212 protein-coding genes, 4 pseudogenes and 1 riboswitch (1 of these 217 cut by a window edge) are annotated in these 227743 nt (G+C 63.5%); of the genes and pseudogenes, 137 read left to right on the top strand and 79 right to left on the bottom strand.

What is annotated here, in order from left to right; all coding sequences use genetic code 11:
- The 7 genes from ATJ78_RS03135 to ATJ78_RS03165 all read left to right on the top strand — a co-directional run.
- Window positions 1–16, top strand: partial view of a CoA-acylating methylmalonate-semialdehyde dehydrogenase gene (locus ATJ78_RS03135; protein ID WP_098406267.1) — the 3' end only. 1496 nt of this gene lie to the left of the window's left edge; 16 of the gene's 1512 nt are visible here — the last part of the coding sequence; the start codon falls outside the window, past its left edge; the stop codon is at window positions 14–16.
- 42 nt (window positions 17–58) lie between these two features.
- A complete protein-coding gene (gene iolB, locus ATJ78_RS03140; protein ID WP_098406268.1) occupies window positions 59–988 on the top strand; it encodes a 5-deoxy-glucuronate isomerase in 930 nt (309 codons plus the stop codon).
- A gap of 2 nt (window positions 989–990) precedes the next feature.
- Window positions 991–2886, top strand: coding sequence for a 3D-(3,5/4)-trihydroxycyclohexane-1,2-dione acylhydrolase (decyclizing) (gene iolD / locus ATJ78_RS03145; protein WP_245836183.1), 1896 nt, complete (start codon window positions 991–993; stop codon window positions 2884–2886).
- A gap of 49 nt (window positions 2887–2935) precedes the next feature.
- On the top strand, window positions 2936–3844 hold the full coding sequence (locus tag ATJ78_RS03150; protein WP_098406270.1) for a sugar phosphate isomerase/epimerase family protein: 909 nt from the start codon (window positions 2936–2938) through the stop codon (window positions 3842–3844).
- Between the two features lie 35 nt (window positions 3845–3879).
- Window positions 3880–4899, top strand: a complete 1020-nt coding sequence (locus ATJ78_RS03155) for a Gfo/Idh/MocA family protein (RefSeq protein WP_098406271.1) — start codon at window positions 3880–3882, stop codon at window positions 4897–4899.
- A gap of 70 nt (window positions 4900–4969) precedes the next feature.
- Window positions 4970–5848 carry a sugar phosphate isomerase/epimerase family protein gene (locus ATJ78_RS03160; protein ID WP_098406272.1) on the top strand — a complete coding sequence of 293 codons (879 nt, stop codon included), beginning with the start codon at window positions 4970–4972 and terminating at the stop codon, window positions 5846–5848.
- Window positions 5845–7005: a Gfo/Idh/MocA family protein gene (locus ATJ78_RS03165; protein ID WP_098406273.1), complete on the top strand. Its 1161-nt coding sequence runs from the start codon at window positions 5845–5847 to the stop codon at window positions 7003–7005. Before ATJ78_RS03160 ends, ATJ78_RS03165 begins: the two co-directional genes overlap by 4 nt.
- An 86-nt stretch (window positions 7006–7091) precedes the next feature.
- Here the strand turns inward: ATJ78_RS03165 and ATJ78_RS03170 are convergent, their stop codons facing one another.
- Window positions 7092–8678: an arylsulfatase gene (locus ATJ78_RS03170; RefSeq protein ID WP_245836184.1), complete on the bottom strand. Its 1587-nt coding sequence runs from the start codon at window positions 8676–8678 to the stop codon at window positions 7092–7094.
- A gap of 125 nt (window positions 8679–8803) precedes the next feature.
- On the opposite strand from ATJ78_RS03170, the gene ATJ78_RS03175 reads away from it, so the two are divergent.
- The 5 genes from ATJ78_RS03175 (at window position 8804) to ATJ78_RS03195 (ending at window position 14034) form a co-directional block, all read left to right on the top strand.
- On the top strand, window positions 8804–10162 hold the full coding sequence (locus ATJ78_RS03175) for an extracellular solute-binding protein (RefSeq protein WP_098406275.1): 1359 nt from the start codon (window positions 8804–8806) through the stop codon (window positions 10160–10162).
- A 176-nt stretch (window positions 10163–10338) separates the two neighbouring features.
- A complete protein-coding gene (locus ATJ78_RS03180) occupies window positions 10339–11097 on the top strand; it encodes a carbohydrate ABC transporter permease (protein WP_169923373.1) in 759 nt (252 codons plus the stop codon).
- A 205-nt stretch (window positions 11098–11302) separates the two neighbouring features.
- Window positions 11303–12013, top strand: a complete 711-nt coding sequence (locus ATJ78_RS03185) for a carbohydrate ABC transporter permease (RefSeq protein ID WP_245836185.1) — start codon at window positions 11303–11305, stop codon at window positions 12011–12013.
- 588 nt (window positions 12014–12601) lie between these two features.
- Window positions 12602–13009 carry a tautomerase family protein gene (locus ATJ78_RS03190; RefSeq protein WP_098406278.1) on the top strand — a complete coding sequence of 136 codons (408 nt, stop codon included), beginning with the start codon at window positions 12602–12604 and terminating at the stop codon, window positions 13007–13009.
- Window positions 13006–14034, top strand: coding sequence for a Gfo/Idh/MocA family protein (locus tag ATJ78_RS03195; RefSeq protein WP_098406279.1), 1029 nt, complete (start codon window positions 13006–13008; stop codon window positions 14032–14034). The genes ATJ78_RS03190 and ATJ78_RS03195 overlap by 4 nt, the downstream gene beginning before the upstream one ends.
- On the opposite strand, the gene ATJ78_RS03200 is transcribed toward ATJ78_RS03195, so the two are convergent.
- The 4 genes from ATJ78_RS03200 to ATJ78_RS03215 are packed head-to-tail and all read right to left on the bottom strand — an operon-like array spanning window position 14024 to window position 18228.
- On the bottom strand, window positions 14024–14839 hold the full coding sequence (locus ATJ78_RS03200) for a carbohydrate ABC transporter permease (protein WP_098406280.1): 816 nt from the start codon (window positions 14837–14839) through the stop codon (window positions 14024–14026). The genes ATJ78_RS03195 and ATJ78_RS03200 overlap by 11 nt on opposite strands.
- Window positions 14836–15765: a carbohydrate ABC transporter permease gene (locus tag ATJ78_RS03205; RefSeq protein ID WP_098406281.1), complete on the bottom strand. Its 930-nt coding sequence runs from the start codon at window positions 15763–15765 to the stop codon at window positions 14836–14838. The genes ATJ78_RS03200 and ATJ78_RS03205 overlap by 4 nt, the downstream gene beginning before the upstream one ends.
- Window positions 15740–17098 carry an ABC transporter substrate-binding protein gene (locus tag ATJ78_RS03210; protein ID WP_098406282.1) on the bottom strand — a complete coding sequence of 453 codons (1359 nt, stop codon included), beginning with the start codon at window positions 17096–17098 and terminating at the stop codon, window positions 15740–15742. The genes ATJ78_RS03205 and ATJ78_RS03210 overlap by 26 nt, the downstream gene beginning before the upstream one ends.
- A complete protein-coding gene (locus tag ATJ78_RS03215; RefSeq protein ID WP_098409176.1) occupies window positions 17095–18228 on the bottom strand; it encodes a PfkB family carbohydrate kinase in 1134 nt (377 codons plus the stop codon). The genes ATJ78_RS03210 and ATJ78_RS03215 overlap by 4 nt, the downstream gene beginning before the upstream one ends.
- 115 nt (window positions 18229–18343) lie before the next feature.
- On the opposite strand from ATJ78_RS03215, the gene ATJ78_RS03220 reads away from it, so the two are divergent.
- From ATJ78_RS03220 to ATJ78_RS03230, 3 genes are read left to right on the top strand one after another with little or no spacing between them, the layout of a single operon-like run.
- Entirely contained in the window at window positions 18344–19093 is a 750-nt protein-coding gene (locus tag ATJ78_RS03220; RefSeq protein ID WP_098406283.1) for a DeoR/GlpR family DNA-binding transcription regulator, read from the top strand.
- Window positions 19090–20430 carry a family 4 glycosyl hydrolase gene (locus ATJ78_RS03225; protein ID WP_098406284.1) on the top strand — a complete coding sequence of 447 codons (1341 nt, stop codon included), beginning with the start codon at window positions 19090–19092 and terminating at the stop codon, window positions 20428–20430. Before ATJ78_RS03220 ends, ATJ78_RS03225 begins: the two co-directional genes overlap by 4 nt.
- A gap of 52 nt (window positions 20431–20482) precedes the next feature.
- A complete protein-coding gene (locus ATJ78_RS03230; protein WP_098406285.1) occupies window positions 20483–20914 on the top strand; it encodes an Lrp/AsnC family transcriptional regulator in 432 nt (143 codons plus the stop codon).
- A 2-nt stretch (window positions 20915–20916) separates the two neighbouring features.
- Here the strand turns inward: ATJ78_RS03230 and ctlX are convergent, their stop codons facing one another.
- The 7 genes from ctlX to ATJ78_RS03265 form a co-directional block, all read right to left on the bottom strand.
- A complete protein-coding gene (gene ctlX, locus ATJ78_RS03235; RefSeq protein WP_098406286.1) occupies window positions 20917–21834 on the bottom strand; it encodes a citrulline utilization hydrolase CtlX in 918 nt (305 codons plus the stop codon).
- A gap of 10 nt (window positions 21835–21844) precedes the next feature.
- Window positions 21845–22882, bottom strand: a complete 1038-nt coding sequence (ocd, locus tag ATJ78_RS03240) for an ornithine cyclodeaminase (RefSeq protein WP_098406287.1) — start codon at window positions 22880–22882, stop codon at window positions 21845–21847.
- Between the two features lie 176 nt (window positions 22883–23058).
- Entirely contained in the window at window positions 23059–23706 is a 648-nt protein-coding gene (locus tag ATJ78_RS03245; protein WP_098406288.1) for a Fic/DOC family protein, read from the bottom strand.
- The gene (locus ATJ78_RS03250) at window positions 23706–23903 is read right to left on the bottom strand and encodes a hypothetical protein (RefSeq protein ID WP_098406289.1); all 198 of its coding nucleotides are present in this window, start codon (window positions 23901–23903) and stop codon (window positions 23706–23708) included. The genes ATJ78_RS03245 and ATJ78_RS03250 overlap by 1 nt, the downstream gene beginning before the upstream one ends.
- Window positions 23904–23985: 82 nt before the next feature.
- On the bottom strand, window positions 23986–24750 hold the full coding sequence (locus tag ATJ78_RS03255) for a GntR family transcriptional regulator (RefSeq protein ID WP_098406290.1): 765 nt from the start codon (window positions 24748–24750) through the stop codon (window positions 23986–23988).
- An 84-nt stretch (window positions 24751–24834) separates the two neighbouring features.
- Entirely contained in the window at window positions 24835–25107 is a 273-nt protein-coding gene (locus tag ATJ78_RS03260; protein ID WP_098406291.1) for an acylphosphatase, read from the bottom strand.
- Between the two features lie 57 nt (window positions 25108–25164).
- Entirely contained in the window at window positions 25165–25659 is a 495-nt protein-coding gene (locus ATJ78_RS03265; protein WP_098406292.1) for a YbjQ family protein, read from the bottom strand.
- A 25-nt stretch (window positions 25660–25684) separates the two neighbouring features.
- Here ATJ78_RS03265 and ATJ78_RS03270 point away from each other — a divergent pair, with 25 nt between their 5' ends.
- On the top strand, window positions 25685–26629 hold the full coding sequence (locus ATJ78_RS03270; protein WP_434061482.1) for a 3-methyladenine DNA glycosylase: 945 nt from the start codon (window positions 25685–25687) through the stop codon (window positions 26627–26629).
- Between the two features lie 35 nt (window positions 26630–26664).
- On the opposite strand, the gene ATJ78_RS03275 is transcribed toward ATJ78_RS03270, so the two are convergent.
- Window positions 26665–27633 (bottom strand): epimerase, encoded by a 969-nt coding sequence (locus ATJ78_RS03275; protein WP_245836187.1) that lies wholly within the window; start codon window positions 27631–27633, stop codon window positions 26665–26667.
- A gap of 105 nt (window positions 27634–27738) precedes the next feature.
- Between ATJ78_RS03275 and ATJ78_RS03280 the strand changes: the two genes are divergently transcribed.
- Both ATJ78_RS03280 and ATJ78_RS03285 read left to right on the top strand, forming a co-directional pair.
- The gene (locus ATJ78_RS03280) at window positions 27739–28947 is read left to right on the top strand and encodes an acetyl-CoA C-acetyltransferase (protein WP_098406293.1); all 1209 of its coding nucleotides are present in this window, start codon (window positions 27739–27741) and stop codon (window positions 28945–28947) included.
- Between the two features lie 24 nt (window positions 28948–28971).
- Entirely contained in the window at window positions 28972–30339 is a 1368-nt protein-coding gene (locus ATJ78_RS03285) for an enoyl-CoA hydratase/isomerase family protein (RefSeq protein ID WP_098406294.1), read from the top strand.
- A 145-nt stretch (window positions 30340–30484) separates the two neighbouring features.
- Here ATJ78_RS03285 and ATJ78_RS03290 read toward each other — a convergent pair whose 3' ends face one another.
- The 4 genes from ATJ78_RS03290 to ATJ78_RS03305 all read right to left on the bottom strand — a co-directional run bounded on the left by ATJ78_RS03290 (window position 30485) and on the right by ATJ78_RS03305 (window position 33641).
- Window positions 30485–31198 (bottom strand): phosphotransferase family protein, encoded by a 714-nt coding sequence (locus tag ATJ78_RS03290; RefSeq protein ID WP_098406295.1) that lies wholly within the window; start codon window positions 31196–31198, stop codon window positions 30485–30487.
- 53 nt (window positions 31199–31251) lie between these two features.
- Complete coding sequence (locus ATJ78_RS03295) at window positions 31252–32370, bottom strand: AI-2E family transporter (RefSeq protein ID WP_098406296.1); 1119 nt, start codon at window positions 32368–32370, stop codon at window positions 31252–31254.
- Between the two features lie 5 nt (window positions 32371–32375).
- A complete protein-coding gene (locus tag ATJ78_RS03300) occupies window positions 32376–32564 on the bottom strand; it encodes a hypothetical protein (protein WP_143741365.1) in 189 nt (62 codons plus the stop codon).
- A 141-nt stretch (window positions 32565–32705) separates the two neighbouring features.
- Window positions 32706–33641 carry an NAD-dependent epimerase/dehydratase family protein gene (locus ATJ78_RS03305; RefSeq protein ID WP_098406298.1) on the bottom strand — a complete coding sequence of 312 codons (936 nt, stop codon included), beginning with the start codon at window positions 33639–33641 and terminating at the stop codon, window positions 32706–32708.
- A gap of 123 nt (window positions 33642–33764) precedes the next feature.
- On the opposite strand from ATJ78_RS03305, the gene ATJ78_RS03310 reads away from it, so the two are divergent.
- The 3 genes from ATJ78_RS03310 (at window position 33765) to ATJ78_RS03320 (ending at window position 36056) form a co-directional block, all read left to right on the top strand.
- Complete coding sequence (locus tag ATJ78_RS03310) at window positions 33765–34526, top strand: TetR/AcrR family transcriptional regulator (RefSeq protein ID WP_245836188.1); 762 nt, start codon at window positions 33765–33767, stop codon at window positions 34524–34526.
- 89 nt (window positions 34527–34615) lie between these two features.
- Entirely contained in the window at window positions 34616–35143 is a 528-nt protein-coding gene (locus tag ATJ78_RS03315) for a GNAT family N-acetyltransferase (RefSeq protein ID WP_245836189.1), read from the top strand.
- Window positions 35144–35234: 91 nt separating this feature from the next.
- Window positions 35235–36056 carry an SDR family NAD(P)-dependent oxidoreductase gene (locus ATJ78_RS03320; protein WP_098406299.1) on the top strand — a complete coding sequence of 274 codons (822 nt, stop codon included), beginning with the start codon at window positions 35235–35237 and terminating at the stop codon, window positions 36054–36056.
- Between the two features lie 105 nt (window positions 36057–36161).
- On the opposite strand, the gene ATJ78_RS03325 is transcribed toward ATJ78_RS03320, so the two are convergent.
- Window positions 36162–37070: a cation diffusion facilitator family transporter gene (locus ATJ78_RS03325; protein ID WP_098406300.1), complete on the bottom strand. Its 909-nt coding sequence runs from the start codon at window positions 37068–37070 to the stop codon at window positions 36162–36164.
- 134 nt (window positions 37071–37204) lie between these two features.
- Complete coding sequence (locus ATJ78_RS03330; RefSeq protein WP_098406301.1) at window positions 37205–37891, bottom strand: NUDIX hydrolase; 687 nt, start codon at window positions 37889–37891, stop codon at window positions 37205–37207.
- A 128-nt stretch (window positions 37892–38019) separates the two neighbouring features.
- On the opposite strand from ATJ78_RS03330, the gene ATJ78_RS03335 reads away from it, so the two are divergent.
- Window positions 38020–39285: an Nramp family divalent metal transporter gene (locus ATJ78_RS03335; protein ID WP_098406302.1), complete on the top strand. Its 1266-nt coding sequence runs from the start codon at window positions 38020–38022 to the stop codon at window positions 39283–39285.
- Window positions 39286–39313: 28 nt separating this feature from the next.
- On the opposite strand, the gene ATJ78_RS03340 is transcribed toward ATJ78_RS03335, so the two are convergent.
- Window positions 39314–39898 (bottom strand): helix-turn-helix domain-containing protein, encoded by a 585-nt coding sequence (locus tag ATJ78_RS03340; protein ID WP_098406303.1) that lies wholly within the window; start codon window positions 39896–39898, stop codon window positions 39314–39316.
- Between the two features lie 47 nt (window positions 39899–39945).
- On the opposite strand from ATJ78_RS03340, the gene ATJ78_RS03345 reads away from it, so the two are divergent.
- Together ATJ78_RS03345 and ATJ78_RS03350 are read left to right on the top strand one after the other, a co-directional pair.
- Window positions 39946–40845 (top strand): class I SAM-dependent methyltransferase, encoded by a 900-nt coding sequence (locus ATJ78_RS03345; protein ID WP_098406304.1) that lies wholly within the window; start codon window positions 39946–39948, stop codon window positions 40843–40845.
- Window positions 40838–41815, top strand: coding sequence for an NAD(P)/FAD-dependent oxidoreductase (locus ATJ78_RS03350; RefSeq protein ID WP_098406305.1), 978 nt, complete (start codon window positions 40838–40840; stop codon window positions 41813–41815). Before ATJ78_RS03345 ends, ATJ78_RS03350 begins: the two co-directional genes overlap by 8 nt.
- Window positions 41816–41905: 90 nt before the next feature.
- On the opposite strand, the gene ATJ78_RS03355 is transcribed toward ATJ78_RS03350, so the two are convergent.
- The 4 genes from ATJ78_RS03355 to ATJ78_RS03370 all read right to left on the bottom strand — a co-directional run bounded on the left by ATJ78_RS03355 (window position 41906) and on the right by ATJ78_RS03370 (window position 45832).
- On the bottom strand, window positions 41906–42322 hold the full coding sequence (locus tag ATJ78_RS03355) for a pilus assembly protein CpaE (RefSeq protein ID WP_098406306.1): 417 nt from the start codon (window positions 42320–42322) through the stop codon (window positions 41906–41908).
- Between the two features lie 37 nt (window positions 42323–42359).
- Entirely contained in the window at window positions 42360–43544 is a 1185-nt protein-coding gene (locus ATJ78_RS03360; protein WP_098406307.1) for a glycine C-acetyltransferase, read from the bottom strand.
- Window positions 43544–44587 (bottom strand): L-threonine 3-dehydrogenase, encoded by a 1044-nt coding sequence (gene tdh, locus ATJ78_RS03365; RefSeq protein ID WP_098406308.1) that lies wholly within the window; start codon window positions 44585–44587, stop codon window positions 43544–43546. The genes ATJ78_RS03360 and tdh overlap by 1 nt, the downstream gene beginning before the upstream one ends.
- 63 nt (window positions 44588–44650) lie before the next feature.
- Entirely contained in the window at window positions 44651–45832 is a 1182-nt protein-coding gene (locus ATJ78_RS03370; protein ID WP_098406309.1) for a Gfo/Idh/MocA family protein, read from the bottom strand.
- 242 nt (window positions 45833–46074) lie between these two features.
- Here ATJ78_RS03370 and ATJ78_RS03375 point away from each other — a divergent pair, with 242 nt between their 5' ends.
- The gene (locus tag ATJ78_RS03375; RefSeq protein ID WP_098406310.1) at window positions 46075–46344 is read left to right on the top strand and encodes a hypothetical protein; all 270 of its coding nucleotides are present in this window, start codon (window positions 46075–46077) and stop codon (window positions 46342–46344) included.
- Window positions 46345–46401: 57 nt separating this feature from the next.
- On the opposite strand, the gene ATJ78_RS15855 is transcribed toward ATJ78_RS03375, so the two are convergent.
- The 5 genes from ATJ78_RS15855 to ATJ78_RS03400 form a co-directional block, all read right to left on the bottom strand.
- On the bottom strand, window positions 46402–46569 hold the full coding sequence (locus tag ATJ78_RS15855; protein ID WP_156088585.1) for a hypothetical protein: 168 nt from the start codon (window positions 46567–46569) through the stop codon (window positions 46402–46404).
- A gap of 116 nt (window positions 46570–46685) precedes the next feature.
- Window positions 46686–47522 carry an SDR family oxidoreductase gene (locus tag ATJ78_RS03385; RefSeq protein ID WP_098406312.1) on the bottom strand — a complete coding sequence of 279 codons (837 nt, stop codon included), beginning with the start codon at window positions 47520–47522 and terminating at the stop codon, window positions 46686–46688.
- Window positions 47523–47631: 109 nt separating this feature from the next.
- Window positions 47632–48768: an N-methyl-L-tryptophan oxidase gene (gene solA / locus ATJ78_RS03390; protein ID WP_098406313.1), complete on the bottom strand. Its 1137-nt coding sequence runs from the start codon at window positions 48766–48768 to the stop codon at window positions 47632–47634.
- 97 nt (window positions 48769–48865) lie between these two features.
- Complete coding sequence (locus ATJ78_RS03395) at window positions 48866–49753, bottom strand: DUF817 domain-containing protein (protein ID WP_098409181.1); 888 nt, start codon at window positions 49751–49753, stop codon at window positions 48866–48868.
- A 174-nt stretch (window positions 49754–49927) separates the two neighbouring features.
- Window positions 49928–50455 (bottom strand): hypothetical protein, encoded by a 528-nt coding sequence (locus ATJ78_RS03400; RefSeq protein ID WP_098406314.1) that lies wholly within the window; start codon window positions 50453–50455, stop codon window positions 49928–49930.
- A gap of 28 nt (window positions 50456–50483) precedes the next feature.
- Window positions 50484–50598: riboswitch (SAM riboswitch) on the bottom strand.
- 104 nt (window positions 50599–50702) lie between these two features.
- On the opposite strand from ATJ78_RS03400, the gene ATJ78_RS03405 reads away from it, so the two are divergent.
- The 3 genes from ATJ78_RS03405 (at window position 50703) to ATJ78_RS03415 (ending at window position 52847) form a co-directional block, all read left to right on the top strand.
- The gene (locus ATJ78_RS03405) at window positions 50703–51158 is read left to right on the top strand and encodes a hypothetical protein (protein WP_098406315.1); all 456 of its coding nucleotides are present in this window, start codon (window positions 50703–50705) and stop codon (window positions 51156–51158) included.
- Window positions 51159–51309: 151 nt separating this feature from the next.
- Window positions 51310–51492, top strand: coding sequence for a PspC domain-containing protein (locus ATJ78_RS03410; RefSeq protein WP_098406316.1), 183 nt, complete (start codon window positions 51310–51312; stop codon window positions 51490–51492).
- A gap of 143 nt (window positions 51493–51635) precedes the next feature.
- The gene (locus tag ATJ78_RS03415) at window positions 51636–52847 is read left to right on the top strand and encodes a trans-sulfuration enzyme family protein (protein WP_098406317.1); all 1212 of its coding nucleotides are present in this window, start codon (window positions 51636–51638) and stop codon (window positions 52845–52847) included.
- 68 nt (window positions 52848–52915) lie between these two features.
- Here the strand turns inward: ATJ78_RS03415 and ATJ78_RS03420 are convergent, their stop codons facing one another.
- Entirely contained in the window at window positions 52916–53239 is a 324-nt protein-coding gene (locus ATJ78_RS03420; RefSeq protein WP_098406318.1) for a TfoX/Sxy family protein, read from the bottom strand.
- Between the two features lie 108 nt (window positions 53240–53347).
- On the opposite strand from ATJ78_RS03420, the gene ATJ78_RS03425 reads away from it, so the two are divergent.
- The 4 genes from ATJ78_RS03425 (at window position 53348) to ATJ78_RS03440 (ending at window position 57025) form a co-directional block, all read left to right on the top strand.
- Window positions 53348–54535: a glycosyltransferase gene (locus tag ATJ78_RS03425; RefSeq protein ID WP_098406319.1), complete on the top strand. Its 1188-nt coding sequence runs from the start codon at window positions 53348–53350 to the stop codon at window positions 54533–54535.
- On the top strand, window positions 54535–55455 hold the full coding sequence (locus ATJ78_RS03430; RefSeq protein WP_098406320.1) for a PIG-L family deacetylase: 921 nt from the start codon (window positions 54535–54537) through the stop codon (window positions 55453–55455). Before ATJ78_RS03425 ends, ATJ78_RS03430 begins: the two co-directional genes overlap by 1 nt.
- A gap of 54 nt (window positions 55456–55509) precedes the next feature.
- On the top strand, window positions 55510–55908 hold the full coding sequence (locus tag ATJ78_RS03435; RefSeq protein ID WP_098406321.1) for a RidA family protein: 399 nt from the start codon (window positions 55510–55512) through the stop codon (window positions 55906–55908).
- 118 nt (window positions 55909–56026) lie between these two features.
- Window positions 56027–57025 (top strand): type II CAAX endopeptidase family protein, encoded by a 999-nt coding sequence (locus ATJ78_RS03440; RefSeq protein ID WP_245836190.1) that lies wholly within the window; start codon window positions 56027–56029, stop codon window positions 57023–57025.
- Between the two features lie 104 nt (window positions 57026–57129).
- Here ATJ78_RS03440 and ATJ78_RS03445 read toward each other — a convergent pair whose 3' ends face one another.
- The 3 genes from ATJ78_RS03445 to ATJ78_RS03455 form a co-directional block, all read right to left on the bottom strand.
- A complete protein-coding gene (locus ATJ78_RS03445) occupies window positions 57130–59073 on the bottom strand; it encodes an aconitate hydratase (RefSeq protein ID WP_098406322.1) in 1944 nt (647 codons plus the stop codon).
- A 130-nt stretch (window positions 59074–59203) separates the two neighbouring features.
- The gene (locus ATJ78_RS03450; protein ID WP_098406323.1) at window positions 59204–61027 is read right to left on the bottom strand and encodes a thiamine pyrophosphate-requiring protein; all 1824 of its coding nucleotides are present in this window, start codon (window positions 61025–61027) and stop codon (window positions 59204–59206) included.
- Window positions 61024–61500 (bottom strand): hypothetical protein, encoded by a 477-nt coding sequence (locus tag ATJ78_RS03455; RefSeq protein WP_098406324.1) that lies wholly within the window; start codon window positions 61498–61500, stop codon window positions 61024–61026. The genes ATJ78_RS03450 and ATJ78_RS03455 overlap by 4 nt, the downstream gene beginning before the upstream one ends.
- A gap of 164 nt (window positions 61501–61664) precedes the next feature.
- Here ATJ78_RS03455 and ATJ78_RS03460 point away from each other — a divergent pair, with 164 nt between their 5' ends.
- Window positions 61665–61955, top strand: coding sequence for a hypothetical protein (locus ATJ78_RS03460; protein WP_098406325.1), 291 nt, complete (start codon window positions 61665–61667; stop codon window positions 61953–61955).
- Window positions 61956–61975: 20 nt separating this feature from the next.
- Here the strand turns inward: ATJ78_RS03460 and ATJ78_RS03465 are convergent, their stop codons facing one another.
- Window positions 61976–62845 carry a hypothetical protein gene (locus tag ATJ78_RS03465; RefSeq protein WP_098406326.1) on the bottom strand — a complete coding sequence of 290 codons (870 nt, stop codon included), beginning with the start codon at window positions 62843–62845 and terminating at the stop codon, window positions 61976–61978.
- A 134-nt stretch (window positions 62846–62979) separates the two neighbouring features.
- Between ATJ78_RS03465 and ATJ78_RS03470 the strand changes: the two genes are divergently transcribed.
- From ATJ78_RS03470 to ATJ78_RS03485, 4 genes are all read left to right on the top strand, one after another.
- A complete protein-coding gene (locus ATJ78_RS03470) occupies window positions 62980–63330 on the top strand; it encodes an ArsR/SmtB family transcription factor (RefSeq protein ID WP_098406327.1) in 351 nt (116 codons plus the stop codon).
- Complete coding sequence (locus ATJ78_RS03475; RefSeq protein ID WP_098406328.1) at window positions 63327–63803, top strand: SRPBCC family protein; 477 nt, start codon at window positions 63327–63329, stop codon at window positions 63801–63803. The genes ATJ78_RS03470 and ATJ78_RS03475 overlap by 4 nt, the downstream gene beginning before the upstream one ends.
- 14 nt (window positions 63804–63817) lie before the next feature.
- The gene (locus ATJ78_RS03480; RefSeq protein WP_098406329.1) at window positions 63818–64213 is read left to right on the top strand and encodes a VOC family protein; all 396 of its coding nucleotides are present in this window, start codon (window positions 63818–63820) and stop codon (window positions 64211–64213) included.
- Between the two features lie 77 nt (window positions 64214–64290).
- On the top strand, window positions 64291–65118 hold the full coding sequence (locus ATJ78_RS03485) for a nuclease-related domain-containing protein (protein WP_098406330.1): 828 nt from the start codon (window positions 64291–64293) through the stop codon (window positions 65116–65118).
- 99 nt (window positions 65119–65217) lie between these two features.
- Here ATJ78_RS03485 and ATJ78_RS03490 read toward each other — a convergent pair whose 3' ends face one another.
- Window positions 65218–65565 carry a VOC family protein gene (locus tag ATJ78_RS03490; RefSeq protein WP_098406331.1) on the bottom strand — a complete coding sequence of 116 codons (348 nt, stop codon included), beginning with the start codon at window positions 65563–65565 and terminating at the stop codon, window positions 65218–65220.
- Window positions 65566–65578: 13 nt separating this feature from the next.
- Window positions 65579–66160, bottom strand: a complete 582-nt coding sequence (locus tag ATJ78_RS03495) for a TetR/AcrR family transcriptional regulator (RefSeq protein ID WP_098406332.1) — start codon at window positions 66158–66160, stop codon at window positions 65579–65581.
- Between the two features lie 156 nt (window positions 66161–66316).
- Here ATJ78_RS03495 and ATJ78_RS03500 point away from each other — a divergent pair.
- Window positions 66317–67807: pseudogene (locus tag ATJ78_RS03500) on the top strand (MDR family MFS transporter); the annotation flags it as partial.
- Between the two features lie 62 nt (window positions 67808–67869).
- Here ATJ78_RS03500 and ATJ78_RS03505 read toward each other — a convergent pair.
- Window positions 67870–69876 (bottom strand): primary-amine oxidase, encoded by a 2007-nt coding sequence (locus ATJ78_RS03505; protein ID WP_098406334.1) that lies wholly within the window; start codon window positions 69874–69876, stop codon window positions 67870–67872.
- A 199-nt stretch (window positions 69877–70075) separates the two neighbouring features.
- Here ATJ78_RS03505 and ATJ78_RS03510 point away from each other — a divergent pair, with 199 nt between their 5' ends.
- A complete protein-coding gene (locus ATJ78_RS03510; RefSeq protein WP_245836191.1) occupies window positions 70076–71578 on the top strand; it encodes an APC family permease in 1503 nt (500 codons plus the stop codon).
- Window positions 71579–71586: 8 nt separating this feature from the next.
- Here ATJ78_RS03510 and ATJ78_RS03515 read toward each other — a convergent pair whose 3' ends face one another.
- Window positions 71587–73224: a RecQ family ATP-dependent DNA helicase gene (locus ATJ78_RS03515; protein ID WP_098406335.1), complete on the bottom strand. Its 1638-nt coding sequence runs from the start codon at window positions 73222–73224 to the stop codon at window positions 71587–71589.
- Window positions 73225–73415: 191 nt separating this feature from the next.
- On the opposite strand from ATJ78_RS03515, the gene ATJ78_RS03520 reads away from it, so the two are divergent.
- Window positions 73416–73817, top strand: a complete 402-nt coding sequence (locus tag ATJ78_RS03520) for a ChaB family protein (RefSeq protein ID WP_098409184.1) — start codon at window positions 73416–73418, stop codon at window positions 73815–73817.
- Here the strand turns inward: ATJ78_RS03520 and ATJ78_RS03525 are convergent.
- The gene (locus ATJ78_RS03525; RefSeq protein WP_143741366.1) at window positions 73814–74611 is read right to left on the bottom strand and encodes a class II glutamine amidotransferase; all 798 of its coding nucleotides are present in this window, start codon (window positions 74609–74611) and stop codon (window positions 73814–73816) included. The two genes, ATJ78_RS03520 and ATJ78_RS03525, sit on opposite strands and share 4 nt — an antisense overlap.
- 83 nt (window positions 74612–74694) lie before the next feature.
- Between ATJ78_RS03525 and ATJ78_RS03530 the strand changes: the two genes are divergently transcribed.
- The 6 genes from ATJ78_RS03530 to ATJ78_RS03555 all read left to right on the top strand — a co-directional run bounded on the left by ATJ78_RS03530 (window position 74695) and on the right by ATJ78_RS03555 (window position 80966).
- Window positions 74695–75795, top strand: coding sequence for a glutamate--cysteine ligase (locus tag ATJ78_RS03530; RefSeq protein ID WP_098406337.1), 1101 nt, complete (start codon window positions 74695–74697; stop codon window positions 75793–75795).
- 213 nt (window positions 75796–76008) lie between these two features.
- The gene (locus ATJ78_RS03535) at window positions 76009–76788 is read left to right on the top strand and encodes an L-ribulose-5-phosphate 4-epimerase (protein WP_098406338.1); all 780 of its coding nucleotides are present in this window, start codon (window positions 76009–76011) and stop codon (window positions 76786–76788) included.
- 3 nt (window positions 76789–76791) lie between these two features.
- Window positions 76792–78300: an L-arabinose isomerase gene (araA, locus tag ATJ78_RS03540; protein WP_098406339.1), complete on the top strand. Its 1509-nt coding sequence runs from the start codon at window positions 76792–76794 to the stop codon at window positions 78298–78300.
- Window positions 78301–78326: 26 nt separating this feature from the next.
- Window positions 78327–79952 carry a xylulokinase gene (locus ATJ78_RS03545; RefSeq protein WP_098406340.1) on the top strand — a complete coding sequence of 542 codons (1626 nt, stop codon included), beginning with the start codon at window positions 78327–78329 and terminating at the stop codon, window positions 79950–79952.
- Window positions 79953–80182: 230 nt separating this feature from the next.
- Window positions 80183–80458 carry a type II toxin-antitoxin system TacA family antitoxin gene (locus tag ATJ78_RS03550; protein ID WP_098406341.1) on the top strand — a complete coding sequence of 92 codons (276 nt, stop codon included), beginning with the start codon at window positions 80183–80185 and terminating at the stop codon, window positions 80456–80458.
- A gap of 55 nt (window positions 80459–80513) precedes the next feature.
- Complete coding sequence (locus ATJ78_RS03555; protein WP_098409185.1) at window positions 80514–80966, top strand: GNAT family N-acetyltransferase; 453 nt, start codon at window positions 80514–80516, stop codon at window positions 80964–80966.
- Window positions 80967–80979: 13 nt separating this feature from the next.
- Here ATJ78_RS03555 and ATJ78_RS03560 read toward each other — a convergent pair whose 3' ends face one another.
- The 5 genes from ATJ78_RS03560 to ATJ78_RS03580 form a co-directional block, all read right to left on the bottom strand.
- Window positions 80980–81555 carry an NAD(P)H-dependent oxidoreductase gene (locus ATJ78_RS03560; protein WP_098406342.1) on the bottom strand — a complete coding sequence of 192 codons (576 nt, stop codon included), beginning with the start codon at window positions 81553–81555 and terminating at the stop codon, window positions 80980–80982.
- A complete protein-coding gene (locus ATJ78_RS03565) occupies window positions 81552–82613 on the bottom strand; it encodes an LLM class flavin-dependent oxidoreductase (RefSeq protein ID WP_098406343.1) in 1062 nt (353 codons plus the stop codon). Before ATJ78_RS03565 ends, ATJ78_RS03560 begins: the two co-directional genes overlap by 4 nt.
- A 1-nt stretch (window position 82614) precedes the next feature.
- A complete protein-coding gene (locus ATJ78_RS03570; RefSeq protein WP_098406344.1) occupies window positions 82615–83031 on the bottom strand; it encodes a winged helix-turn-helix transcriptional regulator in 417 nt (138 codons plus the stop codon).
- A 76-nt stretch (window positions 83032–83107) separates the two neighbouring features.
- Window positions 83108–84088, bottom strand: a complete 981-nt coding sequence (locus tag ATJ78_RS03575; RefSeq protein ID WP_098406345.1) for an AraC-like ligand-binding domain-containing protein — start codon at window positions 84086–84088, stop codon at window positions 83108–83110.
- Between the two features lie 171 nt (window positions 84089–84259).
- Window positions 84260–85669 carry an aldehyde dehydrogenase family protein gene (locus tag ATJ78_RS03580; RefSeq protein WP_098406346.1) on the bottom strand — a complete coding sequence of 470 codons (1410 nt, stop codon included), beginning with the start codon at window positions 85667–85669 and terminating at the stop codon, window positions 84260–84262.
- A gap of 158 nt (window positions 85670–85827) precedes the next feature.
- On the opposite strand from ATJ78_RS03580, the gene ATJ78_RS03585 reads away from it, so the two are divergent.
- Window positions 85828–86112, top strand: coding sequence for an SHOCT domain-containing protein (locus ATJ78_RS03585; protein WP_098406347.1), 285 nt, complete (start codon window positions 85828–85830; stop codon window positions 86110–86112).
- 103 nt (window positions 86113–86215) lie between these two features.
- Here ATJ78_RS03585 and ATJ78_RS03590 read toward each other — a convergent pair whose 3' ends face one another.
- A complete protein-coding gene (locus ATJ78_RS03590) occupies window positions 86216–87523 on the bottom strand; it encodes a GNAT family N-acetyltransferase (protein ID WP_169923374.1) in 1308 nt (435 codons plus the stop codon).
- Window positions 87524–87697: 174 nt separating this feature from the next.
- Between ATJ78_RS03590 and ATJ78_RS03595 the strand changes: the two genes are divergently transcribed.
- Together ATJ78_RS03595 and ATJ78_RS03600 are read left to right on the top strand one after the other, a co-directional pair.
- Entirely contained in the window at window positions 87698–90814 is a 3117-nt protein-coding gene (locus ATJ78_RS03595; RefSeq protein WP_098406349.1) for an FAD-binding and (Fe-S)-binding domain-containing protein, read from the top strand.
- Window positions 90815–90953: 139 nt separating this feature from the next.
- Complete coding sequence (locus tag ATJ78_RS03600; RefSeq protein WP_211288417.1) at window positions 90954–91886, top strand: LysR family transcriptional regulator; 933 nt, start codon at window positions 90954–90956, stop codon at window positions 91884–91886.
- Here ATJ78_RS03600 and ATJ78_RS03605 read toward each other — a convergent pair.
- The gene (locus tag ATJ78_RS03605; RefSeq protein ID WP_098406350.1) at window positions 91871–93073 is read right to left on the bottom strand and encodes an MFS transporter; all 1203 of its coding nucleotides are present in this window, start codon (window positions 93071–93073) and stop codon (window positions 91871–91873) included. The two genes, ATJ78_RS03600 and ATJ78_RS03605, sit on opposite strands and share 16 nt — an antisense overlap.
- Window positions 93074–93119: 46 nt before the next feature.
- Window positions 93120–94184 carry an Ldh family oxidoreductase gene (locus ATJ78_RS03610; RefSeq protein WP_098406351.1) on the bottom strand — a complete coding sequence of 355 codons (1065 nt, stop codon included), beginning with the start codon at window positions 94182–94184 and terminating at the stop codon, window positions 93120–93122.
- Between the two features lie 200 nt (window positions 94185–94384).
- On the opposite strand from ATJ78_RS03610, the gene ATJ78_RS03615 reads away from it, so the two are divergent.
- From ATJ78_RS03615 to ATJ78_RS03635, 5 genes are all read left to right on the top strand, one after another.
- Window positions 94385–95539 (top strand): 2-methylaconitate cis-trans isomerase PrpF family protein, encoded by a 1155-nt coding sequence (locus tag ATJ78_RS03615; RefSeq protein ID WP_098406352.1) that lies wholly within the window; start codon window positions 94385–94387, stop codon window positions 95537–95539.
- A 50-nt stretch (window positions 95540–95589) separates the two neighbouring features.
- The gene (locus ATJ78_RS03620) at window positions 95590–96702 is read left to right on the top strand and encodes a type 2 periplasmic-binding domain-containing protein (RefSeq protein ID WP_098406353.1); all 1113 of its coding nucleotides are present in this window, start codon (window positions 95590–95592) and stop codon (window positions 96700–96702) included.
- A gap of 72 nt (window positions 96703–96774) precedes the next feature.
- Window positions 96775–98751, top strand: a complete 1977-nt coding sequence (locus tag ATJ78_RS03625; RefSeq protein ID WP_098406354.1) for a tripartite tricarboxylate transporter permease — start codon at window positions 96775–96777, stop codon at window positions 98749–98751.
- Between the two features lie 22 nt (window positions 98752–98773).
- Window positions 98774–100288, top strand: a complete 1515-nt coding sequence (tcuA, locus tag ATJ78_RS03630) for an FAD-dependent tricarballylate dehydrogenase TcuA (RefSeq protein ID WP_098406355.1) — start codon at window positions 98774–98776, stop codon at window positions 100286–100288.
- Complete coding sequence (locus ATJ78_RS03635) at window positions 100285–101256, top strand: NAD(P)-dependent oxidoreductase (RefSeq protein WP_098406356.1); 972 nt, start codon at window positions 100285–100287, stop codon at window positions 101254–101256. Before tcuA (ATJ78_RS03630) ends, ATJ78_RS03635 begins: the two co-directional genes overlap by 4 nt.
- On the opposite strand, the gene ATJ78_RS03640 is transcribed toward ATJ78_RS03635, so the two are convergent.
- Window positions 101253–102371 (bottom strand): isocitrate/isopropylmalate dehydrogenase family protein, encoded by a 1119-nt coding sequence (locus ATJ78_RS03640; protein ID WP_098406357.1) that lies wholly within the window; start codon window positions 102369–102371, stop codon window positions 101253–101255. The genes ATJ78_RS03635 and ATJ78_RS03640 overlap by 4 nt on opposite strands.
- 218 nt (window positions 102372–102589) lie before the next feature.
- Here ATJ78_RS03640 and tcuA (ATJ78_RS03645) point away from each other — a divergent pair, with 218 nt between their 5' ends.
- Both tcuA (ATJ78_RS03645) and ATJ78_RS03650 read left to right on the top strand, forming a co-directional pair.
- A complete protein-coding gene (gene tcuA, locus ATJ78_RS03645; RefSeq protein ID WP_098406358.1) occupies window positions 102590–104056 on the top strand; it encodes an FAD-dependent tricarballylate dehydrogenase TcuA in 1467 nt (488 codons plus the stop codon).
- A gap of 62 nt (window positions 104057–104118) precedes the next feature.
- Window positions 104119–104739, top strand: coding sequence for a GntR family transcriptional regulator (locus ATJ78_RS03650; RefSeq protein ID WP_098406359.1), 621 nt, complete (start codon window positions 104119–104121; stop codon window positions 104737–104739).
- A gap of 156 nt (window positions 104740–104895) precedes the next feature.
- Here ATJ78_RS03650 and ATJ78_RS03655 read toward each other — a convergent pair whose 3' ends face one another.
- The 5 genes from ATJ78_RS03655 to melA all read right to left on the bottom strand — a co-directional run bounded on the left by ATJ78_RS03655 (window position 104896) and on the right by melA (window position 109773).
- A complete protein-coding gene (locus tag ATJ78_RS03655) occupies window positions 104896–105156 on the bottom strand; it encodes a Txe/YoeB family addiction module toxin (RefSeq protein ID WP_098406360.1) in 261 nt (86 codons plus the stop codon).
- A complete protein-coding gene (locus ATJ78_RS03660) occupies window positions 105153–105404 on the bottom strand; it encodes a type II toxin-antitoxin system Phd/YefM family antitoxin (protein ID WP_098406361.1) in 252 nt (83 codons plus the stop codon). Before ATJ78_RS03660 ends, ATJ78_RS03655 begins: the two co-directional genes overlap by 4 nt.
- 92 nt (window positions 105405–105496) lie before the next feature.
- Window positions 105497–106870: an MFS transporter gene (locus ATJ78_RS03665; protein ID WP_098406362.1), complete on the bottom strand. Its 1374-nt coding sequence runs from the start codon at window positions 106868–106870 to the stop codon at window positions 105497–105499.
- 293 nt (window positions 106871–107163) lie between these two features.
- Window positions 107164–108357 carry an MFS transporter gene (locus ATJ78_RS03670; protein WP_245836192.1) on the bottom strand — a complete coding sequence of 398 codons (1194 nt, stop codon included), beginning with the start codon at window positions 108355–108357 and terminating at the stop codon, window positions 107164–107166.
- Window positions 108358–108468: 111 nt separating this feature from the next.
- Window positions 108469–109773 (bottom strand): alpha-galactosidase, encoded by a 1305-nt coding sequence (melA, locus tag ATJ78_RS03675; RefSeq protein ID WP_098406363.1) that lies wholly within the window; start codon window positions 109771–109773, stop codon window positions 108469–108471.
- A 180-nt stretch (window positions 109774–109953) separates the two neighbouring features.
- Here melA and ATJ78_RS03680 point away from each other — a divergent pair, with 180 nt between their 5' ends.
- Entirely contained in the window at window positions 109954–110766 is an 813-nt protein-coding gene (locus ATJ78_RS03680) for a DeoR/GlpR family DNA-binding transcription regulator (RefSeq protein WP_245836193.1), read from the top strand.
- A gap of 19 nt (window positions 110767–110785) precedes the next feature.
- Here the strand turns inward: ATJ78_RS03680 and ATJ78_RS03685 are convergent, their stop codons facing one another.
- Window positions 110786–111343 (bottom strand): TetR/AcrR family transcriptional regulator, encoded by a 558-nt coding sequence (locus tag ATJ78_RS03685; RefSeq protein WP_098406365.1) that lies wholly within the window; start codon window positions 111341–111343, stop codon window positions 110786–110788.
- 53 nt (window positions 111344–111396) lie between these two features.
- On the opposite strand from ATJ78_RS03685, the gene ATJ78_RS03690 reads away from it, so the two are divergent.
- From ATJ78_RS03690 to ATJ78_RS03715, 6 genes are all read left to right on the top strand, one after another.
- A complete protein-coding gene (locus ATJ78_RS03690) occupies window positions 111397–112125 on the top strand; it encodes an MBL fold metallo-hydrolase (protein WP_098406366.1) in 729 nt (242 codons plus the stop codon).
- A 203-nt stretch (window positions 112126–112328) separates the two neighbouring features.
- Window positions 112329–113666, top strand: a complete 1338-nt coding sequence (locus ATJ78_RS03695) for an ABC transporter substrate-binding protein (protein ID WP_098406367.1) — start codon at window positions 112329–112331, stop codon at window positions 113664–113666.
- Window positions 113667–113668: 2 nt separating this feature from the next.
- The gene (locus ATJ78_RS03700) at window positions 113669–114607 is read left to right on the top strand and encodes a carbohydrate ABC transporter permease (RefSeq protein WP_098406368.1); all 939 of its coding nucleotides are present in this window, start codon (window positions 113669–113671) and stop codon (window positions 114605–114607) included.
- A gap of 2 nt (window positions 114608–114609) precedes the next feature.
- Window positions 114610–115485, top strand: coding sequence for a carbohydrate ABC transporter permease (locus ATJ78_RS03705; protein ID WP_245836194.1), 876 nt, complete (start codon window positions 114610–114612; stop codon window positions 115483–115485).
- 5 nt (window positions 115486–115490) lie between these two features.
- Window positions 115491–116447: a carbohydrate kinase family protein gene (locus ATJ78_RS03710; RefSeq protein WP_245836195.1), complete on the top strand. Its 957-nt coding sequence runs from the start codon at window positions 115491–115493 to the stop codon at window positions 116445–116447.
- 110 nt (window positions 116448–116557) lie between these two features.
- On the top strand, window positions 116558–117976 hold the full coding sequence (locus tag ATJ78_RS03715) for an MFS transporter (protein ID WP_434061483.1): 1419 nt from the start codon (window positions 116558–116560) through the stop codon (window positions 117974–117976).
- A 6-nt stretch (window positions 117977–117982) separates the two neighbouring features.
- Here ATJ78_RS03715 and ATJ78_RS03720 read toward each other — a convergent pair whose 3' ends face one another.
- Window positions 117983–118558: a TetR/AcrR family transcriptional regulator gene (locus ATJ78_RS03720; protein WP_098406370.1), complete on the bottom strand. Its 576-nt coding sequence runs from the start codon at window positions 118556–118558 to the stop codon at window positions 117983–117985.
- A gap of 73 nt (window positions 118559–118631) precedes the next feature.
- On the opposite strand from ATJ78_RS03720, the gene ATJ78_RS03725 reads away from it, so the two are divergent.
- Entirely contained in the window at window positions 118632–119048 is a 417-nt protein-coding gene (locus ATJ78_RS03725) for a VOC family protein (RefSeq protein WP_098406371.1), read from the top strand.
- A 64-nt stretch (window positions 119049–119112) separates the two neighbouring features.
- Here the strand turns inward: ATJ78_RS03725 and ATJ78_RS03730 are convergent, their stop codons facing one another.
- On the bottom strand, window positions 119113–119598 hold the full coding sequence (locus ATJ78_RS03730) for a hypothetical protein (protein WP_098406372.1): 486 nt from the start codon (window positions 119596–119598) through the stop codon (window positions 119113–119115).
- A gap of 77 nt (window positions 119599–119675) precedes the next feature.
- Here ATJ78_RS03730 and ATJ78_RS03735 point away from each other — a divergent pair, with 77 nt between their 5' ends.
- Window positions 119676–120305, top strand: a complete 630-nt coding sequence (locus ATJ78_RS03735) for a TetR family transcriptional regulator (protein WP_098406373.1) — start codon at window positions 119676–119678, stop codon at window positions 120303–120305.
- A 12-nt stretch (window positions 120306–120317) separates the two neighbouring features.
- Here the strand turns inward: ATJ78_RS03735 and mgtE are convergent, their stop codons facing one another.
- The gene (mgtE, locus tag ATJ78_RS03740) at window positions 120318–121676 is read right to left on the bottom strand and encodes a magnesium transporter (RefSeq protein WP_098406374.1); all 1359 of its coding nucleotides are present in this window, start codon (window positions 121674–121676) and stop codon (window positions 120318–120320) included.
- Between the two features lie 392 nt (window positions 121677–122068).
- Here mgtE and ATJ78_RS03745 point away from each other — a divergent pair, with 392 nt between their 5' ends.
- The 4 genes from ATJ78_RS03745 to ATJ78_RS03760 all read left to right on the top strand — a co-directional run bounded on the left by ATJ78_RS03745 (window position 122069) and on the right by ATJ78_RS03760 (window position 125286).
- Entirely contained in the window at window positions 122069–122635 is a 567-nt protein-coding gene (locus tag ATJ78_RS03745) for a PadR family transcriptional regulator (protein WP_098406375.1), read from the top strand.
- 29 nt (window positions 122636–122664) lie between these two features.
- Window positions 122665–124338 (top strand): ABC1 kinase family protein, encoded by a 1674-nt coding sequence (locus tag ATJ78_RS03750; RefSeq protein ID WP_098409190.1) that lies wholly within the window; start codon window positions 122665–122667, stop codon window positions 124336–124338.
- A 115-nt stretch (window positions 124339–124453) separates the two neighbouring features.
- Window positions 124454–124801 carry an ArsR/SmtB family transcription factor gene (locus ATJ78_RS03755; RefSeq protein ID WP_098406376.1) on the top strand — a complete coding sequence of 116 codons (348 nt, stop codon included), beginning with the start codon at window positions 124454–124456 and terminating at the stop codon, window positions 124799–124801.
- Window positions 124798–125286: an SRPBCC family protein gene (locus ATJ78_RS03760; protein WP_098406377.1), complete on the top strand. Its 489-nt coding sequence runs from the start codon at window positions 124798–124800 to the stop codon at window positions 125284–125286. The genes ATJ78_RS03755 and ATJ78_RS03760 overlap by 4 nt, the downstream gene beginning before the upstream one ends.
- A gap of 25 nt (window positions 125287–125311) precedes the next feature.
- Here ATJ78_RS03760 and ATJ78_RS03765 read toward each other — a convergent pair whose 3' ends face one another.
- The gene (locus tag ATJ78_RS03765) at window positions 125312–126067 is read right to left on the bottom strand and encodes an EI24 domain-containing protein (RefSeq protein ID WP_098406378.1); all 756 of its coding nucleotides are present in this window, start codon (window positions 126065–126067) and stop codon (window positions 125312–125314) included.
- Between the two features lie 45 nt (window positions 126068–126112).
- On the opposite strand from ATJ78_RS03765, the gene ATJ78_RS03770 reads away from it, so the two are divergent.
- From ATJ78_RS03770 to ATJ78_RS03785, 4 genes are all read left to right on the top strand, one after another.
- Complete coding sequence (locus ATJ78_RS03770) at window positions 126113–126517, top strand: (deoxy)nucleoside triphosphate pyrophosphohydrolase (RefSeq protein ID WP_098406379.1); 405 nt, start codon at window positions 126113–126115, stop codon at window positions 126515–126517.
- 163 nt (window positions 126518–126680) lie between these two features.
- On the top strand, window positions 126681–127460 hold the full coding sequence (locus ATJ78_RS03775) for a head GIN domain-containing protein (protein WP_098406380.1): 780 nt from the start codon (window positions 126681–126683) through the stop codon (window positions 127458–127460).
- Window positions 127461–127535: 75 nt separating this feature from the next.
- A complete protein-coding gene (locus ATJ78_RS03780) occupies window positions 127536–127886 on the top strand; it encodes a hypothetical protein (RefSeq protein WP_098406381.1) in 351 nt (116 codons plus the stop codon).
- A gap of 27 nt (window positions 127887–127913) precedes the next feature.
- On the top strand, window positions 127914–129035 hold the full coding sequence (locus ATJ78_RS03785) for a baeRF2 domain-containing protein (protein WP_098406382.1): 1122 nt from the start codon (window positions 127914–127916) through the stop codon (window positions 129033–129035).
- Between the two features lie 97 nt (window positions 129036–129132).
- Here ATJ78_RS03785 and ATJ78_RS03790 read toward each other — a convergent pair whose 3' ends face one another.
- Window positions 129133–129870, bottom strand: a complete 738-nt coding sequence (locus ATJ78_RS03790; protein WP_098406383.1) for a helix-turn-helix transcriptional regulator — start codon at window positions 129868–129870, stop codon at window positions 129133–129135.
- 189 nt (window positions 129871–130059) lie between these two features.
- Between ATJ78_RS03790 and ATJ78_RS03795 the strand changes: the two genes are divergently transcribed.
- The 3 genes and pseudogenes from ATJ78_RS03795 to ATJ78_RS03805 all read left to right on the top strand — a co-directional run.
- Window positions 130060–131400: an MFS transporter gene (locus ATJ78_RS03795; RefSeq protein ID WP_245836196.1), complete on the top strand. Its 1341-nt coding sequence runs from the start codon at window positions 130060–130062 to the stop codon at window positions 131398–131400.
- Window positions 131401–131466: 66 nt separating this feature from the next.
- Entirely contained in the window at window positions 131467–131853 is a 387-nt protein-coding gene (locus ATJ78_RS03800; RefSeq protein ID WP_098409192.1) for a RidA family protein, read from the top strand.
- A 125-nt stretch (window positions 131854–131978) separates the two neighbouring features.
- Window positions 131979–132479, top strand: a pseudogene (locus ATJ78_RS03805) (MFS transporter); the annotation flags it as partial.
- Window positions 132480–132616: 137 nt separating this feature from the next.
- Here the strand turns inward: ATJ78_RS03805 and ATJ78_RS03810 are convergent.
- On the bottom strand, window positions 132617–133471 hold the full coding sequence (locus ATJ78_RS03810) for an NmrA/HSCARG family protein (protein ID WP_098406384.1): 855 nt from the start codon (window positions 133469–133471) through the stop codon (window positions 132617–132619).
- Between the two features lie 80 nt (window positions 133472–133551).
- Between ATJ78_RS03810 and ATJ78_RS03815 the strand changes: the two genes are divergently transcribed.
- On the top strand, window positions 133552–134007 hold the full coding sequence (locus tag ATJ78_RS03815) for a MarR family winged helix-turn-helix transcriptional regulator (RefSeq protein ID WP_098406385.1): 456 nt from the start codon (window positions 133552–133554) through the stop codon (window positions 134005–134007).
- Between the two features lie 15 nt (window positions 134008–134022).
- Here the strand turns inward: ATJ78_RS03815 and ATJ78_RS03820 are convergent, their stop codons facing one another.
- Window positions 134023–134772, bottom strand: coding sequence for a class I SAM-dependent methyltransferase (locus tag ATJ78_RS03820; protein ID WP_098406386.1), 750 nt, complete (start codon window positions 134770–134772; stop codon window positions 134023–134025).
- 403 nt (window positions 134773–135175) lie between these two features.
- On the bottom strand, window positions 135176–136117 hold the full coding sequence (locus ATJ78_RS03830) for a GlxA family transcriptional regulator (protein ID WP_039994216.1): 942 nt from the start codon (window positions 136115–136117) through the stop codon (window positions 135176–135178).
- Window positions 136118–136224: 107 nt separating this feature from the next.
- Here ATJ78_RS03830 and ATJ78_RS03835 point away from each other — a divergent pair, with 107 nt between their 5' ends.
- Window positions 136225–136536 carry a putative quinol monooxygenase gene (locus ATJ78_RS03835; RefSeq protein ID WP_098406387.1) on the top strand — a complete coding sequence of 104 codons (312 nt, stop codon included), beginning with the start codon at window positions 136225–136227 and terminating at the stop codon, window positions 136534–136536.
- Window positions 136537–136984: 448 nt separating this feature from the next.
- Here ATJ78_RS03835 and ATJ78_RS03840 read toward each other — a convergent pair whose 3' ends face one another.
- Window positions 136985–137293 (bottom strand): hypothetical protein, encoded by a 309-nt coding sequence (locus tag ATJ78_RS03840; protein ID WP_211288418.1) that lies wholly within the window; start codon window positions 137291–137293, stop codon window positions 136985–136987.
- A 114-nt stretch (window positions 137294–137407) separates the two neighbouring features.
- Between ATJ78_RS03840 and ATJ78_RS03845 the strand changes: the two genes are divergently transcribed.
- Together ATJ78_RS03845 and ATJ78_RS16270 are read left to right on the top strand one after the other, a co-directional pair.
- Complete coding sequence (locus ATJ78_RS03845; protein WP_169923375.1) at window positions 137408–137632, top strand: helix-turn-helix domain-containing protein; 225 nt, start codon at window positions 137408–137410, stop codon at window positions 137630–137632.
- Window positions 137626–137952 (top strand): HipA N-terminal domain-containing protein, encoded by a 327-nt coding sequence (locus ATJ78_RS16270; RefSeq protein WP_098406389.1) that lies wholly within the window; start codon window positions 137626–137628, stop codon window positions 137950–137952. Before ATJ78_RS03845 ends, ATJ78_RS16270 begins: the two co-directional genes overlap by 7 nt.
- A gap of 26 nt (window positions 137953–137978) precedes the next feature.
- Here ATJ78_RS16270 and ATJ78_RS03855 read toward each other — a convergent pair whose 3' ends face one another.
- Window positions 137979–138821: a PfkB family carbohydrate kinase gene (locus ATJ78_RS03855; protein WP_169923376.1), complete on the bottom strand. Its 843-nt coding sequence runs from the start codon at window positions 138819–138821 to the stop codon at window positions 137979–137981.
- Between the two features lie 26 nt (window positions 138822–138847).
- A complete protein-coding gene (locus ATJ78_RS03860) occupies window positions 138848–139633 on the bottom strand; it encodes a GntR family transcriptional regulator (RefSeq protein WP_098406390.1) in 786 nt (261 codons plus the stop codon).
- 155 nt (window positions 139634–139788) lie between these two features.
- Between ATJ78_RS03860 and ATJ78_RS03865 the strand changes: the two genes are divergently transcribed.
- Window positions 139789–141216, top strand: a complete 1428-nt coding sequence (locus ATJ78_RS03865) for an MFS transporter (RefSeq protein WP_098406391.1) — start codon at window positions 139789–139791, stop codon at window positions 141214–141216.
- Between the two features lie 45 nt (window positions 141217–141261).
- On the top strand, window positions 141262–142242 hold the full coding sequence (locus ATJ78_RS03870) for a nucleoside hydrolase (protein WP_098406392.1): 981 nt from the start codon (window positions 141262–141264) through the stop codon (window positions 142240–142242).
- 45 nt (window positions 142243–142287) lie between these two features.
- Here the strand turns inward: ATJ78_RS03870 and ATJ78_RS03875 are convergent, their stop codons facing one another.
- The gene (locus tag ATJ78_RS03875; RefSeq protein ID WP_098406393.1) at window positions 142288–143247 is read right to left on the bottom strand and encodes a helix-turn-helix transcriptional regulator; all 960 of its coding nucleotides are present in this window, start codon (window positions 143245–143247) and stop codon (window positions 142288–142290) included.
- Window positions 143248–143356: 109 nt separating this feature from the next.
- On the opposite strand from ATJ78_RS03875, the gene ATJ78_RS03880 reads away from it, so the two are divergent.
- Entirely contained in the window at window positions 143357–143782 is a 426-nt protein-coding gene (locus ATJ78_RS03880) for a VOC family protein (protein ID WP_098406394.1), read from the top strand.
- A gap of 186 nt (window positions 143783–143968) precedes the next feature.
- On the opposite strand, the gene ATJ78_RS03885 is transcribed toward ATJ78_RS03880, so the two are convergent.
- Both ATJ78_RS03885 and ATJ78_RS03890 read right to left on the bottom strand, forming a co-directional pair.
- Window positions 143969–144991 carry a class I mannose-6-phosphate isomerase gene (locus ATJ78_RS03885; protein ID WP_098406395.1) on the bottom strand — a complete coding sequence of 341 codons (1023 nt, stop codon included), beginning with the start codon at window positions 144989–144991 and terminating at the stop codon, window positions 143969–143971.
- Complete coding sequence (locus ATJ78_RS03890; RefSeq protein ID WP_098406396.1) at window positions 144988–145995, bottom strand: LacI family DNA-binding transcriptional regulator; 1008 nt, start codon at window positions 145993–145995, stop codon at window positions 144988–144990. Before ATJ78_RS03890 ends, ATJ78_RS03885 begins: the two co-directional genes overlap by 4 nt.
- Window positions 145996–146120: 125 nt before the next feature.
- Between ATJ78_RS03890 and ATJ78_RS03895 the strand changes: the two genes are divergently transcribed.
- From ATJ78_RS03895 to ATJ78_RS03910, 4 genes are all read left to right on the top strand, one after another.
- Entirely contained in the window at window positions 146121–147080 is a 960-nt protein-coding gene (locus ATJ78_RS03895) for an ABC transporter substrate-binding protein (protein WP_098406397.1), read from the top strand.
- Between the two features lie 66 nt (window positions 147081–147146).
- Window positions 147147–148685, top strand: coding sequence for a sugar ABC transporter ATP-binding protein (locus ATJ78_RS03900; protein ID WP_098409193.1), 1539 nt, complete (start codon window positions 147147–147149; stop codon window positions 148683–148685).
- Window positions 148685–149668, top strand: coding sequence for an ABC transporter permease (locus ATJ78_RS03905; RefSeq protein WP_098406398.1), 984 nt, complete (start codon window positions 148685–148687; stop codon window positions 149666–149668). The genes ATJ78_RS03900 and ATJ78_RS03905 overlap by 1 nt, the downstream gene beginning before the upstream one ends.
- Before the next feature lie 129 nt (window positions 149669–149797).
- Window positions 149798–150487, top strand: a complete 690-nt coding sequence (locus tag ATJ78_RS03910) for an MmpS family transport accessory protein (protein WP_098406399.1) — start codon at window positions 149798–149800, stop codon at window positions 150485–150487.
- Between the two features lie 157 nt (window positions 150488–150644).
- Here ATJ78_RS03910 and ATJ78_RS03915 read toward each other — a convergent pair whose 3' ends face one another.
- Complete coding sequence (locus ATJ78_RS03915; protein WP_098406400.1) at window positions 150645–151400, bottom strand: GntR family transcriptional regulator; 756 nt, start codon at window positions 151398–151400, stop codon at window positions 150645–150647.
- Window positions 151401–151664: 264 nt separating this feature from the next.
- On the opposite strand from ATJ78_RS03915, the gene ATJ78_RS03920 reads away from it, so the two are divergent.
- The 8 genes from ATJ78_RS03920 to ATJ78_RS03955 all read left to right on the top strand — a co-directional run bounded on the left by ATJ78_RS03920 (window position 151665) and on the right by ATJ78_RS03955 (window position 162317).
- Window positions 151665–152741, top strand: a complete 1077-nt coding sequence (locus ATJ78_RS03920; protein ID WP_169923377.1) for an ABC transporter substrate-binding protein — start codon at window positions 151665–151667, stop codon at window positions 152739–152741.
- Window positions 152742–152753: 12 nt separating this feature from the next.
- Window positions 152754–154313: a sugar ABC transporter ATP-binding protein gene (locus tag ATJ78_RS03925; protein ID WP_143741367.1), complete on the top strand. Its 1560-nt coding sequence runs from the start codon at window positions 152754–152756 to the stop codon at window positions 154311–154313.
- A gap of 74 nt (window positions 154314–154387) precedes the next feature.
- On the top strand, window positions 154388–155287 hold the full coding sequence (locus tag ATJ78_RS03930; protein WP_211288420.1) for an ABC transporter permease: 900 nt from the start codon (window positions 154388–154390) through the stop codon (window positions 155285–155287).
- The gene (locus tag ATJ78_RS03935) at window positions 155284–156309 is read left to right on the top strand and encodes an ABC transporter permease (protein WP_098406404.1); all 1026 of its coding nucleotides are present in this window, start codon (window positions 155284–155286) and stop codon (window positions 156307–156309) included. The genes ATJ78_RS03930 and ATJ78_RS03935 overlap by 4 nt, the downstream gene beginning before the upstream one ends.
- Before the next feature lie 9 nt (window positions 156310–156318).
- On the top strand, window positions 156319–157191 hold the full coding sequence (gene lsrF / locus ATJ78_RS03940; RefSeq protein WP_098406405.1) for a 3-hydroxy-5-phosphonooxypentane-2,4-dione thiolase: 873 nt from the start codon (window positions 156319–156321) through the stop codon (window positions 157189–157191).
- Between the two features lie 51 nt (window positions 157192–157242).
- On the top strand, window positions 157243–158883 hold the full coding sequence (gene glpD, locus ATJ78_RS03945; RefSeq protein ID WP_098406406.1) for a glycerol-3-phosphate dehydrogenase: 1641 nt from the start codon (window positions 157243–157245) through the stop codon (window positions 158881–158883).
- A gap of 9 nt (window positions 158884–158892) precedes the next feature.
- Window positions 158893–160383, top strand: a complete 1491-nt coding sequence (locus tag ATJ78_RS03950; RefSeq protein WP_098406407.1) for an FGGY-family carbohydrate kinase — start codon at window positions 158893–158895, stop codon at window positions 160381–160383.
- Window positions 160380–162317, top strand: a complete 1938-nt coding sequence (locus ATJ78_RS03955) for an SDR family oxidoreductase (RefSeq protein WP_098406408.1) — start codon at window positions 160380–160382, stop codon at window positions 162315–162317. Before ATJ78_RS03950 ends, ATJ78_RS03955 begins: the two co-directional genes overlap by 4 nt.
- A 56-nt stretch (window positions 162318–162373) precedes the next feature.
- On the opposite strand, the pseudogene ATJ78_RS03960 reads toward ATJ78_RS03955, so the two are convergent.
- Window positions 162374–162796: pseudogene (locus ATJ78_RS03960) on the bottom strand (ROK family protein); the annotation flags it as partial.
- A 23-nt stretch (window positions 162797–162819) separates the two neighbouring features.
- Here ATJ78_RS03960 and ATJ78_RS03965 point away from each other — a divergent pair.
- Window positions 162820–163266 carry an SDR family oxidoreductase gene (locus ATJ78_RS03965; RefSeq protein WP_098406410.1) on the top strand — a complete coding sequence of 149 codons (447 nt, stop codon included), beginning with the start codon at window positions 162820–162822 and terminating at the stop codon, window positions 163264–163266.
- A 151-nt stretch (window positions 163267–163417) separates the two neighbouring features.
- Here ATJ78_RS03965 and ATJ78_RS03970 read toward each other — a convergent pair whose 3' ends face one another.
- Window positions 163418–163897, bottom strand: coding sequence for an Lrp/AsnC family transcriptional regulator (locus tag ATJ78_RS03970; RefSeq protein ID WP_098406411.1), 480 nt, complete (start codon window positions 163895–163897; stop codon window positions 163418–163420).
- 136 nt (window positions 163898–164033) lie between these two features.
- Between ATJ78_RS03970 and ald the strand changes: the two genes are divergently transcribed.
- The 7 genes from ald to ATJ78_RS04005 all read left to right on the top strand — a co-directional run bounded on the left by ald (window position 164034) and on the right by ATJ78_RS04005 (window position 171083).
- Window positions 164034–165140 (top strand): alanine dehydrogenase, encoded by a 1107-nt coding sequence (gene ald, locus ATJ78_RS03975; protein ID WP_098409194.1) that lies wholly within the window; start codon window positions 164034–164036, stop codon window positions 165138–165140.
- Window positions 165141–165235: 95 nt separating this feature from the next.
- Window positions 165236–165946 (top strand): GntR family transcriptional regulator, encoded by a 711-nt coding sequence (locus ATJ78_RS03980; RefSeq protein ID WP_098406412.1) that lies wholly within the window; start codon window positions 165236–165238, stop codon window positions 165944–165946.
- A gap of 169 nt (window positions 165947–166115) precedes the next feature.
- On the top strand, window positions 166116–167027 hold the full coding sequence (locus tag ATJ78_RS03985; RefSeq protein ID WP_169923379.1) for an ABC transporter substrate-binding protein: 912 nt from the start codon (window positions 166116–166118) through the stop codon (window positions 167025–167027).
- A gap of 47 nt (window positions 167028–167074) precedes the next feature.
- On the top strand, window positions 167075–167986 hold the full coding sequence (locus ATJ78_RS03990; RefSeq protein WP_211288421.1) for an amino acid ABC transporter permease: 912 nt from the start codon (window positions 167075–167077) through the stop codon (window positions 167984–167986).
- A complete protein-coding gene (locus ATJ78_RS03995) occupies window positions 167983–168765 on the top strand; it encodes an amino acid ABC transporter ATP-binding protein (protein WP_281253362.1) in 783 nt (260 codons plus the stop codon). Before ATJ78_RS03990 ends, ATJ78_RS03995 begins: the two co-directional genes overlap by 4 nt.
- Window positions 168766–168786: 21 nt before the next feature.
- Window positions 168787–169929, top strand: coding sequence for an NAD(P)/FAD-dependent oxidoreductase (locus ATJ78_RS04000; RefSeq protein ID WP_169923380.1), 1143 nt, complete (start codon window positions 168787–168789; stop codon window positions 169927–169929).
- 62 nt (window positions 169930–169991) lie between these two features.
- Complete coding sequence (locus tag ATJ78_RS04005) at window positions 169992–171083, top strand: NAD/NADP octopine/nopaline dehydrogenase family protein (RefSeq protein WP_098406416.1); 1092 nt, start codon at window positions 169992–169994, stop codon at window positions 171081–171083.
- On the opposite strand, the gene ATJ78_RS04010 is transcribed toward ATJ78_RS04005, so the two are convergent.
- Window positions 171080–171802, bottom strand: a complete 723-nt coding sequence (locus ATJ78_RS04010) for a sulfite exporter TauE/SafE family protein (protein ID WP_098406417.1) — start codon at window positions 171800–171802, stop codon at window positions 171080–171082. The genes ATJ78_RS04005 and ATJ78_RS04010 overlap by 4 nt on opposite strands.
- A gap of 15 nt (window positions 171803–171817) precedes the next feature.
- A complete protein-coding gene (locus ATJ78_RS04015) occupies window positions 171818–172681 on the bottom strand; it encodes an aldolase (RefSeq protein WP_098406418.1) in 864 nt (287 codons plus the stop codon).
- Between the two features lie 68 nt (window positions 172682–172749).
- Between ATJ78_RS04015 and ATJ78_RS04020 the strand changes: the two genes are divergently transcribed.
- The 11 genes from ATJ78_RS04020 (at window position 172750) to ATJ78_RS04070 (ending at window position 184031) form a co-directional block, all read left to right on the top strand.
- Complete coding sequence (locus ATJ78_RS04020; protein WP_143741368.1) at window positions 172750–173547, top strand: DeoR/GlpR family DNA-binding transcription regulator; 798 nt, start codon at window positions 172750–172752, stop codon at window positions 173545–173547.
- Window positions 173548–173600: 53 nt separating this feature from the next.
- On the top strand, window positions 173601–174782 hold the full coding sequence (locus ATJ78_RS04025) for a mandelate racemase/muconate lactonizing enzyme family protein (protein WP_098406420.1): 1182 nt from the start codon (window positions 173601–173603) through the stop codon (window positions 174780–174782).
- Entirely contained in the window at window positions 174779–176230 is a 1452-nt protein-coding gene (locus tag ATJ78_RS04030) for an aldehyde dehydrogenase family protein (RefSeq protein WP_098406421.1), read from the top strand. The genes ATJ78_RS04025 and ATJ78_RS04030 overlap by 4 nt, the downstream gene beginning before the upstream one ends.
- Entirely contained in the window at window positions 176227–177318 is a 1092-nt protein-coding gene (locus ATJ78_RS04035) for a 6-phosphofructokinase (RefSeq protein ID WP_098406422.1), read from the top strand. The genes ATJ78_RS04030 and ATJ78_RS04035 overlap by 4 nt, the downstream gene beginning before the upstream one ends.
- Before the next feature lie 48 nt (window positions 177319–177366).
- The gene (locus ATJ78_RS04040; RefSeq protein ID WP_098406423.1) at window positions 177367–178665 is read left to right on the top strand and encodes an ABC transporter substrate-binding protein; all 1299 of its coding nucleotides are present in this window, start codon (window positions 177367–177369) and stop codon (window positions 178663–178665) included.
- Between the two features lie 80 nt (window positions 178666–178745).
- Window positions 178746–179606 carry a carbohydrate ABC transporter permease gene (locus tag ATJ78_RS04045; protein WP_169923381.1) on the top strand — a complete coding sequence of 287 codons (861 nt, stop codon included), beginning with the start codon at window positions 178746–178748 and terminating at the stop codon, window positions 179604–179606.
- On the top strand, window positions 179596–180432 hold the full coding sequence (locus ATJ78_RS04050) for a carbohydrate ABC transporter permease (protein WP_098406425.1): 837 nt from the start codon (window positions 179596–179598) through the stop codon (window positions 180430–180432). The genes ATJ78_RS04045 and ATJ78_RS04050 overlap by 11 nt, the downstream gene beginning before the upstream one ends.
- Window positions 180429–181430 (top strand): alcohol dehydrogenase catalytic domain-containing protein, encoded by a 1002-nt coding sequence (locus tag ATJ78_RS04055; RefSeq protein ID WP_098406426.1) that lies wholly within the window; start codon window positions 180429–180431, stop codon window positions 181428–181430. Before ATJ78_RS04050 ends, ATJ78_RS04055 begins: the two co-directional genes overlap by 4 nt.
- Entirely contained in the window at window positions 181430–182329 is a 900-nt protein-coding gene (locus tag ATJ78_RS04060) for a 2-deoxy-5-keto-D-gluconate 6-phosphate aldolase domain-containing protein (protein WP_098406427.1), read from the top strand. Before ATJ78_RS04055 ends, ATJ78_RS04060 begins: the two co-directional genes overlap by 1 nt.
- A 20-nt stretch (window positions 182330–182349) precedes the next feature.
- A complete protein-coding gene (locus tag ATJ78_RS04065) occupies window positions 182350–183000 on the top strand; it encodes a GntR family transcriptional regulator (protein WP_143741369.1) in 651 nt (216 codons plus the stop codon).
- Window positions 182997–184031 (top strand): alcohol dehydrogenase catalytic domain-containing protein, encoded by a 1035-nt coding sequence (locus ATJ78_RS04070; RefSeq protein ID WP_098406429.1) that lies wholly within the window; start codon window positions 182997–182999, stop codon window positions 184029–184031. Before ATJ78_RS04065 ends, ATJ78_RS04070 begins: the two co-directional genes overlap by 4 nt.
- Before the next feature lie 22 nt (window positions 184032–184053).
- On the opposite strand, the gene ATJ78_RS04075 is transcribed toward ATJ78_RS04070, so the two are convergent.
- The 4 genes from ATJ78_RS04075 to ATJ78_RS04090 all read right to left on the bottom strand — a co-directional run bounded on the left by ATJ78_RS04075 (window position 184054) and on the right by ATJ78_RS04090 (window position 187965).
- On the bottom strand, window positions 184054–184821 hold the full coding sequence (locus ATJ78_RS04075; RefSeq protein WP_434061484.1) for an SDR family oxidoreductase: 768 nt from the start codon (window positions 184819–184821) through the stop codon (window positions 184054–184056).
- Window positions 184822–185006: 185 nt separating this feature from the next.
- Window positions 185007–185720 carry a GntR family transcriptional regulator gene (locus ATJ78_RS04080; protein ID WP_098406431.1) on the bottom strand — a complete coding sequence of 238 codons (714 nt, stop codon included), beginning with the start codon at window positions 185718–185720 and terminating at the stop codon, window positions 185007–185009.
- 137 nt (window positions 185721–185857) lie between these two features.
- Window positions 185858–186631 carry a TIM barrel protein gene (locus ATJ78_RS04085; RefSeq protein WP_098406432.1) on the bottom strand — a complete coding sequence of 258 codons (774 nt, stop codon included), beginning with the start codon at window positions 186629–186631 and terminating at the stop codon, window positions 185858–185860.
- A gap of 146 nt (window positions 186632–186777) precedes the next feature.
- Window positions 186778–187965, bottom strand: coding sequence for a CaiB/BaiF CoA transferase family protein (locus tag ATJ78_RS04090; protein WP_098406433.1), 1188 nt, complete (start codon window positions 187963–187965; stop codon window positions 186778–186780).
- A 256-nt stretch (window positions 187966–188221) separates the two neighbouring features.
- On the opposite strand from ATJ78_RS04090, the gene ATJ78_RS04095 reads away from it, so the two are divergent.
- The 11 genes from ATJ78_RS04095 to ATJ78_RS04145 all read left to right on the top strand — a co-directional run bounded on the left by ATJ78_RS04095 (window position 188222) and on the right by ATJ78_RS04145 (window position 199900).
- The gene (locus tag ATJ78_RS04095; protein ID WP_098406434.1) at window positions 188222–189112 is read left to right on the top strand and encodes a substrate-binding periplasmic protein; all 891 of its coding nucleotides are present in this window, start codon (window positions 188222–188224) and stop codon (window positions 189110–189112) included.
- 81 nt (window positions 189113–189193) lie between these two features.
- On the top strand, window positions 189194–189901 hold the full coding sequence (locus ATJ78_RS04100) for an amino acid ABC transporter permease (protein WP_211288422.1): 708 nt from the start codon (window positions 189194–189196) through the stop codon (window positions 189899–189901).
- Window positions 189898–190566 carry an amino acid ABC transporter permease gene (locus tag ATJ78_RS04105; RefSeq protein WP_098406436.1) on the top strand — a complete coding sequence of 223 codons (669 nt, stop codon included), beginning with the start codon at window positions 189898–189900 and terminating at the stop codon, window positions 190564–190566. The genes ATJ78_RS04100 and ATJ78_RS04105 overlap by 4 nt, the downstream gene beginning before the upstream one ends.
- Window positions 190563–191294 carry an amino acid ABC transporter ATP-binding protein gene (locus ATJ78_RS04110; RefSeq protein ID WP_098406437.1) on the top strand — a complete coding sequence of 244 codons (732 nt, stop codon included), beginning with the start codon at window positions 190563–190565 and terminating at the stop codon, window positions 191292–191294. The genes ATJ78_RS04105 and ATJ78_RS04110 overlap by 4 nt, the downstream gene beginning before the upstream one ends.
- The gene (locus tag ATJ78_RS04115) at window positions 191291–192175 is read left to right on the top strand and encodes a CoA transferase subunit A (protein WP_098406438.1); all 885 of its coding nucleotides are present in this window, start codon (window positions 191291–191293) and stop codon (window positions 192173–192175) included. Before ATJ78_RS04110 ends, ATJ78_RS04115 begins: the two co-directional genes overlap by 4 nt.
- Window positions 192168–192971: a CoA-transferase subunit beta gene (locus ATJ78_RS04120; RefSeq protein ID WP_143741370.1), complete on the top strand. Its 804-nt coding sequence runs from the start codon at window positions 192168–192170 to the stop codon at window positions 192969–192971. Before ATJ78_RS04115 ends, ATJ78_RS04120 begins: the two co-directional genes overlap by 8 nt.
- A 457-nt stretch (window positions 192972–193428) precedes the next feature.
- The gene (locus ATJ78_RS04125; RefSeq protein ID WP_169923382.1) at window positions 193429–194586 is read left to right on the top strand and encodes a GMC oxidoreductase; all 1158 of its coding nucleotides are present in this window, start codon (window positions 193429–193431) and stop codon (window positions 194584–194586) included.
- Between the two features lie 49 nt (window positions 194587–194635).
- Window positions 194636–195640: a MaoC family dehydratase gene (locus ATJ78_RS04130; protein WP_211288423.1), complete on the top strand. Its 1005-nt coding sequence runs from the start codon at window positions 194636–194638 to the stop codon at window positions 195638–195640.
- A 26-nt stretch (window positions 195641–195666) separates the two neighbouring features.
- Window positions 195667–197367 carry a thiamine pyrophosphate-binding protein gene (locus tag ATJ78_RS04135; RefSeq protein WP_098406442.1) on the top strand — a complete coding sequence of 567 codons (1701 nt, stop codon included), beginning with the start codon at window positions 195667–195669 and terminating at the stop codon, window positions 197365–197367.
- 8 nt (window positions 197368–197375) lie between these two features.
- Complete coding sequence (locus ATJ78_RS04140; protein ID WP_098406443.1) at window positions 197376–198809, top strand: xylulokinase; 1434 nt, start codon at window positions 197376–197378, stop codon at window positions 198807–198809.
- 113 nt (window positions 198810–198922) lie between these two features.
- Window positions 198923–199900, top strand: a complete 978-nt coding sequence (locus tag ATJ78_RS04145) for an NAD-dependent epimerase/dehydratase family protein (RefSeq protein ID WP_098406444.1) — start codon at window positions 198923–198925, stop codon at window positions 199898–199900.
- A 200-nt stretch (window positions 199901–200100) separates the two neighbouring features.
- Here ATJ78_RS04145 and ATJ78_RS04150 read toward each other — a convergent pair whose 3' ends face one another.
- Entirely contained in the window at window positions 200101–200880 is a 780-nt protein-coding gene (locus ATJ78_RS04150; protein ID WP_211288425.1) for an HNH endonuclease, read from the bottom strand.
- A gap of 18 nt (window positions 200881–200898) precedes the next feature.
- A complete protein-coding gene (locus tag ATJ78_RS04155) occupies window positions 200899–202716 on the bottom strand; it encodes a DUF262 domain-containing protein (RefSeq protein ID WP_169923383.1) in 1818 nt (605 codons plus the stop codon).
- Between the two features lie 274 nt (window positions 202717–202990).
- Here ATJ78_RS04155 and ATJ78_RS04160 point away from each other — a divergent pair, with 274 nt between their 5' ends.
- The 12 genes and pseudogenes from ATJ78_RS04160 (at window position 202991) to deoC (ending at window position 227713) form a co-directional block, all read left to right on the top strand.
- Window positions 202991–205873 carry a helicase-related protein gene (locus tag ATJ78_RS04160; protein WP_245836197.1) on the top strand — a complete coding sequence of 961 codons (2883 nt, stop codon included), beginning with the start codon at window positions 202991–202993 and terminating at the stop codon, window positions 205871–205873.
- A gap of 3 nt (window positions 205874–205876) precedes the next feature.
- Window positions 205877–210598: an Eco57I restriction-modification methylase domain-containing protein gene (locus ATJ78_RS04165; protein ID WP_098406446.1), complete on the top strand. Its 4722-nt coding sequence runs from the start codon at window positions 205877–205879 to the stop codon at window positions 210596–210598.
- Window positions 210595–217032, top strand: coding sequence for a DEAD/DEAH box helicase (locus ATJ78_RS04170; RefSeq protein WP_098406447.1), 6438 nt, complete (start codon window positions 210595–210597; stop codon window positions 217030–217032). Before ATJ78_RS04165 ends, ATJ78_RS04170 begins: the two co-directional genes overlap by 4 nt.
- Window positions 217033–217056: 24 nt before the next feature.
- Window positions 217057–219297 carry a 3'-5' exonuclease gene (locus tag ATJ78_RS04175; RefSeq protein WP_245836373.1) on the top strand — a complete coding sequence of 747 codons (2241 nt, stop codon included), beginning with the start codon at window positions 217057–217059 and terminating at the stop codon, window positions 219295–219297.
- A 79-nt stretch (window positions 219298–219376) separates the two neighbouring features.
- A pseudogene (locus ATJ78_RS16300) lies at window positions 219377–219496 on the top strand (AAA family ATPase); the annotation flags it as partial.
- Between the two features lie 216 nt (window positions 219497–219712).
- Window positions 219713–221122, top strand: a complete 1410-nt coding sequence (locus ATJ78_RS04180; RefSeq protein WP_434061507.1) for an ATP-dependent nuclease — start codon at window positions 219713–219715, stop codon at window positions 221120–221122.
- Between the two features lie 852 nt (window positions 221123–221974).
- Complete coding sequence (locus ATJ78_RS04185) at window positions 221975–222892, top strand: ribokinase (protein ID WP_098406450.1); 918 nt, start codon at window positions 221975–221977, stop codon at window positions 222890–222892.
- The gene (locus tag ATJ78_RS04190; RefSeq protein ID WP_098406451.1) at window positions 222889–223893 is read left to right on the top strand and encodes an ABC transporter permease; all 1005 of its coding nucleotides are present in this window, start codon (window positions 222889–222891) and stop codon (window positions 223891–223893) included. The genes ATJ78_RS04185 and ATJ78_RS04190 overlap by 4 nt, the downstream gene beginning before the upstream one ends.
- 72 nt (window positions 223894–223965) lie before the next feature.
- Window positions 223966–224991 (top strand): sugar ABC transporter substrate-binding protein, encoded by a 1026-nt coding sequence (locus ATJ78_RS04195; protein ID WP_098406452.1) that lies wholly within the window; start codon window positions 223966–223968, stop codon window positions 224989–224991.
- The gene (locus ATJ78_RS04200) at window positions 224991–226526 is read left to right on the top strand and encodes a sugar ABC transporter ATP-binding protein (protein WP_098406453.1); all 1536 of its coding nucleotides are present in this window, start codon (window positions 224991–224993) and stop codon (window positions 226524–226526) included. The genes ATJ78_RS04195 and ATJ78_RS04200 overlap by 1 nt, the downstream gene beginning before the upstream one ends.
- Window positions 226523–226978 (top strand): D-ribose pyranase, encoded by a 456-nt coding sequence (gene rbsD, locus ATJ78_RS04205; RefSeq protein ID WP_098406454.1) that lies wholly within the window; start codon window positions 226523–226525, stop codon window positions 226976–226978. The genes ATJ78_RS04200 and rbsD overlap by 4 nt, the downstream gene beginning before the upstream one ends.
- 24 nt (window positions 226979–227002) lie before the next feature.
- The gene (deoC, locus tag ATJ78_RS04210) at window positions 227003–227713 is read left to right on the top strand and encodes a deoxyribose-phosphate aldolase (RefSeq protein WP_098406455.1); all 711 of its coding nucleotides are present in this window, start codon (window positions 227003–227005) and stop codon (window positions 227711–227713) included.
- The last annotated feature ends 30 nt before the right edge of the window (window positions 227714–227743 follow it).

Genomic DNA, 227743 nt, shown 5'->3' on the forward strand with positions numbered 1-227743 from the left:
CCCCGAAAACGACTAGCAGAGCAACGACCAACCCGCACGAGATTTACGGAGCATTCTCATGACGCAGTGGTTCTACCGCAACGGCGAACTCGCCCGCGACGGCTGGCAGAGCGTTGTCGACGGAGAGCTCGAGGGCTGGCAGCACACGGGACTGCGCATCGCCGAGCTGGCGGCAGGGGAGTCGCGCGATCTCTCCGCGGGAGACGTGGAACGGCTCGTCATTCCACTCGCGGGCTCGTTCCACGTTGAGTACGCGAGAGATCAGCTGACGGATGCTGTCGAGAGCGACGTCGCCGTCCTGGTCGGTCGCCGATCGGTCTTCGACGGGCCACCCGACGTTCTCTATCTGCCGGCCGGAACGTCAGCGACGATCTCGGGATCGGGCCGTGTCGCGGTGGCCGAGGCGCCGGTGTCGGGGGAGGCGGCTGCGCAACAGCATCCGGTCACCTACATTCCACAGGCAGACGTTCCCGTCGAGCTGCGCGGTGCCGGGCGCTCGAGTCGACAGGTGCACAACTACGGAACGCCCGCGGCACTCGCCGCATCGAAGTTCATTGTGTGCGAGGTGATCACGCCTGCTGAGAACTGGTCGTCGTTCCCCGCTCACAAGCACGACACTCATGTGCCGGGCACCGAGTCGCGGCTCGAGGAGATCTACTACTTCGAGACGGCCGTGTCTCGCGGGCTCGACGCCCCGGCCGAGGCCGACCCCTTCGGGCTCTTCGCCACGTACTCGTCGAGCGCAGGCGACATCGACATCAACGCGATCGTGCGCACGGGCGACATCGCCCTCGTGCCCTACGGATACCACGGACCCGCCGCAGCGGCGCCCGGGTACGACATGTACTACCTCAATGTGATGGCAGGGCCAGACGCCGAGCGGGTCTGGAACATCACAGACGACCCCGCGCACGGGTGGGTGCGCGCCAGCTGGGAGGGCCAGGAGTTCGACTCCCGGCTTCCGTACCGTGAAGAAGAAGGGCAGTGACCATGTCACGGCGAATGACGGTGGGCCAAGCGCTCGTGGAGTTTCTCGGGCACCAGTGGACGGTAGACGGTGATGTGCGCGAGCGCACGATCCCGGGCGTCTTCGGCATCTTCGGCCACGGAAACGTGGCAGGGCTCGGCCAGGCGATCGCCCAGGCGAACGCTCTCGAGCCCGACCTGCTGCCGTACCACCAGGCGCGCAACGAGCAGGCCATGGTGCACCAGGCGGTCGGCTATGCGCGCATGCACCGCCGGCGCGGCACCTTCGCCTGCGCAGCATCCGTCGGTCCTGGCGCCGCCAACATGCTCACGGGCGCGGCTCTCGCGACGTCGAACCGGCTTCCCGCGCTGCTGCTGCCGAGCGACACATTCGCCACGCGCGTATCTGATCCGGTGCTGCAGCAGCTGGAGATGCCGCACGACACCTCCGTGCAGGTGACCGACGCCTTCCGGCCGCTGTCGAAGTTCTTCGACCGCGTTGACCGCCCAGAGCAGCTGTTCTCGATCGCGCTCGCCGCCATGCGCGTGCTCACGGACCCGGCCGAGACCGGCGCCGTGACGATCGCCCTGCCCGAAGATGTTCAGGCCGAGGTGCTTGACGTGCCCGAGGAGTTTCTCGCCGACCGTGAGTGGCACATTCGTCGCCCACTCGCCGAGCACGGGCCGATCGAGCGTGCCGCCGCGGCGATTCGCGGCGCGCAGAAGCCCATCGTCGTGGCGGGCGGCGGGGTGCTGTACGCCGACGCCGAGAACGATCTGCGTGACCTCGTGGAGCACACGGGAATTCCCGTCGGCACGTCGCAGGCCGGCGGGGGAGTGCTCGCGTGGGACCACGCGCAGAACCTGGGGGGAATCGGGGCGACCGGCACCACGGCGGCCAACCGCATTGCGGAGCAGGCCGACGTGGTGATCGGCATCGGCACCCGGTACAGCGACTTCACGACGGCGAGCCGCACCGCCTTCCAAAACCCCGACGTGACGTTCGTGAACATCAACGTCGCGTCGTTCGACGCCTACAAGCACGGCAGTCAGCTGCCCGTCATCGCCGACGCGGGCGAAGCGCTGCGCAGCCTGCGCACGCTGCTCGACGGTCACCGAGTCTCCGACGAGTTCGCCACGCGCGTGGCCGACGAGAAGAAGGCATGGGATGCTGTCGTCGACGCTGCCTTCGAGCCGACCGGCGCCGAGCTTCCCGGACAAAGCGAGATCATCGGCGCCGTGCAGGGCGCGAGCGACCCGCGCGACGTGATCGTGCAGGCAGCCGGATCGCTGCCGGGAGACCTGCACAAGCTGTGGCGTGTGCGTGACGCCCTCGGCTACCACGTGGAGTACGCGTTCTCGTGCATGGGCTACGAGATCGCGGGAGGACTCGGCGTGCGACGCGGAGCACCCGACCGTGACGTGATCGTGATGGTGGGCGACGGTTCGTACCTCATGCTGCACACGGAGCTCGTCACCGCCGTGGCCGAGGGCCTCAAGATCATCGTGATCATCGTGCAGAACCACGGCTACGCCTCGATCGGAGCCCTGTCGGAGACCACGGGATCCCAGCGTTTCGGCACCAAGTACCGCACGCTCGACGAGTCGGCGCGCAACTTCCAGGGCAACGAGGTGCTGCCCATCGATCTTGCGGCGAACGCCCGCAGCTACGGCGTCGACGTGATCGAGGTGGACCCATCAGCATCCGCCATTGACGACCTGAAACAGGCGATCGCCGCGGCCAAAGCCTCGGACAGGTCGACTGTGATCCACATCAACTCCAACCCGCTCGACTACGCGCCCGACGGCGAGGGCTGGTGGGATGTGCCCGTCGCCCCCGTCTCGGAGCTTGAGTCGACGCAGACCGCATACGACGAGTACCTCGTCGACAAGGCCAGGCAGAAGCCGCTGCTTGGCTGACAGCATCCGCCCACAGAATCGTCAGAACGTCAGAGAGGACGACATTCGTATGTCGAACGGAATTCGCATCGGCACCGCCCCCGACTCGTGGGGCGTGTGGTTCCCCGACGACCCCAATCAGGTTCCGTGGGAGCGGTTCCTCGACGAGGTCGTCGAGGCCGGGTACACCTGGATCGAGCTCGGTCCCTACGGCTACCTGCCGACCGACCCGCATCAGCTTGAAGACGAGCTCGGCACCCGCGGACTCAAGCTCTCGGCCGGCACGGTCTTCACGGGTTTTCACAAGGGCGACGACCAGTGGAAGCGCGCGTGGGATCAGGCGCTCGCCGTTGCAGGGCTCGCCTCGAAGCTGGGCGCTGAGCACCTCGTCGTGATTCCCGATCTGTGGCGCAGCGACGCGACGGGCGAGGCGCTTGAGCCGCGAACGCTCGACGCCGACCAGTGGGCGAAGCTCGCCGCGGCGCACGACCGGCTCGGCAAAGCGCTGCTCGACGAGTTCGGCATGGCCCAGCAGTTCCACTCGCACGCCGACAGCCACATCGGCACCTATCGGGAGGTGGAGCGCTTTCTCACCGAGACAGACGAGCGCTACACGAACCTCTGCCTCGACACCGGGCACTTCGCCTACTACGGCGGCGACAACCTGCGGCTCATCGACGCCTACCCGTCGCGCATTGGATACCTGCACCTCAAGCAGGTCGACCAGGAGCAGCTGTTCGACGTGTTGAAGAACGATGTGTCGTTCAAGGATGCTGTCGCAGACGGCATCATGATCGAACCGCCGAACGGCGTGCCGCCGCTCGCACCGATCATCGAAAAGGTCGCGGCACTCGACCCGAACATCTTCGGCATCGTGGAGCAGGACATGTATGGCTGCGCCGTCGACCACCCGTTCCCCATCGCTCAGCGCACGCGCGAGCACCTGCTCTCATCCACCTCGGCCGCGCGCCTCGACTGAGCCGACCACACAGAAACCTGGCAAGGAGCACACTCATGACCCACAGCGACATCCGCGTCGCCGTCGTCGGCGCCGGAATGATGGGCGCCGACCACATCAGCCGCCTGACGAATCGCGTCGCGGGAGCGCACGTCTCGGCGATCGTCGAACCGGATGCTGGTCGCGCCGACGCCGCGCTCGAGCACGCTCCCGGTGCGCGCGCGTTCGCGAGCATCGAGGAGGCGATTGCCGCAGACGCCGTGGACGCTGTGCTCATCGCGACGCCCGGACAGTTTCACGAACCCGTGATTCTGCCCGCCCTCGACGCGAAGCTGCCGATGTTGTGCGAGAAGCCGCTGACGCAGGAGCCGGAGTCGTCGCGGCGTGTGCTCGAGGCCGAGCAGAAGCTCGACAGGCCGCACATTCAGGTGGGATTCATGCGGCGCTTCGACCGCGAGTACGGACAGCTGCGCGACCTCGTCACCTCGAAAGACGCGGGGGAACTCGTGATGCTGCGCTGCGTGCACCGCAACCCGAGTGTTCCCGACGCGTATCACCAGGACATGCTCATCACCGACTCGGTGGTGCACGAGTTCGACGTTGCTCCCTGGCTCGCGGGAAGCGACGTAAAGAGCGTCGAGGTGAAGTATCCACGCCGCAACTCGCTTGCGCCCGAGCGCCTGAAAGAGCCGATTCTCGTGATCATCGAGCTCGAGAACGGCGTGCTCGTCGATGTCGAGATGAACGTCAGCATCCAGTTCGGCTACCAGGTGGCGACCGAGGCCGTTTTCGAGAAGGGGACCGCTCGCATCGGGCAGCCCAACGGCCTGCAGCGCTGGCAAGACGAGCGCATATTCCAGAAGGAGCATGCAAGTTTCACCACGCGCTTCGCCGACGCCTACGACAACGAGGTTCAGCGCTGGGTGGATGCCGTTCGCCGCGGCGACCTCATCGACGGTCCGAACGCGTGGGACGGCTACAAGGTCGCGCTCGCGTGCGAGGCCGGAGTCACGGCGCTCAACTCCGGCGGCATCGTCGAGATCCCGCACGAGGAGCGCCCGGCGTTCTACGCCTGAGACAGCCGGATGCTGTCGCGAGCAGCTGCTCTGACAGCATCCGCCTCTCTTCCACTGACGAAGGAGCATCATGGTCCGCATCGCACTCGACCCGACACCGTACAACGATTCCGTGCACCTGCTCGACTTTCCCGAGCTCGTCGCGCGACTCGGGTACGAGCACCTGCAGCTGACACCGAACCCCGACTTCGGGCGTCACTTTCACTACCCCAAGCTCGACGACGCGATGATCGCCGAGCTCAAGAAGCGGGCGAAGGACGCCGGCGTGACAATCACGTCGATTCTGCCCGTTCAGCGCATCTCGTGGCCCGACGAGCCGCAGCGTGAAGCGGCCGTGCGCAATATGCGCCGGTACATCGAGGTCGCGGCCGAGCTCGGTGTGCCCATGATCAATACCGAGTTCTCGGGGCGGCCCGAACGCGAGGAGGAGTCGGAGGCCGGCTTCTACCGGTCGATGGACGAGCTGCTTCCTGTGCTGGAGCGCGAGGGCATCACGCTCAACATCGATCCCCACCCCGACGATTTCGTCGAAGACGGTCTCGAGGCCTGGCGCATCATCCGCGGGCTCAACTCACGGCAGGTGGGCTTTGTCTACGTCGCATCGCACACCTTCCACTACGGGGATCGCGCGACAACACTGCTGCCCGAGATCGGCGATCGGCTCGGCGCCGTGTACACGGCAGACAGCTTCGACCACAATCGCTCGCACGGTCTGCGCTACATCAGCAACCCGCCGGGAAACACGGTGCGCATTCACCAGCACTCGGCGATCGGCGACGGCGACGTCGACTGGCAGGAGCTGTTCGGCGTACTCGCGAAGACCGGCTACCTCGATCGAGACGACGCGCTCATCGTGTCGAACGTGTTCGGCGAAGACGAGCGCGCAGATGAGGTCAGCAAATACCAGGTGCAGAAGATCCGCGAGCTCATCGACAAGGCCCGCGCATGAGCGCGCGCACGATCGGCGTTGGCCTCATCAGCGTCGGCTGGATGGGGCGCCTGCACACTCGGTCGTACAAGTCGATTCCCGAGCGGTTCCCCGAGCTGGGCGTGCGGCCGCGTCTGGTGATAGCGGCGGATGCTGTCGCGGAGGCCGCGCAGCAAGCCGTCGACCAGCTGGGCTACGAGCGCTGCACAACCGACTACCGCGACGTGCTTTCGGATCCCGATGTCGACGTCGTGTCGATCTGCGCGCCCAACTTTCTGCACAAAGAGTTCGCGCTCGCCGCCGCCGAGGCAGGCAAGCCGTTCTGGATCGAGAAGCCCATGGGGCGCAACGTCGCCGAGAGCGTGGAGATCGCGCGAGCGGCATCCGACGCTGGCCTCGTCACCGCCGTCGGCTTCAACTATCGCAACGCGCCGGCGGTCTCTCACGCCCGCGAGCTCATCGAACGTGGCGCGCTTGGCATGATCACGAATGTTCGCACGTCGTTCCTCGCCGACTACTCATCAGATCCGCAGGGTGCGCTGACGTGGCGCTTTGAGCGCGAGCGCGCCGGCTCTGGCGTACTCGGCGACCTACTGTCACACGGTTTCGATCTCGCGACGTTTCTCGTCGGAGAGATCGACGAGGTGTCGGCGACGACGGGTACGTACATCACGGAGCGTGCGAAGCCGACCTCGGCAAACGCGAGCCACTTCAGCAAGTCTGCGGGCGGCGAGATGAAGACCGTCGAGAACGAAGACGTTGCTCTCGTGATCGCGAAATTTGCGTCGGGAGCGATCGGCACGTTCGAGTCGAGTCGCATCGCGATCGGCCCTCGGGCGGAGTACGTGATCGAGGTCTATGGAACCGAGGGATCGCTGCGCTGGGACTTCCAGCGTATGAACGAACTGCAGGTCAGTCTGCGCTCAGGAGAGAACTACGGCTACACCGACGTCTACATGAGCCCGGGGCATGGCGACTTCGCGCGCTTTCAGCCCGGCGGCGGCACGAGCATGGGCTTCGACGACCTTAAGGCGATCGAGGCTGCGCTCTTCGTGGAGTCCGTGGTGACGGGTGAGCAGAAGGCGCCGTCGGTCCATGACGGCCTAGCAGCTGCGCGGGCGGCGGATGCCGCGGAGCGCTCGGCCGAGTCGCGCGAGTGGGTCGCGCTCCCCCGCTGACTCCACGGCGTCGTCTCGATCTTCGGCGATAAAACATTCGGCACGGTCGTCTCATCGCTGGCGACGACGGTGTGACCGCAGCCGCGCTACCCCACGGCCGATGTCCACCCGAGGCCGCGCTTGCGATAAATGTCCAGTGTCTTCTGAAACGGAATCACGCCCACTGAATCAGCAGTCTTCCGCCACTCATCCGCGAGTTCGTCCACGAGTTCCGGATGTTGAGAAGCGACATCAATCGTCTCTGAGCGGTCAGTCGACATGTCATAAAGTTCCCAAGTGAAACCGTGTTCGCGCACCAGCTTCCAGTTGCCCTTGCGGTATGCCGCGTTGCCGCAGTGCTCCCACCAGAGCGGTTGTGGGTCGCTAACCTCAGCGCCACGGAGCGTGCTAAGGATGCTGTTGCTCGGCAGCGATGCCGGGGCGTTCACGTGAGCAGCTTCGAGGAGTGTCGGCAGCACGTGAGTGAGCTGAAACGCTCCGTCGATGACTTCCCCGGTAGGGAGATCGCCTTCCGGCCACGAGAAAATGAACGGTGCCGCAATTCCCCCTTCATGAGCCCACAATTTGTAAAGGCGATATGGCGTATTGGACAAATTCGCCCATGCCCGCCCGTAACTCTGGTAGGACTCTTCGCCGCCGGGCATGACCCGAGGATCATTGCCAATATCGACTGATCTACCGTCTTTGGTTCGTTGATTGAGAATGTCGAGCCGCTCGCGAAAGTACTCGAGTTCAATGAGCGGCACCGGGTCAGCAGACGCGCCGTTATCGGAGAGGAAGACGACGATCGTATTCTCGCGAACGTTCTGATCCTTGAGCTCATTGAGGATTGTGCCAACGGCTGAGTCCATCTCCTCGACCATTGCGGCGTAGACGCTCATGCGCTCTATCTGCCATTCCTTGTTCGGTTCGTTCGCCCACTCTGGAACCGACGGGTCTCGCTCTGACAGCGGGGTGCCAGGAGATAGGACGCCGAGCGAGATCTGCCGTTCGAATCTCTCATCACGCAATTCGTCCCAGCCGCGCGCGTAAACCGCTCGATACTTCGCGATCGTCGCCTCGCGTGCATGAAGCGGCCAGTGAGGGGCCGTGAATGGCGCGTAGAGAAAAAATGGTCGATCCCGATCACGATTTCTGAGGAACGATACTGATTCTTCAGCGATTCGATCGGTGTAGAAGAACCCAGGATCCGTGGCCTCGTGGCTCGCGTCGGCGAGATCGCGCGTGAGGGTGCCCGGCCGGTAGTAGCTACCGCAGCCGGTCAGCGTTCCCCAGAAGCTATCGAACCCGCGCTCAGTTGGCCAAGCGCCGTTGGGAGTGTGCATATCTGCGGCGAGATGCCATTTCCCTCGGGCTGCCGTCTCGTAGCCAGCGTCCTTCAGGATCTCAGCGATGGTGAGCACGTCAGGATTGAGATTTCCGCGGTAACCTCCGTCATCTGAATCGTCGCCGGTCAGAATGCCGATCCCCGCTTGATGAGGGTGAAGGCCGGTGAGAAGAGAAGCGCGGCTTGGACTGCATCGTGGTGTGTTGTGAAAGTCACGCAGCCTGACTCCGTCTGCGGCCAACGAGTCGATATGAGGCGTCGAGATCTCGCCGCCAAAGCACCCGATATCCGAGTAGCCGAGGTCGTCGGCAAGTATGACCAGGATGTTGGGCTTGTTCTCACGCACAGAAACTCCAATGTTTCAGCAAAGTCATAACAAATAGGAAACTCTCTTGACTTTCCTAACTTTGTTAGGTCAATATAGCCTAACCAGCACGATGGGGCAATCGGGGGAATCGCAAAGGAGCGAACATGAACGTGAAGAGATGGCGAGTACCCGGCGTAGTCGCCGCCATAGCGGGCGGGAGCCTTATTCTCTCGGGTTGCTCGGGCGGCGGTGGAGGCGCGCTAGGAGAAGGCGGCGGAGACGGTTCGTCCCTCGTCGTCATCACCAATGAGTCTCCCTGGCTCGGCGCGTACGAGGCCGCGATCAAAGTCTATGAGGAAGAGAGCGGCGTAAGCGTTGACCTCCGCACCGTTCCCTACGATGAGGTTCGAACGCAGATCCTCAATGACGTGCAAAGCGGAAGCCATGCATACGACGTCTATCAACTGGACGAACCGTGGATGCCCGAGTTCTTCGAGAACGAATGGGTAGTTCCGTTCACCGATATCGATCCAAGCTACAAAGAGGATCCCGCGATCAACAGCTACGGGAACTTCACTCACTGGGACGCTGAAAAGCGCATTTCGAGTGAATCCGGCGAGGCGATGTCGATTCCCCTGAACGGCAATATCCAAATCCTGTCGTACCGAACTGACGTCTACGAGGAGCTTGGAGCAGAGCCTCCAACGACGTGGGCCGAGGCCATTCAGATTGGTAAGGAAGCTCAGGAACAGGGGCTCGCGAACTATGGGTACACCTTGCGGACGCAGGGATCCAAAGGCGGAGGAACTCAGGTCACCTACGACTTTTTGGCGATCATGTATTCGTATGGGGCCAATTGGTTCAAAGATGAAGGAACGGATTGGACTCCGAACCTCTCGAGCCCTGAAGGAATCAAAGCCGCCACAACGCTGAGAGAGCTCGCGAAGCTCGGCCCGAGTGCAACCGCGACCATTGGACAGGCACAGGTCATCGGCGCAATGCAGGCCGGGGAAACGGCACAGGTGCAGGCGGTTGCCGCCGCGGCACCCAACTTCCTCGACGAGGCGAACTCCAATGTCGTCGAGAACGTCGGTTTCGCTCCGTTGCCCGGAGGCGACGCGGGGCCTGCAGCAGCGAGCGGCGTGTGGGCGCTGACCGTCCCGGCCGGGCTTACTGACGAAAGGTCACAAGCTGCTCTGGACTTCATCACGTGGATGGGCTCGAAGGAGGCGCAGGTTGCGTTTACAGAAGCAGGCGGAATTCCAACGAGAGACGACATCCTCGAATCCGTCGACGTGTCCGATGGGGAACTCGCGTACTTGAACGCAATTCAAGAGGCACTTCCCAACGTGAACAAGCACGTCCGCTATACGTTCGGAGCGAAGATGGCTCCGATCACGGAGAAGTATCTCGCACAGATTGCTGCAGGGTCGATCAGTCCAGAAGAGGGTGTGAAGGCGATCGATGAAGAACTCACGCCGATCATCGAAGAGGCCGGCTACCCGATGGGAGGCGGCAAGTGACCGCAGCCGGGGAGTTACGGAAAAATCCGTCAACTCCCCGGCGGCGCCCTCGTTCCCTTAACCGGGGGCGAGGGTTCGCTACCATCGCCCTCGCGCCGTTTCTCGCGTTCCTCGCAGTATTTGCGCTCTATCCGCTGGGCGAACTCGTACGACTCGCCTTCTCCGACACTCAGATCGTGGACGGACTGTTCGTTTCCAGTTCGTCCGGTTTTGCGAACTTTGCGGAAGTCTGGGCGGATCCGACGACGCAGCAATCTGTCGTGGTCACGATTCTCTTCATCGCGGTGACAGTGATAGGTACGGTAGGGCTCGGAACGACGCTGGCTTTGCTTGTAGACCGAGCGGGCTGGAGCCGAGCCCTCGCACGTAACGTGTTCGTCTGGCCCGCGGTCGTGGCGCCTGTTGTCGTGAGCCTCATGTGGTTGCTCCTGCTGAGCCCTACGGTTGGCGGCTTCAATAAGGTGCTCTTGAACTGGGGGCTGCCGACACAATCGTGGCTCAACTCTGAGAGCGGTGCGTTCCTGTCGGTCGCCGTCGTCGATATCTGGCACTGGACACCCATCGTCTTCCTGTTCGTTTATGCGGCGCTACAAGGAGTCTCGAAAGAAGTCCTCGAGGCGGCGCGTATGGACGGCGCGACTGAGTGGCAAATCACAATGCGGGTCGTCATCCCGATGCTCATGCCCGCGATCCTTGTGGTGACTCTGGTCCGTCTTGTCTCCAGCATCAAAGCATTTGACGAGATGTACTTGCTTACTCGTGGCGGACCAAACGGAGCAACGAATATCGTCAGCCTCCATATCCGTACGCTCTTCTTTGATCAGCTTGAGTTTGGTACCGCTGCCGCGCTCAGCGTGTCAGTAGTTGCCATCGTCTTGGCGGTTGTCGGCGGAGCCTTCTTTGCGCGTCGCATCTCGGCTCTCGGCATTAAGTGAGGTTTGGGCGGAAATGAGTGCACATTCAATGACATCAGAGCCGTCGACGAGGACGACTGTCCTTCGTCAGGGTGCCCGTCGCCCAGCTCGGCAACGGTCACGCGGTTCGGTACTTGTCGACGTCATCATTCTGATTACAGCAATAGCAACTGTCATCCCGATCGCGTGGACGCTCTTTCAGTCGTTCCTGCCTAATCGTGCGATCGTGAATCGATCGTGGGATTTTCCGTTCTGGATCGGCAATTTCACCGAGGTACTGTCCCCAGAAAGTTCCTTCATTGCGCAAATTGGGAATTCGCTCGTGATCACCGCTGGAACGGTGCTTCTGTGCTTGATTCTCGGAGCGCTGTCGGGCTACGCGCTATCGCGGCTTTCTCCATCGAAGTGGCTGACCATCCCGGCATTAGTACTTGCGGCGTTCCTGCCGCTTGTGCCGCCGATGACATTGGTGCCCGGACTGTATCTGACGATGGGCTCTCTCGGGCTCCTCGGTTCGAACCTCGGGCTGATATTCATCAACACGTTGTTCAACCTGCCGTTCGCGGTGCTCCTGCTACGCTCATTCTTCAGCCAGATCCCGGAGGAACTGCGCGAAGCTGCCCTCGTCGACGGCGCCTCGGAGGCTCGAGCCTTCTTCTCCGTTGCGCTTCCGCTTGTGAGGCCAGGTCTGGCCTCCGTCGGCATCTACGTCGCCATTATGGCGTGGAACGAGTTCCTTTTCGGGCTCACCATGACCTCGGGTGGCCCATCTGCGCCCCTGACGGTCGGGATCGCTTCGCTGGTGCAGCCGTTTGACGTGACCTGGGGTGAAATGGCAGCGGCGGGAACGATCGCAGCCGTCCCTATCGTCGTACTCGCGATTGTGGCAAACCGATACATCGTCACTGGCATGACTGCCGGCGCCGTCAAGGGCTAAAGCCTAGCAAGCCACCCTCTCGTTAGACAGGTACTTCTGGCTAGCGCCTCTCCGGTGAAGAGCGTCGGCGTTTGTCGGACGAACTGCGCGAGGCAGGGTCGAACACTGACACGCGGAACGAGCTTGTCCAATGCGCGCCGCTTGTGGATCGCATCGAATACTGTCGAGCCATTGAAGCCTGGGTTGCGGATCAACGCTCGGAGATCGTCGGATGGTTGGATTGAAGCGGGCGTACCAGCAGACGCACCTTCTGCATCAGGTTCGCTGCGGCTGGGTGACTCCGACAGCGATCGTCTATACGCGGGTTTGTTCTGGTCATTCCAGACCATCCCGCTTGCGTGAGGGAGGGATGCTGCAGTGTCTCGGCCCGTCGAGCGGGGCTGTTGCCACTCGACGCGCGTTTTCAATGCGCTGATACCGGCATCATCGGCAACTGCCCGCGCGACAGCGAGAATCTTCGAGTTGGAGCCAGCAGAACGTGCGCACAGCGGTGCTCACTTCCCTTCTCGACTCGATCGCGACAGAATGTCAGAACAAACCTAACGGAGCCGGGCAGGCATCTGACAGCCCGCCGAGAAGGGATCACTCATGCCGCTCGTTCGCATTGACCTCAACGAAGGCCGCAGTCCAGAGCAGGTGCGCGGCATCGCCGACGCCATTCACGACGCGATCGTCGCCGAATACGGCATCCCTGATCGCGATCGATTTCAGATCATCACCGAGCACACGTCGGGGCAGATCATCGCCGAAGACGCCGGCCTCGGGTTTGAGCGCAGCGACGGTGTCGTTATGATCCAGATCTTCACACAGGCCGGTCGAACGGATGCTGCCAAGCAGTCGCTCTACGCGACCATCGCCGAGCGGCTCAACGCTATCGGCGTTACAGGCAACGACGTCTTTCTCGGGTACGTCGAGAACGGTCCTCAAGACTGGACGTTTGGGTTCGGCCGCGCTCAGTATCTCACGGGCGAGCTGGGCGTTCCGGAGGCGTCATGACGGTGAAGATCGGCCTCGTCGGCTTCGGCGCTGGGGGCAGGTGGTTTCATGCACCGTTCATCGCGGCATCTGATGAGTGCGAGCTCGTCGGCATTGTCACGCGCTCACCCGAGCGTCAGCGCCTCGCTCGCGACGAGTACCCGGCAGCGTACATCTGCGACTCCCTTGCCGATCTCGCGGCACTTGGGGTCGACGCGGTCGTGATCACGACTCCACCACAGACCCGCAAAGAGCTCGTGCTCGAGGCGATCGCGCTCGGGCTGCCCATCGTGGCCGATAAACCGTTCGCACCGGATGCTGCAACCGGCAGCCTTCTCGCCGAAACCGCGGAGCGGGCGGGAGTTCTGCTGAATGTCTTTCACAACCGCCGCTTCGACGCCGACATCGTCACCGCGCGCTCCGTTCTCGAATCGGGCGCTCTCGGAGCCCTCCAGCGGCTCGAGCTGCGGTGCGATCAAGACGACCCGAGCTCGATCGAGGCCGGCCCTCAGGGCGGGCTTCTGCGCGACCTGGGGAGCCACGTCGTTGACCAAGCGATCCTGCTTGCCGGCGAGCCCCGCCGCGTGACGGCGCACCTCGAGTGGCAGAACCTTGCGCAGGGGCGCACCGACGTCGGCTTCGTCATCGCCGTTGAGCACGCGTCCGGCGCGTACTCAACGATCTCGGCGTCAAAGGCGTACCGCCTCGAATCGCGTGACCTGAAGCTCCTCGGTGCCGCGGGTACCTATGTCTCCGACTACAGCGACGTGCAGGCGGAGGCCGTGGTCGCGGGCGAGCGTCCCGCGGGCAATCGTGCCGCCTGGGGGTACGAGAGCGACGACCGCTGGGGCACGCTCACCACAGCCGACGGCACTCGACGCGTTACGTCGGAGCAGGGCGATTACACCTGCTACTACGACGCCTTCGCCCACGCGGTCGTCAATGGCGAGGCGGGACCGGTTCCGGCTGCGCAGGGAGTCACGGTGCTGCGGGTGCTGGATGCTGCCAGGCAGAGTGCCGCCGAGCACCGCACCGTCACTCCTTGACGGCGCCCTCCAGCATCCCCTTGATGAAGTGCCGCTGCAGAAAGATGTACAGCAGCACGACCGGAAGCGCCACGAGGATCGCCCCCGCCGCCAGCAGCGCAGTGCCCTGCGTGTACTGACCCTGAAAGAACGCGAGTCCCAGCGGCGCCGTGCGAAACTGCCCGCTCGGCGACATGATGAGCGGAATGAGAAACTCGTTCCACGTCCACATGAACACCAACACCGTCATGGTCGTGAGCGCTGGACGCCCCATGGGCAAAAGCACAGACCAGAGGATGCGGCGCGACGACGCTCCGTCGAGTTTCGCCGCCTCGATCATCGACCGATTCACTCCGCGAAAGTACGTGCGCATCCAGTACGTTCCGAATGCGACGGACTGCGCGACCTGCGGCAGCGCGACGGCCCAGATCGTGTCGACGAGTCCGATGTCGCGCAGGTCGTAAAACAGCGGAACCACGATCACCTCGGCCGGCACCATGATGCCGAGCAGAAAGAGGTAGAACAACGGCGTGCTTCCGGGAAAGCGCATGGTGCCGAAGGCGTAGCCGCTCAACGATGAGAGCACGACCGTGAGCGTGACGACGATGACAGCGACAAGCACTGAGGTGGCCATATACTGGCCGAATCGCCCCTCGACCCAGGCGGCCTGAAAATTCTCGGGATGCCACATGCTGACGCGAGCGTCCGAGGCTGAGGCGGGGCCGAACGCGGTGACGAGGATCGTGGCAACGGGCGTGAGAACGACCAGCGCGACGATGATGAGGATCGCGTAGTTGGCGAAGCGTTCGAACGGGCTGATTCTCATGCTGAACTCCGTTCGCCGAGCCGGTTGACGATGAGGCTGATGATGAAGATGATGACCGTGATCGTCACGCCGACGGCAGCCGCAGAGCCGACCTGGCCGAGCTCGAAAGCCCGCCGGTAGACCTCGTAGCTCGGAACGGTCGTCGAGTACCCTGGGCCGCCGCGCGTGGTCATGTAGATGAGGTCGAAGGTCTTGAGCGACGCGATGAGCGTCAGCGTGAGCGCGACCGTGGTCTCGGCTCGCACCGACGGCACGGTGATCGAGAAGAATTCGCGAATCGGACCGGCACCGTCGAGCCGTGCCGATTCGTACTGCTCGACCGGGATCTTCGCCATTCCCGCCATCAGCAGAACGGTGACAAGCCCGGTGCACACCCACGTGCCGATGAGCCCCACCGCGGGCAGCGCGATGTCGTAGTCGCCGAGCCAGCTTCGCGTGACGGCATCAAGGCCGACCGCGCGCAGTGCACTGTTAAGCAGCCCATCGGGAGCGTAGATCTGGCGCCACGTGACGGCGACCACGACCATGGCGATCACCTGCGGCAGAAAGACCACAGTGCGAAAAAGGGGAAGCCCGCGCACCTTTGCCCGCGTGAGAAGCGCTGCGAGAACGAGGCCGATGCACACGGGCAGAATCGCGAAGAAGAACATGAGCACGAGAGCGTGCACGAACGCGGCTCGAAGCTGCTCGTCGGCCACGATGTCGAGATAGTTCTCAAAGCCGATGAAGGTTCCAAGGGTCAGCCCGTCCCACTCGAAGAACGACAGATGCACCGCTCGGCCGAGCGGAAAGAGCATGAAGGCGCCGTAGATCAGCAGTGCGGGCAAGATGTACAGATACGCGCTGTACTGGTAGCGCCGTGCGGGCCGTGATGCAGCGTTTGCACCACGGCCCGTGCGGTCAGTTCTGGGCGACGAAGTCTGCATAGTCCTTTTCGATGGCCTTCGTAAATTCTTCTGGCGACGTTCGCCCGTCAAGCAGTCCCTGCAGGCTCGAACCGAGCGTGTCGGCCATCGTCGGGGTCGCGTAGTCGAGGTACGGCAGCAGCACGCCGTCTGTCGTCACGGAGTGGAAGACACCGAAGACGTCGGCCTGGACGCCGGACTCGGGAGCGTAGTCTGCGGTGTTGACCACGGGCAGGTTTCCGGTGTCGGCGAGCACCTGCATGGCGTCTTCGTTCGTGATGAAGTCGATGTAGGCGGCAGCCAGATCAGGATACTGTGACGCACTCGTCACGGTAAAGGGCAATCCCGTTCCGCCCGTCGTGTGAATGCCTTCTCCGACCGACGACGTGGGAGCGAAGAAGCCGACGTCATCGCCCATCGCGTCTTCGAGGTCCGCCGCAAGCCATGACCCGCCGATGAGGAAGGTGCCCGACCCGTCGGTGAGCTTCTGCCATGCCGCGTCGTAGTCGGTGCCGTTGACACCCTCGTTGAAGTAGCCGTCTTTCGCCCAGGTGGCGAGCGTCGACGCCGCCTTCTCGTTCTCCGGCGTTGTCCACGAAGCGCCCTCGTTGCCGAAGCCGAGCGTGGCGATCTCATCGCTCGGCACGAGCGCACCCTGCACGAGACCGAAGTCGTGGATGGCGGGCCACTTCTCGATGTTGCCCAGAAGCAGCGGCGTCTGACCGGCATCCTTCACCGTCTTGAGCGCTGACGTGAAGTCGTCCCATGTCTCAGGCACCTCGACGCCGGCGTCCTTGAGCGCAGACTTGCTGTAGAAGACGCCGACGACCTCGCCGACCTGAGGCAGCCCGAAGATCGACCCCTCACCGAACGTGACCCCGTCGGAGCTGTAGCGCGAATACGTGAGCACGCTCTCGGAGTACCGGTCCTCCCAGCCGTAGGCCTCTGCCCACGGGTCGAGACTGACGATCTGACCGGCCTGGACGAAGGCGCCCATCGAGTTGCGGGCGTTGTTCGCCTGAACCACGTCCGGAGCGTCGTCACCGCTGAGCGCGAGACGCAGCGTCTTGTTGAGATCGTCGAACGACTGGGAAACCCGCTTGATCGTGATGTTCGGGTACTTCTCTTCGAACGCGGCGTTGAGCTTGGTCATCTGCTCGTCTTGCCCGCCGCGCACCTCCTGATCCCACACGGTCAGCGTGAGGTCCCCCATGGCCGAGACATCCGTCTTGACCGTGCGGTCGGTGCTCTCGTCAGAGGGGTTCGCATTGTTCGAACCCGGCGTGCACGCTGTGAGCATGAGAGCGGTCGCTGCGGCAATGCTGGCGACCATGATCGAACGTTTTCTCATCATGTGTCCTTATGTGTCGGTGTTTGGGGAGGAGAGAATGTTCCGTGCGCGTGATGTTCGGCCTCGTCGAGGAGCCCGAACGTCGCCTCTGCTCTGCGCACGGAGCGCGTCGCGTGACGAGGGATGGCGTCGTCGAGAAAACCATATTCCCGCGAGAGCTCTCGCGAGTACGCATCGGAGCGGGAGCGAAGCATCGCCCACCAGTCGGCGATGTCACCCCATCCGGGTGATGCGAGAGAGCCCCCGAAGTTCTCGACGGCGAGACCCGAGCACAGAATCGCAAAGCGCAGCCTCTGCTCCAGCGGCCAGCCCTCGAGCGTTCCGAGCACGATGCCCGCGGCGAAAACATCGCCTGCTCCCGTCGCGTCGAACGCCCGAACGGGAAGGCCTGGCGCGCTCGCGCGTTCTCCCGTCTCGGAGTCGACGGCGATGGCGCCATCGGCTCCCCGCGTGACGACGGCGAGAGGCACGCGGTCGGCAAGCTTCGTCAACGCTTGCTCTGGCGTCTCGGTTCGCGTGTACTTCATCGCCTCGACGTGATTGGGCAGAAAGGCGTGGCAGCGGTCGAGGGGAGCCAGCGTGGCGACGTCCCACTTCTCGGTCGGGTCCCATCCGGAATCGGCGAAGATCTTCGTCGCTGCCGTGTCGACGGAGTTCCACCAGGGCTCCTCGTCGTGTGACGTGTGCAGATCGATGATGCACGCGCTCGCCGACGGAGGATTTCCGATCATGGTGGCGAAGCTCTCGGGCATGTCATGACCGTGCGTGATCATGCTTCTATCGCCGTCGGTCGCAATCGAGACCGTGACCGCGGAATGCCAGTGCTCGAACATGCGCGAACGGCTGAGGTCGATGTGCTCCTGCTTGCTCAAAAGTGACCAAGACCATCGTCCGTATGCGTCGTCTCCGAACCCGGTGCTCAGCCCCGTGTTTAGTCCGAGGCGCGAGGCGGCCACGGCGAGATTCGCGATTCCGCCGGGAACCGAGCCCATGCCGTCTGCCATGACCTCCGTACCGGGAGCCATGCGGGACGTCAGTCCCGTGAAGATCACGTCGAAGAAGAGCGAGCCCGCGAGAAAGAGATCAAGGGGCTGCTCGGGCGTGCTGGTCTGAACCGAGTGGCTCGGGTTCATGTCTGACACGGGGCTCCTTTGGTCGCGCAATTGTCAGGACAATAGCACGCAACTCTGAGCACAACAAGACCAATGATGCTTGAAATTGCTCAATTGTGCTTGCTAGCATCAGCGCATGCTGACTTCAACACGGCACGCGGCGATCGTGCGCCGTCTTCACGAGACCGGGGAGGCCTCGGTGACCGATCTGGCGGAGATGCTGGGGGTCAGCACCTCGACGATCCGGCGCGATCTCAACAAGCTCAGCACCGAAGGGCGACTCAATCGAGTGCGCGGGGGCGGGAGCATCGAGGCCGATGAGGTTCCGTTCCAGCAAGTGGCGCAGACCTCGAGCGGCACCAAAGACCGCATCGCCCGTCGAGCAGCAGAGCTCGTCGTCGACGGCGACGTTGTTGTGCTCGACATCGGCACGACGACGGCTCTGGTCGCGCGCTATCTGCGCGGCAAGAAGATCACCCTCATGACGTCGAGCATCGCGGTTCTCGACGAGCTGCGCGACGACGACGGAATCGAGCTGGTGCTGGCCGGAGGAATCGTGAGGCGTTCGTATCACTCGCTCGTCGGACCGCTCGCCGAGCATGCGTTCCGACAGATTCAAGCGACGATCGGCTTCGTCGGCACGAGTGGCGTGAGAAGCGACGGCACGGTCATGGACTCGACGGGTATCGAAGTCGCCGTGAAGCACGCGATCCTCGACAGCTCGCTGCACAAAGTTCTCGTCGCCGACGAGACGAAGTTTCCCGGGATCGGCCTTCACGCGGTGTGCGGGCACGACCGGATCGACACGCTCGTCACGAGCGAAACCGCAGACGCGAGCACGCGTGCTCTCTTTGCCGATGCAGGAAGTGATGTGATCACGGTATGAAACTCACGATCATCGGCGGTGGCGGTTTTCGCGTGCCGCAGATCTTTGAGGCTGTCAGTTCCGCGGACGCGCCGACGCGCGTGGACGAGCTGTGCCTTCACGACGTCTCGACTGAGCGTCTCGCTGCGATCCGCGCTGTGCTCGAGAGCCAGGCGGATTCTGCCGCTCGGCCACCGAAGCTCACCTATACGACCAACCTCGACGACGCGGTTTCCGGCGCCGATTTCGTGTTCTCTGCCATGCGCGTCGGCGGCCTCGAAGGCCGTATCGCCGATGAGCGGGTCGCCCTCGACCTCGGCGTTCTCGGGCAGGAGACGATCGGCCCTGGCGGGCTCTCGTACGCGTTGCGGACCCTGCCTGCCGTGCGGCACCTCGCTCGCCGCATCGCCGAGCTCGCGCCCGAGGCATGGGTGATCAACTTCACAAATCCCGCAGGCATCGTCACCGAGACCATGCAGGCCGAGCTCGGTGACAGGGTCGTCGGCATCTGCGACACCCCGATCGGTCTGATGCGCCGCGCCGTTCGTGCGGTCGGTGGCGACGCAGCATCCGTCTCGTTCGACTATGTCGGCCTCAACCACCTCGGCTGGCTGCGAAGCATCACGGTCGGCGACGTCGAAAAACTACCCGACCTGCTGGCTGACGACGACGCGCTGTACGGCATTGAAGAGGCGCGGCTCATGGGCTTCGACTGGGTGCGGTCACTGGGTGCACTGCCCAACGAGTACCTCTTCTACTACTACTTTCAGGCGGAGGCCACAGCGCGCATTCGCGAGAGCGTGCAGACGCGGGGTGAGTTTCTGCTGGCCCAGCAGTCGGGTTTCTACCAGGATGCTGCCGCAGATCCCGACGCGTTCGCGAGCTGGGAGCGCACGAAGTTCGAGCGCGAAGCGAGCTACATGGCCGAGAGTCGCCCCGAGGAAGAACGCGACAACCGTGAGGCGAGCGACATTGAAGGCGGCGGGTATCAGGCTGTCGCGCTCGCGCTCATGGCGGCGTTGAGCGGAGGGGGCTCGTCGACGATGATTCTGAACGTCGCCAACCGTGGCGCGGTGCCGCAACTGAGCGACAACGCCGTCGTCGAGATTCCGTGCACCGTCGACGCCAGCGGCATCCACCCGCACCGTGTTGCCCCCGTGACCGGCGACATGATCGGACTCATGCAGCAGGTGAAGGCTGCAGAGCAGCTCACGATCGCGGCGTCAGCGCGGCGAGACCCGTCGCTTGCATGGCGCGCGATCGCGGCGCACCCGATTGTGGACTCGGTCGCGACGGCGAAGCGCCTTCTCGAGCGGTACCGAGAGGTGATTCCGGGAGTTGCGCGCGCGTTCGACTGACCGTACGGACGTGGGCCGGAGCAGCGTCGACCAACGCTCATAGAATCGCTGTATGAGAGACGTCGACGAACTGGACGAACGCCTGATCGCCGAGCTGCGCCTCAACGGCCGAGAGCCCGTAGCGACCCTTGCCCATCGCCTCGGCGTCACCCGCGCGACGATCAACAACCGCATCAACCGGCTCGTCGACGACGGCATCGTGCTCGGATTCACGGTTCGCGTTCGCGAAGACGTCAGCACCGATGTCGTGCGGGCCGTCAGCCTCATCGAGGTCGAGGGGCGCACTACGTCCGACGTGATCGACCGACTGCGCGGCTTTCCCGAGGTGCACGCTTTGCACACCACGAACGGCGGATGGGATCTCGTCGCCGACCTGCGCACTGATAGTCTCGCGTCGTTCGACCGGCTGCTCGCGCGCATTCGCGGGGTCGAAGGTGTGATCAACAGCGAGACGAGCTTGCTGCTCAGCTCTGCCCTGCGCTGATCTCAGCGGCGGGGGTCGAGGTGGATCCCGGCGAGCATACAGCGCACAGAGCCGCCTGCGAGCTCGATGGTCGGCACGTTGAGTGGCACGAGTTCGCAGCTCTTCTCGATGGTGGCGCGCTGCTGCGGCGTGAGTGCAGCGAGCGCGCGCGTCGACAGTGCAAGGACGCGGCCATCGCGACCCTGAAGCTCGATCGCGTTGCCCGCAAACTCGCGAACTTGCTCGCGGGTCAGCGCGATGACCTCGCGATCGTGAGCGCCGAGCCGATCGACGATTTGCGTGCGGCGGCGCTCGTCGGCAATGAAGTCGAGCCCGATGAGCGCAAAGTCGGTGGCGACGCACATGAGCACGTTCGAGTGGTAGATCGGGCAGCCGCTCTCGTCGACGGCGTCGAAGGCCATGGGCTCATAGCCGAAGTTCGTGCAGAAGCGCTCGAGCGCGATCGGGTCCGCGCGGTTCGACCGCACCGTGTAAGCAATGCGGCTGAGGTGATCGAGCACCATCGCGCCGGTTCCCTCGAGAAACACATCGTCGTACTCGAGCCCCGAGTAGTCGATGACGTCTTGAACTCGGTACTCGCGCTTGAGCAGCTCGATGATGTCTTCGCGACGCTCGCCGCGCCGACTGGGCGACTGCATGGGATAGATGGCGATGTGCCCGCCGGAGTGCGTCGAGAACCAGTTGTTCGGGAACACGGCGTCGGCCCGATCGTCGCGCTCATCGTCGAATAGATGCACGGTAACGCCGTGGCGCTCGAGCTCCGCGGCAGCATCCGTCACCTCATTCCACGCCGCTCGCGCGATCGTCTCGGCGTCGCGCGTCGCCGGCTTCTGAAACGTGTTGTCGGTTGCCGTCGCGGGATTCGGAGTGAAGTGGCGCGGCCGCACGAGCACCACGGCCGATGGTGCCTGAATCGACATTCGCACTGCTCTACAGGGCGGGAACCGGGGCGTCGGAGCCCTGCGTGAACCCGAAGAGGTCCTTGGGGTCGTCGGGATCGGCGACCAAGTCGATGTCGATCCAGAACGCGGAGTTGTGCGTCTGCGCGTGCAGGTAGCGCAGCACCGAGAAGTCTTCGATTGCGAATCCGACAGAGTCGAACACCGTGATCTGGTCAGACGATGTGCGCCCGGGCGTCGTTCCGGCTACGACCTGCCACAGCTCGGTCACGGGGAAGTCGCGCTCGACCTGCTGAATCTCGCCCTCGATGCGCGTCTGCTCGGGAAACTCGACGAAGACATCCGCGCGGCGCAGAATGGCAGCATCCAATTCGGTCTTGCCTGGGCAGTCGCCGCCAATCGCGTTGACGTGCACGCCCGGCTTGACCATGTCGTCGGTCAGCACCGTCGCATTCGCCTTGTCGGCTGTGCACGTCGTGATCACGTCGGCACCCGCGACGGCGTCTGCTGAGTCGGTCGCGACGTGAACGTCGAAGCCGAGAGGAGTCAGGTTGCGTACGAGCTTGGCCGAAGCGGCGGGGTCTGTGTCGAAGACGCGCAGCGAGCGGATGCCGAGCGTCTCCCGCACAGCAATCGCCTGAAACTCGGCCTGCGTGCCGGCGCCGATCATCGCCATCGTCGTCGAGTCGGGCCGCGCGAGGTGCTTGGCGGCCATGGCCGACGTCGCGGCGGTGCGCAGCGCGGTGAGTAGCGTCATCTCGGCGACGAGCAGCGGGTATCCGCTCTCGACGTCGGAGAGCACGCCGAACGCCGTCACCGTCTGCAGGCCCTTCGCCGGGTTCGACGGGTGGCCGTTGACGTACTTGAAGCTGTACAAGTGGCCGTCGCTGGTCGGCATGAGTTCGATGACGCCGATCGCTGAATGGTTGGCGACGCGCGGCGACTTGTCGAACGACTCCCAGCGGCGGTAGTCGTCAGAGACGTACTCGCTCAACTCCCCGAGAATCTTCTCAAGCCCTGTGGTCTGAATCCACCGAACCGCGTTCTGAACACCAACAAACCGAACCATTCCGTACGCGCTCCTTCTGCGTTGCCTCACCCTCCACGTTAGACACCGCAGATGTGCACCAACAAGAGAAGAGAGTGACCATTTCAGGCAGGATGCTGTACAGAATGCGCACCTCTGCTGCCCAGAACGGAAGCTCCTGGAGCGTCTGTCAGGGGAGGCGTCAGTCAGGGTGCGCCTTACCGGATGCTTCGCTTCAGGACGTCTGCGAGGCGCTCGTTGCTGCCAGAGTCCTGGCTATGAAAGCGCGCGTCGATGAATTCATCGCGCAGCTCCGTGCCGGGCCCGAGGCGCTTGGCATCCAGCACGAATCCCGCGTTCTCGGTGAGTTGAGAGAAGAAGACGAACTGTGATCGAGTATTGCCCTCGTGAAAACTGTGGATGACGTTGAGCTCGCCCCAGATTTCGGCCAGCTCAGTCGCGAACTGCTCGTGGGTGAGCCCTCGCAGAAAGTCCTTCTCGGCGAGGCGCGCGTACTGTAGCTCCGCTGCTTCGGTCAGGTGTGGTCCGGCGCCGTAGTACGCGTGGCCGTCCTTCACCATGAAGGCTCCGACGGGCCCCACGCGCTCCTGCCCTGCCCATTCGTATACATCTTGAAAGATGTATCGGTGGATTGCCTTCATGTGGTCGTAATCGAAGGCACCGTCAACGGGACGCACGGCCAGTTCCGCGAGGCGCACAGCGGCCACGGCCTCTTCCATACTCTGCAACGCCGATGCGTCCGTCTCGCCAAAGGGCTTGCCCGGCTTCGTCAACTTGTTTTTCAGAACCGATGTTCCGGGAATGTAATAGTCATCCCACGACCGAAACGGGCGAGACTTGGGCATCAGCCTTGAATGTGGCGCCGGATCAACGCAATAGCCTCGTCAGGCAGGAGTTCGTTTCGGGCGGTTCGCTCGACGATCTCGCGCAGCTGCGGGTCGGTCACCTCGTGACCAGCGAGGGCAAGCGCGGCGTCAGCGAATTCAAGGCGAGCCTTGGCCTCAGCATCCGCCTGCTGAACCGCTGCCGGTGTTCGAGCCATCCTAACCCCTTTCCTCATGCGCCATTTTACCAGCGTGGCCTTGGAAAAGAGCGATCGCCGACTCCCTGTGGAGAGCGCGGGATCAGCGGTCGACGAGCGTGATCTCGAACGAGTAGAGGTCGGGTCGATAGCAGTGGCGCCCGTGCTCGATCGCCTTGCCCGAGTTGTCGAACGCCGTACGCGACATCGTCAGCACGGGGCCGGCCTTGCCGACGTCGAGAAGCTCGGCCTCGCGCTGCGTTGCAGCTCGAGCGCCGATTGTCTGCTTCGCCACACGCATGTTCACGCCGCGCGTGCGCAGCATCTGGTACAGCCCGTACTTGGCGAGGTCGTCGATGCTGAGGTCGATGAACTCGGCGGGGAGCACGTTGTCGAGAATCGCCAGCGGCACGCCGTCTGCCGAGCGCAGCCTCGTGAGGTGCAGCACGGGGCTGCCCAGATCAACGCCGAGGAGCTCCGCGATCTCAGCATCCGCTGTTCCCCGCTCGCTCGCGAGAACGACCGTCTTGGGAGCCTGGCCAGAGCGCTCGAGATCGTCGAAGAGGCTCGTGAGCTCGACGTTGCGCGTGACGCGGCCGTGCACCACCTGCGTGCCGATGCCGCGGCGCCGCACGAGCAGTCCCTTGTCGACGAGCTCCTGGATCGCACGGCGAATGGTGGGCCGCGACAGTCCGAGCCGCTGCGCGAGGGCCACTTCGTTCTCAAGGCGCGAGCCGGCGGGGAGAACCTCCTCGCGAATCGCCTTCTCGAGGCGCTGTGCAATCTGATAGTAGAGAGGCACGGGGCCGTTGCGGTCGAGATCGACGAAGACGCTGAGCGGCAGCGTCTTCTCTTCTAGCTGCGCCACGCGGGCACCTCCATTGATATGCCTGAGTTTGTACAGACAATATATATCGCAGTCAAGGTGTCGCGCACCTCACCCGCGGGTTTGTCAGTCGGCGATCTCGAAATCGGCCTCGCCGTCGACGGGAACGACGTTGGTCACCTCAAAGCTGCGCACGTTGGCAGACGACGGTCCTGTACGAAGCCAGCGCAGCATGTCGGTGACTCGCTCTGCGTCGCCCTGCACGGCCGCTTCGACCGAGCCGTCGGAGCGATTGCGCACCCACCCGGTCACGCCGAGTCGCGCTGCTTCGCGTCGCGCTGAGAACCGAAACCCGACGCCCTGCACGATCCCGGTTACGATCACAATCTTGCGCACCATGTCTCCATTGTGGTGCTCATTGTTGTCGTTACGCGGAATGCGGGCTGTGTGTTCGCATCACGACACAGGGCCGTGAGGCATCTGCTGCTGGTTCTGCTGCTGCGGTGAGTGCTGAGGGACGTGCTGCCCGTGCGACTGCTCCCCCTGAGCGGTGTGCTCGTTCGTCTGAGGGTGTTGCTGGTTGTTGTCGACAATCCATGCGGACTGCGGCGTCGCGCCCTCTTCGCCCGCGGGAATCGGAACCGCATAGACGGCTGTTCCGTAGGCGCAGACTTCCGTCCAGGTGGTCCCAAGTTCTGACGAGTCGAAGCGCATGGCGACGATCGCGTTCGCCTGGCGCTGCTGCGCTTCGGTCACCATGCGGTTCATGACCTCGGACCGGCTCTCATACAGCATCCGTGTCATCTCGGGCAGTTCACCGCCCCCGAGCGACCGGAACCCCGCCGTGAACTGCGAGCCGATATCGCGAGCGCGCACGGTGAGACCCATCACTTCACCGAACACCGCTTCGATGCGGTACCCGGGAATGTCGTTGCTCGTGACGATGATCATGAGGCTCCTCTGCTCGGCTCTGCGCATGATGCTAGCGCTAAACTCCGCCGGTTACCCTCGAGAGGTGAACGTTCTCACCGACAGCACCACTCGCTTGCTCACGCGCGAGCAATGGGTGGAGCGTGCGCGTGAACACGAGCGGCGCTCCGACGCGTTCACGGCCGGATGGCGCGCCCGCAAGGCCAGCGGCGACAAGCATCCGATCGACGACTTTCTCTTCACGTACTACTCGTACAAGCCGAGCGTTCTGCGGCGCTGGCATCCCGGTGCCGAGGTCGAGATGGCGGATGCTGCGGGCCAGCCGCGCGCGCAATGGGCGTGGTACGCGTCGGGCACCGAGCACGGATCGCTGCGGGTCGACGCGGCGGCGTATCTCGCGGTGAAGCGCGCGGGGGTCGACGTGATCCGGCGCATTCTCGAGCGCACCGCTGCGCGGCCCGGGCAATTCAGCTGCTTCGGTCTGCACGAGTGGGCGATGGTGTACCGGCAGCGTGAGCACAGGCACGAGGTGCCGCTTCGGCTGGGGCAACAGGGCACGGATGCTGTCGTCGACAGCCACAGCATCCAGTGCACTCATTACGATGCCTTTCGGTTCTTCACGCCAGAGGCGGCGCCCCTCAACCGGCTGCGGCCGTCGCGCGAGACGCAGCCGGAGCTCGAGCAGCCGGGCTGCCTGCACGCGGGCATGGACGTATACAAGTGGGCGATCAAGCTCGGCCCGCTCGTGCCCGGCGAGGTGCTGCTCGACGCCTTCGAGCTCGCGCGCGACATCCGGTGGCTCGACATGGCGGCGTCGCCCTACGACGTGAGCGGCTGGGGCGCTGAGCCCGTCGCGATCGAGACGCCCGAGGGCAAGGCCGAGTACGTGCGGCGCCAGCGTGGGTTTGCCGAGCGGTCGAATGCGCTGCGCCGCCGGGTGATCGAAGCTCTGGATGCTGCGGAGCGCGCTGCCCTGGCAGCATCCGCCTGATCTTCTTGTCGTGTGCGTCTGCGCCGGCGACGCTTCTAAGCGGCGGCCTCGCGGTCGAATGACTCGCGAAGTGCCTCGTCCAGCGTGGGGTATTGGAACTCGAAGCCCGCCGCGGTGAGCTTCTCGGGGAGCACCCAGCGCGACTTCAGCACGAGCTCCGACTCGGTGCGCATTCCGATGGAGCCGAGCTCGAGCATCCAGCGGGGCATGGGCGGACCGAAGCGCACGCCGAGCACACGACGGACCGTCGCCATGAACTCTGCATTGTCGACGGGGTTCGGGGATGCCACGTTGACGGGTCCTTCGAGTGACGGGGTCTCTCGAATGAAGTCGATGATGCGCGCGACGTCCTCGATGTGCACCCAGCTGAACTTCTGCCGACCGCGGCGGGCGCCGCCGATGTGCGCGGTTCCTGCCTGGAGGCGTCGTCGGCTCGTGGGCCACCAGCCGTCGTACTGCGCGCCGCCGAGGCCGATGCGCGCGAGGCCCTTGAGCGGTGCGAGCACGCCGCCGTGCCCGAGGACGATCGTGCTGCGCAGGGCGACGCGGCGCGTTTGCGGAAGCTCGTCGGCGAAGAGCGCCCGTTCCCACACGGTGGCGACGTCGACGGAGAATCCCGTGCCGATCTCGCCCGTCGATTCCGTCATCGGGCGGTCTTCGGCGTGGCGGTAGATTGTGGCGGTCGAGCTGTTCACCCACAGTGGCGGGGGCGCGGTCGCTGTCGCGATCGCGTGGCTGAGTGACGCCGTGGTCTTCAAACGCGAGGCGAAGATCTCGGCGCGGTTCTCGGGCGTGTAACGACAATTGACGCTCTTGCCGGCGAGTCCGATCACGAGTGAGGCACCGTCGACGGCGGCGTCGATGCCGGCCTGGTCGCCCCAGCGCAGATCGCCCGACGACCGCGAAATGGTCACGACCTCGTGTCCTAAGTTGAAGAACCGCCGCTGCAGGTACTGCCCCATGAAGCCCTTGGCCCCGCCGATCACGATGCGCTCAGTGCTCACGTGTTCTCCCCTCTGACGCCAGCTTAGCGAGCGCGCGTCGACAGAAGGGTGGAGCAACCGCTGCCGCATGCGTAGGCTGGGCTCACCCATCACAGCGAGGTGAGAATGCCCGGCGAAGCCTTCATCTACGACGTCGTTCGCACACCGCGCGGCAAAAACCGCGGCGGCTCCTTGCACAGCGTGAAACCGCTCGACCTGGTTACAGGGCTCGTGGGAGCGCTGCGAGAGCGGCATCCGGCCCTTGACCCAGCCCGTGTCGAGGACATCGTGCTCGGCGTCGTCTCACCCGTGGGAGAGCAGGGCGCCGACATCGCGCGCACCGTCGCGCTTGCCTCCGGTCTTCCGCAGACCGTCCCCGGCGTGCAGGTGAACCGCTTCTGCGCGTCGGGCCTCGAGGCCGTGAACATCGCCGCGCAGAAGGTGGCGTCGGGATTCGAAGACCTCGTGCTCGCCGGCGGCGTCGAGTCGATGTCGCGCGTTCCGCTCGGCAGAGACGGCGGTGCGATCGGGCACGACCCCGCAACGGCATGGGACACCGGCTTCGTGCCGCAGGGCATCGGCGCCGACCTCATCGCCACGATCGAGGGCTTCACCCGGAGACACGTCGACGAATTCGCCGCGGAGTCGCAGCGCCGAGCAGAGCAGGCGTGGGCAGACGGGCGTTACGACAACGCCGTTGTGCCCGTCACAGACATCAACGGCAGGATGCTGCTCGCCACAGACGAGCATCGGCGCGCCGGAACGACAGCCGACGCGCTCGCCGCCCTTCCAGCATCCTTCGCCCACACGGGTGAGGCCGGCTTCGACGATGTCGCCCTCTCGCGCTACCCTGAGGTGCCGCGCATCGATCACGTTCACACGGCGGGCAACTCGTCGGGAATCGTCGACGGAGCCGCGCTCGCCGTCATCGGCAGTCGTGAAACGGGAGCGCAACTCAGCCTGACGCCCCGCGCGCGCATCGTGCAGACCGCTGTTGTCGGCAGTGACCCGACGATCATGCTCACGGGGCCGGGCCCGGCAACACGCAAAGCGCTCGCGAAGGCCGGGCTGACAGCATCCGACATCGATTTGTTCGAAGTGAACGAGGCGTTCGCGTCCGTCGTGCTGCGCTGGATGCGCGAGTTGGATGTGCTGCACGACACGGTGAACGTCAACGGCGGCGCCATCGCCATGGGGCACCCGCTCGGCGCTACCGGCGCGATGCTCGTTGCGACGCTGCTCGACGAGCTGGAGCGACGTGACCTGAGCCGGGGCCTCGTGACGCTGTGCGTCGGCTCGGGCATGGGGATCGCCACGATCATCGAGCGAGTCTGACACCGAGCCCGAACGGAGACCATCATGACAGCGACACCAGCATCGAGCGCCGTCGTCACCCGAACGGATGCTGACGGCATCGCGACGCTGACCCTCGATGATCCCTCGTCGCCGGTCAACGTGATGAACGAGGCCTACGTCGAGAGCATGCGCGCCGCCGTCGATGCGCTCGAGACAGACCGCGAGAGCCTGCGCGGCGTGATCGTCACGTCGGGTAAGCGATCGTTCTGCGCGGGCGGCGATCTTGCGCTGCTGCGACGTGCCGACCCCGAGCGTGCCGCAGAGGAGACGGCGCGGCTTGATGGGATCAAGACGGATCTGCGTCGACTCGAGACGCTAGGGCTGCCGGTCGTCGCTGTCCTGAACGGCTCGGCTCTGGGCGGAGGTCTGGAACTCGCGCTCGCGTGCCACTACCGCATCGCCGTCGATGAACCGCGTCTGCGCGTTGGGCTGCCCGAGGTCGGCCTTGGTCTGTTGCCGGGTGCCGGCGGCACCGTGCGGCTCACGCGCATGCTCGGAATCGAGGCCGCTCTGAAGCTGATTCTGCCGGCCGAGACCGTGGATGCTGCAGCCGCGCTCGACCTCGGCATTATCGACGAGATTGCCGCCGACGTGGCTGCGGCGACAGCATCCGCCCTCGCCTGGATCGACGCGAACCCCGCACCTGTGAAGCCGTGGGATGAGCGAGGGTTCGAGGTTCCCGGGGGCAACGGTAGCGACCCGCGGCTCGCGAACACGCTACCCGGGTGGATCGCCGCCGCGCATGCCGAGGCGGGCGACCTGCCTGCGCCGCGCGCGGCGATGGCGGCGGTGGTCGAGGGGTCGCTCGTCGACGCCGAGACCGCATCGCAGATTGAAACGCGGTATTTCGTGCACGTCTCGCACACCGCGGAGGCGCGCAATCTCATCGACGCGTTCTTCGATCGGCAGCGTGTGTCAGACGAGACCGAGGACGCTCGGGCTGACGTGAGCGCCGTTGTCGACGAGTCTGTGCTCGCAGAGGCGATCGCTGCAGTGCGGGCGGGTGCCGACCCCGAGGTCGTCGACCGGGCCGCGCGCTGCGCCGGGTGGAGTGGCGGCGTGCTGAAGCGCGTTGACCAGAGGGCTCTTCAGCCGAGCGAGAGCGAGTGGATCGAGGCTCCGTTTGCCGATCTCGTTGACCGGATGCTGTTCGCGCCGGCGCTCGCGGCGGCCCGCGTTCAGGCAGCAGAAGCTCTCGGCGACGCGGAGGTCAACGTCGCATCGATCGACGCGGGCTTTCCGGCGGCGACCGGTGGAGCGGCGAGGTTCCGCCACACGTACCCGGGTGGTGCGGAGGGCTTTGCCGCGCGGGCGACGGTGCTTGCGGCATCCTATGGTCCGCGTTTTGCGCCGCTGCCGAGTGCGACCTGACGCCGCTGCGCCAGGTCGTAGTGCACCAATGAGCCGTAGCGGCGCAATCGGGTGCCAATTTTTCCCATTAACCGAGCTCCGCTGATGGCAAAAGTTGGCCCCCGACTCTTCGAGCGGGCATCCCTGCGTGCGCAAGGGCCTCGGGTCAGTTCGCCGCTTGCCCGGCTGGCCAGTTCTTCAGCTCCAAAGTCAGCTGCTCGAAGTACTCGGGAGGGCCCGCTTCGGCGAACCAGAGCCAAAGCTCCGCGGCGTGGATGGCGGACCATGCGCGCACGCCAGCCATGTCTGCACCGTACGCCTCGACCATGAGCGCGAACGCCCGGGGATCCTTCCGCGAGGCTGCCCAAGCTGCGCGCGAGAGCTCCCGCAGCGGATCGCCCACGTGCGCGGACTCCCAGTCGACAACAGCAGTGACGGCTCCGTCGATTGCCAAGATATTCGCATCACTCCAGTCCCCATGGCAGAAGGACGAGCCTGCAGAAGGTGGGATCGACAATGGCAGCGGAGGGCCTCCCGCGTCGCGATACCGGCGAATGATCGCTGCGTCGTTCGGTGCCCTGGGCAAATCTCTGGGTGGCGTGATCGCGTGAAGCCGACGCAGCAGCCGCGCCGACGCTCGCAGACCATTGAGGCGAACCTGTGGTGCCACACTGTCTAATCGTTCGCCGGGCATGAGACTCATGAGGATTGAGCCGGGCTCGACCTCGACCAGCTCGGGGACCGGCGGATCACACGATGCAAGGGCGCGAAGGGCCAGCACCTCGGTGTCGTGACGGAGCGGGTCGATCATGCGCTTCTCGACGAGAGCGCGCCCGTAATGCTCGACGACACGTACGCTGCCGACCGCCCCCTGCCTCATTGTTTCACCCTGGCCCGAATCCCGGACGATCGTGCATCTGCCGCGCGCCGGGGCTACGCGACCTCTGGGCGCTTCTGCTGAAAGGGCTCCGCCGCCTCGTCGTCGCCATTCCACACCGAGATGATGCCCCAGGCGACAGCCGTGATCGGCACCGCAAGTACAGCGCCGATGATTCCGCCGAGGATGGTTCCGGCAGTCAATGCCAGCAAGATCACGAGGGCGTGGAGCTTGAGCGAGCGGCCCATCACGACCGGCTGCAGGAAGTTACCCTCGAGCTGGTTCACGAGCACGACGATGCCGACGACGATCACCGCGGCGAGCGGACCGTTGGTGACCAGCGCGACCAGCGCGGCGAGAATACCCGCCGCCGTCGCACCGACAATGGGAATGAACGCCGTCAGGAACACGATCACGGCGAGCGGCACAGCGAGGGGAACCTGCAGAATCGCCAGACCGATCCCGATTCCCAGAGCATCCGCTGCTGCCACGATTGAGGTGCCGCGCGCATAGTCGCCCAGCGTTTGCACCGTCTTGTTGCCGATGCGGCGTGCGCGCTTGTACTGATCGCCGACGAACGGCCGCAGCACGAACTCCCAGAGCGCGGGGCCGTCTTTCAAGAAGAAGAACAGCACAACCATCATGAGCACGAGACCCGTGAAGAAGTTGGCCGTCGCCGACACTCCGGCGAGTGCTCCCGAGCCGAACTGCGCGCTCGTGACGAAGTCAACGGCTGAGTCGCGCAGGTTCTCGATCTGCGACTGATCGATGGAGAACGGCAAGTGCTCAAGGTAGCTCTGCAGCTGGTTGATGCCGTTGTTCGCCGACTCGATCAGCTCGTCCCACTGCGTGCGCACGGCCCACACGATCAGCCACACCACGCCGGTGACGATCAGCAGCGATCCGAGAAGCGCAATGAGCGTCCCGAGCAAACTGGGTACGCCCTTTCGCCGCATGAACGACATGAGCGGGTTGAACGCCGATGCGAAGATGAGCGCGAGCACCACGGGAATGAGCACGAGGCTCAGTTGCATCAAACCGTAGATCGCGACGGCGACGACGGCCAGCACAGCGATAATCTGCACGCAGCGCGTGGCCATGCGACCGAAGCCGTCGGTCCAGAGTGTGCGCACGGGCGGCGTCGTCGGTTCAGACGATCGCGAGAACAGCCCCATGGGCGCTACTTGAGCTTCTTCGCGAGCTGCTTGTCGATCTTCTTCGCGCGCTTGCGGGCTTCTTTCAGCGCGGGAGTCGACCATGCCTTGACGCGCTTCTTCGCGTCATCGAATTCGCCGCGCTCACTGCGCACCCCGAGGCTGAAGAAGATTGCCCCGACGACGACGGCACCTACGAGTGTTTTGAACTTCATCTCGACCTCCCCAACGAGCATATTCCTGTCACGCTATGCAACATCGTAAGCCTGAGCGAATGGTGGATGCGCTCGCGCAGCCCGCGGTGCCGCGGCAGACCAGAACCTCAAACACGGTTCCCGACGGGCGCGCGATCGCCGTCAGGCAGGCTGCCGCGTGACGCTCGCCGTGCGCAGGCACACCTCGTCCCACGGAGTCGGCTCGATGCCGAAGTGTTCGCGGGCCGCGCGGTCGTCGAGAACATATGGCCGCGTCCACTCGTACCGCAGCTGCCTGACCTCGCGCAGGAACGGCGAGAAGACCGACGCGGCTGTGAGCACGGACTGAGGGATGCCGCGTACCGGAACCCGCGCGATGCCCGCCGCATCGAACACGTCGTTCAGCGTCTCGCGCTGCGTGCGGGGTGCGTTGCTCGGCACATGCCATATGCGGCCGTGGCTCGTCTCGTCGAGCGCGGCGGCCACGAGCGTGCGAGCGACGTCGCGCACGTCGGTGAACGTGTGCGGCAGGTCGGGGCTGCCGAAGACCCACGCCGTCTTGCCGCCGCGCGCACCGGGAACCTGCCGGGTGATGTAGCCGTTGTCGCCGACGCCCGAACCGACATAATCGGAACCGCGAACTTCGACCGCGCGCACTCGTGCGGCATCGTGTGCAGCTTTGGCATCTGCCCACAGCCTGGCGCGCAGCACGCCCTTGTGGTCGGTGGCGGCGTCCGGAAGCCCCTCCCGCATCGGGCCGTCGACAGGGCCATAGGGGTACAGCGTGCCCGTAATGGCGTAGACGGCACCGCTGCGTTCGGCGGCCTCGAGAAGTGCCGCCGAGAGCGGCGGCCACACCTGGTCCCAGACGGTGTAGTTGCCCGGATTCGCGCAGTTGTACAAGGCAGCAGCACCGGATGCTGTGCGAGACAGCGCGTCGGCATCGGTCGCGTCGAGCGCGAGGTGCGTGACGCCGGGGATGCCCGTGCTTCTGCCGCTGCGCGTGGCGACGACGACCTCGTTGCCGTTCTCGACGAGGTGCTCGGCGACATGGCGGCCGACCGGACCGGCGCCGACGATGACGTGGTGGTTGTTCATGAAGAAGTCCTTTCGAAAACGAGAGCGGTGCTCTCGAAAGCATCCTGACACCACAAATCATGAAAAGCAAGAGCGCTGCTCTCTATTGTTGCCGGTGCTCTTGTTTTGCGGCAGAGTGGAGGTGTGAGCACTTCTGAGAACAGCGACGATTCCGTGCCGCCCCGCCCAAGAACGGCGCGACAGCGAGCACGCGAGCAGATCACCGCCGAGATTCTCGCGGCAGCGCGGGCACGGCTGCGCGACGAGGGGCCCGCGCAGTTGTCGCTTCGCGCGGTCGCACGCGACGTGGGCATGGTGTCGTCGGCGGTGTACCGCTACGTCGCGAGCCGCGACGAGCTGCTCACGGCGCTGCTGACCGAGGCGTACAACGAACTCGGAGCCGTCGCCGAAGAAGCGGATGCCGCGGTGAGCGATCGCTCCGACTCGGCGGCGCGGTGGATGACGGTGTGCCGTGCGATACGGCGCTGGGCGCTGCAGCATCCGCATGATTACGCGCTTCTGTACGGCACGCCGGTGCCGGGCTATGCGGCGCCCAGTGCGACGATCGAGCCGGCGACGCGCACAGTCCGCGTGCTGATCGGCATTGTCGCGGACGCGTACCGGGACGACCCAACGCGCGCACCGGCCGCGCCTGCTGTCGAGGGTGCTCCGGGTTCTGTCGGGTCAGCCGTTGAGAGCGCCCGCGCGTTTCTTGAGAACACGGGCGCCGGCGTCGTCGCGGCGCCCGGCAGTGACGCGCTGGCGCGTCTGCTCATGGCGTGGTCGTCGATCTTCGGCACGCTGTCGTTCGAGCTCTTCGGGCACTTCGTCGGATCGGTCGACGACGCCGACGCGTACTTCGACGCCGCGATGCATCGACTGGCGCTCGACCTCGGTCTCGCGTAGGGCGGTGCCCCTGTCGTGAGTCGCCCACGCACGACGGAACGTCACGAAGCCGCGACGAACGCCTCACGCGCGTGTGAAACCATTGACGGGTGCTTCACGACCTTGAGACCGACCGCCTCACGCTGCGCTCGTGGACGCCGCAAGACGCCGGCTTCGTGTTCGACATGTACTCGCGGCCCGACGTGCGCCGCTACATCGGGCAGGGGCACGTCATGCAAGAGCGCGACGAGGCGGTCAAGCTTCTCGAGCGCTGGAGCGAGCTGCAGCATCCGGTCCATCACATCTGGGCGGTCGAGCGCACCGCCGACGAGCAGCTGCTCGGGGCTCTGCTGCTCAAGTCGATCCCCGCGTCGGGCACGGGCGACGCGCCTTCGGGCGACACCGAGATCGGGTGGCATTTTCACCCAGATGCCTGGGGCAGCGGCTACGCGAGCGAGGCAGCGCGGCGCGTTCTCGATCACGCGTGGGCGGCGGGTCTCGAGCGTGTCGTCGCCGTGACGAACCCCGAGAACGTCGCCTCGATGGCGGTGTGCCGGCGAATCGGCATGACCCACCGCGGGCAGAGCGACGCGTACTACGACACGGTGTGCGAGCTGTTCGACGTGTGGCGTACCTGAGGCGCGGCGGCAGCGGCATCGATCGAGACGTCGGCGAGACAACGGCCCTCCGTTGTGGCACTCTGAGAGCAGCTCACGACGAGGAGGTCGCATGAGGCGGTTCACCGAGAAGACGGCGCTGGTCACGGGCGGCGCTCACGGCATTGGGTTTGCCTGCGCGCGGCGGCTTGCCGCAGAGGGCGCAACGGTGGCTATCGCAGACGTCGACATGGATGCTGCCGCAGACGCAGCATCCGCGGTCAACGACGTCACGCACGAGCACAGTGCCTTCGCTGTCGCGTGCGACGTGACGCAGCGAGATTCGGTCGAGCAAGCGGTAGCGGCGGTGGTCGAGCGGTGTAGCCGGCTCGATGTGCTTGTGAGCAACGTCGGCATCGCCAGCGCTGTGCGATTCGCCGACACCGACGATGCTGAGTGGAACCGGCAGCTCGACCCGACACTGACCGGATCGATGCGTGTCATCCGTGCCGCACTGCCACACCTGCTCGAGGCACCGGGCGGCGGAGCGGTGGTGGCGACAGCATCCGTCAACGGGCTCATCGCGTGCGGCGGCGTCGCGTACTCGGCGGCGAAGGCCGGTGTGATCAACGCCATAAAGAATCTCGCGGCCGAGTTCGGGGCCAACGCTCGCGGAACTGTCGGCGCCGACAGAGGCTGGGTTCGGTTCAACGCCGTCGCGCCCGGTACGACCGAGACGCGGGCGTGGACCGATCGAGGCGCCGAGGGCGAGCGCGAGATGCGCGAGTTCGCGGCGCTCACGGCGATGGGCCGGCCGGGGTTGCCCGACGAGATCGCCGCCGCTGTGGCGTTCTTGGCATCGAGCGATGCCTCGTGGATCACGGGTGTCGCGCTTCCCGTCGACGGCGGACTCACGGTCGGGCCGCTCGCGCAGGTTCTCGCGCACGACGCGTGAGCTGCGCGTCGCCGTTCAGATAATCGGAAGTACGCCTTGATGCGCCGCGTGTCGCCCCGCCGCGCACGGCGTGTCCGGGCAGGAATCCGACTATCCGACTGTGACTCAGAACGTGAGCGACTCCTCGTCGTTCACCGACAACGACAGCACAGCCGTCTCGATGCCCTCGTGCGACTCGAGCTCGCGCTCGAGACGACGCAGCTCGATCGCCACGTCGTTCTCATCGTCGTTGCCGACCATGTCGACCTCGGCCACGAGGAACAGCCGTCCGGGTCCCACGTACTCCAGGTGTAGGTACGTCACGCGCTCGATGTCTGAGTGCGCGAGCAGCTGCTGCCCCACTTCGGCCCGAACTCTCGGCGACGACTCCGCACCGACGAGGAACTTTCGATTGCGGTCGATGAGTACGAGAGCGACGACGCCGAGCAGCACGCCGATCGCGATCGATCCGATGGCGTCCCAAATGGCGTTGCCGGTGATCTGGTGCAGAAAAATACCTGAGGCGGCCAAGAGGATGCCGATGAGGGCCGCCGAGTCTTCGGCGAAGACCGCGCGCAACGTGGTGTCTGAGCCGCTGAGCACGAGGCGAACAGGCGACACCCTCAATTTTCGCGAACGACGCCGCACCTGAATGGTCGCCTGCGTGAACGAGACGCCCTCGAGAACGAATGCGGCGCCGAGCACAATGTAGGCGATGCTGGGCGACTCGACGGGCCCGGGGTGTGACAGCTGCTGCACACCGTGCATGACCGACACCACGGCGCCGGCGGTGAAGATGCCGAAGGCCGCGATGAGCGACCACACGTATGCCTCGCGGCCGTATCCGAGCGGATGCCGCTCGTCTTTCGGCTTTGCCGAGCGCTTGTCGGCGACGATGAGGAACACCTCATTGCCAGCATCCGCCCATGAATGGGCAGCCTCTGCGAGCATCGACGCCGAGCCCGTGAGTGCTGCGGCGACGGATTTTGCGATGGCGACAAGCACGTTGGCGGTGAACGCGATAATGACGGTCATGCCTCTCCCTTCGATTCGTCACACTACGCTCGGCGCAACATTGCGCGTCACCCCTTGACGGCGTGACGATGCCGAGCGACCTCGTCGGGCGCAGCCCGGCGGTCGCGCGCGTCAGCAAGGCGAGAGGCTGGGCGTCACACCACGACCTCGCGTGCGGCGTCCCACGGTTCGGCCCAGCCGAGCTCGTCGAAGATGCGTGACAGCAGCACACCGGTGAAACCCCACAAGAGGGTGTCTGTGCCCGCAAGCGTGAACGCCGGAGCCCTGAAGGTGTGCTCGCCGTAGCGTCGCACCGACGTGACGCGGTTGGCGGGGTTGAGCAGATCGGCGACGGGAACTCGAAAGACCTCGACCGTTTCAGCATGGTCGACGGCCGCCACGCGAGACGGATGCCGCCACCAGCCCAGCACGGGAGTGACGACGTGTCTGCTCACGGCGAGCGGCGCGTCGGGCAGCGTGCCGAGCACGTCGACGCCCGCGGGGTCGAGCCCCGTCTCTTCGCGCGCTTCGCGCAAGGCTGCGGAGACAGCATCCGTGTCACCTGGTTCGAGCCGACCACCGGGAAACGAGATCTGCCCCGGGTGCGACCGCAGTGTGGCCGCGCGTCGCTGCAGCAGTACGTCGATGTCGGCCGAGACCGGGGAGTCGGCTGTGACCGCGGGGGCGTCGTCGAGTTTGCCGAACAGAATCAGGACGGCGGCGGGGCGTACGTCGTCGGATGCTGCCGGAAGCAGGCCGCGCTGCCAGTCGATGTCGCGCGTGCACAGCGCTTGCAGGTGGGAGCGGGCAGGATGCTGCTCACCAGCAGTGCTGACGGACATGCTCTCAGCCTATGCCGCACGACGACCTGTGGACAGCTGCCCTCGTCGCTGGCGTGCGGGTCTAGTGTGAAAAGTGCTCGTGCACAGGCGCGGCGCAACGGGGCACGCGAGAAGAGGGGGCAGACGCGATGGCAGACGCATCGTCGGGTTTGGCGGCAGAACCGCGCAAGAAGTGGAAGGTCATCGGACCGGGCATCGTCGTCGCGGCGACAGGTGTCGGAGCATCCGACATGGTCTCGACACTGGTCGCGGGCTCGATGTTCGGCTACACGCTGCTGTGGGCGATCATCGTGGGCGTCGTTCTGAAGATCGTGCTCGTCGAGGGCGCCGGACGCTACGTTCTCGCGTCGGGAAAGACCATCTTCGAGGGCTGGCGAACACTCGGTCGTTGGCCCGTCTGGTACTTCGCGCCGTACATCATCATCTGGGGCTTCATTTACGGAGCAACGGCGATGGCGACGACGGCGCTGCCGCTGGCCGCACTCTTTCCCGCCGTTCCCCTAAATGTGTTCGCCGTCGGCACCGGCCTGCTCGGTCTCGTGCTTGTGTGGTTCAACCGCTACGCGGTCTTCGAGAAGATCACGGCGGTGCTCGTCGGTGTGATGTTCGTGATCATCGTGGGCCTCGCCATCATCGCGGCACCGAGCCTTCCCGGGCTGCTCGCCGGGCTCATTCCGCGACTGCCCGAAGGCTCCGTGCTCTACACGCTTGCGATGTCGGGTGGAATCGGCGGCACCATCACGCTCGTCGCCTACGGGTACTGGCTGCGTGAGAAAGGGTGGTCACACCCGTCGTGGATGCGCGTCATGCGCATCGACAACACCATGGCGTACGTGATGACCGGCATCTTCGTCATCGCCATGTTCATCGTCGGCGCAACGGTCGTGGCCGACGCCGGCGTCACGCTGAGCACCGACTCCAAAGGACTGCTCGATCTCACCGACGTGCTCAACGACAAATACGGCACGTTCATCGGCACTGCGTTCCTCGTCGGATTCTTCGCCGCGGCGTTCTCATCTCTCATCGGCGTGTGGAACGGCGTCTCGCTCATGTTCGCCGACTTCTGGGGCAACATGCGCGGCAAGTCGAGCGACCACCCGGACTCGCGCGAGAACGGCAAGTATTTTCGCTTCTACATGCTGTGGCTCACGTTTCCGCCCATGCTTCTGCTGCTGATCGGCAAGCCGATCGCCCTCGTGATCGCCTACGGGGTGCTCGGCGCGCTGTTCCTGCCGTTCCTCGCGATCACACTGCTGCCGCTGCTCAACACCGACCGCGTGCCGAAGCAGTGGCGCAACCGCTGGTACACGAACGTCGCCCTGGTGATCACCGCGGCACTGTTCATCTGCCTCGCGATCTACAAGCTCGCCGACATCATCATCGGGCTTTTCTGACGGATGCTGCGGCACGTTGCCGCACCCTTCATGCTCGTTGATCGTGCAGATGAGCGCGTTCGCCGTCGCGATCGAAGATCGTCAGAATCTCGACGGGCCCGTCGTGCGCCTCGATGAGGTGGGGGACGAGCGTGGAGAACTCTGCCGCTTCTCCCGCCTCGACGATGTGCGTGTGGTCGCCGATGTGCAGCCTCGCGGTACCCGACAGCACGGTGAACCAGTCGTTTCCCGGATGCACGCGGCGCTCGTCGCCCGGGTCGAAATCTTCGGTGAGGCGCATCTTCGCCACCGTGACGCCGCCCGGCGATTCGCGTGACAGAACCCACATGGTCCGCCCCGGCGTCTCTTCGGGCTCTGGGCGAATCACGACATCATCGGCATCGGGAGACTCGACAAGCTCATCGAGCGAGGTGCCGAGCGCGCGTGCGAGCGTCACGAGCTGATCGATCGCGATCCGCCGGTGCCCCGTCTCGATGCGGCTGAGCGTCGACGGACTCATGAAGCAGCGCTCGGCGAGCGTATCGAGTGACCACCCTTTCGCAATGCGCAGCCCCCGAATGCGCTTGCGAATGAGGACGTCAACGTCAGGGGCTATCGGCTCGTCTTGCTTCATAAGCAAGAGTGTATGCTGCTCGCGCACGAGGTGTCTACCATGGACGCATGCCGCACGATCACTCCGTTATCAACTCCCACCACGCGCACAGCGAGGGGCTCGTCGAAATGCTCGAGCTCGACGCCGCGACCACCGGTGCCTACCTCGACGAGATCCCCGCGTGGATCGCCGACCGCGTGGAGTGCGCTCCCGAGCTGATCGTCGACCTCGGCGCGGGAACTGGCGCGGGGAGCATTGCGCTCGCGCGGCGCTTTGCGACAGCATCCATTCGCGCCGTCGACGCCTCGACCGCCATGCTCGACCACGTGGCGCAACGCGCAGAGGAGCGTGGGCTCGCGTCGCGCATCCGCACCGTGCTGTGCGACCTCGACGACGGGTGGCCGGATGCTGTCACGGGCGCCGACCTGGTGTGGGCGTCGTCATCGCTGCACGAGGTGGCCGACCCCGACCGCGTGCTGCGTGACGCCCGCGACGCGCTGCGTCCAGGTGGACTGCTCGCCGTCATCGAGATGGACGTGCTTCCGAGCTTTCTGCCGCACGACTATCCCGCCTCGGCGCCGGGCCTCGAACAGCGCGCTCACGATGCGCTCGCTCGCCTGGGCTGGAACGCGCACGGAGATTGGGCGCACAACATCGAGAACGCCGGCCTCGAGCTGATCGGCCGCAAGACCGTCACGGCCGAGTCTCGCGGACCTGCGACCCTGGCGTACGCGCGGGCGTGGCTGACGAGGCTGGCCGCTGCGCTGCCCGGACACGTCGACGCGCGCGACATCGACGCGCTCGAGACGCTCCTCAGCGACGACGCCGAGCTGCGTCGCGTCGCCACGACGGTTCGCGGCTCACGCACAGCCGTGCTCGCACGTCGACCCGAAGACCCATCACCGCAGACACGGTCGGCGCCCAGGGCGGCGCACGACGTGACTCACGAAGGAGAAGACCATGACTGACGTTCACACGACACTCAATACAGCCGCGGACGCTCGCGTTGACGTCGCCATCATCGGCGGCGGTGCGGCAGGGCTCAGCGCGGCCGTCACGCTCGCGCGGTCCCTGCGCTCCGTCGTCGTCATCGACGCGGGCGAGCCCCGAAATGCCCCGGCGGAGGGCGTGCACAACCTGCTCGGCCGCGAAGGCATCGCCCCCGGCGACCTGATCGCGCAGGGCCGTGCTGAAGCAGAAGCGTACGGGGCGCGGATGCTGTCGGGCAGCGTCGCGCACGTGCGACGCGACGGCGACGACATCGTGCTCGAGCTGGAAGACGGCGACGAGCTGCGCGCTCGCCGCATCCTGTTGGCCACCGGCCTGCGCGACGAGCTCCCCGACGTTGCCGGCATCACCGACCTGTGGGGCACCCACGTGCTGCACTGCCCGTACTGCCACGGATGGGAAGTGCGCGGGCAGCGCATCGGCGTGCTCGGCACGACGCCCATGGCGATGCACCAGGTGCTGCTGTTCCGCCAGCTGAGCGAGCACATCACGCTGTTCACCCACACGATGCCCGAGCTGACGAGCGACGACTGGGATACTCTTGCGGCGCTCAACGTCGAGGTGGTGTCGGGGCGCGTGGGCGAGCTGCGATCTGAGAACGGGGAGCTCCGCTCGGCCGTGGTCGACGATGGGCACGAGTTCGCCATCGACGCGCTCACCGTCGCCCCGAGAATGATCGCGAACAGCGACCTCTACGAACAGCTTGGCGGCGAACTCAGCGAGAATCCGATGGGCGTCTTCATCGAGACCGACTTTGCGGGCAAGACACCGATTGAGGGCGTGTGGGCAGCGGGCAACGTGCGCGACGTCGGGGCAGTTGTCGCGGCATCGGCGATGCAGGGCCTCATGGCGGGCGGCGCGATCAACGGCGAGCTCGCGACGGAAGAGGCTCGCGCGGCGGTCGCTGCCCGCGCTGCCAGAACGGCGTGACGCGCGGGCGACGTTGAACCCTGCGCGCCTCGGATGCCACTGTGCGCGGCTTTGTTCGACGCTGCGCCGCGCACAGCGGCATCCGAACGTCTAGCGCAGGCTCTGCAGCACCCCGAGCAGTGCCATGCCGTACGATTCAGCCGGGTCGTCGCTCACGAAGGTCGCCGTGTCATCGCCCACCGTCACGGTCACCCGGTACTCGACCCCGCCTGCGGCATCCACTCGCTCGAGGCGCTCGAACGCGCCCGCGAGCATGTCACGCAGCTGATCCTCGCGCGGCAGCCACACGGCATCGTCGAGTGCGACCGAGTCGAGCGCCCATTCCGTCGTGCCGTTGAAGCCGAGAATCGTTCCCGTCGGGTACGTGTGCGCCTCGATCGTCATGTCGCTCACGGTGAACACGTCGCCCTCGAACTCGGGCCCGGCAACCTGAAACGCGTCGCCAGAGACAGGCGTCCACCGCAGTCCGGCCTCGCGCAGCCGATGGGCGAGCGGCGTGGAGATCATCTTTCCAGTCTGGCACGCCGACCTCCCCGTAACGGTGCTACGGGCGACCGACCGCCTCGCGCGCGGCGACGAACGCATCCACGCAACGACGCACCTGCTCACTCGTGTGCGCGGCCGACAACTGCACGCGAATGCGCGCCTTGCCTCGTGGCACGACGGGAAAACTGAACGGCGTCACATAGATTCCCGCGGCGGTCATGTGGGCGGCCATATCGACGGCGAGCGTGGCATCGCCGAGCATCACCGGAACGATCGGGTGTTCACCCGGCACGAGGTCGAACCCGGCATCGGTCATGAGAGAACGGAACTGAGCAGCGTTCTGCGCCAGCTGAGAACGCAGCTCGTCAGCATCCTGAACCAGATCGAGAGCGGCGAGCGTGCCAGCCACCACCGACGGGGCGAGCGAGTTCGAGAACAGGTAGGGGCGCGAGCGCTGACGCAGCAGGTCGACGATCTCGCGGTGCGCCGAGACGTAGCCGCCTGACGCGCCTCCGAGTGCCTTGCCGAACGTGCCTGTGTAGACGTCGATGCGGTCCTCGACATCGCACAGCTCCGGCGTGCCGCGCCCGTGTTCGCCGACAAACCCCGTCGCGTGCGAATCGTCGACGATCACGAGGGCGTCGTAGGCTTCGGCCAGGTCGCAGATGCCGGCGAGCGGTGCGATGTGACCGTCCATCGAGAAGACGCCATCGGTGACGATCGCGCGAAAGCGGGCGCCGGATGCTGCACGTAGCTGCTCTTCAAGGTCGGCGAGGTCGCGGTTGCGGTACCGATACCGCTGCGCTTTGCAGAGACGGATGCCGTCGATGATCGACGCGTGATTGAGCTCGTCGGAGATGATGGCATCGTCCGGCCCGAGCAGCGCCTCGAACAGGCCGCCGTTCGCATCGAAGCACGACGAATACAGAATCGTCGCCTCGGTGCCGAGGAACTCCGACATGCGACGCTCGAGCTCAATGTGCTGCGTCTGCGTTCCGCAGATGAAGCGCACGCTCGCCATGCCGAAGCCCCACTCGTCGAGCGCTGCCCGTGCAGCATCCCGAATTGCCGGATGATCGGCCAGCCCGAGGTAGTTGTTCGCGCAGAAGTTGAGCACCTCGCGACCGTCGGTCGACACGCGTGCGCCCTGTGCCCCGGCGATGCCATTCTCGCGCTTGGTCAGTCCCGCCTCGTCGATCGCCGAGAGCTCGCTCTGCAGGTGCTGCTTGAACGAGGTGTACATCAGATCTCCGTCCAGTCCATGACGACCTTGCCGCCGCCCGCGTTCGCCGCTGTCTCGAACGCGCTCTGCCAGTCGCGCGCCGCGAACCGGTCAGAGACGATCGAGCCGATGGATGCTGCGAGAGTTTCGCTGCTCTGCAGCATCGCCGTCATGGCGTTCCACGTGTCAAACATCTCCCGACCGTAGATGCCCTTAAGCGTCAGCATCCGTGTGACGACCGAGCCCCAATCGATCGAGAACGGCTCCGAGGGGAGGCCGAGCATGGCGATGCGCCCGCCGTTGTTGATGTTGTCGACCATCTGCCGCATGGCGGCCGAGGCTCCGCTCATCTCGAAGCCGACGTCGAAGCCCTCGTGCATGTCGAGCGACGTGAATGCGTCGTGGATGCTCTCGTGTGCCGGGTTGATCGCGCGGTCGGCGCCCATCGACAGCGCGAGTTCGAGGCGTTCGTCGCTCACGTCTGTCGCGACGATGAAGCGGGCGCCGATGTGGCGTGTGATCGCGATGGCCATCAGACCGATCGGGCCGCAGCCCGTAATGAGCACGTCTTCGCCCACGACGGGGAACGATAGGGCCGTGTGCACGGCGTTGCCGAGTGGGTCGAAGATCGCGGCGACGTCTTTGTCGATGTCCGGGTTGTGCGCCCATACGTTGGTGCCGGGCAGGGTGATGTACTCGGCAAAAGCGCCGTCGCGGTTGACGCCGATGCCCTGCGTGCGAATGCACATCTGGCGGCGTCCCGCGCGGCAGTTGCGGCACACACCGCACACGATGTGCCCTTCTCCCGACACCAGATCGCCGACGCTCACGCCTTTCACGAGCTCTCCCACATCGACGACCTCGCCGCAGAACTCATGACCGGGAATCAGAGGGTGAGTGACGGCGGATGCTGCCCAGTCATCCCACCGCAGAATGTGCAGGTCGGTTCCGCAGATTCCCGTGCGCAGCACCCGGATCTTCACTTCGTCGGGCGCGGCTTCCGGCTCCGGCCGCTCGACGATGTCGAATCCGGCAGTCGGGCCGGCCTTGTAGAGGGCCTTCATTGGCGTCCTCGCTCCTTTCCCTTCTGGGGGTGTGGTGTTTGGAGCCCTTGTGAGGCTCCCCCGCTATTGTGCCGCGGGAGCCGTTTGGTCCGCATCGAAGTATGCGGCAATCTCGGCGTCAACGGGAGGAATAGCAAGGGTTTCGCCGCGTCCGCGCAATGATTGCGTTGCAACAACCCCTGTTGCAACAGCGTTGCGCGCAGCCACGGGGGACGTCAGGGTCGGTCCACCGTCGCGTGCGAACCGCACGAATTCCGCGATCATGAGCTCATCGGCTCCACCGTGGCTGCCGCCGGCCTCGGCGACGACGTGCGTCTCGTCCGGGGCGCCCGAACCGCGAAGGCGGTGCGTCCACACACCGACTTCCGATCCGGATTCGTCACCGAAGTTCTCAAGCCGCCCGCGCGTGCCGATGACGGTGTAGTTGCGCCAGTAGTCCGGTGTGAAGTGGCACTGCTCGTACGACGCGAGAATCCCGCCGGCGAGCCGCATGTTCACCTGCGAGATGTCCTCGACGTCGATCACGGGATTGAGGCCGGTCTGCTCGGTCGGCGGCCAATTGTCGAGACTGAACCAATCGCCCATGAGCTCGCCCGACCGGTCGCGGCGATCCGTGATGTCGCCGTACACCGACAGCTCGCCCATCGCCTGCACCTGCGTGCTGTACGCCCCGGCGAGCCAGTGGATCACGTCGATGTCGTGCGCGCCCTTCTGCAACAGCATCCCGACCGACTTCTCGCGCTCTGCGTGCCAGTCTTTGAAGTAGTAGTCGCCCCCATGGCCGACGAAGTGTCGGCACCACACGGCCTTGACCTCGCCGATCGTGCCGCGTGCGATGATGTCGCGCATGAGCGTGATCACGGGCATGTGCCGCATGTTGTGTCCGACGTAGAGCCGGCTTCCCGAGCGGTGCGCGGCGGCGAGAATCGCGTCGCAATCGGCAATGCTTGTCGCGAGCGGCTTCTCACTGAACACGGCGAGACCCGCCTCGAGCGCGGGGATGGCGGTGCGAGCGTGCACGTCGTCGGGCGTGAACACCATTGCCGCGTCGAGCTCCTGGGCGAGAAGCTCATTGAGATCGGCGGTCACGAAGGCTTCGGGATATGCGGATGCTGCCGCCTGACGGCCGCGCTCGGAAACCTCGCACACAGCGACGATGCGGCTTCCGGCGCCGGGACGATGTGCCGCGCGGGCGAGTTCGGTCCCCCGCATGCCGTATCCGATGATTCCTATGGTGAGATCCATTGAAGTGCTCCTTGTCAGCAGAAGGTGAAGTGCGTGCGGGAGAGGGCGCCAGACGACGCTGTCGAGCTGGGTTCGAGTCAAATTGTCGTCAGGGGTATCGCGTGCGCGCAAACTTCGCTCACCGCTGTGAGTGATTCGTGTGCCCGGCCCGATGCGGGCAACTGCCCTGCGCGGGCTAGCGTGACAGGAGTGATTTCGCAATGCCCTGACGTACGCAAAGACCCGCTGCGTACCGTGGGCGCATGAGTGACAGCGACTACGGCAAAGAGCGGGCAGAAGAGAAGTCGGGGCACGGTCTCGACGACACCGAGCACGTCGAGAAGGACACGGCGTACACGCCGGGGAGCGAGCAGGAGCAGGAGTACAAGCAGAAGGATCCTGTTCCCGACACAATCGATGACGACGTTGACCAGAACGTCGAGGTGGCGCCTGGAACCGGAGGGCCCGACGATCAGGGAGACGTCGACGTGGACCCCGACGACATCAACCTGCCGACGCGAGGTTCAAACTAAGAGCGCACCGAGCGGGGAGGCGCCATGCGACGCCTCCCCGCTCGCTGCTGGTCTCGATTACTCCTTCGGCGGAGTCACTTCGTCGCCGAAGTCACCGACATCACCCTCGGCCTGCGACGGCTTGTTCTCTGCCGGATCCTCCGGTGAAACCGTGTCGGCTTCACCGTCGGTGCCCTCGGCCTGAGACGGCTTGTTGCGGTTCGGGTCCGGTTCTGCGTTCGTCATGTCATCTCCCTCATCTTTCGCGTTTGGGCCCTTCTCGGCCCGTGGATCTGGAACTCCGTAGGACACGTTGCTCTCCTTTCCATTCGCGTCGGTACACGTCGAATCGCCTGACGGGTTCAGCCCTTTCGCCAGTCGTCGTTCGCGATCTGTGACCCGCCGAGGGGTCCCATCTGCAGCATCCCGCCATCGACCGCAATCGACGCTCCCGTGATGTAGCTCGACGACGGCGAGGCGAGAAAGGCGATCACGGCGGCGATCTCCCGCGCGTCGCCCGGACGGCCGAGGGGCACACCGGGTCGATGAATCTCCCGCGGGTCCACGTCTTCGTTGCCCGTCATCGGCGTCGCGATCTCTCCGGGAGCCACAGAGTTCGCCGTGATGGCGTGTTCGCCGAGCTCGATCGCAGCCGTCTTGATGAGGCCGCCGAGGCCGTGCTTCGCGGCGTCGTACGCGCTCGCGCCGATCTTCGGCTGATGCTCGTGCACGCTCGTCGTCGCGATGATGCGTCCGCCGGTTCCCTGGCTGATCATGCGGCGCGCGGCGCGCTGAATGCCGAGAAAGGCTCCGTCCAGGTCCGTCGCCACGACGTGGCGCCAGCTCTCCAGGCTCATGTCGACGAGCTTCTCGTTGGCGCCCGTCCCCGCGTTGTTGACGAAGACATCGACGCCTCCGAGGTCGTCGATGAGCCGGTCGACGACGTCTCCGCAGGCATCCAGATCACTCGTGTCGAGATACGTCACGACGGCGCGCTGACCGTGCGAGCGCACTTCGGCCGCTGTTGCGTCAGCGCCCTTCTCGTCTCGGTGCCACGTGATTCCCACATCCATGCCGGCGCTCGCGAGCGCAACCGCTGTCGCTTTGCCGATTCCCGAGTCGGAGCCCGTCACAATGGCACGTCGCGGAGCGAACTCGCGTGTGTCGAAGGGGTTGGGCGTTGTGTCTGCCTCAGCCATCTGGGCCTGCCTTCCGTCCGATGTCAGACCATCAAAACGACGCGGCCGGTATTTGGACAAGCCCCTTGCGCGACGAAGCGATGCTGCCTATGCGACGGTGACTGCTCCGCTATCCCGTGAGGCGGGCCGGACGCACGAAGTCGAGCTCGAGTTCCTGAGCTTCGCCGACAGCATCCCGAGCCAGCACCTCTCCCAGAGCGAGACAGTGCTTGAACGCGTGCCCGCTGTCGCCGCCCGCGACGAGAACGCGGTCCGATTCGGGCGCAGCGCCAATGACGAACTGGTCATCTGGGCTGATCGTGATCATGCACGGCTCCACGCGTGTCGGCACCGGCTCGAGCCCGGGCAGAACGCGCTCGACGAGCGGTGAGAGGCGCGACCAGTCGGCCGGCGTCACGCCGCGGTCGACGGCGTCGGGGTCGATGCGCGGCCGCTCGGTTCCCCACAGGTCGCCGAGTCCCAGCTTGACGAGGCTGCCGTCGATACTCCCGTGCCCCCACATCACCGTGCCCGCATCGACCTGCCTGATCGTCACGGGATAGTCGGCGATGTCGAACCCGGCATCACGCGGCGTGAACCAGGTGAGCGGAGTGCGCACGGGCGTGAGGTCGAGCCACGGCGCAAACGCGGGGAGCCACGCGCCGGCGGCGACGATCACGCGGTCCGCCGTCCAGACAGCATCCGCGGTTCTGATCGTCACCCCTGACGGCCCGGGCTCGACGGCCGTGACTGTGGTTCCCGTGACGATGCGCGCCCCACGGGTGGATGCTGCTGCGGCAGCCGCGCGCACGGTGCGTTCGGGCCTCGCGACGCCTGCCGCCGGGTCGAGTACCCCGACGTCGGTGTCGGCGACATCGGCGTGCTGCGGAAAGCGCGCTCGTACCTCGGCCGCAGACAGGTGCTCGATGGCGAGACTCGCTGCCTCGGCGGCGCGTACGGCTCCCGCGACCGCGTCGCTGTCTTCGGCGCCGATCGACACCCCGCCCGTGATGGTGAGCAGCTCGTCGCCGCTGAGCCGCTCGAGCTCGCGGAACAGCGCGCGCGATGACTGCGCCATGGCGACAAGATCAGGATGCTCGAGGCAGGCCTCGCGGAACAGCCGAGTGTCGCCGTGCGACGACCCGAACGAGTGCCCAGGCGCAAAGCGCTCGAACGCCGTGACGCCGACGCCGCGTTCGGCCAGCCGCCACGTCGCTGCGGCTCCGATCGCTCCGGTTCCGATGACGGCGACGTCTATGCGCAGCATCCGCTCTCCCTCTCGCTGTTGCCACTCGAACTCTGACGTCTCGAGCCTACGGGCTCCGCACGCTCAGCCGCGCTGGAGGGGGCGGGAGCGCGGAGAGTCAGGATGCTGGCGCGGACGACGCGGCGACAGCATCCGGTCTTCTGGGCGGATACACCCACGTGACCAGCACCACCGAGATGATCATCAACAGGAACCACGAGACGAGCTTGGAGATCGAGACCATCTCCCAGCCGTCGACCTGCCCCGGGTACAGCCAGGCCCCGGAGTAGGTGCCGATGTTCTCGGCGATCCAGATGAAGAACGCCACGAGCGCGAAGGCGACGACAAGCGGCATGCGCAGCGTGCGGCGAAAGACGTGGAACTGCATGGTGCACAGGCCGAACGTGAGCAGAACGCCCGCGAGCAGCACCCAGCGCAGATCGACGATGTAGTGGTGCGAGAAGAAGTTGACGTAGATCGCGCCCGCGAGCACCGCCGTGAGCCACAGCGGCGGGTAGCGCGTGAACCGCAGGTCGAACAGGCGGTAGACGCGCACCATGTACGAACCGACGGCGCCGTACATGAACCCCGTGAATAGCGGAACGCTCAGAATGCGCAGCACACCGCCCGGGTCGTACGCCCACGAGCCGACGTCCGTCTTGAACAGCTCCATGACGGTGCCGACGATATGAAAGAGCACGATCACGCGGAGCTCGCGCCACGTCTCGAGGCCCGACCACACCATGACGACCTGGATCACGATGGCGGCGATCGTGAGGGCGTCGTTGCGAGCGAGCCAGGCGTCGTCGGGGTACCAGAGTCGTGCCGCGAGAATCACGACGAGCAGAGCACCGCCGAAGACGCACGCCCAGGCCTGCTTTGCGCCGAAGACCAGAAACTCGACGAGCGCGCCCCACAGCCGGTTGTCGGGGGCGCGCTCGAGAAGCCGATTCGCTGCGTCGTCGATGCGCCGCTCAAGGGCGGTGAGATCGGGACGCAGGGCCATGCTCGCAGAGTAGCCGTGCTTTGCTGAGCGTCGACCGGGATGCTGCATTCAGAGAAACGGAGCGCCAAGAATTGGGTGACGGCGACACATATATGAGGCACCGGCGCCCAATTTTTGGCGCTCGGCCGATGGCAGCGTCAGAACGCTCGCGATGCCGAGCCCGCCGGTGCGGGGTCAGCGCAGCCCGTCGAGCACGACGGTCGCCTCGATCACTGGATCGCCGCCGGCAGCGACGCGCTGCGCCCAGTCGGACCAGTGCTCCGCGCGAAGCCGCTGGTGCGGGGCAGTGTCGCTGTCGTGAGCGGGGTGCGACGGATGCTGTCGCAGCTCAGCGAGCGCGGCGACGAGGTCGCGGTAGCGCGACGCCGTGAAACCGGCATCCGTCCACTCGGCGATGTCGCGCTGCACCCAGCTCGGCAGCGGCGCCCCGTCAGCGAGGCACTGATCTGCCGCCCGTCGCTCGAACACGCCGACAACGCGAGGAGGCAGCTCGGCGAACGCTGCCGCCCAATCGTGCTGCTCGGCGATCGGAATCTCGTGGGGAGCGGCCGCGACGTCGAAGACCTCGGTCGTGGGCTGCCCGTCGAGCACGACGATGCGCAGCGGCGCTGTCGGCCCGCGGTAGGCCATCAGATCGACGGCGCGTGGTGCCGGTGCCGCGACCGGCGACTCGGCGAGCCGCATCGGAGCTCTCGCATGCATGGATGCCTGCCTTTCGGAGACTCGCGCCTCCATCGACTTGCGTGGTGCGGTTGCACAACACCGGTTCTTCCCCTGGGGCACCCCGGTCGATCGACAGGGTTGCCGTGCAGCCGGCCAGGTACCGACAGCTGCATCTCGTGAACCTGGTTGTCAGAATAGACCCGTCTGCGTGCAGCTTGGCGAATATGTCGAAGGCGCGCGCAGAAATGACGTAGCTGAGAATTGCCGGATGCGTCAGACTTGAGCGATGACTGCGTCTGCTCCGACCTACTACCGGCGGCAGACCACGCGAGCGAATGTAATCTTCTTTGCCTGCTGGCTTCCATTTGGTGTCGCGCTTGTCGGGGCAGGGGTCTGGGTGGCGACTCAGCTGGGCGAGGCCGTGATGATCCCGATCGGTGCATGGGTTGCATTGCTCGGCTGCTATTTTCTCGAGTTGTACGGCACAGTCTGGTGGTATCGACACCAGCTGCATCGGCTGGCGTCAGACAGCGATTTCGCGGCAAGCCAGCCCTTGTCCGCCGGGCAGTTGAGGAATCTTCGCGTTGTATGGGATGCCGCTTGGTTTCCAATTCCCACGGGTGTGACGGGAGATATCGCGCACAAGATTCCGGTCGTACGCGTTATCAACGCTACGACCTGGTGGCCGGCGGCGGCGGGTGTGCTCTGCGGAATCGCTGCGGTGATTCTCGTGATTCCGTAAGAAGTGTCCCGTCGGGAAGCGCTGTCGGCGCCAGAGCAGTCCAGCCCAGGTATCGAGGTGTGTCCCACTCGGGTATCAACCTGATCCTCCCCGGGTCTGATTCGGGGGAAAACCTGATGACAAGACGCGACACTGCGCGCACCATGGAAGTATGAATTCGCTCTACAGACCTCGCCGCGGCCGCGTCATCGCGGGTGTGTGCGCTGCGCTTGCCATCCGCTTCAACATGAGCCCCAACGTGGTCCGGCTGCTGGCGATCCTCAGCTGCCTCATTCCCGGACCGCAGTTCATCATCTACATCGTGATGTGGATCGTGGTGCCGAGCGAGCGCTGAGCTCGCGCGCACCTGCTGTTTCATAGGTCAAAATCTGCGCCTCTCGCGATCGTCGAGCGCATTTTGTGACACATGAACACTCGCCAGCATCCATCTGCCGTAATACCGGCCGAAACCGCCCGCGCCGGTCGTACCGTTGAAGCATGACGACCCGGCCAGACGCTCACGACCCCTCAACGCTCGGCTTTCTCACGCAGGCCGTGCATGCGGGCAACGCCATTGACGAGGGATCTGGCGCGATTCGCACCCCGATCGTCATGGCCAACTCGTACGCCCTGCCCGAGGACCCGTCGAGCCTCAGCTGGTCGAACACCGACACTAAGACGTACACGCGCAACACGGGAACGAATCAAGAGGCCCTGCAGTCGAAGCTCGCTGTGCTGGAGGGCGGCGACGATGCCGTGGTGCTCGCCTCGGGGGTCGCGGCGCTGCACGCGGTGTTCTTCACGCACCTCACAAGTGGCGACCACGTCGTCGTCGGTGACGTGACGTATGAGGCAATCTGGAAGCTCTTCACCGAACTGCTGCCGGTCAAGTACGGCATTGAGGCGACATTCGTCGACACGAGCGACACGGATGCTGTCGCTGCAGCGATGCGCCCGAACACCACGCTCGTGCACGTCGAAGCGATCGGCAACCCGACGACGAAGGTGACCGATATCGCCGCGATCGCCGCCGTCGCTCACGACGCGGGCGCGCTGCTCACGGTTGACTCGACGTTCACGCCGCCTCCGTTCTACCGGCCGCTCGCCGATGGCGCCGACCTCGTCGTGCACTCGCTCACGAAGTACATCAACGGTCACGGCGACGCGATGGGTGGCGCCGTCATTGGCAGCGCCGACCTTGTGGCAAAGATCAAGGCCGAGGCGATGGTCGACGTCGGCGGCACGATCTCGCCGTTCAACGCGTGGCTCATCATGCGCGGCTCCGTGACGCTGCCCCTGCGTCTGCGGCAGCACCTCGCGAGCGCTGAGCAGATCGCGGCGCATCTCGAGGCGGACCCGCGGGTCGCCTACGTGGCGTATCCCGGGCTCGCGTCGCACCCGCAGCACGAGGTCGCGGCCCGGCAGTTCGGCGGGCGTGGCTACGGTGCGGTCATGGCGTTCGCCGTCGACGGCGACCCCGACACGCAGAACCGTTTCGTGGCGAACCTGCGCCTGATCACATCCGCCGTCTCTCTCGGTCATGACGAGTCGCTCATTGTGCACGTCGGTACGAGCGGCCCGCGTGTGCAGCACTATCCCGATGAATTCAAGCGCTATGGCCACCTCCGGTTCTCGGTGGGGCTCGAGGACCCGGCAGACATCATGGCCGATCTGGATGCTGCGCTCGATGCCACGTTCGGCGCGCGCTGACGCCTTTCGGGCCCTGTCCCTGGTTCGCCCGTCCAAACCACCGGCCCAACCGAATCGCGGGCGGCGCCTCAGAGGACGCCAGTCATGTCGCGCACGAACTCCGTCAGCGTGTGCGCGTTGTCGAGGTACTCGTCGGGTACCGAGCACCACTTCTCGATCGTGACGCGTTTGCCGCTGGGCCGCGTGTAGGTGAACGGATGACCGCCCTGCGCGATCATCGCGTCGAGAGCGACGGGTTCGACCTTGAGGTAGAAGACGTCGTCAATGACAGCGCCGAGAAACTCACCGTGTAGCCGCAGCCCCCAGCCGCCGAACATGCGCGAGATGACGATGTCGCCGAGCTCAGCAAGCTGGTCGCGGTAGAACTCAGCGGTTCGTCGATCGGAGGACATGCTTGGACTCTACGGGCACCGACAGACGTTCACGGTGTCACCACGCGGCTCCGACCCGCTCGCGCCGCCACCGATCGCACGCTCAACCGCGCGGCATAGGCTGAGACCATGTCTCTTCGACTCGCTCTCGTCAGCCTGCACACGTCGCCCAACGACGATCCGGGCACGGGAGACGTCGGCGGCATGAACGTTGCTGTGCGACACACGGCACTCGCGCTCGCCGAGCTGGGCCACGAGGTCGATGTGCTCACACGACGCTCATCGACGACGGCTCCGGATGCTGTCGAGGTGGCACCGCGCGTGACACTGCGACAGCTGCACGCCGGCCCTGCCGAACGCCGGGTCAAGGGCGACCACGAGGAGTACATCGCCGAGTTCGGCGAAGCCATGCGGCACCTCGGCCCCTATGACGTCATCCACTCGCACCACTGGTTCAGCGGAATGGCCGCCCTCGAGCTCGCTCACCACGACGGCATCCCGCACGTGCAGAGCTTTCACTCGATCGCCGCCGCCCACACCACTCCGCTGTCTGAGGGCGAGCGCCCGGAATCCCCCGGCCGCATCGCCGGCGAAGAGCACCTGGCGCAGCACTCCGACGCGATCATCACCGTCAGCGACGCCGAACGCGAGACCGTGACCGCGCGCCTCGGCGCCGACCCTGCCCGCGTTCACACGGTCGCTCCCGGAGTCGACGCCGCGCAGTTCAGTCCGAAGACGGATGCTGCCACGAGCGACGCCGGATACCTGCTCGCTGCCGCGCGACTCGAACCCCTCAAAGGACTCGACCTCGCGATCGAAGCGCTCGCCCAACTGCCGCGCGACGGCCGCCCAGATCTCGTGGTCTCGGGAGGCGCCACGACCGGCTTCGACGACTATCCAGACGAACTGCGCTCGCTTGCTGAGCGTCTCGGCGTCGCGGATCGCGTGCACTTCATCGGCCCGCAATCGCGCGACGCGCTCGCCGATCTGCTGCGCGGCGCACGCATCGCTCTCGTCCCCTCGCACTCCGAGACGTTTGGGCTCATCGCGCTCGAAGCGCAGGCGTGCGGCACTCCCGTTGTTGCGTCGGACGCTGGAGGGCTGCGCGAGGCCATCGTTGACGGGAAGACGGGCATTCTCGTGCCGGTGCGTCAGGCCAACGCCTGGGCAGGCACGATCTCGGCGCTGTTGCGCGATCCTGAGCGCTGCGCGCAGCTCGGCGCCGCGGGACGCGAGCGAGCGCTCACGTTCACGTGGGAGCGCACGGCACGCGCGACGGTGAACGTCTATGAGTCACTGTTGGGGAGGGCAGCCTGATGGCGGCGCGTCGTAACGCAGCATCCGGTGCTCGCTCGAGTGAGACGGCAGGCCCGCAGGCGGCCCAGGACGGCGTGCTCGACGGCGTGCGCCACGTGATGTTCGTGCACGCGCACCCCGACGACGAGACGCTCGCGTCGGGTGCGCTCATGGCCGAGCTCGTTGACCGCGGCGTGACCGTGACCCTCGTGACGTGCACGCGCGGTGAGCGCGGCGAGATTGTTGCCGGGCCACACTCGCACCTCGAGGGCACGCCCGAGTTCGCCGAGCACCGCGAGCATGAGGTTGCCGGTGCGCTCGCCGAGCTCGGTGTCACGCGTCATCTCTGGCTCGGCACGGCTCCCGCACGCGCGGTCGGCCTCATGCCGCGCTCGTACGAGGATTCCGGTATGCGTTGGCTGAGCGATGGTCTCGCCGGCCCGGCCGACGATGCATCGCCGCTGTCGCTCACGGCGGTCCCGCTCGACGATGCCGTTACCGACCTGCTCGCGGTCATCGACGTCGAGACCGCATCGGGGGCCACCGCTCCCGACCAGCCGAGTCCGCCGTCAGAGAAGCCCGATCTCATCGTGAGCTACAACGAGATCGGCGGGTACGGTCACCCGGACCATGTTCGGGCGCGCGAGATCGCACGGGCGGCGGCGCGCGCCCGCAGCATCCGCTTCGCCGAGATTGTCGACGCGGTGCCGCCAGGTCAGACGGCCCCGGATGCTGGGGAGCAGGACACCCTCGATGATCAGGCGGGGGAGCGGGATGCTGTCGCGTTCACGTGGTTCGACCTCGATGATCGCCTTGATCAGGTCAAGCGCGCGCTCGCCCACCATGCCTCGCAGGTCACCGTCGACGGCGACGACGTCGTGCACTCGGGCGGGCAGCGAACTCCGATTCAGACCTCCGTCGGTCTGCGCGTCGTGCCTTGACACTTCTGCGATGTCAGTCGCCTGTGTCACTCTGCGGTGAACGAGAGGAAACGGATGTCCCACGAAGATCTTGTGGCGGTAGACCCGCCTCAGTTGCACAGCAGCCCCGCCTTCGCGCAAGGAATGATCGCCCCGCCCGGCCCGACACTGTACGTGGGTGGTCAGAACGGAACTGACAGCGACGGCACGTTGCTCGACGGGCTCGGCGCCCAGACGGAGCAGGCACTGCGCAATGTTCTCGCCGTCCTTGCCGAGGCAGGCAGCGGGCCGGAGTTCGTTGCAAAGCTCACGATTTACTTGGCGCCGGGGATCGATCCGACCGAGGCGTACGCCGCAACCGGCACGACCTGGGGTGCGCATCGAACGGCGGTCACCGTGCTGACGGTTCCGCCCGCACGTCCGGGAGCGCTCGTTGAGATTGACGCGATTGCAGCGGTTCCGCAGCAGGTCTAACTCCCACCGATGGTGGGGTGCGCACTACCTCTAAATGTGGTGCCCGGCGTAGTGATCTACGCTGTCACCACTGGTGAGCTTGTCACGTTCGATTCTTCGCTTCGTGAAAGGACTCACCGTGACCGCCCCGCACTCTCGCCCCGGTTCGACGCCCGAAAGCGGCTCCGTGCCGGCTACCGCCCTGGGCTCGCCCTCCTCGCGCGCGGCTACCGGCGCCGTCGCTGGTTCTGCACACGGCACCGATCCGCAGCGTCAGCGCGGCCGCAGCATCCGTTCGGCCGTCGCTCGCTACCCGCTCGTCACCTTCTTCGTGCTCGCCAACCTGCTCAGCTGGGCGGCCTGGACGCCGTACATTCTGTCGAACAACGGACTCGGCGTCTGGGACTACTCGTTCCCCGAGTGGCTCGGCACCTCCCAATTTGCCGGCGTACTGCCCGGAGCATACCTTGGCCCCATTGCGTCGGCGTTGCTCGTGACGGCGCTCGCCGACGGCCGCGCCGGGCTGCGCGCCTGGGCGAAGCGCCTGTGGAAGTGGCGCGTCGGCTTCCGGTGGTATGTCATCACGATCGTTGGTGTTCCTGCCGCGATCATCGCATCGACGCTCGTCTTCTCGGGTGGCCAGCTGCAGGCACCGTCTCTCATAGTGATCGCCGCGTTCGTTCCCGGGCTGGTTCTGCAGATGGTCACAACCGGTCTCGCCGAAGAGCCGGGCTGGCGGGACTTCGCACTGCCTCGTCTGCAGGCGCGATTCACTCCGCTGACAGCATCCTTCATTCTCGGACCCCTGTGGGCGCTCTGGCACATGCCGCTGTTTCTCAGCGATTGGGGCGGCTGGCCGGATGCTGCCTGGTGGCGCCCCCTGGAGTTCGCGGCGTTCTGCATCGCGTTCAACGTCGTGATGACGTGGGTGTTCAACCGCACGGGCCAGAGTCTTCCGCTCTCAATGCTCATGCACGTGAGCGTCAACAACTTTGTCTCGATCGCGTGGAGCGACATGTTCCCCATGCTGAACGCCGACACTGCACAGCATGCACTGCTGTTCGGCTCCACGATCGCCGCGGTGCTCATCGTCGCGGCAACGCGAGGTCGCCTCGGTGCCGCCCCGCGCCGCGTGTGACGGGCGATCGGACGCCAGCGCGGCGTTTCGTATGGCGCTTTCTGCGAAAAAGCGTCGTCTTAGTCGCAGAAAGCGTCACATGAAACGACGCAGGGCCTCGCGCGTCACGAGTTTTGCGCGGTGAGCGGAATGCGCCCTCCCGCCAGCACCATCTCCACCTGGCGCCCCGAGAGCCGGTGATGCACGGGAACCTCACGACCGCCGATCGTGGCCGCAACGCTCTTGCCGCGCTCCAGGCTCGCTCGAAGGTCATCGAGCACGACGATGTCGCCCTGCGACACGGCATCGTAATCGGCAGGGTCGTCAAACTCGAGCGCGAGGATGCCGAAGTTGGCGAGGTTCTGCCAGTGGATGCGAGCAAACGACTTCGCGATCACGGCGCGCAGCCCGAGGTACCGCGGGGCGATCACGGCATGCTCGCGCGACGAGCCCTGCCCGTAGTTCTCGCCTGCGATGACGACGTGGCCGCCCTCGGCCTCCTTCGCTCGCGCCGGATACGTGTCGTCGATGCGCGTGAAGCTGAACTCGGCGATCTTCGGAATGTTGCTGCGATATGGCAGAACGCGCGACCCGGCGGGCATGATCTCGTCCGTCGACACGTTGTCGGCCATGGTGAGCAGCACGGGAACCTCGAGGTGATCCGCGATCGGCTCCGAATCGGGCAGTGATGTGATGTTCGGCCCCTTCACGAGCTCAACCCGCGCGGCCTCGTCGGGTGGCAGCGGCGCGAGCAGCATGTCGTCGATCGTGCTGAACCGCTCGGGAAGGTCGGGGTGGGGGTACCGGATGCTGTGAGACTGCGTGAGCGTGCGGGGATCGGTGATGCGACCTGTGAGTGCTGCCGCTGCCGCAGTCTCGGGAGAGCACAGCCACACGGCATCCTCTTCGGTTCCCGAGCGACCGGGGAAGTTGCGCGGCATGGTGCGCAGAGAGTTGCGCCCCGATGCCGGCGCCTGCCCCATGCCGATGCAGCCCATGCAGCCCGACTGGTGAATGCGAGCGCCCGACTGCACGAGCGCCTTGAGCCACCCGCCCGAGATGAGATCGGCGAGCACTTCGCGCGACGTCGGATTAATGTCGACGGACACTTGCGAGTGAGTCTGCTGGCCTCCCAGAATCTCGGCGACCACCGCGAAATCGCGCAGACCGGGATTCGCCGACGAGCCGACGACGATCTGAAACACCTCTTCGCCCGCGACCTCGGCGACCGGAACGACGTTACCCGGTGACGACGGCTTGGCGATGAGTGGCTCAAGGGTCGACAGGTCGATACGGTCTTCGATGTCGTAGGTTGCGCCGTCGTCGGCGAGCAGTTCCTGGTATTCGTCGCCGCGTCCCACAGCATCCAGATACTCGCGTACCGCGCCATCGGCGGGGAACACCGTCGTTGTCGCTCCGAGCTCGGCGCCCATGTTGGCGATCACGTGGCGATCCATCGCCGTGAGGTTGTCGAGTCCCGGCCCGTGATACTCGATGATCTTGCCCACGCCGCCCTTGACACCGTGCCGGCGCAGCATCTCGAGAATCACGTCTTTCGCCGACACCCACTCCGGCAGCTCACCCGTCAGCTCGACGCCCATGATCTTCGGCATCTCGACGTAGAGCGGCTGTCCCGCCATCGCCATGGCCACTTCGAGCCCTCCGACGCCGATCGCGAGCATGCCGAGCGCACCGGCCGCGCACGTGTGCGAATCCGAGCCGATCATCGTCGCGCCCGGCCGCCCGAAGTGCGCCTGATGCACGGGGTGCGAGACACCGTTGCCCGCCTTCGAGAACCACAGCCCGAATCGCTGTGCCGCCGACTGCAGAAAGAGATGGTCGTCGGGGTTCTTCTCGTCGGTCTGCAGCAGATTGTGGTCGACATACTGCACCGAGAGTTCCGTCTTGATGCGGTCGAGCCCCATGGCTTCGAGCTCGAGCATCACCATCGTGCCCGTCGCATCCTGCGTGAGCGTCTGATCGACGGTCAGCCCCACCTCGCTGCCCGGTGTCATCTCACCTTCGACAAGATGATTGGCGATGAGCTTCTGTGCAACGTTCTTCTGCATACCCCTGCCCTTCCGACGGCGGATCCCGCGTCGGTCCGGCGCGGGACCTCACCGTCAGCCTAGGCGCGCAGCGTCGAAAGGTTAAGGCCGGATGCTGTCGCCGCGCCCACCGCGACAGCATCCGGTCGTGTTATTCGCCCTGCTCGATGCGCACGTACTCCTCGAGAAGCTGCCGCGCGCGCTCGCCGAGTTCGCCTGACTCGGACTCGAGAGCCGTGCGCATGGAGTCGAGCTTGGCACTCGCCTGAGCGAGCGGCGGCACGAGCGGCGTGGCGGGATCGGTCACGATGTCGAGCACGAAGGGCCGGTCCGCGGAAAGACCACGTTGCCAGGCGCCATCCAGCTCGTCTGGGTCGGTGACCCTCTCGCCGTCGAGGCCGAGCAGGTTGGCGTACTCCGAGTAGCGAACGTCGGGCAGCGCCTGCGTCTGCCTGAAGCGGGCCATTCCCTCGTTCTCGCGCTGTTCCCAGCTGACCTCGGCGAGGTCGCGGTTGTTGAGAATCGCGATGACGAATCGCGGATCGGCCCAGCTCTCCCACCGCGCAGCGACGGTGACGAGTTCGGCAAGACCGGTCATCTGCATTCCGCCATCGCCCGAGAGCACGATGACCGGGCGCTCGGAGTACGCAAGCTTCGCCGCGATGCCGTAAGGGATGCCGCAGCCCATGCTCGCGAGCGTGCCAGAGACATGCGCGGGCACGTCCGTGGGCAGATGCAGCTGCCTCGCGTACCAGTACACGACGCTTCCCACATCGACGGCGATCTGCGCGTCTTCCGGAACGTGCGGCGAGAGGGCCCGCACGGCCGCCTCCGGGTTGATCGGCTCCATGGGAACAGCCGCGCGTTCGTCGCTGACGCGATGCCAGTCAGACACGTGCTCGCGCACGCGCGCTGCCCAGTCAGCATCCGATTTGTCGTCGACGAGGTCGAGCAGCGCAGTGAGGGTGCCGGATGCTTCGCCGATGAGTCCGACCTCCACTGGGTAGCGGTTGGCGATGTGCGCGGCGCTGATGTCGATCTGCACGGCGCGCGCCTGATCGGGATTGGGGTAGAACTCCGTCCACGGATCGTTCGAGCCGACGATGAGCAGTGTGTCGCACTCGGTCAGCACGCCCGCGCTCGCCGTCGTGCCGAGGTGGCCCATGACACCTGCGGCGTTCGGGCGGGCCTCGTCGACATAGGCTTTGCCGAGAAGACTCGTGACGATGGCTGCGCCCAGTCGATCGGCCATCGCCTCAACCTGATCACGCGCTCTCGACGCCCCCTTGCCCACGAGCAGCGCGATGCGCTCGCCCGCGTTGAGAACCTCGGCCGCGCTCTGCAGCTGCGCGTCTGACGGGTGCACGAGCGGCGTCGCGAACTCCTCAGACGTGGTGACGATGCCGTGCTTGTGAGGCAGTTCGGGCGCTGGTGCCGACTGAACGTCGTGCGGAACGATCACCACGGCGGGCGAACGACTGTCGAGCGCCGCTCGAAAGGCACGGTCGATCGCCATCGGCACCTGGCCTGGCGTCGTGATCTCGGTGATGAACTGGGCGCCCACGTCTGCGAAGAGGGTGCGCAGGTCGATCTCCTGCATGTACCCCGAGCCGAGAACACTGCGATTCTGCTGCCCGATGATGGCGACAACGGGAACGCGATCGAGCTTCGCATCGTAGAGCCCGTTGAGCAGGTGCACGGCTCCTGGCCCCTGTGTCGACGTGACGACGCCGGCACCGCCGGCGTACTTCGCCTGACCGACCGCCATGAACGCGGCGTTCTCTTCGTGACGGGCCTGCACGAACTCGATCGCACCGTCCGTGCGTTTCAGAGCCTCGAGTATTCCATTCACGCCGTCGCCGCTGTAGCCGAAGACGCGATCAACGCTCCAGTCGCCAAGACGTTCGACGATGACGTCGGCGACCGTGGCGTCCGGATGCTGCTCGGTGGTCGTGGCTGGCTGCTTCTCGGTCATGGCCGACCTTCTCTTCCCGCCGTTCCGGTGTCCCGACTTGGCGTGCCGTTCAAGGGTTCGTCGGTTGCCGCGTCGGCGTCGGGCGCGTCGATACGAGCGCTGTGGTGAGGAAGCGGGGCCTCGGGGTCTCGCGGTTCCGGATCCGTTTCCATCTTCGATTCCGGGTCTGCCTCATTGTGCGTCGACCCTGCCGGCTGCTCGGGCTCGCCCTCTGTGCCGATCGGGTCTGCTGCCGGATTTCCTGCCGGCGCCACCGCGTCTCCGTGAAATCCGCGCTTCTCGGCGACATCCTCTGGCGTGACGTCTGTTGCCTCACCGGCCGTTCGGCCCCCGCCCTCGTGCTCGTCTCCCGACCACGTGGGCACCGGGTCGCTCCCGACGCCGGCGTTACCCGTCTTCTCGGATCCATCGCCGTTGACGTCGTGATCCGTCTTCGTTCGGTCATCCTCGTGACCGTGCGTCGTCTCGGGCATCTCCTGCTCCTCTCGTCCACCATCAGCATGCGTTCGCCGCGCCGAGACCGACAGGGGGTGGATGCTGCGCAGAGCGTGCCGTATCCTCCCGGCGGTCGCGAGTACGTCCGCGCACCCGTTGTCAAGGGCTGGAGGCTGCGGCTGTCCTGGCCGATCATGGCTGTATGAGTGGCAAACATGAAGCAGATGACGGAGCCGACGCGGGCCGTACGGGCAACCTGGGCGACCTCACCGATGTCGGCCACACGTTCGACCAGACGAACGGCCTGGTCGATGGGCTCTCGGGCGACGCCGACGACCCCGAGAACGTTGACGACCGCGTTGGCGAGACCGACGCAACGGACGTTCCGGTGGCAGCCGTCGCGCCGGGTGGAACGTCGCAGGGCGCCGTGCCCATCATGATCGACGATGCCGACGAAGAAGAGCGCAAGGGCGATCGCGACCCCGACGCCTGAGGTGTTGTTCCGCTGAGGACTTAGTGCGCTCCGAAGTAGCACTCGGCGGTGGTGCCGAGTGCAACGCGCACGAGTCCGCCGTTCATGGTGTCTTCGGGAACCTCGATCACGACGCTTCCGGTCGCTGTGTCGTCCGTGGAAAGCCGGTCGAGGTCGTCGAAAGCTGTCCCAGGACCTTGAGGGTTTCCGAAGCGTGTCGCATGCTCGACCCCGTCGCGATCGACGAACGTGACCTGCAGATCGCTCGACGGCAGAGCCGATCCCTCATCGAGGTACGTCACCGTCGCCGTGATCGCGATGAAGCGATGTCCCTCTGACGGCTCCGATCCATACGCGGTCGTCGCATAGTCGTCGACGTTCGAGTCGACGAGTACTGAATCCACCGTCACTTCCCACTCCGGAGTGTCGGCCCCGAGTACGGCGGGGGTGCCGATCGCAAGCGGGTTGTCCGCGTCGCCGGGCTCACCTGCAGCATCCGTGCTTCGCTGGTCTGCCGCAGGAATGTCGTTGAGCATGTTGATGAACCCGGCCGTGTACGAGACGGCGAGAACCACAGAGAGAACGATGGCGATGAATGACAGGATGCTGCCGGTGATCGCCATGGCCTTGCGGCGGAGCTTCACGCTCATGCCCACGATGCCGAGCACGACTCCGAGGACGCCGAGAACCGCGGTCGCGTAGTTGACGATGGGAATGACGGCGCCGATCAGCGAGACGACACCGATGACGAGGGCAGCGACGCCGAAGCCGTTGACCCGATTGTCTGCCGGGGACGTTGCGGCGTCCGGTAGCCGTACGGCTGTCCCGTCTGCTGTGTGTAGGGCGGAGGAGCGTAGACGCCGTTCGGCTCGGGTGGCGGCAGCTGAATCGACATACGTCAACGATGCCAAAGCTCGGGAAGCTTGCCCATGGGGTCAACTGCCCAGTGGTCTCGATGACAACCTTCAAACTCCCTCTTGCCATCTGCGTCAGCACGATCTATTCTCTTAATCAACACGTAGGTTGATAAAGAAATAGGTTGAATATGACGGATGCGGATGACGAGGCTCTCGATGCGGCCTTTCTCGCTCTGGCGCACCCGATCCGACGCAGGATCATCGCCCGCCTGAGCAGAGGGTCTGCCACGGTGAACGACCTGGCGGAACCGTTCGAGATGTCCAAGCAGGCCGTATCGCGTCACATCCAGATGCTCGAGGCTGCGGGGCTCGTCACGCGATCGCGTGATGCGCAGCGCCGTCCCGTCGCGCTGGATGCCGCAAAACTCGAGAAGCTCACGTCGTGGATCGACCGATACCGGCTGATTCACGAGCAGCAGTTCAGGCAGCTCGATGAGCTTCTCGCTGACCATGAAAGCGAAAAGGATGTAGAGAAATGACGAACCCCGTAACCATCACGGCACCGGAAGGCCTGCCCTTCATTGACATCGAGCGCGAGTTCGAGGCACCGCCCTCAGCGGTCTTCCGCGCCCACGCCGACCCAGAACTCGTCTCCCAGTGGATGGGCCCGCACGGCTATGAGATGGAGACTCCGGAATGGAACTTCACCACGCACGGTAGCTATCGGTTCGTGCATCGTGATCCAGACGGCAACGAGTACCGCTTCAACGGCACTTTCCACACGGTGCGAGAGAACGAGGTCGTGATCCAGACTTTCGAGTTCGAGGGGGCTCCGGATGCTGTCAGCATTGAGAAGCTGACACTCACTGATCTTGGCAATGGGCGCACGAAGCTCAGTTCCCGCGCAACGTACCCCAGCGTTGAGGTGCGTGACGCCATGGTTCAGAGTGGTATGGAACACGGCATCGTCGAGGGCTACGAGTCGCTTGACGCGATTCTTGCCCGTGGCTGAGGCTGGAGTCGATCATGAAGATGAAGCTGGAACTCGTTCCAATTCCGGTGACCGACGTTGACCGCGCCAAAGAGTTCTATACCGAGGCGCTCGGTTTCACTGCCGATGTCGATGCGGCACCGGCGCCGGGCGTGCGCGTCGTGCAGGTGACGCCGCCTGGCTCGGCCTGCTCGATCGGGTTCGGCACGGGACTTCCTGCGTATGACGACCGAGAGCCTGGAGCGGTGAAGGCGCTGCATATGGTCGTGGCTGATATCGAGGCGGCGCGGAGCGAGCTCATCGGGCGAGGTGTCGACGTGGGTGCGGTCGACGATGTCGGTGGCGGTGTCAAATACGCCGCACTTGCCGACCCAGATGGCAATACTCTCGTGTTGCAGGAAATGGCCTGGCGCAAGCGTGACGCATTCTGAGCCGAGCGGCATGCGGATCGGGGTACTAGCGACGACAGAACCTCTGCCGTGACGCCCATCGCTGGTAGCGTGCCGTCATGACGGGCGATTCTCTCCCCTCCGACAAGCAGATGCGCTTGCGTTACGCGGGCACCTGTCACCGTTGCGGCGCCAGTCTTCCCGCCGGCGTTCTCGCCGTATACGAGCGCGACGCACGGCGAGTGCGCTGCATCAGCTGCTCCGAGAGCGGTCGCGATGACGAAAACAGCGCAGGTGACGTCGACCTCGGTACCGCTGGAGCGTCGGCACGCCGCGAATACGAACGCCGTCAGAGCAGTCGAGAAGAGCGGATACGCAAGAAATATCCGAAGCTGAGCGGTGTCATCCTCGCGCTTTCGGACGAGCCGCAGAGCACTAGTGCGTGGAAGCAGGGCGCAATCGGTGAGGAGCTTCTCGCCCAGCGTCTGAGCACTCTCCCGGAGTCCGTGCGAACGCTCAATGACCGTCGCATTGCAGGCACACGTGCGAACATCGACCACATTGTCATCGCACCCTCGGGCGTGTGGGTCGTCGATGCGAAGCGCTACAGAGACAGGCGGCCTGAGCTTCAAGTTACGGGCGGGATCCTTCGGCAACGTTCCGAATCACTGCGCATCGGTGGCCGCGACGGAACCCGCCTCGTCGAGGGCGTGACCGCTCAGGTCGCGCACGTGCGGAACGCGCTGGCTGATCCACAGCTGCCGGTCACTGGTGCACTCTGCTTTCTCGAGGCGGATTGGCCACTCCTTGGCGGCAGCTTCGTGGTCGATGGGGTGCATGTGCTCTGGCCGCGCCTTCTTGTCAAGCAGATCAGATCAGGGCCCGACCGGAAGATCGACGTCGACGCTGTGAGCGCGCGCCTCGCGAAGGCTTTCCCCGTCGCCTGAGGCTTCGCGTGACCAGCGACGGGCGATCGTCGCCCTCTTCCTGGCGCGGTTCTTGTCGCACACGTGCCGGTGCGGCATCAGGAAAAGCTGGGGAGGCTGTCAGCTGCGGTGGCTGAGCACATTGACGACCGTGCCGTCCGCATCTCTGAAGAAGAAGCGCCGAACGCCCCACTCTTCGTTCTGCAGAGGATGAACGATCTCGATCCCTGTCTCGCGGGCTGAAGCATAGGCGGCATCGACGTCGGCAACCTCAAGCGACATCACCGGGTTCTCCGGCGCCGTCGCATCGGCAGTCATAAGCCCGAAGTGCGGCCCGTCGGCTGCGCCGAGAAACGCCACCCACCCGTGATTCATGATCACATCGAGGCCGAGCAACCGGGAATGACGTTCGATCGCCTCGTCGAGGTTGGCAACCGTGAGAATCGGGACCGCGCGAATCAGATCCATCTTGCGATGTTACTCAGCTGTGCGCGCGCTCGCTCATCAATCCACGCAGCAGAGAGCGCAATCGTTCAAGTGATGCCCTGCTCGTCTCGGTGCGCCCCAATGCCGTCTGCTGAAACACAATGCCGTCAAGTGTCGCCCAGACGAGATCGGTGAGGGCTTCGTCCCGCAGTCCGAAGTGATGCAGCTGGCGATGTATCGCCGCGCGATACTGCGCGTGATACGCCTCGATCTCAGGAACGAGTGCGGGATCACGTCGCGACTCCAGAACGAGTTCGTACTGGAACGCCTGCACCGCAGCATCCTTCTCGGCAAGCTCCGCAAGGCCTTCGGCAAATTCATCGACCGTGTCTACCGGGGGATAGAACGACGAGAGCGCGAGGCTCTCGGTTGCAGCGAATCGCAGAGCTTCGTGCAGCAGATTCTGGATGCTGCCGAAATGATGCACGACCAGCCCATGTGCCACGCCAGCTTCCGCTGCGACGCTGCGATACGTAAGCCGGCGCAGTCCGCCCGTCGCAACCGCGCGAATGGCTGCGCGAATGAGGGCTTCCTTGCCGGTGCCGTAATCTGTACGGCCGTTCTTGGTGTCACTCATTGCCGTGAGATTCAGATCCTAGCCCGACGCGGCGCGACTCAGATTGCATGGTCATGACGTTACTCGCTCAGGTTCATAGCTGGGCAATGCGAGTAGAATGGAAAGCTCGTCGTCACGAGCGCCACCGTATCTCGCCCCACGGGCCTCGCAACGGTCGCTGTCCGCATCACCGCATTGCGCATTCTGGCCGGACGCGCTCCTGACGACGTCGAGACGAATGATACGAGGAGTTGCATGGCTGAAGAGAGCACGTCGAAACCGGTAAACAGGAACGTCGTTCTCGCCGTTTTGCTCTCGGGCGCGTTCGTGGCGATCCTGAACCAGACGCTGCTCGCGACCGCGCTGCCGGTCTTCATGCACGACCTTCACGTCACCGCGAATACCGTGCAGTGGCTGACCACCATCTTCATGCTCGTGAACGGCATCATGATTCCGATCACGGCGTTTCTGATTCAGCGCTTCACAACGCGCGGGCTCTTTCTGACGGCGATGGGCTTGTTTGCGGTCGGCACCCTCATCTGCGCGATCGCCGTTAACTTTCCCGTCCTGCTCATCGGCCGCATCGTTCAAGCAGCGGGTGCCGGAATCATCATGCCGCTCATGCAGACGATCCTCTTCGCGATCTTCCCTCGCGAGAAGCGCGGCACGGCAATGGGCACCTTCGGTCTCGTGATCGCATTCGCCCCAGCCATCGGGCCGAGCCTCTCGGGCTGGATCGTCGATCGATTCCCGTGGCGCGTGCTCTTCGACATGATCCTGCCGATCGCGGTCATCGACATCATCATCGCGTTCTTCATTCTGCGCAACGTCACCGAGCGCACATTCCCGAAGCTCGACGTGCTCTCGATCATCCTCTCGACCGTGGGCTTCGGCGGACTGCTCTTCGGCTTCAGCGCAGCGGGATCGGCCGGCTGGGTGAGCCCGCGCGTGATCGTCGCCCTGGCGCTCGGTGTGATCTCGCTCGTGGTGTTCATCCTGCGTCAACTCAAGCTTGAGCAGCCGATTCTCGAGTTCCGCGTCTTCAAGTTCCCCATGTTCACGCTCAACACCGCGATCGGTATGGCGGTGTTCATGGTCATGATCGGCGGCGCCACGATCCTGCCTCTCTATATGCAGAACATGATCGGGTTCTCGGCCCTCGACTCCGGACTTGCCCTGCTGCCCGGCGCCGTCGTCATGGGACTCGCGTCGCCATTCACGGGGCGCATCTTCGACCTCTTCGGCGCCCGCTGGCTTGCCATCATCGGCCTCACGATCGTGACGGTCACGACGTTCATGTTCAGCTTTCTCACGACCGACACCACGTTCGCCTACATCGCAATCGTGAATGCGGTCCGGATGCTGGGAACGGCAATGGTCATGATGCCGGTGACGACAGCGGCGCTCAACGAGCTCACGCCCAATCTGATCCCGCACGGCACCGCTATGAATAACACGATGCGGCAGATCGCCGGCTCCATCGGCACAGCGGTGCTCATCACCATCATGACCAGCACAGCGCTTGACCCCGAGACGTTCGGCACGCAGGGCATGATCCACGGCGTCAACGTGTCGTTCATCGTCGCCGCGAGCCTCGGCGTCGCGTCCATCATCATGGCGCCGTTCATCAAGGACTACCGGCGCGAGACGCGCTCCGGCAAGGCATAGGCTGCGTGACCGGGAAGGATGCTGTCGCCGGCGACGCGCGGCATCGCCGGAGCTTCGTCGTGTCAATGAGCGCACGAGCAGCTGCTCGTGCCGTGGTCGCCGCAGCCGCACGTGCCGCCGCCACATGAGCTCGCCGCCGTGTCGGGGAGGTCGAGTGCGGGGTTCTCGTCGAAGAACCCAAACGGTTTGAACAGGAAGCCCGAATAGTCGACGGGCATGATCGGAAAGTCCTCGGGACGCGGCAGATGCGTCGGCCCGAACGTATGCCAGAGCACGATGTCGGTGCCGTCGAGCGAACGGTCGTCCGCTGTGTACGTCGGCAACCCCGCGTCGCCCGCGTGCTGGTTCGGATACTGACCAGCGGGCCACAGCTGCCCGTCTTCGTACGCCGTCGCCCAGAGATGCTTGGTCGCAAACGCCGCACGCGAGCTCACCGTCGCATCGGGCTGCGCGAGCAGCGTGGGCAGGCCCTGCGGCACCAGGTGGTACGCCGTCGGCTGCCCCATGCGGTTGGTGCGCTCCGTGCTGTGCACATGCCAGCTGCGCGCGGCAGCGGGGTTGGCGAGCCGCGCAGCCTCCTTCTCGCTGCGCAGCGGCGTGCGCGTGAACGTGAACGCATTGCCGTACGGGTTGGCGTCTCCGGTCGGCATGCCGACAGCATCCACCTCTTCGATCGCGTTGGCCTCGCCGTCGATCGCGACGTCCAGCCGCGCGCAGAACAGGTGCTGATGCACCGGCGCGAACAGGCCGGGGGCGATCTCGAGCGCGTGCGGATTCTGCTCGCCCGGAATGCCGGCGCCGTTGAACACGATTCCCGTCGCCTTCGCCTCCACCTGGATCGTGCCGTCGAGGTAGAAGTACCAGAAGAACCCGTAGTCGTAGTTGCCCACGGTCGAGAAGTACGAGACGACGAGGCGGCGCGACCGGCGCACTTCGGGATGACCGTCGAGATCCGTGTGCTTCCAGAGCACGCCGTAGTCCTCTTCGTGCATGCAGATCACCTGGGGGATCGTCTGCGCGCGCCCGGCGTCGTCAGCGATGACGCCGTCGAAGTAGTGAATGACGCCGAGGCAGTCGCAGCCGAGCGAGAGCGGGTTGCCGTTCTTGCCCAGCAGGTACTCGCCGGCGTCGAAGTAGCTGATCCAGAAGCGGTTGGGCGACGTATCGCCGTACGGCACGACCATCTCGGGAACCGACGCGCGATACAGCACAGAACGATCTTCGTCACCGTCGCGGAACGCCACCTGGTTGAGCACGAGCCCTTCGCGGGCGTTGAAGCCCACGCGGAACGACCAGTTCTCCCATCGAACGTGCGCGCCGTCGACCGAGAAGCTCGGCCCTTCGGGCTGCGTGATCTCGATGGGCTTGAGCGACGTGCGCGCGGCGCCGACGCGCGCGGCATCGTAGTTGCCGTCGACCTCTGGAATCGGCACGTCGCCCTCGTCGTGCACGCGTACGACCTCGCCGCTGGTCAGGTCGATCGTGACGACGAGTCCCTCGACGGGGTGCGACCATGGGCTGTCGGACTCGTCGGAGCGCAAGAACGTCAACGACCGGATGATGCGGCGCCCCACTTCGTCTTCGAAACCGAAGTACCCCGGCGCAAGCGGCGCGCAGAAGGCGGCATCCGTGTCGGTTACGCCCCGGCGGCGCAGTGCCTGCTGCCACTCGGGGTTCTGCTTCACGATCGCGTCAACGCGCTCGTACTCCTCAAACAGGTACGGCGGCTGGCCGTACGGCGCCTCGGTCGTCGCGAGGGACGTGTCGCTCGTGACAGCATCCTCGGTCACCGACACAATCACCTCGCGGGAGCGCCCCGTCGCGGTATCGAGAAGGGTGTAGAGGATGCTGCGGTCGAACGCGCGCCCCGGCCGCCACGCGAGAACATCGGACTTGGCGGGTTCGACGGGGAGCACACTGGGAAAGCGGATGCTGTCGCCGAGGAGACCCTCGCGCTCGAGCACCGCGCGGCCAGCGTCGAGCTCGGCCGCTGTGAGCGGGTCGAGGGGATGCGCCGGAGTCGTGACCCGGGTGACCCTCTTGCCGTGGGTGTGTGTTGCGTCAGGCATCGAGCTCTCCTTTGAATCGCCGACCAGAGTTATCCAAGTGTGCAATTCCAGCTTGTGCGTGCGCGCGTGCAATGGCAAGAGCAGATGCTGCGCAGTGCGCCCACGGTCAATGGCTGTGCGTGCTGGGTCTACCCGTCGCCGTGCACCGCTGGAACGATGAGGCACAGAACGTCCCTATCCGCCCCTGGAAAGGATTCCCATGTCTCGCAATGTCGCGGCGACAGACACAGCCCCTGCGCGTCGACTCGGTGTGCCCGCCATCACCCTCATGATCATCGCCGCCTCGGCACCGCTCACGGTCGTCGCGGGCGGCGCGACCACAGCGTTCTCCGTGACGGGTTCGCTCGCCGTTCCCATCGGGTACATCGTGCTCGCGATCGCCCTCGGCATCTTCGCCGTCGGGTACGCGGCCATGAGCCGTCACATCACCAACGCCGGAGCGTTCTACGCCTACGCCGCTCAAGGGCTCGGACGCCCCGTCGGCGTCGGTGTCTCGCTCGTGGCGCTGATCGCCTACAACTGCATGCAGATCGGCATCTACGGCATGCTCGGCTTTCAGGTCTCCGACTTCGTCAGCTCGATGTTCGGCGTCACCATTCCCTGGTGGCTCGTCGTCATCGTGTGCATCGGCATCGTCGGCTGGATGGGCGTGAACCGCATCGACCTGTCGGCCAAGGTGCTCGGCGTGCTCGTCGCCCTCGAGTTTCTCGTGGTGATCGTCTTTGACGTCGCGGCGTTCGCGAACCCGACGGAGTCGTTCACGGCGCAGCCGATCTCTCCGACCGAGATCTTCACGCCGGCGATCGGCGCTGTGCTCGCGTTCGGCGTCGCCGCGTTCATGGGCTTCGAGCAGGCCGCGATCTACGGCGAAGAGGCGAAGGACCCGAAGCGCACCGTGACACGAGCAACGTTCACGGCCGTCGGCATCATCGGCGTCTTCTACGCGCTCTCGTCGTGGGCGCTGTCGCTCGCGATCGGAACGGAGAAGATCACGTCGGCCGGCATCAGCCCCGAAGAGGCGGGACCGCCACTGTTCTTCAACTTCGCCGCGACGCACTTGGGTGTGATCGTCGTCGACATCATGTCTGTGCTGTTCATCACGAGCGTCTTCGCCGCCGTCGTCAGCTTTCACAATGCTGTCGCCCGCTACGTCTTCTCTCTCGGCCGTGAGCAGCTGCTTCCCCGCGGGCTCGCGCGCGTGAGCCGCAGCGGCGCACCGTGGGCGGGGTCCGTGGCGCAGACAGTTCTGGCGCTCGTCGTCGTTGTGCTGTTTGCGATCGGCGGCATCGGCTCTGAACTGGGGCCGCTCTACCCCGTGATCACGCTCTTCACGTGGCTCACGAACACCGGCGCGATGGGCCTCGTTCTGCTGATGGCGGTCATTGCGCTCTCGGTGATCGGGTACTTCCGCGGCAACCCGAACGACGCGGGGCCGTGGACCACGCTCGTGAGCCCGATCATCGCGTTCCTGTTCCTCGCGACGGTATACGTTCTGATCGTCGCGAATTTCAACGTGCTCATGGGACAGGCCGAAACCAACGCGCTCACCTTCGTGCTGCCGCTGCTGGTCGTCGTGCCCGGCATCATCGGCATCGGGTGGGGCATCGCTCTCAAGTCGAGCAGACCCGAGGTGTACGAGAACATCGGCCGGGGCGCTCCCGACCCGCTCCCCGACGCGGAAGTGCTCGACGCTCAGCCCTGAGCATCGAGTCAGATCGTGTCGAGCAGGTCGTTCTCGTCGATCGCCGACCGGGCGAGCACGCGATAGCCCTCGTTCTCGAAGAACACCGTGATGCGATCGTCTTTGGTGCTCATGACCGTGCCCTCGCCCCACTCGCCGTGCCGAACCCGCGTGTTCTCGGCAAAGGGATCGCCCGCGACGTGTTCCGACTGCTCCGCTGTTCCCGCGCGGCAGGTGTCGCAGTTGCCGCACGGTTCGTCAAGGCGCTCACCGAAATACGCGAGCAGAAACTGACGGCGGCATCCTGTCGTCTCGGCGTAGCCTCTCATCATCTCGAGGCGCGATTCGGCGATCCGCTCGCGCATCTCTGACTGTTCCTCGGCCCGCTCCGCTCCATCCCGCGCGCTTCCCGTGAAGGAGTCAGAAATGCGGATGCTGCCGTGCGCTCTCTCGAGCACGGCAGCGTCGTGCAGCAGTCCGACGATACCGCCCACCTTGCGCGTTGATGCACCGACAACGCGCGCGAGCTCCGCGGTTCGAACCGGACCATCGGCGTGACGCAACGCGGTCACAACGGCCTCGGCGACGTCGAGATCAGCATGCTTCGCCGTGAAGTACGCGCGAAGCCCCAGATCTTCTGCGCGATAGTGCAGCCGCGCGTCAGCGGGTTCGCCGTCACGGCCCGCGCGGCCGATCTCCTGGTAGTAGCTGTCGAGCGACGCCGTGATCGCCGCGTGGTGCACGAAGCGCACGTTCGGCTTGTCGATGCCCATGCCGAAAGCATTCGTTGCGGCCACGACGTCGAGCTCGTCGGCATGGAACGCCTCGTGCACGCGCTTGCGCTCCGCCGCGGGCAGGCCCGCGTGGTACGCCGCCGTACGCAGCCCGTGTTCGGCGAGAGCATCCGCATACTCGGTGGCGGTTCTCCGTGTGCCGACGTACAGAATACCGGGCATGTCGAGATTCCGGATGCTGTCGATGACAGCGTCGCGCTTCTCGTCTTCTGATTCGTAGCGTGCGACGCTCAGAGCGATGTTCGGTCGATCGAAGCCTCGTGTGAGCACGAGGGGCTCGCGCATGCCGAGCCGCTCCACGATCTCTTGGCGCACCGGGAGCGCACCGGTGGCCGTGAGCGCGACAGTGACGGGGTGGCCGAGCTGCTCGATCACGGCGCCGAGTCGCAGATAGTCGGGGCGAAAATCGTGCCCCCACGCTGAGATGCAGTGCGCTTCATCGACGGCGAACAGCGAGATGCCGATCTCGCCGAGCCGGCGCATGACGTCGGGCTTCGCGAGCTGCTCGGGAGAGAGAAAGATGAACTCGGACTCGGCGACCGCGAGCGACGCCCAGGCATCTTCGTTGCGCCCGTCGCTCTGCGCGGAGTTCACCGCGACAGCATCCACCTCGCCTGGTGATTGCGCGATGCCCGTCATCTGGTCGCGCTGCAACGCAATGAGCGGCGAGACGACAACGGTCGCTCCGGCGATCAGCATGCCGGCCACCTGGTAGATCGCCGACTTGCCATATGCCGTCGGCATGACGCAGAGCGTGTCGGTGCCGTCGACGACTGCCGCGATCGCGTCTTCTTGCCCGTGTCGCAGCTCGTCCCATCCAAATGATTCGGCTGCCACGCGTCGCGCGCGTCGACGCAGATCGCTCGAGCTCATTGCATCCTTTCGCATTGCCACCCGGGGCCGTTGCATCCAGTCAAGGGCGCTTTTGCGCCCGGCGCCACCGGTTGGCACGCGTCGGTGTTCGTGATAGCGCGCACAAGCGCAAGGGGGTCGCGCGTTGTTGGGAGCATTCGTAGTCTTATCCCGAGCGGTGATGGACGACCGCTTACGAGAAAGGAGTGCTCATGCCCGCATCGGAGGAAATGCCCGACACGATCAAGCGTTCGCCCAAGCACGCGCAGGAGATCTGGTCGAAGGCGCACGATTCTGCCGTTGACGAGTACGGCGAGGGCGAACGCGCCCACCGCACCGCATACGCGGCTCTCAAGCACGAGTACGAGAAGGTCGGCGACCACTGGGAGAAGAAGGAAGACTCCGGCCCCAGCGACAGCAAGGCAGAGGGCGGCCGCGGCTCGGGCGGAGAGTCCCACGGAGGCGTCGACGCGAACGCGTCGAAGGAGCACCTCTACGACGTCGCCCAGAAGCTCGACATCAGCGGCCGAAGCACCATGGACAAAGACGAGCTCGTTGACGCGATCGACAAGGCCAACAAGCGCGAGACGCGCGACTCACGCGAGAACGACTAGGCCGGAAGCAGCTCGAGGCGCGTCAGCTCGCGCGTCTCGATGTCGATCATGGCCGCCGTATCTGGCGGAACGGGCGTCCAGCCCTGCGTGTCGACGCCGCTCGAGATGACCTGCATGCACGAGTCGGTCGCCTGATAGTCCATGGCGTAGTACTCGTTCTCGTGGCGCGCCGGAATCGCGTCGGGCGACTCGAACAGCGCACGCAGCCCCTCCTTCGGCGAGTCCGCGCGGCTGTTCACGTGCACGGCGAACAGGTGCGCCGGCGTGAGCAGCAGCGCATTGAGACTGTCGTTCGGGAATTCGCTCATCAGCATCCTCAAAGCCTTTGAGACGCCCTCTGCCTCGTCGCCGGTCTCGTCGATGCACTGCATGATGAGGCGAAAGTAGCGCTCGCTGTCGGTGTCGCCGCGCAGCTTCTCGAGGGACTCTGGCGTGAGCAGCGCTTCAAGGCGGTCCATCGGCCCGACGTGGCCGTTGTGCCCGAAGGCGAAATTTCCGTCGACGAACGGATGCGTGTTCTCGGGGCTCACGGGGAGTCCGCCTGTTGCCCAGCGAAGATGCACGATTCCCGCCGTGCCCAGTGGCTGAGCGGCAAGCCGCGCATACTCCGGGTCGACGTCGGCGGCTAGCGGAGAACGCGCCGTCTTTGTCGAGCCGTCGGCGTCGTGCCAGGCCATGCCCCAGCCGTCTCCATGCACGCGGGTCAGCGCCGTGAACTCGTCGAACGCCTCCTCACCCAGTTCATCAACGACCGCTGTTGGTGCGGCAGATACGTATCCGAACAAGCGACACATCGTCACCCACCTTTCCCATATCGTGTTTCGAGCCTCTCGCCAAGCCCGTTTGCAGACAACCCGTTGACTGGCACCGTGAAGATATGCGTACTGTCGGGGTTGAAGAAGAGCTCTTGCTGGTGAACGCCGAATCGGGAATTCCGCGCTCGGTCGCGTCGCGAGCGATCGAAAGGGCCGACGCCACGAAGGGTGAAGAGGGCGGCTCACTCGATCACGAGCTGCAGCAGCAGCAAGTGGAGACAGATACGCCACCGCGATCGGGCATGGAGGAACTCGACGACGACGTGCGCGAGTGGCGCCGCACGGCGATTGCAGGCGCGCGGCGCGCCGGCGCCCGCGTGATCGCCGCAGGCACATCGCCGGTTGCGGCCGAGCCGAAGGTCGATCTCGATCCACGTTACCTGCGTATCATCGAGCACATCGGGCTGACGGCTCGAGAGCAGCTGCTGTGCGCGTGCCACGTGCACGTGTCGGTAGAGTCCGACGATGAAGGCGTCGGCGTGCTCGACCGCATCCGACATCGCACGGGCCTGCTCACAGCGCTCAGTGCCAACTCTCCATTCTGGAACGGCGTCGACAGCGGGTATGCGAGCTTTCGCTCGCAGGCGATTCTGCGTTGGCCGACGTCTGGTCCTCAAGATCTCTATCGATCGGCCGGGCAATACCACGCACTCATCGACACAATGCTCGGCACGGGCGTCATGCTCGACGAGGGCATGGTGTACTTCGACTCCCGCCTCTCAAGTCGCTACCCGACCGTGGAGATTAGGGTCGCCGACGTCTGCTCCGACGTGCGCGACACTGTTCTCATTGCCGCCCTCGCTCGGGGCCTCGTCGACACAGCGGCGCGCGAGTGGGCCGACGGCGAGCCGCCTGCTGAGATTCCGACGTCGGTCATTCGGCTCGCCAATTGGCAGGCTGGTCGCTTCGGGCTCAGCGGGGACCTGCTCGACCCGACGACGATGGAGCCGCGGCCCGCGCGCGACGTGATCACGGAGTTCGTCGACACCCTGCGCCCCGCACTGCGAGCCAACGGCGACGAGGAGCGGGTCGACGCTGGGATCGACCGCCTCTTTCAGGGAGGAACAGGCGCCGACCGGCAGCGTGCGTCATTGGAGAAAACCGGTCGCCTGAGCGACGTCATCGCCTACCTCGCTCGGGTCACGGCCGCGCAAGACGAGTAGCGCGGCCGGTCGGATGGGGGGAGAGAGGATGCTGTCGCTCACGGGGCGCGGCAGCATCCTCGTGCGTGTTTTGAATCGCTGAAGCCGTCGCGTGGACTCGCGCGAGCCAGTATGTTACCGTTCACATGGATGGTGCCGAACGGCAGCGGCGCGGGTACTCGCCGGCTTTTCGCCTGGCAGTCGCTGTGTCATCTGACACGAAGGAGTTCTGAGATGACGATCGTTCTCGATCAGCTGGCCCCCGAGGTTCAGGATGCTGTCGCGCGCACGCGCCAGCGCGTCAGCGACCTTCACGCGGAGCTTCCGCGCAACCAGCTCGTCGTGTGGACGGCGGGCAACGTCTCGGAACGCGTGCCGGGGCAGGACCTGTTCGTCATCAAACCCTCGGGTGTCTCGTACGACGAGCTGTCGCCGGAGCTTATGGTCGTGTGCACGCTCGACGGTGCGAAGATCGTCGACGGCACTGCCGACAGCCTGACCCCCTCGTCAGATACAGCGGCGCACGCCTACGTGTACCGCCACATGCCCGAGGTCGGCGGCGTCGTGCACACGCACTCGACGTACGCCACAGCGTGGGCCGCGCGCGGTGAAGAGATCCCGTGCGTGCTCACCATGATGGGCGACGAATTCGGCGGCCCCATCCCGGTCGGACCGTTCGCGATCATCGGCGACGACTCGATCGGCCGGGGCATCGTCGAGACGCTCCGGCATTCGCGGTCGCGGGCCGTTCTTATGCAGAACCACGGTCCCTTCACGATCGGGAAAGATGCGAAGGATGCCGTGAAGGCCGCCGTCATGTGCGAAGAGGTAGCGCGCACCGTGCACGTCGCCACCCAGCTCGGTGACCCCATCGCGATTCCAGCGGAGATCGTCGATTCGCTCTTCGACCGCTACCAGAACGTCTACGGGCAGGGCGCGACGTCATCCGATTCTGCAGCGCAGCCCGGCTCCGCAGCATCGTCCGCGTCAGCAGCATCGCCACAGGAGGCATGAGCAATGCAGAACCCCTTTGAACGTCGCGAGATCTGGTTTCTCACGGGAAGCCAGGGACTCTACGGCCCCGAGACTCTCGACCAGGTTGCCGAGCAGTCGCAGCAGGTCGCGTCGCTGCTCGACGATGCCGACAGCATCCCCGTGAGAGTCGTGTGGAAGCCCGTGCTGACCGATCGCGACGCCATTAAGCGCACGGCCCTCGCCGCGAACGCCGACGACGCATGTGTCGGCGTCATCGTGTGGATGCATACCTTCTCGCCCGCGAAGATGTGGATTCTCGGACTCGACGCGCTGCAGAAGCCGCTGCTGCACCTGCACACGCAGGCGAACGTCGAACTGCCGTGGAGCACCATCGACATGGACTTCATGAATCTCAACCAGGCGGCGCACGGCGACCGCGAGTTCGGTTACATCGCGACGCGGCTCGGCGTCGCGCGCACAACCGTCGTCGGCCACGCCTCGAGCGATGCCGTGGGCGAGCGCGTCGGTCGTTGGGCCCGCGCGGTCACCGGCTGGGCCGAGCTGCACGAGCTTCGCCTTGCGCGGTTCGGCGACAACATGCGCAACGTCGCGGTCACCGAGGGCGACAAGACCGAGGCGGAGCTGCGACTCGGCGTTTCGGTGAATACGTGGGGCGTCAACGATCTCGTCGCGGCCGTCGATGCGGTCACCGAGGATGCTGTCGAGGCGCTCGTCGCCGAGTACGACGAGCTGTACGACGTCGCCCCCGAGCTGCAGCCGGGCGGCGCGCGGCGCGACGCGCTGCGCTACGGCGCCCGGCAGGAGCTTGGCCTGCGGTCGTTCCTTGAGCAGGGCGGCTTCGGGGCGTTCACGACGAACTTCGAAGACCTCGGCGGGCTGCGGCAGCTACCGGGCCTCGCCGTGCAGCGGCTCATGGCCGACGGGTACGGCTTCGGCGCCGAAGGCGACTGGAAGACCGCGATCCTCGTGCGCCTCGCGAAGGTCATGGGCTACGGGCTGCCCGGCGGCGCATCGCTCATGGAGGACTACACCTACGAGCTCACGCCGGGCAAAGAGAAGATCCTCGGGGCGCACATGCTCGAGGTCTGCCCCTCGCTCACGACGGCGAAGCCGAGCCTCGAGATCCACCCGCTCGGCATCGGCGATCGCGAAGACCCGGTGCGCCTGCGCTTCACGGCCGACCCCGGCGACGGCATCGTTGTCGCGATGTCCGACATGCGCGAGCGGTTCCGCCTCGTCGCCAACCCTGTCACGGTCGTCGAGCCCGACGAAGAGCTGCCGAATCTTCCCGTCGCGTGCGCGGTGTGGGAGCCCAAGCCGGACTTCGCGACGTCAGCATCCTGCTGGCTCACCGCGGGCGCCGCGCACCACACGGTCATGACGTCGGCGCTGCACCTCGAGGTGTTCGAGGACTTCGCCGAGATCGCCCAGATGGAGCTCGCGGTCATCGACGAGGGCACCACGACGCGCGGCTTCGCCAACGAGCTGCGCCTCGGCCAGGTGTACTACCGCATGGCACAGGGTCTCTGACAGCGGCGTCGCCGAAGGGAAGCAGCATGACGACGACAGCGTCACCGTCGACAGGCGCCGAGGCCATCGCCCAGGGGCGCGCGAGTCTCGGAATCGAGCTCGGGTCAACGCGCATCAAGGCGTGCCTGATCGATGAGGCGGGCGTCGCGCTCGCCGCGGGCGCGCACGCATGGGAGAACGAACTCGTCGATGACAACTGGACGTATTCGCTGGATGCTGTCTGGGCGGGCCTGCGCGACTGCATCGCCGACCTGCATCGCGATGTGCGCGACCGCTGGGGCACCGACCTGACGCGCGTCTCCGGCCTCGGAGTTTCGGCGATGATGCACGGCTACCTCGTGTTCGACAGCGAGGGCGAGCCGCTCGTGCCGTTCCGCACCTGGCGCAACACCTACACAACAGAGGCGGCCGCGCAGCTGACCGAGGCATTCGGGCAGAACATTCCACTGCGGTGGAGCATCTCGCACCTGCTGCACGCCGTGCTCCGCGGCGAAGAGCACGTCGCGCGCATCGAGCAGCTCACGACTCTTGCGGGGTACGTTCACTGGAAGCTCAGCGGGCGTCGGGTGCTCGGCGTCGGCGATGCGAGCGGCGTCTTTCCGATCGACGCGGCGACCGGCGGGTACGATGCCGCGAAGCTCGACGCGTTCGGTGCGCTCGAGGTCGTTGCCGATGTGCCGTGGTCGCTCGGCGGCATCCTCCCCCAGGTGCTCAGCGCGGGGCAGGATGCTGGTGAGCTCACCGCCGCTGGCGCTGCCCTGCTCGACCCGACGGGCACGCTGCAGCCCGGAGCGGTCATGGCGCCGCCGGAGGGCGACGCTGGCACGGGCATGGTCGCGACGAACAGCGTGCGGCCGCGTACGGGCAACGTGAGCGCGGGAACGAGTGCATTCGCGATGGTCGTGCTCGAGAAGGCGCTGACGGGAGTGCGCGAAGAGATCGATCTCGTGACGACGCCCGCGGGCGACCCCGTCGCGATGATCCACACGAACAACTGCACGGGAGATCTCGATGCGTGGATGCAGATGTTCGGTGAGTTCGGGCGACTGATCGGTGCTCAGCTCGACGAGACGGAGCTGTATCGGCTGCTTTACAGGCACGGCATGACGGGAGCCGCCGACGGCGGAGGGCTGCTTGCGTACAACTACCTGTCGGGCGAGCACCAGACGGGCGTTGCCAGTGGGAGGCCGCTGTTCGTGCGCGCTCAGAACGCCGACTTCACGCTCGCGAACCTGATGCGCACGCACCTCTACTCGGCGTTCGGCGCGCTCGCGACGGGCATGCAGGTGCTTCTGCGCGACGAGAAGGTCGCGCTCGACGAGCTGTTCGGGCACGGCGGCATCTTCCGAACCGCGGGGGTTGCGCAGCAGGTGCTCGCGGACGCTCTCGAGACGCCGGTCTCCGTGAGCAATGCGGCGGGTGAAGGCGGCGCGTGGGGAATGGCGCTCCTCGCGACGTTCGCGGCGCGTCAGGCGACAGCATCCGGTTCTGATCTGACGCTCGCTGACTACCTCGCCGACGTGGTGTTCACCGGCACCGAGTTCGTGACGGCGCAGCCGGATTCCGAGGGTGTGCGTGGCTACGCCGACTGGCTCGAGCACTACCGTGCCGGTCTCGCGGTGGAGCGTCTGGCGGGAGAGACGCTCCGCTAGCGGTGTCTCTCGCAGCGGGCGTGTCGCGAACAGGTTCGTCATAGCCCTCCACACCCCACGAGTGAGCCGCAGTTGTCCACACGTCGTCGTGCTCGAAGGCGTTATGCTCCATCGCCGGGCACAGTGCTGTTATGCCTCTTTGTCACAGCGCCCCGACCTCATGGCACTTAGTTAACTCGACGAGACGTCGCATCTGCCGTACAATTGTCCGTACCGTACGGAGGGCTGTTATGGCAGCGACAGAGCGTCTTGAGTTCCGCGTGAGCGCGCAGGTCAAAGCAACGATCCAGCGCGCGGCAGATCTTGTCGGCGAGCCTGTGACTGCATTCGCGCGCTCGGCTGCGGAGGCACGCGCTGACCGCGTGTTGCGTGAACACGACATGGTGACTGTCGTGCCCGACGCCTTCTTTGACGATCTGATGGCGGCGCTCGACGCACCCGCGATTGCCAATCCTGCTCTGGTGGAGGCCGGACAGCGGTTGCGTGCGAGCGTTACGCGTGCCTGATACAGGCGGGCCACAGGGGTTTTTCTCAGAGCGCTTCGACCCGAGAAAGCATGATGTGTCCACATTCTCGTGCGGTGTCGATAACCTCGACGCCTGGTTGAGGGAACAGGCAGGGAGCGCGGACGCGAGACGAACCGCGCGAACGTGGGTGTGGGCTACTCGTGGCGGAGACGTTGTCGGGTACTACGCGCTCGCCGCCCACAAAGTGCAGCGTGAGCACGTGCCGACACGGATCGGGCGAGGCGGACCCGCCGAGATTCCTACTGTGCTGCTGGCCCGCCTGGCGCTTTCCGTTGACCTGCAGGGCAAGGGTCTCGGCGCCGCGCTCGTCGCCGATGCTCTTGAGCGTGTTGTCGTGGCAACGAAGGTCGTCGCTGCGCGTCTTGTCGTCGTGGACGCCCTCGACGAGAACGCCGCGCAGTTCTACGAGCAACTCGGCTTTCGCCGCATTCCCACGAGCATGCGCCTGGTGCAGAAGATTTCAGATATTGAGGCGGCCCTTGGCTGAATGCGGCGTGCCATCATGTGCGGCTCACGGAAGTAGTGCTCGCAGAGTCGGCTTGCGCTTTGAGCTGCGGCAGAATATCGCCGATGCCCACCTCGATGCGGCTGTACACCTCGTTGTTCAGCACGAGGGTTCCGTCGAAGTCGCCCGCGTTCGCGTAGAAGCCGACGGGTGCCGTTGCCGCCTGGAAGAACCCGAAGAGCGGGCGAAGCACGTGCTCGATCACGAGCGCGTGGCGGTCGCTGCCGCCGGTCGCGACGAGAATGACCGGCTTATTCGCGAGCGCGTACTGCTCGATGAGGTCGAAGAAATGCTTGAACATTCCCGGGTACGACGCGCGAAAGACGGGCGCGGCCGCAATGAGCACGTCGGCGCTCTCGGCCGTCGCGAGGGCCTCCTCGACGTCTGCCGTGACGTCGTCGCGCATTACGGCGCTCGTGAAGCCAGGCCCGAGCCGGTAGACGTCGATCCGAGTCGTCGTGATCGGGAGCTTCTCGGCGAGCGATGACGTGACGAGATCCGTCAGGCCCATCGTTTTCGACCGCTCGGTCGGGCTGCCGTTGACAATGACGACATTGAGGACGCTGCTCACGCGGCGACCTCCTCACGCGATGCGATCTCACGCCTCACCACGGGCGCCACCTCGGTGCCGAGCAGCTCGATCGCCCGCAGGTGCTCCGGCTGCGGCAGGCCGCCGAAGCCCATCTGCACGATGATCCTGTCAATGCCGTAGATGTCGTGGTAGGCGAGGATCTTGTCGATCACCTCGTTCACGCTGCCCGCAAGCAGCGCACCTCCCGCGCTGGCCTGCGCGTCAAAGGCGTTGCGGGGAATCGTGAACCCTTCGCCCCGCTGGTGGTTGTTCTCTTGCATGCCGCGGGCGAAGTAGGGGTACATCGTGTCGCGAGCACCCTGACTGGTGTCACCGACGTAGCCGTGGAGATTGATGCTCATCCGCTGAGATTCCAGACCGTGTCCGGATGCTTCCGCAGCCTGTCGATACAGGGCGGCAGCCTGCTGCATGCCGGTGATCGGCCCGAGCAGAAGAGCAAGCGCCATCGGGAGGCCGAGCTGACCGGTGCGGATCGCCGATGCTGGAGTGCCGCCAACGCCCACCCAGATAGGGAGGTCGCCGATCGGGCGCGGCGCCACGTCTGCGTTGATGAGCGGGGCTCGAAGCGTGCCTTCGTTCCACGTGACCGGGTTGTTCGCGCGGATCGCCAGCAGCGCATCGAGCTTCTCGCGGAAGAGATCTGAGTAGTCGGCGAGGTCGTAGCCGAACAGCGGGAACGACTCCGTGTATGAGCCTCGGCCCGCGATGATCTCAGCGCGCCCGCCCGAGAGCAGATCGAGTGTCGCGAAGTTCTCGAAGACGCGCACCGGGTCGTCGGAGCTGAGCACGGTGACCCCGCTCGTGAGATGGATTCTGCTGGTCTGCGTGGCGATCGCCGAGAGGATCATCTGCGGAGCCGAAGCGACGAAGTCCGAGCGGTGGTGCTCGCCGACGCCGAAGACGTCGAGTCCGGATTGTTCGGCAACGCGCGCTTGCTCCAGGGTCTGCATCATGCGCTCGGCCGGTGAGGGCATCGCCCCCGTGCTCAGGTCACTCGTGAGTTCCCCGAAGGTGAGGACGCCGATTTCGAAGGCCATGTCAGTTCTCTTCCGTCGTTCGTGTGTCGCGTTCATGCGTGTCGCTCGTGCCCGTCGGGTTCTCGGTCGCTCCGTAGGCGTGACCCCAGCTCGTGATGTCTTCAAGGATCGGCAGGAGAGCGAGACCAGCGATCGTGAGCGTGTATCGCACCCGCAGCGGGCGCGTGTCGACGACCGTGCGCTCCACGAGTCCGTCGGTCTCGAGTTCGCGCAGTCTCTTCGCGAGCATCGTGTCGCCGATGTGTCCGACGAAGCGGCTGATCTCGGCAAACCCGGTGCAATCGCGACCGATCGCCTCGATGATGATCCCTGTCCATCGTCGGCCGATGATGTCCATAGCCGTGACGAACGAGGGACATGCGCCGCCAACGGCCTCCTCGATCGGGAGGTCGGATCTCGATGACGTGCGGTCAGTCATTTCTCACTCCACTTTCTGTAGTCCCTACAGATAGCAAAGTGAGTGTGGTGGATATTCCCGGCACCTGGGATCTCTGTCAGGCGGCGTCGAGCACCTGGCGCCGCAGCTCACTGGGCGGGCACCCGAAACTCGCCTTGAATGCCCGGCTGAAGTGCGCTGCATCGATGAACCCCCACCGCGCGGCAATCGCCGCAACCGGCAGGTCGGCGAACTCAGGAGCGGTGAGGTCCCGTCGGCAGTTCTCGAGCCTGCGCTGCCGCACCCAGGTCGACACCGTGGTTCCCTGTTCGCTGAACAGGGCGTGCAGGTACCGCACCGACACGTGGTTCGCGGCCGCGATGCTTTGCGGATCAAGCGTGGTCGACGCCAGGTTCTCATCGATGTACCGCATGATCGACGAGGTGAGGGCGGCTTTGGGCGAAGCGGATGCTGTGGAGCCGAGCTCTGCGGCGTACAGCGTCGTGGTGAGATCGACCGCTGCTCGCGCGAGCCGGGTGCCAGCGGGTCCGTTCAGCACGTCGAGGTTGGCGGCGAGACCGGTCAGGAACGGCGTGATCACGCGCGTCAGCGCAGAATCGTGGCGCATGCACACGGCGGTCATCTGCGAGAGGGTGTCCGGCGCGATGCCGAGTGCGTCGTGGTCGAACATGAGCACGAGCGTGCTGAACTCCCGGTTGAACTCGAGAACATACGGGCGCTCGGTTGAGTAGATGGCGATGTCGCCGGGACTCAGCAGCGCTTCGCGGCCGTCTTGCACCAGCATCCCTGTTCCGCTCAGTTGCACGCTCAGCTTGAAGTACGGAGCATCGCCGCGCGCGATGAGTTCCGGGGTGCGCTCAACGGCGTGCTTGCCGGCTTCGACGATCGACGCGTGCACGCCGTCACGCTCGACGGCAGCGATTGCGCCGCGGAAACCGCGATGCGCCGGCGCGGTCACGCGCAGCGGAACGAACGATTGTGAGACAGCGTGGCTGAACTCGGCGAAGTTGAGTGGGCGCGCGGAGTCCGGCGCCTGGGCTGTGGGAGGGGCAGACACCTGGGGCTTCGGGAGTGACATCGTTGACCACCTATCGGGCACGGATCGGGCGCCATCGCAAATAATCCGTTTGTGCAATTTTAGCCCGGTGCGTGCAGAAGTCCAGAGCTCTCCGCATCGGCGGCCCCAGACAGGCGAACGCCGTCCGCGGCGCTGGAATCGGCAGCGTCGCGGACGGCGAGTGCGGGAACGTCAGCCGTTGATCACCTGCGGCACGCCCAGTGCCTTCAAGCCCTCGACGCCGAATTCGAGACCGTAGCCCGACTGCTTGACACCGCCGAACGGAATCATCGGATGCACGCCGCCGTGCGAGTTGATCCACACGGTGCCGGCCTCGATGCGCGCAGCCACATCGCGAGCGGCATCCCGATCCCCCGACCACACAGACGCGCCGAGGCCGACGTCGAGACCGTTCGCCATGGCGACAGCCTCGTCCACGTCGCTGTACCGAATGATCGGCAGCGCCGGACCGAACTGCTCGTGCTGCACGAGATCGTTGTCGTTGTCGATGTCAGCCACGAGCGTTGTCGGGTAGAAGTAGCCCGGCTGCTCAGCATCCGGATTGCCACCCATCACCACCCGCGCACCCGACGCCTTCGCCGACTCGACGAGCCGCGCCACGATGTCGAACTGCGCCTTGTTCTGCAGCGGCCCGAGCACGTTGTTCTCGTCGGTTCCGACGCCCATGGGCATGGATGCCGCGACGGCGGCGAGCTCGTCGACAACCGCGTCATACACGCTGTCGTGCACGTAGAGGCGCTTCATCGCCGCGCACGTTTGGCCTGTGTTGATGAACGCGCCCCAGAAGAGGTCCTGCGCGATCGCGGCGGGGTCGACGTCGGGCAGCACGAGCCCTGCGTCGTTGCCGCCGAGCTCCAGCGTCAGACGCTTGACCGTGTCGGCCGAACTGCGGATGATCGCCTTTCCTGTCGCCGTCGATCCGGTGAACATCACCTTGTCGATGTCGGGGTGGCTCGACAGGCGCGCTCCGACCTCGCGATCACCGGTGACCACCTGCAGCACGCCCTCGGGCAGCACCGAGTTGATGACCGAGACGAGCGCCAGCACGCTCAGCGGCGTGTACTCGCTGGGCTTCACGACGACGGTGTTTCCCATGCGCAGCGCGGGCGCAAACTGCCACACCGAGATCATCATGGGCCAGTTCCACGGCCCGATCGCGCCGACAACGCCGATGGGGCGGTAGTGCAGCACGGCGTGGCTCTCGCCGTCGTCGATCACGGTTTCGGCCTCGAGGGGAGTGGATGCTGCGGCACGCAGCCATGCCGAGGCGCCGCCCACTTCGAACCGCGCGTTCGGACCGTTGAGCGGCTTGCCCTGCTCGCGCGTGAGCAGCTGCGCGAGAGCTTCGGCCGAGGCATCGATCGCGTCGGCGGCGGCCAGCATGAGTTCGCTGCGCTTCGCGTGCCCGAGTGCCGCCCAGCCCGGTTGCGCGGCGCGTGCCGTGGCGACAGCCGCGTCGAGGTCGTCGACGGTGTGCACGGGAGCGCGCCCCACCACCTCGCCTGTCGCCGGGTTCGAGATCTCGCGGCTCTCGCCTGTGTCGGGGGCGATGTCGGCCAGAAGGCTGTCGAAGGTGGTCATGGCTCCTCCACGTCGAGTCGGGTGCTGTCCCCACCGTATGGCGACGGCGCGCTGCCGAGTTGTCTGGCCGGGCAGTGCGCTTGCTTCAGCGCGCAGACTCTGCCGACAGTGCAGGCGCGCTGTGCGTTACCGTGGAACCCTCTGCGGAAGGATGCTCGATGCTCGGAAACCTCAGCGGCTGGCATCTCATGATCATTGTTGCCGTCATGCTCGTCATCATCGCTGTCATTGCCGCGGTCGTCGTCGCGCTTCTTGTGTCGAGACGGCGGTCGGCACCGATGCCGCCGCCGACGCTGAGTGGAACGGCAGCCCGTCAACATCCTGCGCCGCCTGTGCGCACGACCGAGCAGCGTCTTGCCGAGCTCGACGACCTGCGGCAGCGCGGCGTCGTCTCTGATGTCGAGTATGCGCAGAAGCGCGAGCAGATTCTGCGGGAGCTCTAGCTCGACTGCTCCTCGAGGGGCGTCTGCGTGGCGGCGCTACTCCTGCGTGAGCGGCTCGAGCAGAATGGCGCTGTTGCGGCGCCGCGAGCGGCGGGGCTGAGCGTCAGAACCAGATGCCGAGCCGTGGCGCGACGGGACTGTGGAACGCCGCATCGAGGTGAGCCACGGCGCCATCCGTCAGCTCCGTGATGCGCCCCGCGCGATGCAGCGCCGTCGCGGAGGCGCCGCCCACGTAGATCTGCGCGAGATCGCGCTCGCTCAACGCCAGGTGACCAGCATCCGCTGGTGCATTTTCGGTGAGATGCGAGACGGATGCTGAGCCCGCATCGTTCACCTCAAGCAGAAAGCGCCCTTGCGCGAACTCCAGCGGGTCGACGACGTCGAGCACGAGGCGCACCGGCCGTGAATACGACCGCGCCTCGAGCGCCGCGATCGGGTCGATGATGCGCAGCCACAGGTGGTCGTACGGCGCGACCTTCGCCGCACGCACGTCGCTCAGCTGCCACAGCACGGGCTCGTCTGTCGAGCGCAAGTCTGCCTCGAGCACGCGAACGAGGTCGAGCTCGAGCAGGAACCGCCACAGCGCCGCGTACGCATCGTCGGTCGCCGCCGCGAGGTGCAGTACCGACGCAGTCAGCTTGTCGTCGGAGCCCTCCTTGACGCGGTACGCGGCGACTCCCTGCACCTCGCCTGCGGCGCCCGTGTACTGAATCGCGCGAATGTCCTTCGCCTTGTCTTCTTTGCCGGGGCGGTAGTCGATCGTGCCCGACCACAGCAGCTCGCCCAGCTCGATCTCGCCCGGGTGCTGCAGCCGCTCACGCTCGAAGATCGCGGGGCCCTGCTCGAACAGCTCGTCGAGCTCGATGAAGCGCACGCGACCGGTCGGCGTCGGTCCGGCCCAGCTCGCGCGCTTCGTGTCGATCGTGATCTTCGAGACGCGCGCGGCCGGGGCAAAGCCGAATCGGCCGTAGATGGTGGCCTCGGATGCTGTCAGCGCGGCGACAGGCACGTTGCACGCGGCCGCGGTGCGCAGCTCTGCTTCGATGAGGTTGCGGGCGATGCCCCTGCGACGATGCGTCGGCGCCACCGTCACGGCGCTGATTGCCCACGTCGGAACGGTGCCGCCCGGAACGCTCAGGGGCGTCGACCAGGTGGACACCGTGGCGACCGGATCAACGCCGGCCTCGGCGGCATCCCACACCCCTGTCGTGCGCCGGTACGCGCCCGCGTTCAGCAAAAACTCGACGTCTTTCTCGTCGTCGCGCTCGCCGTAGAAGCCGCGATTCACGACGTTGTGCCATGCCGCGTAGCGCTCGCGATCGTTCGCCGTGTCGACGAGGGCGAGTGTCAGCTGCTGCTCCGCAAGGTTCGTTGCCGAAGTCTGGTCGATGGGTGCGTCGGTGAAATCCACTCGCACAGCCTAGCGCCGCGCGGTGACGTGCACGCGTGAACGCTCAGCACTGTGAGCGCCGCGAGGAACAGATGCGGCCGCGCTGGGATGCGGGAGCGAAGGGCCGCGTCGGGCGGTGCGGGTGACGGATCATCGCCGCTGCGGTAGACAAGAGAGGTACGAAAGTGAGGGGCGATGGCGCAGCATCCTGTTTTCGACTCCGTCGATCTCGGCTCGACCGACGTGCGCACGCGCGCGATCGACCGCTACAAGTACGCGCACGACGCCTCGCACTACCTGCTTGTTCCCGATACGGTGCTCGTGCCGCACGACGCGGCCGACGTCGCACGCATCTTTCGCGCCGCGCGGGACGCTGGCAGGGCGCTGACCTTCCGCTCGGGCGGCACGAGCCTCTCGGGGCAGGGGGTTTCGGGCGACGTCATGGTCGACGTCAGGCACCATTTTCGCGGCATCTGGATCGAAGACGACGGCCGCGTGGTTCGCGTGCAGCCGGGCGCGACGGTGCGCAACGTCAATGCCAGGCTCGCGCGGCACCGCACCAAGCTCGGCCCCGACCCGGCGAGCGAGATCGCGTGCACGATCGGCGGCGTCATCGCGAACAACTCCAGCGGCATGCACTGCGGCACGACGCAGAACTCCTACCGCACAATCGCGTCGATGGTGCTCGTGCTGCCAAGCGGCACCGTGATCGACACCGCGGATGCTGACGCCGACGACCAGCTGCGTCAGCGCGAACCCGCGATGCACGCCGGTCTCATCGCGCTGCGCGACCGACTGCGCAGCAACCCCGACTCGGTCGAGACCGTCGCCCACCAGTTCTCGATGAAGAACACCATGGGCTACGGCCTCAACGCGCTGCTCGACTTCGACGCCCCGATCGATATGCTGCAGCACCTCGTGATCGGCAGCGAGGGCACCCTCGCGTTCGTCGCGGAGGCGCGGTTTCAGACGGTCCCGGCGTACTCGCACGTCGCGACCGGGCTGCTGGTCTTCGATACGCTGCGCGACGCCATGGCCGCGCTGCCCGGCCTCGTCGACCACGGATTCGCGACGGTCGAGCTCATGGACGCCGAGTCGCTCCGCGTCGCCCAGACGCTGCGCGACGTGCCCGAGGTGATCGCGCAGCTCGACGTCGACGAGCACGCCGCGCTGCTCGTCGAGGTGCAGTCGGACTCCGCCGATGAGCTCGCTGCTCTGGCAGCATCCGCCCGTGATCATGCCGCCCAGCTACCGCTCTCGAGCAGCCCAGACCTCACGACAGACCCCGCCGAACGCGCCTCGCTGTGGACGGTGCGCAAGGGGCTCTACACGGCCATCGCCGGCAATCGCCCGTCGGGAACGAACGCGCTGCTCGAAGACATCGTCGTGCCCGTGGACAATCTGCTCGCCACGTGCGAGCGGCTCACCGAGCTGTTCGCGCGGCATGGCTATGAAGCATCCGTGATCTTCGGGCACGCGAAAGACGGCAACGTTCACTTCATGCTCAACGAGCGCTTCGACGACCCCGCCAGCGTCGCGCGCTACGAGCGGTTCACCGACGACCTGGTCGAGCTGGTGCTCGCCCAGCGCGGCTCGCTCAAGGCCGAGCACGGAACGGGTCGCATCATGGCACCGTTCGTGCGGCGGCAATACGGCGATGAGCTATACGCGATCATGGTTGAGCTCAAGCGTCTGATCGACCCGGCGGGTATGTTGAATCCGGGCGTCGTGCTGAGCGATGACCCCGGCTCGTACATGCGTCACCTCAAGACCGCGCCGACCGTCGAGCCCGAGGTTGATCGCTGTGTCGAGTGCGGCTATTGCGAGCCGACGTGCCCGAGCCGCGACCTCACGACGACGCCGCGCCAGCGCATTGTGCTGCGTCGCGAGATCGAGCAGGCACGCGAGCGCGGCGACCTGTCGCTCGTCGCCGAGCTCACGGAGCAGTACGACTACGACGCCGTGCAGACGTGCGCCGTCGACGGCATGTGCGGCATCGCGTGCCCCGTCGACATCAACACGGGCGATCTCGTGCGGCGGTTGCGAAACGAGCAGGCGGATGCTGTCAGCGCGACGGCGTGGAAGACGGCGGCGAAGCACTGGGGCGCAGCGACGCAAGCGTGTCGTGCGGCGCTCACGGTTGCGAAGGTGCTGCCTGCTCCATTGGTGACGGGGGTGACGGATGCTGCGCGCGCGGCGCTCGGCGCAGACACCGTGCCGCGCTACACGGCGGATCTCCCGCGCGGCGGCACTGCTCCGCTTGTGGCCTCTGCTTCACACTCGGTGCCCGCCACAGGAAACTGTGGCGAACACAGGACGGCTCCCCAGATTCGTCCTGCACTCGGCACAAGGTCCTCTGCCCCGCGCGCCGCCGACGTGGTCTTCTTCAGCTCGTGCGTTGGCACCATGTTCGGTCCCGCGACACCTTCTCATGTGCGCGCCACAAACGTCGAACGTGAGAAGACGACAGAGGCGCGCCATGCAGCATCCGCCGAATCTCGCGCAGAGGGCGCCGGAAGCGGAAGCTGCGGTGAGAGCGGCGACGGCGTGCGGCACGCGATGGTGCGCCTTCTCGAGCACGCGGGCATCGGCATGATCGTTCCGCGGCAGGCGGGCAGCCTCTGCTGCGGAACCCCGTGGAAGTCCAAGGGCTACGCGAGCGGATACGCCGCAATGGCGACGCGCGTGATCGACAGTCTGCTCGACGCGAGCCGCGGCGGCGCGGTACCGATCGTGTGCGACGGAGCATCCTGCACCGAGGGCCTGCTCGTCATGGTTGACCAGATGCGTGCTTCTCGCCCCGAGGTCGAGGCGCTGCGTATTGAAGATGCCACGCAGTTCGTCGCGCGTGACGTGCTGCCGTTGATCGAGGCAGGTGCGCAGCAGTTGAGCACGACGCACTCCCGCGACGAGGTCGATGCTGATAGCAGTTCCTCGGCGACCGCCTGCTATTCGCCCGGAACCCCCGCTCGCGCGAAGCTGCGCCGCATCGCCGTGCACCCCACCTGTGCGACGGAGGCGATCGGCGCCACGCGCGCGCTTACGACGATCGCCGAGGCGGTGGCCGACGAAGCGTACGTTCCGGTGGATTGGGGGTGCTGCGCTTTTGCCGGAGACCGAGGGATGCTGCATCCGGAACTGACAGCGAGTGCGACGGTGCCGGAGGCCGCTGAGGTGCAGCGCTGCCATGCCGACGATCCCTTCGACGCGTTCGCTTCGGCAAACCGCCCGTGCGAGATGGCGATGTCCCGTGCGACGGGCAAGCCGTACCGTCATGTGCTCGAGCTGCTCGCCGACCAGCTCGATGCGTAGAGGCGCCGCGCCATCGCCTTCGGTTTCGTGGGAAGATCTGAGTCAGGCCGAAGATCGGCGGTCGGCCCGGCGGCGTGCAAGCGACGAGGTGCCGCGCGGCGCGCGTGTGAAGCAGAGACGACGAGGAGCGTAGGCATCGGTGATTGGAACAGCCAGCGCTGAGCGCATCCTTCTGCTGTCGACTGTTGCGCGCGAGGGCAGCATGACGGCAGCCGCCGAATCTGCCGGATACTCGGTATCTGCGATCTCGCAGCAGATCCGAAAGCTGGAGCTTGAGGCGGGTGTGCCGCTGCTTCAACGGCATAGCAGAGGAATCTTCCTGACGGATGCCGGGCGCGCGGTCGTCGAGCATGCGGAGCGCATTCAAGGCCAGATGAAGTCGCTGCAGCACTCGCTTGACGACATCATCGGCCTTCGCTCGGGCACGCTGCGCATGGGAACCTTTCCGACCGCGGGGTCGTCGTTGCTCCCCGCGGCCATCAGTGGCTTTCGCAAGGCGCACCCGTTCGTTGAACTCACGGTTCGAAGCTTTCGCAAGGTGCCGCTTCTCAACATGCTGACGAACCGAGACATCTCCATGAGCTTGCTGTGGGAGTACCCCTGGTCGCGAATCGACCACCCGAACCTCGACCTCGTGCACCTCATGGATGACCCGACCGATCTCGTTGTCTCGCACAACCACCCCATGGCCGAGCGCGAGTCCGTGTCGGTGAGTGAGCTCGTCGACGAGGTGTGGGTGATCCGTGCCGAGAAGCATCCCGTCATGGAAGCGATCATCCGGGCGTCGAACAAGGTCGGCTTCGAGCCGAAGGTTGCTTACGAGGCAAACGACTATCAGGAGGCCCAGGCGATGGTGGCCGTCGGGCTGGGTGTGGCACTGGTGCCGCGCCTCGCGCTCAGCGTGCAGCGGAGCGACGTCAAGGTCATCCCGCTGACGGGAATCGTTCCCCGGCGGCGCATCATGCTCGCGAGACTGGCGGACGGCGTGCCGAACCCGGCCGAGCTCGCCATGGTGAAGATGCTGATCGAGGCGGCGCAGGATCTGAGCTCGGCCGGTCAGCCCAGATCGTGATCTCCGGTGGCCGTATCGGTTGACGAATCGGGAAGAGCCGCGCTCGACCAAGCGGCGACAACGAGGGTTCCGGCCGCCGCGAGAAGCACGCCTACCGCACCGCTCGCCACGGCGAGTACGCCGAGCGCGGCTGGCAGCGCAGTCTGCCCGACGCGGTTCGCCGCGAGCCGGAGCGACATCGCCAGGCCCCGCGTTCCCGGCGGCGCCAGCTCCGAGATCCATGAGAGTGTGATGGGCTGGCAGATCCCGATGAAGAAGCCGTAGACCGCAGACAGCGCGATGAGCGCGGGCTGAGGTACCGGCATCACTGTGGCGGCAAGAGCGAGCGCCGAGATCGCGATGCTCCCGACGACGAGACGACGTCGCCCGCTGCGCCTGACAAGCACACCGAGAAACAGCCGCGACAGCATGGATGCTGCAGAACGAACGACGAGCATCACACTGACGGTCACCGTCGTCAGCTCCCGCTCGTGACCGAGCAGCGGCATGTACACCACGAAGAGGTCGATCGTCGCCAGAACGATGCTGGTGGCGATGAGAGCTCGAATGACTCCGTTGATGCGCAGCAGGGACATCGTCGTCGTCACGAGATGGCGTTGCTTCTCGAGCCGCTGGCGGGGGCTGCTCTTCATCACCGACGCCAGTGCCAGCATAACGATGCTGGTGCCGATCGAAATCACCAGAATGGTCTCAATGGGCGGCATCTCTGGGCGGTCGCTCGGGAGTGCGAGAAGCAGCGGCCCGAGGGTCTGGCCCAGGGACGCGGCAAACGTGTAGTACCCGAAGACGGAGTCTGCCCTGCCTCCTGCGAACCGGTTCGCCAGAACCCCTTGCGTCGAGAGGACCGTTGACAGGTGTCCAATGCCCACGAGCACTGTCGAGAGAATCAGGAGTGGGACGCTTTGTGTGAAGAGCAGGGCGACTACGGATGCCGCAAGCATCGCGGTGGGCCCGGCGACCAGCAACGGACGCTCGCCGATGCGATCCATGACGTGCCCGATGGGAAGGGCGAGCAACAGTGAGGGCAGAGCAAAAGCGGCGGTGAGTACGCCGAGGACGCTTCCCGATCCGCCGGCGTCGAGAACCGCGTACGAGAGTGTCGGTCGCAACCCGAACGAGAGAGTCTGAACGAACACCGCTTGAATCAGCACGAGCGTGAACTGGACGCGCGGTGTCACGTCATCCATCTCCTCACGATCTCAGCACGACTCATGCGTATCGGCAACGGCCTTCTCAGGATCCTGCCACTGCGACCAATCTGTTGTCTACGTTTAGAGAAACTGCAAGCTCGTTTAGGTCGCTCACCGTGCGCTCGGGCAGCTGCACTCCCTCGAGCCGAGCGCGCTCGAGATTCTCGCTCTCGTGATCGCCCGGCACGAAGATCCGCGCGCTGTCGGCGGCGAGTGGTCCCCAGACCGTCAACTCGACAAGATCGTCGGCGCGCTTCAGGAGCTCGTCTCGCGGGAGGCATGCGTCGGTCTTGATGGCAATGACCAGATGGCCGCACCGGCTGCGCCCAGTCGCAGAGTATGGCCCCACCACCTGATCGGCATAGCCGCTGCCCGTCAGAACGCCGGCGAGCATGTCGATCATGAAGGAGATGCCGTAGCCCTTATGCTCGCCGATCGGCTGCAGCGTTCCCTGCAGGGCGGCATGAGGATCGGTAGTCGCCCGGCCCTCAGCATCGAGGGCCCATGTGTCGGGAATGTCTGCGTCATTCTGAATGGCCGCGTAGATCTTTCCACGTGCAACCATCGAGTTCGAGATGTCGAGGACGACTGAGCCGTGCGGACCTCCGGGGGTCGCGATCGACCACGGATTGGACCCCACCGTCTTGGCGAGGCCGCCCCACGGGGCCATCGATGGGCTGCTGTTCGTCAGAAGAATTCCCACGTAGCCGCGCTCGGCCATGGAGCGCGTCCAGTGGCCCGCCGTTCCGAAGTGGTTGCTGTTGCGGACCCCGACGGCGCCGATGCCGAATCGCTCGGCATTCTCCATGGCGCGCGACATCGCGCGGTCAACGAGCACTTGTCCGATGCCGTCGCGACCGTCGAGGATGGTCATCGCGCCAGCATCGGTGACGACGACCGGATCTGTGCGGGCGGACATCGCTCCCGAGCTGAGCCGTGCGGAGTACCAGGGCAATCGCAGCATCCCGTGAGACTCGTGCCCGCCCATGTCTGCAGCGACAAGGCTGGCGCTGACGATCTCGGCATCCGGCTCAGGGACTCCCTGCGCGGTGAGGATGCTCGTGGCGAAGTCGCTCAGCTGCTGCGACGAGAACCGCTGACGTGTCATGCGAAACCTTTCCTCGTCGGTGAGTGCGCCTCCGGAGATAACGGCGGGAGGCCCACGACGATCCTCGCACGCAGATTTCGCATTTAGTAAAACTTAAAAATCATTCAAGTACTTCGATATTGCTTAAGTGGCGCAACCTGGCCATATTAGGGAGATGCCGCGCACTGCGTCGGCGAGCAGATGACCAGAAAGGCAAAGCGATGCGTGTACCTGCCGTTTTCATGCGCGGCGGAACGAGCAAAGCGCTCTTCTTCCACGAGGCTGACCTTCCCGAGGATCCACGGGTGCGGGACCAGTTCATCCTCGCCGCGTACGGCAGCCCGGATCCCTTTCGTCGCCAGATTGACGGCGTCGGCGGAGCGGCGTCGTCCACGAGCAAAGTCGCTGTCATCAGCGACGGTCGCGAGCAGGGCGTCGACGTTCTCTACGAGTTCGGGCAGGTGGGAATCGATCAGCGGATCATCGACCGCCGTGGCAATTGCGGCAATATCTCGTCGGCCGTGGGCCCGTTCGCCGTCGACGAAGGTCTCGTCGAGGCGACGGACCCGATGACCGTCGTGCGCTTTCTCAATGTCAATACGGGCAAGGTCATCGTCGCTCACGTGCCGACGAAAGGCGGCCGGTTCGATCCGAATGGAGAATTCGAGCTCCCGGGCGTGCCTGGGCGCGGCTCGGCTGTAAAACTCGACTACCTCGAACCCGGCGGATCGGTCACCGGGCGGCTTCTGCCTACCGGAAACGCGGTGGACCAGCTCGATGTTCCTGGTCTCGGCACGATCGATGTCTCACTCGTCGACGCCGCAAATCCGCTTGTCTTCGTGAGGTGGCGCGACGTCGGCCTCGATGGAACAGAGACGGCTGCTCAACTCGACGCAGACCAGGAGTTTCGTGCGCGCGCCGAGGCGATTCGTGCGCAGGCATCAGTGCTGGCAGGAATCGCTCCGTCTGCGGCAGAGGCTACGGCGCAGGCGCCGTCCGTCCCCAAACTGTCATTTGTCGGACCCCCGCGCGACTACACGGCTGCGAACGGTCACTCATACTCCGCGGAGCAGATGAGCGTTCGAGCAGCCATGATGTCGATGGGGTGGTTGCATCCGTCATACCCGCTGACGGGCGCGATCGCGACGAGTGTAGCGTCTCGCATCACAGGAACCCTCGTGAACGAGGCGATACGTTCGGACTCTGACTCGGTAGTCATCGGGCACCAATCAGGATTGCTCCCGATGGAAGTCGACGTCGAGTTCGGCGATACGGGCTGGTTCGCGCGCAGTGCGTCCGGATTCCGCACGGCCCGCCGGTTGTTCGAAGGCGCGGTCCTCGTGCCAGACGAGCGCCTGGACCAGTCAATGGTGTGAGTCAGCCCCCAGCAGTCACAGAAATAGCAACGCACTACGAAGGAGTAGCGATGTCCAAGAGGTTCAAAGGCATACTCGCTGCCGTCGCCCTCGGCGCGTCAGCAGCGATGACAATGACCGCGTGCAGCGGTCCGGCCCAGACACACGCCGGCGGCTCGGCCGAAGTCCCGAGCTCGATCGAGTTGGTCGTGCCCTTCTCCGCGGGAGGAGGCACCGATACATGGGCGCGGTTCGTCGCCCCGTACCTCGAGGAGAAGATCGAGGGCAATCCGAAGATCGTCGTCGAGAACCAGCCAGGCGGAGAATCGATCACCGGTGCGAACAAGTACGTCACCTCTGGCTCGACAGACGGCAGCAAGATGCTTGTCACGTCGGGCAGCACGTATCTTCCCGCCCTGCTGAATCGCGCTGAAGTGAAGTACGACTTCACCAAGCTGATTCCGATCGTCGTCAACGGAACGGGAGGCGCCGTCTACGTCTCGTCATCGACGGGTATCACCAAGGCATCCGACCTCGCCGACTTCGACAAGACCCTCACGTACGGCGGCATCAGCGCAACGGGGAACGACCTCGTCACGCTGCTCGCCATGGACGTTCTCGACATCGATATCGACGCAACGTTCGGGTTCGAAGGGCGCGGTCCTGCGCGCCTTGCGCTTGAGCGCGGCGAGGTGAATCTCGACTATCAGACGACGTCGGCATTCTTGACACAGGTGCAGCCGATGATCGACGAAGGCAAAGCGACACCGCTGTTCTCGTTCGGTGTTCCCGAAGACGGAAAGATCGTCCGCGATCCGGCAATGCCCGATCTGCCGACGCTCGAGGAAGTGTACGAGAACCTCCACGGAGAAGCCCCGAGCGGAGAAGCGTACGACGCTTACCGCGCGTTCCTCTCGGCTGCGTACTTCTATCAGAAGGGCATCTGGGTGAACGAAGGTACGGACGACGCTATCGTCACGGCAATGCGCGACGCTGCAAAGGAGCTCTCGACCGACGAGGAGTTCGTTGAGAAGAGCAAGGACGCCCTGGGCGGCTACCCGCTGATCTCGGGAACGGACGCGCAAGAAGATCTGACCGCTGCGTTCGACGTCTCGGACGCTGTCCGCAATTACACGCTCGATCTTCTGAAGAACTCGTACGACGTCACCGTCGATACGAAGTAGCCAACGAGCCGGCTGGTCGGTTCCCTGCCGACCAGCCGGCCTTTTCTCCTCTATTGCCAAGGTTGTCAATTCATGGATGCTGTTCTCTCCGGTCTCAACACTTTTCTTGACCCGTCAACACTGTTCTTTCTTGCTGCGGGAGTTATCGCCGGACTCGTCGTCGGTGTCATTCCCGGCCTCGGTGGAACAGCCGCCGTCGCGGTTCTGCTCCCCTTCATCTTCGTGCTCGACGCACCCCAGGCGATGGCGCTCATCATCGGCGCCGTCGCAGTCGTTCACCATTCCGACGCCATAGCCTCCATCCTTCTCGGCATACCGGGCTCGTCATCGGCCGCCGTACTGCTGCTTGACGGGCACGTCATGGCCAAACAGGGAAAAGGCGCAAAGGCGCTCTCCCTCGCCTTCATGTCGTCCATGGCCGGAGGCCTCATCGGCGCGATCGGGCTCACGCTCGCGATTCCGATCGCTCGCCCGCTCGTGCTCATGTTCGGGTCCCCAGAGATCTTCATGCTGACCGTGCTCGGAATCTCTCTGACCGCACTTCTCTCCAAGGGAAACTTGGTCAAGGGTCTCGTCGCGGGAGCGTTCGGCGTGCTCCTCGGGCAGGTCGGCGCCGCGCCGGCATCCCCTGACTATCGCTTCACCTTCGGCAACCTTGCCCTGTCGAACGGCCTCGATCTCGTGGCTGTCGCGTTGAGTATCTTCGGTATCGCCGAGATCATCCACCTCGTCGCGAAGAAGACGGCGGTTGCCGAGGTGACCTCGATTGGCACCGGTTGGCTCGAAGGCGTCAGGGACTTCTTCCCGAACTTCGTCCACGTGCTTCGAGGTTCGCTCGTCGGAATCTGGGCCGGAGTGCTTCCCGGTGTCGGTGCAACGGCGGGAACGTGGATGGCGTACGGCCAGGCCCAGGCAACGGCGAAGGGAAAGAGCCGCAAGAAGTTCGGCAAGGGCGACCCACGAGGCGTGATCGCCCCCGAGGGAGCGGCGAACTCGGTCGAAGCAGGCGATTTGATCCCCACGTTGCTCTTCGGGATCCCCGGCGGTGCCCCGGCAGCGCTCCTTCTGGGAGCCCTTCTGATCTTCGGCATCGAGCCGGGACCGCGCATCATCACGGATCACCTCGACCTCATTTACGTCATCATCTGGTCATTCGGCATCGCCAGCGTTGTCGGCTCCCTGCTGTGTTTCGTCATCGCGAAGCCGCTTTCGATGCTCTCGTTCGTACGATTCCCCCTTCTCGCGGCGGGTCTCATTCCGATTCTCTTCATGGCCGGATTCCAGGGGTCGCTGCAGATCCAGATGGTTCCGCTCATGCTGATCCTCGGTGTCGTTGGGTGGTTCATGAAGGAGTTCGACTACCCGAGAGCGCCGTTCCTCATCGGGTTCGTCCTCAGCATCCCGATGGAGCGCTACTACTACCTGACGGACAACCTGTACTCGTTCTCGGAGTGGGCAACGCGTCCCGGTGTGCTGGTGATGGCGGCGATTCTGCTTATTCCGATCGTCATGGCCATCGTGCGCATGATCCGCAAGCGTCTCGGATACGTGAAGGAGCAGACGTCGACCGAATCAGACCTCGGCGAAGATCATGCTCCGCGAACGTGGGCGATCGTCGTCGCGGGCATCTTCTTCATCATTTTCGCGGGTGGATTCGTCATTGCGCAGCAGTATGCAGAAGCTGCGCGTCTCATGCCGAACATCATCACGGTGCTCGGTGCGATTCTCTCGCTCGCAGCGGTGTTCAACGAAGCGCGCCGTCTCAAGAAGGGCCCGGCGCGTACCGATGAGGCTCGAGCGTCGTGGAAGAAGGTCCTCGTTGTGACCCTCGCATCGACCCTGTGGCTGCTCGGCTTCGTCGTACTCATCTACGTGTTCGGCATGGCCATCGCGTGCATCGTGTACGTTCCGCTCTTCCTGTGGTTCGTCGCGAAGGCCAAGTGGTGGGTCATTCCGATCTACACCGTGGCGCTCGTCGCGCTGCTTCTCATCGCCCAGCAGTTTGCGGGAATCTCACTGCCAGACGGCTACATCTACCTCGGTATCTAGGTGCATTCGAAGAAAGAGAACAATGACTGATCACGCTACGTCACACGACGTCTCTGAGGCAGACGTCATCATCGTCGGGGCGGGGAACGCGGCACTCGTCGCGGCTCTCTCCGCGCACGAGAGCGGAGCACGCGTCCTCGTGCTCGAGGCGGCGCCGCACGCTGAGCGAGGAGGGAACAGCCGATTCACGGGGGGAATCTTCCGCATCGCCCATGACGGCATGGACTCCCTGCTTCCGCTCATCACGGAAGAATCGGCGCAGTGGAAGGACGCCGTCGACGTCGACCCCTACACGGTCGAGACGTATCGTGAGGAGTACGCGCGCGTCTCTCGCGGGCAGCAGTCGGATACGCTCTCGTCGGCGGTGATCGAGGACTCCTACGACACGGTGTCGTGGATGGTGGAGAAGGGCGTGAAGTTCGAGCTCGCGGTGGGCAAGCTCATCGATCCCGAGAACATTGAGGAGGGTCAGCGGTACCGGCTTCCTCCTGGAGGCGCGTTCCGCGCGGCGAACGAGGGTGTGGGACTCATCGAGGATCTCTTCCGCGCTGTCGAGAACGCCGGCATCGAGGTCTGGTATAACGCGCCCGTCAGTGAGCTCATCATGCAGGGGTCGACGTGCACGGGCGTGAGGGTGCAGCGCGAAGATGTGCACCACGAGGTGCGCGGCAACGTGGTTCTCGCCTCAGGAGGCTTCGAGGCAAATCCTCAGATGCGCCAGAAGTGGCTCGGGCCAGGATGGGATCTCGTCAAGGTGCGCGGCACCCGCTTCAATACGGGGGCGGGGCTCATGGCGGCGATGGATGCTGGTGCCAAGGCCGTCGGGCACTGGGGCGGATGTCACGCTGTGCCGCTCGACGCGAATGCTCCGGATGTCGGCGACCTCCGGGTCACAGACAAAATGAGCCGGTACAGCTACCCGTTCGCTCTGCTGATCAACGCCGAGGGCGAACGGTTCGTCGACGAGGGTGAAGACCACGTCTGGCTCACCTACGCGAAGACCGGAAAGGCTGTGCGTGCTCAGACGGGCGCCTGGGCGTTCCAATTATTCGACAGCAAGACGACGCACCTTCTCGAGCCGCGCTATTCGACCGGAACTCCGATCGTTGCCGACACCGTGGCAGAACTCGCCGAGAAGCTCGGAGTTCCCGCTGATGCCGTCGAGCAGACTGTGCGGGCGTTCAACGCGGCGTGCACCGACGGCGAATTCGATCCGTTCGGACTCGATGGCCTTTCAGCGCGACCCGAGGGTCAGCCCGCGAAGTCCAACTGGGCACAGCGGATCGACAAGGGCCCATACACCGCGTACCCCGTGACGTGCGGGATCACCTTCACATACGGCGGCATCGGCGTCGATGACGAGGCGCGAGTCGTGGACTTTGCGGGGCGAGTGATGCCGGGCCTCTTTGCGACGGGCGAGGTCACGGGCGGCTTTTTCTACCACAACTATCCCGCCGGAGCGGGCCTGGTCCGAGGGGCCGTGTTCGGTCGCAAGGCCGGGCGCAATGCGGCACGTCGAGCAAAGGCTGGATCATGACAGAACTGAACGTGCTCGTGCTCAACGATGCCGAAGGACTTCTTGCCTCATCTGAGGGAATTCGGAGGATGCGGGAACATGCGAACGTGCGCGTGGTCAGTATTTCGCTCGACGACATTCCGGATGCTGAGCTCGCCGACGTTCAGGTGCTGATGGCCGTGCGCGAACGCTCAAAGCTGGGCGCCGCAGAACTCGACAGGCTGCCGAAGCTGGAGCTCGTGCTGCAGACGGGAGGTCACGCCTATCATCTGGACGGCGCGCACGCGACGGCCCGCGGCATCCCTGTCACTCTCGGCCGACGGGGGCAGGGGCCGCGGGCAGCGGTGCCCGAGCTGACCTTTGCATTGGCGATCGGCGCGCTGCGACACATCGGCACGGCAGGGGAGTCGATGCGAGCGGGCAAGTGGGAGCCGTTCCTCGGCCGAACGCTCAGCGGCCGGACGCTGGGGATTCTCGGGTACGGCCGGCACGGCAAGACGGTGGCCCGGCTCGCGAAGGCGTTCGGCATGGATGTGCTCGTCTGGAGCAGAACCGATCATGACCCCGACGAGGACGTGGAGTTCGCCCCGCTCGACGAGCTGCTGACGCGCAGCGACGTTATCAGCATCCATCTTCGCCTCAGCGATGAATCGCGAGGTCTTATCGGTGAGCGCGAACTGTCGTCGATGAAGCCCGGCTCCGTTCTCGTCAATACCGCGAGAGGAGCGATCGTCGACCAAGACGCGCTCATTGCCGCGCTCACGAATGGCCCGCTTGCGGCGGCCGGTCTCGACGTGTTCACGCACGAGCCGCTCGCGTCTGGCTCAGAGCTGCGCTCGCTTCCGAACGTCATTGCCCTTCCGCATATCGGGTGGACGGTTGAAGAGGTGTTTCTCGAGTTTGCCGAGATCGCCGCTGATCAGCTCGACGACTATCTGCGCGGTGAGCTCTCGCCGGACGAACTGCTGAACCCCGACGTTCTCGGCTAGAGATGGTCGATGACCGTCTGCGCTGCCCGCATGGTTCCTCCAATCGGGCAGCCCGACTCGTCGAGGCGAAGGTCGTGAGTCAGGAACGCCTGCTCAATCGCGGCCTCGATGCGGTCCGCCGCCGCAGAATGGCCCGTGCGTCTCAGCATCATGGCCCCGCACGCGATTTGCGACACCGGGTTCGCTGTGTCTGTGCCGGCAAGGCTCGGAGCACTGCCGTGAATCGGCTCGAAGTACGCGACGTCGGAGCCGATGTTTCCCGACCCGCACATTCCGAGACCGCCCGCGGTTGCAGCGCCAAGGTCGCTGAGAATGTCACCGAGAAAATTCTCCATCACCAGCACGTCGAACTGGGCGGGATTCTGCACAAGCGCGCCCGCGGCAGCATCCGCGTACATGTGCGTGGCCTCGATGTCGGGGTACTCGGTACTGACCTCGTCGAAGATCTGGCGAAAGAACGCAAACGACCGCAGCACGTTGCTCTTATCCACACACGTGACGCGACGCACATCGTCAGCCGGCGCGCCCGATCGCGCCCTCGCCGTCTCGAAGGCAAAGCGCACAATGCGCTCGACGCCGTGGCGGGTCATCATCATCTGGTCTGCAGCTGCGTGGTGATTGCGCACCCCCGAGCCACGGGCGAGATAGAGCCCTTCGGTGTTCTCGCGAACAATGACGTAGTCGATGTCGCGCGCGGAGTGAACAGTCGGCGAGGGAACGCCGGCCCAAAGCCTCACCGGTCTGACATTGGCGAACGTGTCGAGCCCGTTGCGCAGGAGCCCGCCGAGCAGGCCACCTTCGGTCCCGTCGGGCTTGCGTACGTCGGGAAGCCCGACGGGACCCTTGATGATGCCGTCTGCTGCACGAAGCCGATCGAGCGCCCCGGGCAGAAGAGCGGAGCCGGTCTCGCTGTAGGTCTGAGCACCGGCCCGTTCCGTCGACACGTCAAGGCGGATGCTGTCACTGAGAAGTGCTTCCGTCATGACCTGGAGCGCGGCATCGACGAGCTCGGGGCCGATCCCGTCGCCGGGGATCACCGCGATGTTGAGGGATGCCGAGTTCTGCACGGGGTTCTCGCTCTCTATGGGAAGCCGCAACCGTGCGGCACGCTGCATAACGTCATTCCTGTATACAGAAGTATGCAGGGAACTGCAAGGGCTCAGCCGAGTCGAACGGTCATCTCGACGCTGGAGAGGTTTCTTGTGAGGCAGGCTCTAAGGCGCGGTGTTGCTCCCGTCGAAGCGGATCGTGGGCCATCGGCATTTGGTTACTTGTTGCGGTCGGCGATTGGCACTAATGTATACAGCGGTATGCAAGGGGATTGGAGCGAATCATGAAGGCAGTAGACGCTGACGTCATCATTGTTGGTGGGGGAAACGCGGGGTTCAGCGCGGCCCACGCCGCGGCCGAACGCGGGCGAAGTGTGCTCGTTCTCGAGAAGGCTTCACGGGAGCGCGCGGGAGGCAACAGCTATTACACGGCGGGAGCGACTCGCGTCACGCATGGCGGTCTCGACGACGTTCGCGATTTCATCGATGCCGATGAGCGCCACAGCAGCACCGAAGTCCCGCCGTACACGCCGGAGCAGTACATCGCCGACATGGAGCGCGTCACCGAGGGACGCAACGACGCCGACCTGACGCGCGTACTCGTTGAGGACAGCCAGGGCACGATGAGGTGGCTCAGTTCACTCGGCATGCGGTACCGGCTGATGTATGAGCGGCAGGCATATGATCGCCCGGATGGCAGCTATCTCTTCTGGGGTGGTTTGCACATCGGCAACACGGGCGGTGGTGAGGGGCTCATTGCCGACCACGTGAAGATCGCCGAGTGCCTGGGCGAAACGGTGGTCTACGACTGCGACGTTACAGAGCTCATCGTCGAAGACGGGCGAGTCGTCGGCGTCGTCGCCACGCTGCCCGAGGGGCGCCGCGAGTACCGCGCTGAGTCTGTTGTTCTCGCCGCCGGAGGCTTTGAGGGCAACGTCGCCATGCGCCAGAAGTACCTCGGCGACGGTTGGCAGCACGCCAAGCTGCGCGGAACTCCGTGCAATACCGGTGCGCTCATCGAAGCCGGTTTGGGCGTGGGAGCCGCTCGCGCGGGAGACTGGGGAAGCGCACACAGCGTGCAGTGGGATGCCTTCACCCCGAACAACGAGAGCAACCGAGAGCTGACCAACCGACTTACCCGCGGCGGATACCCGAACGGCATCATCGTGAACCGCGACGGACAGCGATTCGTCGACGAGGGCGAGGACTTCCGCAACTACACGTATGCGAAGTTCGGGCGCGAGATTCTGAAGCAGCCGGGGAACGTTGCGTACCAGGTCTTCGATGCCAAGACGCGGCCGTTGCTGCGCGTTGAGGAGTACGAGATGCCCGATATTTCGGAGTACGTCAGCGAGACGCTCGATGGCCTCGCCGAAGCAGCGGGCATCGACGTCGACGGGTTGAGGCAGACCGTCGATGCATTCAACAGTGGCATCGACGAGTCGCACGACTTCGACCCGACGATCAAAGATCAGCGACGCTCTGACGTGCAGCCGCCCAAGAGCAACTGGGCGTCGTCGCTCGACACGGCACCGTTCTACGCGTACCCGGTTACCTGCGGCGTCACATTTACGTTCGGCGGCCTCAAGAGCGATGTCGACGGGCGCGTACTGACGGAATCCGGTGATCAGATTCCGGGTCTCTTCGTGTGCGGCGAGATGCTCGGAGGGCTGTTCAGCAACAACTACCCGGGGGGTACGGGACTCGCTGCGGGGATGGTCTTCGGCCGCCGTGCGGGCAGCATCGCGTGAGCTAAAGTTGGACTCGCGATGAACGAGTCTGCCTCAGCATCCGCGGGGCGAGTGAGGGACTGATGCCGAAGAGCGTATACGAGCGGTTGCGCGCTGACATCATCTCGGGTGAGTTCATGCCCGGCGATGCGCTCGCAGAAATCGCGCTCGGCGCACGATACGGCACGAGCCGAACTCCCATTCGTGAGGCTCTCCAGCGGCTCGAGTCAGACACCCTTGTGGAGCGCACGCCGAGAGGCATGCAGGTGAAGGGAAGCACTCCAGAGGAGATCCTCGATATCTACGAAGTGCGTATTGATCTCGAGGGGCTTGCGGCGCGCGCCGCAGCGAAGCGCAGGAACGAGCTCGATCTCGCGCGGATCAAGGCTGCGCGCGATGCGATGTCGAACATTGCGGACCCTGCACGTCGGGCAGATACCAATAGGGGCTTTCACGAGACGATCTGGGCGGCGAGCCATAACCAGACTCTCATCGACCAGCTTGAGCGGCTCAGTCTGCACTTGCTGCGGTACCCGACCACGACGCTCGCGGTCGAGGAGCGCTGGGAGTCGGCGCTCGCCGAGCACGATGGGCTGATCGAAGCGATTGAGAATCGCGACTCGAGTGCTGCAGAAGAGCTCGCTGAACTGCATATGTCGCGCGCCCGCGACATGAGGCTGCAGCTCTACGCGCAAGAGCGCTGAGGTGGCCCGCTCGCGGGTAGTCGCCGCGCGCGAGATCGTGCCGCTGCTCGCGCCATCGGGGGTGCATGCTTCCATGGCAGCCGGGCGCTCTCGCCGACCGGCTCGACAGATCATGAAAAAGGGGAGGGATGCTCTGACAGCATCCGCCCCTCATTGTCAGCGCCCGTAATGGTAGCGGCAGGCGGCGATGCGAACCTCGTCGGTCTCCACTTTGTAGACGAGCCTGTGCTCGTCGGTGATGCGGCGGGACCAGTACCCGCGAAAGCCGTGTTTTAACGGCTCAGGTTTGCCGATTCCCTCGTTGCCGTTTTGGGCAATGTCGCGGAGCAGCGTGTTGATGCGTTTCAGCACTTTGCGATCTTGCTGCTGCCACCATTCGTAGTCTGCCCAGGCGTCTTCATCCCAGACGTACTTCATTCGACGAGGCCGCGCTCAGTGCCGTCGCCCGATTCGAGCCGGTCGATGGCGCTCAACAGCCGACGGGCGTTTGCGGGACTTCGCAGGAGGTAGGCCGTCTCTTTGAGCGACTCGTAGTCATCAAGGGAGACGATGACCACAGGCTCGTGTCCCGCTCGCGTGATGACGACCTCTTCACGGTCGTCAGTGACCTTCGACAGAGTATCTGCATAGTTCGCGCGGGACTCTGAATAGCTCATTGTGCGCATGGTGCCTCCTTACGTACAAGATATTGTACGCGTTGGTTCTGAGAGAGAGGGGCGGATGCTGTGAAAGCATCCGCCCCTCATTCCTCGGCGCCCTACTTGCTCAGACCGTAGATCGGGTGCTTGGCCTGCTCCTCCTCGTGCTCCGGGCCGAGCGGAATGCGGGTGCGGTCGCGCAGCAGCAGCGTCGCGATGAACGCGATTGCCATGACGCCCGCGATGTACCAGGCGACGGCCTGCGACGTGCCGGTCGTCTGCACGATCCACGCCGAGATCGTGGGAGCGAACGCGCCGCCGAGCACCGCGCCGATCGCGTAGGCAATGGAGACGCCCGAGTAGCGAATGGATGCGGGGAACAGCTCGGTGAAGTACGCGGCCTGCGGTCCGTAGGTGAGGCCGTTGCCGATCGTGAATAGCGCGATTCCCACGAAGAACAGCCACGCGCTGCCCGTGTCGACGAGGGGGAACAGGAACCACACCGTGATGAGGAAGATGATCCACCCCGTGATGTACGTGCTGCGGCGCCCGATCTTGTCTGAGAGCCAGCCGCCGAACCACGTGAACACGAGCCACACAACCGACGACACCGTCACGGCGACGAGCACAGGCGTGCGCTCCATTCCCACGAGACCGCCCTCGTCGAGCGGACGCGTGGCGTAGCCCTGCAGGAATCCGCCGGTCGTCATGTACCCGGCCGCGTTGTTGCCGGCGAAGGTGAGCGCGGCGAGAATCACGAGCAGCCAGTGCTTGCGGAACAGCTGGATGATCGGCATCGACGCCTTCTCCTTCTTCGCCGCCATCTCGGCGAAGACCGGGGACTCGTCGACGCTGCGGCGCACGATGATTCCGACGACAACGAGAACGATGCTCAGAAGGAACGGAACGCGCCAGCCCCACTCGACGAACGCCTCACCGGGAGAGATGACGCCCGTCATGAGAGCCAGCATGCCCGACGCGAGCAGCAGCCCGAGCGGCACGCCCATCTGCGGGAACGCGCCGAAGCGACCGCGCTTGTCAGCAGGAGCGTGCTCGACGGCCATGAGCACGGCGCCGCCCCACTCGCCGCCCGTCGAGAGGCCCTGCAGAATGCGCAGCAGCACGAGCAGGATCGGCGCAGCGGCCCCGATCACGGCGTGCGTGGGCAGCAGGCCGATGAGAGTGGTGGATGCTCCCATGAGAATGAGCGTCCACACGAGCATGGTCTTGCGCCCGATCTTGTCGCCGAGGTGGCCGGCGATGAAGGCGCCGAGCGGGCGGAAGAGGAAGCTCACTCCCACAGATGCGAATGACAGGAGGATCGCCGCCTGCGGCCCGAGCGGCTCGAAGTAGAGCGACGCGAAGAGCAGACCCGCGGCATTGGCGTAGAGGAAGAAGTCGTACCACTCGATCGTCGTGCCGATAATCGTCGCAATGGCGACTCTCTTCATATCCGTTGGAGTCGCCTCGGCAACTCTCGACGTCTCAGACATCGTTGACTCCCTTGTCGTTAGCTTGTCGGTGTAACACGCTGTGCTTTCAGCGCACGATCACGACTCAGATCATATACGACCTGAGATACGGTGAAAAGTCATTTTGTATACGATGCATAACAATCGCGCCCAAGCGAACGAGAACGGGTGCCAGAGCAGCGCCGCGAAAGGCACCGAGCAGGGAGGCAGGCGCGCCGCAGCAGCGCACAGCAAGATGGTGCGTGGGCGTCATGGAGACGCGTGCGATTGCCACGCCATTGCCACGTCGCAGCGCGGTGTGGGTCACACGTGGGTCACGGATGCCGCGGGCGCAGCGCCGCGACGAGCACGGCGACCACGACGCTCACTGCCGCGAGAACCGTGAAGCTCGCGGGAAACGAGCTTGCCGTGGCGATCGTGCCGACGACAACCGACCCGAGACCGGTGCCGAGGTCGAACCCCGCGTTCCACACAACGCTCACGACGTTGCGCGCCCGGTCGCCGGCCGCGGCGAACGCCTCGACGAGCGTGACGTTCTGCAGCCCGCCGTACGCCGTTCCGATGAACGCCGCGCCGGCGAGAAGCAGCGTCGTGGCGACAGCATCCGCTGAGCTTGCCACGCCCCACGCGACGCCGCCGGCACCGAGCGCTGCGACCAGGAGCAGCGGGGCGATGAAGCGACGCGCGCCGAACCGGTCGGCGATGCCGCCGAAGATCCACCGCGAGAGCGCGCCGAGGCCCGTGAGCGCGAGCAGGGCGCCGACAGCTGTCGACGTGCTGGTGAGCATGGTCGGCGCGAACGTCAGCACGGCGCCGCCGGTGCACGTGATGGTGAGCAGCGCGACGATCGGCATGACGACGGCGCGCGTGCGCACGGCGGCGATGCGTGAGCCCTGCGGCGCGACGTCGAGGGGCGACGTCTTGGGCGCTGGCACCGTGGCGAGGCGGCGGCCGAGCACGACAGCGAACGGCAGGGCGACGATCGGAGCGAGGCCGAGCAGAAAGACGACGGCAGGGCTGACGTTCTCGGCAAGCCACGGCGCTGCAGGGATCAGCACGAACTGCGGCACGGCAATCGCGAGTCCGTATGCGCCGATCGCCCGGCCGCGGCGCTTCGGCTCGACGAGAGCCGCGACAGCGGACGAGCCGCACACGGTGATGATGCCGAAGCCGATGCCGCGCACCACGGCGAGCGCGAGAATGAGCGGCAGCTGGTCGGAGAGCAGGTGCACCGCAGACGGCAGCCCCAGGCAGAGCAGCCCGATCACCAGCATCCGCGACCACCCGAGCAGGCGAAGGCCCGGCGCGACGAGCATCTGCGTCGCCACGGTCGAGAGCATGAGCAGCCCGTTGACGAGCCCGCTGCCGAAGCTGTCGGCTCCGCCCATGGTCGCCCACAACGGTGCAACGGGCATAAGCAGTGAGAATCCGCTGAACGCAAGGGCCGTCGTCAGAAGCAGCGGGGGCATGCCCGGCAGCGTCCAGACAGACGGCTTGCGCTCGGTCACCCGGCCTCCCCTCCCGCGAATCGGCACTCGAGAAAGCCTATCGGTGCTGCGGCGCACGAACGGGGCGGATGCTGTCGCGGTGGCGACAGCATCCGGAATCGCTTTCTGGGTCTACGCCGGCTGCGTGAGCGCTTCGGGGAGGTGCTGCGCGTGCGCTTGCGTGAGCTCGTCGCAGATGCGCCACAGCGTCTCGGGGGAGACGCTCGACGTGGCGTTCGGGTCGGCGAGGAGCGCCTGGCGCACGAGCGTCGGGTTCTCGGTGCGGGCTGCCTCGATGGCTGCCCCCGCGACGGCGGCGTATGCGCGATTCACGGTGACGCACTCTGTCGGCAGGTCGCCCATGGGCACGGGGTGCACGCCCTGCTCGTCAATGATGCACGGCACCTCGACGACCTGCGCCTCGGGCAGGTTGCTGATCAGCCCGGCGTTGGCGATGTTCGCGTGGATCTCACGCCGCGTTCCCGTGACGATCGAGTGGATGAGCTGCGGGGCGTACTCGGTCGCGTCGTTCTCGAGCTCGATGTCCTGCCCGCTGTCGAGCGCGGCGCGGGTGTGCTCGAATTCGGCGACGTTCTCTTCGCTGATCTGCAGGTACTCGAGCGGCGTGAGCCGGTACTTCTCGCGCTGCGACTCCGACCGCAGAAACCACGAGAGGTACTCTGCCGAGTGCTCGCTCGTCTCGGTGGGGTAGTAGCCCACACGGCGAAAGATCTCGGCCCGCACGCGGCGCTGCAGTTGAGGGTCGTCGTCGATGCGCTGCTTCAGGCGCGGGTAGAGGTCGTCGCCGTCGAGCGTCGTCCACTCCAGCAACCACGACTGGTGGTTAAGTCCCGCTGCACGATACCGCGTCTGTGAGACATCGAGCCCGACGAGCTCTGCGAGGTCATGCGCCGTCCAGTACACGCTGTGGCACAGACCGATCGTGCGGATGCTCGGAGCGACGAGGTTCGCCCACCACACGTTCATGGTCATGGGGTTCGTGTAGTTGAGAAAGTATGCGTTGGGGCAGACCTGCTCCATGTCGCGGAGAATCTGCGTGAGCACGGGAAAGGTGCGCAGTCCGCGGAACACGCCGCCGACGCCCGTCGTGTCTCCGATGGTCTGCAGCAGCCCGTGCTTCGCAGGAACCTCGAGATCGGCGCGCGTCCCCTCGATACCGCCCACTTGGATCATGTTGATCACGAAGTCGGCGCCCTCCAGAGCCTGACGGCGGTCAGCGGATGCTGTCACGCGAGCGTGTGCGCCCAGCTTCTGTGACACGAAGGCCGCCGTCGCCTCCGCCACACGAAGACGTTCGGCGTCGATGTCGTGAAGGGCGATCTCGATCTCGTCGAACTCGGGGTAGCGCAGAAGGTCGGTGAGCAGCTGCTTGGTGAAGACGACGCTTCCAGCGCCGATGAAAGTCACACGGGTCATACACACATTGTGACCGCATCGATCACATTCCTCGTCAAAACGGTCACTTTTGATGAGCGGGAACGGGTGCCGCGGCCGCTGCGTTCCGCGCGGTAGTGCGGTGTTTTGCGGGAAACCGTCGCGCAGTGCTCTGCGCAACCCGATCGCTTTTCTGAGCGAATCTGTGATCAAATATGACTCATGAACCCCGCCATGCCGTCGTCAAGCCAGCCTCTCGTCGCCTCAGCCAAGCGATCGGCACGCCTCTCGGCGATCCTCAGCGCGCTCGCCGAGTCCTCGACCGTCACGCTCGCCGAGCTCACCGACATGCTCAAGGCCTCCCCGGCGACCATCAGGCGCGACCTCGCGCTGCTCGAGGCGCAGGGCTTTCTCACCCGGACCCACGGCGGAGCGCAGGCGACCGAGATGAAGGCCGAGCTGCCCGTGCGGTATCGGGACTCCACCGAACGCGACGCGAAGGTGGCGATCGCGCGCAAGGCCGCCGAGTTGATTCCGGGCGGCCGGCAGGCGATCGCGATCGGCGGCGGCAGCACCGCGGCGGAGGTCGCCCGCAATCTCACGGCGCGCACCGATCTCACAATCGTCACCAACTCGCTCACGACCGCCTACGAGCTCGCGTCACGCAGCAAGGTCAAGGTCGTCATGACCGGCGGCGTGATCCGCCCGACATCGTTTGAACTCGTCGGCTCGCTCGCCGAAGGCGCGCTCAACGCCATCAACGTCGCCATGACGGTCATCGGAGCCGACGGCATCACGGCGGCGAACGGACTCACGACCTTCGACGACATTGAGGCGCGCACGAATCGCTCGATGGTGACGCACGCGGGGCGCGTTGTTGTGGTCGCCGACAGCACGAAGCTCGGGGAGGTGCGCCTCGCTCGCGTCGCCGACCTCAGCGAAGTGACCGATCTCGTCATCGACGATGACGCCGACGCCGACGAGCTCGCCAAGATCGAGAAGCTCGGCGTACGCGTGCACCGCGTTCGGGCGTAGGGGCGGTCGGCGCAGCGCGTCAGCGATCCGTGATCGCGGCCGCCAGGCGCTCGACGCCATAGGCGAAGGCTGTGTCGACATCGCCTCCGAGGTGGAACGAGCCATTGAGCTCCATAGCGATGAAACCCGTGGCCCAGGCGGTGAACGTGCGTGCCGCCTCAAGCACGTTGTCGTGGTCGACGATTTCGGCGACGGCGTCGAAGAGCGGTGCACTGCTGGTCTCGAGCAGCTCACGTGAGGGCGGCTCCGTGGTGAGCGGCGTGAACACCAGCAGGTACGCGGCCGTTCGTGCGCGGGCGAACTCCCGCAGTGCCGTGACGATGGCCCTAAGCCGCTCTCGTGGATCGCCTCCGGGGTCGGCCTGGGCGAGCGCCGCGCCCAGCTCGGTGACGGCGGCCTCGGCGATGAGGCGGATCAGCTCGTCGCGATTGCGCACTCGCTTGTAGAGCGAGGGAGGCCGCACCCCGACGCGCTCGGCGACGGCGGCCATCGTGACGGCGTCGAGACCATCGCTTTCGAGAATGTGCTGACCGGCGGCCACGATGGCCGGAAGTGATGTGCGGTCGGGGGTGGGCATGAATCGAGTATAGCTATTGCGCGTAGCCATGATGGCTATGTATCGTAGCCATCATGGAACTGGCACCCGGACTCCGCCGCATCGGCAACGACATCATCGCGGCGCACCTCATCGTCGACGACAGCGGCATCACCCTCATTGATGCCGGACTTGCCGGTCACTGGCGAGACCTGCAGCGCGAGCTGGCAGAGATTGGCAGATCGCCCGCCGACATCCGGGGTGTCGTTCTCACACACGGCGACAGCGACCACATCGGCTTCGCCGAGCGACTGCGCCGCGACTTCGGCGTTCCCGTTTTCGTGCACGAGGCGGATGCTGCGCGAGCACGCGGCGAGGAGTCGACAAAGCCCGCGTGGGGCGGCGCCAAGATCGCACCCGTGCTGCGCTTTCTCGCGTACTCGATCCGCAAGGACGGCTTGCGCACGACGCACCTGAGCGAGGTGCGGACGGTCGCGGACGGTGACGCGCTCGAACTTCCCGGCTCTCCGAAGGTCATCGGGCTTCCCGGCCATTCGCCGGGGAGCATCGCGATTCACGTTCCCTCCTTCTCCGCGCTCTTCGTGGGCGACGGACTCACGACGGGGCACGTGCTCACCGGCAGCCGCGGACCGCAGCCGGCTCCGTTCACCGACGATCCGACTGCGGCCGCAGCATCCCTCACCCGCCTCGAGACCGAGCTCGGCGCTGAGTGGAGCGGCTGGATCATTCCCGGGCACGGTGCGCCCTGGCGCGGAAGCATCGCCGAGCTGCTTCACGCGTACCGCTCTACGCAGTCAGGCTGAGCAGCATCCTGGCCTGGATCTGGGCCTCGTGAGCGGTCCTCGCGGGCTGAACGATCACTCGGAATGCGCGCATCAAGCAGTTTTATGAGCGAAAGATTGCTCAAAACGCTACGTCGTGTCAGATTCACTGTGACGGGAAGCATCCGCCCACCTGAACCTTCTGCTTCCCGCTCCCTTCACAGGTGAAGCCGAAAGGGTCAACAATGACGTACCACCCACAGCTCAAACGAACAGGGCTCAAACGCACCGCTCTCGTCGGCGCGGCCATCGCGGCCGTCAGCGCACTGACGCTGACCGGCTGCGGCGGCCAGCAAGGCGCGACGACGCTCGACAAAGACGCTCCCGTGACGATCACGATGTGGTCGGGGCAGACCGACGAGGCCCAAGACCTCATCGAGAAGCTCGCGGCCGAGTTCGAAGACGAGCACTCCAATGTCACGATCGAGCTCTCGGCCGGGGCCTCATCGACCGAGCAGCTGCTGCAGAAGCTCTCGGCCGGATTCGCCGGCAACAGCTACCCCGACATCTCGTACGCGTTCGGCGCTTGGGCGAGCCAGCTCGAAGCATCGGGACGCACACTCGACATCACCGACAAGGTAAACGAGCCCGACGTCCAATGGGAGGAGTTCTCGGAGGCCGCCCGCAAGACCGTGCAGCCGACCGGGGAGAAGACCATTGGATTCCCCGCCATCGTCGACAACCTCTCGCTCATCTACAACAAGACCCTGTTCGACAAAGCGGGTCTCGACTACCCCGACGAGAACTGGTCATGGGACGACTTCAGGGATGCTGCGAAGACGCTGACCGACCCGGCGTCGAACACCTACGGCTACGGCTACTCGGTGTCGGGATCTGAAGAGACGACGTGGCAGTTCTGGCCGCACCTGTGGCAGAACGGCGGCGAGATCCTCAGCGACGACCAGCAGACCGCGGCGTTCGACTCAGAGGCCGGCGTCGAAGCGCTGACCTTTCTGCAGGACATGGCCGTCACTGACAAGAGCGTCTACCTCGACCAGACCGACACGAAGTTCGGGCAGCTGTTCGCGAGCGACCGCATCGGCATGATCACGTCGGGCCCCTGGCAGCTCTACGACCTCGTGAAGGCCGGCACCGACTACGGCGTGACCGTGCTGCCGGGAACCGACGGCGACCACCAGACGGTCTCCGGCCCCGACATCTGGGCGCTCTTCGACCACAAGGACGCCAACCGCGAATACTGGTCGTACGAGTTCGTGAAGTGGCTGACGAGCGCCGAGCAGGACGTGCGCTGGAACGTCGCGATCGGCAACCTGCCATTGCGCTCGAGCGAGGTCGACTCCGAGGAGTTCGCCGAGCAGGCGGCGCAGTACCCCGGCCTCGAGATCATGGCCGCCAACAACGAGAACGCACAGAAGGCGCGGCCCACCGTTCCCGGCTACGTCAACCTCTCTGAGGCGATCGGCAGCGCAATCTCGCAAGTGCTACAGGGCCAGTCCGACCCGGCAGAGGCGCTCAAGGCCGCAGCCGAGAAGGCGAACGAGAAGCTCGGGGACTCGAAGTAGCAATGAGTCAGACACGGATGCTGGTGGCGCCGGGAGCCTCGCACAAGAACGAGGCTCCCGCCCGCTCCAAGCGCACGCGGCGGTTCTTCGAGGGGTGGACCTTCGTCGGACCAGCGACGCTCATCGTCGTCGGTCTGACGGTCTTCCCCGCAGTGTGGGCATTCGTGCTCTCGCTGCAGGAGTGGGACGGCTTCAGCGAGCCGACGTTCCTCGGCGGCGACAACTACGCTCGCCTCGTCGGAGACCCGGAGTTTCTCGACTCCGTCATGCACACGCTGTTCTACACGGCGCTCTTCGTGCCGTCATCGGTGCTCGCGGGACTCTTTCTCGCCGTCGCCTTGAACCGCCGCATCCGCTTCATCGGCATCTACCGCACGGCGATCTTCGTCCCGTTCGTCGCATCCGCTGCCGCCACCGGCATCCTCACCACCTACCTGTTCAGCCCGCAGTTCGGCGTCGTCAACAATGTGCTGCGCGTGATCGGCCTTCCGCAGCAAAGGTGGCTCGAAGACCCGTCGCAGGCGATGGTCGTGCTCGCGATCATGTCGCTGTGGGGCCAGGCGGCGTTCACGACGGTGATCTACCTCGCGGCGCTGCAGGACATTCCAAGTGACCTCGTCGAGGCGGCGCGCATCGACGGAGCCAACCGGTGGCAGACGTTCTGGCGCGTCGTCTTTCCGCAGCTCGCGCCCGTGACGGTGTTCGTCACCATCTGGCAGATGATCGAGGCGATCAAGCTGTTCGACCTGGTGTTCACGACCACGAAGGGCGGGCCGCTCGACGCCACGAAGACGATCGTGTACTTCGTGTGGGAGCGCGCGTTCAAGGGACTCGAGTTCGGCTATGGCTCGGCGAGCGCGTACGTGCTCTTCGCGCTCACGCTGCTCATCACGCTCGCCGTCGTCGTGTACTCACGACGCGGAGACAAGGAGGCGTTCTGATTGTGGTCGCCACACAAGAGGCAATCGGCGTGACCGTGCGCACCGCGGCACCAGCACGACGCCGCCGGCGCACGCTCAGCGGGTGGCACTTCGTTCTCGCTCCGATCGCGCTCGTCTTCGTCGTGCCGTTTGTGCAGATGATCATGGCTGCGCTGTCGCCGGCATCGGAACTCGTGCAGTTTCCGCCGCCGTTCGTGCCGTCGACAGTGACGTTCGAGAACTTCGCGAAGCTGTTCGCCACGACGAACATTCTGCAGTGGCTGCTGAACTCCGTCATCGTGTCAGCATCCGCCATCATCGCGCACATCATTCTGTGCTCGCTGGCCGGCTACGGTTTTGCGCGCCTCCGATTTCAGGGGCGCAACATGGGGTTTCTGCTGATCATCGCGACGATCATGCTGCCCACGCAGCTGCTCATGATCCCGACGTACATTCTGTTCTCGAAGATCGGCCTCATCAACACGCTCGGCGCAGCGATCGTGCCCTGGTTGGCATCGGCATTCGGCATCTTTCTCATGCGGCAGTTCTTCTTGAGCTTGCCCGCCGAGCTCGAAGAGGCCGGAATGCTTGACGGATGCTCCCGCTGGGGAATCTTCTTTCGCATCGTGCTGCCTCTGGCCAAGCCTGCGCTTGCCACGCTCGCGATCTTCACGCTGCTGAGCTCGTGGAACGACCTGATCTGGCCGCTCATCGCGATCAACGATCCGTCGGCGTTCACGATCCAGCTCGGCATCGCCAACTTCCAGGGCGCACGACAGACTGAATGGGGGCTGCTCATGGCGGGCAACGTCGTCGCGGTGATGCCTCTCGTTCTGTTCTTCTTGTTCGCGCAGAAGCAGTTCATCCAGACCATGACGTTCTCAGGACTGAAAGGATAACGCCGGTGCACACACTGGTCGTCGGAGACACCAACCCGGACTTCATCCTGCGAGGCGACGTCAAACCTCGCTTCGGTCAGGCAGAGCAGCTGCTCACCTCGGCGGAACTCGTGCTCGGAGGCAGCGCGTCGATCGTCGCCGCTGGCCTTGTGAAGCTCGACGTCGACACAGGGCTTCTGGCCACGGTCGGCAGCGACTACTTCGGAACGCTCACCGAGCAGTACCTCGCCGAGTGCGGCATCGACACGTCTGAGCTGCTGCGCTCCGACGGCGGGGCGACGGGAATCTCGGTGATTCTCTCGCAGCCCGATGACCGGTCGATCTTCACGTTCCCCGGAGTCATCCCGACCCTCTCGATCGACGCCGTGCGCGACAGCATCCAACGTGCCGCACCCAAGCACGTGCACTTCTCGTCGTACTTTCTGGTGCCAGAACTCGCGGCGGGTCTGCCCGCTCTGCTCGACGAGCTTCGCGAGGCGAACGTCACGACGAGCGTCGACACCAACTGGGACCCGAGTGAGCAGTGGACGGGTCTCGACGAGGTGCTTCCGCGCATTACGCACTTCATGCCGAACCGGCAGGAGCTGCGCGCGGTTGGTGCTGGCTATGCCGACGACCCGGCGGGCTCGGACGAAGACATCGCGCGTGCTCTCGCCGGGCTCGGCCCGGTTGTCGTCGTCAAGCGCGGTGGTGAGGGCGGCCTCGTCGCGACTCCGAGCGGAGACGTGCACGTGGTTGACGTTCCCGAGGTGAGCGTCATCGACACGACGGGCGCGGGTGACAGCTTCAATGCGGCGTACATCGCGGCGATGGCGCACGGCATCGATGATGAGAGCGAGCGGCTCTACTGGGCGACGCTCGCGGGATCGCACTCGGTCACGCGATCGGGCGGTACCGGTGCGCAGATCTATCTGGGCGAACTCCGCGCGACGCTCGAGGCGGTCGGAGCCGCGCGCGCCTGACATGTTCGTCGCTCTCGCGTTTTCATGGTCGGATGCTGCGACACGACGAGCCGCTGAGCGTTTACCGAGAAGGGCTCGCTGTGTCGGTGGCGTGACCTACTCTCATTCTCATGGACGAGTCGTCCGAATCCGCGGGGCCTGAGCCAGGTACCGAATCGCACAGCATGAGCACGTTTCTGCAGGTGCTTGTGAACACGGGCGTGGCCAACATCACGACGAGCTTTCTCTGGTTCGCGCTGACGTTCTGGGTCTACCTCGAGACGAAGTCCGTGCTCGCGACGGGGATCATCGGCGGCGCCTACATGCTCATGGTCGCGGTCTGCAGCATGATGTTCGGCACGCTCGTCGACCGGTTCCGCAAGCACGCGGTCATGGTCGCGTCCGGCGCCGGCACACTGGTCTGCTTCGGCATCGCGGGTGTGATGTTTCTGCTGCTTCCCGAGTCCGAGCTGCTTCGGCTGAGCGGCCCATGGTTCTGGCTGTTCACTGTGGTCATCCTCGCTGGTGCCGTCGTCGAGCAGCTGCGCAATATCGCGTTGTCGACGACCGTGACGCTGCTGGTTCCCGGCGATCGCCGGGCAAATGCCAACGGGCTCGTCGGCACCGTCCAGGGGCTCGCGTTCTTGGTGACGAGCGTGTTCAGCGGCCTCGCGATCGGCCTGGTCGGCATGGGCGGCACGATCATTATCGCCATCACGATCATCGCCGTCGTGCTCGGTCACCTGCTCACGGTGCGTATCGCCGAACCCGAGATCGTGCACGAGGGTCACACGAGCCTCGTCGACATCAAGGGCGGTTTCGCGGCGGTCAGGGCGGCGAGCCCGCTCATGGCGCTCATCGTCTTCACGACGTTCAACAATCTTGTGGGCGGCGTCTACATGGCGCTCATGGATCCGTATGGCCTCGAGCTCTTTCCCGTCGAGATCTGGGGACTCGTTCTCGGCGTCACATCGACGGGCTTCCTGATCGGCGGCGCGGTCATCGCGAAGTTCGGGCTCGGCAAGAACCCCATTCGCACGATGCTCATCATGGTGATCGCAACGGGCGTATTGGGCTCCCTCTTCACGCTGCGCGAGTGGTGGTGGCTGTATGCCGCGGGCATCTGGGTGTTCATGATGCTCATGCCCGCCGTCGAGGCCGCCGAGCAGACAATCATTCAGCGCATCGTGCCGTATCGCACGCAGGGACGCGTCTTCGGGTTCGCGATGACGTTTGAGGCAGCTGCCGCACCGGTCACCGCGTTTCTCGTGGCGCCGCTCGCGGAGTTCTGGGTCATTCCGTACGTGGAGTCGGATGCTGGTGCCGCGACGTGGGGCTGGCTGCTTGGTGAGGGAACGGCGCGCGGCATGGCTTTGGTCATGGTCTTCGCCGGTCTCGGCTGTGTGCTGCTCGGTGCCGGAGCGTTTCTCACGCGCTCGTATCGCAAGCTTTCAGCGCGCTACGCCGAGATCGCGGCTCAGGATGCTGCGGAGGGCGAGGAAACGTCTGTCGAGCTCGGAAGCGACGGAACGTCCGCTCGACGAGAGTGAGGAGCGTCAGTGTGCCACGGCATCGAGGATGAGGTCGAGCGCGCTGTGCGCTGAACGGCGAGATTCAGCATCCGGATGCTGTGCAATCCACAGCGCGGCCTCGTTCATGGCGCCCGAGAGCTGCGCGGTGAGAGCGTCGAGAATCTCGGGGTCGACCCCGACCGACGCGAGCGCTTCACGAAGATGCACCTCTGAGTTCTCGGCATCGAGACTGCGCCACTCCGCCCAGCCGAACTGAGCAGGCGCATCGACGAGCAGCACGCGAACCGCCGGGCCGTGCGTAATCGCGTCGACGAAGGCGTGGCACCCGGCCCGCAGCTGCTCGCGAGGGTCATCGCTCTGGGTCTCGGCCGCACTGACGACGCTCTCGGCGACGTCCGCCTGCAGGCGCGCGGCGACAGATCGGAAGAGCCCGGCCTTGCTCGCGTAGTGGTGGTACACCGCACCGCGTGTGACTTCGGCGGCTGTCGCGACGTCATCGAGAGAGACACCAGCGAAGCCGCTCTCGGCGAACAGATCCGTGGCGGCAATGAGAATCGCGCGCGCCGTCTCAGCGGCGGCAGCGGCGGAGGCGCGAGGCATGGCTCTTCCTTTACGTACAGCGAGTATGTATATTTGTCTCGTTACATACTCATTGTACGTAAAAGGAGAACCAATGGTCACCACAGGCTTCTATCCGGTGCTCATGTCGCGCGACGTCGCGGCGGCAGCATCCTTCTATCGCGATGCACTCGGCTTCGAGACGGTGTTCGAAACCGACTGGTACGTGAGCCTGCGACTCGACACGTTTGAACTCGCCCTGCTCGCCCACGATCACGAGACCGTGCCCGAGGTATACCGCGCGATCCCGAGCGGCGTGATCGTGAATCTCGAGGTCGATGACGTCGACAGCATCCACGATCGTCTCGTGCGGCGGCTGGGGCACAAGGTCGTGCTGAGTCTGCGCGACGAGGATTTCGGGCAGCGGCACTTCATTGTCGAGGCTCCGGATGGTGTGCTTCTCGACGTCATTCAGCCGATTGAGCCGAGTGCCGAGTTTGCAGCGGCCTTCGCGGGGGAGGCGGCGAACTGAACACGGTTTCGCGAGAATGGGCACGCCGCACGACGGCGGCGTGCCCATTCCCTGTTGCGGGCCTTCACGCAACGGCGCGGTCTCGTGCCGTGGGCGGGTACCAGGCGGCGACGAGGGCCGTGAGCCCGGGCAGAAGCGGAACGATGAACAGCGTGAGGCTGATCCACAGTGGGGCGAAGCGCTCGTAGGCTCCGCCGCCCATTCCGATGACCGAACCGGCGACGCAGAGCCCGATGATGAACATGGTCGTGACGGTCGAGCGACCGAAACGTCCGCGTCGTGTGACAAGCAGTGCGACGGCCCACGCGAGCACGCCGAGTGCTGTGATGATGACCAAGCCGATCGCGATGGCGGTGGTGTCGAGCTGAACTTGATCGCCGCTCCAGTCGGGGTAGGCGGCCTGCACGTGACTTTCGATGGTGTTGAAGGCGAGCAGATCAAGCAGCGGGATGCCGATGCAGAGGATCTGCAGCGCGAGTCCGATGTACAGGGACTGCGTCAGCGGCGTGGACCGCGTGCGCGGCGGTGTGTGAGTGCGGGTGGTGTCCATGAGCAACTCCGAGTCTTACGGCGTATGTTTCCCGGCGATGCTAATCTTACGTTGTAAGGGTTGTCAAGGGAGGACGCATGGCGACGTCGCGCCCGCAGGGGCATCGCGCGGGACTCAGCAGGCAGAAGATCGTGAGCGGAGCTGTGGAACTCGTGGACCACGAGGGCGCCGCAGCCCTGTCGATGCGCCGCCTCGCGAAGACCCTCGGCGTCGAGGCGATGACCCTCTACAACTACTTCTCCGGCAAGCAGGCGATCGAAGACGCGATCGTCGAGCACGTCGTCAACGCCACGGCCGTTCCCGTCGACAGTGCAGAATCATGGCAGACGGTGCTGCGGCACTGGGCGCTCGGGCTGCTCAACGAGCTGCGACAGCATCCTGGCGCGCTTGCTCTTATCGCCTCGCGCCCGGCGATCACGACGGCGAACTTCGCGGCGCTCGAAGAGGTGGTCAGGATGCTGCATGACGCAGGATTTTCAAGCCGCACCGCGCTTCACATGGTGTACGCGCTCGCCGGAACGGTGATCGCGCATGGCGCGGTGGCGGTCGAGCCTGCCGATCACGCGGCCGTAACCGAGGCGCTCGACGACGCAGTGACGCCGCTTCTCGCTGACGCATTCGCCGGCGGTGTGCTCACCGCCGACGAGCGCCTCGCGTTCACGATCGATTCGCTCATCGCCGGTTTCGAGGCGCGCCTCGTCTCGTGACGGCTGAGCCCCTCAGATCTGCAGAATCGCCATCGCGATCACGAAATAGATGATCAGTCCCGTGGTGTCGACGAACGTCGAGATGAACGGGTTCGAGAACACAGCCGGGTCAACCCGGATCGCGTGCGCCGCGAGCGGCATGACGCCGCCGATCGTCGCCGCCACCGTGCAGACGGCGACGAGCGTGAGCCCGATTGTCAGGCCGATCGGCATGCTGTAGAACGGCGTGGCGACGGCGAACCCGAGTGCGCCGAGCAGAAGACCGAGCGAGAATCCCACGCGCACCTCGCGCCCGAGCACACGCAGAATGTCGCGCGAGCGCACGTCGCCGAGCGCGAGGGCGCGCGTGACGGTGGTGGCGGCTTGATTGCCCGTGTTTCCGCCCGTTCCGATGAGCAGCGGCACGAACAGGGCGAGCACTGTCACAGCGTTGAGCGTCTCTTCGAAGACCTCGAGCACCTGCACGGTCAGCGTCGCGCCGACGGCCAGCACGAGAAGCCACAGCACGCGCGAGCGCACGAGGCTGCGAATCGGCGTTGAGAGGTACGGCCGACGCAGCGGCTCGACACCGCCCTGGCGCGCGGAGTCCTCGGTCTCTTCGTGCTCGAGAATGCGCACCGCGTCGTCGATGGTCAGAATGCCGACGAGCCGTGACTCGCTGTCGACGATGGGAAGCGCGAGAAGGCCGAGATCGGCGCAGGCTCGCGCGGCATCCTCAGCATCTGTCGTCGCCAGCGAAAAATGGGGCTGGCTCATCAGCTCCGCAATCACGGTTTCACCGGATGCTGCCATGAGATCGCGCAGGCTGACGACGCCGGCCACGCGCCGCCCGTCGTCAAGAACGGGAATGGTGTAGACGGTCTCGGCGTGGTCGAGCCCTGCACTCACCCGGGCGAGCGTCTGGGACGCGCTGAGATCCGGATGCGTCGTGACGTACTGCGGACTCATGCGGCGCCCGATGCTCGCCTTCGGGTAGCCGAGCACGACCGCCGTAAGCTCGCGCTCGCGGTCGGGGAGGCCGCGCAGCAGGCGGGGTGCGACGGCCGCGGGTAGCTCGTCGAGCAGCCACACGCGGTCGTCGGGATCGAGGCTGGCGAAGAGCGAGGCGACGTCGGAGTCGCGCAGCGCCGAGACCAGATCGCTCTGCAGCGCGGGCGCGAGTGCTTCGAACACCTCCAGAGCCTGCTGCTTGGCGAGCAGGCGGAACACGACGGCCCGCTGCTTTTCGGTCAAGCGTTCGCACACGTCGACAAGCTCGCTCGTCGTGCGCCCCGCGATCAGGCGGGCGACGCCCGTGAGGTCGCGTGAGTTCACCTGCTGCGAGATCGTGTGGATCGCGCCGGTCATGTCGTCTCGGAAGTCGGCGGTCATGTCGCCACTCCTCTCGTCAGCACGCAAGCGCGGTGGATGCCGCAAGCGCGCACGGCCGAAACGGCACGTGAGCAGAATCAGTGCTCTGCGCGTTTCGGTCTGGTGGTCAGTACGCGAAGGAACCGGGAACCGCTCGCGACGGCCGTGAGGTCAGAGAGAGATCACAGATGAAGCGGGTGCGGTGCCCGGTCTGCGATGAGAACTGCCGTCGTCCATCGGGCGTCACCTCGCTTTCATCGTGAGAGCACGCGGTTCGCATGTCGAAAACGTGGCGTGCAGATTTTGGCGGGCCGAAAGGCCGTGTCGAGCGTAGCACGGGTCGGCGCAGCGACTCTTGCTGAGCGACACTTAACGACATATCGTTAACCATCGTTCAGAACAAGGAGGTCGTCATGGCCAACACAGTCCCCGGTGGATTCAACTTCGGAGCCAGCAGCGGCGCGGGCAACCCGTTTGCCGGAGTCTGGGAGGCGATGGAGCAGATGCGCCATGGATTTGAACAGCGCGTCTCCAGCCCACGGATGGCGCGCGGTGACGTCCGGGCCGCCGTCATCGCGCTGCTCGCCGAGAAGCCGATGCACGGCTACCAGATCATCAGCGAGATCAGCGAGCGCTCCGGCGGAGCGTGGAAGCCCAGCGCCGGATCGGTCTACCCGACCCTGCAGCTGCTTGCCGACGAGGGCCTGATCACCGCTGAAGAGCAGGGCGGGCGCAAGACGTATTCGCTGACGGATGCCGGTATCGCCGAATCCGAAGACGCGGCCACCCGCCCCGCGCCATGGGAGAGCGCCGGCCAGCGCACGCCGCACCGCATCGCCGCCCTGCCAAAGGCCGGCATGGAGCTTGCCAGTGCCACAGCACAGCTCGCCCGCACCGGCACTTCAGAGCAGGTCGAAGAAGGAGTCGCCATTCTCGAAGGAGCGCGCCGTAAGCTGTACGCGATTCTCGCTGAAGGGTGACTCTCGCTGAAGGAGGCGCGATGGGGTCGATGCGCAGCGCGCAGCCATATCGGGCGCGCTATCGTCGCATCCTGCGCTTCGCCGCACGCGCCTTCGTGCAGATCTGGTGGTTCGAGCTGATCCTGCCCCGGCTGGGGTTCGCGCATGTCGCTGATCGCACCCGCGACAGCCGGATGCTCGCCCTCGCCCGCCGCTTCCGCACGCTTGCCGTCGACCTCGGCGGACTCATGATTAAGGTCGGCCAGTTCATGTCGTCGCGCCTCGACGTGCTGCCGCCCGAGATCACCGCTGAGCTCACGGGACTGCAAGACGAAGTACCCGCCGAGCGGTTCGAAGACATCCGCAGGGCCGCGGAGGCGGAACTCGGGATGCCGCTCGAGCGCGCCTACGCGTCATTTGATCCGGTGCCTGTGGCGGCAGCATCCCTCGGCCAGGCCCATCGCGCCACCCTCACCGAGGCCGACGCGGCCGACACCGGCCTCGCGCGGGTGGTCGTCAAGGTGCAGCGCCCGGGCATCGATGAGATCGTCGCCGTCGACCTCGACGCCTTGCGCCGCATTGCCCGCTGGGCGATGCGCGTTCACGTCGTGCGCTCGCGAGTCGACGCGCCGGCGCTGGTCGAAGAGTTCGCGCAGACCAGTCTCGAAGAGATCGATTATCTGCACGAGGCGGCGAACGCCGAGCGGTTCGCCGAGAACTTCGCGACGGATGCCAGAGTCGCCGCGCCCGCGATCGTGTGGGAGCGCAGCACGCGACGTGTGCTGACGCTGGAGGATGTCACGGCGATCAAGATCAACGACACCGCGGCGCTTCGGGACGCCGGCATCAACCCCGCCGACGTTGCCACGGTGTTCGCCGAGGTGATGCTCGATCAGGTGTTCACACATTCGTTCGTGCACGCTGACCCGCATCCGGGAAACATCTTCGTGACGCCCGTTGCCCCTGGGTCACTGAGCCCGCCGAAGTGGCGGCTCACCTTCATCGACTTCGGCATGATGGCCGAGGTGCCTGATGGCATTCGGTCGGGACTGCGCACGCTCGTGATCGCTGTCGCTGCCCGCGACAGCCGCGGCCTGGTCACCGCCGCGCAGCAGATCGGCGTGCTGCTGCCGTCGACGAACACGGCCGAGCTCGAGCGCGCTCTCACGGTGCTGTTCGCCCGTTTCGGCGGCATGGGTTTCAACGAGCTGAAGAACGTTGATCCGCGCGAACTGCAGGACTTCGGCCGCGAGTTCGGCGAGACGATCCGCGCGCTGCCGGTGCAGCTCCCCGAGAAGCTGCTGCTTCTGCTCCGAGCCGTTTCACTCACCTCGGGCATGTGCAGCTCGCTGGATGCGACCTTCAATATTTGGGAGCCGGTGCAGCCCTACGCCGACAAACTCGTCCGCGACGAGGGCGGCAACGTGCTGAAAGATCTCGGCGCGCAGACCGTCTCGAACGCCAGCATCCTCTGGCGCCTGCCGAATCGTGTCGAGGCGACGCTCGACCGGCTCGACGCGGGCTCCATCACCTTCGATATCTCCAGCCTCGAGCATCGACTCGACAAGATCATCCGGGTCGCGTTCCGGGCGGTGTCGGCCGTGCTCTTCGGGGGGATGCTGATCGGCGGCGTTCTGTTGCTGACACCCGTCACGTGGCTGGGCGTCACGCTGATGTGCACCTCGGTGGTGCCGCTGCTGCACGCCGTGTTCGGAAAGCGGTAGAGCTCTCGCTTCAGGGACGCGCCTAGCGTCCGCGTCGTTGACGCCCGCGGGGGTGGCTCCTGCCCGGGATGATGAAGGTTGCGCTGGCAGCATCCGTGCCGTAACGTACAACCAAATGGTTGTACAAAAGACGAGCGACGACGAAGCCGACCGCATCTTCCACGCGCTGGCAGATGCGACCAGGCGCGACATCGTGACGCGCGTCATGGAGCAGGCGCTCTCGGTGTCTGTTCTCGCGGCGGGGTATGCGATGAGCTTCGCCGCCGTGCAGAAGCACGTGGCGGTGCTCGAGCGCGCCGAGCTCGTGACCAAGCAGCGGCGCGGAAGGGAGCAGCTTGTGTTCGGAAATCCGGATGCGGTGAAGCGCGCTGCCGCTCTGCTCGACGAGTACGAGGCGATCTGGCGCGGACGCGTCGCTCGCATGCACGACATCATCAACGACGATTCAGGAGAACCATCATGACCGTGACGAAGAGCACCAAGGATGCCGAGGCGCTGACGTTCACCATCGAGACGGAGTTCGAGGCGACGCCCGAACGCGTGTGGCAACTGTGGGCAGACCCGCGGCAGCTTGAGCGCTGGTGGGGGCCGCCGACATACCCCGCGACCTTTCCCCGCCACGAGTTCGAGGTGGGCGGTGAGAGCCGCTACTACATGACGGGGCCGAGCGGAGACCGTTCCCACGCGTGGTTCCGATTCACGGCGGTCGACGAGCCGCACCGCATCGAACTCGACGACGGCTTCTCGCGTGCAGACGGCGAACCGGTCGACCCGCATGATCACGCGCGCATCATCGTCACGATCGAGCCTGTGGGTTCGGTCACGCGAATGACGACGGTCGCGCAGTTCCGCGATCTCAAGCAAATGGAGCAGCTGGTGAAAATGGGCATGCAGGAGGGCATGGCGCTCGCGATGGGGCAGATCGACGCGATCCTCGCCGAGGACTAGGGCGAGGGCTGGCCAGGGATCAGAGCTATGAGGATGCTGTCGGGGGCCGCGACGCCGCAGCGAGCATGTCTCGCGCGAGCATTGTGGCCCCCGCCACAGCGGCGGGCATCGCCACAACGGCACCGAGCGGCACCAGAAAGCACAGCTGGGTGACGATGCCGAAGCCGAGCACGCGCCAGCGGAACCGCTTGAGCAGCTGACGTCGCGCGCTCAGCGGCACACCGTGCAGCTCGAACGTGCGCGATGAGAGCTCCCGGGCGAGCAGCCGAGCCGTGATGATGAAGCCCAGCACGGCGGCGATGACCGAACCCACAAGCGGGATGAGCCCGATGAGAAACATGAGAACAGCGGCAAGCGCACCGAAGAACACGAGCTGAAGGCCGTCGACGATCCCGCGCCAGAATCCGCCCTCGGCATCCGGAATCTCTCCGCCGAGATCGGCCTCAACACCGCGCGAGATGCGCTCGTAGAACGGATCGCCGATGGTCAGGGTGAGTGCGGTAAAGGTGATGACGGCGAGAACGGATGCTGCGCCGAAGGCGACGAGGCCGAGCAGAAACCGCACGATGTCGCGCAGCACGTCGTTCCACGAGTCGGCGAACGGTGTCGCCCACGTGACGATGGTCGGCAAGAACGCCGCAAACGCGATGAGTGCTGCGGCGAGCAACACGAATGAAATGGCTGCGGGAATGAGCCCGAGTGCCATCAGTCGAGGTCGCGTGCGCCACGTGGCGAAGCCGCGCCCCAGCGTCGTCACGCCGGACCAGAGCTCGCGAATCATGCCACCAGCCTATGCGGTGGCATCGTTGCTGCTAGTGTTCTCGCCGTGAAGAGCACGAGCCAGCGCATCGCCGTCGTCGGCGCCGCGCTCGTGCGCGACGGCCTCGTGCTCGCCGCCAAACGTGGACCGCACAAGGCTCAGCCCGGGCTGTGGGAGTTTCCAGGAGGCAAGGTCGAGCAGGGCGAGACTCCGGATGCCGCGCTTCGCCGCGAGATCCGCGAAGAGCTCCGCTGCGACATCACGGTCGGCGAGCACGTCGAGACGACCGAGCACGAGTATGACGCGGGCGTCATTGCCCTGAGCATCTACGTGTGCACGCTCGCGGGTGGTGAGCCTGAGCCCACGGAGCATTCCGAGCTACGCTGGCTCGCAGCATCCGAGCTGCACTCTCTGACGTGGGCGCCCGCAGATATTTCGGCCGTCGACCGGCTCATGGCGCTGCTGACCTGACTCCGCTCTCTCGAGCAGCGAGACCGTTCCGCACTCACCCCGCAGTACGGCCCGCCCGACCAAAGATCACCCGAAGGGTGGACTCGCCCGTGAGCGGCTTTGCCTACTCTGAGTGGTGGGCGACGGCGATGGGCTGTCGCGGTGACGAAAGGCGACACACGTTATGCGCATCCGCACACTCGGCGCGGCAGCATCCATTGCTCTTCTCGCGAGCGCGCTCACCGGATGCGCGGCCATCGACCCGGGCGAGCCGACCACGCAGCAGCGCGAGATCGCCGACGTCACAGCGATCGATCTGCAAACGTCCGGCGACGTCGTCGTCACTCGCGGCGACGATGTGTCGCTCACGGTTACGGCGGGCGCAAACGTCATCGACTCGATTACCGCCGACGTGCGCGACGGCGTTCTCACGCTCGACTTGCAGCGCGCATTCATCAGCTTTCCGACGTTTCCCGGCCCCATCACATTTGAGCTCACGGTGCCGATGATCGACTCGGTCCAGGTGTCGGGCTCCGGCGATGTCACCGCCGATTTTGCAGGAGCGGATGCTGTCGACCTGACGATCAGCGGGTCGGGCGACATCGAGGCGACAGGCCTTGACGCATCAACGGTTGACGCCACAATCGAGGGCAGCGGCAACATCCTGGCCGAGGGCATCGACGTTGACACGCTCACAGCGCGCGTCGACGGATCGGGCGACATCACGCTGTCGGGCGCGGTCGCCACGCAGACGCTCGAGATCGACGGCGCGGGCGATATCGACGCCGCCGATGTCGAGTCGGTGGATGCTGTCGCGACCATCGATGGCGCGGGAGACATCGCCGTGCACGCGACGGGAACGCTCTCGGCCGCGATCGACGGCAGCGGCACGATCCGGTACTCGGGCAGCGCCGACGTCGAGAAGAGCGTCTCGGGAGCAGGCGACATCGTCCGTGTCGACTGACGCGAATTCGCAACTGCTCTGATCGCGACTGTCCACCCCCTTTTGCCGATCAGGGGGCCGGGTTATGGTGCCCTTATGTCGGCACACAACGCAGGCGATCGTCCGCGCAAGCGAAACACAGCGGACCCGACGAAGATGGCCAACCAGCCAGCGCTTCGAACGTCATCGGGAGCCATCTGGCTGATCGTCGGGGCAGTGCTCACGGTGATCTGTCTGCTTGTGATCGTGCCGCTGATTCAATTCGGCAATCCCGTAACGCTCGTCGGCGCTGTGCTCGTCGTGGTGCTGTACATCGCCATGATCGTGGTGCGGTTGACGATCGCCGCGCGTGTGACGCGCCTGCGTGTGCTTGCCGTCTTGTTCGGCCTGATCGCGCTCATCGGCCTGCTGACGGTGCTGATTGACGCGTTCGCAGGTTGGCGCTGACCGATCCGAATGACAAGGAGGGTGACGATGACACGAGATAGAGAACTCGTTGCACAGCTTCTCAAGGACCCGACGCCCAAATCGATGGTGTTCATCGATTCGACGGCGGGCACGAGCGATCCCGAGGGCATGGCATCGTCTCGGCGCACGCACGTCAGGGAAGGCATGGGGCAGGCAGGGGCTCCGGATGCTGATATCGAGGCGATGCTTGAGGTCATGAGGCAGCCGACCGGGGTCGCCGACCCGTCGGTGCGCTTCGCCGTGGTGCAGAACGGCGAATTGGTCATGCACAAGGTCGTCAACGGCGAGATGCGCAGCAAGGAGTGCATTCATCATGGTCCGGTGATCGATGCCACGCCTCTGCTGCTGCAGATTCCGCACGAGAATCTCTATTTCGACGTGCGCGTGTGGCGCGGCGGCGGTGACATCAGCGTGTGCGCTGAGGGCGACCGCGAGCCCGTCGACACGCGCCACATCGAGGGTGACACGAGCGACATCAACAAGGTCAGCGCCGGTCGCATGGCGGAGGCCGGAATTCAGCGGCATACCGAAGAGGTGTGGAAGCACAATCAGACGGATGTTGCTGAGCAGATCACCGCGCTGATCGCGGAACACCATCCGCGCGTGATCTTCCTGTCGGGCGATGTGCGCGCCGTGCAACTGCTGAGCGGCCAACTGAGTGATCAGGCGAAGCACCTTCTGCACGTCGTCCCGGGCGAGGTCGACAACGAGGGCGCATCGCCGCAGCGCGTGCGGCACGCAATCGACGTGCAGCTCGACGCCGCGCGCCGTCGCCGCAATCGGCAGATCCTCGATGACGCAGCGGCTGACAACGGCAGCCTGCAGGCGGTCGGAATTGGTGCCGTCGTGCACGCCCTCGCGCAGGGGCAGGCCGAGTACGTGCTGCTCGACCACCAAGAGATGCTGCAGCACTCGCTGCTGGCGCTCGACGGTGAGCCCTGGGTGGCAACAGCGCCAGAGGATGCTCTCGGAGCACCGGTGCTCGAGGAGATCGTCTCGACCGCAGCAATCGTGAGGGCCGCTGTGCTGACCGACGCGCGGGTGCGTGTTGTTGACCCGGACGAGATCGGAGTCGGCACGGGTGTCGTGGCGTCGCTACGCTGGCCGGTCGGCCCGGAGCGCCCGTGACTGTGGCCACGCTTCGAGCGTGACGGCCAGCTGAGCGTGAAAGGCAGCTCAGGCTGGCCGTCGCTCGAACAAGGGTGATGGCCTGCCAGCTCCCGAGCTAGACCGCTCCCGCCTCAGGGATGTTCGGATCTGCGCGCGCCTCATCGAGATAGGAGTATGCGGTCACGCGCGAGATTCCGAGACGCGAGGCGATGTGCTCCATTCCCTTGCGCATCTGCAGGGCTCCCTGCTGGTCGAGCGTGCGTACGACGGAGATGCGGTCATCCCGTGACATCTGCGCGACGGGCTTGCCGATGGACTGAATCGCGTCGGTCACCATGGCGTCCATCACCGAGACCAAGTCTTGGCCGAAGAACTCGCTCGGTGCATCGGGGGAGTCGGATGCTGTCTGAGGCACGAGGCTGTCGAGCAGCGTGCGCGCCTGCTGCAACGCGCTCACGTCGACGTTGATGCAGAGCGCCGCCATGATCTTGCCCGCACGATTGCGAAAGTAGATCGACGAGCAGCGCAGCTGGCGCCCGTCGCTCGTGAAGCCTCGGTAGCCGAAGGCGTCGTGATCCGCGCCCTGGTTGTGGATGACGCCGGCACCGAGGCTCGTTGACGGCCCGCCCACGGAGCGCCCCGTGACGTGCCCGTTCTCGATCGCGATGATCGTGTGGTCGAGATCTGGGTTGTCGGCAGAGAGGTCGTGCAGTACCACTTCGCAACCCGGACCGGCCGCCGCGGCCATTGCGTGCATGACGGGGCGATACACCGCGCAGATCTCGTCGACGGTCTCGTAAATACGCGATTCAGCCGATTCATCGTGCAGCGCGACAACGGTGTCTGACGGCATCCGATCCTCTCTTGCTCCTAACAGAATGTTTATGCATGTAGACAGACTGTTTATGAAGGTGCTAGCTTAACGTTTTGTCTAGATGACGATATTACGCGAACGACTGACAGATGCCTAGATCTCGGGGGTAATCGGTCATCAAGCGCAGGCGAGAGCGGCAGAACCTGTACAAAGAGTAAGGAGGCTCTTGTGGCCAACACAGCGCAGCCACAGGCACGCGGGCTGAGGGCGATCCCGGCAAAGGATCGCCGTACCGTCGCCGGCGGTGCCATCGGCACCATGATGGAGTACTACGACTACTACCTGTTCGGTCTCGGCGCAGCCGTCGTATTCCCGCACGTATTCTTCCCCGGAGACGACCCCGTCATGGGGATGCTCCAGTCGTTCGCCACATTCGCCGTCGGCTTCTTGCTGCGGCCCCTTGGCGGCATCGTCTTCGGCTACGTCGGCGACCGCTTCGGACGCAAGCGTTCGCTCATGGTCACCGTGATCGGCATGGGAATCTGCACGACTCTCATGGGTCTCATCCCCTCGGCCGAGTCCATCGGTCTGCTGGCGCCGATCCTGCTGGTGTTCCTGCGCATGTGTCAGGGACTGTTCGTCGGTGGCGAGATGGGGCCGGCGGCCACGATCGTCGTCGAGTATGCGCCGACCGGCCGCCGCGGACTCTTCGGCGCGCTGCTGATCACGGGCGCCGGTGTAGCGAACGTGTTCTCAGCCGGGCTGATGGCCGTTCTCGGCGCGGGCGACGAGTCGTTCTTCATGACGTGGGGCTGGCGCATCCCGTTCTTGTTCGCCGCCGTGCTCACGATCGTCGCGATCATTCTGCGCAGCAAGCTCGAGGAGTCCGACGAGTTCAAGTCGTACACGAAGACCATCGAGGTCGAGGGTGTCAAGCGCAAGAATCCGCTCATGGAGGCGATCCGCCACCCGAAGAACCTCATTCTCGGCATCTTCATCGGCCTGCCGCAGAGCATCGCGGGCTACATCGTGCTCACGTACGGCCTTGCCTACATGGTGCAGCAGCACTCGGTCGACCCTGAAGTGGGCTTCATCGGCACCATGATTGTCGGGTTCCTGCAGATCGTCATGGCACCGGTGTGGGGTCACGTTTCCGACAAGATCGGACGTCGCCGCTTCTACATCCTGGCGTGCATCGGCTTCGCCGTGCTGATCTACCCGGCGTTCGCACTCTTCAGCGGTGGAACAGCGATTCTGATCTGGCTCGGCATGATCGTGGGCTTCGTCATTCCCGGCGTTGCGATGCAGGGTACCCTGCAGACGCTGCTCACCGAGATGTTCGATGTCGAGGCGCGCACCACGGGCGTCAACGTCGGCTACCAGTTCTCGAACACGCTCGGGGGCGGCTTTGCTCCGCTGATTTGCGCCGCACTGTTTGCCTGGGCCGGGCACATCTGGCCGGTTATCGTCTACGCGACGGTGATCGCTCTCGCGGGCGTCATCGCGACGGCATACGCGTCGATCCGGCCCGACACAGAGGACGCCGGGCGTCTGCACGAGCTGAACTGAGTGCTCGCAGCATCCGTCACCTCTGAGCGAAAATCTGACCACCTGCAAGAGAAAGAGGACCAATACATGACCAAGAAGGCATTCCACACCACAAACGCACCGCAGCCGGCCGGTCCCTACAGTCAGGCGGTCGAGGCGAACGGATTCGTGTACACGGCCGGGTTCGGGCCGCAGGATGCCGCCAACGGCAACGCCGTCGCCGAGAGTGTTGGTGACCAGACGCGCCAGGTTCTGCGCAACGTGCAGTCGGCGCTCGCCGAGCGCGGCCTCACCCTGGACGACTGCGTCAAGACGACGGTGCACCTCGCCGACCTCGCAGACTTCGCGGAGTTCAACGAGGCGTACAAGGAGTTCTTCTCGGAGCCGTTCCCCGTGCGCACCACGGTCGGGTCGCAGCTGGCGAACATCCTCGTCGAGATCGACGCGGTCGCTGCCATTCCCGAGGGCAAGTAGCCCGGAGGGCCGCGTTCAACGCCTCACATCGGGTCGTCGTGCACACGCACGGCGGCCCGATTTCCCTTTCCACGAGCGGATGCTGTTGCGCACAGGTCGTGCGACCGAAATGCGAATGCTCGACGGTGCAGAACGCTGTGCCCGCGCAGCAGCTTGGCACCGCGACCAGCACGAACAACTACTTCCGCGAGGTGGGGGCGTCGCTGGGAACCGCCGTGTTCGGCACGCTCTTCACGACGCGACTGACCGAGAATCTCACGGCGGTGTTCACGGATGCTGGCGCGAGCGCGTCCGATGCGGCCGACGCGACGGCGACCGTCGATCCGTCGGTGCTCAACGATCTGCCTGAGGCTGTGCGCGACGGCATCGTCGGGGCGTACGCGGATGCTCTCGCCCCGGTGTTCTGGTACATCCTCCCGTTCATCGCCGTGGCGTTCCTGCTGTCGCTCGTGCTGAAGCAGATTCCGCTGCAGACCGAGTCGGGGCTCGTCGCCCGCGGTGAGGCGATCGGCGGCGAAGAGGCTGAGCGCCTTGAGGCCGAGCAGCGGGCCGCGAAGCGCGGAGAGACGGTGGGTGCCGGCACAGGGTCGACGCCGACGAACGGCTCCGGGCCTCACGCCGAGTAACGGCATCCTCTCTGTCTGCGCTGATGCGAATCGGGCGCCAACTTTTGCGATTGAAGCGGCGGCCTTCATAGGAAAAGTTGGCACCCGATGGGGCGACGCCCACGGCACCCATCGAGCGTGCGTGCACTAAGGCCGCGTCACCACTCCTGTTCGCGCGCCCAGCTCTCGACGGTGTGCCAGCCGACCTCGGGGTACGCAGCGTGCAGCGCGTCGATGTCCACGGAGTAACCGCGCTCGCGGAAGAACCGCATCATGGCGGCGAGATCGGCGTTGCCGCTCGCTTCGATCGCCTCAAGCGGTATCTCGGCGTATTCGACGTCGCGCCCGAGCACGGCGCTCAACGCCTTCGCCACTTCCGCACCGGTTTCTTCCGACGACGCGAGCTCGATGCGCTGGCCAGCGAAGCGCTGCGGGTCGTCGAAGACGAGCGCCGTGAACTCGGCGAGATCCGACATCGGCACCTTCTGAACGCGCGTGCCCGCGGGCACAGGGAACGCGTAGCGCCCGTTTTCCAGGGCCTCCCGATTCTGCGGCGAGAGGATGTTGTCGGTGAACATCGCCGGCGCGACAACCGTGTGCGGAACGTCAATCGTCGCCATGTGCCGCTCGACGTTCGCCTTGCTCTCGAAGTGCGGCACTTTCGTGTCATTGAGTGCGCTCGCAACCGACGAGTAGACGATGAACCTGACGTCGGCCGACGCTGCCGCATCCACAAGGGTTATCGCCTGGCGCTCTTCCGTCGCGGCTTCCGACTCGTACGGCGTGCCCATGGCGTAAATGGCGTCGACTGTGGATGCTGCGGCACGCAGGCTCTGCGGATCGTCGAAGTCGGCGACGACAATCTCGGCCCCGCTCTCGGCGAGGGCGCGTGCCCCGGCGCCATCAGGATTGCGGGTCATCGCCCGTACGGTGTGCCCGTGTCGCAGAAGTGCGCGGGCGACGGCACCTCCCTGTGTGCCGGTAGCTCCGCTGACAAGAATCGTCGAGGTCATACAGCATCCCTTCTTTCATTTGCGTAAACAATAGTTGCTAACGCAAGAGTTGCGCGGACAATTCCCGATACGCTGAACCTGTGAAAGATGGCGAACGCGACGTGGTGTGGGTTGAGCTGCAGAAAGCTGCGGCGATGCTCGACAATGAGTTGAGCGCCCGGCTCGACGAGCGCGTCGGCATGTCGTCGACGGAGTTCCAGCTTCTCTGGTACCTGGCGAATGCGGTCGACCGTAGCCTCACGATGTCCGAAGCGGCGGCGCGGCTCTCCATGAGCCCGAGCGGAATGACGCGACTCGCTGACCGACTCGTGCGTCGCGGTTGGGTCGAAAGAATGACGGATGCTGCGAATCGACGATTCGCAATCATCACACTCACGGCAGAGGGCGTGACGGCGGCGCGCGACGGCTACCGTGTCGCCCGAACGGCGCGGAAGCAGCTCTTCGATGCGCGGCTGACCGAAGATGAGACGCGCGCGCTGGGCGGGATTGTCGGGAAGCTGCTCGGCCGCATCGACCTCACCGACGTCACGCCCTGAGTCGCTGCCCGCGAACTACGCTTGCAGAACGACGAACAGAAAAGCCAGAAACCGCGGGTCGTCCCGATCGGGAGATTCCTCATTCTGAAAGAAGTCGGGAAACTGCTGCTGAGCTTCGGGCGCTGGCCCAGGCTCGTCGACGTGGATGATGTGGAATCCGGCATTGAGGAATGACTGGAGCATCGTGGAGAGCGACCGATCCCAGAACGTGATGTCCGCCGCGTGTCCGGCCATGTCGGTCTCTCGACGCTCTCGCGTTTCGAAGTAGTTGGTTTCCTTTCCCTCGTGCTCGGCGGCAAACCAAATGGCGAACGGATGCTCGACGGAGATAATCGCACGACCGCCAGGCTTGAGCACTCTTCTCATCTCGGTCAAGGGAAGCTGCCAGTCCTCGAGGTAGTGGAGCGCGAGCGAGCAGTCAAGGCCGTCAAAGGTCGCATCCTCGAACGGAAGCGGTTCGGCTAGATCGGTAACACGAAGTTCTGTGTCGTGCCCGACACGATCTCGAGCGATATCCAGGAGAGCCCGACTGCCATCAATGTCCACCGCGGTGGCTCCGCCTTCGACAAGGTCGACAAGGGTCGGGCCCGAACCGCAGCCGGCATCCAGTATGCGCTTGCCTGCCACGTCTCCGAGCAGCTGGCGAATTGCCGGTCTGTTGTAGTACTCGTTCAAGAGGCTTGTGGCGTTCTCTGTCGCGTACGCCTGGGCGATGGGGTCGTACGCCGCAGCCCGACGAGACACTTGATGCGCATCGTTGCTCATGCCGCCTCCCTTGTTTATATGAACGCCTTTAGCGGCTCTTCCCAGATGAGGGTGTAGGTTGGCCGGGCGCGTCGGTCCGCAGATAGACGTCGAGATTTCCCGACGATGGGGGTTCCTACGCCATCCATCCGAAAGACCTCGACGTGTCCGACGCTACCCCGCCGGCCGGCTTCGGCCGCCCTGACCTGACCGCCTTCGCGTCTCATCCCAATCGACCCTGATCGGGTCTGCTGATCCTCTCGACGAGAACGCAGCGACATCACAGCCACCCAACCCCGACCGTCCGGGAAGCCGGGGCACGTCGCATGGCCTGTGCTGCGGGCGTGTCGAGTGGGTCGTCCAGGGGCGACGCAGGAGCGTCGACGCGACGTGCTGAGAAGTGGTTCTAAGGCATGGCGATAGGTCAGGAACGGCGTCGCTCCCTGCGCAGGAGGGAGCGCAGAGTCTCGGCGTTCGCGTAGCCGACCCGTAGCGCGATCTCGGCGGAGGTGAGGTCCGTGGTTGCTGAGAGGTGCCGAGCTCGTTCGATGCGAAGCCGTTGGACGAAGCCGAGCGGAGTGAGGTTGAGCGCCGCACGGACTCGTCGTTCGAGGGTGCGCCGGCTGGTGCCGAGCGACTGCGCGACGAAGGCGACGTTGAACGGTTCGTCCAGGCGGGCGCGCACGAAGCGTTCGAACTCGACGACGATCGGGTCCTCGTGCCGGAGATGTTCGTAGGCGACGAAGGCCGCCTGCGACGGGCGCTCGTCGATGATGAGGAGCTTGGCGACATGTTGGGCCAGGTCTGGGCTGATCGATCGCACGAGTGAGAGCGCGAGGTCGATGTGGGCGAACGCGGCGCCGGCGGTGACGAGGTTCCCGTCGGCCACGACCATGGTGTCGAGATCGAGGGCGACGGTCGGATAGCGCTTCAGGAACTCCGGCCCCAGGAACCAGCTGGTCGTCGCCCGTCGATGATGCATCCGTCCGGTCTCGGCGACAGCGAACACGCCGGTGCACGCCGCGGCGATCCGGGTGGTCGCCTCGTCGAGGCGCCCGAGCGAGGCGATGACCGAACGAGCATCTCGGCTCTGGAGGGCGTCGTTGGTAGCGGCGGCCGTAAGGGTTCCAAGCGCAGGGACGACGACCACGTCGAACTCTCCGGACTCCGACAGCGGGTGGTCCACCGACAGGGTCATCGATGCCGTCGTGGTCACTCGCCGTTTCGGTCCGAGGATGGCGAGTTCGATCGGGTCGATCCGCGGGTCGACATCGCCGCGGGCCCCGTCGGCCACCCGCACGATGTCGATGATCGACGCGATAGCCGAACCGAAGCAGCCGTCGATCGCGATCAGTCCGATACGCATGACGTAAACAATAGCAATACTGCCGTATACGCCACTCCCCATCGGCCCTCGCTCGTCATACGCTGAACCCGTCCCACGAAGAACCCCGATTTCAAGGAGAGTCCCTCATGTCCACACCCGCATCACTTCCGTATGCCTTCGTCGCCAAGATCGTCGCGGCCGATGGACAGCACGACGCGCTCGCCGATCTGCTCGCCGGCGCTGTCGCACTCGCCAACGAAGAAGTAGGAACGATTGTCTGGTTCGCGGTCAGGACCCACGCCGACACCTTCTGGATCTTCGATGCATTCCCCGACGAGGCCGCTCGCGACGCCCACGCCAACGGCGCCATCATCGCAGCCCTGATGGCCAACCAGCACCTCCTCGGCGCAGCACCCGAGATCCTGGCGGCCGACGTCCTCGCGTCCAAACTCCCGTAGTCCGCCAACGCACGAGACGATCGCGCCCCGCCGAGCCGTCGGACCCGACCGCCTCGACACCCGTACCACGTTGGCGATCCCCGACGGGCCGATCACGGGGAGGCCAGGCAACACCAGGCGCAAGCCTGGAGCGGCACTGGTTCACCGGTGGTCATCGAGAGAGCCAGCGCGGTTCCATGGCAGCGCAACTGTGGCAACTTGCCCTCCGTCCCGCTAGGCGCTGTGGGCGGGTCTTGGTTGCGATCCGTTGCCGTGACGGGAGACGCGTTGCGCGTCGCAGCGATGACGGGTCGTTGGCGTTCCGGGGCCGTTGCGTTCGTGCGCGCCGCGCGTGCGGCATGGAGCATCTCGCTGCGCACACAACGATCGCTGCGCCGACGCACCGTTGACACCTCGCACGTCCAGGTCGCGACACAACGCCCCGCCGCGTTGCCAAGCGGAGCGAGGCCTACCGGCACACGGACAGGATGCCGGCGATGTCGGTGATCTGCTCGCGAATCGTGTCGAGTTCGGGTGCGATGCCGCGCCTGGCCATTTTGCTGAGCAGGCTCTGCGGCGACTTCACGCGCGACGCGACGTGCTCGATGGGGTTGTAGCGGTGCAGGTGCAGAAACTCTTCGCGCAGAATCGACACCTTGGTGAGCATCTCGTCGACCGCGAAGCGGTACTGCATGAGAAACCGTGGAAACTCGGCGCGCATGCGGCGGGCAAACTCCCGCATGTCTTCGTCAGGGATATTGGATGCTGCGGAGCTCACGCATCCTCCTCGTGAAGCGCGGTCGGTACGACGAGTCTACGCGCGCAGCTGTTGACATCGACGTGGGTGATGAGCTTGTCGCCGTACGGCTACACAAATGTCGAAGAGGTGCCGATGTTTACGATGCGAGAGGCGTCCTCGATCGTGCGTGAGCTTCGAGAGCGACGCGGGTGGTCGCAAAGCGAACTCGCGAGTGAAGCTCGTGTCTCGAGGTCGTTCATCGCGGATGTCGAGGCGGGGAAACCCACGGTGGAGGCCGCGAAGCTCTTCGACGCTCTCCAAGCTCTGGGGTTCGAAGTGGCGCTGCGCTCGCTCGATGACGGGCAGGTGCGATGGTGACCGACCGGAACCTCGATGTATATCTTGGCGGTCAGTTCAGCGGGGTACTTGCTCAGTCACCCGCGGGAAACGTCACGTTCGACTATGACGAAGAGTACCGCGTCTCTGAGAGTGCGACACCGCTGTCGCTTGCAATGCCATTGGTGACGCCAACCCATCGGAAACGTGCTGTACTCCCCTGGCTCCAAGGACTGCTTCCTGACAATCGGTACTGCTGCTCAGATGGCGGACGGTGTGCTGGTGGGGCTGAAGAAGCTTCCGCTCGTGCTGAACTAGATCATTCCGCCACGGTATTCCTTCGAGCCAACGTTTCGAGGTGATGCGGGGCAGGTACGGAGTGCTTCAGCTATGCGCTAGGTGCGTACTGCTCCAGGCGTTGCAGCGCCGGCTGCGAGGCCGGATCGACGACCGCTGCAGCACCGACCGCGTTGGCGGTGCGCAGCGCAGCCTCATAGGGAAGGCCCGCGCGAAGGGCGATCGTGAGTGCTGCGCAGAACGCGTCGCCGGCGCCGACCGTGTTCACGGGCGTCGTCTTGACAGCATCCGCGAAGGCCACCTGCGTGCCATGCTCGAGAATCGCCGAACCCTGCGCACCGTAGGTCACGGCGACGAGTGAGGCGTCAGCGAGCTCGGGGATGAGCTCGTACTCGGTCTCGTTCACGATGATCAGGTCGGCGCGGTCGATGAGCTCCGCAGGCAGCGGCATCGCCGGAGCGGCATTGAGCGCGAAATAGCCGCGGCATCGCCGCGCGAGCTCGGTGACGGTGTCGAGCGAGATCTCCAGCTGCGCGAGCACCGTGTCATGCTCGCCGACCTCCACGCCCTCAATGCTCACGTGCGCATTGGCGCCCTCGCACACCGCGATCTGGTTCTCTCCGGCAGCATCCACGACGATCAGCGCGGTACCGGTCTCGGTGTCGACTGTCGCCACGTGCGTGAGGTCGACGCCCGCTGACTCAAGTGCCCGCCGCATTGCTGCTCCGTCAGCATCCGACCCCACTGCTCCCACCATGCGCGTGCGTGCCCCGAGCCGGGCTGCCGCCGCCGCCTGGTTGGCGCCCTTGCCGCCGGCCTCGCGCGTGAGGCGGCCGCCGCCGACGGTTTCGCCCGGGCCGGGCAGTCGTTCGGTGACCGCGGAAATGTCGGCGTTGATGCTGCCGACGACGGTGAGATCGATGTCAAATGCCATGGTGTCCTTGGGTGTGCGAGTTCGGATCAGTTTGACGGGGTCTGGATCACGGTCAGGTGGCCGACGCGCGACGAGACGATGCACTTGGCCAGGTAGACGGGCGTCGTGTTGTGCTCGATCACCTGGGTCAGGATGATGACGGGATCGGATGCTGCCAGGCCAAGCTGTCTGCCTCGCGAAGCGCCGACAACGCTCGGCGTGATCTGGCATGAGCTTGCCGAGAAGATCGGGCCGCAGGCGTCGAGGAGCCCCGCGTACAGTGTCGCGTTCTGCTCAGCCGCCTGCTGAAACGACGCGGCGATCGCGGGGCTGATATCGCTGAGGTAGCGACCGGCCGGAAGGTGCTCCTGCACGATGGCGATCGGCTCGCCCGCGCGCGACAGCACGCTCTCGCGAAACCAGGTGTTCGCCTCGGGATCAAGATTGAGGTTGCTCGACACGAACTCGGTGTTCGGCTGCATCACGAAGGTGACCGGTGTCACGGCGACGGGGTGTTCGGCGTTCGCGAGCGCGACCTCGAACGGTCGCAGATCTTCGAGTCCGACCTTAGGGGTGGATGCTGTGACAAACCGCCCGACTCCGCGCCGCGTGGTGATGAGGCCGTCTTCTTCGAGCAGCATGAGGGCTTCGCGAATCACGGTGCGGCTCACTCCGAGCGAGGTGCCGAGTTCTGTTTCACGGGGGAGTGCGGAGCCGAGGGGAAAGACGCCGTCGCGAATGCCCTGCGTGATGCGCGTGTAGGCGGCGACGCGCAGCGGTTGTCCGACCGTTGTCGTGAGCGGTTCCGCGAGGAACTCGTCCATCTGGGTCATCCGGCTCCCTGCGTTCAGCGGTGTCTGTGCTTCGGCTCTATTCAACCAGAACCACCCACCTTGCACATGTTCTACCCAAGAGGTATAACATCATACTAGCTACGCGATCATGCCCTCCAGCATCCGCCCCTTCCCTCAGACAAAGGAGTCTTTCCATGTCATCAACTCGCGTCACGCCCTCCGGCGCGGCATCCGTCAACCCAGCGCCAAGCGGCGATGGAAAGCTTCACGGTCGCCGAGCGATCGGCCTCGTCGCGACGCTGATTCTTGCGGTCGTCGCCTTTCAGCTCAACGCGAGCATGATCACCCCGGCGCTGCCAGACATGGCCCGAACGCTCGGTGTTGACATCGATTCGGTCTCTCAAGTGTCGTCGCTGTTCTTTCTCGCGGGGGCCGTCGGAGGTGTGCTGCTCGCGCGGTGGAGCGACTTCATCGGGCGTAAGCGCGGACTGCTGATCGTGCTCGGAATTCTCTCGGTGGGCACCCTGCTCTGCCTGTTCGCGCCGAACCTGCAGATTCTGCTCGTCGGCCGTGTGCTGCAGGGTGCGTCGAGCGCCGCGTTCCAGCTCTCGTACGTGATTCTCAACGAGTCGCTGACCAAGAAGATGTTCGCCACCATGCTTGGTGTGCTCACGGCCATCAATGGCGGTGTGGGCGGGGTCGACGGCTGGATCGGCGGGCTGCTCACCGACGCGTTCGGATTCCGCTCGCTGTTCGTGGTGATCTTCATCGTCGGCGTTCTCGCCCTGGTGTGCGTCTGGCTCGCGGCGCCCGAAGACACTGGGGCCGCCTCGTCGGGAACGATGGACTGGTGGGGTGCGGCTGCGCTGTCTGTCGGGCTCATCTGCCTCACATACTTCGTCTCCACGGGCGGCGCGCAAGGGTGGGCTGCCCCGCTTACGCTGGCATTCCTTGCGGGAACGGTCATCGCGTTCGTCGCCTTCGTGCAGATCGAGAAGCGCAGAGCAACGCCGCTCATCGCAGTGCAGCACTTGAAGTCGCGCCAGGTGTGGCCCGTGATCGCGACGACCGTGCTCACGCTGTCGAGCGTCTTCGCTGTGATCAACTTCACCGTGGTGATGCTGAGCCAGAACTCTGAGGTCGGCTTCGGCATGAACGCTGCAACGAGCGCCCTGATGTTCCTCGCCCCGCCCGCGCTCATCGGCCTCGCTGCGGCGCCCTTCGCCGGGTGGCTCTCGGCCCGCGTCGGCTGGATCAGCATCCTTCGAATTGGCCTCGTCATCTGCCTGGCCGCGCTCGTCGTGATCACGCTGTTCCCGCAGAGCCAGTGGGTCGTCTTCGGTATGATCGCCGTGCTCGGTGTTGCCTACAACGGCCTCGTGCTGACCACCACGAACGGGCTCGGCGTCATCCAATCGCCGGCGGAGGCACCGTCGGCGCTGCCGAGCATGAACAGCGCAGGGTTCGGCATCGGCGCGAGCCTCGGCATTGCGATCGTCGCTCCGTTCGTCGCCTCGGGTGGCATCGGCGGATTCACGCTCGCGCTCTGGGTCTCCGTTGCGATCACGGTTCTCGCGCTCGTTGCGAGCTTCATCTTGAAAGCAGCTCCGAGCCGCGACTGAGCGACTCACAGCATCCGCCATTCACTCTCAACGTAAGGAACACCAATGCCACGCCCCGTCTACTTCGATTGCGACACCGGCATCGACGACTCCATGGCGCTCGCCTACCTGCTGGCATCGCCGGAGATCGAGCTCGTGGGAATCGGCGCCGTGCACGGCAACGTGAGCGCCACCCAGGGGGGGCGCAACACGCTGCAGCTGCTGCAGCTGGCTGGTCGTCGTGACGTGCCGGTGGCGATCGGGCGCAACGATCCGCTTGTCGGTGAGTTCGACGGGGGCGCGCCGCATGTGCACGGCCGAAACGGCATCGGCGAGATTGAGATTCCCGAGACCGACATGACACCGGTGAACGAGGATGCTGCCGACATGCTGCTGCGCTTGTCGCACGAGCACGCCGGCGCCCTCGAGGTTGTCGCGGTCGGACCGCTCACGAATCTTGCCGTTGCCCTGCAGCGAGATCCGTCGCTCGCTGAGCGCATTGCGCAGGTAACGGCGATGGGCGGGGCAGCTCTGGTTCCCGGCAACATTACGAGCGTCGCCGAAGCGAACATCGGCCACGACCCGGAGGCGGCGCAGGCTGTGGTGTCCGCGTCGTGGTCCGTGACGCTTGTTCCGCTCGACACGACGCTCGAGAACGTGCTTGAGGAGGCCGATCGCCTGCGGCTCTGCGCAGCCGAGCATCCGCTTGCCCGAGCCGTGGGCGAGATGCTCGACTACTACTTCGATTTCTACGTCGCCGAGTACGGTCGTCGGTGCAGTGCCATGCACGATCCGCTCGCGGCGGCGATCGCGGTGGGTGGGATGCTGCCGCGCGTTGCTCCGGCAGTGCCCGTCGAGGTGGATGTCACCGACGGCCCCGGGCGCGGCCAGACCGTGTGTGATCTGCGCGGTCAGCGGCAGGGCCCGGTGGATCACCCGGGGGCGAATGTGCGTGTCGTCCTCGAGACGGAGGGGCAGTTGGCGCCGCAGCTGCTCGAGCGTCTGCTGGCAATGCCGGTGCCGGCAGCGGCCGACAGGGTCGCGTAGCCCCACGCCCGTACGCCGGAGCGCATCCGGCGATCGACAGAAGGCTCACCCCGCAGCTGCTTGGGAGAACCTCTCGGCCAGCACGGAGAACGCATGGGCGAGTTCGGTGGGTTCGGCCGACTCGATCGGCACGTCAAAGCGGCCCATGGATGCTGCAAGAGCGCTCCATGACCACGACCCAGCCGTGAGGCGGCAGCGTCGCGCGCCGAGCTCCTCAACCGTTCCGTCCCCGACGAAGGGAGCGATTTCGGCCGCCGGGCTGTCGAGCACGACGGATCCCGTGCAGGGCCATGCATCAATGTGCTCGGAGCCTTTCAACCGAGCGGACACGAATGTCGAAACATCGCCGCCCGGCACGTCCCGCGGGATGAAGGGGAGCCGAGTCGGAAGGCGCGGCTGCATGCGGTCGACGCGAAAGATGCGCCAGTCATCCTTATCGAGATCCCACGCTGCGAGAAACCAGCGACCGGCCTGTGCGACCAAGCCGTGCGGCTCAACGCGGCGAGCTGGCCCGTCGCGCCCGGCGTAGTCAAAACGCAGCACCTCGCGATCGTGAGCCGCCGCTCCGACGACGGCGAGAGTCGAGGGATCGACCGTTGGTGGCGGGCGATCGCCTGATCGGGGGATCGCGTCGACCGTCAGCTGGTCGACGCGATGACGCAGTCGCGATGGCAGTACCTGACGCACGGTCGCGAGTGCTCGCGCCGACGCTTCGCTCAGTGCCGACCCTGAACCCGAAGCGGTTTGCAACGCAGCCGACAAGGCGACGGCCTGTTCGTCATCGAGCAGGAGAGGCGGCAGTACGGCGCCGGGCTCGAGCCGGTATCCGCCGTCCGGTCCCATGACCGTCGTTATCCGGTAGCCCAGTTCGCGCAGGCGGTCCACGTCGCGTCGCAGAGTGCGGTCACTCGCTCCCAGCCGCTCGCTCAGTGCGGCAGCAGCCCAGGTTCCTCCTGTCTGCATCACCGAAAGCAGATTCAGCAGGCGGGCGGTGGGCGTCGACATAGTCGCAACAGTAACTGAAGTAGTGGACGGAAACTGACCGCAACTGTTGAGACGATCGTGGCGTCGCCGAAAAGCGGCGTCGAATTCATCTCACCATCAGGAGAACCTCATGTCTGTCAACGTCACCCCTCACCTCAACTTCCGCGGCCAGGCTCGCGCGGCGCTCGAGTTCTACCAGACTGTCTTTGGAGGGTCGCTCGCGACAATCACTTACGCCGACGCGCACAACGTCACGGCGCCAGACGAAGCCGACCAGATCATGTGGGGGCAGGTCGAATCTGACGCCGGAGTCCGGATCATGGCCTACGACGTGCCGGGCCACACGGCATACGAGCCTGGCATCATCCCGCTCTTCGTCTCTGTGAGGGGAACGGATGCTGACGAGATCACGGCCTACTGGAACAAGCTTGCCGACGGCGCGACGGTCCTAGCTCCCCTCGCTCCCGCGCAGTGGGCTCCGCTCTATGGCATGCTCACCGATCGCTTTGGCGTGACGTGGGTGCTCGACGTGCAGGCCGAATGGGATGCTGCCTGACGGCGACCTTCGTGGGGAGCGGTCGGCGTAGGGAGCTCGTCGGCCGCCGAACACACGTCCCAGGTTTTAGTGCACCGCCGAGCACATCGGCCACAGAGGAGCTTCGCCCGCAGACGCCCACAGCCCCTCGTCTTGTCGACGATCCCCGCTGGCGGCTGAGTCAACTGTTCGCCCCCACCCAGGCGATTAGAGCGGAGCAGGTGGTCTGCAACGAAGAACGATCGCATCTCCAGAGAGAGTCGCTGTCCCGCAGTCGTGGGGGATGGCTAATGTGTCTCCCTTTGCAAACTGTGAAGAGAAACCGTTGGCTGTTGTGATGCGTCCTGCGCCTTCCACGCAAATGAGCACGCTGAAGCCTGGCTCTAAGTTCTGCGGTACTCCGATTTCAAGTCGGTCGGCTCGAAAAAACCTGTCCGCGGTTGTCGGTAGACGGTCACGGCTTCCCGCTCTCACCACAAGATGCCGGATGGCTGAACCGCTCCAACCACTCCCATCTACCGCTCGAAGAGCCGCGTCGAAGCCTAGTCCAAGATGACCGTCTCGGGGGCCGTCCAAGTCATAGCCGGTCCACTCGAGCAGGATCGACAAGTCTTCCGGCTCTTGAACTTCAATGAGGAAGACCTCTTGCCCAATGGCGTGCGGTATCCCGGGAGGTACGAATACGAAGTCACCGGCGCTGACCGTCAAACGGTGCATGGAGGCGAGCATCGAGCTGACGTTCTGCGTTTCAACCCAGCGCTGCAACTCGCTCGGTCGAACGTCACGACAGAAGCCGAGATGAATGTCTCCGCCCTCGAGGATGTACCAGGCTTCCGCCTTGCCGTGTCGCACGTTGAGGTTCTCCTGAGCGAACTCCCGGTTGGGGTGAACGTGAACGGGGAGCCGCTGCCCGGCATCGAGAAGTTTGACGAGAAGCATGGTGTCGGCCCCATAGCTGCGAAGGTGCTGTTCGCCAAGCCAAGTCACCGCATGCTCTCGAATTTCGTCTCGCAGAAGTCGTCCGCTCGGCAGGACGGTCAGCCCCTTCTCGTGCTCGTTGAACAGCGCGGTAGTCGACGCTATCCAATCTTCAGGAGTTGCCGGAAGAGATTCTCCGATCGCCCGAAATCCCGCGATTTTGGCGCCGCCGCTGTAGAAGCGATTGGTGGGTTGATTCGCGCCGAGAAAGACGGGCGTTCCAGTGGCGCTTGTTGAGTCAGCTGCTGTCATTTCGCTACGCCTCTCTTCTCGATCTGCGTTGGCAACACGATCGATTGTGGCTCGTGCTGATCGCCGGATATTCGACGGAACAACAGTTCCGCGCCCAAACGACCGATCGAGTGCTTGTCGTATTTCACGATCGAGAATCTTCGCGGCATCAGATCCGAGAGCTCGAAGTCGTCAAAAGTAACGAGCGGGTCGATTCGCTCATGAACCCAGAGCGCACGAAGTGCACCGATGCCTGAACGGTTATTGCCGCAGAAGTACGCCGTGGGCGGGCTTTCGAGAGCTAACATCGACGACGTTGCCGAAAACGCAGAATCCGGCGTCGAGAGGTTAGTTACGATGAGGCGTCCGTCATGGTCGACTCCTGCTTGAGCAAAAGCTTCTCTGAAGCCAGCAAGCCGTTCCCGCATGGTCGGCATGTTGAGAGTGTCGAAGAGCCCGGCAATTCTGACATGACCGTCATTGATCAACGTAGTTACGGCGTCGCGAGCACCATTCGCATTGTCGATGACGACGCTGTCCGCATTTATGCCCTCGGGCCTGCGGTCTAGGTAGACGACGGGAATGTGCGGATCAATTTCTCGCGCCAGCGCTGCATGGTCGCCACTGGTTGGAACGATGAGGAGTCCATCGAGCCGGCGGCTCACGAGGTCTCTCACCACAGCAAGTTCGTCCGCTGTGTTTTCGCCCGCGTGCGCCGTGATGAGCTGCGCGCCGTGGGCGCGGGCGACGTCCGCGACCGCCGAGGCGATTGTCGCGTAGAAGTCATTGCTGAGGTCTTTGATCAGCAGGCCTATCGTGCGGAATGAGGCTCCGGTCCTTAGCGCAAATGCCGCTGGGTTTGCCCGATAGGAGAGTTCTGCGGCTGCGGCCCGAACGCGCGCCGCGAGGTCTGGATTTACGGTCATCACGCCATTGACAACACGGGACACCGTCTTGATGCTGACCCCCGCCCGCGATGCGACGTCTCCGATGGTGGCCCGCTTGGGCGAATGTTTCGACTCCATAAATTTCCTCTAGACAACGATGTCCCGGCGACTATAGTTTGTTCGAACGGCAACGTTCGGGCTTACTGGAGTCTATCTAGACAACGTTGTCTACATAACAGTAATTGCTTTACGAGGGAGTGAGCATGAAGACAACTGCGAAGAGGTCGCTGGTGCTGGTGGGCGCACTCTCCGTCGCGGCGATGTCGCTGACGGGCTGCACCAACGATCTGGACGCCGGTGGCGACACCGATGGAAAAATTGAGTCAGTAGCGCTTATGGTCCAGGACCTCAGCAACCCGTTCTTCGCCTCCATGAACAATGGGGTCAAGGCCGCGGCCGAGGAACTTGGAGCGACCTACACCGCTCAGGACGGTCGCCAAGACCTCGCGGCGCAGAACGAGCAGATTGACGCGTTCATTCAGCAGGGTCTCGACGTCTTGCTCCTTAACGCCGTCGATTCCGAAGGAATTGGGCCTGCTGTTGAACGAGCGATAGATGCTGGCATTACGGTCGTCGCTGTAGACGTCGGAGCGAAAGGTGCACAGGCAACCGTCACAACCGACAATGTCCAGGCAGGTGAACTCTCGTGCCAGGCGCTCGTTGACGAGATCGGCGGATCTGGCGACATCCTCATCGTCGACGGAACGCCCATCACGTCTATCCAGGATCGGATGGAAGGATGCCAGAACATCCTCGACGAGAACCCCGACGTCAACGTTGTCGCGACTCAAAACGGTGACAACGGCCGTGAGAAGGCCCTGACCCTGACGACCGATATGCTGACTGCCCATCCAGATGTCGTCGGCATTTTCGCTGTCAATGACCCAACTGCGCTCGGCGCCGTGCTTGCAGCTCAGCAGGCGGGTAAGACAGACATCGTGGTCACCGGCGTCGATGGATCACCCGAAGCCGTTGCAGAGATGAGCAAAGAAGACAGCCAGTTCGTCGCGACCGCCGCTCAAGACCCGTACTTGCTCGGTACCACAGGGCTCGATATGGCGGTGAAGTTACGTAAGGGCGAGAAGCTCGACGACGACCTCGTGCTCGTTCCGAGTTCCATCGTGACTCGCGAAAACCTCGACGAGTACGACGGCTGGAAGTAGCGGCGTTTGGCCCCGGCGTCACGGCCGGGGCCATCGCGCGGCAGGACTATGACGACGGAGCACAACATGAGCCAACCGCTACTGACGATGTCAGGAATATCCAAGCGATTCGGCGGCGCCGTTGCTCTAGATGACGTACACCTCGATCTGTATCCCGGGGAAGTGCACGCACTGATGGGGGAGAACGGGGCGGGCAAGTCGACTCTGATGAAGATTCTCTCCGGTGTCTATGTACAAGACTCAGGCACAGTCACCCTCAACGGGGAGGTCATCAACTTTCAGAATCCGCGCGATGCATTGACCAAGGGCATCGCAATCATTCACCAGGAGCTCAATACGGTCGGTGACATGACCGTCGCCGAAAACCTTGCGCTCGGTCAGGAGCCAAGAAAGTTGGGCGCCGTACTTGATCGCAAAGCGCTAAAACGGTCCGCGCGAGCGAAGCTGGCGAGAATCGGCGTCGACATCTCCGTCGACCAGCCGCTGAACCGTCTGAGTATCGGTATGCAACAGATGGTAGAGATCGCTCGCGCTATTGCTGAACAAGCAAAGGTCCTTGTGCTCGATGAGCCGACGGCTGCGTTATCGCGAAGTGAAGCGCAACGTCTGTTCGCGCTCGTCGGCGAGATGCGAAATGAAGGCATAGCGCTTGCGTACATCAGTCACCGCATGGAGGAGGTCTGGCAGCTATCCGATCGAATCACCGTCCTTCGCGACGGCAAATGGGTGAGTTCCACCAAACGAGGTGAACTGACGCCGGAGCAGGTGGTTCAGCGGATGGTTGGCAGAGACGTTCAGAACTTGTATGTTCACGAGAACCGCAATCCGGGAGACATTGTCCTAGATGTCGAAGCTCTCACAAACGGAAGGGGAATCGGTCCAGTCGATCTCACGGTTCGCGCCGGTGAGGTCGTCGGACTCGTCGGTCTGATCGGTGCAGGCCGAACCGAGATGTGTCGGCTGATTTTCGGCGCTGATCGAAATGCTGGAGGACGCATATCGGTTGATGGGCAACGCGTGAAAATTCGGAAGCCTATCGATGCGATCCGCCAGCGAATCGGCATGCTTCCCGAGAGTCGAAAGGAACAGGCTCTTTTTCTGGACCTTTCGATCAGAGACAATACGGCGATGAGCAGCCTCAAGCTGTTCACTTTTGCCGGAGTGCTCAAACTGCGAGCGCTGCGCAAGGCGGCGCAGAACGAGGTGAAGACGCTTCGCATCCGAAGCACCTCCGTCAGTCAACTTGTCTCTGGTCTTTCCGGAGGGAATCAACAGAAGGTCGCACTTTCGCGTTGGCTTCTCGTCAAACCTAAGGTGCTGATTCTCGATGAGCCGACCCGCGGAGTAGACATCGGCGCCAAGCAGGAGATCTACCGCATCATCAATGACCTCACACAGGAGGGGGTGGCGGTGCTGATGGTGTCCTCGGATCTCCCCGAAGCTTTGGGAATTAGCGATCGCGTACTCGTGTTTCGCGCTGGACGCGTTGTACGTGAGATGTCACGTGATGACGCAACCGAAGAGGCCGTGATGATGGCCGCCACAGGGCTCTCCGACAATAGCCCCAGCACGTTGTCAAGCAACCAGTTAGAGGGAGACGCATAATGTCGACGCCCGCGCAATTAGAAAAGACAGAGACTGAACCGCGCCGATTCGACCTGGCCTTGGCGTGGGAGCGATTCGGCATTCTCGCGGTCCTTGTGATTCTCGTCGTGTTGATGAGCGTAATCGCTCCAAACTTCCTCAGCCTGAACAACGGTTTGAACGTGGCGCGGGCAGTGTCGATCAATGCGATTCTTGCTGCTGGTATGACGGTCGTTATCCTCACCGGCGGTATCGATCTTTCCGTAGGGTCGGCGGTTGCTCTTACAGGCGTCAGTGCTGTGCTGCTCTGGACCGCAGGCGCGCCTGCGATCGTCGCAGTTATCGGCGGCATCGTGGTCGGTGCGCTCACAGGATTGGTGAACGGCACGCTCATTGCTTATCTCGGATTGCCAGCATTCATCATCACGTTGGGTGCCCTAACGTACCTTCGCGGAATCTCCTATTCGCTGACGAACGGTCGTCCCCTCATTGCGAGCGATCTCGGTTTCCGTGGGCTGGGGAACGGTGGAATAGCAGGTATCCCGACACCGGTCGTGATCATGGTGATCGTCTACGTTGTGCTTTGGTTTGTGCTTGAGCGCACGTCATTTGGCCGGCATGTGTACGCGATCGGCGGGAACGCTGAGGCCGCGCGCCTTGCAGGAATTAACGTGAAGTGGACGCTTGTTCGGGTCTATCTCATCATGGGCGCTTGTGCCGGCCTCGCTGGTGTTATCTTCGCGGCCAGGGTCGAGAGTGGGCAGCCGAAAGCAGGCGAAGGTTACGAGCTTGATGCGATCGCCGCTGTCGTGCTTGGCGGAACAAGTCTGATGGGAGGTCGAGGCAGGATCGTCGGAACACTCATCGGCGCGCTGATCATTGGTGTCCTCAGCAACGGGCTCGTTCTCATGAACGTCCCCTTCTTCTATCAACTCGTCGTCAAGGGTGCCGTGATCGTCCTTGCCGTAGGCATCGATGGTTTGAAGAACCTCAAGCGTGTGTAGCGACGCCCGGTGCTAGGGTGGCCCGCGTTTCGAAACCAGCGCTGTGTTTCGCCCCAAACCGGGGGTAAATATCGCTCGATAGCGCCCGTGCGGCGATTCGGGCACCTGCGGCTCTGCCAGATTTGAATCATGAGTATGCCCCCACCACAACCACAGCAACCGCCCTACCCGGCACCGCAGCCTGCGGAGCAGAAGACCGGAAACGGTCTTGGCGTTGCTGCCCTTGTCGTCGGAATCGTCGCTTTCGTCGGCGCATTCATTCCCTTTGTCAACTACGCCTCTGGATTTCTCGCCTTCGTCGGCCTTGTGCTCGGCGTCATCGCACTGTTCCTGAAGGGAAAGCGCAAGGGCTCTGCAATTGCCGGCACCATCGTCTCAGTCGTCGCGCTGATCCTCTCGATCATCATGGCGCTTGTCTACACGGCTGCATTCGCGAGCGCGGTGAGCGACTCGATCGACAAGACGATTGCCGAAGAAGAGGCCAAGGCAAACCAAGAGATCGTTGTTGTCTACGAGGTTACGGGCGCCGCCAAGGATGCCTCCGTGACGTACTCGACGTACAACGACGGGTCATCAGGAACGGAGCAGGCGACCGGTACGGCATTGCCTTTCTCGAAGGAAATCACGGTTAAGGCCGGTGGAGACTTCGACTGGTCGAGCTATTCACTTATCGCAACAAACGGCATGGAAGACGCAGGCGAGATCAGCTGCTCGATCACCGTTGACGGCGAGGTTGTCTCCGAGCAAACCTCGTCTGGCGAATTCGCATCCGTGACCTGCTCCACCTCGTCGTTCGGTGATGAGGAAGAAACTGAGTAGATCAGTCGTCAATATGAACTTGGTCATCTAGACGCTCTGTAGTGGACCTCCGCAGCATATGCGGAGGCCCACTTTCTTGTCGTTTTCAGGACGCATTAATGTGGGCACAGTTGCGTGATATCGCGCAATTCCGTGGCCGAGTGATGCGAAGTTGCGGCTAGTTTCGAATGCCCACGTAGAACCGCGTTGCTCCGCTTCGGTGCAACGCTTGATAATACTCGAACCGCCGATCCTCGGCATCCCACGCGATAGACTCGATGGCCAGAACTGGTTCTCCCTCGCTGAGTTCTAAGAGCTCGGCCTCTTCTGGCTCTGGTAAGACAGGCTGCAACCACCGATCGGCACCTGATACCTCGATCGCGTAGTGCCGGCGAAGGTACTCATACAACGAGCGGTTCTCGAGGTTTGCTTTGACGACGCCAGGGCATAACTCGAGCGGGATTGTGGTCTGGACTAGCAGCCACGGTGTTTCGTCGACGGTGCGCAGACGTCGAAGTCGCGCTACTGGAGCGCCGAGATCGATGTTGAGGGCGCGAGCCTCGCTCTCGTTCGCCGCGCCCTCTTCCTGCGAGAGAACGCGCGTCGACGACGAGTGTCCGGCGGCCGTGAGGTCATCCAGTGAGCCGGACGTTGACCCCACAAAGGCAAGGTCGGGTCGTTTGGGGGAAACAAACGAACCCTTTGCCCGGATCTTATAGATGAGGCCTCGACGAACGAGATCAGCGAGTGCTTCGCGGACAACAGTGCGAGACACCCCGTACATGTCGATCAACTCGACCTCTGACGGGAGCGCCTGGTCTGGTTGGAGCACCTTGTCGTGAATCGCTGTACGAAGTGCTGTCGCAAGTTGCTGCCACAAAGGCTCATCGACTTCGCGATTCAAGCGGTATTCGCGTAGCGACGTCATCGTCATGGCAACCCCCGGTAAAGAACGTAGAAAACAAGATTATCGGGCTGTTGACAATGGCAAGCTCGACTTCTATATTCTAGTCATAACAAACTTGTCATGATAAGTTGGGCATTACCAATTCCCACGTTTGTGTCACGTCGCTACAGCGATAGACAACCTCATGACAGCCGAAGAGCAGACCGCAAAGCCGCGAGTTCTTCGGTGCACACAGCACCGCCGGTTTTTCAGGCATCTGGCCTGTATCGGCGCGATCAATTGGAGAAAACAATGTCGTTTCGATCTGCGTGGCGCTCGGGCGCTGCGGTACTTGCACTTTCTGCACTTGCGCTCATGGGCTGTTCGAGCGCAGGAGGCAACGCGGCCGAAGAGGGGGAGGACCCCAAGGACGTTTCTATTGCGCTCAGCAACGGATTCGTCAACGGCTGGCGGCTCACGCTCATCAACAAGTTCGAAGCGGAAGCCGAGAAGCTCAAAGAGCAGGGCATCATCAGCGAGTACTCATCTGTCAATGCACCAGGAGAGAACAGTGCGACGGAGCAGGCTTCCCAGATTCGCAGCCTTGTGCTGCAAGACCCGGACGTGCTGGTTGTGATACCAGCCTCGTCAACGGCCTTGGTGCCGGCGGTTGAGGAAGCGTGCGACGCCGGAATCACCGTGGTGGTGCTTGACGCCGACATGGACGCTCCGTGCGCGACGATCGTGCGTAATGACTACGCGATGTGGGGCGAGAAGTCTCTGCTTCCTGCACTCGAAGCCATAGACGGCGAGGGCAGCATTGTGCTCAATCGAGGCGTCATTGGTTCGCAGCCCGAAGAGGAAATGTATGCGCGCCAGAAGGAGATCCTTGAAGACTACCCGGATGTCACGGTAGAGGCAGAGATCAATGGCTTTTGTGACAGCAGCACAACCCAGAAGGAGATCATCGGCGTTCTTGGCTCTTTGCCTGAGATTGATGCCGTTCCCGGATGCATCGGCGGCATGGGTATCGCGCAATCTTTCGCGTCCGCGAATCGGGACGTTCCTGTTGTCGTCTTCGGCACAGATGGGAAAGCCCTCTCATATTGGCAGGAGCAGGGGATCGAAAATGGATCGTTCGCCACGTTGACCGACCCGGGTCAGGGAGTCGCTGCCATTTACGTCGCGCTCGCCATTCTGTCGGGTGAGGAGGTCCCGCACGAGATCATCCTTCCGCTGCTTGAGATCAGCCAGGATGAGCTCGACTTCTGGGTCGAGAACCTTGGGGCCGACGAATTCGCAGCGTACCCATGGGACAAGGAGAGCGTGGCCGCGGCAATTGAAGCCATCAAGGCCGAGGAAGAAGTGGTCGCTCCGAGCATCGAGTAGTGCCACTCACCTGTGACCGACGATCCTGCTATCCACCACGCCAGAAACAGGAACCGAGACATGACAATGAATGCTGCAGCGACCGAACGAGAAGATAAAGCGTCGTCCGATCAGTCGATCATCGTGGCGTCCGGCATCGAGAAGTCGTACGGAAACACTCGTGCGCTTTCCGGGGCAAGTCTTGAAATAGCACCTGGAGAGATAGTTGGGCTCGTCGGTCACAACGGCGCTGGAAAGAGCACGATGACCCGCATGCTCGCCGGGCGTGAGCAACCGGACACGGGGCGGATCTCATTTGCTGGGCAGGACAGCAAAGTCTCGTGGGACTCCTCGGAAGCCGAACGTTCCGGCGTGCGAATGATCTATCAGGAACTCGCACTCTGCCCCGATCTCAGCGCTTTTGAGAATGCGTACCTTTCAGACCCACGGAAGACTTCTCTGTTCTCATGGCGGCGCGCTATGGAGAAGAGGCTTCAACATACATTGGACACGGTGTTTCCAGAACACGGAATCACTGTGCTGAGGCGGGCCGACGCCCTCTCAATGGCACAACGCCAAATGGTCGAGATTGCGCGAGCGCTATGCACGGACAACCTCAGGCTGTTGATTCTCGACGAGCCGACTGAGTCGTTGGATTCAGACTCCGCGGCCCAGCTCTACGAATACCTCCACTCGCTAACCGACAAAGGCGTGGGCGCGCTCTTGATCTCCCACCGGATGCAGGAAGTGATCACGCACAGCGATCGCGTTGTCGTGATGAAAGACGGAGCAGTGGCGGGGACGGCGACTACCGACAGCGTCACAGAAGACGAGCTGCTAGTGATGATGGGAGGAAGTGTTCGCGCCGATACGGGAACCTTGAACCGCGTCGCGTCTACCGGCGGGGATGCGTCCGACGACGGCACTGTCGTATCGATCACGCACGGTGCTGGTGCCGGCATGAAGGTCAGAACAGGCGAGATCGTCGGCCTCGCTGGGCTTGCCGGTCAGGGCCAAGAGCTGGTTCTCCGCAGGCTCTGGGATGCCGGCCTTCTGCGACGAGGTGTGACCGTGCCTAAGGCGCGAGCATACGTACCGGGAGATCGGCAGACATCAGGAATTCTTCCTCTCTGGAATGTTGCAGAGAACCTTACAATCGCGGCCTCCAAGGTAATCACGCGGTTCGGCATCGTCAACGCGCGTCGCAAGCGAGAGCTCGCGGAGCACTGGGTAGAGATCCTGCGTGTCCGTGGAGGTGCGCACGCCCCGATTACGTCTTTGAGCGGAGGAAATCAACAGAAGGTACTGATCGCGAGGGCATTCGCGAGCGAGAGTGAGCTTGTACTTCTCGACGACCCATTTCGAGGTGTCGATGTATCGACGAAGAACGAGCTCTACGCGCTGATGAAAGCGGAGGCAGCTCGTGGACGAAGCATCGTTTGGTACTCGACGGACAACGCGGAAATGGTTCAGTGCGACCACGTCTATGTGTTCCGCGCCGGGAAGATCGTCTCTGCACTCGATGCTGACGAGATCTCTGAGGAAAGAATCATTGCCGATTCATTTGACGACAGTTCAGGACACAGCTCATGACTGACACACTTTCATCCAGATCGACGCCTCTCGGACGCAGGGCACGCGTTTCCCTGTCACACGGTTCACCTGCAATGCTCGCTCTCGTAGCGCTCGTCGTGATCTTCACTTTGGCTGTCGTGAACCAGCCAGCGATTCTGAGCGTGAACGGTCTCACGCTCATGCTCATGTCGGCCGTCCCGCTTGTGTTTGCAACGCAGGCGCAAATGCTCATCATGTCGATCGGTGATATCGATCTGGGAGTCGGAAACCTCGTTGGGCTCGTAACGGCAATTGCAGCGACCGTGCTGACCTCATCGCCGTTGGTAGGCGTACTTATGCTCGTCGGAATCGTATTCGCCTATGCCCTTACCGGCTTCCTCATTCAGAAGCGCGGTGTTCCCTCGATCATCGTCACGCTCGGGCTCTCGTTCGTTTGGTTTGGTATCGGCCTTCAGCTCATGCCGACACCCGGTGGACAGACGCCGGAGTGGCTCACAGCAATCGGTCGCTGGAGACCGGACTGGTTCCCTGCACCGCTTGTCTACGTTGCAATCGCATGCGCCGTCGGTTGGTACATCGCTCGATATAGCCGATTCGGCGCTCGAATGCGCGCCCTTGGGAGTAGCCCGGACACCCTGAAGAAGCTCGGGTGGTCGCTGACGTCGACTCGGGTTGCGACATACACGCTCGCGTCTCTTCTCATCATTATTTCGGGCCTGCTGCTTGCCTCGCAGACCCGATCTGGCGACATCAATTCGGCAGGTAGTTACACGCTCATGACGATCGCTGCGGTGATTCTGGGGGGCGGCACATTCGCTGGTGGCAGAGCTCTCCCTCTGGGAGCGTCACTCGGCGCCGTAACTCTCGGGCTCATCACGGTTCTGCTCAGCGTTATCAACCTCCCGTCCAGCATTCAATCGGCGGCGCAGGGCGCCATCGTACTCGCCGTACTCGCTGGTCGCGTCATTACGGAACGGTTCACTCGCTCATGACGACATCACTTCAGTCCCAGGATCTTCAACCTCAATCGCGCGCGGGCCGCTTGACGTGGCCCGCATGGGGATGGTCGCTCGTCGGTGTGATTCTTGTATGGGCGAGCATTGTTGCAGTGACGTCGGGCTCGGTCATGCAGCCGCTATTCCAAGCGTTGACCCTCGCTCCATACTTGGCTCTTGTCGCAGTCGGTCAAATGATGGTCATCACCCTCGGGCCGGGCAACATCGATGTTTCTGTCGGCACGATTGTCACTGTCTCCGCGTATGTCAGCGTCTCGATCGGAACCGAGTTCGGCGCAATTGCGGGTATCGCCGCTGGTGTGGTGGCAGGCGTTGCGGCCTCTATTATCAGCGTTTTCGCGATTCTCGCTCTTCGGGTTCCACCGATTATCGCCACTCTTGCCACAAGCCTGGTTCTCACATCGGTCATCCTGGTTCTTGCCGAAGCGAATCGTGGCGGCGCGGATATGGCGCTGAGGGCCTTTGTCAACTGGCGACTCTTCGGTGTATCAGGTATCGCACTCGTGGTGCTGTCGATCACAGTCGTCGTGGCGTTCGGACTGCGTAAAACTTCACTCGGGCTGTCAGTTATTGCCATCGGACAAAGCGCGAAGGCAGCGGAGAAGGCCGGGATCAAGGTGCGTACCGTAACAGGGGCGACCTACATCTTGAGTGGCGCGTTTGCTGGACTCGCTGGTGCCATTCTCTCGGCCCTGATCTCGCCCAGCACGGTGCTCGGAACCTCGTACATGCTCGATTCGATCGCCGTCGTTGTCATCGGTGGCACTCTGATCGCCGGGGGACGTCCCGTTGTGACCGGTGTTTGGACCGGCGCCATGTTCTTCGCGATGCTATCGAGCCTTCTCAACCTCATCGGCTGGAGTGTTGGAGCGCAGAACATCCTCAAAGGTCTGCTCGTCGTCCTTGTCGTGGTCATTTCGAGCGCGGCATCTGGGACCGGAAAATCGTCGCTTCGAGCACTCCGCAAGAATCTCACCTTCAATCGCAATAACAACTAGGAGACGTACATGGCTGACCTCGATGACCTTCGCGAAGGAACAGACTTCAGCGGCGTAAGCGCCAGCTCCGGATCGTTCCCTCTCAAGGGGCTTTCCGGACAAGACTGGGGAATGCGCAGCAGGTTCTCACGCATTTTCGACCCCGAAGACGGCAGGACGGTAATGCTTGCCTTCGACCACGGATACTTTCAGGGACCGACCTCTGGTCTCGAGCGCCTCGATCGCTCGATCGTCCCGCTCGCTCCACAGGCTGATGCGCTGATGTGCACACGCGGTGCCCTTCGTACGACGATTCCCGCCACCAGCGGAAAGGGGATTGTTTTGCGCGCGAGCGGCGGCCCCTCCGTGCTGAAAGAACTCTCAGACGAAGAGATCACCGTAAACATCGACGACGCGGTGAGGCTCGACGCTGCAGCCATGGCCATTCAGGTGTTCATCGGTGGTGAGCACGAGACAAAGTCAATCAAGAACATGTCGACGCTCGTTGATCAAGGGCAAGCAGCGGGAATCCCAGTTCTTGGAGTGACTGCCGTCGGCAAGGAGATGGTGCGCGACGCTCGCTACTTCCGTCTTGCCACACGCATCCCGGCGGAGCTGGGCGCCCATTTCATCAAGACGTATTACGTTGAGAAAGATTTCGAGACCGTCACCTCGGCATGCCCGGTTCCGATCATTGTTGCCGGCGGCAAGAAGGTTCCTGAACTCGATGCGCTCACGATGGCATACCGTGCCATCGATGAAGGAGCAGCGGGAGTCGACATGGGGCGGAATGTCTTCCAATCAGAGAACCCGGCAGCGATGCTCAGTGCGGTGCGCGCCGTGGTCCATGATGGCGCGACGCCCGCAGATGCGTACGCGCTGTATCAAGAACTCTCCAGCTGATGTTGGTTGCGGGGCCGACAAGCCCCGCAACCGTTCTTTGTTAGGACTCTCATGTCAAATTTGTCGACCTATCAGGCCGACGTCGGGCCCGTAGACGTGGCGATTATCGGTGCGGGCATCAACGGTCTTGCGATCGCACGTGAGGCAGCGGCGATCGGCCTGTCTGTAGCACTACTGGATCGGGCAGACATCGGGTCCGCGACGTCAGCCATTTCAACGCGCCTCATCCATGGCGGCCTCAAGTATCTCGAGAGGTTCGAGCTCAATCTGGTGCACGAATCTATTCGAGAGCGCAAACTTCTGCTTCGCGAGGCGCCGCACCTTGTGAAGCCCTACTCGATGTTGATCCCGTTCTCGAAAAAGCAATCGAGGCCCGGGTGGATGCTGGCGTGCGGCCTTATGCTTCACGACGTCCTGGCTGCCGGGAAGAAGCTCCCCTTCAACAGCATCCTTCTGAAATCACGGTTGAAGCGGGAGTGGCCGACCCTTGCCGCAGCGGGGCTTTCCTGGGGAGGGCTCTTCCAAGACGCCCACGTTCCCCTGACCGAGAGGCTCAACATCGAGCTGGCACGCGACGCAGCTGCTCACGGCGCTATCATTCTCACGCACGCTCCCGTTGTCGGCTTGGTGCGTTCTGGTGGCAATATCACTGGTGTTCGGTATCGAGATCGGATCACCGCGAACGAGAAGAGTGTCGCCGCTCGGCTGGTTGTGAATGCAGCTGGTCCATGGGTTGATTCTGTGCTCGATCTCGCAGGTGAACACGAGCGAAAGATCGGTCCAACTAAGGGCAGCCATCTCGTCATCGACACGTTTCCGGGGGCGCCGAAGACGTGCATCTTCTTCGAGTCGCCCGTGGACTCACGACCGATGTTTGTGTTGCCCTGGCAAGGACGGTACATGATCGGCACGACGGACTTGCCATACAGCGGCGATATCGATCATGTCGCAATTGACGATGACGAGATCGACTACCTGCTCGGCGCGGTGAACGACCTCATCCCGACCGCAAGGCTCACTCCCGAAGACGTTCTGTGGTCATATTCCGGAGTGCGCCCACTGCCATACGTCGGTGACCTCGACGATCCCGCAAAAGTGACGCGCGACCATCAGATTATCGAGCACGCGGGGAACGAGACAGGTCTTTACTCGATCGTTGGTGGAAAGCTTACGACGCATCGCGCGCTGGGGGAGCAAGTCGCGCGGAAGCTCGCGCGCAGGCTGGGCCGCTCGAAGCGGCCATCGCCGACTCGTATGATGCGGTTTCCAGGAGCGCCCGACGGACCGTGGGAGTCCTATCGTACGGAATTCATCCAGTCGTCGAAGCTTTCCGCTAACGTCGCCGCACGGCTCGTCGACACGTACGGAACAGCAGCGTCGACGATAGAGCGTTTGGCGACGGACGTCCCCGAGCTTGCCGAAATCGTCGACGACGAGACCAGTGCCATCGCTGCTGAGATCATCTACGCCGTGCGCTGCGAAGGCGCCGTCACCCTCGAGGACATTCTCCTAAGACGCACGACGATCGCGCTGAACCGGGATGTCGGACTGAACGCGGCATCGAAAGCCGCAGACGTACTTGTTGCCGAGGGCGAGTGGACCCCTGACTACGCTCAAGAGCAGCGAGCCGCGTACGTCGCATCGATGGCGCGCTTCCGGCCCCGGCCACTCCAGAATCAGATTCGCGAATAAGGGAATGCAATGAAGCAGTGTTACATCGGAGTCGATGTCGGACTGACATCCGCGAAAGCAGGAGCTTTCGACGAGGCTGGGGAAGAAGTGAGGACGTTTTCTGCTCCCAATCCGCGTTACGCTGCAGCAGCTGGACAGCAGGAAATCGACATGCAGCTTCTCTGGCAAGTTGTGGCGTCGGTATTGTCCGATCTGACGTCGTGGTTGAGGGAGAACGGTTGGACACCGGTCTCCCTTGGTGTCACGGCGGCAGGCAACGGCATTTATCTCGTTGACGAGGAGCTGAAACCTGTTCGACCGGCCATCGCCTCGAACGATAACCGTGCGGAAGCTATCGTCGCAAACCTCGATCCTCATGACGTAGAGGGCGTCAGGAAGATTACAGGCTCAGTACCGTGGGCGGGTCAACCTGGTGTCCTATTGAGCTGGCTTGTCGAGAACGAGCCGGACAGCGTCGAAGCTGCACACCACATGCTGACGTGCAAAGACTGGGTTCGAACCAATCTGATTGGCAGAGCGGGCGCGGAAGTCTCCGATGCTTCAGCCTGTGGCCTGATGTCATTGGAATCGCGCGCGTACGAAGCGCGTCACTTTGATCTACTCGGATTGCCGCGGGAGCTCATGCGGTTGCTTCCCCCTCTCGCTGCATCGGACGAAGTGGTTGGCACCGTGACCGACGTGGCCGCTCGCGAGACAGGGCTCCCCGTGGGACTTCCGGTTGTGGCTGGGTGCCTCGACTGCATTGCGAGTCCCATTGGGGCGGGATCCATTGACGAAAGTGAAGTGACCGTGATCGTTGGAACGTGGGCGATCAACTCCGTGACGGTGCCGATCGATCGAGAACCGCCGAACGTCACTTTGAATGCTTTACTTCCTACTCCGAGTGTTATGGCCGCAATGGAGGTTGCGCCGACATCCGCAGCGAGTATTGAGTGGTTCGCGTCACTCATGTCAAGCGTCGCACCTGATGGCGTGACGCCTCCGCAACTCCTTCATGCAGCGTCAACGGTTGCCGCAGGAGCAGACGGTCTGATGTTCCTTCCGTTCATCCATGGCGCGCCGGAGCACTTCGGGGCATCCGGCACTTTTATCGGCTTGAAAGCGCATCACGGGTACCACGAGATGGCTCGCGCTGTGGCCGAAGGGATTACTCAGTATCACCGCCATCAGCTAGAGCGCATGAGCAGAACATCGGTACTTACAGAAGGGCCATGGACGTTGGCTGGCGGGGGAGCGAGAAATGCGCTCTGGGCTCAGCTTTTTGCGGACATCGTGGATCATCCGGTGCGCCGCCAGCTAGGTACTGAGCTCGGTGCGCGAGGGGTAGCTCTCCTTGCCGCAGCGGGTGTCGGTGCCGACACAGCCTCGTGGGAAATCGATCCTGACCCCAAGCTCGTTGTCGAGCCCGGACCTGATCGCGAAATCTACCGAGAGCAATCTCGGCGCTTCGACAAGGCTATCGCCGCGATGTCGGCCGTATGGACGGAGATTGAATCATGAGTGAGGTGCCCGAACTAGACACCATTGCACGCGTGTCGCGAGAGCTGGGGTCAGATCCGGCTTTTGTCCTTCACGGCGGCGGGAACACATCGATTAAGGGGACGACCGCCGACGTCACTGGAGCCGACATAGACACTGTCTGGGTTAAGGGCAGCGGTTGGGATCTCGCGACGATCGAACCGGAGGGTTTCGCTCCATTGAGACGCAGGCGACTGCTCGACGTTCTCACGTGCGAACAACTGACCGATGAGCAGATGGTCAATGAGGTGAAGCAGGCTTCACTTATTGCCTCGGCACCGACTGCTTCCATCGAAGCGCTCCTCCACGCGTTCATTCCCGCCCGCGTTGTCCTGCACTCGCACGCCGACGCCATCGTTGCGCTGACCAATCAGCGTGGCGATGCAGGCACAAGGGCGCAGCGTGTCATCGATGCATTGGGGGAACGCGTGCTCGTACTCCCATACGTCATGCCCGGGTTCGACCTGGCCCGAGAGGTGGCGAGTCACACGGCGATCACTGGCGGAACCGTAGATGCGATTGTGCTCTCCAACCACGGACTCTTCACATTCGCCGACGACGCCGATGCTGCTTTGCGACGTCATCGTGCGCTTGTTGAGCGGGCGTCTCGAGCGCTTGGCGTCGAAACTTGGGGGCGCGACGGGGAGCAGATCTCTCGTGCTGGGAGCCCTGTGAACATCGCGGACTTCCGAGCAAAGCTGTCCGCAGCTGCGGGCAAGCCAATGATCGTCTGCCAGTCGGACTCAGCGCAAGCACGGAGCTTCGCGTCGCGTAGCGATCTTGAGGCCGTGACTTCCCGAGGGACGGCGACGCCGGAGCACGTTATTCACACGAAGCGAGAACCATTGATCGGGCGCGACGTAACTGCCTATGGGGATCGGTATCGGACATATGTCGCTGCGAACAGAGGACGAGTTTCCGACATTGTTGAGTTGGATCCTGCACCGAGGGTGATCTTCGATCCGGAATGGGGAATGCTCACGGCGGGCGCGACGGTGAAAGAGGCGAAGATTGCGAGCGATATCGCCATCCACACGTCCCGGATCATCGAGGCTGCCGACCGGATGTCGGGCTACGCGTCTCTAGACAACAGTGCGAGTTTTGATATCGAGTACTGGTCACTCGAACAGGCGAAACTCACCAGGCGATCGCGAGGAGCGTTCGCCGGTGAAGTCGCTCTCGTCACCGGCGCAGCCTCGGGGATTGGTCGCGCATGTGCAGAGCGGTTGCTCGCCGAGGGTGCGGCGGTAGTCGGCGTCGACCTGAACCCCGATGTTGAGTCGATGTTCCAAACTGATGCATGGCGCGGGGTCGTTGGAGACGTCAGCGATGCGGCAGTGCTTTCCACTGCTGCGGAGGTCGCCGCCCGCGACTTCGGAGGGGTAGACGTTCTCATCGTCGCCGCGGGTATCTTCCCTGACGCGTCGTCACTCTCGAAGCTCGACGACCGCACCTGGGACGCGGCGCTCTCTGTTAACCTGACAGCCGTCGCGCGCATCTTCCGCGAGGCGCATCCTTTCCTAGCGCGGGCGCCACGCGGCGGCCGCGTCGTGTTGGTATCCACGAAGAACGTTGCTGCTCCCGGGCCGGGCGCTGCTGCTTATTCGGCAAGTAAGACTGGCGCGGCGCAGTTAGCTCGAGTCGCAGCGCTTGAATGGGCGGCTGATGGTATTCGTGTCAATCAAGTTGATCCTGACGCTGTATTTGACACGGCTATCTGGACGCCTGAACGGCTAAAGGAACGTGCGGACCAGTACGGATTGACGGTTGAGGAATATCGCACGCGAAACCTTCTCGGCGTCGAGGTTACGAGCCGAAAGGTGGCCGACGCCGTCGTCGCTCTCTGCGGGGTGGCTTTTTCGGCTACGACGGGAGCGCACGTCACAGTGGACGGTGGCAACGAACGAGTAATTTGATGATACGTCGTCTATGACGGATGCCGTTATAGACGACGTAATGAGCAGGCGCTGGCCTACGCAGACAGAGCGGTGGCCGCGACTTCGTCGAGCGCATGCAGAGATTCGATGCCGGCTCGGGATGTAGCGGCGGGCGCGTCGACGAGTGACGCAGCACGCACGTGAACGTTGCGGCCAACAGGGGGAAGGGCGAGCCGGCGCACCACGTCGGCCACATCGTCGACGAAATGAGGGATGTCGCGTGAGGGTTCGCCACCGAGGACGATGATCTCGGGGTCGAGAATGTGGCTTGTGTTCACGAGCATGCGACCGAGCACTGAAGCGGCGCGGCGCATGATCGCGACAGCATGCTCGTCGCCGTCTCGCGCCCGCGCGCAGAATTCTGCCCACTCGACGTCGACACCGTGCGCCGTTCTGTAGTCCCGCAGAATCGCGGGGATCGAAGCGTACTGCAACAAGCATCCGGAATTTCCGCACGTGCAGGCTGGACCGGCGACTCACCGTGAGGCTGGGCAGGGTCGACGTTCTCTGCATCAGCCCGCTTCCGAACATCGAGCTCATTCACCCGGTGCTTGAGACTTCGGCCGAAGAGTTAGCCGCGTCGCTGGCGTTGAGCGTCGGGGGCACGGCGACGGCGATTGAGATGGTTGTGCCTGACATGATTGCCCGCGGCTCAGGAACAGTGCTTGTCACAACGGGAAGCGGAGCGCAGCGCCCGACCCCTGACCGTGCGGCTAGTGCCGTAGCGACGTCGGCGCAGACCGCGTACGTCGATGTGTTGCGTGACGCGCTTGCGCCGCGAGGCGTCCAAGTTTCGCAGCTCGTGATCGTCGGACCCGTCGGCCCAGGATTGAAGCATGAACCGGATGCTGTCGCCGACAAGCTCTGGCAGCGCCACGAGAGCGGCACCGCTGCGCTCGAGGTGCTCGATAGCACTGATGGGGCTTAAGACGTGCGTATTGATGATCAAGACGATGGCAGACGGCTGCGGATCTGACGGCGCGTCTGTAGCCGGTGTTTCCGAGCCGATGGGCTACCAAGGTCTCCATTTAGCGGCGGGTGCTGCGGGGGACGGCGTCAGGATCGTCACGAGCGGTCAATCAATCGAACGAGGCTGTCGAGTTGTTGCGGCTGTATTCGATGATGACGCTCGTGCGCGTCGACGCAACAGCCTGGTTCCCCGAGAGGTTCTCGACGACGAACGTTCGCAGAGCACTCGAGTCGCTCACCGCAACGTGAACGAGAAAGTCTTCGCTGCTGCCGAGAAAAAACATCTGCGTGACCTCGGGAAGCGCTCGCACCTTCGTCGAGAACTCGGTGATGCTCGCCTGTCGCGCGCCGGCACGCAGCGTCACCCCGATGATGGCCTGCAGTCCTGCGCCGAGTTCGCGCTGGCGCACCACCGCCTCGTAGCCCGCGATGACCCCGCGGTCTTCGAGCCGCTGTACCCGTGCATGGGATGTGGACTCAGCGATGCCCGCGGCAAAGGCCAGTTGCCGGTTGGTCGCGCGAGCGTTAGCCATGAGCGCTGAGAGCAGAGCGAGATCGACCTCATCGAGCTCGTCAGTTGTGTGAAACATCTGCGGTCCTTTCGCCTCTGAAGCGGGCCACGTTGAATATATCTCCCGATATCAAACTTCCGTCAAGCAGAGATTCGCTAACGAATACTGCGCCCCGAACGTCTTTCAAGATGGTGGAACGAGAGAAGGAGGCATGATGAGAATCGGCATTCCCACCGAGATCAAGAACAATGAAAGCCGTGTGGCCATCACGCCCGCAGGGGTCGATACGCTCGTGCGCCACGGACACGAAGTATGGGTGCAGTCGGGCGCGGGTGACGGCTCGAGCATCCGCGATGACGAGTTCGCCGCCGCCGGTGCGCACATCGCTGAGGACGCGGACGAAACGTGGGCCAGAGGCGACCTGCTGCTGAAAGTCAAGGAGCCCATCGCACCGGAGTACAGCAAGATGCGGTCGGGGCAGGTACTGTTCACGTACCTGCACCTCGCGGCATCGCGGCCATGCACGACGGCGCTTATTGACGCGGGGACCACCGCGATCGCCTACGAGACCGTTCAGCGAGAAGACGGGTCGTTGCCCCTCCTCGCACCGATGAGTGAGGTCGCCGGGCGGCTTTCCGTCACCATGGGGTCGTACCAGCTCACGTCGCCGAACGGTGGTCGGGGGATGCTGCTCGGCGGTGTTCCGGGAACGCCGCGTGCGCACGTCGTCGTGATCGGCGGCGGGGTCGCTGGGGAGCACGCAGTGCGCAATGCCATCGGTCTCGGTGCGCGCGTGACGGTCATCGACCTCTCCCTTCCGCGACTGCGACAGCTCGAAGCTCAGTTTGGTTCTCAAATCCAGACGCGGCACTCTTCGCGACTGACGATTGCGGAGCAGCTGTCCGACGCCGACCTGGTCATTGGTTCGGTGCTCGTTCCCGGCGCCGCGGCACCGAAGCTCGTGACCGATGAGATGGTGGCGGGCATGCGGGAGGGTTCGGTGCTGGTCGATATCGCGATCGACCAGGGTGGATGCTTCGAGGGATCGCACCCCACGACGCACGAGGATCCGACATTCTCTGTGCACAACTCGCTCTACTACTGCGTGGCGAACATTCCCGGAGCGGTACCCGCGACGTCGACCAGGGCACTCACAAACGTCACGCTTCCCTATATCGTCAACATCGCGGACAAGGGATGGCACGCGGCCGCGCGGGACGATCATGCGCTGGCTCGCGGCGTGAACGTGCGCGACGGGCGACTGGTCAACCGCGACGTCGCCGAAGCGCTGGGCACGGACGCCGAACTGCTCGTCGCCTGATACGTCAACGCTCCCCACGCGGCATCCTGATAAAAATTCAAAAAGGATCCTCCCATACTATTGACCGGTCATTTATTTAATTGTACGGTCATTGCATGACATTGCCGCTCTACCAGAAGATCCGAACCGAAATTGAGGAACGGATTCAGTCGGGTGAGCTCGCTCCCGGCGCGAAAGTGCCAACGGAGGCAGAGCTACAGTCGGCGCACGGCGTCAGCAGATCTGTCGCGCAACGCGCGCTGAACGACCTCGCGCAGGCGGGCTTGGTGGTGCGGCATAAACGCCTCGGAACTCACGTCGCCGAGGGGGCACGCCAGGTCAACCTGTTGCGTTCCGTCGGCCCCAAAGTGGGAAGCGCGGGGATTCCGGGTCGGCTCTCCGTTGTTTCGGCCGAGGTTGTGTCGGCGAATGCGGCCGAGGTCGAACTTCCGGGCATCGAGGGAGACGAGCCAGTTGTTCAACTCGTTCGGGTCAGGCATGACCTCGATGACACTCCGGTCGTCGTTGAGGTGGCCGCCGTACCATTCCAACTTTCACCGCAGCTGTTGAACGAGAACTTAGAGACCTTCGCCGTCCTCGAGCATTTTGCAGCCATTGGGGTTTCCGTCGCTCGATCGCGCATGTACTTCGACGCACTGCTTCTCGAGAACACGCACGCCGAGCTTCTGGGGATTGACCCGGGGGTCGCGATCTTGCGTCGACGTCGGCACATGTGGCAACCGAACGGGCAGATCGCCGAATCAACTGCCTATTACCTTCGCCCCGGATTCATCGACCTCTACCTGGAGTACACAGACCAAGGCTGACACAACGTTCAGTTAGACCGAACCATCAACAGATCGCGGCGAGGCCGCGATTCGAGTACCCCTCGCTGTCACACACCCGGACAGCGACGATCGCGGGCCGACATCACAGTCTGCCCGATGCACCCGCATCACCTCGATGCATCAACCACACAACACTGGAGGTATCGCAATGAAGCGATCATTGGCAATTGCCCTCTCTGCAGCGGCGGTCCTGATGGGGCTGACCGCATGCTCGAACCCCGAGCTCGACGATACGGAGCAGCAGTCCGGAAGTCAGGATGTCGTAACGGCCGTTGAGAGAGACGACGAGATCGCGGCGATGCTCCCCGACTCGTACAAGGACAAGGGCTTCACTGCGGCCATCAACGCGAACATACCCCCGGTCAAGTTCGTCGACGACTCGGGTGATATCACGGGGCTGAACCCGGAGTTGCTGCGCGCGGCAGCGCGAGTGCTCGGAATCGAGGTCTCGTTCAAAGAGGTAACGTTCGACGCGCTGGTGCCCGGGCTGGAGTCCAAACGATATGACGTCATCGCGTCTGTCGGCGACTACGTCGAGCGTCAGACACACATCGACTTCATCGATTACCTGCAGAACGGTACAGCGATTATCGCCTCAGCCGATTTCGAGAAAGACCAAGTCGAGCCCGCGGACCTCTGCGGACTGAGCATCGGTTATACCCGCGGAACGTCTCAGCAGGCGAACCTTGAGGCGGCCAATAAGGAATGTGCTGCGGCAGGGGAGCCGGCGATCAAGATCAACGCGTACCAAGACGGTGGGGCTGGAGTGCTGTCTGTCAAGAGCGGCGAGGCTGACGGGTTCTGGGGGGATCTCCCGCCGATGGCCTATAACGTGCGCACGGACTCCGACATGTTCAAGTTGATTTACACCGAACAGGACAGCGTCGTCGGAATTGGCATTCATAAAGACAACGCTGAATTCCGGGATGCTCTGCGCGCGGCGCTGCTGAAACTCGTTGACAACGGCGTGTACGACAAGCTCCTCGACCAGTGGGGTCTTGCCGACTTCGGCGTGCCGACGATGGACATCAACAGCGAAAACAGCATCGGCGAGGGCTAATCATGTCACAACTTCGACGTAGACAACTCGCGAAAGAACCCGCGGCCGTGAAAGATGTCGAATACACGGCGAGCCTTCCGATCCGGTCTCGCGTGGGCGTCGGCCAGTGGGTGACGTATGTGCTCGGTGCCTACCTGATCCTTGTCCTCATTCAGTTCTTCGTGTTCAACGAGAACTGGAAGTGGGAGACGATCTTCTCCTATCTCTTCAGCAAGGTCATCATCGAGGGGCTGCTGAACACGATCAGCCTGACGGTCCTTACCACGGTGCTGGGGCTCATCATCGGTGTTTTCACTGCATGGTGCCGACTCTCGCCGTACATCGTTCTGCGCACGGCAGCCGTGCTGTACATCTGGGTGATGCGCGCGATGCCCCCTCTGGTGATGCTTCTCGTCGTGTTCTTCTTCGGGGCGCTCGTGCCGACGCTAAACCTTGGCATTCCGTTCGTCTTCAGCATCGCAGAGGTGCCGACGAACCAGGTGATCAGCCGGTTCAGCGCCGCCGTCATCGGGCTGGCGATTTACCTCGGCGCGTACTCGGCCGAGATCTTCCGCGGCGGCGTTCTGTCTCTCCCGTCCGGGCAATTCGAGGCGTGCAGGTCACTGGGCATCGCGCCGGTCAGGGCGTACCAGAAGATTCTTGGGCCGCAGCTCATTCGGGTGATCACGCCATCGCTCGCGAACGAGGTCATCACCATCTTCAAGAACACGTCGCTGGTCTCGGTCATCGGGTATGCAGAACTCCTGACGACGGTACAGACGATCTACGCACGCAACTTCGAGACGATCCCGCTGCTGATGGTGGCCGTCATCTGGTACCTCGTGCTGACGAGCATCGCGATGTTCGGGCAATCGCGGCTCGAGAAGCGCTTTGGCCGAGGCTTTGCCCGACGAAAGGTCGCGCCCAAAACGGGGGAGATTCCCACAGCATCCGGATCGTTGACGGGAGCACGAAAATGACGATCACAACAACAACTCCCCTGCTGCAACTCGTTCAGGTGAGCAAGCACTTCGGCGATCTTCGAGCGGTTGATGAGGTCAGCCTTGAAATCAAGCAGGGAACGGTCACCTGCATCGTCGGTCCGTCAGGTTCGGGTAAGAGCACACTGCTGCGCACGGTTAACATGCTCGAAAGCATCGACGGCGGGGCAATCTTCTTCGACGGCGAGATGATCGGGCATCAGGTTCGCGACGGGCACCGCATTCCGGTCTCGGCATCGGTAGCTCGGCGCCAGACTCTGAATTTTGGAATGGTCTTTCAGCACTTCAACCTGTTTCCGAACTACACGGCGCTCGAGAACGTCACGATCGCACCGATGCTGGTGAAAGGTGTCAAACGGAAGGTTGCTGACGAGACGGGCGCTCGCGTGCTCGCGCAGGTGGGCCTAGCGGATCGGAAAGACCATTACCCCAATGAATTGTCCGGCGGTCAGCAGCAGCGCGTTGCGATCGCGCGTGCCTTAGCGATGGAGCCCAAGCTGCTCTTGTTCGACGAACCCACGAGCGCGCTCGATCCGGAACTGGTGAATGAGGTGCTCGCGGTGATGCGAGGCCTCGCCGAGGAAGGCGCCACCATGCTCATCGTGACGCACGAGATGCGCTTCGCCGAAGAAGTCGCAGACGAGGTCATCATGATGGACGCCGGACGCATCATCGAGCGCGGGGCCCCGCGTGACGTCATTCACAACCCCACGGCGGCGCGGGCTCAGAAGTTCTTCGCCTCCGTCGGGATCAGCTAGGTCGAGAAAGTGAACTTTATCGTGAATCAGAGAATCATCGTCGTTGGAGCCGGTGTCATCGGATGCAGCCTGGCCGACGAACTGACACGCCGAGGTGCTTCGGTCACCGTGATCGACGCTGCGGCGCCGGGGTCGGGAACGAGCTCAGCGACATTCGCGTGGGTCAACGCGAACAGCAAGACGCCATCGGATTACTACGAGCTCAACTACCTCGGCCTGCGTGCGCACGAGCGGGTGGCCCGCACTTTGCCGCAGAACGGAGCGCACTGGTTCCATCAGACAGGGACGGTGCAGGTCGCTCATTCAGATGAGAGGATGCACGCGATCGAGTCCCAGGTATCGCGACTTCGCTCCGACGGCTACGACGCTCGATCGCTGAGCAGTTCCGACGTGGCTGACCTCGAGCCGAACCTCACCGCGGCGAAGGTCCGCGGCGGCGCGCTGTATGCCGAAGAGGGCTGGATCGACGTGCAGACCATGTGCGTGAGCCTTCTCGACCGTGCTGTGGAGCGCGGCGCTGAGTTCTTCCCGTACCAGACCGTCACGCGCGTGCGGGAGCGTCACGTCACGACCACCTCGCCGGACGGCGCGACTCATGAGTACGACGCTGACGTCGTGATCCTCGCCGCCGGGAACGGCACTCGGCGCATCCTCACGAACGAGGGTATCGAGTTCCCGACAATTGACCCGGTCGGAGACACGGGGTCGGGAGGTAGCGGCCACCCGAAGGTCGGCATCATCAGCACGACGGGCATGGTCAATTCCGGCATCCGTCACCTGATTCGTTCCGAGGGAATCGCGCTCCGGCCAGCACGAAACGGCGGGATCACTTTTGCCGATAACCCCACGGGTGGAAAATGGGAGATGGGTGACCCCGGAATCTGGACGGTTCCGGCGCTTCTTCTCGATCGTGCTCGAGAACTCTACCCAGCCCTCAACCAGGCGACGACCGAGTCGGTGCTGCTTGGCACCCGGGTTCTGCCCGACGATGGGCTTACGATCGCCGACTGGGTGGATGAGAACCACTCCGTCTACGCGGTCGCCACGCACAGCGGCGTCACTCTCTCTGCTCACCTCGCTGATGCCGTCTCTCGTGAGGTGATCGAGGGCGATCGCCACGCCTCGCTCGCGTCATTCGGGCTGTCCCGGTTCATCGCGGCGTAGTAGCTGTGGCGCGAGTACTCGCGCGTTCGTTGTTCTCAACACTCAGGAAAAGGAGCAGTACGGTGCTGTCTGTCATCGGGGGCCCGCAAGCCCTCCCCGCCGCTGTCTATGCATCGGCGAACACCGGCGAAGAAGTCGGCGTTCTCTCGTCATCGCTTTCGCACGAGGCTCTGCCAGGGATGCGCGTCGAGAACGTCGAAGGGCCCGTGTGGTTGCAGCCGGGGATTCTTCCCGAAACCACGCATTTTGTGGTCATCTCTGACAGCACGAATCTCAAAGGAGTGCTCTACGCCCACCGTCAGCAGATCGCCGGGCGCAAGCTCTTGCTCGCCCCGGGCGGCTTCGCTGGAGTATTACGTGTTCGGGCGTGGTTCGACGAGTGGGGTCTGACTGCTCCAGAGCTGGGCGAGGTCACGGCGTTCATCGTCGGAGGGCGGCTTGACGCAACAGAGAACCGCTTCCGGTTGGGAGCAGCGAAACGCGACCTTCCGTTGGCCTCTGAATCCGCAGACAGAACGGACGCGCTGGTGAGGGATTACAGCCCGTACTTCCCGCACCTGACACCTAGCGACCTCAGCACAACAACACTGTCGAATGCGAACCACATGATCCACCCGGCGGTTGTGCTTCTTAATGCTGCACGCATCGACAACGCAGAGCCGTTCCTCTTCTACAGGGAGGGGCTGTCGCCAGCAACGGCGCGCTTCATGGAAGCGCTCGACGCAGAACGGCTGGAGCTGGTGAAAGCTCTGGGCGGCGAACCGCTAACGCTCAAAGACTGGATGCTGCGGTACTACGAAGCCGAGGGCATGCGAGGGGACACTCTCCTGGAGTGCTTGCAGACTTTCGCGGGATTTGCGGGCTCCGCAGCGCCTCTAACGCTGAGGTATCGGTATTTGGAAGATGACGTATGGTTCGGGCTCGCGCAGTATCTCGCACTCGCGAGAGAGTGGGGAACGGCGTGCGCGCATCTTCAGAGCGTGGTGACGGCAACAACTGTCTTATGCTCGAGAGTCGAGTCCTCGTATGATGACGAACCGTGGCAACTATTCAGAGACTACTGGGATGCACAAGAGCGTAATCAGCATCTGAACTCGCCACGAGCGCACGGTGGGCTGTCCGATGTCGGCAACGCAGTGGAGAAAGTGACCTAGCTAACGAGGGCAAAGACGCCCCGGGCCGTTGCCGCGAGCGAGCCCGCGAGTGCCAGCGCGAGGGCGAGGGTCTGCGCGCGCGTGGGCGTGATGACGCGCTGCAGAAATGAGCCGGCGACAAGGCCGACCAGAACACAGCAGACCGCGGCGATGACGAGAGGAATCGGAAGCGACATGTGCGGCTTCGCCGCGACCGACAGGATGTTGGTGAGAAGCGCGACCACCTGCACGGTCGGGATGAACGACGACATCGACATCTTCGTCGCCGCCCCGAACATCGCCAGCGCGGGACCGCCAACACCGGCGGTGACATTGCTGAAGCCCGAGAGCGTGCCAGCGAAGATCGCGCCGGTAGTTCCTCGAAACACCGGCATCGGCCTGCGCGTCAGGGCGATCAGGACCGCGACGGTCGTCAGCGCGCCGACGAGGATCAACAGCATGTCAGCATCCAACGCATAGACGACGACCGCGCCGATCGGCACGCCGACGACGATGCCGATCGACAGCTTTCCGGCCGTACGCCACTGAGCGTGCTGGAACGTGCGCGCGAGTACGACGAGGGCGATGAGCGCGGAGAGGATGTTGGCGAGAACGATGCCGTCAAAAGGATTCAGCACCAGAACGAGGAGCGGGCCCGAGACGAGGGTGAAGCCGAGCCCGGTAACGCGCTGAAGCGCAGACCCGACCGTGACGGCACAGAGCGCAAAGAGCCAGGTCACGGTCGGGTCCTTACGTCAGTTGCGAATGTTCTCGTCGACGATAGCGCCGAGACGCTCCAGCCGCGGAATCGAGACGGTGCGCAGCTCGTCGTCGACCGACTCAGCACCCAAGACCGAAGCCCAGACAGCGCGACCGGCGAGGAAGCCTGACGCGCCCGCGCGGCAGGCGATTGCGACAGCATCCGGGAACCTCTCGGCGTTGACACCGGAGGAAAGCACGACCCATGGGCCGTTGATGCTGTCCGTCAGCTCACGACACGCGTCATACACGCGATCGTCGCTCTCGGCCGCCTTGAACGGAACCTCGGCCTTGTAGATGTCGGCGCCAAGATCGCCGAGTTCCTTCGCCGCTGCAAGAACACCCGCTTCAACGTCGGTCGGCTCACCGTCCCACCGGCCGCGCGACACGGGCTCGATGATCGAGACGAGGTCGAGCTCGCGACAGGCGTCAACGAAGGCGCGCACTTCGTCGACGCGGCTCTGCGGGTCTTGATCTTCTCGCCAGAGCACGAGGAGCTTGAGGGCCTTCGCTCCCTGGCGTTTGAGAGCCTCGTAGTCGAGCGACGTGTCGAACGTGGACTCCCGGACGAACTCGTTCTCGCCCGCGACGAAACGGTCGGCGGCGGCAATGAGTGAGCATGACGATGCGACCGCGTTCTGTTCGACGACAGCATCCCACGCGAATTCTGTATCAACGAGAACGGCTGAGGCGTACGGAGTGAGAGCACGCGTCGCCGCCACTTTGAATTCCGTCATGTCGGCATCGCTGATGTCGGTCGAGCGCGCGCGGGACATCATGTCACGCAGCGCCTCGCGCTGGTCGACGGCGAGCATGGCGAACCCGCCAGACGGCCGGGCGAGGGTAGTCGGATCAGACATGAGAATCCTTCGGTCCAAAATGTGAGAAAACGAACATTGTGTTCGCACTCTATCAGAGCCTTGCTAGCATGCGAGATGTGAACACCTGGGGAGAGTCGCTTCGTCACGGCGGCGCAGAACGGCGCAGAATACTCATCCTCGAGCGGCTCTTCCGCGACGGCCATGTCGCCGTCCATGCACTGAGCGAGGAGTTCGCCGTCGCCGAGATGACCATTAGGCGCGACCTCAAGCAGCTCGCCGATGAGGGGGAACTCGAACTCGTGCACGGGGGCGCACGGCTACTCGCCGGACGTCAGCCGCCCGCGGGGTTCTCGCGTCGGACTCACAGCAATTCCCTTGCGAAGAAGCGTGTGGCAGAAGCCGTGAAGACCATTGTGCCCCGCGACGGGGTGGTCGGCGTCGATGCGGGCACGACGGCTCACGCGTGCGCTGTGGAGTTCGCTCCGGAGTTCACCGGCTGCGTCATCTCGCACTCGGTGCCTGTGCTCGCCAGCATGCTGGAGTGGCCGGAGATTCGCGTGATCGGCGTTGGCGGGGACTTGCTGCACGAGAATCAGGCGATGGTCGGCCCTGGCGCTGTCGCGGCCCTCAGGGAACTGCGTATCGACGTGCTCGTCCTCGGAGCGAGTGCGGTCAACGAGGATGGACTGTACGTGCACAGCTCGGTGGAGCTGGCGACAAAGCGCGCCATGATTGATGCGGCCGGCGAGGTCATTCTCGCGACCGATGCGACGAAGGCCAATGCGAGCGGGGCTGTGCGCGTGTGTGGACTCGAGCGCGTCTCTCGCATTGCGACGGACCGCGAGTGGGAGCCGGGCATCGCCGACAAGATCGCAGCGGCCGGCGTCTCGTTCGTTCTCGCATAACTTTTTCGAGCTCGCGCTTGACCTCGCCTCACAGTCATGCAACACTGCATGCAATGTTTGAAATCGATCAACTCTGTGAGTCCGTCCCGCACGCGTCGGTACCCGACAATGCGGTAACGGACGTGCGCTGCCGCGTCTATCGCGCACCGATCACGTCGGGCGTCGCGATGTCGTTCGGCGCTCTCGGACACAGAGTGATGTTTCTCGTCGACGTCGAGTTCGACGACGGATCGGTGGCCACCGGTGAGAGCTGGGTGAACTACCCGTCGTGGGGCTGGCGTGAGCGCATTGCGACCGTGACTGAGGGGATCGCCCCGCTCCTCGTGGGCCGACGATTCACCGGCACGGCCGCGGTTCGCGACGTGCTGCTGTCGTCGTTGACGCGCGTCGCTCGGCAATGGGGAGCGATCGGACCCGTCTACCAGGCGATCAGCGCAATCGACCAGGCGTTCTGGGTTCGAGCAGCGCAGCAGCGTGGGGTCGCACTTTCTGCACTTCTCAGCGATGACCCCCTGACCGAGATTCCCATCTACGGGTCGAGCCTCGGTCCGAGCGGTGTCAGAGAATCGGCGGAGCGGTGCCTCGACCTCGGACTTCACGCGGCGAAGGTCAAGCTCGGCTTCGGTCGCGAAACGGATGAGCAGAACCTTGCAGTTGCTCGCAGCATCCTCGGTGATGGATTTCGGCTCTTCGGCGATGCGAACCAGGGGTGGACGCTCGAGGAAGCCATCTCGATGGCGCCGATGCTTCGTGACTTCGGCATTGAGTGGATTGAAGAGCCCGTGAGTGGAGACGCTCCGGAACACCTGGGTCGCGTCTTCACGGAGACCGGGATCGCGATCGCCACGGGGGAGAACCTCTATGGCTCGGAGGCGTTCCTGCCGTACCTGGCGCAGCCCGGCGTGTCGATCGTGCAGCCGGATGCTGGCAAAGTCGGCGGTGTCACCGACTACCAGCAGGTCGTCGCCGCTGCCGCAGCATCGGGAACCCTTGTCGCGCCGCACCTTTACAACGGTGCGTACTCGACGGCGATCTCGATTCAGCTCGCCGCAGCGAACCCCACGACCCCCTGGCTCGAGTGGGACATCAGACAGAATCCCGTGCGCGAACCCGTGGACCATCTGCTCACCCCGAACGGCACCGTCGCCGTGCCCCGCGTCTCCGGCCTCGGCGTCGACATCGACCTTGAGCATCTTGCTCCGTATCTCGTCCCACTCTCTGAGGAGGCACAGTGAACCAGTTGTCCGAAAGCGGCGTCCGAATCGGCGGAGAGATCGTCTCTGACGGCCAAGGCCGCCGCCGCATCGAAGCCATCAGCCCGGTCGACGGAAACGCCTTCGGCGACGTGCTCCAGGGCACAGCCGACGACGCCCTGCGCGCATTCGACGTCGCCAAGCAGTCGTTCGGATCATGGTCGGCCACGCCAGTCGACGAGCGCGTCGCGACCTTGCGAGCGATCGCGGGAGCACTTCGGGATGAAGCGTCCGCCACGGGCGAGTCCAGCTGGGCCTGGCTGCTCAGCACCGAGACGGGCAAGAGGCTCGCCGAAGCGCAGGGCGAGATCAACTTCTCAGCCGTGTACTTCGACGCGTTCGCCGATCTGCTCGAGGCGCAGCGCGACGAGCACTTCAGCGTCATTCCCGGCATCACGCACCGTGTTCAGCCCCAGGCCATGGGCGTCGTCGCCGTCATCACGCCGTGGAACTTCCCCGTCTCGATTCCCGCACGCAAGATCGCGGCAGCGCTCGCCGCGGGCTGCACCGTCGTCTTTCGCGCCGCAGAGCTCGCCGCGCTCTCGTCGCTTCGTCTCTCGGCCCTGATCGAGCGCTTCGTTCCCGCCGGCGTCGTCAACACGGTGCTCGGGACGCCTGCCGACGTCGTCACCCCGTGGCTCGAACGCGTCGACTGCGTCTCGTTCACCGGGTCCACACGCGTCGGCCGCATCATCAATGAGCAGATCGCTCCGCGATTCACCCCCGCCGTCATGGAGCTGGGAGGCAACGCATCGTTCGTCGTGCTCGACGACGCTGACATCAACGCAGCCGTCGATACGCTCATGATCGCGAAGTTCCGCAACAACGGGCAGTCATGCATCGGCGCCAACAACGTGCTGATTCCGCGCTCGCTCGAGGCGGACTTCCGCGACGCACTGACAGCCGCGGCATCGTCACTTGTCGTCGGCGATCCGCGCGACGCGGCAACCGACCTCGGTGCGCTCGCTCCGGAGAAAGACCCCGCGCGCGTGGCATCGCTCGTCGACGACGCCGTCGCGGCAGGCGGCGAGGCGCTGCTCGGCCAGACCGAGCTTCCCACGAGCGGTCACTACGCCGCACCCCAGTTCGTCATGAACGCTCCGGCGTCGTCGACACTCGTCGCGGACGAGGTCTTCGGCCCGGCCGCGGGCATCATCGCGTACGACGACCTCAACGAGGCACTTGGCCTGCAGCGAGCATCCGGTTACGGCCTCGCCAGCTACGTCTGCACGCAAGACGAAAGCAGGGCGGATGCTGTCGCGGCTGAGTTCCGCGCAGGAATCATCGGCATCAACACCGCGACTCCGAACTACCCGGGTGCACCGTTCGGCGGCATCGGCCTCTCAGGGCTCGGCTACGAAGGCGGTCGACAGGGACTCGAGGCCCACCAGCACTTCCGCACCATCGCGACGAAGACGGAGTCGGTGTGACCATAGCGATCGCGCAGACGGGTGCGCCGACGGCCGTCGTGAACCGCAGCCTTGCGGGCTTCATCGACGCCGTCGGAAGAGAGCCCGTGCTGTTTGGGCGCGGTGGCCCCGAGGCTCTCGTCGAGGGGCAGTTCACCGACGTCCGCCCATCGGAGGACGAGCTCCTTCGCACGGGCTCCTGGCTGCGCGGTGGCCGGCGTGCGGTGACGAGCGACGATCTCGACACGATCGTTGAGAACCTCGAACGACGTGGCGTTACGGGGCTCAGCCTCATCGGCGGCAACGGCACAATGGCATTTCTCGACGCCATCGCCAACCGCGCCACGGAGAACGGCTCGAACCTGCGCGCCGTCGGCATACCGAAGACGATCGACAACGACATCGTGCGCATCGACCACACGCCGGGCTTTGCCTCCGCCGCGGGTTACCTCGCCGCGACGATCACCGACATGGTGCGTGACCACGAGGCGATGGCCAGCGTCGAGAAGCTGCGCATCGTCGAAGTGATGGGCCGCGATACCGGCTGGCTCGCTCTCGCTGGGAGCTTTCACGACCACGACCCGGAGCACGCTGCAGACCTCGTGATCACCCCCGAACAGCCCTTCGACCTCGACGCATTCATCGCCGACATCGACGATGTGCTGCGGGCGAAGGGGCGCGCTCTCGTCATCGTGAGCGAGGGAGTCGCCCCTGAGCTGACCCAGCAGCCCGTCAAGGCTCAGAACCATGCGCAGCTCATCCAGGGCGGTGTCGCGCGGGTGCTCGCTGAGACAGCATCCACCCGTCTCGGCATCACCGCCCGTGGCGAGGTGCTGGGAACAGCCCAGCGCTGCAACACGGCGCTCATGAGCCCGGTCGATGCCCGTGAGGCTCGTGAGCTCGGGGCCACGGCGGGCGCTTGGCTCCGCGACCCGAGCGGCCCGAGCGGCGTCATGGCCAGCCTCAACGGTGCCAGCGACATCGCGCCCGTCGCACTGAGCGAGGTCGGCGGCCGCGTGCGCCACGTGCCCAAGGAATGGCACGCGGCAGATCCGCGCGAGCTGCGCTCCTTTCACACCTGGCTTTCCCCCCTCGTCGCGCTTCCCTAGCGCGTCGCAACACACAAACACCGAAGAGAAATCGATCAAGGAGGAACGATGTCCAAGATTGCTTGGCGGGTAGGTGCCATTGTGGCGGCCACCGTCATCGCTGGCAGCGCCACTGCCTGCGGATCCCCGGGAGAGGGATCTTCAGAGAGCGGTGCCATCAATGTCGTCTTGTCCAACCACCCCTGGCAGCGCGGCCTCGAACCGCTCATCAGCCAGTTCGAAGAAGAAAGCGGCATCAAGGTCAACGTCCAGACCTTCGCCGAGCAGCAGGCTCGCGACCGTATCCTGCTCAACCTGCAGTCGAAGAGCTCGGCAATGGATGTCTTCATGACGCTTCCGTCGCGCGAAGGTCCGCAGTTCTCAGAGGCCGGTTACTACCAGCCGCTCGATGACTACCTGGAGAAGGCTCCCGATTCGTACAAGGTCGACGATTTCTCGCCGTCAGCGATCAACGGCATGAAGGATGCCGATGGGAACGTCATCGCGGTACCGATCAACATCGAGGGGCCGGTGCTCTATTACCGCACCGATGTCTTCGAGGACCTCGGCATCGAGGTTCCCGAAACCATCGACGACGTACTCGCGGCAGCGAAGACCATCAAGGAAGAGGGCGACATTACGCCTATCACTCTGCGCGGCGCTGCGCCGGCGATCGCGTTCGACTTCGGGCCGTTCTTTCACGGTGAAGGCCTCGAATGGACAAAGGATGATGGCACGGCCAACTTCGACCAGCCCGGAGCGGTGAAGGCGATCGATCAGTACGCGACGCTCGCCCGCGACTTCGGACCCAAGGGCGTGATCAACTACAGCTTCACCGAGTCGTCAAACCTGTTCGCGCAGGGCAAGGTCGCCATGGAGCTGGAGTCGAGCAACGAGCTCAACTCGGTCTTCGACCCCGAGAACAGCACGGTGAGCGACTCGGTCGGCGTTGCGAAGATGCCGGCTGGATCTGTGGAAGCAGCACCGACGGCGCTGTCGTGGGGGGTCACGATGTCGCCGTTCTCGGAGAACAAGGATGCCGCGTGGGAGTTCTTGCAGTGGGCGACGTCACCTGAGACTCAGCTTGAGCTGACGAAGGCCGAGATCGCTCCGCCGCGTGACTCGGTTGCGAAGGACCCCAGCTACGTCGAGAACTTCTCGACGCCGACCGAGAAGCAGTGGCTTGAAGCCGTCGCCGACATTCAGGAGAACGGCAACACCGAGGTCGGTCCGGTAGGCACCAAGGCCCCGAGCATGCGCGAGACCCTCGGCAACGCCATCGGCAAGGTGATTCTCGGCGATGCGACGGCTGAAGAAGCCGCGAAAGAGATTCAGACCAAGCTGAACGAACAGTTGGATAAGAAATAGCGCATATGTCAACGACGCGGACCATTGTCACACCACGGGGTCAGCGCCCGGTGGCACGGGGTCGGAGGAGCTTCGACCCCGTGTCGCAGGGGACGTTTCCCTTTCTCATACCAGCTCTCGTAGCGACGGTAGCGCTGGTTCTCCTTCCGGTGCTCTACACGATCTGGCTCTCGGTGACCGACCAGGACATCGCGGGGAACAACAGTGGGTTCGTCGGCTTCGACAACTTCGTGCTGATGTTCCAGAACTCCGAGTTCTGGTACTCGCTCTTCGTGACGCTTCAGCTCTTTGTCGTGTGTCTTGTCGTGGAGACCGTTCTCGGGTTGGCGCTCGGATATCTGCTGAGCCGCGACGTCCCCGGGCGTGCCATCTTCCAGGGACTGCTGCTCATTCCGGCCATCACCGCCTCGGTAGCCGTCGCTCTGGTATGGATGCTCATCTACGACCCCACGCTCGGCGCTGCAAACCAGCTGCTGACGGCCATCGGCCTCGATCCCGTCGTGTGGCTGGGCAGTCGGGAGATGGCGCCGTGGTCCATCGCGATAGTGGACATCTGGCAGTGGACGCCGTTCATGGCGCTCATCATCTCTGCCGGCATCCGTTCTCTTCCCAGTGAACCGTTCGAAGCGGCATCCATTGATGGTGCGGGCCCCGTGAAGAAGGCCTTGTTCGTCGGTCTGCCGCTGCTGCGCTCGGTGCTGCTTGTCGCGATGCTGCTGCGCACTGTCGACCTGATCCGCTTCTTCGACACCATCTACATCATGACCCAGGGCGGGCCCGTCAATGCGACCAACACTCTCAACGTGTACGGGTACCGCGCGGCGTTCATCGATCAAGAACCCAGCTATGCGGCGGCTCTGCAATTGAGCTTGTTCGTGCTGGTCATTCTGATCGCCGCCATCTTCACCGTCGTGCGAAAGAGGAGTACTGATGTCGAGTAGTACGAGAAATCGCCGGCGCAGCTATGCGCTGACGTACGCCGGGTACATTGTTGCGGCACTGATCTTCTTCGTGCCTGTGCTGTTCATGCTGTGGTCGGCGTTCCGCAGCAACGTCGACATCACGGGAAGCATCTTCAACATCGCGACGCCGTTGACGCTCGACAACTTCATCAACCTGTTCGAGCGCTTCGACTTCATCTACTACATCCGCAACAGCTTCATCATCGCGGGCGGGTCGACCATTCTGGGACTGCTATTTGGCGTTCCAGCGGCCTACGTCATCGCCCGGCGCACCATTCCAGGCATAGGCTTCAGCACGCTGCTGGCGCGCATGGCGCCCGGTGTCCTGTTCGTCGTTCCCTTCTTCATCATGTCGATGAAGATCGGCGCGACGTCGAACGATGCGCTCAACTTCATGGTGCTGATCGCGGCGCACCTCATCATCACGCTGCCGCTGTGCATCTGGCTGCTGATTCCCTTTTACGAAGAGATTCCAAAAAGCCTCGAAGAGGCGGCACTGATCGACGGATGCAGCCCGATGCAGCGGTTCACGCAAGTGGTGCTGCCGCTCGTGACGCCGGGCATCTCGGTCGCTGTCACGCTGAGCTTCATCTTCTCGTGGAACTACTTTCTGTTCGCCCTAGCGCTGGCCAGCTCGAACACGATGCCGCTGCCCGTCATCGCGTTCAACTTCATCGGGCAGGGGTCGAGTGACTACGGCGGTCTCATGGCCGCGAGCACGCTGATTTCGCTACCCGCCATCATTCTCACGATCGTCGCGCAGCGCTGGCTTGTGCGCGGATTGACAGGAGGCGCCGTCAAATGACAGAGGCCATCACCAACACGAGCGCTCACTTCCAAGGAAGCGGCGTCGTCTCGTTCACGACGGAGCAGCTTCGCGACGTGCGGCCGGGCCTCGCTCGCATTCGGGTCGACGTCTGCGCGCTCTGCGGCTCAGACAAGCGCCTTCTCGCCAGCGGCGCCGCGGTGGTGCCCGGACACGAGGTCGTGGGCACGGTCGTCGAGTCTGCGCCCGGCGCCCCTGAGGCGGGAACGCGCGTCGTGGTCTTCATTCCCGTGAGCTGCGGCGAGTGCAAGGCGTGTCTGGAGCACCAGAATAACCGCTGCTACAACCTCGAGGGCCTCATGGGCTGGCAGTTCGACGGTGGCTTTGCCGAGTACATGGATGTTCCGCCCCAGTGCCTCATTCCCGTGCCCGACGACATCCCCTCCGATGTCGCCGTGCTCGCCCTCGACACGTTCGGAACGGCGGCGCACGCGCTGCGTCTTGGCGCGCGAACGCAGCCTGTCGGCATCCAGAATCTGCTCGTCATCGGCTGCGGGCCGCTCGGTCTCGGTGTCATCTCGGTCGCTCTGGCCATGGGGATCCCGTCCGTGCACGCGTGGGATCCGAACGAGTCCCGGCTGGGGCTCGCGCAGAAGCTTGGTGCGACGGCCGCGCGCGACCTCGAGTCGATCAACCAGTACCAGGTGGTCGCGGAGGTGAGCGGCGCCGAGCCCGCTAGGGCCACGGCGCAGAACCTCGTTGAACCTGGCGGGGCGATTCTCGCGCTCGGCGAGTCGAACGACCCGTACGTCATGCCGGCGACACCACGCTGGCGTCGCACCGATTGCTTCACGGTGCGCTCGTTCTACTTTCCGCCGTCCGAAGTCGCTGACAACTGGGACCTGCTGCGCTCGCACGGTGCCCGGTTGCGCGACACGATCATGACGCCCACGCGCCTGGGCGATCTCGAAGAAACCTTCACCCGATTCCTTGACGGCGATTTCGTCAAGCCCTACATCACCCACGAGGAGAATTGATGACCCGCGACAACCTGCTGATCCTGGCGGCCGACCAGCGCCCCTGGCTCACGAACGCCCTGTTTGGCCACACCGATACGGCAACGGCCGGGCAGCGTGCGCTCACGACCGAGGCGAAGCACCTCATTTTCGAGGGGCTGCTGGCGGCGACAGCAGGTGAGACGACAGAGGATGCTGTCGCAGGCGCCGCGATTCTCGTCGACCCCGAGCTGGGGCCCGGCGTTCCCGAGCGGGCGCTGGCCCACAGCATCCCTCTCGCCCTTCCCATCGAGCGTGCGGGGCAGCGCGTGTACGAGACCGAGCCCGACGATCTGCGCGGCTACCTGAAGGCATTCGCGCCAACCTATTCAAAGGTGCTCGTGCGCTACAACCCGGCTGACCCGGCCGACGAGCGTGCGCTGCAGCGCACCCGACTGGCCGAGGCGTCGGCGATTTCGCGCGACGTGGGCTGCGAGTTTCTCTTCGAGCTGCTCGTGCCGCCGACCGACGAGCAGCTGGCGCAGGTCGACGGCGACGCCGAGCGATACGCGTGGGAGCTGCGCCCCGAACTCACGCGTCAGGCAATGCGCGAGATTCTTGACGAGGTCGGCGTCGACATCTGGAAGCTCGAGCACCAGGGCGACCTCGAGTCATCGCGACAGACGGTCGAGCTGGCGCACGAGCACGGCGGCGAGTGCATTCTGCTCGGCGCGGGCGGCGACACCGAGACCGTGAACGGATGGCTCGAAACCGCGGCGCGGGCAGGTTTCGTCGGCTTCGCCATCGGCCGTAGTATCTGGTGGGAAGCAGTGCAGGCGCTCGCCGCCGCGCCGACGGACGCTGGTGTTCGCTCACGCTCGCTCGAGAAGATCGCGGCAACGTACTCCGGGTTCGTCACCGCGTTCACGCGAGCACAGTAGGCGAAGGCGGGGTAGACGACGTGGACTGGGAGCCTCCCGTGCGCGTGGGCACGAGCGTTCACGAGTTTCTGCGCGCGAAGATCCTCACCGGCGAGCTCGCGCCGGGGTCGCGACTCGCGGTGCCCTCGCTCGCGAAGCAGCTCGGCCTCAGCCGCAGTCCGGTGCGCGACGCCGTTCTGCAGCTCGTGCGCGAGGGCCTCGCGATCGAGGAGTTCAACCGTGGCGCTGTCGTCTACCTTCCGCCTCGCCCCGCGCTCGTGAGCCTGTACCACGCACGCGAAGCGCTCGAGGGCATGGCCGCGCGTCTTGCGGCAGCGACCATCAGCGACGCCGTGCTCGCCGACCTCGACGCGGTGCTCAGCGAGCACGAGTTGATCGACCCGAACGACTTCCACCGGCACATCGACCTGGACGCCCGGTTCCACAGGCAGATTCGGGATGCCGCGGCAAGCCCCGTGCTCATCCGCATGCTCGAAGAGATTCAGGGCCAGGTCATCGTGGCCATGCGATCGACGAACCTGAGCGGCGGCGTTCACCGCGCGACCGCCGACCATCGGGCGATCCTCGATGCGCTCACTCGACACGATGCGGATGCTGCGGAGGCAGCGGCCCGCGCCCACATCTCCCGTCTGACGGGACTCCTCGAAGAAGGCCAGGAGGCAGCACAATGAACCGAACGGCACTCCGGCACAGCACGACCGATGGTCTGCGCCTCGTCGACGAACCTCTGCCCGAACTGGCTCCGGGCGAAGCGTCGATCGATGTGCTCGCCGTGGGTCTGTGCGGTACCGACACACACATTCTCGAAGGCAACTTTCCCTCGGCAGACAACGTCATCATGGGCCACGAGGTCTGCGGCGTCGTCCGTGAGCTGGCCGATGACTCCTCCGATCTCGCCGTGGGTGACCTCGTCACCGTGGAGCCGCACAAGTACTGCACCGCGTGCACGTACTGCCGCTCGGGTGACGAGCACCTGTGCATCAATAAGAAGGGGTACGGCGTCAAGCTCGACGGCGGCATGACCACGACCATGATTGCGCCAGCGCGCATCCTGTACCGGCTTGACCCGCAGATCGACCCGCTCATCGGCGCGATGGCGGAGCCCCTCGCGTGCTGCATCCACTCGATGGACCGCCTCAACCCGACGTCCGGCACGTCGATTCTTATCTCCGGATGCGGTCCCGCCGGGGCGATGCTCGTGGCGCTGTCGAAGGCGCGCGGTCTGACGCCGATCGTGGTGTCAGAGCCCTCCGAGTCGCGCCGCGAGCTCGCGCTGAAGATGGGCGCCGATCTCGCTGTCCACCCCGACGAACTCGACTCGCCAGAGGTCGCTACGTTGGCGGGGGAGCAGGGCTTCCATTCGGTGGTGGATGCTGTCGGTCGCGCGGCTATTGCCCGCGACCTGCTGAATCGCATCCGTAAGGGCGGCACGTTCCTCGTCTTTGGTGTGGCCGCACCAGACGACGCCCTCTCGCTCACTCCGCGTGAGGTCTACGACAAGGAGCTCACGATCGTGGGTTCGATCATCAACCCCTATACGCACGAGCGTGCGGTGGCGATGCTCCAGTCTCTCCCGCTCGAGGCGATCCCGACGCGCACCTTCCCACTGACCGACTACGAGGCCGCCTTTGTCGCGCAGCGAGAGGGCCGCGAGAAGATCTATCTTGTCCCAAACCGGGACAACGCCAAGCGGCTCGCCTAATTGCTCGGTATTGGCTGAATCGTTATCGACCGAGCCATCCACCGTCAACGGGCAGAATTACTCCAGAAACATAGTCACTAGCGCGACTCGCGAGAAAGATGAGAGCGCCGCTGAGGTCGTCTGGTTGCCCCCAGCGTCCTACTGGGATTCGTTGCTTCACAGCGTCATAGGCGGGCGCATCTTCGCGTAGCGCACGGGTGTTCTCGGTCTCGATGTAGCCGGGAGCGATACCATTGACTCCGATGCCGTGCTCGGCCCATTCGTTCGAGAAAGTGCGGACAATACCAGCGAGCGCGGACTTTGACGCTGTGTAGCTTGCGACTCCGTTGCCCCCCTGGAAGACGCGTAGCGAGGTTGTAAATATCACTTTGCCGGCGCGCCGGTCGAGCATCTGGCGCCCAATTGCTTGGGTGAGTGCGAACTGCGAAGTGAGGTTGACGTCGATCACCCGTTGCCATTCGTCAAGAGGATGGTCCACTGTTGGATAGCGGACAATAGTGCCCGCATTGTTGACGAGGATGTCGATCGGGCGCTCTCCCGTCGCGATAGAGTCGCCGAAAGCCGACACCTCGTTCACATTTGCGAAATCAACCCGGTGCGCATCGAACGAGCGCCCGAGGGCGCGGACGTCGGCACCAGCTGGCCCTCCATCGCTGGGCATGGAGGCGCTTACGCCGATAATGTCGGCCCCGCGTGTGGCAAGTGCCTTCGCGAATGAGCGACCGATCCCGCGATTTGCGCCGGTGACAAGGGCGAGTTTGCCGCGAATATTAAATAGGTCGTCTGCCACGATCATCACTCCTCAAGGTTCTGTGTAACGCAGTCGAGGGAGAACGCATGTGCTCCTCGACGAACACATTCCTATGCGATGCGGCCTCCCATGTGACCCGGAGGGCACGATGCAGCCGGAAGATGTTGCCAGAACGTGTCGGTCAGATTCTATCCGACTAGTCTTCTATACTTCTAGTCTAGGATTTATCGTTCGAGTTGGAGAACAAGCCGGAAGCCGGGGACCATGAAACTTTCCGCGACCTCGATCGGTTCACCCGTGCTTGCCCAGGCAAGGCGTGAGATATGGGTAACGGGATCGCCGGGCGCAATATCCAAGAGTGACGATTGATCTTCGGTTGCCAACGCACCGGAGATCCTCTGAGTTGCGCGAACGACAGTAATTCCGAATCGCTCAGCGAGCGTCGTGTAGAGCGATCCCTTGACGAACTTGGCGTACGCGAGTTCGGGAGCTCTCAGGTACGGCAGCCAAGAGGTCTGCACCGCCATTGGGCGGCCCTGATACGACCGGACGCGTACGAGTCGTAGAGCCGTTTGCCCGGCAACGGCGAAGAGCTGTGCGTTGACGTCCTCGGGAGGTTCTACGACGTCCCGTGAGATGATGCGAGTGCTGATCTCTTCCGCCTCGAGACCCAACTCCTCATGAAATGGTGCGAGACGTCCAGCGTGGCGCTCAATAGATTGCGGCTCGCTGACGAAAGTGCCAGCGCCTTGACGCCGTGTCACAAGGCCCTCCAACTCGAGCTGTGAAAGAGCTTGCCTCACGGTCATTCGACTGACGCCGTATCGCCTCGCGAGACCTGACTCGCTCTCGAGTTGAAAGCCCGGCTTAAGCCTGCCTGACCGAATTTGGCTCGTCAGGTCTCGGTTAATCACCTCATAGAGCGGGGCATTGGCCACGCGTCTACCTCCTTGTTGGACTATTTGATTTCATATTAGGACCTAGGCGACTCCATTCGATGAACAGGCGGGAGATGCACCTAACCTCGGTTCATGTCCAGATCCCATTCCGTAACGTCGCTGCCGGTGTGAGCGATCTACGTAGAGACAAGCTTCTGGATGTAGCGGATCGCGGTCTCTGTGGCGGTCGTGGGGTAAAACTCAAGCCCAATCGTGCCGTCGTATCCAGAAGCTCTAATTACGTCGAGCAGCGTCGGCCATTGTACGTTTCCACTCCCAGGCTCGCCGCGCCCCGGAACGTCTGCGATCTGAAGATAGCAGATGACGTCATGGCCGTCCGCGAGCTCGGTAGCAGGATCTTCCGCTTCTGTCATCGAGTGGTATAGGTCGTAGAGAACTCCGAAGCGGGAGGAGCCGACGTCGCGGGCAATCTGTACAGCATCGCGGGTACGGTCGAGGAGAGCGCCCGGATGGTCCACGCGGATGTTGAAGTTCTCGGTCATGAAGGTGACCCCTGAGTCTTCGGTGCGGGCAATGACCTCCGCAAAAATTTCAGTAACACGCTTGAGTTGTTCTGAGCGCTTCATCCGAAGGTATCCCGTCGCACCGCTGACCAGAACGCGTGGACACTCGAGTGCGATCGCTCGCTCTACTGTTCGAGCAATGCCGTCGTAATACGCATTGAGATTCGCATCGGGGAATGCGATGTTTATTCGAGGTTCCGCGCTTATGGCAGTGACCGAGACCCCGCGTTCAGACGCCGCCCGATGGACGGCGTCTGTGTCGCGGTCTGACGTGGTCCAGAGTTCAACTGCTGTGAACCCTGAATCGGCCGCAGCGTGCAGGCGCGCGGGCACATCGCCTGCTTCAGTAAATAGCAGGTCGATATTGGCGGCAAGTGTTAGCGCCATATTGCAACCTTTACGTTGCTCGTGGGGTGTGCCATACTTACCGTCCTTCTCTCAGCGCCCTCAGGTTGTGAAGCCTAGTCACCGAGCTTCACGCGAGCCGCGCCCCATCTGCGCGCCAGGGCAAGCGCACTGTCTTCGCACCACGGTCAGATGACCTGCTCGTCGCGCAACTCCTGAATCCGCTCGTCTGAATAGCCGAGCAGGGTACCGAAAATGAAGTCGTTGTCCTCACCGACCAATGGAGGAGCCTTACGAATGCTTCCTGGTGTCGCGCTGAGTTTGACTGGAATACCGGGCAACTTAAGTGTTCCCAAGACAGGGTGCTCGACGTCGACCATCATTTCGCGCGCAGCGATCTGCTCCGAATCGGTTATCTCATCGACACCCGCGACCTTGCCATAAGGGACCCCTGCTTCTTCAAGCACCTCACCTGCCTCGGCGCAGGTCAGCGGCGCGATCCACTCCGCAACGATTCTTTCGATCTCCTCAATATGGTCCATGCGTGAAGCAACGGTTGAGAAGCGTTCGTTGTCTGCCAGTTCAGCTTGCCCCATGCCGACGGCGAGGCGGCGGAATAGGGGATCAGTGCCTGCGTGCAAATAGAGGAACCCGTCTTTCGTTTCGAACAGATTGGCGGGTCCGCTCATGCGGTCCCGAGAGCCATTGCGTTCCATGACGGTGCCGTTCATCGCCCAGGCGCTTGGGGCAGTACCGAGCACAGGAAAGAGCGCGTCAATAGAAGCGACATCCACGCACTGGCCTTCCCCTGTAGCGCGGTGGTGCAAGACAGCGAGGAGCGCACCAATGGCGCCCTGGTAACCAGCGATGTAGTCGGCTACGAACGCCCCCGTCAGCGTGGGTCGGCCATCTCGCTCGCCGGTCATGCTCATGAGGCCTGATGCAGCCTGGGCAATTCCATCGAAGAGAGCTCGACCGGCAAGCGGGCCAGTCTGACCGAAGCCGGAAATGGACACAAGAATTATTCCCGGATGGAGTTCCTGCATTCGCTCATAAGGAATGCCCATCGCGTCCAAAGTTCCAGGCCGATAGTTCTCAACGACGATGTCCGCGTTCCGGATCAGATCCTCGAGGATGGCAAGCGCCTCCGGGTGGCGTGTATCAAGCGTTCCTCCGTGTTTGTTCCGACTGTAGAGCATGGTGTAGATGCTGTGACCTTGGTAAAAGGGTGCGAGTTTACGGGAGTCTTCACCCCCCGGTCGCTCGATCTTGATCACCTCAGCACCCATGTCTGCCAATATCTGGCAGCAGAGCGGCCCGGCAATAAACCGGGTGAGGTCGAGGACTTTCAGGCCGGTGAGCGGCTGGGCTACCATTGCTCTCTATTCCCTTCTTTGGGAGGAAAGATCCTCATCGGTGAACTCGGCGGTCTGCAGAATTAAACGTCCAGACATCTATATGTGACCATTTTGTCGACGAGGATGTCAAACTGAATCAAAGCCGCTCAGTTTTATGACTTGACAGCCACGTCGCGACCGGTAGTGTTGAGAAAGCCCGCTAGTCGTCTATATGACTAGTCCGTAACAAATCGTTGCCGAGCACCAGCTCGGCTTTGCTCGAAGGAGAGCCTTCATGTCGAATTCAAACCCTAAACGCTCGGCAATGAGAGGGTGGCGCCCTGCCGCGATCCTAGCGAGCATAACTGCAGTCGCCCTACTCGCCGGATGCTCTATCGGTAGTGGGCCAGGCTCCGATGATAATGCCGGTAACGGTGCGTCGAATTCGTCGGGAAGTACCTGGGAAGATATTGAGGAGCGCGGGGTCATCAACATTGGCGTTGGCCTCACGACGCCACCTTTTGGCCTTACTGAGAAAGACGGCGACCCGGCCGGATTCGACACCGACGTCGCGAAAGAGTTGGCAGATTTCCTTGGTGTCAAAGCAAACATCTTTGAGGTGACGGCCGACGGGCGGATCCCATCAATCCAGAGTGGTAAAGCAGACGTAATCTCGTTCACGCTTACCAACACTCCTGAGCGTAGGGAGCAGATTGACTTTTCGGATCCGGTTATGAACACATATCAGGGAGTTGCTGTCGCGGAGTCATCGGACATCACCTCGGTTGACGACCTTTCCGGCAAAACCATTTCGGTGCAGAAAGGCGCCTTGGGGGCAACGGTCGCAGCAAAAGCGTTTCCAGATGCCACTCTTCAACAGTACGATACCGCGGTCGCGACGCGCCTTGCCGTCGCTCAAGGTCAGGCTGACGCCATTGTTGACAGCATTAGTGTCCTGTCATACGCCCTGGCGAAGGAAGACAGCTCACTGAGAATCGTCCCTGGAGTAGTCGGTGACGAGTTGCAGGATTTTGCGCTTGGTTTGCAAAAGGACAATTCGTCGTTGAAAGCAAAGGTAGATGCGTTCCTCGAGGAGTTCCATGCGAGTGGTAAAGGAAAGGAACTCTACGAGAAGTGGTTTGGTGCGTCTGCACCCGACGAGGTTTTCAAAGGGCTCGAAGACTGAACCGTGACGTAGCGGCGAGTCTCGTCGCAGCTCGCCGCTACTCGACCCCTGCCCGATGCGAGAGGAATGGTCTTTCATCCTGTGAATTTTCTTGACTATACCCAGCTCTTCGTCAACGGCTCTTGGGTGACGATCTGGACTTCGACAGTCGCCTTTGCCCTTTCGCTGGTACTAGGAGCGCTTGTTGCGCTCATGCGATTGTCGCCATTGAGTGTAATTCGAGCTGTAGGCGCCGTTTACGTAGAGGTGCTTCGGAACACGCCAGTCCTCGTCCAGATATTCATTGTTTATTTCGGGCTCGGATCGATCGGCATTCGCCTGTCTGCGCTGCTGGCAGGTGTCATTGCGCTTGCCATCAACGCGGGTGCCTACCTGGCCGAGGTCATTCGGGCCGGGCTTCAGTCCGTTCCTGCCGGACAACTAGAGGCGGCGCGTTCTCTTGGTCTCTCCTCGACGCACACTTTCTTCAGCGTCGTCTTGCCGCAGGCGTTCCGAACGGTCTTTCCCCCAATCATTAATCAGTACATTGACATGATCCTTGCGAGTTCGCTGCTTTCCACGATCGCCGTAAACGAGTTGACGAGCGTTGCACGAATTGTGAACGGCATTACCTATGAGACCTTGGCCATTTTCGCTTTCGCAATGCTCTTCTACCTTGTGCTCACGAACGTCGTCGCATTCGCTGCGCACGTCTTTGCCCGCAGAGTTTTCAAGCCGCAGGTCGAGACGAAATTCAGATTCCGTATCCGCCGATCTCAGAAGCTTCGAGTGGGGGGTGATCCCGCATGAGTAGCTGGGAGCAGATCTGGGAGTTCCGCGGCCTACTCTTGGAAGGGTTCTTCGCGACGTTCGTGCTCACTGTCGTCTCGATCTTGACGAGTACCGTGCTCGGGTTCCTTGTCGGGCTCGGTCGCTATGCGCGGGTGCCCATCCTTGGCCTCCTGCTCCGGATCTACCTCGAGGTCTTCCGCGGTACACCGCTACTTGTGCAGTTGCTATTCATCTACTTCGGCGCTGCCTACTTGCAACTCGAAGGCATAACCGTGTTCATCGCGGCACTTATCGGAATGACTCTGTACCAGGGCGCATATATATCGGAGATCTTCCGTGCCGGGTTCGAATCGGTGAATGCTGGCCAACGCGAGGCCGCAACGACCCTCGGAATGTCGCGCTTGAGCATTATCAAGAATGTGGTCTTTCCTCAAACGCTTCCGGTTGTTCTCGCGCCACTTTTCGGCCAGTACCTCACATTAGTCAAGAACACGGCACTAGCATCCGTGATCAGTTACTACGACATCGTTCGGCAAGGCCAGGTCATCATCAACCACGGCGCAAACTCATTCGATGTCTATCTCGTCGTGGCCGCCATGTTCTTTATCATCAGCTTCCCGCTTTCCCTCGCGGCACGTGCCCTTGAAAAGCGGAGCGTTACCAGAAGGGAGAGAATTGCATGATCGTTGACGTAAAGGACGTCCATAAGCGCTTCGGAGACAACGAGGTACTGCGCGGCGTGAGTGTCTCTGTTGAGGCAGGCGAGGTCATCGCAATCATTGGTGCAAGTGGTTCCGGAAAAAGTACGCTACTCCGAACGATAAACGGTCTAGAAACCGTGGACTCAGGCGAGATTGCTGTGAACGGCGTGCGAGTTCACGAACGGAAGACCGCACGAGAAGTCCATCAGTATGTGGGGATGGTCTTCCAGCAATTCAACTTGTTCCCCCACTTGAGTGCGCTGGACAACGCCACGCTTGCCCTGCGAAAGGTGAAAAGGATGAAGCGGGAGCAAGCCAGGGAAGTCGCTCGCTCGGCGCTTGAGCGTGTCGGCCTCGCTGATAAAGCGTCGGCCTATCCCCAGCAGCTCTCTGGTGGTCAACAGCAGCGGGTCGCCATCGCTCGCGCCTTGTCGATGCAACCCCAGGTCATGCTGTTCGATGAGGCCACTAGTGCGCTGGATCCCGAGCTGGTGGGCGAGGTGACAAAGGTTATGCGAGAGCTGGCGGAGGAAGGCATGACCATGCTCGTCGTGACTCACGAGATGGGCTTTGCTCGCGAGACCGCGGATCGAATCCTTTATTTCGACAGCGGAGTAATCGGTGAAGAAGGGTCGCCTGAGCAGATCTTCACGGATCCAAAGAATCCCCGTCTGCGGCAATTCCTCCACCGCGTGCTGGAGGAGCGATGAAACGCAAATTGCAGTCGCTCTCAGAAGCGGCTTCACACGTATCTGACGGCGACGTTGTCGCGTTGGGCGGGTCGCTCCTCCGAAGGCAGCCGCTGGCGCTTTGTCGAGAACTTGTTCGCCGCGATGTGCGTGACCTATCGCTCTTAACGTGGGCATCGAGCTTAGCGACTGATCTTCTTGTGGGAGCGGGTTGCGTTCGAGCCTGGGAGGGGATCTATGTCGGTATGTGGTGGCAGGGAGGTGCGCCGAACTTCCGTCGTGCCGTTGAGCAAGGTCGAATTCGAGTCACCGACCAATCGGAGTCCTTTATGACTGCGCGGTTTCGCGCGGCGGCCATGGGGCTACCATTCCTGCCCGTGGTTCCAATACGGGGAACGGAGATGAGTGAGCGCGACGACATTCGGTCCGTCAGTTGCCCCTACACGGGCACCGAGTTGCAGACTGTCGCGGCTGCTCACGCCGATGTAACTTTGCTACACGCATATGCGGGAGACGAGTACGGAAATATCGTATGGCCGGTTCATCGCGACAGTGACGATATTGACCTCATTATGGGTGCAGCATCGACTCAACTGATTGTGTCCGTCGAGCGGGTAATTCCGCACGCAGAAGTGGCCCGTCGACCGAATCTCACGTATATCCCCCACACCAAAGTGACTGCTGTCTGCGAGGCTCCGTACGGCGCTTACCCCGGTAGCTGCGACACCTTTTACGACGAAGATGAGACTGAGCTTCAGGCTTGGGTCGATGCTGCGCGATCAGAAGAGACCTTCGTGACGTACCTCAAAGAGACGGTGGGAGACGCCCAAGACCATGAGACGTTTCTGAGGCAGGTCGGTGCAAAGCGGCTGGCCTCCTTAAAGGCGGGTTCCAATGACTGACATCACGCCTACTCGAAATGAGTTGATGGCCGTTGCGATCAGTGCGGCGCTCAGAGACGACGACGTTGTCTTTGTCGGTGTCGGCACGTCAGGGCGAGCATTCACGCTTGCAGTCGGAATCCCGCTAGTAGCGGCTCGGCTTGCGCAACTGGATCACGCTCCCGGCCTCGACATCTATTGGGGAAATCTTCTGAGCCCGGACCTTACGGACGTACCCGCGCATCTTACGCAAGATGCGATCACTCGCTGGCGAGGCGCCTACGCGCCAGCAGACGTAGGCCAAAAGGTCGATATGCTCGTGCGAGGTGAATTCGACGTGAGCTTCGAGTCTGCTGCTCAAGTGGACCGGCACGGCAATCTCAATATCACCCGGATTGGAACGCCAGAACGGCCGAAGGTCCGTCTCGTCGGGTGCCTTGCTCAGCCTGAGCACCTCGCGTTTGTCCGTCGCCCAATCATCGTCACTGATCTGTCTTCACGCGTCTTCGTTGACCACGTTGATCACATAACCAGCTTCGGTTACGGCAACGGAACGCGTTCCAGAGAATCGCTCGGATATGCGGGAGGTGGCCCCTCTTTAGTCGTGACAGACCACGGGGTGTTCGACTTCACAGCCGACGGGCGGATGCGCCTTCGCTCGCTGCACAGTGGCGTAACTCTTGAGGATGTTCGGTCTCGGATGTCGTTCGACCCCGAAACCGCTGAAGATCTCTCAGAGACCTCGGCCCCGGCTGTATCGACTTTGCGTGCAATTCGCGAGGAGATCGATCCGTCCGGCGCGCTGCTTCGCACGTAACGCCGTGCGCGCTCACTCTCGTGTCGAAGGAATCGAAAGCAAGCAACAATCATGCACCGGCGCAGGATGCTGAAAGGGTAACGCGATGACGAGGAACACAGTCGACGTGGTTGTAGTGGGTAGTGGTCCCGCCGGCACCGCCTTCGCTCGTACTCTCGCAGAGTCTGCGCCTGAAACGTCAATACTCATGGTCGAGTGCGGCCCCCTCGTGGCTTCGCCGCCGGGTCGTCATGTACGTAGAACTGGGGATGCGGCAGATCGGGAACGCGCACAGGTAGCTTCGCAGGGACCTCTGGGATCACGACGGGGGTTGCCGCCGCCTCGGGCTATTTCTCCGGATGCCGAAGGGCGGCTTCCGATCGGCGTTCGACCGGGTACTTTTCTCATCTCCGATGGAATGGTGGCATCGGACTCGAAGGGATTTCCGGCCGGCGCTATGTCGTCCAATGTGGGTGGAATGGGCGCGCACTGGTCGTGCGCTTGTCCTGCCCCAGGCGAAGGTGAGCTGATTCCCTTCATTCCGCCCGACGAGTTTGCCCACGATTTCGCTGCTGGGTATCGGCTACTTTCGGTGACGCAGCGTGCTTTTGATGATTCAGAGCTGGCCATGGGCGTACAGACAGCGATTGGCGCGAAGTTCGATAGCTTCGTGAAGCGACCTGTTCAGGCTATGCCACTGGCACTGACACCAGACGCCGATGGCAGGCTTGGGTTCGCCGGTACGGAGAAGCTTCTCGAAAGACTTCTCGCGTCGCCGAGCGAACGATTCGAGCTTCGCGCAAACACGTTAGCTACCTCGCTCGTTCGCGAGGGTGATCGTGTTGTCGGTGTGCAGCTTCGTAACCTGGTCAGCGGCGAAGAATATCGTGTTTCCAGCGGTCATGTTTTTGTCGCTGCAGACGCGTATCGCACGCCACAACTCATGTACGCATCCGGCATCCGGCCTCAAGCGCTCGGTCGTTACGTGAACGATCACCTCGATGCTCGGTCGTTCGTACAGCTCGATGATCGCTTTCGAGAGCTAGCGCGTGGGGAGTCAGAGGCTTCGGCCGGCGGGCTCGATCGGGATGCAGGAGTCACATGGATTCCCTACGACAGAGAAAACTTCCCATTCTCGGTTCAGGTGATGCAGCTCGATGCATCACCTATCGCGCTCGATGAGCACGCATCACCCTGGCCGGGATCCTACGTGGGCGTCGTGCTCTTTGGGTGCAAAGATCTCGACACGCGCGACCGTATTGGGTTCAGCGACAGAGAAACGGATGCTTACGGCATGCCTGCTCTTCGAATCCATTATCAACTGAACGATCGTGATCATGCGACGGTTCACAACATGATGGGTGCCCATGAGAATATACGGGACGCGCTCGGCAGTTTCGTCGGCGGAGGGCCCGCGCTCCTTCAGGATGGGGCGTCTTATCACATCATGGGATCTGTTCGAATGGGCGAGACAGATGATGGTGCGAGCGTCTGTGACAGTTTCGGACGCGTGTGGGGTGTAGACGGCCTCTCTGTCGGTGGCAATGGCGTCATTCCAACTCCAACCGCATGCAACCCGACAGCCACGTCAGTTGCTCTAGCTGTGCGCGCAGCGGCGCACATCGCACAGAACTAACGATAAAAATTGGTATAGACTACTAGTCAACTACAAAACGGAGGCACTGTTGATCGAGGAAGCACGCTGGCGGGACCTTACAGATCCGCGTCGCGTTCCCGATCTCGCGATCGAGCAATTGGAATCGGGTCGAAAGGACCCGATGTTTGAGAATCTCGTTATCCCCGAGGATCTGGGAACCGTCAGTGAAGTTGTCGACGATCACAAGATCAAGCGATACGCATTTACTCAAGACGAGCACCACTCCTGGTATATGAACGACAGCCCTTTCGGGGGACGCATCGGGCAACCGGCCCTCCTCTGCAATGACCTCGTGCAGATGTTCACCAACGTGTATGCGGCGAGCAAGGTTGTTGGCCTCCACACGGAGGAAGAGATGTGGTTCGACAATCCGGTTCGATTGGACGAAGTCGTCACTCTCAGCGCTGGCTATACAGACGCGTACGAACGCCGAAATCACGGCTACGTCGTCATGGAAGCCCGCGCTGTGGGCGATGATGGGAGAAGCATCGTTCGACATCGCGGCATCGAAATCCTCAGGACGATGCCTGGCGCGGTAGCCGGGCGAGGGAGCACAACAAGCGCAGATCGGCCTGTAACTGGTGAAGTCCCAGCAAGCTCACGGGAGGTCGCTACCCTCGAAGACGCCCGAGTGGGGGACGTCCTCACTCCACTGATCAGGACCGTGACATTCGAGCAAGCCGCTGTGTTCTCGCGACTTGGCGAGTACGTCACGAATATTCACAACAACCTCGCGACGGCGCGCGAGGGCGGGCTCCGGCAGCCAATTGTGCAGGGCGCTCAACAGTTCGGCCTCTTTGCTCAGCGGCTGGCGCATGCGTTCGGAGCATCGTTCTTTACAACTGGCTGGTTGCGCGTCAAATTTCTCGCGCCAGTCAACGTATTCGAACCAATAACCATCAGCGGAATCGTCACGGCGATAAATGCATGTGACGACGGAGGCCAGATCGCCTTACTCGATGTTTGGGCCCGCAATTCTGCTGGCCGGCTCACGACAGTCGGCTGGGCATCCGCAAAGCTCCCCACTAACTGACCATCTATCACAATGGAGATCTACACATGACAAACCCCAAAACCGGCGGCCAGATTGTTGTCGATATGCTCGTCTCGCTCGGCGTCCGCCACGTGTTCGGCGTCGTCGGCGGACAGACCTTGGCGATAACCGATGCGATTATCGATACACCGGGCATTGAGTTCGTCCACACAAGACACGAGAATGCGGCGGCGGTAATGATGGATGCCTATGGGCGTCTGACTGGTGAACCTGCTGCCTGTATTTCGACCACTGGCCCAGGCGCGACCAACCTCCTCACCGGTGTCGGAGGAGCCTTCCGCGACTCGAGTCCGGGCTTTGTCCTCACCTGCAACAACAATGGCGAGAACATCCACAAGGACGACGCGCAGAACGCTGATCATGTTGAGTTGTTCAAACCACTGGTGAAGTACAGCCGGCTGGTGGCGCACGCCTCCTCGATTAAGCAGGCCATGGAGGAGAGCTACGTCAACGCAATGGCGGGTAATCCGGGGCCAGTGCACCTGGATTTCGCGCGTGACACGATTGAGGGCACAGTCGCAGAACCCCCGGCTATTCCTGAGGTGCATCCTGCCCGAGAGTGGGTCTCGCAGCGTCCGGCCCCCAACGCAGTGGGACTCGCCACCGCAGTTGAGCGCCTCGTTGCGGCCGAACGCCCGGTCATTTGGCTCGGAAACGGCGGTAACCGTGGCAATGCATCCGATGCTGTCCTCAAGCTTGCGGAAGCCCTCAACATCCCAGTCGTAACCACCTTCAACGGTATCGGCGCTGTCCCGACAACGCATCCACTTGTCTTTGGCGCCGTGAGCCGGATGGGCACCACGATCTCGACCCGCGTGCTCGGAGACGCAGACCTCGTTCTCGCTCTGGGTAACAGTCTCAACGCGGTGTCAACAACTCGCTGGCGTCGAGACCTCCCCGAGGTCGTTCAAGTGGATATCGACCCCGCGATGATCGGACGCTATTATGGCGAGGTGACCGCCGGAATCATTTCCGACATTGCATCCTTCACGGAGGCCACGCTTCAGGCCATCGGGAATCGCGCTGCAAATGAGCGAGAGAAGCGCAGCGCTTGGATTTCCGAATTGCAGGAGGCGAATCGCGTGTGGTGGGAGAGTTCCGCCATCACGCCTGGAGACCACGTAGCGCCTCTCTCACCGGCGGACATCGTGAGAGGTCTTCGCGAGGTCTCGCCGGATGACACACTCCTCATACCTGATGCGGGCAATCCCGGCGTTTGGTCGTTTCTCTGGCAGATCATCGAGCCCAATAGTTACATCAAGCCGGTTGGCTTCGGGAACATGGGGTTCGCGCTCCCCTCGGCAATCGCGTCGGCGACGATCGATCCTGGTAGACCCGTACTAGCACTCATCGGCGACGGCTCGCTGGGAATGAGCGCCGGTGAACTGGAGACCCTTGCGCGCGTCGGCGGCCCCGTGTGCATAGTCGTGCTGAATGACTCCAGTTACGGCAACATTCGCCAGGAGCAAGAGCTGCACTTTGACGGTCGCACAATTGGCGTCGACTTCGGTTCCGTCGACTTCGGTCTCGTTGCTCGCGGCATGGGAGTCGACGGTGAGACGGCCCCGGACCTCGACACCCTCGTGCGTCGTGTCGGCGAGGTTCTCCGAGGCAGCAGCCCCGCCTTGATTGATGTGCCGCTCGACCGTTCGGCGAATGCGTGGACGTATCCTGCGTTCATGCCTTACGAAGCGAGTGGCCAGTAGGTGACACAATGACCGCCCCGCTTGTGTTGTCGATCGATATCGGCTCGTCGACGGTGCGCAGTGCCATCGTCGACGGGGCCGGTACGGTAGTGGCTTCAGCGCGAGTAGCACGGTTTGATGCAGTTTCCGGTGTCGAGTTCGTTCCAGAGACGCTGTGGAGCGACGTCGTCACGACCGCGCTCAGCTTGCCCGATGAAGCTCGAGAAGCTGTTGTGGCGATGGGTATCGCTGGCCACGTGGGGACGGTGTTTGTCGATGAGGAGGGCGTATCAGTTGGGCCAGGGCGTGGTTGGGCTGATTCAGCAGGAGTCGATCTCATCAGAGAGGCAGCAGGGGACGAACTATCCTCTCTGTTGCGCGAGACAGGGCGACCGATCGTCAGTGGAGGTGCAGGTGCTGCGTTTCTTGCACTGAGGCATGTTGACCCAGCGATGGCCGAGCGCGTTTCGCAAGTGCTTACTCCAAAAGACTTTATCGTCGCGAGGCTAACGGGTCGTTCTAGCACGGATAGAACTTCGGCTGCCTACTCGGGTCTTAGCGCAGTGGCCGACGGGGAATGGTCGGCCAAGATGATCGCGTTGGCGGGACTTACTCCGGCCCAACTTCCAGATCAACGGACCGCAACTGATGTGGTTGGAACTGTCACTTCGGACATCGCCCGTGAGCTTGGACTGGCAGACGGCGTCGTCGTAGTAGCTGGCGCTACTGACGGGTCTGCAGGTGCAGCATTCGTACTGCGCAATCGTGACGATCTTATTGCCGATATCGCGGGAACGACGGACGTCCTGTTGCGCATAACTCCTGATCCGGTGACTGTACCGGCTGGCGCGGTTGTGAACCCTTATCCACTCGGCGGCTTCAGCGTGGGTGGGCCTACCGGCGCGACCGGAGGCGCACTTACCCGATGGAGCTCGCTCCTCGGCTTAGAGAGTGTGACGGACGCCGCGAAGCTTATAGAGTCCGCGAACGAGCGGATCGGGCCGGGGGCGGGCGGCCTCGTCATTGATCCGAGTCTGTCAGGGGCCCGATTCCCATACTGGCGAGCAGGGCGTGCAGGCGCCGTTTACGGGCAGCGCGATGAGCATCGTGTGGAGCACTTTCTACTCGCTGCGGCAGAAGGAGCTGCGCATGTTGTGAGAGACGGCGTCGATGCCCTCGACCCGGGAGGCACTGCAACCCTGATTCTGGCCGGAGGTGCAGCCCGCTCGCTCACACTCGCCCAGCTTCGGGCAAATGTGCTCGGCCGAACGATCGAAGTATGCGAGGAACCAGATGTCACGATTCTCGGCGCGGCGCTCCTGGCCTTTGACGGGGCCGGAGTTGACGTGACGCAGTTTGGGCGGAAAGGGCGACGTAGTGTGATTCAGCCGCACCCGGCATCCGCTGATGCATATGAAAGCCTGCATCTCACCTGGCGTACTGAACTGGGCCTAGCTGGGTAGCCCGCGCTGTGTGAGTTGCAATCCAGATGGCGGCGCGAGAAGGCAACGCCGGCATAGAACGCGAGAGACGAGTTTCGTTCTCGCAGACGGGTTCTCGAGAGGAACAATGCGCGATGCGACGACTGTTGATAATCGGTGGTAACGGAATAATTTCGTGGTGGGTTGCCAAACGCGCTCTCGAGCAGGGATGGCAGGTCACAAACATCAACCGCGGGGTCTCTCACGAGCGTCCGGTCGCAGACGGCGTCGTCGAACTTCGCGGTGACGCTGATGCTCCTGGAAGCATTCGCCGCGCAGTTGCCGGCCGTGAGTTCGATGTAGTTGTCAATTTCCGTGCCTACCGGCCTGAGCAGGTGGCGGCTGACATCGAGACGTTCGCCGGAACGATTAGCCAGTACGTGTTCCTATCGTCTGCGTCGGCGTATCAGAAGCCTGTTGCAGCGCTTCCGATTACTGAGAGCACTCCACTGCGAAATCCGTTCTGGCAGTACTCCCGCGACAAGATCGCTGGCGAGGACCTCTTGACTGCGGCCTATCGAGAGACCGGGTTTCCGTTCACAACTGTCCGCCCGTCGCACACGTATGACGGGGGCAACATGCCTCTCATCGGCGGCTGGACACCGCTCAACCGGATGCTGGCCGGAAAGCCCGTTGTGGTTCACGGGGATGGCACCACGTGGTGGACATTGACGCATTCTCGCGACTTTGCCGAAGCATTTGTCGAGCTCCTGGGTAATCCACACGCCATCGGCAGCGCCATACACATCACATCTGACGAACACCTCACCTGGAACGAGATCGTTCGCACTTTTGCTCGGCTTCTCAACGTTGAGGCACAGGTTGTGCACGTAGCTAGCGAGTCGATCGCTCGCGAACTTCCAGAATTTGGTGGCCGATTACTGGGCGACTACTCGCATTCGGTTTGGTTCGACAACGCGAAGATTCGTCGGCTAGTGCCAGGATGGGTCGCGAGAACAAGATTTGCTGAAGGCGCGCAGGAAGTCATCGACTGGTACTTCACGCCTGAGCGGCGCAAAGTAGACGAGAAGGTTGATTCAGCTTATGACCGCCTTGTAGCTCGGTTCGGCTGACTTAAACTCGCCATCGTCGGCCCCACACCCGGAATTCTGCCATCGTTTGTTGTCGGTTCCGTGTCGATGTTGCTTTTGAGAACTCAGCTTTGCTTATGTCATGCGGCGAAAGCAGCGTGGCGCTGATCCAAGCGTGCACGATCAGGATGATCGCGTCGCCGCTCAGGCATCAGCAGCTGAGTCCCGTACATTTCCTGCAATCAGCGCTTGAGCATCGGCCCATCTACTTCTTGAAGTAGATCGCCATTGATGTGCACGACGTAGTCGGGCGAGATCCCCATGAGGTTGCGGTCGTACGCTGCGTGGTGCATCTTGCACAGAGTGAGCCCGTTCGGCACGACGGCAAGTCCGTCCGCATCGGTATCCGGGACGATATGCGCAGCATCCAAAAGCTCGGGATGTTTGAGGTGGCAAACGGTGCATGTGTTCGCGTAGGCATGCATGACGCGCGCCCGAAACAAAGGCTGATGAAGGCGTTGGCGTGCCATTCGCTCGCCGTATCGGCGTTCGTGGTCCGACATATGAAGCGGGTCACCAAAAAAACGCAGAGAATCGTCGAGTGCAATGAGGAACGTACGATTCGCTTCGTCGTCAGCAACGACGTAAACCGGATACGTCGCAACGCAAACTCCAGGTCGGATGCCGTGAAAGTACACAAGCGGAGCACCGAGTTCATGGGCACGCTTCAGTTTTCGATTGTCCCCGCCTTCTCGGGACTGATAGCGGTAGTGCACGAAACCGTCGTCGGTGACGGCGTCGTCGTAGGGTCCCTTCGAGCTGGTCATAATGCTAAGGGTCGCGTCAAAATCCCGAGGATTCCGGATGCCGCGTGAAGCGTCGAGCAGCGGAATGCGTACCCCGTCGTACGTGTAGTTTGTAAGCTCTTCACGCGAGACCTCGGGCGTGCCGAACTCCAGGCGGCGGTCCAGCCAACGAAAGACGTCTTCGCGGATCGCGTGCTCCTCAAGCATCGAATACATCGATTTTCCTGTTCGGTTTCACCGCGCCGCCGGTGAGTCCAACGTGAACAACTCCAGAATCTGAGGAACGAGTTCTTCTGTACGAGCGTCGATGTCGGCCTCTGTCCAGGCGTCCGAACGTGCAAGAGTCTCATTCAGGCTGATGCCGTTCTTGTACCCGACCGGCCGTCCTTGATTGTCCGTCCGATCACGTTTGTCAGCAAACGACTTGTTGCTCAAGGTGGAGTTGTAGCCGCTCAGGGTCAGATTACCGAGTTTGTGCGCGCTACGTTCCTGAATCTCGCGCGCATTCTCAACGCCGCCGAGGTCGGCTATCCACGTACTCGGCAGTGCCGATCCCTGGGGGAGCACGTGCTCAATCGTCCAGAGATAGACCCGTTTACCGCCGCCCTGCGGGACGCGTTCCCACAAATCCTTTACGGTCTCGCGCGTCATACGAGAACGGGCGAGCGCGATCAAAACAAACCGCGTCACGGCCGAGTTCTCTTCGTATATCGGCCCCCTGAGCTGTGACGTAAACTCGTCATCCGACGCAGAAACAGAAATGAGTCGGTCGAAAACGTGTGCCTTGACAGCCCCCGCGTCGCCAGACGGTGTCGTCTCGATAATGTCGATGAACAGTCTGTCGAGATCGTAAGTCGGCGGGGTGTTCGTAAGATTTCTCCGGATAGAGAACTTCGTGAAAAAGCGAACAAGGTCAGTGATGTCCGAATCGGTGAGCCCCCATCTGGCTCGCTCGACGAGGTAATACATGACGAGCATGTAGGAGGGCGCCGCTTGAGCACGCGCGAGATCCCTGAGCGCATCAGAGAGATGGCTTGAATCATCGGATGCTGTGGAATTGACGATCTTGCCGTAAGCACTCGTCGCTGTGTCCATCCGATCGAGGAACGTCGGCAAGTCCGACTTCAAGATTTCCTCGTACGTTCTGATCAGGTTAGAGCGGGTCGCCACGCTCACGCCCTTGACCCCCAGGTTCCATTCGTTCTTGAACCCGTTATAAAACTGGCGGAAGAAGCGCTCCTGGTCGGTGTAGTCGTCCCCGAGAACATCCAGCCAACGAGACCATGACTCGTAGGCGGACTCCGTTGACGTTCCATCTGTTCGGTCGGCCACGGACAGAATGCTTGTCTTGATGAGGTCGATGGGTGTTAGTGGAAGGCCGCGGTTGTTGAGTGATTCGAAGAGCATGAATGCATCGGCATTCGACTCAACTTCGAGCTTGACAAGTATTGAACGCTTGACGCGACTGTAAAAGCTGAGCAAGCATGCTGTGCGCTGCTCATCGCTTGATTCCACGTAATTGTCGAGACGCTGCTGGAAATGAGAAAGAGCCTTCGCGAGACGGCGTACCCCGACATACGTCGTCGACGGGCCACCGACGTCAAGCCCCGCCTCGCGGAGCAGCGTCAAGTAATCATCACTATTTGAATTCTGGGTCTGGGGACGCAAGCGTGCGCGAGTAGGGTTCCTCAACGTCAGCATTTTTCTGAGACCAACAAGGTCCGCGCGCTGCTCCTCGTCGAGCTCGTCAACGATCATGTTGAGAGACTTATAGAGCGCGAGGAGTAGTAGCGAAAGCGTCGTCATACGCTGTTGACCGTCGACCAGTTCAAGCACTGACTCGTGGGCAGCATCTTGAGTTCGGTTCACGCAAATGATGGTGCCGAGAAAGTGGCCGGATCCACGCTCTTCCTCGAGTAAGTCATCGAACAGCGCATCCCAGTGTGAGCGGCCCCAGGAGTACTCACGCTGGTACGCCGGAATGTGGTAAACGATGTTGGTGTCAGAGCTTAAGAGCTCGTGAAGAGGGTTCTGACCGACGGATTTGATCACCTGTGACTCCAAGGGCGCATTGGAAGGGGCTGGCCATAATATATCGGCCTGCCCCGACATCAACTGCTCTGTTGGAATCTCAACGACTCGACGCATGTTCAGTCTCGTCCGTCGGAGTGCCGCACTGTGAACGTGACTCGCGGAATCATCTTGTACATGCCCCCAGAAGTGGCTACCTACGACTGCACGCATCCGAGGGCATGCTTCGTTAGTCTCGATGTAGTGCGCCCAAAAACTACAGAGGGCGAACGCCGTCGCATATAAAGAGGTACGAGTGACTAATACGGCGCTAACAGCCAGCCCAAAGAGTCAGCTGAACGTCGCGCCGGGGTCGACCGTGATCGTCCGCGATGCTGAGTGGATCGTCACCAGCACCGAGATGACTCAAGACGGCATGAAAGTTTCCGTTCAGGGGCTTTCGGAGCTCGTTCGCGACACGTCGGCCGTGTTTTATGAGTCACTCGACACGATCGCCCCACTCGATCCGCGCGAGGCGCGCGTCGTGGCAGACACGTCGGCAGGATACAAGCGGGCGCGCCTCTGGCTCGACGCCACACTGCGCAAAGGTGCGATTCCGCTCAACGAAGGTAAGCTCACCGTTTCAACGCGGATGCTGTCAGACACCCTCGAGTATCAGCGCAGTGCCGTGCTCAAGGCACTTGACCCCGCGAACCTCAGACCACGCATCCTCATTGCTGACGCCGTCGGCCTCGGGAAGACCATCGAGATCGGCATGATTCTCTCGGAGCTCGTGCGACGTGGGCGCGGCGACCGCACCCTTATCGTCACCCCCAAACACGTGCTCGAGCAGATGCAACACGAAATGTGGACGCGCTTCGGCCTGCCGTTCGTGCGCCTCGACTCCGTGGGTATCCAGCGCGTGCGGCAGCAGCTACCCGCAACGCGCAACCCGTTCAGCCTGTACAAGCGCGTCATCATCTCGATCGACACGCTCAAGCAAGAGAAGTATCTCGCGCACCTCAAGAAACATCGGTGGGATGCCGTCGTGATCGACGAATCGCACAACATCACGGGTGCGACACAGAACAACCGGCTCGCCCGCATCCTCGCCGAGAATGCTGAAGCGCTGCTTCTCGCGTCGGCGACACCACACAACGGGAAGGCGGAGTCGTTCGCCGAGATGATGCGACTACTCGAGCCCACTGCGGTGACGCCGAATGGCGAGGTCATCCCCTCAGAGGTGGAACGCCTCGTCATTCGGCGGCACCGAAACAGCCCCGAGGTTCGCGATGAGGTTGGTGACGATTGGGCCGAGCGGATGCCGTTGCAGAACTTCCGTGTCGATGCATCGCCCGCCGAAAACGCCGTTGCCGACGAGCTGGCTGAGGTATGGCTTCATCCCGACAGCGGATCATCACCATACTCGGGCAGCGTCAAGGGCCTCTTCCCCTGGACGCTCGCGAAGGCGTTCCTCTCATCGCCGGCCGCGCTCGCCGAATCTGTCTCAGAACGAATTCGACGGCTCGGCACCGAGCTCACGAGCGAGCAGCGTCGAGAGCGAGATGCACTTGAACACCTGGGTGAGCTCGCACAGGTCTCTCTGCAGCAACCATCGGCGAAGTACAATCGACTCGTCGAATACATGCGCCACGTGGGAATCAGTAAGTCGTCGAGTGAGCGCATAGTGGTCTTCTCTGAGCGTGTCGCAACGCTGGGCTGGCTGCGCAGCAACATCATGAAAGACTTCGGGCTCGCGGCCGACCAAGTTGAGGTGCTGCACGGCGGTCTCAGCGACGTCGAGCAGCAAGAAATCGTCGAGAGCTTCAAGCAGTCATCATCACGAATCCGCGTCTTGATCACGGGCGACGTTGCGTCTGAAGGCGTCAACCTGCACTCTCAATGCCACGAGCTCGTGCACTTCGATATTCCGTGGAGCCTCATTCGCATTGAGCAGCGCAACGGTCGCATCGACCGCTATGGGCAGCGCAAACGCCCTCAGATCACCACACTGTTGCTCACGCCCAGCAATGACAAGTTCACGGGCGACGTTCGTGTGTTGAAGCGTCTGCTCGAACGTGAAGAAGAGGCGCACCAGCAGCTAGGCGATTCGGGCTCCCTCATGGGCATGTACAGTGCGGAGGCCGAAGAGAAAGCGATCATGACCGTGCTCGATCGCGGCTCCGACCTCGATACTGTCGTTCCCACTGTCGAGAAGGCATTTGCCGCGACTGGCGACGCGATCGGCGCATTGCTCGCCAACATCGCGGCGGCGAGCAGCGAAACCGCCGTTGAGAAGGAGGAACCCTATAAGGGCAGCGGATTGTTCGCCTCAGACCTCGATTACCTCACAACCGCTCTTTCTGAGGTCTACTCAACGCCCGCCGCCAACGAGTCGCACGGCGGCGTATCGTGGCGCGAGCACCGCGAACACGGCACCGCAGAACTGACCCCGCCACGCGATCTCGCTCAACGCCTGAAAGTGCTGCCGCAGAGCTATCTCACCGCACGCAACGTCACCGAGCACTTCGCCCTGGCGACCACCCGCCAGCGGGCATCGGCGCTGCTGAAAGACGCGGTGAACAGCCCAGACAGCACAACGATATGGCCCGAAGCACACTATCTCGGCCCGCTCCACCCCATTCTCGACTGGATGAGCGACCGCGCCCTGTCAGAGCTCAGCCGCAATGAGGTCTTCGCGGTACAAACGTCGGTTTCCCACCCCACAGTTTTGGTGCAGGGCTCGCTCACAAACCGCCGTGGCCAGGTTGTCGCGCTGTCGTTCATGACCGTCGCATTCCCGAACCCCGATAACCCCTCATTTGCGCTGGTCGAAACACACGGCAACGCGCGCGCCGCCATTGAAGAAATGGGGCTCACCACGTCGCTCGTGAATACCGGGCGACCCCTTGATATCGGCACGGCGCAACGGTTGGTTCCCGTCGCATACGCCAAAGCAGAATCGAACATTGAAGAAGTGGTGCGGTCATCGCGCGAAGACATCACGAACCGCGTCAGCGCATGGCGCGATCGTGTCGACGAGTGGAAGTCGGATGCCGCCACGCTCACACAAATTCACTCCCTGCGATCCCGCGCACATACAGTCGACCAAGAGCGCGAGATTGCCGAGTCAATGTTGCCCAACCAACGTCTCATTCGCCCGTTGCTTGTGGCAATGCCCGCGGACGAGGAGGCATAACGCATGATCAGTGACGCCATCATCGTCGGTGAAGAGTGGATCAGCGAACACTACTTCACTACCTCGTCGACGAAACAGTCGTTTCAGGCGCGTGTCATCGAACGGCGCAAGGCATGGGATGCTGACGCGAAAGACGGCATCGAAACACCCAAGACGCGCTTCTCGGCAGTGAGAGGCGAGCTCTCGAAAGAGTTCTCGACCCTCGCAGAGCAGACCGACGCAGCTGCGGTCGATGTCGCGCTCGACGGCGTTGACGCTGAGCGTCTTCGCGAGAAGATCTACCGGCCGCTTCTGCATGCGCTGGGGTTTGATCGCGGAGGGTTGACGGCGACAGCATCCGGGCCGCTCACGGTAGTGGCACCAGCTGACATCGAGGATGCCTCGGCAGTCGCGGTGATTGAAGGGGCTCCCGCAGCGACGCTTGAAGACCTGTTTGCGAAAGATGGCGCGACGCTTCTTGAACCCTTCGTGCCCGACGACGACGAGAACCATCCCGTTACGTCGGTCGCGCGGTTGCTTTCGCGCGTGTTTCTGCACGAAGCCCCGCCCACGTATGCGCTGGTTTGTGCCGGTCGATGGATGCTCCTGGCCGAACGCACGCGGTGGCCCGAGGGTCGCTACCTCGCGATCGACATTCAGCTGGTGGTCGACCGCAACGACACGAAACGGGGAGGCGAGCTCGACACCGCGCTTGCCTGTATCGATGCGGACTCGCTGCTGCCGCAGCCGGATGGCACTGTGTGGTGGGACGACGTTCTTGACGAATCCGTTGCTCACACCGTGGGGGTATCCAAAGACTTGCGCGAGGGCGTGCGCCGCTCCATCGAGATCATCGGCAACGAGGTTGTGGAACGGCGTCAGGCACAGGGTCGAGAGCCCTTGCCGCAAGATCAGGCGCAGGTGCTCGCACAACAAGCACTGCGGTATCTCTACCGCATCCTGTTCCTTCTCTATGCCGAGTCGTCGCCCGAGCTTGACGTTCTTCCCGTAGGTGACGCGGAGTACGACGAGGGGTACGGCCTGTCACGGTTCCGTGAACTCGTGCAGGTTGAGCTGACGCATGCGGGTAAAGATCGTACCCACTTCTATGACTCGTTGGCGACGCTTTTCGAGCTAGTCGATCAGGGGCATACTGCGAGGCACGACGACGCGAGCGGAGACGCACAGGGGCTCACATTCAATAGTCTCAAGGCAGACCTCTTCGAACCGCGCGCGACAGCGCTCATCGACGAGGTCGGCCTCGGTGATGGGGCCCTCCAGCGCGTGCTCGGCTACCTGTTGTTGAGCCGAGAGCAGCGCGGCCGAGAGCGTGGGTTCATCAGCTACGCAGAACTCGGCATCAACCAGCTCGGCGCGGTGTATGAGGGCCTCATGTCGTATACGGGTTTCTTTGCCGAAACCGATCTTTACGAGGTCGCGAAGGCAGGCGACGACTCCAAGGGCTCGTGGGTCGTTGCTACCGACAAAGCAGACGACATCCACCCCGACAACTTCGTCAAGACCGAAAATCCGATCACCGGCGAAGAGGTCTCTGTTCTCCACAAGCAGGGCAGCTTCGTCTATCGGCTCGCTGGGCGTGAGCGCCAGCAGTCTGCTTCGTATTACACCCCAGAGGTGCTCACGAAATTCGTGGTCTCGCAGGCGCTCGAAGAACTTCTTGATCAAGACGGTCACACGACCACGGCCGCCGAGATACTCGACCTCACGGTGTGCGAGCCGGCACTGGGCTCGGGCGCGTTCGCCATCGAAGCCACGCGTCAGCTCGCTGCCGAATATCTCACGCGCAGGCAGAACGAGACGGGCGAACGCATCGACCCCGATGCGTATCCGCAAGAACTGCAGCGCGTGAAAGCATCGATTGCTCTGCACCAAGTGCACGGTGTCGACCTCAACGCCACTGCGGTCGAGCTCGCCGAGATCTCGCTCTGGCTCGACACCATGGTCGCGGGGCTCCAGGCACCGTGGTTCGGGCTGCGCCTACGGCGGGGAAACTCTCTCATCGGCGCACGGCGCGCGGTGTACTCGCGCGACGAGGTCTTCACGAAGTCCTGGCTCAAGGATGTTCCACGCCCCGTCCCCATGGCCGAGCTCGCAGAGAACTTGCGCAACGAACGTATTGCAGGCAAGACAGCAGGGCGCATTCACCACTTCTTGCTTCCAGCCCTGGGCTGGGGCAGCGCCGTTGAAGCGAAAGAGGCCAAGCAATTGGCGCCCGAAGCGCTCGCCGCGCTCAAGGTATGGCAGAAGTCGGTGCGTACGAAACCGACGAAGAAGCAGATCGATCGTCTGGTAGGGCTGAGCTTCCGAGTGGAGCGGTTATGGCAGTTCGCGCTGCGTCGGCGCGAGATCGCCGAGAAGCAGGCCCGACGCGACATCGATTTGTGGCGTGACCCACGAGAGACAATTCAGGATGCCGCGGGGCCCCGCTCCGTGACCCGCCACGAGATCGAGCGCGAACTTGGTGACCCCGATGGTGCATGCCAGCGGCTTCGTCGGGTGATGGATGCGTGGAACGCGCTGTGGTTCTGGCCGTTGACAACGACACTGACGGGAGAAGCGACACCGCCGACGCTGGACGAGTGGCTTGACGGCCTGACGGAGATTCTGGGCGAGCACCACGAAGCGTCGACTCGAGAACGCCGCGCGGCGGCACACGGGCAGGTCACGTTCTCGTTGCCGACGGAGTGGTATGCGCTCGGGGATGCCGAGAAAGAAGAACTGATCTACGCAAACGCGAAATCGATCGCCGAGATCAAGCGCGAGCGCCCGTGGGTCGCTGCCGCGGAGCGCATTGCGAATGATCACGGATTCTTCCATTGGGAGCTCGACTTTTCGACCGTCTTTGCTCGCCGGGATGGATTCGACCTGCAGGTCGGAAACCCACCGTGGGTGCGGCCGCGCTCAGACGTCGATGCGCTGCTAGCCGAAGGAGACCCCTGGTGGCAGCTTGCCGTCAAACCGACGCAGAGCCAGGTCGCCGAAATGCGCGAGAAGACACTCGCGATTGACGGCGTGCGTGAAACCGTACTTGACGGAACGACAGACATCGCGGTCACCGCGGCCTTTGTCGGCGATCCAATCGCATACCCACACCTCGCGGGTCTTCAACCCGATCTCTATCGCTGTTTCATGGAGCAGACCTGGCGCAACGCAAGTGGACAAGGAACGATCGGGCTCATTCACCCAGAGACACATTTTACGGATGAGAAGGCCGGTGTGCTGCGCGCAGCAGCATACGAGCGCTTGCGGCGGCATTGGCAGTTCATTAATGAACTCCAGCTTTTCGAGATTGATCACCATGTCTCCTACGGTGTGCACGTCTATTCCGCTGCTTCTGCCGTAGCTTTTGAGAATGCGGCCAATTTGTATCACCCAGATACTGTCCAGAGCTCGCAGAAGCACAATGGCGAAGGTCCTGAATCGGGAATTAAGAACACCGAAGGAAAGTGGGATCTCCGCGCACACAACAGCCGCATCACGACGGTGACCGACGAGACGCTGCAGACATGGCACGCACTGCTCGAAGGCGATGACGTTCCCGTGCGGCAGAGCCGTATGGTGTACGCGGTGAACCGGTCGACGGCGAACGTGCTCGCGAAGCTTGCCGAGGCGCCGCGGTTGGGCGACCTCGGGCTCGAGTTCTCGTCTGGATGGCACGAGAAGAATGACCGGACAAAGGGGTATTTTGACGTCGGCTGGGGTCCCGTCGAGTCGTGGAACGACGCGATCTTGCAGGGTCCGCACCTGTTCGTCGCGACGCCGTTCTATAAGTCGCCGAACGAGTCGATGAAGCACAACCAGGACTGGACGGCAGTCGACCTCGAGGCGCTCGAACCCGACGCGCTGCCGGTCACGGCGTACAAGCCGGCGAAGTCTCCGGCCGAGTACGACGCCGCCTATACGCACTGGGGCGACGACCGCGTCCCGGCCCGCGACCACTACCGCATCGCTTGGCGTAACATGGCCGCGAACACGGGCGAACGCACCCTGATTCCGGCGATCATCCCGCCCGGCGCCGCCCACGTCGATGGTTTGTTCTCACTCGGTATTCCTGCGGAGACCGTGGGCACGCTTGTTGCAGCGTCCGGATTCATGTCCTCACTCGTAAATGACTTTGCAATACGCGTAGCGCCGAAATCGACGATTCGAGCAGGGGCGGCGAGCAGACTGAGCTTTGTGCATGACTGCATGCTCAGGGACGAGCTAGCGCTGCGTGCACTGAGACTCGCGTGCGTCACCGACGTCTTTTCAAGTTTGTGGGAGGAAGCCTTCGATAGTCGATTCCAGAAAGTTGATTGGGCTGCTCGACCGCTCCCTGACACTGTGGGTTTGGGAGAAGTCGGTAGCGGATGGGACGAATCAGTACCACTCCGCCGGGACATCGACCGCCGCCAGGCACAACTTGAGATTGATGCGATCGTTGCACTCATGCTCGGACTGACCGCCGACGAGCTCTGCACCATTTACCGTACGCAGTTTGCCGTGCTCTATGGATACGACCGAAACTCGTATTTCTACGATGCCAACGGGCGTCTCGTGCCGAACCAGGTGTTGAAGGAGTGGCGCAAGAAGGGCGATGCGATCGCTGACGAAGACCGGAAGGCGACGCATCCCGGATCGGGCGTTGAGTACACCTACGAGTTACCGTTCCTGACGCTTGACCGAGAGGCTGACATGCGTCAGGCATACGCGCACTTCGAGCGGATTCTTCAGGAGCGGTCATGAGTGAAAACGAGCTGCTTCCCTCACGGCAAGCCGCGGAGGTTCGCACTGCTCTTGTCGAGTACATCACGACCACGTTCGCGCTGTCCGACAAAGAGACGCAGGGGTCACTGAGCCGGTTTCTTGAAGACCCCGACAAGGGCGTGTTCCGCGGACCGTTTGCCCGCGTGCGGTTGCCGTTTCGTGCGGCCGATCCGGGGTGGCGCGACTGTCTTGAATGGTACGAAGGGTTCGAACCCTACGGTCACCAGGCACACGCGTTCGAACGGCTGAGCAGTTTCAATATCGGCGCAGAAGTCGATGGCGAGATCAAGGAACGTCCGCTCCCCACGGTTGTCACAACAGGTACGGGGTCGGGTAAGACCGAATCGTTCTTCTACCCGATTCTTGACCACGTGCTTCGCGAGAAGCGGGTGGGTCGAGGTGGCGTCAAAGCACTGATTTTGTACCCGATGAACGCGCTCGCCAACGACCAGGCTCGTCGACTAGCGGGCATGCTGAGCACGCATGAAGACCTTGCCGGAATTCGCGCGGCACTCTATACCGGGCAGAAGAGTTCGGAACGCACGGTGATGACGGATACCGAGCTCATCACTAAGCGCTCGTCGATCCGCTCTGACCCACCCGACATTCTGCTGACGAACTACAAGATGCTCGACCAGCTTCTGCTGCGGCCCGAGGATCACCCCCTGTGGGAGAAGAGCGCGCTGAGCTTGCGATACCTCGTGCTCGACGAGTTCCACACTTATGACGGGGCACAGGGCACCGATGTCGCGATGCTGCTGCGGCGGCTCGGCATGTCACTGAAGCGGAGCTGGCCGGAGCAGCATCCAGATCTCACCGACGACGTGCGTGAGCGCACGCTTGGGCTCATGACGCCTGTCGCTACGTCGGCAACGCTGGGCGATAAAGGCGACCCGGCCGCAATGTTGAGTTTTGCGCAGACCGTGTTTGGTGAGCCATTTGCCGAAACAGCAGTGGTGACCGAGACGCGGCTCAACGCCGATGAATGGTCTCGCGGCGCGGACGAACGACTTCGCGAACGCAAGTTCGTGCCGGATGAAGAGGTGGGGAACGAGTTCGTTTCCGGCATCGTCTCTGCACTCGACGGAGTGACTACTCCTGAAACGATCGCCTTGGAAATGCTGGGGTGGTTGTATCGCGAACGTATTCCCCACCCTGAGACGGGTATTTCGGAGCCGGTTCCACGGCGTGACATCGATCTGAGCGACACGGCGCTGATTCTGGACCTCATCAAACGGCATCCGTTTGTGCATTCGCTCATTGAAGAAGCGACAGTTGCGGTGTCGCTTGATGATCTCGCCGATCGCGTTCTTCCCCGAGGGCTTTTGGCAGACGAAACCCCCGAAGGGCGTACACTCCAGCGTCGCGAATTCATCACACTCGTGCTCGCCATGCTGAGCCACGTGAGATACCTCGTCGGCAACCAAGCACTGTCGATCGACGTGCACCTGTGGACGCGTGCGTTGAGCCGTCTCGACCGCGTGGCCGGGCCGACCGCGTCGTTCAGATGGACCGATGACGGCGGTGTCGACATTTTCGACAACGATGATCCATTTAGCGATGAGGGGCGTGAAGCGTTTCCCGCCATCTACTGTCGGCACTGCGGTCGCAGCGGATGGGGGATCGAACTGGCGCCGACGGGCAAGGACCTCGCCACGACAGACACCGATATTCGGCGAAACCACGCGAGCAAAGACAACAATCGATTCCGCCCGCTTATTTTCGCCCCCGCTGAGGCCGATCTTGTAGAAAGCACTGATGTTGAGGTGCCGGGGCTGGCCTGGTTCTATATCTCCGAGCGTGCGTTGAGCAGTCAGGTGCCCGAGGAGAACTCCGTCGATATTGAAAATGGAACGGCTCTTCCGGTGCTGACCCACCTTGGCGATGACGCCGGGGATGCCTCGCACGACGACACGTGCCCGTCGTGCGGACGCGTCAACAGCATCCGATTTATGGGTAGCGCCATCGCTACCATGCTCTCGGTGTCAATCACCTCACTGTTCGGTGAAGCCGATCTTGACGCGGCAGAGAAGAAGGCGCTCGTCTTCACCGACAGCGTGCAGGATGCGGCACATCGTGCCGGGTTCGTACAGAGCAGGGCACATGTCTTCGGCTTCAGAAACGCGATCTATCAGGCCGTTGGGGAGGGCGCTCGCTCGCTCGATGACGTCGTCGAGGCGCTCCTGCGTGGGGCCGAGGGCGATGCTCACAAGAGGTATCGTCTGCTCGCTCCCGAGATTGCCGACCATGAGAAGTTCGCCGAGTTCTGGAAGAACCCGAGCTCGACCGCGAACCGGCTTCTGGCGCGGGTGAAGGAACGCCTGCGTCTTGACGTTGCGCTGGAGTTTGGTCTGCAGTCGCGCACCGGTCGCACACTCGAACTGACCGGAACTCTCGCGGCGCAGGTCGATGCGGGTGAACCCATGTTGCTTGAGAACATCGGTCGGCGGGTGCTCACCGGGTACGAGCGTCAAGAGATGCTTGGTGAGGATGCCCCAGACGTCGTAGACAGTAGCGTGATCGTGATGTGGGTGCGTGGTGTGCTCGAGCGCATGCGTGACCGTGGAGCGATCGAGCACGACTGGTTCAAGAGGTATGTCGAGAACGACGGCAAGCGGTACTGGGTGTGGGGAGGCCGCAAGCGCAACGTGGGAATGCCCGCGTTTCCTGCGGGACGGGATGCGCCGGGATATCCGCGCGTGGGAAACCAAGCGCCCGGCGGAACCGACAACAAACGCACGCACCTTGACGTCGTGACTTCCGCCCAGAGTTGGTTTGCGATCTGGGCACGCGACGTCCTGAAAGTATCAGCGGCCGACGGCGCACGCATGAGTCGGATGCTGCTGACCGAACTTGAGCGGGCAGACATCGTGACCTCTGTGCCGATTGTGTCGGGTGGTGCGACGGCGTACCAGCTCAGCATGCGATCGGTCACCGTGCAGCGCATCACTGAGAGCGAGCGCAAAGCGGGAAGCGTTCTTCTCGTGTGTGGCGTGTGCCGAAACCCGGTGCCCGGTACCCCCGAGGTTGTGACGCAGCTCGACGGTGCACCGTGCTTTGCAGCGCGGTGTCCCGGCACACTGCACAGCGCCGAAACCGGAGGGGACTTCTACCGCAAGCTCTACAGCGAGGGTGACGTTCGTAAGGTCGTGGCGCGCGAACACACGAGCCTGCTTGAGGATAAGGTTCGGCTCGAGTACGAGACCGAGTTCAAAGAGTCTGACTCCACACCGAACGCCCCAAATGTGCTTGTCGCAACGCCCACACTTGAGATGGGTATCGATATCGGTGACCTCTCGACGGTGATGCTCGCCGGTATTCCACGCACGGTGGCGTCGTACCTGCAACGCGTGGGTCGGGCTGGCCGTCTGACGGGCAACGCGCTGTCGCTGGCGTTCGTCAACGGCCGCGGTGAGCAGTTGCCCAAGATCGGCGACCCGCTGTCTGTGATCAACGGACAGGTGCGCCCACCGGCGACGTACCTCAACGCTGAAGAGATTCTGCGGCGGCAGTACATCGCGTCGATCATCGACCGGGGCGTGGCTGATGGGCCCGAACCGCCACGACAGGCCCAAGCATTGTTCGCCAGTACAGAGCCGGGGAGTTTTCTGGGCGATCTCATCGACCGGGCTGAGGCAAACCATGCCTCGTACCTCACAGAGTTTCTCTCGGGATTCTCAGAGCTCGCACCCGAAGTTGAGACTGGTTTGCGTGACTGGGCGACGCCACGCGACAACGTGCGTTCGAGTGGACTTGCTCGAGACGTTCTTGACGCCAGTATGCGCTGGAACGACGAGTACAGCGCCCTGAATTTTCGTCGTGACGAAGTTGAGCGGTCACTGGCCGGGCTGGAGAAAGAAGCAAACTCCCCGGCGAACAAGGGTAATGACACGTACCAACTCGATCTGAATTCGGCGCAGGCCTCGGCGCGGCTGCTCGGCCGTCTCATGAAAGACATGGCGACCGACCCGTGGGTGAGCACCCTCGAGCGATACGGGCTGCTGCCGAACTACACGCTGTTTGACGATTCCGTTGAGCTCGATGTGATGTTGAACTGGATCGACCCCGACACTGGTGAATATCAGAATGACGGCCAGAACTATGGCCGACAGGCATCCATCGCACTTCACGAGCTTGCTCCGGGCGCTACGTTCTACGCTCAGGGCCTCGAAGTTAACGTCGATGCTGTTGACCTCGGCGTCGATGCGAGCGCCGTGCGCAGTTGGGCGTTTTGCCCCGCGTGCGGGTACGGCCTTGACGTTGAACTAACCCCCATGCCTGCCACGTGCCCACGATGCGGTGCCGAAGGTCTCAACGATGTGGCCCAACGCATGAACGTCGTTGAGCTGACCAAAGTGTCGGCCGAGGTGCGGCGTGATGAAGCATCCATCGGCGACTCTCGTGACGAGCGAGTGAAAGAACGCTTTGCCGTGCGCTTGATGGCTGACATTGACCCCGCGAGCGTTGAAAACCCTTGGTTTGTCACGCAGAACGACTTCGGAATCAAGCCGCTGCGTTCCGTTGACATTCGGTGGCTTAATCTTGGTAAACAGACGGTATTTGGTTCTCCACGGATGCTGTCTGGTGAAGAGACCATCGCGCCGCTTTTCCGCGTGTGCAGGCACTGCGGCAAACTCGATTCAAGTGCCAACGCCAACACGAATCGAGAGCACCGCCCGTGGTGCCCGCAGCGTAAGAAGCCTGACGAAGATGTTGTGTCGATCGCGTTGAGCCGCACCTTGACAACCCAGGGCGTCGTCATGCGACTTCCGGCACAGCTGACTCTCGGCGATAGCCTCGCGGTACCGAGTTTCGTTGCCGCCTTCCTCTTGGGATTGCGCGAGCGGATCGGCGGAGACCCCGACCACATTCGCGTGGAACGAATTACCGACCCCTTCTTGAGCGACGGGAGCGAAAACACGCAAGCGCTCCTCATTCACGACACGGTTCCCGGGGGAACGGGATACCTGGCCGAGATCGCTGACCCTGACAGCATCCGTGACATTTTGATGCGGGCTCTTGACATCGTTCGTGATTGTGACTGCCAAAACGAGGGCCGGCGCGCATGCCACCATTGCGTGCTGCCATACGCGCCGTCTACTGCGCTCGATCGGGTGGCACGAACGAGCGCACAAAATGCGCTTGAAGCCGTTCTGCTCATTGGCCCAGAGAGGGAGGCGCAGGAGTGGGAGATCACTCGCGAGCAACCCAAAGCCCAAGACCCGCCGTTGGAATCGAAGTTTCGCAAAGTCTTCATCGAGCGTGCGACCTCGTTGGGCGCTGCAGTATCGGAGACGCCAACTGACCGCGGCAATAAGGTCAGCGTCACTTTCCCTGCGAGCGGCCGCAAGTGGGTTCTCGAGCCACAGGTTCAGGTGAAAAACACGGTGCCCGACTTCGTGTTGCAGCAGCATGGCGGGGGTGCGCTGCCGATCGCGATATACACGGATGGCCGTGCGTTCCACGCGTCTGTGACGCACAATCGGATTGCCGATGACGCCCAGAAACGGCGGATGCTGCGCGGCTTGGGCTATCTCGTCATGGGAGTCACTTGGGACGACGCGGATCGCGCTGAAACAGGCGAAGAGATCAGTGAGGCCTGGTGGTTCAGCGAATCGTTCGCGCGGCAAATAGCTCCGGCGTTCGAGCTGCCTGCTTCGCAGCTGCCTGGCGTGTTTGCAAACCCTCTGACGCGGTTAATGGAGTGGATGCAAGATCCCGATGGTTCTCGAGAGAGGTGGGTGAAGCTCGCTGAGGCTCTGCCGTTGCTCACCATGAGCCCGGGCGGCCAGCAGGTCATTGATGAATCAGGTTCGGCGCGCCAGCTTGCTGTTCGGGCGGTCACCGGTGATCTGCAACCGGCGCCACAGTCGGCGGCCTGGGTCGTGCAGAAGGGCGCGCTCACGCTCAGTGGTGTGCTCAAAGACGGCAGCGGCCATTCAGAGGTTGTGCTGGCTCTCGACGACTCTGATGACGCGTTTGCAAGCGAGGGATTTGCACGCGAGTGGAAGCTGTGGCTGCACTGGTCAAACATTCTCGGCGCTCGAAATGACGGCGAGAAGAGCCTCGAGATCGTGGCCACGAGTGAGCTGGGTACACCGCAGAGCAGTGCGGTCGCGGCATCCATTCCTCACGATGTGTCGTCGGAGTGGGCCTCAACGTTTGAGGTGGCAAGCGATGACGAACGCGTCTTGCTTGAAGAGCTGTCGGTGGTGCACGACATGATCGTCCCCGAGGTGGGAATCGAAGTGGGTGACGGTATTCCGGTTGGTATTGCGTGGCCGGGGCGGAAGCTCGCGATCGATTCTGATCTTGATGAGCAGTCGAGACTCGAGCTGCGAGATTTGGGTTGGACGATCGTGTCGGCTGATCCTGACGCGATTGTGCGAGCACTCGAAAGTGAGTTGGGGTAGGGGGAATCGATGGCGAACTTGATCATGACGAAGGTCAAAGGCCAGAACTTCGACAAGAACACCAAGGCGAAGATCTACGCGTTTCTCGAGAAATTCACGACCGATGAAACAAGCGCCGGTCTGCATATTGAGAAGATGAACCAGGCGGTCGATTCGCGTGCCCGAACGGCGCGCGTGGACCAGAGTCTGCGCGCGGTGTTGTATCTGCTTGAACCTGTCGGCGGCGAGCGTACCTACGTGTATGCGGGAACGTGGGAACATGACGAAGCCATCGAGAGGGCTCGGACGCGCACGTTTCGCACGAACCCGGTGAGTGGGGTTGCCGAGCTCGTCGATATGTCGATTGAAGCTCCGAGCATCGATTACACCCCGGCGCCGCCCCAAGCGAGCGGCGTCGGTTCTGTGACCGAAGCGACCGAGAGCACGACACAACAATCGGTGCCGCTGCTTGAGAGTCTGAACTATTCGGTCTCGAGCCTCACCGAGGTATTCGGGTTCAGTGACGAGTTAGCGACGCGAGCATTTGCTCAACTCACCGAGGATGCTCTGTTGGAGTTCGCAGCCTCACTTGAGAACGACTGGCAGGGCGCCGTGCTCCTTGACATGGCCGTGGGTAAGTCAATCAGCGACATCAAAGCCGATCTGCAGATTGACGATGAGTATGTGTCGCTCGATGACCAGAAGAGCGAAGATGACAAGCTAGTCGCTGCTCTGCAGCATCCGGCCGCACGCATGCAATTCACGCTCGTTGATAACAATGATGAGCTGCGACGCGTGATCGAAGGTGGCGACTTTGGCGCCTGGCGGGTGTTCTTGCACCCGGAGCAGCGTCGCTACGCCGACCCGACCAAGCCATACAACGGTCCATTCCGTCTCAGTGGTGGCGCCGGCACGGGGAAAACAGTTGTGCTGCTTCACCGTGCACGCAACCTGGCGAAGCAGAATCCCAACGCACGCATTGTGTTGACGACTTTCACGAGGGCGTTGTCTGGCAACCTAGAACGTGACCTTGAGCGTCTTGACCCTGACGTACCAATTGCTTCAGAACTGGGTCAGCCCGGTATTCGTGTGCTGGGAATCGATCAGATTGCGGCGGCGGTTCGTAGTCGCAATGGATCGTTCTCTGAGGCGGCGATTGACGTGCTGGGGTACCGAGTCGAATCGACCTTTCGGCCGGGGCGGAATCAGGACGGATGGGGCGAAGCGATCGCCGAAGTTGCTCCAGACTTGCCGCCCGCAATCGCCAACAAAGCATTCTTCGAGGCCGAGTACCTGCAAGTGATTCTTCCGAATGCCCTGACAGAGGAAGCCGACTACTTACGGGTGCGCAGACCCGGGCGTGGTGTGGCACTTGATCGCAAGAAGCGGATGCTCGTGTGGAGCGTCGTTGAGCGATACCGGAAGAACTCAAAACTCGAAGGCAGAGTCTCATTCGCAGAGATCGCGATGATTGCCGCACAGTGCGCCGAGCAATCGGGAGAATCGCGCTTTGCCGACCACCTGCTGATTGACGAGGGCCAAGATCTCAGCGCCGCGCATTGGAAGCTCATGCGGGCTCTCGTTCCAGAGGGGCAGAACGATCTCTTCATCGCTGAAGACACGCACCAGCGCATCTATGGGCAGCATGTTGTTTTGTCGCGGTATGGAATCAACATCGTGGGGCGCTCGCGACGCCTGACGCTGAACTATCGCACGACCGAGCAGAACCTTCGGTACGCGTTGTCGATTCTCGAAGGCGGCGAGTATGTGGATGCCGAGAATGGTGAAGAGACGATTGGAGGGTATCGTTCCTCTCGTTTGGGGCCTGAGCCACGACTCGTGAAGGCTTCAAGCACGCCGGAACTTCTGTCCTCTACCGCTGAGTGTGTGCAGAACTGGCTAGACGAGGGTGTCAAACCTGAGACGATCGCTGTCCTTGCTCATCGCAATGACGATCTTGTGGCCATCTCAGAAGGCCTCGCGCAGCGAGGGATACCGGCTACCGTGTTGAAGTCAGCCTCGCTCACTGGCGAGAGACCCGTCGTGCTCACAATGCACACTGCAAAGGGGATGGAGTTCTCGCGTGTCATCCTTTATGACATTTCCGAGGGTACCTACCCGCCATCGTGGGCGACATCGGATGTGGCCCCGGAAGACGTCGCTGACGTCGAACTGCGCTTCCGCTCGCTTCTCTATGTCGCGGCCAGTCGTGCCCGCGATGAGCTTGTCGTTTCATTTGTTCGCCACTTGTCGAAGATTATTGCTGGCGCATTGCGCTTGCCTTGAACATGAGCCAGCTGGACCGAGCCCAGACAGCCGTCTGGCCCGCATGTAACGCTCGACGTCACACTTTGAAGGGGAATCAATGAGGATTACGGAAGCCACCGTTAGGAACTACAGATCGATTGGTCGACAGACGCATTTCGCGCTCTCCGATCTAACCACGCTCATTGGGCCAAACAACGAAGGTAAGAGTAACCTCCTTCGGGCTCTCGCACTTGGGCTTAGAGTCATTGATGCATGGGGCAGATTGCCTGATCGCATCACGGGTAATGGTGAGCTTTCGGGCTCACAGGTCAGATTGGTCTATGACTCATTCCGGCCGCACCGTCGGCCTGATCGCCATCGGGACGTGAGCTACGAATGGTCTTCGGACTATCCGTTGTCAAAGCAAGCAGCTAAGAGTCCCCAGCCAACGCTAGTGCGCATTACGTTCAGCCTCAACGACGAAGAGATAGCAGCATTTCGCGATGAAACGAGTCTCGCTAATAATGGAACACTTCCAATCGAGCTCAAGTTCAATCGCGCGAGGACATCCCTGCAAGTTGTGAAGCCAGGTCGAGGTGCTGCAGGGTACACAAGCAAAGCGCCAGCCATCGCGAAGTTTGTGAGTGAACGTATCGATTACGTCATTGTCCCCGCAGTTCGAACGATGGATCAGGCCATGGAATTGCTGAACAACTTGGCTGCACTCCGACTCAACGAACTGGCGCGCACTGATGAGTATCTAAAAGCCTTACGCCAAGTTGATGAATTGCGATCAAGTGCAGTCGAAAGTGTTCAAGCGGACCTCAAGGAAACGATTTCAACCTACCTCGCGAACGTGGAGAGTGTTGAACTGTCTCGACGCGACGTTCGCGCAGCGGAAACGATAAACCGAGTGACTATTGACGACGGGTCGCCAACGTCGCTCGCACAGAAAGGTGATGGAGTGAAGAGCCTATTCGCACTTGCACTAATCCAGCACCTAGCTCACCAGCGAGTAGACCAGGATAAGTCCAACTTAGTTCTGTTGGTTGATGAACCGGAGGCGCACTTGCACTCGCGTGCTGTGCACGACCTTTTGGCGTTATTCACGAAGATCGCGCGTGAGCAACAAGTCGTGCTCGCAACCCATAATCCGATCTTCGTAAACCGCGAAACCATCGCTGCCAACGTTCTTGTGCGAAGTAACGCAGCCTCTGCCGCCCATTCAGTGCATAGCATTAGGGAAGTTCTCGGTGTGGAACTGCAGGACAACCTCGATTCGGCTGAGATAGTCGTGCTCACGGAAGGATGGACTGATGCAAAGATCCTTCCTGCTGTGCTCGCACACATGAGCTCGCGAGCTGAGAGAGACATCGCAACCGGGCGGGTGATTTTCAAAGCAACTACAGGGGCGGGGAAGCTCGCTCGTCATATTCAACGCGAGCGTTCCACCGCTTGTCGCATACTTGCAGTTCTTGACGGGGACAAGGCGGGGCAAGATCAAGCGGTGAGGTTGCATGACGACGGAGTTCTTGATCGGAAGAATATCTTCGTGCTTCGGGATTCTATGCGTACGGCCTCTGAGATCGAGGATCTTCTTGACCCGCAGGTCTATCTTGAAACACTTGAGGTGAAGTTTGGCCGCCGATTCAAAGAGAATCACTTCAAGAACCCGCGCCGAAAATGGTCGCAGAATTTCCTTGCCGCAGCATCATCTCTCGGGCTTTCGGGAGCGGAAGCGGAACTGCTGAAAGAAGCGAAACTGGCAGTATGCGAGTCGGCCGTTACTGCCGCCGAGCAGCCAATGAGATTGACTTCTTTGCCTGGCGTAGAGGCACTGAGCGAAGCCATCTGGAAACAATAACCACATTCTTGCCAAGAACGAAGGCCTACGTTGGTAGATATTAACTTCTAATCAGCGGACAATGCGAGCAGGTCCGCTTCAGCGGTGTTCCTGTGAATCCAAGACTTCAAGCTTGACTGCAGGACTCGGTGCGCGGGTTGATCGTGAGACCGGGTGGTAGCGCATACAAGGTGGCGGCCAGAAGGAAGCGTCCTTATCCTCTACCACTCGGACCCGTATCAGACTGTGTGGTCTCCCATTTCGGGTGCTCGCGCATAGAGCCTGACTTGACCGCTTTGATGCATTTCTTTGGTATCCAGGATGAAGTTTCGCATGATCACGCGGTTCTCCTGCGAGCATGTGGTTACTAATCCTTGGCCAATGCGCCATTCTGAGTGCGAGTAGGCATTTACAGAACCTGCAAAAATGCCCCCTCTTCCGCCGTTTCACGTCCCAGAATCGCGTCGCAGCCGCGCTTGTCAGCGTTTGAGCACGTGAAGAATCGCATCTCATCCAGATTTCACGAGCGTCGAGGGCAGCAACGAGCTGAGAACGAAGGCAAGACTGTCGAACGTCACGCAGACACGCCGATAGTCAACGAACTCAACGCTCATTCAACGGCTTTCGGACCAATAGCGGCGCAAGTCCGGGGGTACTAATTCGGTCATCAACTCGGGGGACCTGTATCAGACTGTGTGGTCTCCCATTCCGGGTGCTCGCGCATAGAGTGCGCGGGCTCCGGTTCGCGTTGTCCTGCTCCGGCGGGTTGGGTAATGACGAGGATTCGTTGGGATCTCGGTTGGTTGACTTTCGCTCGGGACTTCTGCATACTCACATGTACATAGTTGTCCACGTACAAATTGGTTCGGATCGATGAAGATTGCAGTGATCGGAAGTTACGGCGCGGGCCTCACCATGCGGGTGCCCCGAGCGCCGGAAGCCGGGGAGACGCTGACCGGCGACGGCTTCGAGGCGGGGCCCGGAGGCAAGGGCTCCAACCAGGCGATCGGCGCCGCGCGGCTGGGCGCGACAGTGTCGTTGCTGACCGCGATCGGCGACGACGCGTTCGGGCGTTCGGCCCGCTCGCTGTGGAGCGATGAGGGAGTGGATGCTTCCGGCATCCTGATCTCTGATGATGCCCCCACCATGGCCGGCTTCATCATGGTCGAGCCCTCGGGCGAGAACCGCATCGTCATCGCGCCCGGCGCCCTCGACCTGCTGAACGAGAGTCACGTGGAGGCGTTCCGCAGCGAGGTCGCCGCCGCGGACCTCGTGCTCGTCTCGATGGAGATTCCGATCTCGGCCGTCGCCGCCGCCGTGCGAATAGCGCGAGAAGAGGGCGTGCGCACGGTGCTGAACCCGGCGCCGGCCCGCCCGCTCTCTGCCGAGATTCTGGGCAATGTCGACATCATCACGCCGAACCAGACCGAGGCGCGCATCATTCTCGACCTGGACGACGCACCGAACGACGACGTGGCGTTGGCACGGCGTATCGCTGAGCGCATCGACGGAGCCGTCGTCATGACGCGCGGCTCAGACGGCGCGATCATCGTCGAGAACGGCGAGACGTTGCACGTCGACCCCGTTGTCGCAACGCAGGTCGTCGACACCACGGGTGCGGGCGACTCGTTCAACGCCGCGCTCGCCGTTGCCCTTGCCGGAGGCAGCTCGCTGCGCGACGCCGCCGCGTATGGCGCACAGGCTGGCGCATTCACGGTCGCCACGAACGGCGTCGTTCCGGCCCTCCCTACCCACCACGACTTGAGCTTCACGATCGGAGTGTCCCAGTGACCGCAGCTACCGCCACCGCCCCGCGGCGTGCATCGTTCGACCCGCGCAAGCTGCTGCACGCCCGCGAAGCTGGCGTGTTCGCCGCCCTTGTGCTCCTCTTTATTCTTGGCGCCGTTCTCTCGCCGAGTTTCATGCAGGCGGGAAACCTCCTCTCGGTCGGCCAGCAGATCTCGCAGATCGGGATCATGGCCGTTGGCGCGACATTCGTGATCGTCAACGGTGAGATCGACCTGTCAGTCGGATCCGTATACGCGCTGGCAGCGATCTCAACAGGACTCGCAATCGAAGGTGGAACGCCGTGGTCCATCGCGATTGTGATCGGTCTTGCTGTCGGTGCCGTCGCCGGGCTGCTCAACGGTCTTGCCGTCGTGATGCTCGGGGTCCCCAGCTTCATCGTCACGCTTGGAAGCCTGAGTGTCTTTCGCGGTGTTGCGCTCTTGATCTCTGACGGAGCCCCGATCTCTCTGAGCTCCAGTCAGGCCGGCGTCGCCGAGTTCAACCTGATCGGTCAGGGATACCTGTTCGGTGTGATTCCCATGCAGCTTGTCGTCTTTGCTGTGATCGCCGCTCTCGGAGTCGTGCTGCTGTCTCGCTCGCGGCTCGGCTTCAACACCTACGCCGTCGGGGGCAACCCTGAGGCAGCCAGGCTCGTCGGCATTGAGGTGAAAGGCGTCAAGCTCACGGCGTTCATCATCGCCGGTCTCACCGCTGCAGCCGCGGGAGTGCTCGGGCTTTCGTTCCTCTCGTACGTTCAGGGAGTGACCGGAACCGGCCTCGAGCTGACCGTCATCTCAGCCGTCATCATCGGTGGCGCTGCACTCTTCGGCGGATCAGGAACGATGTGGGGAACCATCATCGGCGTGGCGTTCATCGGACTGCTGCAGAACATCCTCAATATCAACGGCATTTCATCGTTCTGGCAGACCGTCGTGACCGGTCTTGTCATCGTGGCGGCTGTCGCTACAGACACCTGGCAGCGGCGGCGAAAGTCCAAGGCTTAGGCGAGACCTTCCTCGCACAACATCTCGACCCTTACATCCCCACTCACGCTATTTCGGACCAAAGGAGGACCGATGTCTTTCAAGACTAAAACCCGTCGTCTGCTCGTTGCAGGCGCAGCAGCAGTAGCGAGTGCGCTAGTTCTGGCTGGCTGCGGCGCAATCACCCCGGCGAATTCCAGTGGAGAAGAGCAAGAGTTTGAACTTGCCGACTACATTCAACAGCGCATCGACGATGGAGATCCGCTGCGCATCAAACTGAGCTACCATGACCCCTCGCTCGCATTCGCCACCCCGATCAAGGCAGGAATGGAAAAGGCCGGAGAGGAGTTCGGCGTTGACGTAAGCCTGATCGGGCCAACAGGCGGCGACGCGGCCAAGCAGGTCTCTGAGCTCCAGACCCTGATTCAGCAGAAGGCCGTTGACGGTCTTGCCGTCTCGTCTGCGTCAAGCGATGCGCTTAAGCCCGTGATCTCACAGGCCTACGACGCGGGAATTCCGATCATCTCGTTTAATACGGACAACCCGGGCTCCGACCAGATGGGCTTTGTCGGCCAGGACCTCAAGGCGTCGGGAGCTTCCGAGGCAGAGGAACTGCTGAAGACGCTCGGCGACAGTGCATCTGGAAAAGTCGTCGTGTTCTCCCTCGACACCGGGGCCGGCTGGTCTCACGATCGCTTCGGCGGTTTCGAAGAGGCGCTGGCCGACACTGATCTCGAGGTCGTCGGACCGGTCAACGTGGGCAACGAGCCCAGTGAGGCTTACAACACCGTTGCGTCGACGATGGCGGGACAGAAGGATGTTGTAGCAATCGCTGGTCTTGACTGCTGCTCGACGACCGCGGCTGCGAAATGGATCGCCCAGTCGGGCAAAGCCGCCGACATCGCCATGGTCGGTTTCGACCTTCTGTCAACGACAGCCGGCTACATCGAGGAAGGCGTCGTGACGTTCACGATCAGCCAGAACCCGACGGAGCAGGGCTACCAGGCGGTGAAGGTTCTCACCGATTTCCTGCAAGAGGGAATGCCCATTGAGGGGGTCGACACCGGGGCTCAGATCATCACCAAGGAGAACCTCGACGAAGCCACGGTGGAGGACTGATGGCTTCCGCAACGCCGCTCGTCGAAATCCGCGAGCTCTCGCGCAACTTCGGGCCGGTTCGGGCACTTGACGATGTCAGCTTCGACATTGTCGAGGGCGAGGTGATGGGTCTGGTCGGTGAGAACGGTGCAGGCAAATCGACACTGTTGAAGATCTTGGCGGGCCTGCAACCGCCGAGCTCAGGCACGGTTCGAGTCGACGGTAGCGCAATCGAGAGCTTCGATCCCAACACCGTACTAAGCAAGCACTCGATCGCGATCGTTCCCCAGGAACTGTCGCTGCTGCAAGATCGGACAGTCGCCGAGAACATCCTCGCGGGCATTGAACCCGGCTCGCGGCTCTTCCCGTCGAAACGCCAAATGGATGCTCGTGCCCGTGACCTCCTCGCGGAACTGGACCTCGACATCGATCCCGGCGCGAGTGTTCGTCAGCTCGACCTTGCGATTCAACAGCTCGTGGTCGTCGCGCGCTCGATTGCACGCGGCTGCAAGGTCCTGATTCTCGATGAGCCGACAGCAATGCTCACCCCCGCAGAAGCCAGCAGGCTCTTCGCGCTCATGGCCAAGCTCAAATCGCAGGGCACGACCATGGTGTACGTCTCGCACCGGATGCCAGAGATCTTTGAACTCTGCGATCGGCTCGAAGTGCTGCGCGATGGCCGACACGTGGCGTCGTGGCACCGCGACGAAGTGACTCCAGATGACGTTGTCGCTGCGATGGTCGGCCGTGAACTGGAGAAGTTCGACGGGCGCGACAACCGATCGATTCCGGCCGACGTCGCTCCGGCATTGAGGGTGACTGAGTTGAGCGGCCGTCGTCACGACGACGTCACCTTCGACGTGCGTCCGGGGGAGATTCTCGGAATCGCGGGCCTTCCAGACTCGGGGCGAGTCGAACTGCTCGCGAACATTTTCGGTTCAGACCGAGCGAGATCAGGTCGCGTCACGCTCAAGGGTGCGCCCTACGAATCGCGCTCGCCGATCGCGAGTGTTGGGCACAAGCTGGGCTTTCTGCCTGGAGAACGCCGTGCCCAAGGCATCCTGACGACGATGACCGTTGGCGAGAACATCGGTGTGCTTCGAACGCGCGCACACTCCACCCTGGGAATGGTCCAGAAGGGAAAGCTGGCCACGTTCTCACAGAAGCTCGCCGAAAGTATGCGCGTGAAGACGGCGAGTCTCGGTGCTCCGATTACGAGCCTTTCCGGTGGCAACCAGCAGAAAGCTCTACTGGCGCGCTGGATGTCCATCGACCCGGAGGTTCTCATGCTCGATGAGCCGACCCGCGGCGTGGACGTGGGAGCGAAAGTCGAGATCTATGAACGGCTCTTCGATCTGGCCGATCGGGGCGTCGCGATCATTTGCTCGTCGTCAGACCTACCAGAGCTGCTGACGGCAACCGACCGCATTCTCGTGATGCGCGAAGGAAGAGTCGCGGGCGTGCTTGAATCCCGCGACGCAACGGAGGAATCCATTATGGCGCTCGCCACCAACGCCTCGGCTGACGAGCTCGCCTCGACGAAGGGACTGGAATGAAACGCACCGGCATTTTGAACGCCGAACTGAGCGGAGCGCTTGCCACACTCGGCCACACCGACCTGCTCATGGTCGTGGACGCGGGTTTCCCGATTCCACGCAGCGCACATCGCGTCGACCTCGCCATCGCAGAGAACCTGCCCGACCTTCGCACGGTGCTTGGTCTCATCGCAGATGAGCTTGTCGTCGAGGGGGTCGTGCGGGCAGAAGACGTGACCACGAACAACCCTCGACTTGACGAGTGGATTCAGGGGCGCTTCACCGATGCCGAATTCTCGACGCGCTCGCACGCCGACATGCTGGGCGAACTTGCCCAGCAGGCCAAGGTGATCGTACGCACCGGGGCTTTCGAGCCGTGGGGAAACATCGGCCTCTTCTGCGGAGTGGACGTCCCTCGCTGGTTCGGCGGCGACGGCGTCATCGCCCCGGACTACTACGCGTCAAAGCTTTAAACCTCATACAACAGAAAGATGGAAATGACTGACACCACGGCGACCGGCACAGCGACCCTGTCACCGGCACAACTGGCCCCCTACATCCAGCACACGAAGATCGAAACGGGAATCACTCGTGACGAGATGCTTGCGCACGCACATGAAGCGATTGAGCACGGATTCAACGCTGCGATGGTTCCCGCATCCTGGATCCGCGACGTTGCCAGCGAACTGGCTGGGACCGGCGTCGAGCTCGCTACAGCGCTCGACTTTCCCACGGTCGGGGTCATGACCAGCGCCGGAAAGGCGGCCGAGGCCGAGGCGATTGCCAAGCTCGGCGCGACGCAGCTAGACATTGGCGTGCAGGTCGGATGGCTCAAGAGTGGCCTGTACGACGCCTTCCGTGACGACATCGCTGGTGTCGTGAAAGCGAGCGGCATTCCCGTGAAGGTGATGCTCGAGCTTCCACTGCTCACGGACGCTGAGAAGGAAACCGCGGTCGAGCTCGCAATGGAGGCCGGGGCCGCGTTCTTGAAGAACGCATCGAGTGGTCAGATTGAGACCGCGAATCCTGACAGCATCCGGTATCTCGTCGACCGAGCTCGCGACGGAGTGAAGGTCAAGGCGTCGGGATCGATCAAGACATACCGTCAGGCGCTGGGACTTATTGACGCAGGCGCGGTGCTACTCGGCACGAGCGCCGGCATGGCCATTATCAGCGACACCGGTGACGAGAATACGACGAGTTACTGATCTCTGCGCATCACCGCCTGCCTCGATACT

It is taken from the genome of Paramicrobacterium agarici (assembly GCF_002563955.1).
GTDB classification, from domain to species: Bacteria; Actinomycetota; Actinomycetes; order Actinomycetales; family Microbacteriaceae; genus Paramicrobacterium; species Paramicrobacterium agarici.

Excerpts from the sequence above, each read along its gene's own strand:
- ATJ78_RS03415 (WP_098406317.1), top strand. The coding sequence starts at position 51,636 with ATGACGACCCGGCCAGACGCTCACGACCCCTCAACGCTCGGCTTTCTC.
- ATJ78_RS03865 (WP_098406391.1), top strand. The coding sequence starts at position 139,789 with ATGTCATCAACTCGCGTCACGCCCTCCGGCGCGGCATCCGTCAACCCA.
- ATJ78_RS03485 (WP_098406330.1), top strand. The coding sequence starts at position 64,291 with ATGACGGGCGATTCTCTCCCCTCCGACAAGCAGATGCGCTTGCGTTAC.
- melA (WP_098406363.1), bottom strand. The coding sequence starts at position 109,773 with ATGACCCGTGTGACTTTCATCGGCGCTGGAAGCGTCGTCTTCACCAAG.
- ATJ78_RS03195 (WP_098406279.1), top strand. The coding sequence starts at position 13,006 with ATGACGGTGAAGATCGGCCTCGTCGGCTTCGGCGCTGGGGGCAGGTGG.
- ATJ78_RS03175 (WP_098406275.1), top strand. The coding sequence starts at position 8,804 with ATGAACGTGAAGAGATGGCGAGTACCCGGCGTAGTCGCCGCCATAGCG.
- ATJ78_RS04185 (WP_098406450.1), top strand. The coding sequence starts at position 221,975 with ATGAAGATTGCAGTGATCGGAAGTTACGGCGCGGGCCTCACCATGCGG.
- ATJ78_RS03650 (WP_098406359.1), top strand. The coding sequence starts at position 104,119 with ATGCCGAAGAGCGTATACGAGCGGTTGCGCGCTGACATCATCTCGGGT.
- ATJ78_RS04040 (WP_098406423.1), top strand. The coding sequence starts at position 177,367 with ATGTCCAAGATTGCTTGGCGGGTAGGTGCCATTGTGGCGGCCACCGTC.
- ATJ78_RS03620 (WP_098406353.1), top strand. The coding sequence starts at position 95,590 with ATGTCCAAGAGGTTCAAAGGCATACTCGCTGCCGTCGCCCTCGGCGCG.
- ATJ78_RS03725 (WP_098406371.1), top strand. The coding sequence starts at position 118,632 with ATGGTCACCACAGGCTTCTATCCGGTGCTCATGTCGCGCGACGTCGCG.
- ATJ78_RS03720 (WP_098406370.1), bottom strand. The coding sequence starts at position 118,558 with ATGCCTCGCGCCTCCGCCGCTGCCGCCGCTGAGACGGCGCGCGCGATT.
- ATJ78_RS03845 (WP_169923375.1), top strand. The coding sequence starts at position 137,408 with ATGTTTACGATGCGAGAGGCGTCCTCGATCGTGCGTGAGCTTCGAGAG.
- lsrF (WP_098406405.1), top strand. The coding sequence starts at position 156,319 with ATGGCTGACCTCGATGACCTTCGCGAAGGAACAGACTTCAGCGGCGTA.
- tcuA (WP_098406358.1), top strand. The coding sequence starts at position 102,590 with ATGAAGGCAGTAGACGCTGACGTCATCATTGTTGGTGGGGGAAACGCG.
- araA (WP_098406339.1), top strand. The coding sequence starts at position 76,792 with ATGCAGAACCCCTTTGAACGTCGCGAGATCTGGTTTCTCACGGGAAGC.
- ATJ78_RS03325 (WP_098406300.1), bottom strand. The coding sequence starts at position 37,070 with ATGACCGTCATTATCGCGTTCACCGCCAACGTGCTTGTCGCCATCGCA.
- ATJ78_RS03445 (WP_098406322.1), bottom strand. The coding sequence starts at position 59,073 with ATGCAGAAGAACGTTGCACAGAAGCTCATCGCCAATCATCTTGTCGAA.
- ATJ78_RS03470 (WP_098406327.1), top strand. The coding sequence starts at position 62,980 with ATGACGGATGCGGATGACGAGGCTCTCGATGCGGCCTTTCTCGCTCTG.
- ATJ78_RS03680 (WP_245836193.1), top strand. The coding sequence starts at position 109,954 with ATGAACCCCGCCATGCCGTCGTCAAGCCAGCCTCTCGTCGCCTCAGCC.
- ATJ78_RS03985 (WP_169923379.1), top strand. The coding sequence starts at position 166,116 with ATGAAGCGATCATTGGCAATTGCCCTCTCTGCAGCGGCGGTCCTGATG.
- ATJ78_RS03450 (WP_098406323.1), bottom strand. The coding sequence starts at position 61,027 with ATGACCGAGAAGCAGCCAGCCACGACCACCGAGCAGCATCCGGACGCC.
- ATJ78_RS03935 (WP_098406404.1), top strand. The coding sequence starts at position 155,284 with ATGACGACATCACTTCAGTCCCAGGATCTTCAACCTCAATCGCGCGCG.
- ATJ78_RS03230 (WP_098406285.1), top strand. The coding sequence starts at position 20,483 with ATGAGAGACGTCGACGAACTGGACGAACGCCTGATCGCCGAGCTGCGC.
- ATJ78_RS04140 (WP_098406443.1), top strand. The coding sequence starts at position 197,376 with ATGACCGCCCCGCTTGTGTTGTCGATCGATATCGGCTCGTCGACGGTG.
- ATJ78_RS03520 (WP_098409184.1), top strand. The coding sequence starts at position 73,416 with ATGCCCGCATCGGAGGAAATGCCCGACACGATCAAGCGTTCGCCCAAG.
- ATJ78_RS15855 (WP_156088585.1), bottom strand. The coding sequence starts at position 46,569 with ATGACGAACGCAGAACCGGACCCGAACCGCAACAAGCCGTCTCAGGCC.
- ATJ78_RS03350 (WP_098406305.1), top strand. The coding sequence starts at position 40,838 with ATGACTGACGTTCACACGACACTCAATACAGCCGCGGACGCTCGCGTT.
- ATJ78_RS03715 (WP_434061483.1), top strand. The coding sequence starts at position 116,558 with ATGGACGAGTCGTCCGAATCCGCGGGGCCTGAGCCAGGTACCGAATCG.
- ATJ78_RS03360 (WP_098406307.1), bottom strand. The coding sequence starts at position 43,544 with ATGTACACCTCGTTCAAGCAGCACCTGCAGAGCGAGCTCTCGGCGATC.
- ATJ78_RS03150 (WP_098406270.1), top strand. The coding sequence starts at position 2,936 with ATGTCGAACGGAATTCGCATCGGCACCGCCCCCGACTCGTGGGGCGTG.
- deoC (WP_098406455.1), top strand. The coding sequence starts at position 227,003 with ATGACTGACACCACGGCGACCGGCACAGCGACCCTGTCACCGGCACAA.
- ATJ78_RS03250 (WP_098406289.1), bottom strand. The coding sequence starts at position 23,903 with ATGGCTCGAACACCGGCAGCGGTTCAGCAGGCGGATGCTGAGGCCAAG.
- ctlX (WP_098406286.1), bottom strand. The coding sequence starts at position 21,834 with ATGTCGATTCAGGCACCATCGGCCGTGGTGCTCGTGCGGCCGCGCCAC.
- solA (WP_098406313.1), bottom strand. The coding sequence starts at position 48,768 with ATGCTGCGCATAGACGTCGCCGTCATCGGAACCGGAGCGATCGGAGCC.
- ATJ78_RS03660 (WP_098406361.1), bottom strand. The coding sequence starts at position 105,404 with ATGCGCACAATGAGCTATTCAGAGTCCCGCGCGAACTATGCAGATACT.
- ATJ78_RS03525 (WP_143741366.1), bottom strand. The coding sequence starts at position 74,611 with ATGTGTCGCTTGTTCGGATACGTATCTGCCGCACCAACAGCGGTCGTT.
- ATJ78_RS03200 (WP_098406280.1), bottom strand. The coding sequence starts at position 14,839 with ATGAGAATCAGCCCGTTCGAACGCTTCGCCAACTACGCGATCCTCATC.
- ATJ78_RS03755 (WP_098406376.1), top strand. The coding sequence starts at position 124,454 with ATGGTTGTACAAAAGACGAGCGACGACGAAGCCGACCGCATCTTCCAC.
- ATJ78_RS03875 (WP_098406393.1), bottom strand. The coding sequence starts at position 143,247 with ATGTCGACGCCCACCGCCCGCCTGCTGAATCTGCTTTCGGTGATGCAG.
- ATJ78_RS03995 (WP_281253362.1), top strand. The coding sequence starts at position 167,983 with ATGACGATCACAACAACAACTCCCCTGCTGCAACTCGTTCAGGTGAGC.
- ATJ78_RS03190 (WP_098406278.1), top strand. The coding sequence starts at position 12,602 with ATGCCGCTCGTTCGCATTGACCTCAACGAAGGCCGCAGTCCAGAGCAG.
- ATJ78_RS03410 (WP_098406316.1), top strand. The coding sequence starts at position 51,310 with ATGAATTCGCTCTACAGACCTCGCCGCGGCCGCGTCATCGCGGGTGTG.
- ATJ78_RS03820 (WP_098406386.1), bottom strand. The coding sequence starts at position 134,772 with ATGAGCAACGATGCGCATCAAGTGTCTCGTCGGGCTGCGGCGTACGAC.
- ATJ78_RS03300 (WP_143741365.1), bottom strand. The coding sequence starts at position 32,564 with ATGAAGTTCAAAACACTCGTAGGTGCCGTCGTCGTCGGGGCAATCTTC.
- ocd (WP_098406287.1), bottom strand. The coding sequence starts at position 22,882 with ATGGTTCGGTTTGTTGGTGTTCAGAACGCGGTTCGGTGGATTCAGACC.
- tdh (WP_098406308.1), bottom strand. The coding sequence starts at position 44,587 with ATGAAGGCCCTCTACAAGGCCGGCCCGACTGCCGGATTCGACATCGTC.
- ATJ78_RS03285 (WP_098406294.1), top strand. The coding sequence starts at position 28,972 with ATGACAGCGACACCAGCATCGAGCGCCGTCGTCACCCGAACGGATGCT.
- ATJ78_RS03910 (WP_098406399.1), top strand. The coding sequence starts at position 149,798 with ATGAGTATGCCCCCACCACAACCACAGCAACCGCCCTACCCGGCACCG.
- ATJ78_RS04095 (WP_098406434.1), top strand. The coding sequence starts at position 188,222 with ATGTCGAATTCAAACCCTAAACGCTCGGCAATGAGAGGGTGGCGCCCT.
- ATJ78_RS03305 (WP_098406298.1), bottom strand. The coding sequence starts at position 33,641 with ATGAACAACCACCACGTCATCGTCGGCGCCGGTCCGGTCGGCCGCCAT.
- ATJ78_RS03340 (WP_098406303.1), bottom strand. The coding sequence starts at position 39,898 with ATGAAGCAAGACGAGCCGATAGCCCCTGACGTTGACGTCCTCATTCGC.
- ATJ78_RS03165 (WP_098406273.1), top strand. The coding sequence starts at position 5,845 with ATGAGCGCGCGCACGATCGGCGTTGGCCTCATCAGCGTCGGCTGGATG.
- ATJ78_RS03855 (WP_169923376.1), bottom strand. The coding sequence starts at position 138,821 with ATGGCATTTGACATCGATCTCACCGTCGTCGGCAGCATCAACGCCGAC.
- ATJ78_RS03575 (WP_098406345.1), bottom strand. The coding sequence starts at position 84,088 with ATGTCACTCCCGAAGCCCCAGGTGTCTGCCCCTCCCACAGCCCAGGCG.
- ATJ78_RS03700 (WP_098406368.1), top strand. The coding sequence starts at position 113,669 with ATGAGTCAGACACGGATGCTGGTGGCGCCGGGAGCCTCGCACAAGAAC.
- ATJ78_RS03665 (WP_098406362.1), bottom strand. The coding sequence starts at position 106,870 with ATGTCTGAGACGTCGAGAGTTGCCGAGGCGACTCCAACGGATATGAAG.
- ATJ78_RS03505 (WP_098406334.1), bottom strand. The coding sequence starts at position 69,876 with ATGCCTGACGCAACACACACCCACGGCAAGAGGGTCACCCGGGTCACG.
- ATJ78_RS03550 (WP_098406341.1), top strand. The coding sequence starts at position 80,183 with ATGGCAGCGACAGAGCGTCTTGAGTTCCGCGTGAGCGCGCAGGTCAAA.
- ATJ78_RS04110 (WP_098406437.1), top strand. The coding sequence starts at position 190,563 with ATGATCGTTGACGTAAAGGACGTCCATAAGCGCTTCGGAGACAACGAG.
- ATJ78_RS03775 (WP_098406380.1), top strand. The coding sequence starts at position 126,681 with ATGCGCATCCGCACACTCGGCGCGGCAGCATCCATTGCTCTTCTCGCG.
- ATJ78_RS03395 (WP_098409181.1), bottom strand. The coding sequence starts at position 49,753 with ATGGCCCTGCGTCCCGATCTCACCGCCCTTGAGCGGCGCATCGACGAC.
- ATJ78_RS03455 (WP_098406324.1), bottom strand. The coding sequence starts at position 61,500 with ATGCCCGAGACGACGCACGGTCACGAGGATGACCGAACGAAGACGGAT.
- ATJ78_RS03260 (WP_098406291.1), bottom strand. The coding sequence starts at position 25,107 with ATGGTGCGCAAGATTGTGATCGTAACCGGGATCGTGCAGGGCGTCGGG.
- ATJ78_RS03510 (WP_245836191.1), top strand. The coding sequence starts at position 70,076 with ATGTCTCGCAATGTCGCGGCGACAGACACAGCCCCTGCGCGTCGACTC.
- ATJ78_RS03835 (WP_098406387.1), top strand. The coding sequence starts at position 136,225 with ATGTCCACACCCGCATCACTTCCGTATGCCTTCGTCGCCAAGATCGTC.
- ATJ78_RS04105 (WP_098406436.1), top strand. The coding sequence starts at position 189,898 with ATGAGTAGCTGGGAGCAGATCTGGGAGTTCCGCGGCCTACTCTTGGAA.
- rbsD (WP_098406454.1), top strand. The coding sequence starts at position 226,523 with ATGAAACGCACCGGCATTTTGAACGCCGAACTGAGCGGAGCGCTTGCC.
- glpD (WP_098406406.1), top strand. The coding sequence starts at position 157,243 with ATGTCAAATTTGTCGACCTATCAGGCCGACGTCGGGCCCGTAGACGTG.
- ATJ78_RS03690 (WP_098406366.1), top strand. The coding sequence starts at position 111,397 with ATGGAACTGGCACCCGGACTCCGCCGCATCGGCAACGACATCATCGCG.
- ATJ78_RS03460 (WP_098406325.1), top strand. The coding sequence starts at position 61,665 with ATGAGTGGCAAACATGAAGCAGATGACGGAGCCGACGCGGGCCGTACG.
- ATJ78_RS16270 (WP_098406389.1), top strand. The coding sequence starts at position 137,626 with ATGGTGACCGACCGGAACCTCGATGTATATCTTGGCGGTCAGTTCAGC.
- ATJ78_RS03685 (WP_098406365.1), bottom strand. The coding sequence starts at position 111,343 with ATGCCCACCCCCGACCGCACATCACTTCCGGCCATCGTGGCCGCCGGT.
- ATJ78_RS03915 (WP_098406400.1), bottom strand. The coding sequence starts at position 151,400 with ATGACGATGACGTCGCTACGCGAATACCGCTTGAATCGCGAAGTCGAT.
- ATJ78_RS04170 (WP_098406447.1), top strand. The coding sequence starts at position 210,595 with ATGAGTGAAAACGAGCTGCTTCCCTCACGGCAAGCCGCGGAGGTTCGC.
- ATJ78_RS04135 (WP_098406442.1), top strand. The coding sequence starts at position 195,667 with ATGACAAACCCCAAAACCGGCGGCCAGATTGTTGTCGATATGCTCGTC.
- ATJ78_RS04085 (WP_098406432.1), bottom strand. The coding sequence starts at position 186,631 with ATGGCGCTAACACTTGCCGCCAATATCGACCTGCTATTTACTGAAGCA.
- ATJ78_RS03225 (WP_098406284.1), top strand. The coding sequence starts at position 19,090 with ATGAAACTCACGATCATCGGCGGTGGCGGTTTTCGCGTGCCGCAGATC.
- ATJ78_RS03885 (WP_098406395.1), bottom strand. The coding sequence starts at position 144,991 with ATGACAGCAGCTGACTCAACAAGCGCCACTGGAACGCCCGTCTTTCTC.
- ATJ78_RS03335 (WP_098406302.1), top strand. The coding sequence starts at position 38,020 with ATGGCAGACGCATCGTCGGGTTTGGCGGCAGAACCGCGCAAGAAGTGG.
- ATJ78_RS03880 (WP_098406394.1), top strand. The coding sequence starts at position 143,357 with ATGTCTGTCAACGTCACCCCTCACCTCAACTTCCGCGGCCAGGCTCGC.
- ATJ78_RS03210 (WP_098406282.1), bottom strand. The coding sequence starts at position 17,098 with ATGATGAGAAAACGTTCGATCATGGTCGCCAGCATTGCCGCAGCGACC.
- ATJ78_RS03905 (WP_098406398.1), top strand. The coding sequence starts at position 148,685 with ATGTCGACGCCCGCGCAATTAGAAAAGACAGAGACTGAACCGCGCCGA.
- ATJ78_RS04020 (WP_143741368.1), top strand. The coding sequence starts at position 172,750 with ATGCGAGATGTGAACACCTGGGGAGAGTCGCTTCGTCACGGCGGCGCA.
- ATJ78_RS03750 (WP_098409190.1), top strand. The coding sequence starts at position 122,665 with ATGCGCAGCGCGCAGCCATATCGGGCGCGCTATCGTCGCATCCTGCGC.
- ATJ78_RS03730 (WP_098406372.1), bottom strand. The coding sequence starts at position 119,598 with ATGGACACCACCCGCACTCACACACCGCCGCGCACGCGGTCCACGCCG.
- ATJ78_RS03490 (WP_098406331.1), bottom strand. The coding sequence starts at position 65,565 with ATGGATCTGATTCGCGCGGTCCCGATTCTCACGGTTGCCAACCTCGAC.
- ATJ78_RS03610 (WP_098406351.1), bottom strand. The coding sequence starts at position 94,184 with ATGACACGTCAGCGGTTCTCGTCGCAGCAGCTGAGCGACTTCGCCACG.
- ATJ78_RS03745 (WP_098406375.1), top strand. The coding sequence starts at position 122,069 with ATGGCCAACACAGTCCCCGGTGGATTCAACTTCGGAGCCAGCAGCGGC.
- ATJ78_RS03790 (WP_098406383.1), bottom strand. The coding sequence starts at position 129,870 with ATGCCGTCAGACACCGTTGTCGCGCTGCACGATGAATCGGCTGAATCG.
- ATJ78_RS04090 (WP_098406433.1), bottom strand. The coding sequence starts at position 187,965 with ATGGTAGCCCAGCCGCTCACCGGCCTGAAAGTCCTCGACCTCACCCGG.
- ATJ78_RS03955 (WP_098406408.1), top strand. The coding sequence starts at position 160,380 with ATGAGTGAGGTGCCCGAACTAGACACCATTGCACGCGTGTCGCGAGAG.
- ATJ78_RS04070 (WP_098406429.1), top strand. The coding sequence starts at position 182,997 with ATGAACCGAACGGCACTCCGGCACAGCACGACCGATGGTCTGCGCCTC.
- ATJ78_RS03515 (WP_098406335.1), bottom strand. The coding sequence starts at position 73,224 with ATGAGCTCGAGCGATCTGCGTCGACGCGCGCGACGCGTGGCAGCCGAA.
- ATJ78_RS03535 (WP_098406338.1), top strand. The coding sequence starts at position 76,009 with ATGACGATCGTTCTCGATCAGCTGGCCCCCGAGGTTCAGGATGCTGTC.
- ATJ78_RS04200 (WP_098406453.1), top strand. The coding sequence starts at position 224,991 with ATGGCTTCCGCAACGCCGCTCGTCGAAATCCGCGAGCTCTCGCGCAAC.
- ald (WP_098409194.1), top strand. The coding sequence starts at position 164,034 with ATGAGAATCGGCATTCCCACCGAGATCAAGAACAATGAAAGCCGTGTG.
- ATJ78_RS03495 (WP_098406332.1), bottom strand. The coding sequence starts at position 66,160 with ATGAGTGACACCAAGAACGGCCGTACAGATTACGGCACCGGCAAGGAA.
- ATJ78_RS03475 (WP_098406328.1), top strand. The coding sequence starts at position 63,327 with ATGACGAACCCCGTAACCATCACGGCACCGGAAGGCCTGCCCTTCATT.
- ATJ78_RS03605 (WP_098406350.1), bottom strand. The coding sequence starts at position 93,073 with ATGGATGACGTGACACCGCGCGTCCAGTTCACGCTCGTGCTGATTCAA.
- ATJ78_RS03890 (WP_098406396.1), bottom strand. The coding sequence starts at position 145,995 with ATGGAGTCGAAACATTCGCCCAAGCGGGCCACCATCGGAGACGTCGCA.
- ATJ78_RS03545 (WP_098406340.1), top strand. The coding sequence starts at position 78,327 with ATGACGACGACAGCGTCACCGTCGACAGGCGCCGAGGCCATCGCCCAG.
- ATJ78_RS03585 (WP_098406347.1), top strand. The coding sequence starts at position 85,828 with ATGCTCGGAAACCTCAGCGGCTGGCATCTCATGATCATTGTTGCCGTC.
- ATJ78_RS03425 (WP_098406319.1), top strand. The coding sequence starts at position 53,348 with ATGTCTCTTCGACTCGCTCTCGTCAGCCTGCACACGTCGCCCAACGAC.
- ATJ78_RS03635 (WP_098406356.1), top strand. The coding sequence starts at position 100,285 with ATGACAGAACTGAACGTGCTCGTGCTCAACGATGCCGAAGGACTTCTT.
- ATJ78_RS03155 (WP_098406271.1), top strand. The coding sequence starts at position 3,880 with ATGACCCACAGCGACATCCGCGTCGCCGTCGTCGGCGCCGGAATGATG.
- ATJ78_RS04055 (WP_098406426.1), top strand. The coding sequence starts at position 180,429 with ATGACAGAGGCCATCACCAACACGAGCGCTCACTTCCAAGGAAGCGGC.
- ATJ78_RS03355 (WP_098406306.1), bottom strand. The coding sequence starts at position 42,322 with ATGATCTCCACGCCGCTCGCCCATCGGCTGCGCGAGGCCGGACTGCGG.
- ATJ78_RS03320 (WP_098406299.1), top strand. The coding sequence starts at position 35,235 with ATGAGGCGGTTCACCGAGAAGACGGCGCTGGTCACGGGCGGCGCTCAC.
- ATJ78_RS03800 (WP_098409192.1), top strand. The coding sequence starts at position 131,467 with ATGACCAAGAAGGCATTCCACACCACAAACGCACCGCAGCCGGCCGGT.
- ATJ78_RS03970 (WP_098406411.1), bottom strand. The coding sequence starts at position 163,897 with ATGTTTCACACAACTGACGAGCTCGATGAGGTCGATCTCGCTCTGCTC.
- ATJ78_RS03760 (WP_098406377.1), top strand. The coding sequence starts at position 124,798 with ATGACCGTGACGAAGAGCACCAAGGATGCCGAGGCGCTGACGTTCACC.
- ATJ78_RS03655 (WP_098406360.1), bottom strand. The coding sequence starts at position 105,156 with ATGAAGTACGTCTGGGATGAAGACGCCTGGGCAGACTACGAATGGTGG.
- iolB (WP_098406268.1), top strand. The coding sequence starts at position 59 with ATGACGCAGTGGTTCTACCGCAACGGCGAACTCGCCCGCGACGGCTGG.
- ATJ78_RS03245 (WP_098406288.1), bottom strand. The coding sequence starts at position 23,706 with ATGCCCAAGTCTCGCCCGTTTCGGTCGTGGGATGACTATTACATTCCC.
- ATJ78_RS03810 (WP_098406384.1), bottom strand. The coding sequence starts at position 133,471 with ATGACCTCGACGATTCTTGTCAGCGGAGCTACCGGCACACAGGGAGGT.
- ATJ78_RS03570 (WP_098406344.1), bottom strand. The coding sequence starts at position 83,031 with ATGACTGACCGCACGTCATCGAGATCCGACCTCCCGATCGAGGAGGCC.
- tcuA (WP_098406355.1), top strand. The coding sequence starts at position 98,774 with ATGACTGATCACGCTACGTCACACGACGTCTCTGAGGCAGACGTCATC.
- ATJ78_RS03280 (WP_098406293.1), top strand. The coding sequence starts at position 27,739 with ATGCCCGGCGAAGCCTTCATCTACGACGTCGTTCGCACACCGCGCGGC.
- ATJ78_RS03615 (WP_098406352.1), top strand. The coding sequence starts at position 94,385 with ATGCGTGTACCTGCCGTTTTCATGCGCGGCGGAACGAGCAAAGCGCTC.
- ATJ78_RS04115 (WP_098406438.1), top strand. The coding sequence starts at position 191,291 with ATGAAACGCAAATTGCAGTCGCTCTCAGAAGCGGCTTCACACGTATCT.
- ATJ78_RS03220 (WP_098406283.1), top strand. The coding sequence starts at position 18,344 with ATGCTGACTTCAACACGGCACGCGGCGATCGTGCGCCGTCTTCACGAG.
- ATJ78_RS04175 (WP_245836373.1), top strand. The coding sequence starts at position 217,057 with ATGACGAAGGTCAAAGGCCAGAACTTCGACAAGAACACCAAGGCGAAG.
- ATJ78_RS03785 (WP_098406382.1), top strand. The coding sequence starts at position 127,914 with ATGACACGAGATAGAGAACTCGTTGCACAGCTTCTCAAGGACCCGACG.
- ATJ78_RS04150 (WP_211288425.1), bottom strand. The coding sequence starts at position 200,880 with ATGTATTCGATGCTTGAGGAGCACGCGATCCGCGAAGACGTCTTTCGT.
- ATJ78_RS03385 (WP_098406312.1), bottom strand. The coding sequence starts at position 47,522 with ATGGCTGAGGCAGACACAACGCCCAACCCCTTCGACACACGCGAGTTC.
- ATJ78_RS03830 (WP_039994216.1), bottom strand. The coding sequence starts at position 136,117 with ATGCGTATCGGACTGATCGCGATCGACGGCTGCTTCGGTTCGGCTATC.
- ATJ78_RS03330 (WP_098406301.1), bottom strand. The coding sequence starts at position 37,891 with ATGTCCGTCAGCACTGCTGGTGAGCAGCATCCTGCCCGCTCCCACCTG.
- ATJ78_RS04015 (WP_098406418.1), bottom strand. The coding sequence starts at position 172,681 with ATGTCTGATCCGACTACCCTCGCCCGGCCGTCTGGCGGGTTCGCCATG.
- ATJ78_RS04025 (WP_098406420.1), top strand. The coding sequence starts at position 173,601 with ATGTTTGAAATCGATCAACTCTGTGAGTCCGTCCCGCACGCGTCGGTA.
- ATJ78_RS03405 (WP_098406315.1), top strand. The coding sequence starts at position 50,703 with ATGACTGCGTCTGCTCCGACCTACTACCGGCGGCAGACCACGCGAGCG.
- ATJ78_RS03900 (WP_098409193.1), top strand. The coding sequence starts at position 147,147 with ATGAGCCAACCGCTACTGACGATGTCAGGAATATCCAAGCGATTCGGC.
- ATJ78_RS03375 (WP_098406310.1), top strand. The coding sequence starts at position 46,075 with ATGAGTGACAGCGACTACGGCAAAGAGCGGGCAGAAGAGAAGTCGGGG.
- ATJ78_RS03980 (WP_098406412.1), top strand. The coding sequence starts at position 165,236 with ATGACATTGCCGCTCTACCAGAAGATCCGAACCGAAATTGAGGAACGG.
- ATJ78_RS03565 (WP_098406343.1), bottom strand. The coding sequence starts at position 82,613 with ATGGCCTTCGAAATCGGCGTCCTCACCTTCGGGGAACTCACGAGTGAC.
- ATJ78_RS03895 (WP_098406397.1), top strand. The coding sequence starts at position 146,121 with ATGAAGACAACTGCGAAGAGGTCGCTGGTGCTGGTGGGCGCACTCTCC.
- ATJ78_RS03480 (WP_098406329.1), top strand. The coding sequence starts at position 63,818 with ATGAAGATGAAGCTGGAACTCGTTCCAATTCCGGTGACCGACGTTGAC.
- ATJ78_RS03265 (WP_098406292.1), bottom strand. The coding sequence starts at position 25,659 with ATGATCATCGTCACGAGCAACGACATTCCCGGGTACCGCATCGAAGCG.
- ATJ78_RS04125 (WP_169923382.1), top strand. The coding sequence starts at position 193,429 with ATGGGCGCGCACTGGTCGTGCGCTTGTCCTGCCCCAGGCGAAGGTGAG.
- ATJ78_RS03435 (WP_098406321.1), top strand. The coding sequence starts at position 55,510 with ATGTCCCACGAAGATCTTGTGGCGGTAGACCCGCCTCAGTTGCACAGC.
- iolD (WP_245836183.1), top strand. The coding sequence starts at position 991 with ATGTCACGGCGAATGACGGTGGGCCAAGCGCTCGTGGAGTTTCTCGGG.
- ATJ78_RS03920 (WP_169923377.1), top strand. The coding sequence starts at position 151,665 with ATGTCGTTTCGATCTGCGTGGCGCTCGGGCGCTGCGGTACTTGCACTT.
- ATJ78_RS03765 (WP_098406378.1), bottom strand. The coding sequence starts at position 126,067 with ATGATTCGCGAGCTCTGGTCCGGCGTGACGACGCTGGGGCGCGGCTTC.
- ATJ78_RS03930 (WP_211288420.1), top strand. The coding sequence starts at position 154,388 with ATGCTCGCTCTCGTAGCGCTCGTCGTGATCTTCACTTTGGCTGTCGTG.
- ATJ78_RS03780 (WP_098406381.1), top strand. The coding sequence starts at position 127,536 with ATGTCGGCACACAACGCAGGCGATCGTCCGCGCAAGCGAAACACAGCG.
- ATJ78_RS03735 (WP_098406373.1), top strand. The coding sequence starts at position 119,676 with ATGGCGACGTCGCGCCCGCAGGGGCATCGCGCGGGACTCAGCAGGCAG.
- ATJ78_RS03950 (WP_098406407.1), top strand. The coding sequence starts at position 158,893 with ATGAAGCAGTGTTACATCGGAGTCGATGTCGGACTGACATCCGCGAAA.
- mgtE (WP_098406374.1), bottom strand. The coding sequence starts at position 121,676 with ATGACCGCCGACTTCCGAGACGACATGACCGGCGCGATCCACACGATC.
- ATJ78_RS03430 (WP_098406320.1), top strand. The coding sequence starts at position 54,535 with ATGGCGGCGCGTCGTAACGCAGCATCCGGTGCTCGCTCGAGTGAGACG.
- ATJ78_RS04060 (WP_098406427.1), top strand. The coding sequence starts at position 181,430 with ATGACCCGCGACAACCTGCTGATCCTGGCGGCCGACCAGCGCCCCTGG.
- ATJ78_RS03400 (WP_098406314.1), bottom strand. The coding sequence starts at position 50,455 with ATGCATGCGAGAGCTCCGATGCGGCTCGCCGAGTCGCCGGTCGCGGCA.
- ATJ78_RS03270 (WP_434061482.1), top strand. The coding sequence starts at position 25,685 with ATGATGCTAGCGCTAAACTCCGCCGGTTACCCTCGAGAGGTGAACGTT.
- ATJ78_RS03205 (WP_098406281.1), bottom strand. The coding sequence starts at position 15,765 with ATGCAGACTTCGTCGCCCAGAACTGACCGCACGGGCCGTGGTGCAAAC.
- ATJ78_RS04195 (WP_098406452.1), top strand. The coding sequence starts at position 223,966 with ATGTCTTTCAAGACTAAAACCCGTCGTCTGCTCGTTGCAGGCGCAGCA.
- ATJ78_RS03640 (WP_098406357.1), bottom strand. The coding sequence starts at position 102,371 with ATGCAGCGTGCCGCACGGTTGCGGCTTCCCATAGAGAGCGAGAACCCC.
- ATJ78_RS03295 (WP_098406296.1), bottom strand. The coding sequence starts at position 32,370 with ATGGGGCTGTTCTCGCGATCGTCTGAACCGACGACGCCGCCCGTGCGC.
- ATJ78_RS03860 (WP_098406390.1), bottom strand. The coding sequence starts at position 139,633 with ATGACCCAGATGGACGAGTTCCTCGCGGAACCGCTCACGACAACGGTC.
- ATJ78_RS04165 (WP_098406446.1), top strand. The coding sequence starts at position 205,877 with ATGATCAGTGACGCCATCATCGTCGGTGAAGAGTGGATCAGCGAACAC.
- ATJ78_RS03530 (WP_098406337.1), top strand. The coding sequence starts at position 74,695 with ATGCGTACTGTCGGGGTTGAAGAAGAGCTCTTGCTGGTGAACGCCGAA.
- ATJ78_RS03695 (WP_098406367.1), top strand. The coding sequence starts at position 112,329 with ATGACGTACCACCCACAGCTCAAACGAACAGGGCTCAAACGCACCGCT.
- ATJ78_RS04145 (WP_098406444.1), top strand. The coding sequence starts at position 198,923 with ATGCGACGACTGTTGATAATCGGTGGTAACGGAATAATTTCGTGGTGG.
- ATJ78_RS03345 (WP_098406304.1), top strand. The coding sequence starts at position 39,946 with ATGCCGCACGATCACTCCGTTATCAACTCCCACCACGCGCACAGCGAG.
- ATJ78_RS03625 (WP_098406354.1), top strand. The coding sequence starts at position 96,775 with ATGGATGCTGTTCTCTCCGGTCTCAACACTTTTCTTGACCCGTCAACA.
- ATJ78_RS04120 (WP_143741370.1), top strand. The coding sequence starts at position 192,168 with ATGACTGACATCACGCCTACTCGAAATGAGTTGATGGCCGTTGCGATC.
- ATJ78_RS03290 (WP_098406295.1), bottom strand. The coding sequence starts at position 31,198 with ATGAGGCAGGGGGCGGTCGGCAGCGTACGTGTCGTCGAGCATTACGGG.
- ATJ78_RS03215 (WP_098409176.1), bottom strand. The coding sequence starts at position 18,228 with ATGAACCCGAGCCACTCGGTTCAGACCAGCACGCCCGAGCAGCCCCTT.
- ATJ78_RS03580 (WP_098406346.1), bottom strand. The coding sequence starts at position 85,669 with ATGACCACCTTCGACAGCCTTCTGGCCGACATCGCCCCCGACACAGGC.
- ATJ78_RS04050 (WP_098406425.1), top strand. The coding sequence starts at position 179,596 with ATGTCGAGTAGTACGAGAAATCGCCGGCGCAGCTATGCGCTGACGTAC.
- ATJ78_RS03160 (WP_098406272.1), top strand. The coding sequence starts at position 4,970 with ATGGTCCGCATCGCACTCGACCCGACACCGTACAACGATTCCGTGCAC.
- ATJ78_RS03370 (WP_098406309.1), bottom strand. The coding sequence starts at position 45,832 with ATGGATCTCACCATAGGAATCATCGGATACGGCATGCGGGGGACCGAA.
- ATJ78_RS03870 (WP_098406392.1), top strand. The coding sequence starts at position 141,262 with ATGCCACGCCCCGTCTACTTCGATTGCGACACCGGCATCGACGACTCC.
- ATJ78_RS03420 (WP_098406318.1), bottom strand. The coding sequence starts at position 53,239 with ATGTCCTCCGATCGACGAACCGCTGAGTTCTACCGCGACCAGCTTGCT.
- ATJ78_RS03595 (WP_098406349.1), top strand. The coding sequence starts at position 87,698 with ATGGCGCAGCATCCTGTTTTCGACTCCGTCGATCTCGGCTCGACCGAC.